Source organism: Clostridium sp. Marseille-Q2269, from assembly GCF_943736985.1.
Lineage (GTDB): Bacteria > Bacillota > Clostridia > Clostridiales > Clostridiaceae > Clostridium_F.
Genome location: NZ_CALSFS010000001.1, coordinates 57,672 through 288,357, shown reverse-complemented (window position 1 = coordinate 288,357; position 230,686 = coordinate 57,672). Strand labels below are relative to the sequence as shown.

Below are 230,686 nucleotides of genomic sequence, written 5' to 3'. Positions count from 1 at the left end.
ACCCCATTGTATTTATGTTATTTATAAAATCTAGGTTAAATATGCCTCAGGATATAAAAGCGATATTAGAAAAAAATCAGTCTAGAGAAATAAAAGAAGCATATGAAAAAATTTTATTTAATATAGATTATTCTAAATTTAAAGATAATGTGAATGTACAGAAATGTTTAAAAATATTAATGTGGACTTTAGAAAAGTATAGTGAAGAATATATGATTTTTAATATGAATAATTCATTATTAAATATTAAGAAAAATAATATTAAAAAAGAAATACAAGAATATACAGATATATTGACAACCGCTTTTTATAAATAAAGTTTACTCTATTTATTAATACAGTAAAAATAGTAAAATACATGATTAACTAAAATCGTATATTTTACTATTTTTGTATTATAATTACAAACTACATGATTATAAATATATACTGATTAATATTACAACAAATTTCTTGTTTTATAAATTACATACTATAAATTTGAGTTATTAGTTAAAGTTTCTTTTAAAGTATTTGCAGATTTAACTAGTTTATCTGTTTCAACTTTATTTAGATCTATATCTAAAGCTTTTTCTACTCCTGAACCACCTACTATACATGGCATTCCTAAATAAACATCTTTAATTCCATAATAATTTTCTACTAGAGTTGATACTGGTAATATGGTTTTTTCATCTCCTAATATAGCTTTTACAATACGTGTTACTGCTAAAGCTACAGCATAGAAAGTAGCCCCTTTTCTATTTATAACTTCATAAGCTGCATTTTTTACATTTTCATAAACTTCTTCTCTAAATTTATCATTATATTCAACATTTTCTTTTTCAGCATATTCTGCAATTTTTATATTTCCGATATTAGTTACACTCCAAGTAGCTATTTCTGAATCACCATGTTCTCCTATTATATAGGTATTCACATCTCTTGGATCTATATCATATCTTTTTGCTATTTCATATTTAAGTCTTGATGTATCTAAAACTGTACCTGAACCTATAACTCTTTCTTTAGGAAATCCAGATAATTTATAAGTTACATAGCTTAATATATCCACAGGATTTGAAACAACTAGTAAAATGGCATCTTTATTATATTTTACTACTTCAGGAATTATAGACTTAAATATATTAATATTTTTATTTATTAGTTGAAGTCTTGTCTCACCTACTTTTTGTGCCGCACCAGCTGTAATTATGACAATATCGGACCCTTCTGTATCTTTATAATCTCCACTTATTATATTTACAGGTTTTACAAAGGCTGCTCCATGAGATAAGTCCATAGCTTCTCCTTCTGTTTTGGTCTTATTTACGTCTACTAATACTAATTCTGTGGCAACGCCTGCAAGCATTAATGAATAAGCTGTGGTTGCTCCTACTGAACCTGCGCCTATAACAGATATTTTAGTAGTATTTCTTTTCTTTTCCATTTTACATTACCCCCTAATGTAAGTTAATTATTATAAAATATTGGTATTTTGGTACTTTGGTTTATTGGTAGTACCACTGAATATATTATTATAATATCACATAATGTTATAAATTACTAGTATAGTTAATAAATTAACAGTATATAATATGTTTGTAATACAAATTTAACCATAAATTTGTATTAATCATAAACAAGGAATTTTAAATAAAACTATATATTTATAAAGGTTTATTTATTTGAAAGGAGGTTTTTAATATCTAGTACTATGGGATATTTGGTTATACTTGACATAAAATTCAAACTTAGAGTATAATTTTAATGAAAGTAAATAATATTTAAATTAAAATATTATTTAGAATTTTGTTAAACATGGAAAATTTGTTAATAAATACACAAACCAAAAATATTCAAATTAAAACTATATATATATTAGTGTGTAGTTTTTATGTTTTTATGCAGACTTTATTATATTTCTACTTTTAAGAAGGGATGAATAATTATGTTTAGTCCTATAAAAAATACAAGAGTTTATGAAAAGGCTATAGAACAGATTAAAGAAATGATTATAGAAGGTACTTTTAAAAAGGGAGATAAGCTTCCTTCTGAGAGAGAAATGGCAGAAAGCCTACAGATTAGTAGAACATCTATAAGAGAAGCCCTTAGAGAACTAGAAATTATGGGACTTATCGAGTCAAGACAAGGTGATGGAAATTTTGTGAAAAGTAGCTTTGAAAATAATCTATTAAAACCTCTATCTACTATATTTTTATTAAAAGAAAGTAATTCAGATGAAATATTGGAGCTTAGACAAATTATAGAAAGAGGGTCTATTATTTTAGCTGCTGAAAGGATAACGGATGAGGAATTACAAGAAATGGAACTTCTTTTTGAGGATTCTTCAAAATCCGACTTTAGAGATCACCTAGTAGACATAGATATAACTTTTCATTATAAGATAGCTCAAGCTTCTAAAAATTTTCTTGTTCTTAGTATATTAAATGCTATATCATTTTTAATTGAAGCTTTCATTAAAGATATAAGGAAAAATGTAATAACAAAAAAAGAAAATACAGATATGCTTATTAAGCAGCATAGGGAGATTTTAGCAGCACTTAAAAATCATGATCCCATAGCTGCAGAAAAAGCTATGCTATATCACTTAGAATATGTTAACAGTCAAATGAAAAAAGAAATAGAAACAAATGCTTAGAGCATAAGTGAATTTTTTACTGTATTATAATACTTGTAATTATATAACATAATTAGTGTAAGTACATATTCTATAATAGTAAAAAAACTTTAATTAGTTATATAACTGAAATTAAAGTTTTTTTACTATTATTTTATTTGAATTTTATTGTTTTCAATAAGTTCATTTGCAACCCATCTTGCAACTTTTCCAGTGATTGTTATACAGTGATTTTTTCTTTCTGGACTTTTAAAATTATCTCCAGTCCATTGCTTTGTTATTACTCTACAACAGGTTGATTTATATTCGTTTTTTATGTAATCGTGAAGGCTACTAGCTTTTTTAAACATTTCATCATTCATAGGTTCTCCTTCAACTCTGCCATACACCATGCCCAAAGCCATTTGGCCTCCAGAAACTGCACCACATAGGCAACCAGATTTACCCATACCTATAGGAAAACCACTTGCCATTTTAACCATTTTTTCATCATATGGCTTGCCAAGTAGTTCATTAATTGTTTGAACCACTGATTCACTGCAAAAAAAAGTGCCACTTCTAAAATATTCTTCTGCTTTAGCTTGTACCTTATTAAGAAGTTCATCTTTAGTTAATTCTTTTGTATTTATTAGACTCATAATACATCCCTCCTATAATTATGTATAATAAAATTTAGATACACAATCTTTATTATAAGTTATATATTTGAAGTTTGCTAATAGATAAATTTTATTAGTAAATAATTATATATTTAGAAAATTAATAGTTGAACATTGGTATATAAGAGTGTGATATACTCTTATATACATTTAATAAATTATAAAATTTTAATATATAAAGGAGAGATCTTATGAACGAATTTTTAAAGAAATATCCAGTACCTATTGTAGGTCTTATGCTAGGATTAGCAGCAACGGGAAATCTCATACAATCCTATGGAGAAGTATATCGTAATGTATTTGGAATAATATCTGCCATATTTCTTATTTTAATTTTTATAAAAATGGCTAAGTATCCTAAAGAAGTAGCAAAAAATTTAGAAAATCCAGTCATTGCAAGTGTATTTCCAACATTATCAATGGGAATCATGTTATTATCAACTTATTGTACATATTATACAAAATCATTTGCTTATATAATGTGGATTATGGGAATCGTTTTACATATTGTATTAATATTATGGTTTACCAAAAAATTTGTTTTTAATTTTAGCATTAAGAAAGTATTCCCATCTTGGTTTATAGTTTATGTGGGCATAGTAGTTGCAAGTGTAACTGCTCCTGTTTATAAAATGGAAAGCTTAGGTAAGTTACTGTTTTGGTTCGGACTTATAACATATTTAATACTTTTACCTATAGTAATTTATAGAGTTATAAAAGTAAAAAACATGCCTGAACCAACATTACCGACTATTCCAATATTTGCAGCTCCTGCTAGCTTATTATTAGCAGGATATATAAAATCATTTCAAACCAAAAATATGATAATAGTATGGTTTTTAATGGTATTATCTATAATTATGTATATATCAGTTATTGCTATGTTATTTAAACTTTTAAAATTAAAATTTTACCCAAGTTATTCTGGATTTACATTTCCACTTGTAATAAGCGGTATATCAATAAAACTGACAAATACATTCTTTATTAAATTTCATCAACCTATTTTTTTATTAAAATATTTAGTAAAATTTCAGGAGATAGTAGCTATTTCTATAACTTTATATGTATTAATTAGATATATTAAATTTCTTTTTTATAAAGAACAAAATGTTGTTAATGCCATGAAAAGCAATTAATAAGCGTTTATAGTAATTTAACTAGCACAACAGGTTAATTTAAGTAAATAAAGTATTTAAGAATGTTTAAATATTGAAAAATATCATAAAAAATAATTTAGAATTTGTTTTTAATATTGAAATAAGGTATGGGATTTATTTTTAATACTTTTAAAGATAAATAAATTAAATCCATACTTTTTTTATACTTTAATAATGATTATTAATAGTGTAGAATAAAAGAGTAGTGCAATATGAATAGTTATTATCAATTGATAACTTTTGAACTTTAAATAACTAAATTATAGTAACTTATGCAATTTAGTTAATATTACTACAGAATAAATATAAACATTATTTAGTTTATAACTATAAAGTATATAATGTTTGCATTAGTGGCAAGTTATAAAAATATGTGAAGTATAATTAATTTTGTTAAATGAGAATAGATTTAGTTTTGTATTAGGGACTTAAATAATAATGGAGGAATGTTATGCTTTCAAAAATAATAGGAAAAATTCAATCGGTTTTAAAAATTAATAAAAGCTACAGTAAATCATTGAAAGCTAATAAAAAACTTAAAATTTATCTCAAACATGCTATAAATAATAGAAGTAATTCTAAAGGTCAGTGTGATAATATTATACAACTTGAGCAAAATCTAAGCAAAGCAAAAAATCAAATTAGCATGGAATTAATACCAGAAATGTTATTTATAATGGATCACAAAGGGCATTTTATAGATTGTATTTCAAACGATGAAAAATTTTTACTGCTTATTAGAAAACATTTTATTGGAAAATCTATTTTTAAAGTTCTTCCTAAATATGTATCAAGAATAGTTTGGGAAAAAATAAAATTAGTGATTAAATACCGATCAATTGAGAGTTTTGATTATAAATCAGAAATTTTTAATAAGGATACTTATTTTCATATAACAATAGTTAAAAACAATGAAAAAGAAATATTTGCTATATGTAGAGATATTACATTTAAAAAGAAAAATGAATCAAAGCTTAAGATTAGTGAAGAAAGATATAAATCTCTTGTAAATGAGATGAAGCAAGGATTAATATTGTTTCAAGGTAAATCTAATAAAGAAAAAATTATAAATTTAAGAATTTTAGATACCAATATAAGTTATGAGAAACTAACAGGATTAAAAAAAGAAAATATATTAGGGAAAACTATTAGCGATGTATTTCCATATTTAAAATATAATATTATTAAAAAAATTCAACAAGTATTATTGACTGGTAAATCTCTACAGCTTGAAATATATATAAAACAAAAAAATCAATATTATGAAATTATAGTTTATAGACCACAAAACTCACAATTAGCAGCAATATTGACAGACATTACAGAAAGGAAAATTGCAGAAGAGGCTTTGAAAAATAGTGAATATAATTTTAGAAATATTTTTCAAAACTCATCAGATCCAATCTTAATAGTTCAAAATAATAAGGTTATAGATTGTAATTTAGCTATGCTTCATTTATTAGGATACCATTCAAAATTACAGATACTTAATAAAGATCCAGTTGCATTTTGGCCAGAAACACAACCAGATGGAGGAATCTCTAAACAAAAGGCTACTGAAATATATGAAATAGCAAGAAAAAATGGAAAGTATAAATTTGAATGGTGGTTTAAAACAATTAATGACGATTTGTTACCTGTAGAGGTAATGATGACTACTATATTAAATAATGGTGAAAAAGTTTTTCATTCTCTATGTAGAGATATTAGAGAAAGAAAAGAAATGGAAAATAAATTAAAATATTTAATTTATCATGACCAATTAACTGGATTGTATAATAGAAGGTTTTTTGAAGAAGAATTAAATAAATTAGAAGATGAAAATGTATTGCCTTTAACTGTAGTTATGGCAGATGTTAATGGATTAAAACTTGTAAATGATTCTTTTGGACATATTATTGGGGATGAATTATTAAAAAAAGTTGGGGAAGTTATAAAAGAAGGATGTAGAGATAATGATATTATTGCAAGGCTTGGAGGAGACGAGTTTGTAATTTTATTACCCAATACAGATATATATGAAACGGAACAAATTGTTAAAAATATTAATAATTTAGCTTCAAAAGAAACAGTAAATAATGTTGATATATCTGTTTCTTTTGGTTGGGGAACCAAGAGGAGAAAAGAGGAAAAAATTGAGGATGTAATAAAAATAGCTGAAGATTATATGTACAAGAAAAAAATTTTTGATGGACCAAGTATGAGAGGAAAAGCAATAAATACTATAATGAATAACTTATATGAAAAAGATAAAAGGGAAGAGGGACATTCTCATAGAGTTTCAAGTTATTGTGAATACATGGGAAAAGCTTTAGGATTAGCTGAGTATGAAATACAAGAACTTAAAACTGTTGGGTTGATTCATGATATAGGCAAAATAGCTATAGAAGAGAACATATTAAATAAACATGAAATTTTAACAGAAAATGAATGGCAACAAATGAAATTGCATCCCGAAATAGGATATAGGATAATTAATACAGTAAATAATATGTCAGAGATGGCAGAACATGTATTGTATCATCATGAAAGATGGGATGGAAAAGGATATCCTAAAGGGGTGAGGGGAACAGATATACCGCTTCAATCAAGAATAATTTCTATAGTGGATGCTTATGATATTATGACAACATATAAAATATGTAATAATGATTTAAAAGAAGAAGATGTAATAAGAGAATTAAAACTAAATGCTGGTACTCAGTTTGATCCAGAGCTTGTAAAAGTATTTATTGAAAAAGTATTGGGTAAATCAGCAGAATGAAATAAGAAAATAAAGAAGTTATAATTATTTACGAAATTTTAAATAAATTCATACTAAAGTAATATGTATTTTATAGTATGTAGATATTTATAAAAGTTCAATTAAAGGGGGATAATATGAATAATAAAATAGCAGTAATATATAAATCAAAGTATGGTAGTACAAGAAAATACGCTCAATGGATAGCAGAAGAAGTAAAAGGTGATCTGTTTAATTATTCAGAAATTAATATGGAAAAGTTAAGGGAATATGATACTGTAGTATATGGTGGAGGACTTTACGCTAGTGGTATTTCAGGTATAGAAATTATAAATAAAAATATGAATATTTTAAAGAATAAAAAAATAATAGTATATACAGTAGGACTTGCTTCAACAGATAAAAAAGAAAAGTTTATACCAATTATAGAAAAGAATTTTTCTCAATCTATGATAAATAGCATAAAGTTTTTTCATTTACGTGGGGCAATAGATTATAAAAGGCTAAGTTTAGTACATAGATCAATGATGGCAATACTTAAAAAAGTAATATCTAAAAAAAATAAGAATGAATTAACAGAAGAAGATAAAGAATTTCTAACTACTTATGGAGAAAAAGTAGATTTCACAGATAAAAGTACTGTAATGCTTTTAGTAGATCATGTTATAAATAATTAAGTAAAATATTATAACAAAACCTATATTAGATTATAGTATTTATATTTCTCTTTTATGTATATATCTATGTACCATATTATATTTATATAAGGTAATTTTAAATATAAATATACCATTAAAAATTATACATAAAATGTATGCATGTATAATATTTTATTTATATTATAAAATTTGGTATACTATATATAGACTTTATACATTAAGGTAGTTTAATATAAATATCTATAATTTACTTTAGAGTACAAGCTTAATTTAAATAATATGGTTAGACTAAAATATATATATTTGATTGTTAGTATTTATAATAATGTCTTAATATATTAAGTATGCAAATGTATTTTTATTTAGATATTATATAATATACTTAATTTATAGATAGAGGAGGAATAAACAAATGAATGCAATATTAAACAGAAGAAGTATAAGAAAGTATAAAGATATAAAGGTAAATGATGACATTGTCCAGGATTTATTAAAGGCGGCTATGGCAGCACCTTCAGCTGTGAATGAACAACCCTGGGAATTTGTAGTCTTAAGGGATAAATCTATTATGAAGAAGATAACAGAAGTACATCAGTATTCAAAAATGTTATTAGAAGCTGATGTAGCTATTGTGGTTTGTGGAGATGAGTCAAAAGAGATAGCAAAAGGATTTTGGGTACAGGATTGTTCTGCAGCTTCACAAAACATATTATTGCAAGCAGAAGAAAAAGGATTAGGTGCAGTATGGTTAGGTGTTTATCCTGTGGAAGATAGAGTTAATGGGGTAAAAGAAATTTTAGATTTACCAGATAACATAATTCCATTGTCAATAATATCTGTTGGATATCCAAATGAAGAAAAAAAACCACAAGATAGATTTGATGAAAGTAGAGTACATTATAATAGATGGTAATAAATTTGAATAAATATATTATATAAATTTATATTTTTTAAATATAAATAATAGTAGCTATATAAGATGGGAGAAAAGAAATATGTTAACAAATCATGTGGGAATAAAAGTAAGGGATATAGAGAATGCTCAAAAATTTTATTGCAATAATCTAGAATTTACATTTGAACATAAATATGAAGATGAGGATAAAATTCTTGTATTTATAAAAAATGAAAATTCTGTTATAGAATTAGTATATTCTAAAAATAATGCATATAGTTCAGTAAATAATGGAGTTATAGATCATCTAGCTTTTACAGTTACTGATATAAAAAAATATATTGATAAGTTGAAAAAAAACAATGTGAATTTTATTACCAATGAAATAACAGAAGTAGATGGTAAATTAATTATATTTTTTCAAGGCTCCGAAGAAGAAAAAATTGAATTAGTCCAGTATATATAAAATTATTGTAATTATTTATATTGCAGTAGTTAAATCATAAAAAGACTATGAATATAGCTAATATGGCTAAAGAGTTTCATAGTCTTTTCTTATGAAAATATTAAAAACTTATATTTTTAAGGAAAATAAAAAACAAATATAGTAAACTATATTTAATAAAGGGATATATCATAAGAAGGAGGATAGAATATGAATAATGCATATTGCTATGACACAAAAATTGGGAAAATAGTAATTATTGAAAATGGGAAATTTATAACTAATGTAAAATTTGATAAGAATATTCCAGAAAATATTAATATCTTTGAGAGTGAAATACTAAAAAATGCTCATAATCAACTTAAAGAATATTTTAGGGGGGAGAGAAAAGAGTTTAATTTACCCCTTGATCCACAAGGTACGGAATTTCAGAAAAAGGTCTGGGAAGAATTGCAGAAAATACCATATGGACAAACCTGTAGTTATAAAGATATTGCAGTAAGTATAGGTAATGAAAAGGCCTCTAGAGCAGTAGGGATGGCCAACAACAAAAATCCTATACCAATATTTATTCCTTGTCACCGCGTTATTGGAGCTAATGGAAATTTAGTAGGTTATGCAGGTGGATTAGAAATTAAAGAAATCCTTTTAAATACAGAAAAAGAAAATCTAAAACATGATAATTGGGGGAAATGTAATGAACTGTGAGGAATATAATTAGGATGAAAGGAATTAGTAGGAAGAAAATATTAGAGAATCTAAACCAACAGATAATAAAAGGTAATAATATTATTGGAGTGGCAACGGGTACAGGAATGACAGCTAAATATGCCAAGAAAGGTGGAGCTGATTTTATTCTTATGTTAAATTCAGGTAGATTTCGCCAAATGGGAAGAAGCTCATTAGCAGGTTTTTTACCATTTTATAATAGTAATGATATGGTAATGGATTTTGGATATAGAGAAATTATTCCTTTAGTAAGAGATATACCCATAATTTTTGGTATTAATGCAACAGATCCTACTAAAAATATGGAAAGCTACATAGATGAAATAAAAAATAAAGGATTTTCTGGTATTAATAATTATCCTACAATTGGATTAATAGATGGTAATTTCAATATGGCTCTTGAAGAAAATGGCTGTTGTTATACACTTGAAGTAGAGGCTATAAGAATAGCTCATGAAAAAGATATGTTTACTGTTGCTTTTGTATTTAATAATACGCAAGCAGTTCAAATGATTGATGCTGGAGCAGACGTTATATGTGTGCATTTAGGATTAACAAGTGGAGGGTTATTAGGAGCAAGAAAAGTTTTATCATTAGAAGATGCAAAGGTTAAATCACAAGAGATATTTGAAAAATGTAATGAATTAAAGCCTAATATAATTAAACTAATTTATGGAGGTCCTGTAAAAACACCTACGGATGTTAACTATATGTATAGTAATAACAAAAATCTAATGGGATATATAGGAGGTTCTGCCTTTGAGAGAATTCCTACTGAAAAATTTATTACAAATATAACAAAAGCTTTTAAAGTATCTTCTCAATTGGATGAAGAGGATTTAATGGTAAAAATGCTAGATGGAATTACAAAACACTATGATTATGTAGAATTCGTGAAAGAATATGTTAATCATAATTATATGGGTGAACTTTCTTTTTCAGATTTAGCTAAAGTAGCTCATGTATCTAGGGGATATTTAAGTACTTTATTTAAAAAAGAGGTAGGTTGTAGTTTTAGAGAATATTTAGTTAAATTTAGAATAGAAAAGGCTACAGAGATTTTAGATAAAAAAAATATTCAGTTATCAGAACTAGCAGCTTTAGTTGGTTATAAAGATTATGCACAGTTTAGTAAGATGTTTAAAAAGTATAAAGGTTGTTCCCCAAAACAATATAAGGCCAAAATATTACATAAAACCTAAATATAACAAAAACACAAAAACACATAATCTAGCAATATTTACATTATAAGACATAAGCAGTATGATTAATTTGTAATTAATCATACTGCCTTTATTTCAACAAAATATTTAGAATTTATTTATTTAATACTATAAAAGTTATATAAAAGCTAAGTCATGGGGAGGTTGAAGAATTGAAAACAATCGCAATTGCAGGAACATTTGATACTAAAGGTGCAGAATATGAATATATTAAAGAATTGATTGAAAGTTTAGGATTAAATACTTTTACAATTCACACAGGTGTGTTTGAACCAACATTCAAGCCAGATGTATCAAATAGTGAAGTAGCAGAGGCAGCAGGAATAGATATTCAAGAATTAGCTGCTAAAAAGGATAGGGCGTTAGCAACAGAATTATTATCAAAAGGCATGGAAAAATTAGTACTGGAATTATATAAGAAAGGGAAGTTTAACGGTATTATATCTCTTGGCGGTAGTGGAGGAACTTCATTAGTAACACCAGCTATGCGAGCATTACCTATAGGAGTTCCTAAAATCATGGTATCAACAGTAGCATCAGGAAATACAGCTCCATACGTAGGAACTAGTGATATTATTATGATGCCTTCAGTAGTGGATGTTGCAGGTCTTAACTCAATTTCAACAAAAATTTTTACAAATGCAGTATTTGCAATGGCTGGTATGGTTAGATTTGAAAACAAAAAAGTTATAGATAAGAAACCATTAATTGCTACAACAATGTTTGGAGTAACGACTCCATGTGTGAATGCAGCAAGAAAGTATCTTGAAGCTAAAGGATATGAAGTTCTTGTATTTCATGCAACAGGCATAGGTGGACGATCTATGGAAGCTCTTATTAATGCAGGATTTATTGAAGGCGTATTAGATCTTACTACTACAGAATGGGCAGATGAGATTATTGGTGGTGTGTTAAATGCAGGACCACATAGATTAGAGGCAGCAGCAAAAAATCATGTTCCTCAAATAGTATCTGTAGGTGCACTTGATATGTGTAATTTTGGACCTTATGATGCAGTGCCAGAAGAATTTAAAGGACGTAATTTATATAAACATAATCCAACAGTAACTCTTATGAGAACTAATGTGGAAGAAAACAAAAAGATAGGTGAGAAAATTGTTGAAAAGCTAAATATGGCAAAAGGTAAAACTGTTCTAATGTTACCACTAAAAGGAGTATCAGCTATTGATGTAAAAGGAGAGCCATTTTACGGAGTAGAAGAAGATAATATGTTGTTTGATACATTGAGAAAGGGAATAAATAGAGAAACTGTGGAATTAATAGAGATGAATTTTGCTATTAATGATGTAGAATTTGCAGAAATAGCTGCACAAAGATTAATAGATTTAATGAATAGATAAAACTATATAAGGGAGGACTTATAAATGAACACAATGACAAGAAAAGAGATTATGAAAAAATTCAAAGAAGAGGTTAAACAAGGAAAGGCATTAGTAGGTGTAGGAGCTGGAACTGGTATCACTGCTAAAAGTAGTGAAGCTGGTGGTGCTGATATGCTTATTATTTATAATTCAGGAAGATATAGAATGGCAGGACGTGGATCATTGGCAGGATTATTATCTTATGGAGATGCAAATCAAATCGTAGTTGAAATGGGGTCTGAAGTGTTACCTGTTGTAAAAGATACACCAGTATTAGCTGGTGTATGCGGAACTGATCCTTTTAGAGTTATGGATATATATTTAAAACAATTAAAAGATCAAGGTTTTAGTGGAGTACAAAATTTCCCAACAGTTGGTTTAATTGATGGTGTATTCAGACAAAACTTAGAAGAAACAGGAATGGGATATGGATTAGAAGTAGAAATGATTAGAAAAGCACATGAACTAGATATGCTTACAACTCCTTATGTATTTGATCCAGACCAAGCAAGGGCAATGGCACAAGCAGGAGCAGATATTTTAGTAGCTCATATGGGACTTACTACAAAAGGAACAATTGGTGCAAAAACAGCACTTACATTAGATGATTGTGTAAAGAAGATTGAGGCTATTATAAAAGCAGGTAGAGAAGTTAATCCAGATATAATGGTAATATGTCATGGTGGACCTATTGCAGAACCAGAAGATGCTAAGTATGTAATAGAAAGAACAGAAGGAATTGATGGATTCTTTGGTGCATCAAGTATAGAAAGACTTGCAGCTGAGAGAAGTATTAAAGTACAAACAGAAGCATTTAAATCAATAAAAAAATAAATCTATATAACATATCAATTTAGTTTGTAATAAATACTATAATTATAAATAAAAAGAACGTAGATAGAACTTGATAAATCTAGTACTATCTATGTTCTTTTTGTTTAGGTAGAAATCTTATAATTGGATATAGTTTAATCTAATAAAATGTATATATATTTAGTTAAACTATGGATATCCGTTAGAAAATACAAATTTATTATTTGTATATAAATGGTATATATGTTAAAATTTTAATTATAAAGTATATGGACAATAGAAAGAAGGGGATTATATGTCATCAAATGCAAAGGAAAAAACTCATCCAAAAGGCTTTTGGCTAATATGTTTTACAATCCTATGGGAAAGATTTAGTTATTATGGTTTGACCTCATTGGTGATACTATATTTCACAGCTACTGCATCTCAAGGTGGAGTTGGTTTATCAACGGCTAAGGCTACTATGCTTTTTGCTTGGTTTGCAGGGTTAGTTTATTTAGCTCCAGTCCTTGGTGGTATTTTAGGGGATAGATATCTAGGACAACAAAAATGTATAATTATAGGATCTTTCTTAGCAGTAATAGGGGACTTATTTTTATTTTTTAGCACAGGAAGTATAGGTTCTGTATATTTTGCTCTATTTATATTAATAGCTTCTAATGGTTTCTTTAAAGCAAATTGTGCAAATTTAGTTGGAGATTTATATCCTAAGAATTCTTCTTCTACTAAGGATGCTGCATATAATTTATTTTATAGTGCAGTAAATGTAGGTGCATTCATTGCACCAATAATAACAGGACTAATAGCAGATAATTGGTTTGCAGTAAAAAAAGGAAGTGAAATTATATCATACGGATATAAACAAGTATTCCTAGTATGTGCAATAGGTATGTTAATAGGTGCAATTGCATTTACTATGTTAGCACCAAAATATCTTGGGAATGTAGGTAAATATCCAGCAACTAAAAATAGTCAAGGTAAAAAGATTAAAAGCAACCCTCTTACAACTCAAGAAAAAAGAAGATGTACTGCAATGTTTATTATAACTGTATTTGTTATAGTATTTTGGACAGGATATTTTCAAAGTCAGAACTCATTTTTAATATATAGTAGAGATCATGTAAATAGAGTTATTGGTGGATTTGAAATCCCAGTAGCATGGCTAACATCACTTAATGCTATCTTATGTGTATTTTTAGCACCTTTAATAGGTTCTTTCTGGATAAAACTATCAAAAAGTGAAAAAGGAGATTTAACCATACCAACTAAAATGGGATTAGGAATTTTACTAATGGGCATTGGGTTCTTTATTATGGTAATATCAGTTTTATCTACAGGTGGTACAGGAGAAGGTGCAGCAAAAGCTAGTTTGGGTTGGATATGCTTAACTTATGTATTTAATACAGTAGGAGAGATATGTTTATCACCTATAGGACTTGCAATGTTTAATAAATTATCTCCAGATCGATATAAAAACTTCTTTATGGGAATATGGTATACTTCAACTTTCTTCTCAAGTCTAATCTCTGGAAAGCTTGCAGCTTTTACAGAGAATATGGGATTTTTATCTGTATTTAGATTAATAGCTATTTCTATGTTTATAATGGCTGCTGTTTTATTCCTTATGAGAAATAAACTTCATCATATGATGACAGATGAAGATCTTGAATTAAAAAATTCGCCAAATTTAAATATTTAATAAAATATATATACTTTTAATAAAAACCTCCTTACCAAAAAAGAAGGCCCTATAAATTATATGGTGCATATAAAAGATAGTTTTTAGCCCATATATTTATAGGCCTATCCTTTATATAATTATATGTGAGTTTGTTAAGTTAACTTGTTGTGCTAGTTAAACTCAGCTTACAGAATAATATTTTGCACATTAAACTAACGCTAAATCAGCTGACAGTAATATTAGTTGAGCATTATATTTAATGGTATAATAAGAATATTATTTAAATAAAGTATTATAATTTAAATACGATAAATGAGATATGTAAATTTAACATAATTTTAAAAGGAGGCTGAATTGGTGATAAAAATTCAAGCATATATAATAAATAAACAACAAGTTGCTAATTCATCTGAAACCAAACAAAGAAATTATAAAGAATATGCTACTTATACTTATAATATTAATGGATGTTTAAAAAGTATAAAATAGATTAGTTTTTTTAATGGAAGTAGTTATAAAATATTTAAGTATTTAATTACATATAGCGATATATATAATATTATAAAATATTGCATACGAAATGGGTGTTTGAAATATGAAAAAAATGAGTTTAGATGATTTAATTAGTAAAGTTGATGATATGCCTGTTCTACCAGATAGAATAAATAAAATAGTATCTCTTACAGAAGATCCTTACTCTGATGTAGCGGATTTAGAAAAGGAAATATTAACTGATCAAAGTCTTACATCAAAAATATTAAAACTAGCTAATTCAACATACTATGGATATGCTAGAAGAATTGATACTGTATCGGAAGCTACAGTACTTTTAGGTTCTCAAGCAATAAAAAGCTTAGCGCTTGCATCTGCAGTAAGTGAATATCTTGTAAAAGAACTTCCAGGAGGATATGGACTTGCAAAATATGATCTTTGGAATCAATCTCAGAGCTGTGCTATAATAGCAAGATTTATAGCTAAAAAATTTAAATATCCTAAAGCAGAACAAGCTTATGTAGCAGGACTTTTAAGGGATATAGGTAAAACTATATTAAACTATTACGTAGCAAAAGAGTATGAAAATATAATAGATAAAGTAGATAAACATGGAAAAACTTTCTTGGAGGCTGAAGAGGAGATCCTTGGGTTTAACCATGGACAAGTAGGAACTAAAATAGCTGAAAAGTGGAATTTCCCATTATCTTTAGTGGAAAGTATTAGATATCATCACTCACCAGAACTATGTAAGGAAGATCCTAAATTAGTTTCTATAGTACATATAGCTGATTCTATTACTATGATGTTAGGAGTGGGCATTGGAAATGATGGTTTAGCCTATAATTTTTCACAATTTGCACTTGAAACTTTAAATATAAGTCAGCAAGATATTGAAAATATAATTTGTGAATCAGTGGATTATTTAAATGATAATGATAGCTTCAATATTGTTTAAGTATAGCAATCAATAATATTAAAGAGTTAAAATGGTTATAAGTATATAAATTAATAATAAAAACATATATATTAAAAGTACATTGTCATAACAATTTAAAAAACAAATAAAAATAGACCTAATAAGAGAACTTTATATCTCATAAGTAGGTCTATTTTGTATTTAAAATCAATAATGAAAATTACTGTAAGAATATTATATATTTTTTACTTTGAATATATTGTAATTTATTTAAATTCCTTTTGCTAAAGAACTACTTAAATTAAGCTTTTCCTTAAATACAAATCTATAAGCTTGAATTATTATAGTAGGTAAAGCAGCCAAAATATAAATGTATATAAAATGTTCTATATTAAGAGGACTAACCTCAAATAATTTCTTTAAAGGATCAAAGGATAAAACTAAGTTTAATAAAAAGAATCCTGTAGAAAAAGCTATCCAAGTATATTTGTTAGAAAATACACCTATCTTAAAAATAGAACTATTAGAACGACAATTAAATCCATGGAATAATCTGCTTAGGCATAAAGTAGCAAAAGCCATAGTTGCTGCCAAGTTTTCACCATAGGAGCTTAAGCCTATATGAAAGGCTACCATAGTAAATATTGTGATTAATATGCCCTCACTAAATATGCCTTTTAAGAAATCTTTAGAAAGTATAGATTCATCTACATTTCTAGGCTTTTCATTTATTAAATCATTTTTAGTTTGTTCAACTCCAATGGCTATAGCCGGAAGACTATCTGTAAGTAAATTTATAAACAAAAGATGAACAGGAGCAAATGGTATAGGTAGAGCAAATAATGAAGCATACAAAACTGATAAAATACCAGCTGTATTTCCAGAAAGTAAAAATCTAATTGCATTTTTTATATTACTATAAATACTTCTACCATTAGAAATAGACTTAACAATGGTTGCAAAATTATCATCTGTCAAAATCATAGAAGCGGCATCTTTAGATACCTCAGTACCTGTTATACCCATTGCGATACCTATATCTGCTTGCTTTAATGCAGGAGCATCATTAACCCCATCACCAGTCATAGCTACAATTCTACCTTTTTCTTGCCATGCTTTTACTATTCTAATCTTATGTTCTGGAGAAACTCTAGCATATACAGATATATCTTCTACTTTGTTTTTTAGTTCTTCATCACTAATTTTGTCTAATTCTATACCTTCAATAGCTTCATCATTATTTCTTAATATTCCTATTTGCGATGCTATAGAAGAAGCCGTTATTTTATGATCACCTGTTATCATAACTGGCTTTATACCTGCTTGTATACATTGTTTAACTGCTTCAAAAGATTCTTGCCTTGGAGGGTCGATCATTGATATCAATCCTAAAAATATATAATTATTTTCATCATCCATAGAAAGCTGAATATTATCTTTCATTTCCTTATAAGCAAAAGCCAATACTCTTAAGCCTTTTTGTGAAAATTCATAATTAACGTTTTCGATTTTTTCTTTATCTTCCAAAGTGAATTCTTTTATACCTTCAGAAGTTCTTATGTATTTTATTCTTTTAAGAAGAACATCAACAGCGCCCTTTGTAATCATAAGATATTGTTCATCAATTTTATGAGAAGTACTCATAAGTTTTCTATTTGAATCAAAAGGTAATTCAGAAAGTCTTGCATAAGTTTTTCTTAGTTCCAATTCATCCAATGAATAATTTTTACCTAATTCCACAAAAGCTATTTCAGTAGGATCACCTATTTTTTTGTTTTGTTGGACAGTAGAGTCATTGCACAAAATAGAAGATTTAATTAGAAGATTTTCAATAGGGTTCTTTAAGTCAAATTCATTAGATTCAAATATTTTGTTGTTTGTATATATTTTTTCTGTTTTCATTTTATTTTGAGTAAGAGTGCCTGTCTTATCAGAGCATATTACAGAGACACATCCTAAGCCTTCTACAGCTTTAAGTTTTTTTATGATAGCATTTTCAGATGCCATTTTTTGAGTGCCAATAGCAAGTACAATAGTAACAATAGAGCTTAAGGCCTCAGGAATAGCAGCAACGGCTAGTGCTACTGCAAACATTAAGGAGTTTAATACAGATGATCCTCTATATATGTCTAATAAAAATATTAGAGCTGATATTCCTAAAATTATAATTGCTAACTTTTTACCGAAATCATCTAAACTTATTTGGAGAGGAGTTTTCTTTTGTGCTGTATTCTCAATAAGTGATGCTATTTTTCCTATTTCTGTATTCATACCAGTATTAGTTACAACTACAGTAGCCCTACCATAAGTAACAAAGCTGCCAGAAAATATCATGTTTTTTTGATCACCAAGTGCTATATTATTTTCTGATATAACATCTGATATTTTAAGAACACTTTCAGATTCTCCTGTTAGAGAACTTTCATTAACTTGAATAGAGTAGTTTTCTATTATCCTTCCATCGGCAGGTACATAATCCCCAGCCTCTAAAATCAAAATATCTCCAGGAACTATTTCTTTAGATAAGAGTTCTATTTTTTTACCATCTCTTATTACTTTGGCATGAGGGGATGATAGCTTTCTTAAACTATTTAAAGAATTCTCAGCCTTTACATGCTGAACTGTTCCTAATATAGCATTAAGAGTTATAACAGCAAAAATTACGATGGTACTTTCTATATTCCCTGTTACCATAGATATTATTCCTGCTATTATTAGTATAATTACTAAAAAATCCTTAAATTGTTCTAAGAAAACACTTAGAATTGTTTCTTTTTTCTTTTCTACTAATTCATTATATCCATATTGTTTTCTTTGGTTTTGTATTGATTGCGGGTCTAAACCATTTTTGGTCACATTAAAGTGTTCCATAATTTCTTCAATAGACCTTTGAAAATATTTTTCCATGCAAGCTTCCTCCTTATAGTTATAAATTAAAGTTTTAGAACGGATAAAGTTATATATTGTCAAAAGATATGGTTAGTTAGCTAACAAACAAAAAAGACCTTTAATATAATTCTTTTAGTTTCAAGAATTATATTAAAAGTCTTGTAACCAAATTTTGGCATATAACACCAGGTTAGAAAACTAACCGACATGTTGATGTTATATTTTATACTACTCCCTTTTAATAAAACGTAACAATATTTAACTTAACTATATGATATAACTTTATATAATGCTTGTCAATGGTAGAAATTATTTTATTTCTTAAAAAAATCAGCTGTAATATAATTAGTAATGCTAACTACATTAAAATAATTTTACAGATAAATAATAATTATCTATAAGGAGATGAAAAGTATATGTTAAAAGGTAGTGTGTTAGACATTGTAGTATACTTTGGAGGTATTGAGCATTTTGTATAAATAGAATATATGCCTCCCAATAATCAGTAAGATGTATTTTAAAATGAGGATATTAAATTGATAAATATAGATTATAAGAAAATAGGTTTAACAGAAAGATTTATTAATGAATCTACATTATATGATGGGTTATATATTGGTAGAGTAATGTCACAGTATAAGGATTTGTATAAAGTAATTACAAAAACAGGACAATTAATGGCTGAGGTTTCAGGTAAGTTTCGTTTTGATATAAAAAGTGTTTGTGATTTTCCATCAGTGGGGAATTTTGTAATGCTAGATAGAGATAGCAATATAAAAGGTAATGCTATTATACATCATGTATTAACTAGAAAAAGTGCTTTTATTAGAAAAGCTGCAGGTACATCAAATGAAAAGCAAATTGTTGCAGCTAATATTGATATGGTATTTATATGTATGTCATTAAATAATGATTTTAATCTTCGCAGAGTAGAACGATATATAGGCATTGATTGGAATAGTGGAGCTACCCCTGCAATTGTGCTTACAAAATCAGATTTATGTTGTGATATACAAAATAAGTTAAATAAATTGAATGATATAGCTGTTGGGACTGATATTATAGTCACATCAAGTAAAAGAGAAAATGGCTATAAAGAAATAGATAAATATATAAAAGAGGGTATAACTATAGCATTTATAGGATCTTCAGGGGTTGGTAAATCCACTCTTATTAATAAAATAATAGGGAAAGAATTGTTAAAGACTAATGAAATAAGTAGTTTTAATAAAGGAAAGCACACAACTACTAGAAGAGAAATGATACTTCTTGATTCAGGAGCAGTACTTATAGACACACCAGGAATGAGGGAAATAGGTGTAGAGAGTATAAATCTAAATAAATCCTTTGTAGATATAGAAGAGCTTGCAAAGGAGTGCAAATTTAGCGATTGTTCTCATACTAATGAACCTAAATGTGCTGTAATTGAAGCCATAGAAAAAGGGCTATTATCAAAAGAGAGGTTAGATAACTATAATAAATTAAAAAAAGAAGCTAAATATGAATGCTTAAATTCTAAACAAATTGAAAAAGAAAAAATAAATTCTATGTTTGGTAATTTGGGTGAAATGAAAAACGCAAGAAATCTAATGAAAGATAAGCAGAAGAAAAAAGGAAGATAACTAGAAAAAAATACAATTTATAAAAATATATAATGGGAACAATAAGAAAAACCTCTGTTTAACGCAGAGGTTTTATAATATTTTAAAACTAGTTCTTACTTAAAGCGTTAGTAAATATTATTTTATTAGATTTTTAATATAATTAAATAAAAAAGGCATTCACATTTTTAATAGTGAATAAAATTTATTATTATTAGTAAAATACGAATGGGCTTTCATACTTAATTTTACAAGTTTACAATTATTTAAACGGAAGTTTATTAAATACAGACAAATATAGAGACAATATTGATATATTAATAGCAAATTTATTGATTCATTACTATTTTAATTATGAATAATTTATGTTAATATTAATTATATACTTAGATTTTTCAGACAATTGAGTATTTTTTATGTCTTTTTAGCACTTTTTATCAAAATAGCTATTATATTATATTGTTTATAAACTAATATTTTATGTAGTTAAAATATTAATAGCATAAGTTATTTTACATTTTTATGGAGTATTAATAATAATTTTATTAGCAATTATGGAATACTAAATAATACTTTGACAATCAAAGTATTATTAAAATATAATTAACTATAACTTAAGGAGGACAAATGGATAACAACATAAGAGAATCATTAACTAATTTTATATTTATAGCTAGAATTAATCACGTACCTTTAAGTGAAGATCAAATTGATCATGATTTTGCTCTTGAGGGTAAAGATGTAGAAGAAAAAGATATACTTTTAATTTCTAAAAAGGTAGGCCTTAAGGCCAAAACAGTTGAGTTTGAGTATTCGGAATTAAAAAATATTTCATCTGCTTTTCTTATAGAAACAAAGGATAATAAATTTACTATAGTAACAGCAGCCAATGATGAAAAAGTGCTTTATTTTGACTTAGAGCATCAAAAAATTTCAGAAATTTCAAAAGAAAACTTTCTTAGTACATGGTCTGGTAGAGTAATATTAATAAAAAATAAAAGTATGAAAAATCTGAATATGAAGTTTGGGATAAAATGGTTTGCTAGCACTATATTAAAGTTTAAGAAATCTTTCATAGATGTATTAATAGCTGCATTTGTAATCCAAATTCTTTCTCTTACGGGACCTTTAATTATACAGGCTATAATTGATAAGGTGTTTGTACATAAGAGTTTTTCTACTTTAAAAGTATTAATGATAGCTTTAATTATTGTAAGTATTTTAGAGCTTATTATTGGCCTTGGGAAAAATTATGTATTTTCTCATGTAACTAATAAAGTAGATGTAATTTTAAATTCAAGGATATTCAATCATTTATTTAGACTTCCCTTTGGTTTCTTTAAAAATAGAAGAACAGGAGAAATTATTGCAAGAATAAGAGAGGTTGAAAATGTACGTCATTTCTTAACAGGCGTTCCTTTATCATCAGTGCTAGATATATTGTTTTTAATAGTGTACATAATAGTTCTGTATATTTATAGTTTTTCTTTAGCTAATATAGTAATGTTAACAATCCCCGCATTTATAATACTATATGCTATAATAACCCCTTTATTCAAAAAACAATTAGATGAAAAGTTCAAATATAATGCAGAAATGCAAAACTATTTAGTTGAATCTGTAACAGGTGTAGAAACTGTAAAATCTTTTTCTCTTGAGGCTTTAAGTCAGAAAAGATGGGAAGATAAGGTGGCAGATTACTCCACATCAGCTTTCAAAACTTCAATGATTGCAGGTACTTCAAATGCTGTGGCTCAGTTTATACAAAAAGTATCGGATGCCATAATACTTTGGGTAGGAGCTTATATGGTTATGAGTCAAAAAATAACAATCGGACAACTTATAGCTTTTAGAATGATTTCCGCAAGACTTAATCAACCAATACTTAGATTGGTTAATTTATGGCAAGAATTTCAACAGATGAGAGTTTCTATAGAAAGACTTGGAGATATATTTAATACTGCACCAGAACCAAGTTCAGATGGAAATAAAATTAGAATGCCAAAAATACAGGGAGATGTTGAATTCAAAAATGTAACCTATAGATATGCACCTAATACTCCAGAAGCCATAAGAAATATGTCCTTCAAAGTTCCAAAAGGAAAGGTAGTTGGAATTGTTGGTAGATCAGGTTCTGGTAAAAGTACATTGTCCAAACTTATGCAGAGATTATATATACCAGAAAGCGGGAAAATAACCATAGATGGAGTGGACTTATCGCTATCAGATCCAAGTTGGCTTAGACGACAAATAGGAGTAGTACTTCAAGAAAATTGCCTTTTTAGTGGAAGTATAAAAGATAATATATGTATACATTATCCTCAGGCTACTATGGAGGAAGTTGTGTACTGTGCAAAACTTGCAGGTGCTCATGAATTTATAGTAGGACTTCCAGGAGCTTATGAAACAGAGGTGGGAGAAAGAGGGGCAGCATTATCAGGAGGACAACGTCAAAGAATAGCAATAGCAAGAGCTTTAATAACAAATCCAGCTATATTGATATTTGATGAGGCAACTTCGGCATTAGATTATGAGTCAGAAAGCATAATACAAAGAAATCTAAAACATATATGTAAAAATCGTACAGTTTTTATAATTGCTCACAGACTTTCTACAATAAAAGATTGTGATGGGATACTAGTTTTAGATAAAGGAAATCTTGTAGAGGTTGGATCCCATAAGGACCTTATAGATAGGAAGGGATTATATCATCACCTATTCAGTCAACAGGATGCTCACTAGGTTTTAAGATAACTTTATTATTAAATATTTATTATGAGTATATTTATAAACTGAATTGTCAAAATTTTGGATAAAATTAGTAATCTACAAATAAAATAAATAATCTGAAATATAGTTAAGGAAAGAAAAAATATAACATTATAACAAAATAAAAATGGAGGAAACTTATAATATGAAGTTATTTAAAAACAAGAATATTAGAACAGAGTTTTTACCATCAGCTATAGAAATAGTAGAAGCTCCTGCATCACCTTTGGGCAAATTTTCAATTTGGGTCATATTTTTAGTAGTTTTAGTAGCAATATTATGGTCTATATTCAGTAAAGTGGATGAAGTAGCTATTGCTAGGGGAAAGGTAATACCAAGTGGGAATACAAATATTGTTCAGTCTCTTACTGGAGGGGTTATTAAATCAATAGATATAAAAGAAGGACAAGATGTAAAAAAAGGGGATACTCTTTTAACCATAGATGATTCAATAATAAAAAGTGAAAGAGATAAACTTCAAAGTGAATTAGAAATTTTAAATACAAGTAAGGATATATTGCAAGCTTATAAGGATGGAAAAACCCCAGATATAAATGAAGAAAAGTTAAAATCTTCTAGAGAACTTGTAAATGAACAGCTAGGATATAGTAAAACTATAAATAATATGTATTCAAATCAAATGGAAAATCTAAATATTGATATAAAACAAGCAAGAGAGGATTTAGGGAAAACTCAGGCAAGACTACAAGAGGCAAGAAACAATTTAGCTAAGGCTACTAAAGAGTTAGAAGATTTAAAAAAAGCCCAAGTAAAAGCCAATGATAAAAAATTAGATATGCAAGAAAAACAAGATAATATAGAACTTTATAACGATCAGATAAAAAGTATAACAGAAAGTATAAATACTAAAAATGACAATATAAAGATAAAGGAAAACAACAAAGAAAATCAAAAACTACAAAACAGGCAAGAATTAGAAAAAGAGCTAGTAAATGTACTTAAATTAGTAGAGTCTCATAAAAAAGATATTGAAAAATTGGACAAACAAATAAAAGAGTTAACTATAGAATCTCCTGTGGAAGGCAAAATACAGCAATTAGCAGTAAACACCATAGGAGGAGTTGTACAAGCCGGAGCTCCCATAGTACATATAGTACCTAAAAATAAGGAGCTAATTGTAGAAACTATGATTTTAAATAAAGATATTGGATTTATATCAGAAGGACAAAAAGCTCAAGTTAAGTTTGATACCTTTGATTTTCAAAGATATGGAACTATAGAAGGAACCATAACGAAAATAACACCAGATGCAGTGATAGTTGATAATCAATCCATGTATAAAGCATCAGTGAAATTAAAACAAAAGGATATAAATATTAACGGTAAGAATCTAAAATTTTCACCAGGTATGACTGTAACCTGCGAAATAGATACTGGGAAAAGAAGAATTATAGACTTTTTTATACCAGGAATTAAAGATGTTAAAAACTCATTTAGATTAAGATAATAATATTAATTTTTCTATACCATAGTAATACTGATTTAAAATAAGCTAATATTTAAAGTTAATTATAGAACTATCTTGTAGAAATAAAATAATTTAATCATTAAATTATTTTATATAAATTCAAGATAAAAAATATCTTGTAAAAATCAAAATAGAGAGGGGGAAAAGATATATTCAATTTATATATGTATCAACTTAATTGTCTTATATAGATAAGATATGAAAAATTTATTAATCATAATTTATGCTAGGAGGCTAAATCAATGTCCAATCTTAAAGAAACAATTGAAGAGATAACAAAAAAAGCACTAAAAATAACACTAATGAAAATTACTTCCAATATAGATGCAACTGATAAGTTTAATGTAAGAAGAATCGAAGATTACTATAAAATAATAAATGGCGGATTTTCATCACAAATAGCATCAGAAATAGCAAGTGGAGTAGTAAATAGTATATATGGATTAGGAATAAATTTAACAGAATCTCAAGTAGAATCAATGATAGCCGTAATGGTGTCAAAGGAATCACAAATACAATCAATGTCATCACAAATAGCAGAAAGAAATTCAACATTTCCACCTGCAATAGCAGAAATTATGGCAGTAATATCAAAATTAATACAAGCAACTTGTATAGCATCAGGAATAGAATCAAACGGAGAAACACCAGAATCAGTAGCATCAAAAATAGCAGGGCCAATAGAAGTTAAAATAGATTTTGTAGCTCGGGAAATAATAAGAGAATCACTGGTAACGCCACTTCCGGAAGATGCAATATCCAAGGCATCATACCCTCTTGCACAATCTATGAGAACAACAATGGCATCTGTATTATCGGGTGATATGTTTAATTTTACTATAGGAAAACAGATAGCAGAAATACCAATAGAAGTAGTGAAAAAGCTTGAAATAATTAATTTTTTAAGTCAACAAGGAAATAATGGTGATACTAAACTAGCAAGTATAGACTCCATATTAACATTGTTTATGGAGGAATATCATAAAGAAGAAGTAGAAGTAAATAAACTTCAAAGCTATATAGATTCAAAAGATAATACATCAACTCCAGAAGAAGATGCATTTGCAAATGAAATAGCAGATAAATTGTTTGCAGAATTTAATTTAAGTGATGAAGATAAAGATATTATAAAGAATATAACAGGTAGAGAAAGAGTGGGACTTGCAGGATTAATTTGGTCAGGAATTACTGCAGGAATGCAAATTCATACTCAAGTTACAGGAAATTCACATACCAATGTGAGTGCTTTGATTTCTAAGTGGATTAGTAAACCAACATCTATGCTTGCAATGGGAAACATATTTTACAAAGCAATAAAGGATTTTGAAGATGGAGCTTCTCCAAGCGAAATATTTTCATTTATATCTCAAGGATCATCAAGCTTATTTGATGGAATAAGTTTCATAAATAGTTTTATGGAGGCTAAGCATGCTACACTTACTAATGGGAAAACTTTCTTAGAAACATTAAAAGAAAGTTATACTAGTTCTAATGTTTTGGAACAAAAATATAGATATAGCTATAACTTTAATACAGATACCACAGATCTTGTTTCTACAAGATTTGTATCTAGTGATATTTCAGATATAATACCTACATCTACAGTTCCAGGAACAGTATCTACATTAGATGGAATTGGAGGAAATTATAAACCTTTAGGCAGTAGTATTGGTAATATTGATGCTCCATCTGTACCAAAAAAAGGATTGACCACAGATACTCCCCATACTGGTGGTAAAGTTCTAGGAGCATTAGGAATAGCAACAGATTTAACTTGGGTGGCTTCTGCCATAGAAGATGTGGTTTCATCAGGATCTGATATTAAACCAAGTCAAATAATGAATTTAGTTGGAGCAGTAGTTTGCACCACAGGAGATTTTGTAGGATTGGTGGGAGGACCTATAGGGGAAGTAGCAGGAATGGTAATAAGTGCATTGGGTTCAGTAGTCACAGCAGCAGGAGGTTTATCAGATTTAGATAGTGATTCAAGTCCTAGCGAAATTGGAAAGGCGGTAGGTAATTTCTTCTTAGCGTTAAACCCATTAATGCCATCTATTGATGCTATAGAACAAGCAATTGAATATGGAAAATTAAAAGATTCAGCAGATAACGAAATAGATAGAATAATTTATGATGCTCTTCATAAGATAGCTTCATTAGATGCTACTCCTATTATAAATTTAACTCATTTTGCTTATAATGATGAAATTAAAGATGATGCTATAGATGAACTTATGGACAAGTTTGGAACCTTTGATAATATGATGAAGGAATATATAACTTCTGATAAGGAATTTTCCAATGATTTAAACAAAGCAGCTGATTTCTTAAAAAGAAATGCAAATACAGAACATACTCAATTTTTAACAGCATATCTTACTCCATCACAAATAAAATCTATATTTGGAAATGAGACAGACTATAGGGAAGGATATGATATAAGAAATGTAGACACTAACTTAAAAGTAAAAGGTGATTATGATGAAAATTTAAAGGCATATGATTATCAACTAAAACTTAAATCTGGAATTGAAGTTTTACCAGCAGGGGCCAGATTACAAACTATAGATGGTAGAGATGTGTTAGATACTATTTCTTTAGGTTTTGGAACAGGAAAGGAAATAGTAATAGATGAAACTGGAAAAGAAATAAAAAATCCAAGAGTTATAGATACAAGTACTTGGCTTTCATATAATAAAGACCAATTAAAAATGTTTAGTAACGAATTTAAAAATCAGCATACAGAAAGGTATATATCTGGATATACATCTGGAGGCATGATACCAGGAGGTGCAATAGTAGGGAAGGAAGCTATCTATTCTACTAGAACAGAGCCTAAATATGAAAGATTTAAATGTTGGATAGATTTGGTAGATGATATGAGTGGACTACCAACCTTTTATAGACATACACGTTATTATAATACTGGTTATGGTACAATGAATCCACAACATGAAGAAGTAGTGGACTTTAGTAACCTTGGAAATGTTAATAATAGAGTTATAGCAACAATTTCTGATATTATATATACTAATATTGAAACAAAAGCTGGAGATGATGATGTTATTCTCTCTAACATACAAAGAGTATATGATGATGGAACAGGTGATAGTATAGTTAAATCTAAGGCTGATGGTGGAGATGGAATGGATATATTAGATATATCATCCCTTAAGGAAACTGAAAATCAACAATTTGGTTTTGAATATTCTATAAAAGATAACAATCTAAGTTATATAAGAGAACTTGGAGATGGAAAGGATTATAATTTAAATTTTTCTAACTTTGAGGAAGTAAGGCTTACTAAAGAAAATAATAAGATTACTATAAAAGATAATTCAGATATTGAATTAAGTGAAGGTCAAGAGCCAGAAGAATTGAGATTAATAGGAACATCAGCTAAAGTAAATGATATAGATTTTTCAGGAGTTAAAGGTAAATCATTGTATTTTCAAGGGTCTTTAGATGGAGTAAATAATATAAAGGGTACAGAAAATAATGATGTAATTGTTATTCCTGAAATTGAAGATAAAACTGGAACAGGGTCCTCAGAAATTTTTGCGAATGGCGGAAATGATATGATAATGGGAGGAAACATAACTAAAAATCTTCTGCATGGTGGAGATGGCATAGATTATATAAAGGCAACTGGAAATAACAATGAAATTTGGGGAGATTCAGGTAGAGATTTTCTTCAAGGTAGCGATGTAACTGGGACTCACATATTAAATGGTGGCATGGATAACGATACGTTAATGGCAGGAAAAGCTGGAGCTACATTAAATGGAGATGAAGGTTCAGATTTATTAAATGGAAATGATGGACAAGACATTCTAAATGGCGGAACTGGAAATGATTATATACAAGGTGGAGCAGGATCAGATACTTTTATTTTCTCGAAGGATTTTGGAAAAGATACAATAAAAGATTATGAATCCGGTGAAAAAATAATTTTTGATAATACTAGTGGAATAAATTCAATAGATGATTTTGAGTTTATAAAAAATCAAGAACAAAGTTATCTTGCCTTAATTTATGATGATAAATGCCTAAAATTAAATGGATGGGATAGTAATGATAAATTAGATATAACCATTGGAGATACAACTGTAGATGCTAGCAAGATAGAGAGCTTAATCCAAAGTGCAACAAATTTTAATGAGTACAAAATTCCAGATTTTTTAAGTGTTCAAGAATTAGGACTGGAACACCCTGCTTATTTCCCAAATACACAACATTCAGAAGTATATAGTAATATTTCAGGTAGTTTCTAAAGTTTAATACTTGTTAATATAGTTTAAAACAAAATATAATCATAGGGTTGTTAATCATAAGGCTGTTGATAAAATATGTTATTAACAACATAAAACCTATGATTTTAAATATGGATACTAAAACTCTCTGTTTAATGCAGAGAGTTTTTTATACATGGAAGCAACATGAATAAAAGCAAGAAAAGAAGATGCCAGCTTGTCATAGCCAGTTGAAATTCTGCGAAAAAGCTTGATTTTATTAAAGAAGCATTCTACTAAATGGCGCTCTTTGTAAACCCACCAGTCACAATGCCATGGATTCTGCGCATTTGATTTAGGTGGAATTGTATAGGAAGCTTCTTGTGAATCAATATATTCTTTGATTTCCTTTGTTCATCAGACATTTCATAACGCTTTTGTACCATAATAGTTACCTCTAAGTTTTTTCTTTTATATAAAACCTAGATTTTGTGCAAATTTTTTGTTTTCAGACACGACCTAATTTTACCTTAAATAATTAAATTGATTTATTTAATAAAATAAGTGTGAAATTGTAAGTATTAAAAATTGAATTTATAATAAGTTTTTTACAATAAGAGTTTAAAGAAAATATATGGAAAATTTACATATATATCAATTAAATATTAATTTTATTAAAAAAAATCTAATGTAAATGTTTTAATTAATATTTTTTTGCTTAAAAGTTATTGTACTAATTACAGATATTTATTAAACTATAGTAGTGAGAAAAAATAACAAATAGGATTATGCTTATAGTGGGAACTTAAAAGCCCCTATGGGTCCTAAAATGTATGTAGTAATAATTTATTTAAATACAGGAAGGAGAACAAAATATGATTTATTCAACAGAAGTTGAGAGAATGTGCCCTATAACTAAAGGAGCAAATCATCAATCAGCTCCAATTCCAGAAGAAGGAAGATGGGTACGCGCAAAAGAGGTAAAAGATATATCAGGATTAACACATGGTATAGGTTGGTGTGCTCCACAACAAGGTGCTTGCAAACTTACTTTAAATGTTAAAAATGGTATTATAGAGGAGGCTTTGGTTGAAACAATAGGATGTTCAGGAATGACTCATTCAGCAGCTATGGCATCAGAAATACTTCCAGGAAAAACTATTCTTGAAGCATTAAACACAGATTTAGTTTGTGATGCTATAAATACAGCTATGAGAGAATTATTCTTACAAATAGTATATGGAAGAACTCAAACAGCTTTCTCAGAAGGTGGACTACCAGTAGGAGCAGGTCTTGAAGATTTAGGAAAAGGACTAAGAAGCCAAGTTGGTACGATGTATGGAACAAAGGCTAAAGGTACTAGATATCTAGAAATGGCTGAAGGCTATGTTACAGATGTAGCTTTAGATGAAAATGACGAAGTTATAGGATATAAATTTGTTCACCTTGGAAAAATGATGGAAATGATAGGAAAAGGAATGGATGCTAACGAGGCTAAAGAAAAGGCTACTGGACAATACGGTAGATTCGATGAAGCTGTAAAAGTTATAGATCCAAGACATGAATAATATATAAGGAGGAAAAATAAAATGGCATTGTTTGAAAGTTATGAAAGAAGAATTGATCAAATAACTCCTGTACTTGAAAAGTATGGTATGAAAAATATAGAAGAAGCTAAGGCAATATGTGATGAAAAAGGAATAGATGTTTACAATATAGTTAAATCAACTCAACCAATATGTTTCGAAAACGCTTGTTGGGCTTACATATTAGGTGCTGCAATAGCTATAAAAAAAGGATGTACTAAGGCTGCGGATGCTGCTACAGTTTTAGGTGAAGGACTTCAAGCTTTCTGTATTCCAGGATCAGTTGCAGATGATAGAAAAGTTGGTATAGGTCATGGTAATTTAGCAGCTATGCTTTTAAGAGAAGAAACTAAATGTTTTGCATTTTTAGCAGGACACGAATCTTTTGCTGCTGCTGAAGGTGCTATAAAAATAGCAGAAAAAGCTAATAGGGTTAGAAAAGAACCATTAAGAGTTATATTAAATGGTCTTGGAAAAGATGCTGCATATATAATCTCAAGAATCAATGGTTTTACATATGTTGAAACTAAATTTGACTACTATACAAGTGAACTTGAAGTAGTTAGAGAAGTTCCTTTCTCAAAAGGACCAAGAGCTAAAGTTAAATGCTATGGTTCAGATGATGTTAGAGAAGGTGTTAAAATAATGCACAAAGAGGGTGTTGATGTATCAATCACTGGAAACTCAACTAATCCAACAAGATTCCAACACCCAGTTGCAGGAACATACAAAAAAGAATGTGTAAATATGGGTAAAAAATACTTCTCAGTTGCATCAGGCGGTGGTACTGGAAGAACTCTTCACCCAGATAATATGGCAGCAGGCCCAGCTTCTTATGGTATGACAGATACTATGGGAAGAATGCATTCAGATGCTCAATTCGCAGGATCATCATCAGTTCCAGCTCATGTTGAAATGATGGGATTAATAGGAATGGGTAACAATCCAATGGTTGGAGCTTCTGTTGCTGTAGCTGTTGCTATAGAAGAAGGAATGAACAAATAATAAAAAAATATATTATTAAAATAAAAATCTTAACATAACATATAATTTTCATAAATTTATAATAAATTATGAAAACAATAAATGGATAAATTGGCTCCGTGTTTAGTAAATGGCTTTACACGGAGCTTTTTTTAGTTTTATCTATAAGTAAGTTATATGTTAGTCCAATTAATACTAAAATGCCTCCAATAATATTACCTATAGATAATTTATTAATGGTAAAATAATCAAGTATTATTCCTGTAAATAATTGTCCTATAAAAATAATTAGTGTTAAATAAAATGATGACATTTTAGGGGTAATATAGCTTGACAATATAATTACTAAAACGCCAATAAGTCCACCTAGATAAGTCCATAAAGGTATGGATTTCATAGTGGTATAAGTTATAGATAGTCTTTCATTACTTAAAAATAAGAATATGAATGAAAATAATAATCCAATAATATAGTTAAAGAAAGTTCCCTGAAATATACCAATTTTTTCTGCTAAATTAGAATTTATTATTCTTCCAATTATAATAAAAGCGCCTGCTAGAATTGATATGAATAGATATAACATTACTAGTCCTCCTCTAAAAAACAGTCATTATAAAGATTCCTAAAACAATAAATAACAAACCAATAGATTTCTTTTTTTTAAATTTAATAACTTTCATTCCCAATAATCCAAAGTGATCTATAAAAATTGATGAAAGTGATTGTCCTAATAAACCTAAAGCAAAGGTCAATGATACTCCAAGCTTTGAAAAACTAATATTACTAAAAACTACAGAAAATACACCAATAGCACCAGCACTATATAAGTATAAGGGTATATCCTTTTGAATTTTAAGTTTAGATTTAGTTATTAGAAGTACAAATATTATAGAAAAAAGCCCAACAATGTGAATTATTATGCTTGAAGTATAGTTTTCAAAAGTGTTAGACAAAGTTCCGTTAAATAATGTCATTATAGCTATTAAGGCACCTATAAAAGCTGAGATTAAATTATTATTCATATTAATAATCCTTCCTATTTAAAAGTATTAAATTTAATTTACCATGAAAGAGTTGTAAAGAGATATGACATATGTCATACTAAAACAAGAATTTATATAATTTCTAATAATTCTATTTTGTGTGAAATTTAATAGAAAAATCCATATATAGTTGTAGTTATTTGATATATTAAAAGTAGATTATGTTTATTAGAATCTATTTAATTTTAGAAACTACCTCATAAGGAGTCTATGTTTATGAAAAAGATAAATGATTTATATGAAAGAGACCAATATATTTTAAAATATGAAATAGAAGATATCTTTGATAAGGATATGAAACCATTTATGGAACTGTTATTCTTTAAAAAAAATGAACATATTTGCAGAGAAGATGAAGAAATCAATTATCTTTTTTTCTTTGTAAAAGGAAAAGCGAAAGCATATGAAACTTTAAGCAATGGTAAATCTTTGCTGCTTTGCTTTTATGATGACTTTAGAGTAGTAGGGGATGTGGAAGTTATTAATTTTAAAAATGCTTCTTCAAATGTTCAAGTTATAGAAGATTCCTATTGTATAGCTATATCTTTTAATAATGTAAGGAAATATTTATTAGATGACTGTAAATTTTTAAGATTTATTTGTAATTCATTGGGGGCAAAATTAAATAGATGTTCAAAAAATAGTTCTATAAATTTACTATATCCTTTAGAAAATAGACTAGCTAGTTACATACTTGCTACTGGAGAATATGTAAATTATAATGGAGAGATAATAGTAAGATTTAATGGGAATTTAACAGAAATAGCAGAGCTTTTAGGTACAAGCTATAGACATCTATTACGAACACTAAATATTCTCATAGGCAGAGGGATTATAGAAAAGGAAAATAAATATTTTAAAGTATTAGATAAGCCTAATTTAAAAAGTCTTTCAGTAGATCTATATAAATAATTAGTATAAAAATTAATGGGAAAATATTAATTTTTAGAATCAAGAAAAATATTGATTTTAAAGTTATTAGCAAATATATTTTATATTTCAACATTTTTATTTATGAATATCATATTTAAATATTAAAAAAAGTCCATGTTTGTTATTAATTGTTAACTTATGTAAAAAAACGTGCTATAATTAATTAAAGATTATATAATATACATTAATGTTTTAAGAGGTGGGGTATATATGATGAAAGGGAAAAAAGTCTTAGCTGTAATTACAATGGCTGTAACATTAGGCACATTAGTAGGATGTGGTAAACAACAAACAAAGGCAACAAACACGGAAAATGCAAAAAAACAAGAAATAACAGTATCAGCTGCCGCCAGTTTAAAAGAAAGTTTAGAGAGTATAGAACCAATTTTTGAAAAAGAAACTGGAGTAAAAGTGAATTTTAATTTTGCTTCATCTGGAACACTTCAAAAACAAATAGAACAAGGTTCTCCAATTGATTTGTTTATATCAGCGGGTAAGAAACAAATGGATCAATTAGAAAGTAAAAATCTCACAGTTAAGGATAGTAGAAAAGATTTACTTGAAAATGATTTAGTATTGATTTCATCTAATGAATATAAAAATGAAATTAAAAATATCAATGATATTATTTTAAAAAATAAGGATATGTCAATTGGTACTGTAGAATCCGTACCAGCAGGTGAATATGGGAAAGAGGCACTTACAAGTTTAAAATTATGGGATAAGCTTAAAGACAAGCTTATATATGCTAAAGATGTAAAGCAGGTAGCAAATTATGTTGATAATAAAGAAGTAGCATCAGGTATAGTATATAAATCAGATGCAATGGAATTAAAGAATTCTTATATAGTACAAACTTTTCATAGCAACACACATAAACCTATAGTTTATCCATGTGCAGTTATTTCAAATAGTAAGAAAAAAGAAATAGCTAAAAAATTTATGAATTATTTAAAGTCAAAAGAAAGTATAAAAATATTTGAGAAAAAGGGATTTAAGATTGGTGATAAGTAGGTGTAAATATGATATTAGAGCCAATAATAATATCTGTAGAAGTATCTATTATATCAACTCTAATTACATTAATTTTAGGTGTTTTTTTAGCTAGAATATTCACCAAATACAATTTTTTAGGAAAAGATATTTTGGAAACTATTATAATGATGCCTATGATTTTACCCCCTTCAGTTACTGGCTATGGACTTTTAATGATAATAGGGGCTAATGGTTTTTTGGGAAAAGCATTTTATGAACTTTTTAATATAAGATTGATTTTTAATTTGAAAGCTGCGTGCATAGCGTCAATAATTGTATCTTTACCACTTGTATATCAAAATGTTAAATCTGCATTCTTAAATGTAGACAATCTATATGAGAATGTTGGAAGAACACTTGGTGCAGATGAAACTACCATTTTCTGGAAAATATCATTTCCTTTAGCTTTTCAAGGAATAATAAGTGGAACAGTTTTAGGATTTGCAAGATCTATAGGAGAATTTGGGGCAACTCTTATGGTAGCTGGAAATATACCAGGAAAAACCCAGACGATTCCATTAGCCATATATTTTGCAGCAGAAAGTGGAGATAGTAAAACTGCCAATATTTTAATGAGTATAGTAATAATATTTAGTTTTATAATTATATATGGACTGAATAAATTTGGTAAATCTAAGAAATATTAATTTAGGAGCAGATCATGAATTATATTGAAATATTCAAGAAATTGAATTACTTTGATTTAGATGTGAAAATACAATTAGATAAAGAAATATTGGTTATACAAGGTCAGTCTGGTGCAGGAAAAACTAGTATATTAGATTGTATAAGTGGCATATCAACTCCGGATAATGGAAAGATAATTTTAAATGATAAAACTGTTTACTCAAATGATGAAAATATAAATTTACCAATAAGAGAGAGAAATGTAGGATATGTTTTTCAGAGTTATGGACTGTTTCCTCATATGACTGTAAAAGAAAATGTTATGTTTGGTATTAAAAATAATAAAAAAAATAGATTTGATGCTACATATGGAGAATATATGATGGAACTTATGAAAATATCTCATTTAAAAAATAGATATCCAAAAGAAATATCTGGAGGAGAAAAACAAAGGGTAGCCTTAGCAAGAGCATTGGCTATAAAGCCTAGTATTATGCTCATGGACGAAGCTTTTTCTGCATTAGATTCTAAAACTAAAGGAGTAATTTATAAAGAGTTTTTGGATTTTAAGAATATATGTAATGTAAGTATAATATTGGTTACTCATGATGAGAATGAAGCTAAAATTTTAGGAGATAGAATAATCAATATAAATAATGGTAAAATGGTTTAATATTTATATTTGCTCATTTAAATTTATTGTTTTACACTTATATTCTGTTATAGTATTAATTTTTAGTGAAGTATTAACATATATGAAGTCGTTTTCTTATGGCGCTAGAATCTAGATATAAGAAAGAAGTCTTAATATTATTATAATTAAAAATTCCATCTGTAAGTGTTAATTATTTAATATTTGAGTTGTTTAAATTATAAAAGGCATATTAAACAAATCCATAATAATTTAATTTTTAGTGTTATAAAAAATACTAATTTATTATTTTAATATGCCTTATTTGAAAGGACAAAGAAGCATGATTAGTATAGAAGAAGCATTAAAAATAATTGAAGACGAAACAAGCCCTATAGGTATAGAAGAATCTGATATTGTATGTTCACTTAATAAGGTTTTAGCCGAAGATATTTATTCAAAAGATGTTTTACCACCTTTTAATAAGTCTACTAAGGATGGATATGCTATAAAATCTGAAGATACATCAATATGTAAAAATGGCATAGATATAGAACTTGATATAGTAGGTTTGATAAGGGCCGGAGAGTATTATGAGGGTGAATTAAAACATGGTGAAGCAATTAAGATTATGACAGGAGCACCAGTACCCAAAGGGGCTAATGCAGTAATAAAAATTGAAGAAGTAATATGTAAAGAAACTAAGCTAGTAGTATCTAACTTAGTTAAAGAAGGAACTGATATTATAAAAATAGGAGAAGAAATAAATATTGGGGATTTGGCATTACCTAAAGGAAAAGTTATAAGACCAACTGAAATAGGACTATTAGCATCTTTAGGATATAGTAAGGTTTTAAATTATAAAACCCCTAAAATAGCTATAATATCAACTGGTGATGAACTTTTAAATATAGATGATGAACTTAAAAAGGGAAAGGTAAGAAATTGTAATGAATATTCTCTTATGGCCCTATGTAAAAATTTGGGCTTAGAATTTTTATCATTGGGAATAGCTTCAGATGAAAAAGATTTGTTGAAGGAAAAAATTATGGAATCATTACAAAAGGCAGATATAGTAATCACATCTGGTGGTGTATCAGTTGGAGATTTTGATTTTGTTGAGGAGGTTTTAAGAGAAATAGGGGCTGATATAAAATTTACATCAGTGGCAATTAAACCAGGAAAACCAGTTACATTTGGAAAAGTTAAAGATAAGTTCTTTTTTGGATTGCCAGGAAACCCATTGTCACTTATAACAACTTTTGATGAATTTGTAAAGCCTGCTATTAGAAATATAAGTGGTTTTAATAAAATTAAAGATGATAAGATATTAGTGACAGCATTAAGTAAATTTAAAGGAAAAAGCAATAGAAGAAAATACATATATGCAAATATAAAAGAAGAGAATGGAAAGTATTATGCTGAAGATTTAGGTAGTCAATGTTCAAATTATCTTATGACTATGAGTAAAGCTAATGGAATAATAGTTATGAATGAAGATGTACATGAAATAAATATAGGAGAAAAGATTTACGGAAAACTCATTTTTAAGTAATAAGTTAGTGGAATAGATTAATGTTAAAAATATACAACAATATACAAAGTAGTAGAGAAGAAATATAACTTTTAACTATATTTAATTGTGAAGGAGAAAAGATATGTTTAAGGTTGCCATTATAACTTGTAGTGATAAAGGTTATGAAAATAAAAGAATTGATGAAAGTGGAAAAGTCATAAAAGAAATAGTGGAAAATGCAGGATATGCTGTAGAAAAGTATATAGTACTTCCAGATGATAAAAATATGATTTCAAAAGAACTTATACAGTGCAGTGATAATCTTAATATGGATTTGATACTTACAACTGGAGGTACAGGCTTTAGTAAAAGAGATGTTACACCCCAGGCCACTTTGGAAGTTGTAGATAGACTTGCACCAGGAATAGTAGAGGCCATACGAGCATATAGCATGACCATTACTAAAAGGGCAATGCTATCTAGAGCTGTTAGTGGCATAAGGAATAAGACATTAATTATAAATCTTCCGGGAAGTCCTAAAGCAGTTAGAGAATCACTTGAATATATAATAGAGCCATTAAATCATGGATTAGAGATACTTATAGGTAAGGCTAATGAATGTGCTAGATAATTATTAGTAACATAAATTTTTATATGCTGTAATTAGAAAGGAAGAATTTTATGGTTGATTCATTTGGTCGTAATATAAACTATCTTAGAATATCTGTAACGGATTTGTGCAATCTACGGTGCAAATATTGTATGCCAGAGCAAGGAATAAATAAAATAGATAATAGACAAATATTGAAGTTGGAAGAAATAGAAGAAATAACAAATACATTCGTTGAACTTGGAGTAACAAAAGTAAGAATAACTGGAGGAGAGCCTCTCATAAGAAATAATATTTTAAATATCATAAAAAATATAGGGCAAATTAAGGGAATAGAAGATTTTTCTATGACAACAAATGGGACACTATTAAAAGATTATTCAAAACAGTTAAGAAGTTTTGGGATTAATAGACTGAATATAAGTTTAGATACTTTAAAAAAAGATAAATATGAATACATAACCAGAGGTGGAAGTTTTAAAAATCTTTTAAAAGGTATAGAAAAAGCAAAGCAAATAGGAATTTCGCCTATAAAATTTAATGTGGTATTAGTAAAAGGATTTAATGATGATGAGATTGAAGATTTTGTAAACTTGACTGTTCATGAAAAGGTAGATGTTAGATTTATTGAACTTATGCCAATAGGTCAATGTAAAAACTGGTCTTTAGGGAAATACGTATCAAATGAAATAGTCCTTAGAACAGTGAAAAATTTAATAGAAATAGAAAAAGAGGATATATCATCACCAGCTAAATATTATAAGTTAAGAAATGCTAAAGGGAAAATAGGTCTTATAAGTCCTATATCATGTATGTTTTGTGAAAATTGTAATAGAGTTAGACTTACATGCGATGGCAAATTGAAACTTTGTCTTCATTCAAATGATGAAATAGATCTAAAAACTCATTTAAGGAATGGTGAGTCTATAAAAGAAATAATAATCAATGCTATAAACAAAAAACCAGAAAAACATCATTTAGAAAATGGTGAATACATAGATAGAAATATGGTAGCTATAGGAGGATAAAAAATGGACTTTACACATTTTAATGAAAATGGAAGAGCGCATATGGTAAATGTAGGACAAAAAAATGATACAAAAAGAATAGCTGTAGCTGTAGGAACTATAAAGCTAAAAAAAGAAACTATAGATATAATAAAAAATGGTTTAATAAAAAAAGGGGATGTTCTATCTGTTGCCCAAATAGGCGGGATAATGGGAGCAAAAAAGACATCAGATATTATTCCTATGTGCCATAACATATTTTTAACTGGTGCAGATATAAAGTTTAATATATTAGATGAGGAAATAGAAATAGAAGCTACAGTATCTACTTATGGAAAAACAGGAGTAGAGATGGAAGCTTTAACTGCAGTATCTGTTACAGCACTTACCATATATGATATGTGTAAAGCTGTAGATAAAGATATGGTCATAGGTGATATAAAGCTTATGAAAAAAACAGGTGGTAAAAGTGGAGAGTATAAAAGAAAATAATAGGCATAAGAATAAATATTAGATGCATTTTAACTATATTAATTGTATTATAGGAGGATAAATATGAAAGATAACATAGCTGGAAAAGTAGTATCAATAAACATAAGTCATAAAAAAGGAGTAATAAAAGAACCTATGGAAGAAGGAATTTTTCAGGAGGATTTTGGATTAAAAGGAGATGCTCATGCTGGGAAATGGCATAGGCAAGTAAGTTTATTAGCTCAAGAAAGTATAGACAAAATGACTAAATTAGGTGTGGAGGGACTAGTCCCAGGAAAATTTGCGGAAAATATAACCACACAGGGAATGGTATTATATAATCTTCCTGTAGGAACTGTATTAAAAATTGGAAAAACTGTACAAGAGATTACTCAAATAGGCAAAGAGTGTCATTCAGGATGTGCCATTAAAAAATCAGTAGGGAAATGTGTAATGCCTAAAGAAGGAATATTTACAAAGATAATAAAAGGAGGAAAAGTAAAAGCTGGTGATGCTATTGAGATAATAAAATAATGTAATACATTAATAAAAATTAATATTTTCTCACTCAAGTTTTTATCTTTAAATTCTTTCCAAAGATTTGGAATTACAGCCATAAAGGCACCATCTTTGTTTGTTGTCCTTACTTCTTTTCCAACTACGATCATTTCATTTCTTTCTATTATTTTAGTAATCATATATTCGTTTCTCCTTATTTTAAAAAAATTTGTAGTGAATTTTTCATTAATGTTTTTATTTAATATGATTTTATTCTCTTTTCTTTTATTGAAGATATCTATATATGTTTATTCTCCTTTCATATAGGACTATTTACATTATATAGGAAGGTTTTGACAACATTATGTCATATTCAAAAAAGTATTGCAGAAACTTTGTAATATAAATATTTCTATGGATATAAATATCTATTAATTTGACTTAATAAGTAAAATATAGTAATATATTTTTATAAAAAGAGAATAAAGACAGTTCGTAACCATCCTGTCTATAAATAAAACTAGGACGTGACTACCGCCTTAGGTAGTTTTTTATTGATGGGCATTTTATGCCCTTTTTTTATTTGGAAAATTTGTATGCTATATTATTTGTTTTATATAAAGGATAGAGGGTATTATTTAATTTTCAATAAGTCTAATATAATAAGTTTGTGATACGTATAAGCAGATGTGCATGTTTGTAATTTAAAAATATTGATACATATAAATATGAGGAGAAAGAAAAATGAAAAAAATAGGATTAACAACTACAGTACCAATTGAGGTACTTATTGCAGCTGGATATTTACCTGTAGATTTAAATAATATATTTATAATTTCAGATAATTATTTAAAATATATAGATATAGCTGAAAGGGACGGATTTCCTAAAAGCCTATGTGCCTGGATAAAGGGAATCTATGGAGCATGCCTAGAAAACAATATCAAAGAAATAGTTGGAGTTATGGAAGGTGATTGTTCTAATACTAGGGTGCTCATTGATGTTTTAAAATTGAAGGGCATAAAAGTTTATCCATTTTCTTTCCCTAATAGTCATAATTTAAATGATATAGAAATTGAAATTAAAAAATTTATGAATATATTTAACGTTAATAAAGAGCAGGTTGAAGGGGTTAGAAAAAGATTAAATAAAGTTAGAAAACTATTAAAAAAAATAGATGAAATGACATACATAGATAATAAAGTTAGTGGCTTTGAAAATCATTTATATCAAGTTAGTTTAAGTGATTTTAATGGAAATATAGATAAATTTGAACATGAACTTAAGGATTTTATTGTATATGCCTCTAAAAGAGAGCCTATAAATAAAAAATTAAGATTAGCATATATAGGAGTTCCTCCAATGACTGCAGATATATATGACTTTGTTTATAATTTTAATGCCCATTTTGTATACAATGAAGTGCAAAGAGAATTTGCATTTCCAAGGGGAAATGATGCTACAAATATATTTGAACAATATTATGATTATACTTATCCATACAATATTGAATTTAGAATAAAAGAATTGAAAAAACAAATGGAAAATAGAAATATAGATGCTATAATACATTACACTCAAGCCTTTTGTCATAGATCTGTTGAAGATATAGTACTAAAAAAATATATAGATATTCCTATATTGAATATTGAAGGAGATAAGCTAAATAAGCTAGATGCAAGAACTAAGCTTAGATTAGAGGCTTTTTTAGACATGTTATTGGATTTAAAAAAGTAATTAGTTAAAGGTATATATTTATAGTAGTATATTCATAGGATACAAGTCTATTTAACCACTAGTTAAATTAAAAGGAGAGGAAATAATGAGACTTTTAGGCATAGATCTTGGAAGTAGAGAAGTTAAGATTGTCTTAATGGAAGATAACATAATAGTTAAAAAGAAAAAAGTAAGTACTATGAAATTCTATAGAGATTATTGTAGTTTTCATGGAAAGGTAGTAGTAGATTTAGCAAAGCTTAACATAGAAAAAATAGATAAAGCTATATCAACAGGTTATGGGAAAAATAATACGGACTTAAAACTTTTCACACCCATAAATGAGATAAAAGCTCATGTTTATGGGGCAATTTATCAAAGTGCCTTAAAAGATTTTATACTTTTAGATGTAGGTGGTCAGGATGTTAAAGTTGTTAAGGTAGAAAAAGGACTTGCTACAGATTTGGAACTTAACGAAAAATGCGCTGCTTCCTGTGGTAGATATTTAGAAAATATGGCAAATGTACTTGAAATATCTTTAGATGAAATGAGCAAGTATTCAGAAAATCCTGTAGATTTGAACTCAACCTGTGCAGTGTTTTCAGAGTCAGAATTAATTGGAAAAATAGCAGAGGGAATACATATAGAAAGATTATGTGCTGGAGTTAATTATTCTTTATATAAAAGATTACAGCCTCTTTTAAGTAAATTTAGAGCAGAAAAATTGATTTTAACTGGTGGTGTTGCTAATAATCAATCTATAAAGAAATATTTAAACAAGGATTATGAAGAGATAGTGTCTATAGAAGATCCTCAATTTAATGGAGCCATTGGATGCTGTTATTATGGTAATAAATTTTTAAAGTAAATAGGAGGACTAATATGTATATTTTGAAGGTAGAGCATAGTTTTGATAGTGCTCATTTTTTAGCTAATTATAAAGGTAAATGTGGTAATATTCATGGACATAGATGGAAAGTTGAAATTCAGGTTCAATCAGAATCCCTAGTAGAAGGTGGGCAATTGGATGGAATGGTAATAGATTTTGGGGACCTAAAAAAAGATATTATATCCATGGTAGATTATTATGACCATGCATTAATAATAGAAAATAATACTATGAGGGAGAAATCATTAAATTCATTAAAAGAAGATGGATTTCGAATAATAGAAGTTGATTTTAGACCAACAGCAGAAAATTTTGCAGTATTTTTTTATAAAACTATAAAAGATATGGGATATGATGTAAAAAAAGTCACTGTATATGAAACTCCTAATAATAGTGCTACTTATGAGAAAAGCGGGGTTAAGTAAGATGAATTTCAAAGTTGTGGAAAAATTTTTAAGTATAAATGGAGAAGGAAGAAAATGTGGACAATTAGCTATATTTATAAGATTTGCAGGATGTAATTTAAACTGTAGCTATTGCGATACACTTTGGGCAAATGAGAAAAATGTAGTCTATGAATTAATGAGTGTTGAGGATATATATGATTATATTGAATTAAAAGAGATAAAAAATATAACTTTAACAGGTGGAGAACCTCTTTTGCAGGAAGGAATAATAGAATTGTTAGAAGTACTTTCTAAAGATAAAGAACTCCAGGTAGAGATAGAAACTAATGGAAGTATATTATTAAATAAATTTTCAAATATAAAAAGTGCACCAAGCTTTACTATGGATTATAAATTGCCTTCAAGTAATATGGAAAATAAAATGGTATTAGATAATTTTAAATATCTAACTAATAAAGATACAGTAAAATTTGTATCAGGTAGTGTGGAAGATCTAGAAAGAGCTAAAGAAATAATAAATACATATAATCTAGCAAATAGAACTAATGTATATATAAGTCCCGTGTTTGGAAAAATTAATTTAGATGATATGGTGGAATTTATGATAAATAACAAAATGAATGGAGTGAACTTACAAGTACAGCTTCATAAGATTATATGGGATCCTAATAAGAGAGGAGTGTAGCATATGGAAATTGATGTTAAAGCAATTGAAGCGCATATAACAGGAATATTAAAAGCCTTAGGAGATAACCCTGATAGACAAGGATTAAAAGATACACCAAAACGTGTGGCTAAAATGTATGAAGAAATATTTAAGGGTATGTGTTATACCAATTATGAAATTGCAGAGATGTTTAATGTGACTTTTGAAGATGACTTATCTATAGATAAAAGTCAAGATGATATGGTTTTTATGAAGGATATAGAAATATTTAGCCACTGTGAACATCATTTAGCTCTTATGTACAACATGAAAGTAGCTATAGCATATATACCTAATGGAAAGATTATAGGGTTAAGTAAGATTGCAAGAGTAGCTGATATGATAGGACGTAGATTACAACTTCAAGAGAGAATTGGGAGCGATATAGCAGAAGTATTACAAAAAATAACTAATTCAGAAGATGTAGCTGTTATTATAGAAGGGGAACATGGATGTATGACCACTAGAGGAATAAAAAAACCAGGAACTAAAACTATATCAACTACGTTGAGAGGTAGATTTAATACGGATCCAATTATAAGCAATAAACTAATGATGCTATATACTAAATAAAGATATTATTAGTTTAAAATATAAAATTATTAACATGAATATTTGAAAAAGAATATTTTATACCTAAATCATAAACTTTAATATATTAATTAATATTAAAAAAATGGTTGTGATAAGGAAAGTACCCTTAAATTATAAAACAAAAGGATGTGTAAATGAATGAATAAAGAAAAAGCAATAGTAGTATTTAGCGGTGGACAAGATAGTACAACTTGTTTATTTTGGGCAAAGGAAAAATATAAAGAAGTTATAGCAGTATCATTTGATTATAATCAAAAGCATAAGTTAGAACTTAGCTGTGCAAAGGATATATGCAAAAGATATCATATAGAACATCATATTTTAGATCTTAATTTATTAAATCAATTAGCATCTAATTCTTTAACTAGGCAGGATATAAATGTGGATAAAAGTGCACCTGATAAAGGAGTTCCTAATTCCTTTGTAGATGGAAGAAATCTATTATTTTTAAGCTTTGTTGCAGTGTTTGCAAAACAAAAAGGAATAAATACTATTATAACAGGAGTATCACAAAGTGACTTTAGTGGATATCCAGATTGTAGAGATATTTTTATAAAATCTTTAAATGTTACTCTAAACTTAGCTATGGATTATGAATTTGAAATACTTACACCACTTATGTGGATCGATAAAGCAGAAACTTGGAAAATGGCCTATGATCTAGGAGTGCTTGATATTGTTAAAAATGAAACTTTAACATGTTATAATGGAATAAAAGCAGATGGTTGTGGGGAATGCCCATCTTGCAAATTAAGAAGAAAAGGATATGAAGACTTTGAAAAAAAATTCATGAATTAGATTTAATATAGAACAATGCCTTTTATAGTACATGTTTAGTTTTCAAAAGCTTTTCCGATAATCTATTATTAATGAGATAGATATTAGGAGGACTATATTATGATAAATATTTTTAGTAAAAAAGATAGTAAAAATGAAACTATTGAACAAGATGTTTTTGTTAAGGACAAGCGTGAAGTTGAAACTAGCAATACTATAGAATTTCTAAAAGAAATGACTACACAAATAGAAGGTATAATACAGCAGCATAATAAGGTTAATAGTGAACATGAGGTGCTAGAAAAATTAGCAAAGCAGATTGAAGAACACATGGTAACAGTATCAGATTTAACCGACAGGGCTAATAAATCAACGGACAAACTTTTTAATCAAGGTGAAAGTTTATTGGAAGTTACAAAGGATACTGTTAATAAGTCTTTAGAGGGTAGAAAATCAATAGAAGGAATGGTTAAAGTAATTGAAAATCTTGATATAGAAACCAAAAATACATATGAAAATATTAATGCTTTGGGTAAAAAGTTAAAAGAAATTGGAGAAATAGCTCAATTAATAAGCGGTATAGCCTCAAAAACGAATCTTCTCGCTCTTAATGCTGCTATAGAAGCCGCTCGTGCAGGAGAGAAAGGTAAAGGATTTGCCGTAGTTGCTGATGAAGTTAGAAAATTGGCAGAGATGACCGGTGAAAGTAGTAGTAATATAACTAACTTAATTAATGGAATAGATTCGCAGACTAAAAATGTTTTGAAAAGTGTAGAAAAAAGCACAGTGGTAGTTACAGATGGAGTAGAATCTTCTAAAGGAGCTCTTGAAAAAATAGAACAAGTTTTAAATTCATTTAATATAGTTGAAGATGATACTGATAAGTTAATTAAAATAATTAATACTCAAAAGAAGGATATAGTTAATATTTTTAATGGAATAAACGAAGTAGATAACATTCTTACTGAAACAAATATTCAAATTGTAAAACATATAGATGAGGCTCACAAAGTAGATAAAAAACTAGAAAAAAGTGTATATAATATAGCCCAATATATGAAATAGAATTAAAAAATATATAGTTCGCAAATAAAACTTAATATAATATAATATAATGTAATATTGTATTAAATTTTATAAATATAGTATAAAATTTAATAAGTGGGTAATAAAAATATTTATAAAGGAGAGAGTAAAATGTGGACACGAGAATTGATTAAGAATAAGGCTAAAAAAGTATTAAAGATTAATTATTGGAATGCTTTTTTAGTAAGTTTGGTTATAGCTATCGTAACATCAAATAATTATATTAATAAAAAAATAGATGGAAATCACATGTCTATTATTTATGATAGAATGCCTGTAGAAGTTATAAGCTGGACTAATAAACTTTTAATATTTTTAGGATCTATAGCAATAATAATTATGATTTTAAGAGTCTTAGTGGGGTATATGCTTGAAGTAGGAGGAAGAAAGTTTTTTATAAAGGCAGCAGAAGGTAAAAACAATAAGGGGTATCTTGGATATTGTTTTAAAAAAGATAGGTATTTTGGTGTATTGCTAACAATGTTACTAAGAACTATTTTTATTACTTTATGGACTTTATTGCTAATAATACCAGGAATAATAAAAACTTATGCATATAGTATGGTACCATATATATTAGCAGATAACCCATCTATTGGAGCGGAAAGGGCTATACAATTAAGCAATGAAATGACAAGAGGAGAAAAATGGAATATATTTGTGCTAGATCTTTCATTCTTAGGATGGTATGTATTAGGAGCCTTAGCTTTAGGTATAGGTGTATTATTTGTTAATCCATATGCTTATGCTACACACGCAGAATTATATTTAATTCTTAGAAAAAAAGCTATAGAAAGTGGAAAAACATCTTATGAAGAATTAAATCTTTTAGACAATAACATAAAGTATACTAATATATAAGAATTTAAAAACTAAGTCAAATGTGGCTTAGTTTTTTTATATTAACTTATGAATAATAATAAAACTATATTTAATGTATAAAAAGTTAATAATAAATAAAACCATTAAATTTACAATAATATGATATAATAATATTAAAATTTAGAAACTTTTAGTGAAGAAATATTTGTTAGATTTTAATTTTACTTAACATAAAATAAAATGTTTACTGTTTTTTGGACTGGTTATTTTTCAGAAACTCAAAATGGTGGAACAAAGATAGTTTTTATAGAAAATATATTTATAAAAAATCCCATTATTGAGATTTATCTTATTTTTTTATGGATTTAAAAAAAATGCAAAGCGCATATATACTAGATTTAAAAAGGAATTTAGGAGAACAGTTGTAATAAAAGGAGATTTAAATAATGTTAACAGAAAAAGACAGACATAGTATAGATATTGCAAGATTATATTATCAATCGGAATATAGTCAACATGAAATTGCAAAGCTACTTAATATTTCTAGACCCACAGTATCAAAACTTTTAAAATATGCTAAGGAAAAAGGTTATGTTACTATTGAAATTAATGATCCAATGGATGCATCCGATGATTTAGCAATAGCTTTAAAAAATAAGTATAATTTAGAGGATGTTATGATTGCTTATTGCCCATTAAATAATAGTGATGAAATAAAAAATCATATAGGTCGTATAGCAGCTGAGTACTTGTATAATATTGTTAAGGATGGGGATATTATTGGAATAAGTTGGGGAACAACCATGTATGCTGTAGCTACCCAGCTAATAGAAAAAAAATCAAAGGGTGTTCAAATCGTACAACTTAAAGGAGGATTAAGTCATACTCGTAGTAATACATATGCTTCAGAGATAAATGAATTATTTACAAAGGCATTTCATGCTGAGGGGAGAGCTTTACCATTACCTGTTATATTTGATACACCACAACTAAAAGAAATTACAGAAAAAGATAGTCATATAAATAAGATAATACGAATGGGAAAAGAAGCTAATATTGCTGTTTTTTCTACAGGTACCATTGAAGATGATTCTTTATTATTTAAATTAGGTTATTTTAATGAAGAAGAAAAAAAGCGTATTCAAGATCATGCTGTAGGGGATATATGTTCACGATTTATTGATAAGAATGGTAATATATGTGATGATAAAATAAATAGTAGAACAGTAGGAATAAATTTAGAGGAATTAAAGAAAAAAGAAAGAAGTATTCTAGCTGCTGGTGGAGAAAGAAAGCTTAATTCATTACATGTAGCATTGAGGTTCAAAATAGCCAATATTTTAATAACAGATCAATTTACAGCTAAATTATTACTTGAAAAATAAAACATATGATTTTATAATAATAAACTCCTTCATAATAAATGATTTATGAAGGAGTTTTATGCTTAGAAAGATAATTATTATAAAAATGTATTAAGTATTAAATATGTATAAGATATATTAAAACATATTAACGTAAATGTAAAGGATAAGATAACATAAGTGATCAGAACAAAAGTAAATAATTGTATTTACTTTTGTTCTCATAAGTGTTATTATGAAAATGTAAACAAATTCAATAAATAATTAATATAGGAATAAAAATTATTCATAAAATGAGAGGGGTTATAAATTATGAAATTATCTAAGTATATCGATCATACATTATTAAAACCACAAGCAACAGAAAAAGATATATTGAAACTTATTGAGGAAGCTAAAACTTATGATTTCGCATCAGTTTGTGTAAATCCTTCATGGGTTAAAATTGCACATGAAAAATTAGCTGATACAGATGTTAAGGTTTGTACTGTTGTAGGTTTCCCACTTGGAGCTACTTCAATGGAATCAAAGGTGTATGAAACAAAAGTTGCCATTGAACATGGAGCAGATGAAATAGATATGGTTATTTCAGTTGGGCAACTTAAGTCGGGAAATGATACATATGCAAAAGAAGAAATTAAAAAAGTTGTAGAAGCATCTAAAAATAAATTAGTTAAAGTAATAATTGAAACATGCTTATTAACAGATGAGGAAAAGATAAAAGCTTGTACTTTGGCTAAAGAAGCAGGTGCAGATTATGTAAAAACTTCAACTGGATTCTCAACTGGAGGAGCAACACCAGAGGATATTAAATTAATGAGAGAAACAGTAGGTAAAGACATGGGAGTTAAAGCTTCTGGTGGAATCCATACTAAAGAAGAAATGAATGCTATGATAGAAAATGGAGCTACAAGAATTGGTGCAAGTTGTGGAGTTCAACTTGTAAAATAATTATTATATTAAAAAATATCCTATGGTAATATAAATAAAACGTCAATGTTTCAATATATTTTATTGTCTTTACTATTTAATCTATAGATAACGGCTGTTAGTCTAAATTATATATTGAAAGGAAGTACTTAAAATGGATATTGCAGTTATTGGTTCAAACATGGTAGACTTAATAAGTTATATAGATAGAATGCCTAAAGAAGGTGAAACTTTAGAAGCACTAGATTTTAAAATGGGATGTGGAGGAAAAGGCTCAAATCAAGCTGTTGCAGCTGCAAGATTAGAATCAAATGTTATGATGGTAAGCAAAGTTGGGGATGATTTGTTTGGGGAAAATACTATTAAAAATTTTAAAAATAATGGTATAAATACAGAGTTTGTTACTATTGAAAAAAACAAACCTAGTGGAGTTGCTCCCATTTTTGTAGATAAAGAATCTAAAAATAGTATTTTAATTATTAAAGGTGCAAATAAAAGCTTATGCCCCAAAGATATAGATAATGCAAGTGAAAAACTAAAAAAGTGCTCATTAATTATTTTGCAATTGGAGATTGAATTAGAAACTGTTTATTATGCTATAGATTTTGCAAATAAAAATAATATTCCTATTTTGTTAAATCCAGCACCTGCTACAAAAGAGCTTGATTTCAGTTATGTTTGTAAATGTGATTTTTTTGTGCCAAATGAAACAGAATTAGAGATTTTAACTAATAAACATGTAACTACATTAGATGAAATAAAAGAAGCGGCATACTTTATAGCAAATAAAGGAGTTAAGAATGTAATTGTTACAATGGGAAGCAAGGGCTTATTCTGGATAAACAAACATGAAGAACAGTTTATAAATTCTAAACAGGTTAATGCTGTAGATACTACTGGTGCTGGAGATGCATTTATTGGATGCTTTGCACATTACTACGTAGCTACAAAGAATATATTATTAGCTCTTGAAAAAGCAACTGTCTATGCTGCTCTTAGTGTTACAAAATATGGTACTCAAAGTTCTTATCCAACTAAGGAACAGTTTGAAAAGTTTTTAAAATAGTATTTACATTTTAAACATATATTATTGAATTTATAATATAAAAGATTACTTTGAAATAGGAATTATTTTGAAGTAATCTTTTTTTGTATTTTAAATATAATACTTTTCCTTAATTAAAATAAAAAATGGCTTGGAATATATAAATGTCTATTTTGTTAGAAAAAATTCAATATTTTGCATAAGAAAAAATTATAGAACATGCATAACATATAAAAAAAACTTATAGTTAAACTATCTATTATAAAATTTTATAATTGGACATATATGCTATAAGAAAATAAAATAAAGTTATATGGTAGAAAGAGAGGAGGAAAAGTTATAAAAAGTATATTTAAAAGTGCTACTGGAAAGATTGCACTAATTATTATGATAGTTTGTCTTTACTTTTTTATTACACCAATTAGAGTTAATGTAAACCAAGCTGTATTTATATTAAAAAATGTAGATGTTGATTTAGTTAGAGGATACATACTAGGCTATGGCATATGGGCTCCAATAGTATCGTTTTTATTAATGGTACTTCAATCCATAGTGGCTCCACTTCCAGCATTTATAATTACTTTTGCTAATGCAGGAATATTTGGATGGGTAAAAGGAGCAATATTATCTTGGGCAAGTGCAATGGTAGGAGCAGCATTATGCTTTTATATTGCTAAATTTTTAGGAAGAGATGTGGTGGAAAAGCTTACATCTAAAACAGCACTAAAAAAGATAGATGGTTTTTTTGATAAATACGGAAAATATGCAGTTTTAATAGCTAGGCTATTACCGTTTATATCTTTTGATATAGTAAGCTATGCGGCAGGATTAACATCTATGGGGTTCTTAGAATTTTTTATAGCTACAGGAATTGGACAACTTCCTGCAACTATTATTTATTCTTATATAGGCAGTATGTTAACAGGTACAGCAAAAACATTTGTTATGGGATTATTGATATTATTTGCATTAACAGCACTAATAGGGTTATTTAAACAAATATGGAATGATAAAAACATAGCAAAAACAAAGGAGGAAAAAATTTGAAAAGAAAATTTATAAAAAGATTTTCTGTTATATTGTTGGTTTTAACCTTTATATTTACTTTAACAGCTTGTTCAAGTAAAGAAGAAGTTAAAGTAGATAAAAATGCAAAAGAAATAGATTTAAAAGCTTATAAAAATAATGATTTTTTAATAACAGCTCAACAAGTACATAAGCTTCAAGGTAGTAAAGATTTAGTAATTTTAGATTGTAATAAACCAGATCTATATGCTAAAGAACATATTGATGGAGCTATAAGTGTAGGTTTACATTCTTTTTCAGATAAGGTTGGAAAACCTGGAGATCCAGATTGGGGAACTATCAAGAAAAAAGAAGATTTAAAGAAAGCTTTAGAAAGTTTGGGAATTGACAATAAAAAAACTGTAGTGTTTTATTCAAATGTATTTAAAGGACCTGGAGCTGACGGTAGAGCAGTTTGGCAATTAAGAATGGCTGGATTAAAAAATGTTAAGCTTATGGTTGGTGGACTTACATATTGGAAAAAGCTTGGTTATGAAGTTAATAATAAGCCAGTAAAACCAACACCTACTTCAGGTGTTGTATTAAAAGATTATGATTTAACCAATTCTACAAATAAGGAGTATGTCTATAATAACTTAAGTAAAGAAGTTATTTTGGATGTAAGAACTGAAGGAGAATATAAAGGGTCACAGAAGGCTGGAGAACCAAGAGGAGGGCATATAAAGGGAGCAAAAAATTTAGTATGGACAGATATACTGAATAAAGATGGTACTCCAAAATCTCCAGAGGACATAAAGAAAATAATGGCTTCTGTAGGTGTAAAGCCAGAAGATGAATTTGTAGTTTACTGAACTATGGGTATAAGATCTGGATATGCATCTATGATTCTCAAAGCAGTTGGTTTTGAAAAAGTAAAAAATTATGAAGGTTCAATTTATGAATGGGGCGGAGATTCAAAAATGCCTATGGTAAAATAATTTATAAATTCAATAAAAACAGTTAGCCTTAGTATAAGGTTAGCTGTTTTTTGTCATTTTTTATAAATGAAGAAAATAATCATTTATATAGATATAACAGTAAAATATGAATTGCTAATTAATCGAAATAAAAGTATAAGATTGCATATGTATGTGTAATTGTAAAGCAGTTAGTTTTAAAAAAATAAAAAACTATATTGACATTAATAAAAGAAAATGATAATATATTTTTAATTTATTACTTTATCGCATTAAACTTATAAATTATTAAAGTAAAGGAGCGTAAAATGGAGAAGTGGAATGAATTTATACCAGAGGGTATGAAAGATATTTTATTTGAAGAGAGCAATGTGAAATTATATATAGAACATGAATTAAGAAAAGCTTATAAATATAGCGGATTTTCTCAAATAATATCTCCTACACTAGAATTTTATGATGTATTTGATTATAACATTCAAAGTATACCTCAAGAAGAAATGTATAAACTTTTTGATAGTTTAGGAAGAATTCTTGTTTTGAGACCAGATATGACTACTCCAATAGGAAGAATTGCAGGAACTAAAATAAAAAATTATACATATCCACTTAAACTTTCTTATACAGCAAATATATTTAGAGTTAATGAAAAATTCAATGGAAAGTTAGGAGAAATAACTCAATCAGGAATTGAGATAATAGGAACTAAAGGAATAAAATCTGATGTGGATAGTATAGTTACGGCTATAAATTCTCTTTTAAGCTTAGGACTTAAAAATTTTAAAATAGATTTAGGTGATGCTGGATTGTTTGATGCTTTAGTAGAAAATATGAAAATACAAGAGGATAATTTAAAAAATTAAAGAAATAATAAAAACAAAAATTATATAGCTCTTAAAAAGTTTTTATATGAAATAAGTTCAAAGCATTCGAATAATGATTTTAAACTTATAGAAAATCTTCCTAAATTATTTGGTGATATTGAGATAATAGAAAAGGCTAAAACCTTAACAAAAAATAAAAAAGCTTTAGAATCTTTAGACAATATATATAAAATATATAAACTCATAGAAAATATAGGGTTTGAATCATATATATCCATTGATCTTGGAATGGTACAAAACATGGATTATTATACAGGAATTATATTTAAAGCCTATGTAGAAGAATTAGGAGACTCTGTATTAAGTGGAGGAAGATATGATAATTTAATTTAACATTTTGGAGTAGAACTACCTGCTACAGGATTTGCTATTAATGTAGATGATGTAATAGTTGCTTTAAAGAAACAAAATGTAATACCTATAGATGAATATAAGAAGGTTTTAATATTTTACAAAGAGGCGTTTTTAAGAAAGGCATATGATTTTATGGAAAAGTTAAAAAAGAAAAAAATTATATGTGAATTAAGTCTCTTAGATGATGATAAAAAGATTTTTACATATTCACAGAATAAAGGTCTTGATTTTATTATAGGGTTTACAGGAGAAGAAAAACTATTTGTTAAGGATTTAAAATCAGATAAAATAGTTTTTCTACATAAAGATGAAGTAGAGGATTTATTAATTTTGTAATTAGTAAGGGGATAGGTGATTACATTGAAAAAAGTAAAAATAGCGTTAACCAAAGGCAGACTTGAAAAGAAAGCTATTGAAATATTCAAGGCTATTAATATTAATACTAGAGAATTAGAGGATAAAGGAAGAAAACTTATTTTTAATTGTGAAAATGAAAAATATAGTATAGAGTTTTTTTTAGTTAAAGCTAAAGATGTAGAAACCTATGTAGAATATGGTACTGCAGATATAGGCATTGTAGGAAAAGACACTTTAATGGAAACAAATAAGGAGTTTTATGAAGTTTTAGATCTGAATATTGGAAAGTGTAAATTTGCTTTAGCTACATTACCTAATTTTAATTTATACAAAGGATGTAATAAGAAAAAAATAGCAACTAAATATCCGAATGTAACAAGAGAATATTTTAGAAAAAAAGGACTAGATGTAGAATTAATTAAAATAGAAGGTTCTGTAGAATTAGCACCTATTGTGGGACTTGCAGATGCAATAGTGGATATTGTAGAAACAGGAAACACCTTAAGAGAAAATGGGTTAGTAGTTCTGGAGTATATATGTGAAATAAGTGCAAGAATGATAGTAAATAAAGCTAGTATGAAAATGAAAAAGAATGCTATTACAAAAATAATTGAGAATATAAGTGAAGTAATAAAACAATAGAAAATAGAAAGGGGGGTGTATTTAGTGACAGGGTATAATTTTTATATGCTTTATCACTAAAGTTAAAAATGATAAATATAGTTAATATAAGTGAGAATAATAAAAAACAATGTATGAATAATTTGAAAAGTAGGTCAAAGGAGGTCCAAAGGGATGTAACTGTTTGTGTAAAAAAAATACTAGAGGATATAAATGAAAATAGAGATGAAGCAGTAATAAAATATACTAATAGATTTGATAGTGAAAAAATAAATTTAAAAAATATTAAAGTTACCCAAGAGGAGATAGAAAAAGCTTATGTATTAGTTAATGAAAAATTCATAGAGGCTATAAAAATAGCTAAAGAAAATATATGGTTTTATCATGAAAAGCAAAAACAACGATCTTGGATGGTAACAAAGGAAGATGGAATAATCTTGGGTCAGCAAATTAGAGCTCTAGAGAATGTAGGTATATACGTTCCAGGAGGGACAGCTGCTTATCCTTCATCAGTATTAATGAATACCATTCCAGCTAAAGTAGCAGGAGTAGAAAAAATAGTTATGATAACTCCTCCATGTAAGGATGGAAGTATTAATCCTAATATTTTAGTAGCTGCTAATATTGCAGGGATTGATGAAATATACAAAGTTGGAGGAGCACAAGGAATAGGAGCTTTAGCTTATGGCACAGAAACTATACCAAAGGTAGATAAAATAGTAGGTCCAGGGAATATATATGTGGCTATGGCAAAAAGAAATGTTTATGGTCTTGTAGATATAGATATGATAGCAGGACCTAGTGAAATTTTAATTATAGCAGATGAAAGTTCTGATCCTAAATTTATAGCAGCTGATTTTATGTCTCAGGCTGAGCATGATGTATTAGCATCCTCAATTTTAGTTACTACATCTGAAAAATTAGCACAAAAGGTAATAAGGGAATTAAATATACAAATAAAAAATCTTTCGAGGAAAGAAATAATATATACATCCATTAAAGATTATGGGGCTATTTTTGTAGTAGATAATTTAGAGGAGGCCATAGAACTTTCTAATGATATATCACCAGAACATTTAGAGATTATGACAGATGAACCCTTTACTGTTTTAGGACAAATCAAAAATGCAGGTTCTGTATTCTTAGGTAAATATGCTCCAGAACCATTAGGTGATTATATGGCAGGACCAAATCATGTATTACCTACTAATGGCAGTGCAAGATTTTTTTCACCTCTTTCGGTAGATGATTATATTAAAAAATCAAGCTTTACATATTACACTAAAAAAGCATTGGAAAAAGTAAAGAATGCTACTATAACCATAGCTGAAACAGAAGGATTAACAGCTCATGCAAATTCCATAAGAGTAAGATTTCATAATAAAAATTTCTAAGTTAATATTTAATACTAAAAGATTAACAAAATAGAGGTTGTTATATAAATAGTAGTTTAATATTTTACATATAAAATATTAAAGGCTACAACTGCTAAATAAAATTCAGTAACCTTTAAAAAAGGAGGGAATGCTATGAAAGAAAACATAGCTAAGATTTATAGAAAAACTTTAGAAACAGAAGTGAAGTCAGAATTTAATTTATATGGAGAAGGAAAATACCATATAAAAACAGGTATAGGTTTTTTTGACCATATGCTAAATCTTATGGCAAGACATGGACTTATTGATGTGAAAATAGAGGCAAAAGGTGATTTACAGGTAGATCCTCATCATACAGTGGAAGATGTAGGTATAGTTTTAGGAAAGAGTTTTAAAGAAGCTTTAGGAGATAAAAAAGGTATTAAAAGATATGGAAGTAGTACTGTTCCTATGGATGAAGCTTTAGCTAGTGTATATATAGATATAAGTGGAAGACCATATGTAGTTTGTGATTTTAACTTTACTATAGATAAATTAGGGGAAATGGATACGGAATTGGTAGAAGAATTTTTAAGAGCATTAGCTTTTAATGCTGGAATAACGCTACATGCTAGGGTACTATATGGAAAAAATAATCATCATATGATAGAAGCAGTTTTTAAAGCATTAGGTAGAGCACTTAGAGAAGCTGTGGATAAAGATGATAGAATAAATGGGGTTATGTCTACTAAAGGTACACTATAGAAATAATAATTATTTTACTATTAAATATTATAAACTTTACAAGGAATAATAGTGAACATTATAAAGTTGATAAATTTTAAAAGAAATATAAGGGGGATAAATAGTGATTTCAATTGTAGATTATGGTATGGGGAATTTAAAAAGTGTAGAAAATGCCCTTAATTTTTTAGGTATAAAGTCTGTAATCACATCCAAGAAAGAAGTAATTTTAAATAGTGATGGGGTAATATTACCAGGAGTGGGAGCTTTTCCAGATGCAATCAATAATATTAGGGAAAATGGTATTGATAAAATTTTAAAAGAAGTAGTAAAAAAGGACAAGCCCCTATTGGGAATATGTCTTGGAATGCAGCTTTTATTTCAAGAAAGTAAAGAAATTAAGAATTGTGAAGGATTAGGATTTTTTAAAGGAAAAATAGAAAAAATTAAAGGGGATTTAAAAATACCTCACATGGGATGGAATAATCTAAGTTTTTATAAACAATCTCCAATACTTAAAAATATAAAAGAAAATAGTTTTGTGTATTATGTTCACTCTTATTACGCAAAAATTGAAGAGGAAGAAATACTAAATGCCTATTCTCAATATGGAATGGAGATACCTGGAATAGTCAGTAAAAAAAATATTTATGGAATACAGTTTCATCCTGAAAAAAGTGGGGATATAGGACTTAGAATATTAAGCAATTTTGGGGAGATGATAAAATGATAATTTTACCTGCCATAGATTTAAAAGACGGTAAATGTGTTAGATTATATCAAGGAGATTTTAAAGCTTCAAAGGTGGTATCTGGAGATCCTATAGATTTAGCCCTAAGATTTAAAGAAAATGGAGCCCAATGTATACATATAGTTGATTTAGATGGAGCTCTTACTGGAGAAATAAAAAATTTAACCATAATTTCTTCTATAATAAAGGCAGTCAATGTGCCTATAGAGTTTGGAGGAGGAATAAGAAGTTTAGATACAATAGATATGCTTATAGGTGCAGGAATTGAAAGGGTAATATTAGGTACAGCTGCATTAAATAATAAAGAGCTTATTGAAAAGGCTGTTAAAAAATATAATAGAAAAATTACCATAGGCATAGATGCTAAAAATGGAAAGGTAGCTGTGAATGGATGGCTAAATGTAAGTAGTACAAATTATATAGATTTAGCTAAGAAAATGGAAAATATAGGGGTTCAAAATATTATTTTTACGGATATCGGTAAAGATGGGACTTTAAATGGACCTAATTTAAATCAGCTTAAAAATTTAAATGATTGTGTAAATTGTAATATTATAGCTTCCGGAGGCGTTAAAGATATAGAGGATTTAAAGGCTATAAAAAAAATGAATATTTATGGAACTATTGTAGGTAAAGCTATATATTCAGGAAATATTGATTTAAAGGAAGCTATTAAAATTATAAATAAGAAGAGTTCTAAATGAGCAAATATTGGAGTCATATAACTAATAATATAGAACCCTATGTATGTGGAGAACAACCTATAAATAAAAAGATTATAAAGTTAAATACTAATGAAAATCCATATCCACCATCACCCAGGGTATTGGAAGCCATTAAAAATACTGTTAATGGTGACTTAAGATTGTATCCAGATCCCAATTGTGATGCATTAAGAAAAACTATAGCTAATTATTATAATCTACATAAAGATCAGGTTTTCATAGGGAATGGTTCTGATGAAGTTTTAGCTTTTTCCTTCTTAACTTTTTTCAATCCACAAGAGACTATAGTTTTTTCTGATATTGGTTATAGTTTTTATCCTGTTTATGCAAATTTATATAAATTAAATTATAGGTTATCAAAACTTAGAGAAGATTTTTCTATAGATATTGATGATTTTAAAAATACAGAGGGAGGAGCTATTATAACCAATCCTAATGCACCAACAGGATTGTATATTTCTTTACATTTAATAAAAGAAATTTTGGATAATAATGCAAATAAAGTAATAATAGTTGATGAAGCTTATATTGATTTTGGAGGAGAGTCTTCAGTGAAGCTACTAAATGATTATCCTAATCTTTTAGTAATACAGACATTATCTAAATCTCGATCTTTAGCTGGAATGAGAGTAGGATTTGCTTTAGGGCAAAAAGAGCTTATAGAGGGATTAAATATGATAAAAAATTCTTTTAATTCATATACAATAGATACAATTTCATCTTTAGCAGCTATAGAAGCAATAAAGGATGAAAGATATTTTAAGGAATGCACATCAAAAATAATAAAAACAAGAAATTGGATTATAAATGAATTGAGGAAAATAGGATTCAAAATCATACCATCTAAAGCTAATTTTATATTTATTACTCATGATAAACATGAAGCTAAAGACATTTTTATAAAGCTAAAGGATGAAAATGTATTTGTTAGATACTTCAATAAACATAGAACAAGCAATTATTTAAGGGTTAGTATAGGTTCTAAAGAAGAAATGGAAATTTTTATAGATAAAATAAAAAACATTATAAATAAAGTATAAGTATTATTTAAATAAAAAACATATATAAACTGTATATTAGAACGTATACTTTGGAATATATAGATGAAAATAATGGATTTTAAAATATAATAAATAAAAATGGAGTGAAAAGTATTAGTGAAGTTTAAGTATAAAATTATTGAGAAAGAATATATAGATTAATATGTTATGCTTAGTTAATTTAAAAAATAGAAGGGTTAAAGTATGCTTAGAAGGGGGATTATATGTGATTACAAAGAGGATAATACCCTGCTTAGATGTAAATATGGGTAGGGTTGTAAAAGGAGTTAATTTTATTAATCTAAAGGATGTAGGTAATCCTGTAGAAATAGCAGAGTTTTATAATAAAGAAGGGGCAGATGAAATAGTATTTTTAGATATAACAGCTACTCATGAAGGAAGAAATACAATGATAGATGTGGTTAGAAAAACAGCAGAGAAACTATTTATTCCTCTTACTGTAGGTGGAGGAATAAAAAATATAAATGATTTTAGAGATATATTGAGAGCTGGAGCAGATAAAATATCAGTTAATTCGGCAGCTATAAGGGACCCTAATCTTATAAAAAAGGCAACAGAGTGTTTTGGATCACAATGTGTTGTAGTTGCTGTAGATGGTAAAAAACGAAAAGATCAAGAGGGATGGAATGTATTTATAAATGGAGGAAGGATAGATACAGGAATTGATGCTGTAGAATGGGCAAAAAAGGTAGAAAAATTAGGAGCTGGTGAGTTACTACTAACAAGTATGGATGCAGATGGTACAAAAGAAGGTTACGATTTAGAGTTCACAAATGAAATTTCAAAGGCAGTAAATATTCCTGTAATTGCTTCAGGAGGATGTGGAAAATTGGAGCACTTCGGGGAAATTTTTAAAAAAAGTTCAGCAGATGCAGCATTAGCAGCTTCATTATTTCATTTTAAAGAATTGAGCATAAAGGAAGTTAAAGACTATTTAAAAAAAGAAGGCTTTAGTGTAAGACTTTAGTTTTTTTATATTTGAATTATTAAGATTTTATAGTTCAGTTCCACTATATATAAAGATTATAGATAATTACAAATAGATGTTGTAACTCTTATCTTCATATTTTTAAATAAAGGATGTTAGAGCAGATGTTTATAAATTTAAATGGAGGACAAAATGAATTTAGAGAAAATGTTAAAGGAAATAGATTTCCAAAAAGTTACAGGACTTATACCTACTATAGTTCAGGATTTTTACTCAGGGGAAGTTTTGATGCTAGCATACATGAACAAAGAGTCACTAGAAAAAACTATTAAGACTAATACTACCTGGTTTTGGAGTAGGTCTAGAGAAGAACTGTGGAATAAAGGAGCAACTTCAGGTAATTTACAACATGTCAAAAGTATTTATATGGATTGTGATAGAGATACTATACTAATTAAAGTACAGCAAGTTGGAGTGGCATGTCATACTGGTCATAAGAGCTGCTTTTATACAACATTAATATAAATTCATTATAAATAGAAAAGATACGTGTATAAATTTGTGTTATAAAATTGATAACAGAAAGGATGTGAGGATTTAGTGGGTTGGTGTGAATTATAAAACATCTAAGCACTAATAATAATTATGAATGAAAATAATGTGTTAAATAGCTTATTTGATATAGTAGAGGAAAGAAAAGAAAATCCTATAGAAGGGTCTTATACTGGATACTTATTTGAAAAGGGATTAGATAAAATACTAAAAAAAGTTGGAGAAGAAAGCTCAGAGGTGATTATAGCCGCTAAAAATGAGGATAAAGAAGAACTGATAAAAGAAATATGTGATTTAACCTATCATATAATGGTTTTGATGGCAGAAAAACAAATAAAATTAGATAGTATAGAAAAACAATTAGAAAAGAGAAGAGAAAAAATATGCAATAAAAAAATGATAGAAAAGAAATAGAAAAATTATAAAACATGATTTTAGGATTTGAATTTAAATATAATATAAACTGAATCGCTAAAAATTGATGAGAATTTTTAGTGATTTTAATTTGTAAAATAGTAAAATTCTTAATATTTAAATAAAATATTAAAAAAATAAAAAGTTTAATTATTCATAAATTATGAATAATTAAATGACTAATTAAAATTAAGTAAACGATATAAAAATGCATAAATAAAAAAATATAAATAATATATAACAAAAAAATACAAAATAAGGCATAAGCTTTACAAATGAATGTATAAATATACATTGAATATACTTTTGCAAGCATATGGGTGATGTGAATAATATACAGAACATTTTTAAAATAGCGTAAAAATCCATTGAAATCTAAGAAAATCATATAAAAAATGAAGAAAAATGTAAAAATGCAGTTAATTTTTCATATTTTTGGCTAGAAATATGAATTTGAAATAATTATGCATAAAACGTATAATGTATACAAATACAAGACAAATAACAACAAAAACAAGTTGTACATAAAGTACGCAAGAGGAGGAGACAAAATGAGTTCTTTTATTAACGTAACTTCCGAAATAGGAAAACTTAAAAAAGTTATGCTTCATAGACCGGGGGCAGAAATAGAAAATTTAGTTCCAGAATACCTTGAAAGGTTACTATTTGATGATATTCCTTTTTTAAAGGTTGCAAGACAAGAACATGATAGATTTGCTGAAATTTTAAGACAAAATGGTACTGAAGTTCTTTATTTAGAAGAACTGGCAGCAGAAACATTAGAAGATGATAAAATAAAGAAAGAATTCCTAGAAGAATTTTTAACAGCAAGTAAAATTACATCAATAGTGCTAAGAGAAGCATTAATAGAATATCTTCTTAAAATGCCAACTAGAGAAATGGTTGACACATTAATGGCTGGTGTTAGAAAAGAAGCTATTGAAATTAAAGAAGCTACATCATTAGTAGACTTAATGCAAGATCATTATCCATTCTATCTTGATCCTATGCCAAATCTTTATTTTACAAGAGACCCTGCCGCTTCAATTGGATCTGGTATGACAATTAATACTATGAGAACAGAAGCAAGAAGAAGAGAAACACTATTCTTAACATATATCCACAAATATCACAAAAATTTTGCAAATGGTGAAACTGAATTATGGTACAACAGAAATCTACCTTATGATATAGAAGGTGGAGATGAGCTTATTCTTTCAGATAAAGTTGTAGCTATAGGATGCAGTTCAAGAACATCAGCAGAAGCTATTGAAATAGTGGCTAAAAGCTTATTTGCTAAAAATGAAAGCTTTGAAAAGGTTCTTGTGTTTGATATACCAAACTGTAGAGCATTCATGCATCTTGATACAGTATTTACAATGGTTGATTATGATAAATTTACAATTCATCCACAAATCCAAGGACCACTCAGTGTGTATGAAGTTACTAAGGGACAAAATGGAACATTAAAATTTAAACACCATACAGATCCATTAGAAAAAATATTAGCTTCAGCTCTTGGACTTCCATCTGTTGAATTAATTCAATGCGGTGGTGGAGATTTTATAATAGCTGGAAGAGAACAATGGAATGATGGTTCAAATACACTTGCAATAGCTCCAGGAACTGTTGTAACTTATGAAAGAAACTATGTATCAAATGAACTTTTAACTAAGAAAGGTATTAGCGTTCTTACTATGCCAAGTGCTGAGCTTTCAAGGGGAAGAGGCGGCCCAAGATGCATGAGTATGCCTCTTTATAGAGAAAATTTAAAATAGTTCTTCTATAATAAATATATTAATAGTATGCAATTTTGTATGACAAGCTAGATGTATTAGGAAAAGGAGCCCCAAAATGGAAAAACAAAATAAGAAATTAGGTCTTGGACTTTTAATTACTCTTGGTATTGGCTCTATGATAGGTGGAGGTATTTTTAATAGTCCTACGGATTTAATAACAAAAGCTAATCCACAGGCAGCCTTAATTGCTTGGATTGTAGGTGGGATTGGAATTATATGTTTAGCCTTAGTATTTCAATTTCTTGCTAATAAGAAACCTGATTTAAAAGGTGGAATTTATTCATATGCACAGGATGGATTTGGAGAATTCACAGGATTTAATTCGGCCTGGGGATACTGGCTTTCTGCATGGCTTGGAAATATCGCTTTTATAGTTTTAATGTTTAAAACTATAAACAGCTTGTTAGGACCGGGACATGAATTAAGACCAATGACATCATTTATATTAGCATCTGTATTATTATGGTCTGTGCATTATATTCAGACTAAGGGAGCTAAGAATGCAGGAATAATAAATGCAGTTGTAACTGTAGGTAAATTACTGCCATTGGCATTGGTTATTATACTAGGCATATTTATTTTTAAGCCAGATTTATTTACAGTTACAAATTGGAATTCAGTACTTGCAAGTTCTGGAGAATCAACATCTATATTTAAACAAGTTAATAGTGCTATAGGAACTATTATTTGGTGCTTTATAGGTGTAGAAGCATCTGTAGTTCTTTCAGAAAAAGCAGAATCTCAAGCTATAGTAGGAAAGGCAACAGTAATAAGTCTTTTAATTACATTACTCATTTATGTTTCAATATCATTACTTGCTATGGGAATTATACCAGCTAAAGATCTTGCAGCATCAGGTACTCCTCTTGCAGATGTTTTATCAAAAACAGTTTTTGGAGGAGCCGGTGCAGTAATAGTTAAGTTAGGTCTTATAATATCATTATTTGGAGCTTTGATAAGTTGGGTAATGCTTGCAGCTGAAATACCATATGTAGCAGCTAAGGATGGAGTTATGCCAAAATGGTTTGCTAAAGAAAATTCAGCAGGAGTTCCAATAAATTCATTAATATTTACTAATATTATAAGCCAAGTATTTTTATGTGCATTACTTTCAGATAAATTGCAAACAGCTTATGGTTTAGTATTTTCAATAGCAACTACATGTATGTTAATACCATATACCTTATCATCATTTTATGCTGTAAAGATATGTACTAAGGAAAAGATAGGTGGAAAAAATAAGATAATAGCAATTTTATCTTCCATATATACTATATATGGTATATGTGCAGGAGGAATTAAATATTTTGCCCTTGCCTTTGTAATGTATTCTTTTGGATCAATAGTCTTTAATAAAGCTAAGAAAGAAAAGGAAGAAAAATATACATCACTAGAAAAGATTGGTACAACAATAGTTGTGGTAATAGGAATAACTATGATAGTTCTACTTGCAACAGGAAAAATATCATTATAGTTTTTGTATAAAGATATTAATTTTTCATATTGATTTAAGATAAAATAATTAAAGTTATTTATTAAACTAAACATGTAACAACCTATAACTTATATACCCCTTTAAGTAAATGTCATGAATTATTTCGTTGAAATTTGCTTAAAGGGGTATATTTTACAATAAGTAAGAAATAAAGTATATTATTTAAAATTTTTATTACATATAAATCACGTAATTTGACATAAGTATAAAGTGGCATAAACTACCTAAAAGTACGAATATATGAAAAATATCATGAAAACTAAAATATTTGTTAGCAATATTAGGTTTTTTGGTGCCATAAATTATTGCTCCTATGGAATAAGCAATACCACCAGCCACAAGCCAAAATAAACCACCGTAGGAAAGTGTTTTAGATAATGGAAATATTGCAATGATTATGAGCCATCCCATAATTAAATAGAACCCAGTGGATATCCATCTTGGAGCAGAAAACCAAAAATTTTTAACTAATATGCCGATTATGGCTAGAACCCAAATAATAGATAACATAGCTACTCCAAAACCACCTTTTAAAGCAAGTAAACAGATAGGAGTGTAGCTGCCAGCGATGAGAACATAAATCATTGAATGATCTATTCTTCTTAATATTTCAATGGATTTTTTTGAAGTTGTTACTAAATGATATATGGAGCTAGCGCTATATAATAATATCAAGCTTCCACCGAATATTGAAAAGACTATAATATGTAAAGAACTATTTTTAAACACAGAATAGTGTATTAGTACTATAAGCCCTATTATAGACATAATAACTCCAAACAAGTGTGTTAAACCACTTACTGGATCTCTAAATTTTTTAAACATAGGAGTCACCCTTTCATTATAATATTAATATGAGTATAAGTAGTAATGAAAACTACATCATATCTTATTACTATTTTAATACTAAACATGAAAATTTTCAAGGGTTTATTAAAATTTAAAAATAAGTTAATATTACTATTAGTTGATTTAGTATTGGCTTAATGTGCAAAACATGGGTCTATAAACTTAAATTAAATATCACAACAAGTTAATTTAATAAACACATAATTTTTATGTAAGAATTATATTAATGATTGCAATATAAAAATAATTATATAAATTTATGATATGGGTTTTAAAAACTATATATTATAGTAGAATATGTAGATTTGTGGTAGTTAATACTATATAATTGTAATGAGGTGATTTTATGGAATATAATGAAGACAATCTAAATATAATACTTTCAAATATTACAGAATTTAACGATATTAAGCTTTCCGATATTCCGGATATAGATTTATATATGGATCAAGTAACTACATTATTTGATATGAAATTAAAGTCATTAAAAAGAGAAGAAAATGATAAGATTATGACTAAAACTATGGTAAATAATTATGCTAAAGGAGAATTTTTTCCAACTGTGAAAGGGAAAAAATATAATAAAGAGCAAATAATTTTATTAGAAATAATTTATAATTTAAAACAGAGCTTATCTCTTTCAGATATTGAAACTGTACTTACACCAACTATGGAAAGTGTACATAACAAAGAAAATGGATTTCTTGAATTAGAAGATCTATATGATACTTTTTTAAATATTAAGAAAATTCAGTTAGAAAGATTTGGTGAACAATTTAAGGATTTAAAAGATATAATAAACAAGCAATTTAAAGAAGAAAAACAGCAGGATGTAAGATTAAAAGAGTTGATTTTATTAATACTTACTTTAATTAGTAGAGCTAATATAGAAAAAAGAATGGTAGAAAAATTAATAGATAATTTTTTGAAAGATAATAATTCATTGTCTTTAAAAGATAAAAAATAAAGGGACTAATATAACGTCTCTTTATTTTTCATTAAAAATAGAAAAGAGAGGAAATAAGTATGATAAAAAAATTCTCATAATAGAAGATGAAAATGCTATAGCAGATTTAATGAGTTATTCATTAAAGAAGGAAGGATATATAGTACAAGCAATAGATAATGGAGAAGAGGGCATAAAAATTACGGAAAGTTTTAAACCTAATCTTATAATATTGAATTTAATTAAGGTAGTATAAAACATTATTATTATTGAATAATTACAAATCTAAGTACTCACATATTAAGATATCTACAATTAATTAAAAATTATATAGTATAAAAATAATTTTTATTTTTATAAATAGTTAAATTATATTTAAGTAAAAGTATAATCAAAAGAAAAAACAAGAATTAGGTAAGTATTAAAAGATTATAAAATTTAATCCACTTAAATAATTATGAAAATACCATTACTTTATTGAAAAAAGTAATTAATTAAATAATTTTCTCAGTAAACGTTATCAAATAGATTGTAGGGCCATTGTAAATTTTGTAGAATGATAAAAAAATAACATTGAATAAATGGTTAAATTGTAATATATTTGATACAAACAATTTAAATTGAAATTTATATTTAAATTGTAAATTTGTGGTTCGAATCATATTTATAAATTTATTATTAGATTAAAAATTGTAATAAAAAGTAGGAGGATTACATTATGGACGTATTAAATAATTTACAGCCTAAACTAGTATTTCATTTTTTTGAACAATTAACTAAAATTCCTCATGGATCAAGAAATGAAAAGAAAATAAGTGATTTTTTAGTTAGTTTTGCAAAGGAAAGAAATTTATATGTGTATCAAGATAAAGCATTAAATGTAATAATTAAAAAGCCTGGTACAAAAGGTTATGAAAGTGCTCCAACTGTAATAATACAAGGACATATGGATATGGTTTGTGAAAAACTAAAAAATGTGGAACATGATTTTAAAAAGGATCCATTAAAATTGAGGATAGAAGATGATTATATTTATGCAACTGGAACAACATTAGGTGGGGATGATGGTATTGCTATAGCTTATGGATTAGCAATATTAGATTCAAAAGATATAGAACACCCTCCAATAGAATTTGTTGCTACAAGTAATGAAGAAGATGGTATGGATGGAGCATTTGCACTAGATACTAACAATTTAAAAGGAAAAATGCTTATAAATATAGATGGAGAAGAAGAAGGGGTATTCATAGTAAGTTGCGCAGGTGGGATTACAGGTACCACTAAAATAAAAATTGAATCAGAAAAATGTGCAAAAGAAGCCATTGAAATTAAGGTAACAGGTTTGAATGGTGGACATTCTGGAATGGAAGTAATTAAACAAAGAGGAAATGCAAATAAATTAATAGGTAGGATTCTATATACTTTAAGTAAAAACATTGATTTTAATATTGCACATATAGAAGGAGGTACAAAGCAAAATGCTATACCCAGAGAGTGCAGTGTTGTAATAACTTTAGATAAGAATAAAATAGAAGAAGTTAAACAAATTTTGAATAAAATTCAACAAGACTTAAAGATTGAATATAGGGTTCAAGACCCTTCATTGGAAATAAGTATTAAAGATTTAAATAAAGTGGACAAAGAACTAAGCAAAGAAAATACAAATGCAATAATTACTTTTTTAACATTAGTTCCAGATGGAGTTCAATCTATGAGCCAAGATATTAAGGGCCTTGTGGAGAGTAGTTTAAATGTTGCAATAATAAATACCAAGGAACATGAGATTGAAATCATATGTTCTATAAGAAGCTCAGTGTATAGTAGAAAGTTTGAAATATTAGATAGACTTGAAGCTTTATCTAAAGCGGTAGGAGTTACAATTAAAAAAGATTCAGAATATCCACAATGGGAGTATAATGAAAATTCCAACATAAGAGAAATATGTGTACAAGCTTATAAAAAATTATTTGATATAGATCCAACTATAACAGCTATTCATGCAGGTCTTGAATGTGGTTTGTTTAAAGAAACTATGAAAGATACAGATATGATTAGCTTTGGACCAGATATAATAGATGTTCATACAGCTAATGAACATTTAAAAATATCTTCAGTTGAAAAATATTGGAGACTTTTAAAAGAGATATTAAAAAATACCAAATAAATATTTTTTAATATAATCTATTTGGAAATTGATTTTTACAGTTAATTATAATATTAAATTTAATTACAATAAATTAATTTCCTTTAATTTAGAATTTTATAATGAATAGGATGGGTGCCAATATGGATACACAAAAATATAAATTATCAAAGGAAGCTTATGGTGGATGTAAAGGTGAACAATATGAGCCATTTATACCTATTACAGAGGCTATGCCGGAGACAACAGGGTATTCTATTATCTTAGGTATAATACTTGCTTGCTTATTTGCAGCAGCAAATACATACTTGGGACTAAAAGTTGGGCTAACAATTTCTGCAGGTATACCTGGAGCCATACTTGCTACAGGTATATTAAAGGGATTATTTAGAAGAAATAATATCTTGGAAGCCAATATGGTAGCATCACTTGCAGCAATGGGAGAATCCATTGCAGGAGGAATTATCTTTGCTTTGCCAGCATTAATTTTATGGAATTTTGATTTAAGTATTGCAACTATAATAATAGTTACAATAGTTGGTGGATTAATGGGAACATTCTTTATTACTCCACTTAGAAGATTCTTAATAGTAGAAGAACATGGGGAATTAATATATCCAGAAAGCATGGCGGCAGCTGAGGTTTTAGTTATAGGTAGCCAAGGTGGAGAAGGATTCAAAACTGTGGTAGCAGGTCTTGGTGTAGGAGGAACTTATAAATTTTTATCTGGAGGATTTAAACTTTGGAGTGAACAAGCTTCTTATGTATTTAAAGCTTATCAGGGAACTATGATAAGTGTAGATACATTGGCTTCTTTACTTGGAGTTGGATTTATAGTTGGTACAAGAGCATCTTTATTAATGTTCGGTGGTTCTGTTATTGCATGGTTTGGATTAATACCTTTGATTAAATATTTAGGTGCAGGGCTTGCAGCACCATTATTTCCATCTACAAAACTCATAGTTAATATGACAGCCCCAGAGATATGGTCTAGCTATATTAAATATATAGGTGCTGGGGCAGTTGCAATGGGAGGTTTTATTTCTCTTGGAAAATCAATGCCTACTATAATAAAAAGTTTTAAACAGGCAATGTCAGGAATAGGACATGGTGAGAAAAGTGATACTAGTAGAATGAATATTGAAGCACCAATAACTTGGGTTATAGCATCAGCAGTATTTGGTTTTGCGTTAACTTGGCTTATTCCAGCAATAAAGGGTGGATTTATAGGTGGATTATTATCAGTTTTATTTAGTTTTTTCTTTGCAGTAGTATCTGCTAGAATGGTTGGTATTATAGGAGCATCTAATAATCCAGTATCTGGTATGACTATAGCTACGTTACTTTTTGTAACAACAATATTAAAATTAACAGGTGTTGTAGGAAATGAAGGGTTGAGAAGATCTATACTTATAGGTGGGGTAGTCTGTGTTGCTATAGCTGTAGCAGGAGGAGTTGCTCAAAGTTTAAAAACAACATTTATAATAGGAGGTACACCTAAAAATGTTCAGATTGGAATGTTTGTAGCAATAGCATGTTCTTCAGCCTTTGCAGCAATTGTTGTTAAAATGCTACACGGTGCCTATGGAATAGGCAGTGCAGACGTTTCAGCTCCACAAGCTAGTTTAATGAAAATGTTGGTTGAAGGTATAATGTCAGCTAAACTTCCTTGGACATTAGTCTTAGTAGGTGCTGCAATAGCAATATTTTGTGAACTTGCAAGTATATCAATTTTGCCTGTAGCACTGGGTATATATTTACCTATTTCTTTGAATAGTGCAATATTAATGGGAGGAATACTAAGAGTTTTAGTTGAGAGAAAATTCAAAAATAATGAAGACAGAAAGTCAGAATCTGTTGAAAAGGGTGTGCTTTTGGCATCAGGACTTGTTGCAGGAGATGCGCTTATAGGAATAGTTATTGCTGTTTTTGCAACTTTAAATATAAATATAGCTTTTGGTGAAAGTGTGATTCCAGGTATTTCTAGTAGTAATATGGTATCCTTTATATTGTTCATTTTATTAGGATTTTGGATATACAAATTTGCTTGTAGTAAAACTAAAGGTTCTAAGGTATAAAAATTATGAATTTAAAATGTGATAAATATAATTTCTTGAAGCAGATACCATATAAAGTTAATAATAATTGGGCAGAAAAAGAAGGGCAAGTAATATTAACTTTTAAAGTTAATGATCCTGTTAAAAGATTTTTAGGTTGGTTTGTGAAAAGAGAACCAAAATGTGATGTTAAGTTTGATAAGATGTCTTCAGAGGTTTGGCTTTTAATAGATGGTGAAAAATCCATACTGGATATTGCAAAACTAATGGCAAATAATCATGAAGATAAGTTAGAAGATGCCATATATAGGCTCCTAACTTATATAAGATATGTATCCAAAAGAGGATGGGTATCTTTTAAAAATTAATATGGACATTTTTTATAGTAAAACACTTACTAATTAATTGGTAAGTGTTTTACTATGTTTAGAATCAAAAAATGAAAATTAATAATACTAAGTAGTAATTATATAAAACATATTGATTAAATCCTTAAAATAATACTAATTTAACTGATTATGCTAGTTAAATTCAGCTTACATAATTATATTTTTGCACATTAAACCAACGCTAAATTAACTGATAGTAATATTAGCTTATTTTAAATTTTGTAACATGCCTAATCTGACTTCTTGTCAGTAAGATTGGTTCAAAGTTTGACTTAGCAAAATATGATTAGAATTAATTTAACTGAGACAATAGATTAATTCATAAATGTATATAGATAAAAATATAGTATTAATTAACTTAAAAATAATTATGTAAATTAATTTAAAAGTAAACTACAATAAAAAATATTATAAAAACAATAATTAATACATAAAAATAAATAAGCTTAACTTATATAATTTTATTTAATATAAGGATAATATAATTGATTTTTAGTAATATAATTAACAAAACTTAAAATACATTAAATGTAATTAACTCAATTAGTACAATTATATTTTAGAGGTAAATTATTGTATAAAAAATTTTTGAAAGCACAAAATAGAATTGCTAGTTATTTATATACAAAGTAATAATAAAGTGGATAGAATATAAAAAATGCAAATAAAATAACTACTCTACATTTAAAGAATGAATTAGTTGTTTTATTTTTAGAAAGGAAGTGACAAAACACCATTGGCTTAATGGTATAGCATTGTAGAGGTATGCTATTATGTACACTAACTAGTATTGTAATATTAAGTTTAACTAGATGTGTATGAATAAAATTTGTAATAGATTTTATAAAGCTAAACATTATGAGTGAAAGTATATTAGAAAAAGCAGAAGGACGTGTAAGTTATCATGATTCAGTAGAGGAAATGCTAAAGCGAATAAGAGAAGATGGAATGTCTAATGTATTTGACAGGTGGATAGAGCAAGAAAAGATTCGTTGTAAGTTTTGTCTTCAAGGTTTAAGTTGTCAATTATGTTCTCAAGGACCTTGTAGAATAAATGAAAAAGGGCCACAAAAAAAAGGTGTATGTGGTATTGGACCAGATGCTATGGCTATGAGAAATTTCTTATTGAAAAATATAATGGGAGCAGGTACATATAGCCACCATGCTTACGAAGCATTTCGCACACTAAAAGCTACAGCAGAGGGAAAAACTCCTTTTACTATTAAAGATGTAAATAAGTTAAAATGGATGTGTGAAAAATTAGGTATAAACACAAGTGATGATATTAACAAGATGGCAATAAAGTTGGCAGATTTATTAGAACAACAACAAAAAATTGATGCAGAGGATAAAAATGTTATGGTGGAAGCATTTGCACCAAAAAAGAGAAAAGAACTATGGAAAAAATTAAATATTTATCCTGCTGGAACTGTTCATGAAGAACAAAATTGTGTAGCCAGTTGTTTAACAAATGTAGATGGTAATTATAAATCTTTAGCAGCAAAAGCTTTACGTCTAGGTATAGCTACTATATATAATTCACAGATTGGACTTGAAATGGTTCAAGACATTCTATTTGGAACACCTATGCCTCATGAAGTAAATGTAGATTTGGGAATTATGGATCCTAACTATGTAAATATAGTATTCAATGGACATCAACCTTGGGGAGGAGTAGCTACAATACAAAAGGCAAAAATGTTTGAAATTCAAGAGAAGGCTAAAGCAGCAGGAGCAAAGGGGCTTAGAGTAGTAGGATCTATAGAAACTGGTCAGGAATTGTTACAAAGATTTGAAGTAGATGATGTATTTGTGGGCCTAATGGGTAACTGGTTAGCAATAGAACCTCTTTTAGCAACAGGTACAGTGGATGTTATGGCTATGGAAGAAAATTGCTCACCACCAGCTATAGATCATTATGCAGAAAAATATAGAGCAACTCTAGTAAGTATAAGTACTATTATAGATATACCAGGATTACAACATAAGATTCCTTATGATCCTGAAAAAGTAGATGATATGGCTGACAAATTGATAGAATTAGCAATAGAAAATTTCAAAAAGCGTAAAGGAAAAGTTGAACCTAAAGTGCCTAAAATTACTCAAAAAGCTATTGCAGGATTTTCTACAGAGGCAGTTTTAGGTGCACTTGGAAATAAGCTTGATCCTTTAGTGGATGTAATTTCTGCAGGGAAAATTAAGGGTATAGTTGCATTGGCAAACTGCTCAACTTTAAGAAATGGACCACAGGATTGGAATACAGTTAATATTACAAACGAATTAATTAAGAAAGATATATTAGTTGTATCTGGAGGTTGCGGAAATCACGCTTTAGAAGTAGCAGGTCTTTGTACTTTAGATGCAGCTAATAAAATAGCGGGAGAAGGTTTAAAAGAAGTTTGTAATCTTTTAAAGATTCCACCAGTATTAAGTTTTGGAACTTGTACAGATACAGGAAGAATATCAATGCTTGTAACTGCTCTTGCAGATCATATGGATTTAGATGTATCTGATCTTCCAATAGCTGTTACTGCTCCAGAATGGATGGAACAAAAAGCAACTATTGATGGAATATTTGCAGTAGCATATGGTGCGTATACTCACTTGTCACCGGTGCCATTTATGACTGGTGCACCTGAACTTGTAAAATTACTAACAGAGGAAGTAGAAAATATAACTGGAGGAAAGGTTGCTCTGGGAGATGATCCAATAGAAGTAGCCAATAATATAGAAGCTCATATTGTAGGTAAAAGAAAAAAATTAGGATTAAGTTAAAAGATATTTATTAAGTTTTAAAATAGCTACAAATGTGATTTTGTAGCTATTTTTACTTTATAAAATTATTATTTCAAAAGAAAAAATTTAATGACAAAAATATATACATTTATTTTATATGAAATATACTTTTTTAAGTAATGATAAAAAATATTAACAAATAAGAAAATCATTGAATTTTAGTACTAAGTGTATCAAAATAGGAATTTTAGTATATATGTGTCGATATGATACAATAAAAATTGTATCATATCGACACATATATACTAAAGAATTGTAAATTTACATGTATTCAAAAGTTGGCATAATAGTTGCTTTAAATAATGTTAATTAATTAACAAATATTTTAAAAGTGAACTCTAGGAGGGTTAATATGAAAGCAGCATTATGGTATGAAAAAAAAGATGTAAGAGTTGAAGAAATTGAAGAACCAAAGATAATAAAGGGATCAGTAAAAATTAAGGTTAAATGGTGTGGAATATGTGGCTCTGATCTACATGAATATTTAGGTGGACCTATATTTATACCAGTAGGAGAACCACATCCATTAAGTGGAACAACAGCTCCAGTAGTATTAGGCCATGAATTTTCAGGGGAAATAGTAGAAGTAGGAGAAAGAGTTACAAAATTTAAAATTGGAGATAGAGTAATTGTTGAGCCTATAGTGGCTTGTGGTAAATGTCCAGCTTGCATGGAAGGAAAATATAATCTATGTTCATCATTAGGATTCCATGGTCTTTGTGGAAGTGGTGGTGGACTTGCAGAGTATACCGTATTTCCAGAAGAATTTGTTCATAAAATTCCAGATGAAATGTCTTATGAGGATGCAGCATTGGTAGAGCCAATGGCAGTAGGGCTTCATTCCGTAAGAATATCTAATTTTAATGCAGGAGATACAGCATTAGTTTTAGGAGCAGGACCAATAGGACTTGCAACAATAGAATGTTTAAAAGCAGCTGGAGCAAGACTTATAGTAGTTTTACAAAGAAAATCTATAAGACAAAAATATGCAAAAAGAGCAGGAGCAGATGTAGTTTTAGATCCTAATGAGGTTAATATACCAGAAGAAGTTAAAAAGCTTACAGGTGGATTAGGCATAGATAAAGCTTTTGAGACTACAGGAGCTAAGATAGGATTTGATACTGGAATTGAAAGTTTAAAATTTGAAGGTACAATGGTTATAACTAGTATATGGGAAAAAGATATAAACTTTAATCCAAATATATTGGTATTTACTGAAAAGAAAATTTTAGGTACTTTAGCATATAGACATGAATTCCCAGCTACTATGGCGTTAATGAAAGATGGAAGAATAAAAACAGATGGATATATTACAAAAAAGATAGCTTTAGATGATATAGTAGAAGAAGGTTTTGGTGCTTTAACTGGTTCAGAAAAGAAAAAACATGTGAAAATTCTTGTAACTCCAGATAAGTCACTTTTATAAAGATTAATTACACTTAATCTTTATAAATTTAAACATATAAAATAATTATAGAAAACTTCAACTAAATTTAGTTGAAGTTTTTTTATAATTGTATTTATTAAATTTTGTTTTATAGGAATTATTAAGTATAATATAGTATATATATGAATATTAAAATATTATTTACATATTATGTTTAATTAGAATATAATGAAATAAATATTATATTTAGTAAATAGCTGGACATTACTAAATATTAATATATTTTTTAGAGGTGAGTTTTTGGATAATTACTTAAAATTTATACATAATGCCTGGGAAGAATTTATTAAAACTGATTATATAGATAATAGAATAAGAAGTGAAATAGCTCACTCTTGGAAAAGATGTAAAAAATACGGTGTAGACCATATGAATGGAAGAGGAAATAATAGAAACAAAATTCCAGTGGAACTTAAAATACAAGAAAATCAGGAATTGATTTCAGTATCAAAACCTATAATGAAAGGAATATACAATATTGTAGAAGGATCAGATTTTGCTATAATATTGTCAGATAAACATGGATATATAATTGAAGTAATCGGTGATAGAGACATAATGAAAAGAGTAGATGAATTGAATTTTGTAAAAGGAGCACTTTGGACTGAAAAAGCAGTAGGAACTAATGCCATAGGTACAGCTCTTTATTTAGATAAACCTATACAAACTATTGGAGCAGAACATTTTTGCGTGAATCAACATTCATGGACTTGTTCCGCTTGTCCTATTCATGATAATTATGGAAATATAATAGGATGCTTAAATATGTCTGGAAACTATTATAATGCTCATTCACACACACTTGCTATTGTAACCGCATCTGCTAATGCTATAGAGAAGCAACTGGCTTTAACTATATCTTATAATCTTATAAAAGTAGCGTTCGATTCTATTTCTGAAGGTATAATTATTTTAGATGAAGATCTAAGTATAAAAAGATTAAATCGTAGAGTAGAAGAAATACTATCTATAAAAAGTGAATATGCCTTGGGTATGAGTATTAACAGTATATTAAAAAATGTTAATTTTGAAGAATTAATAAGAAAAGATAATAGAAGTTATAATAATGAAGAAGGGGATTTTTATATAAAAGGAAATAGGATTAAATGCATTTTAAATGCAGTAAAAATAAAAGTTAGTGGCAAAGTTACAGGTATAGTTATAACTTTTAGAGAAGATAAACTAGTTCATAAATTAGTAAATAAAGTAGTTGGGTATAAGGCGTCTTATAATTTTGATGATATCATAACAGAAAACTATAAGATGATGGAGATTATTAAATTAGCTAAAAGAGCAGCTAGAAGTCAATGCAATATACTTATTGAGGGTGAAAGTGGTACAGGAAAAGAAGTAATAGCTCAATCAATACATAACTATAGTGAGAGAAGAGAAGGACCTTTTTTGGCTGTAAATTGTGCATCCATACCTAGAGAATTAGTGGAAAGCGAACTTTTTGGATATGAAAAAGGAGCTTTTACTGGAGCATTAAAAGAAGGTCATCCTGGAAAATTTGAATTAGCAGATGGTGGTACAATATTTTTAGATGAGCTTGGAGAACTACCTTTGGATATACAATCAAAATTATTAAGAGTATTAGATAATAATAAGATAATAAGAGTAGGTGGCACTTATGAAAAACAATTAAATGTTAGAGTTATAGGAGCCACTAATAGAAATATAAAAGAAGAAATGGACAAGAAAAATTTTAGAGAGGACCTTTTTTATAGATTAGGTGTGATAAATATAAAAATGCTACCATTAAGATATAGAAAAGAGGATATAGAACCTTTAGTTAAGCATTTTATAAAAAATCTTAATTTGAAGAATAATTATTCTAATAAAGAAGTAAAAAGGTCTTATATAGATAAATTAAAAAATTATAATTGGCCAGGTAATATAAGAGAGCTTAGAAATGCAGTAGAGCGTGATTATTATTTAAGTGATAAAGATATAGTTTTTACTGACTATTATACTGAAGACGATTTGATTATAAAATACGACAATGTAAATATAAATAATAAGTATGAAGATATAAGTATTATGCCTATGGAAAAACTAGAAAAAGAAAATATAAAAAAGGCTATAGATCAATGCGATAAAAATCTCACCAAAGCTGCAAAACTCTTAAATATTGGTAGATCTACATTATATAGAAAAATAAAAAAATACAATATAAAACAAAATCCAGTATCTTAATTATGCTGGATTTTATTTTAGTGTGCCCAGCATGGGCAACAACTTGACGGTGAAAGTCCGTTGTGGGCTTAGTAGTGGGAACCACTAGCTAATGACAAGGGTGTCCATTGTGAGATGGAATCTGAAGGAAGTCAGAGGCAAAGTCTCGGTCTGAGGGATACGAACTACATACAAGGCTTACTAAGGACGGACGAGTTTGCTAAACAAAACAAAGTCCAACACTACTCAAATTCTTAGGAGTAAATGTAACAGATATATGAGATGAAGGTTGTTGTTCTTACCTGGGGAGGTCTGATAGATATATCATCAGATGATGTAATTCATAAATGATAACCTATATAGTGATATATAGCTGAACTATCAGAAATCAGCAGAGGTCATAGTACCACGTAAATACGCGGTAGCGTAGGAAGGACTGAACTTTGGTAGGTTTTAAAACTTGAAAGTTTCGAAGAATACTCAACAATTGCAGAAAACTAAATATTTAGGCTCTAAGGCTAAAAGTAAGGTGGAACCTAAGGATAAGCACGGAGTGCATAGAGTAATCACGGCAACTACAAGAGGAGAAACCGATGGGCTTGAATATGGTTCCTTAGAAAGAATATTGTCAAGAGAAAATATGCAACTAGCCTATAAAAAGGTTGTTGCCAACAAAGGCAAATCAGGTATTGATAGAATGACAGTTTATGAACTTAAACAATTTCTAATTGATAACTGGATTACCATAAAAGAAAATATTCTTAAAGGAAAGTATAAGCCACAGGCTGTAAGAAGGATTGAAATACCAAAACCAAATGGAGGAGTTAGATTATTAGGAATTCCAACAGTATTGGATAGATTAATTCAACAAGCTATTGCTCAAGAATTAAACATTATTTATGATGAAGATTTTTCAATTTCAAGTTATGGATTTAGACCTAAGAAAAGTGCCCATGATGCAATTAAACAAGCAGAAAAATATATTAATGAAGGAAATATATGGATAGTAGACATTGATTTAGAAAAATTCTTTGATAAAGTTAACCATGATATTTTAATATTCAAATTATCTAAGAAAATTAAAGATAAAAGAGTACTAAAATTAATAAGAGCTTATTTAGCATCTGGAGTTATGATAAATGGTGTAATTGATAGAACAAAACAAGGTACACCACAAGGTGGTCCACTGAGTCCTATATTATCTAATATAATTCTTGATGACCTTGATAAAGAACTAGAAAGAAGAGGTCATAAATTTTGCAGATATGCTGATGATTGTAATATCTATGTCAAAAGCCAAAGGGCAGGAAATAGAGTCATGGAAAGTATAAGTTTATTTATTGAAAATAAACTTAAATTAAAAGTAAATAAAGACAAAAGTGAAGTGGATAGACCATGGAGAAGAAAATTTTTAGGATTTTCATTCTATTGGGCTAGGTATACTTCTAAACTAAGAGTATCTACTGAAGCTGTTAATAGATACAAAGATAAAGTTAGAAAAATAACCAGTAGGTCAAAACCATTTACGATAGAAGAAAGAATAATAAAACTTAATCTTTTGAATAGGGGATGGATAAACTATTTTGCAATATCAAACTGTAAAGGAATAATCAAAAATTTTGAAATATGGATTAAGCAAAGAATAAGAATGTGTATATGGGAACAATGGAAAAAGGTTAAAACAAGATATAAAAATCTTAAAAAGCTGGTATATACACATACTCAAGCAATAAAATATGCCAATACCCGAAAAGGATACTGGCGTACAGCTAATAGTCCTATTTTACAAACTACTCTAAATAATGAATTTTTTAAAACCGTAGGTTTAGACAGCCTGTGGGCAAAATACATGAAGTCAGATAATTCTTAAAGAACCGCTGTGTACCAGACCGGTACGCACGGTGGTGTGAGAGGTCGGGAAAATTTAATTAATTTTCCCTCCTACTCGATTATTAATGGATAAAAAGAATATTCATATACATAGATGAATACATGTAGACAAATAATAAATATAAGATTAATTTAAGATAAATAGAATAATAATCATGATATAATGTAAAATATTTTATAATAAAGATTAGAGGAGAATATTATGACAAAGAAGAAAAGAAACAAGATAATTATTTCTATATGTATTATTGTTATTGTAATTATACTTATGGGTATAAAAATAGCCCCCCAGTATATTATATCAGAATTAAAGGAAGGTCAAATAGAAAATCAAGTTCAGATGCAATATGATAAAACAAAATATACTAATACAAGACAAAAATTAAATATTGATCAATTTAAAAAAGTTATTGAGAACATGAGTGAAGAAAGATATAAACAAATATTGAAATTGGTTAATAATGCAACAATAGAAGATATTCATAAATTATATAATGAAAAGAAATTTACTTGTGAAGAGTTAGTAACATTTTATTTGAAGAGAATAGCACAGTATGATGTTAATAAGCTTAATTCTATTATAGAACTTAATTCAGATGCAATTGTATTAGCAAGACAATTTGATAGAGGATTAAATAAAGGAAAATTACAAGGTATACCAGTAATGTTAAAAGGGAACATAGGAACTAATGATAGAATGAATACAACTGCTGGAGCGGTTGCCATTTCAAATTTAGTAGTAAAACAAGATGCATTTATTGCCACAAAGCTTAGAAAAGAAGGAGCAATAATTTTAGGTAAAACTAATCTTAGTGAATGGGCTTACTATATGTCCTCTAATGCTCCTAGTGGATATTCTGCTTTAGGTGGGCAAACTCATAATGCATATGGAAAATTTGATGTAGGTGGTTCTAGTTCTGGAGCAGCTGTAGCTATTTCTGCTAATTTGGCCACAGTATCTATTGGAACAGAAACAGCTGGATCTATAATTTATCCTTCAAGTCAAAACTCAGTTGTAGGTATAAAACCAAGTCTAGGACTTGTTAGCAGAAATGGAATTATTCCATTAACTACAGCACAGGATACTGCTGGAATAATTACAAAAAATGTAGAAGATGCAATGCTAGTCTTAAAAGTTATTACTAGTTATGATAAGGAAGATCCTGTAACAGCGGAGTCAAGAAAGATTAATATATCTCCTACTAATTATGCTAAGAATGATTCCATTAAAGGGATAAAAATTGCGGTAGTTAAATCTTCCCTTAGGAAGGAAGAAAATGAAATATTAAAAAAAGTAGAAAAAGAATTATCTAATATGGGAGTTAAAGTTACTCATACGTCTTTCTACAAGGATGTAAGGAAAAAGATGAATACAGAAACGGCTCTAAGTTGTGGCTTTAAAATTGATGTGAATAAATATCTTAATAAAAACAATATTAAAGGAATTAGAAATTTACAGGATATTGTGAATTTTAATAAGAAGGATCTGAAAAATCGTGCACCTTATGGTCAAAATTTGTTAGAAGAAGCTTTAAATAATAAGACTACTACTAAACAATGGGAAAAAATCGTCAAAGACAATAGAGAAGTAGCTGGAAATGCAATAGATTCAGTTTTAAAAGATTCTGATGTTATTTTATCTATAAGTAATGATATTTCTGATATATATGCTGCAGCAGGTTATCCTGCAATTACCATACCAGTTGGTTATAAGAGTACAGGGGAGCCTATAGGAATTACACTTATTGCATCTAAGTTTCAAGAAGATAAATTATTTTGGATAGCTAATTACTATGAAAATAATACACATCATAGAAAGGATCCAGTATTAAAATAAATATGAAAATTCCGTAACTTATGTTACGGAATTTAACTGTTAATATATATAAAATATAAATGTGAACTTAAGGATAAAATATAAATAAACTTTATATATGGAGGTATTGTTATGAGTTTGTATTTAGGGAAAATTCATTATTGGTTATATAATAAAATAACTTGGTTTGAAGCATTAGAAAAAGAAATAATAAAATTTGGAGAAGATAAAGGATTACCTATAGAACTTTGGGAAAAAAACATAAATTCAAAATATGGTGTTCCTACAGAAAATAAGCCATTGGAAGATATAATAGATACTTCTAATATTCATGGATGGCTTCAAAATAAAATTCATTCAGCTGAATTAAGGCAAGCAGCTTGGGTTACATTTATATTACAAGAAAATAAGAAATATAAAGAAGACTTGATGAGACTTTTTAAAAAGCAAGGAGAAAGTTGTGCAATAGAATATAAAAAAGAGAATTCTCCAATTTCAGCAGAAGATATGTATAATGCTTTAAATGATTATATATTAGAAGGAATGCCTTGTGATAGAGTAAATGTTATTTTAAATTGTAATGAAAATGAAATACTTTGGAGAGCTACTAAATGTCTTCATAGTTCTCATTGGGAATCTGTTGGTGGAGATGTTAAAAATTTTTATAGTTTAAGAGAACAATGGATTGAATCTTTTATATCTTCCTTAAATAAAGATTTTCATTTTGAAGCATTAGGAGATTATACTTATTCTATAAAAAGATAAAATAACTTAGGAGGAATAGAAATGAATTCAATTGAACTCATGGTAAATGAGCATAAGAATATAAAACGTATGTTGGTTATTATAAGAAAATATTGCTTTAAAGTATTAAAAAATGAAGAAGTGGACTACGATGACTTTTATAAAATTATTGATTTTGTAAGGAACTATGCAGATAAACATCATCATGGAAAAGAAGAAAATTATCTATTTAATAGAATGTTAGAAGAAATTCAAGGCCCTACTGAAAAACTAGTAAAGCATGGTATGCTAGTAGAACATGATCTTGGAAGACTTTATATGCAAAATTTAGAAAAAGCTCTTAAATCTCTAGAAGATGGAGAAGAAGAAGCAAAAATAGATATAATAGCTAATGCTGTTTCATATACAGATTTATTGTATAGACATATAGAAAAAGAGGATGACGTAGTTTATGAATTTGCAAATAGAAATTTATCTAAAGAAACTTTAAAAAAATTAGATGAAGATTGTGACATCCTTGAAGAGGAAGCACAGAAAAAGGGTATACAAGATAAATATATAAATCTTATTTATGAACTTGAGGAAAAAGTTAAATAGTTCATAGTGAATATTGTTAGTTTTTCAAGCCCCTACAATGTACTATTGTTAGGGGATCTTTTTATATAAAAAGATAAATACATAATTACAATTGATATCTAATCCCAGTTGAAAGTGAATAATTATTATTGTATAATAAAAAGTAATTAATAAATATGGAAAATAGGGGTGACATTATTGAAATTATTTACAAAATATATTTGATTATGTTAATAAATTTTATTATAATATTAATGCATTATAAAATTATAATGCGGGTGGGAGAGGGAAAAAAGAAAAGGACGGAAAAAATTGAAACAAAAATTTAATAATTTATTTAATCTCAACCAGTATAATACTACAGTGAAAGGAGAAATATTGGCAGGATTCACCTCATTTTTTGCAATAGTATATATAATTGCTGTAAATGCATCTATCTTATCTGATGCAGGATTACCTTTAGAAGGAGCAATAATAGCTACAGTACTATCATCCTTTGTAGGATGTATATTAGTTGGATTTATAAGTAATGCTCCTCTAATATTAGTGCCAGGCATGGGAGTTAATGCCCTTTTTTCATATACTATTGTAGGTTCCATGGGACTTTCTTGGAAACAAGCCCTTGCAGCTGTATTTATATCAGGCATTATATTCTCTATGATAGCTTTTACAAAGTTTTCAAAAACTCTTACAGAATCAATTCCCATATGCCTAAAGGAAGCTATAACTGTTGGAATTGGAATTTTGATTACTTTTATAGGATTACAAAAAAGTGGTATTGTAATGGGCAGTGAGACAACCTTTGTTACATTAGGACACTTTAATAATCCATTGGTTTATGTAACTTTTATTAATTTAATAATTACTGTGGTATTATTTATAAGAAATGTGCCAGGAAATTTTTTGATAAGTATGATAATTGGAACTGTTATATCATATTTTTTTGGTATAGTAGATATATCAAAGCTTAATTTTTTAAGTTTTTCTATGGCTCCATATAGAGATGTTTTTTTAAAAATGGATTTTAGTGCAGTAACATCTATAACCTTTTGGGTAGCTATATTTTCATTAACATTAGTTCTTGTATTTGAAAATTTAGGACTTATCCATGCACATGTGAATATTATGTTAAATGAACCAAAAAAGTTTAAAGCTTCTTTTAAATCTTGTTCACTATCTGCTATTACTTGCGGAATTTTTGGGACAAGCCCTACAGTTGCTACTATAGAAACTGCAGCGGGTATAGCAGCAGGAGGTAAAACTGGATTAACGTCTATTATCACAGGAATATTATTCTTAGTATCTTTATTTTTACTTCCAATAATAAAAATTATACCCAATAGTGCTATTTCTCCCATACTTATTGTAATTGGTGGATTGATGATAAAGAATGCGTTAAATATTAATTTTAACGATTTTTCAGAAGGATTTCCAGCATTTTTAATTATAGTTATGATTCCTTTAACTTTTAGTATTGTAGATGGAATGGCTTTTGGATTTATTGCTTATCCAATTGTAAAAATAGCAGAAAAAAAATCAAAGGAAATTTCTATTGCTATGTATATAATTTCTATTATGTTTTTATTAAATTTTATATTACATGCAATAAATTAATAAAATAATTATTTATTTTTAAACATGGATAACAAATTCTGTGTAGTTATTTTTAAAATTTACTATGCAGAGTTTAATTTTTTGCTAAAAATAATTTAATTAATAAATATAAAAATTGCAACTTTTTATATTTATTGAATATATAATAAATATATAGTATAATAACAAAAAATATCTATAAAAGGAGAGAAATATGGAAGACAATATAGTATTATCAATTGGCCAAATAAAATCTAAAGCCAAAGCAGCTTTAAAAGGAAACTGGGGAACAGCAATTATTGTAATTATTATATTTAATATAATAATGCATGGCATTACTTACGTATTTAATGCAAATGAATTAATAAATTCTATTAGTAATTTACATTCATTTAATAAAGAAAATATAAATTTTGGAGCAAGCTGCATACCACTTATTATAAATTTAATTTTAGCAGGTCCTATGACTTATGGAATAACTAAATTTTTTATTAATTTGGTTAGAAATAAAGAACATAAGATAGAAATCATGTTTGAAGGGTTTAAACATTTCACTGGCACTTTTATTGTTAATATAGTCTTAAGTATATTCAGTTTTTTATGGTCTCTATTATTTGTAATACCTTATATTATAATACTTTTTATTATAATAATTAAACAATTGTCAACAATATCTATAGGATCTTATAATGGTAGTAGTGATTTAAATGGATATATGGTAGCAATATTGATTGTTTTAACAATAGTTTTAACTATAGCTATATTAATGATTCTATTTAGATATTCTATGACATATTATATTTACATTGATGATCCTAATATGGGAGCTATGAAAGCTATTAAAGAAAGTACTATTATGATGAAAGGAAATAAGACAAGATTTCTTTTGTTATATTTAAGTTTTATATTATGGTATATACTAGGAGTTGTGACTATAGGGATTGCTTTCTTATGGATAATACCTTATATAAAATCTTGTGAAGCTGTTTTTTATTATGATCTAAAAACTAATAAACAGGACGATATTGAAGAAGTAAATACATTATAATTAATTTAGTTGTTTTTTATTTCAAGTTATTGAAATAAAGGGACTGTGGCATTAAAGAATTTAAGCATAATATATTGTTTTACAAGTTTAAAGTTAACACAATATATTCTGGAGTTTATTCTTAGTGACACAGCCCTTTTTATATCTTAAATTGTATAGAATTGTATATAATTTAATTTGTGATTATATATTTCTCAAAAATAACTATAGAATAATTAACTGTTTATAATTTCTCCTCCATTTATATGTATTACTTCACCAGAAACAAATGAGGAACAATCATTAGAGGCTAAGTATACATAGGCTGGTGTTAATTCCACCGGTTGGCCTGGTCTTTTCATGGTTGTATCTGTTCCAAATGTTTTTATAGAATTAGCATCAAAAGAAGAAGGTATAAGTGGAGTCCAAACAGGACCAGGAGCTATAGCATTGACTCGTATACCTTTATTCCACAAAGATAATGCTAAAGAACGTGTAAAACTTATAATAGCGCCTTTTGTAGAAGAATAATCAATCAAAGTTTCATTACCCTTATAGGCAGTTATAGAAGCAGTGTTTATAATGGAAGCTCCTCTGTTTAGATGAGAAAGAGCCGCCTTTACTAAATAAAACATGCTAAATATATTGGTTTTAAAAGTTTTTTCTAATTGTTCTTTAGTTATATTTTCTATGCTATTTTGAACATATTGAACAGCTGCATTATTTACTAAAATATCCAATTTATTGAAATGATTTATAGTTTGACTTATACAATCTATACAAAAATTATCATCTGTAATATCTCCTGGTATTAGTAAGCATTTTCTACCTAAATTTTCTATTATTTTTTTAGTTTCCTTTGCATCTTCATGTTCATCAAAATAAACAATAGAAATATCAGCTCCTTCTTTAGCAAAGGTTACAGCTACAGCTCTTCCAATGCCGCTATCACCTCCAGTAATTAATGCAACTTTATTTAAAAGTTTTGAAGAAGCTTTGTAATTGGGATTGTCAAAAATAGGAATGGGATTCATAACAGATTCTATACCTGGATGTTTTGCTTGTTTTTGGCTAGGTATAGATTTTGGAAAACTGTTAATAAAGTTTAAATCTTCATTCATTATAATATGTTCCTTTCTTTAAAATGATTTTTCTATACGATATACACTTATATTATTTAGTATTACAATTTATATATAAAAAAATTCTTGTATTATCAGATTGATAAGGTTTTCACTAGATTTTATAGAAAAAAATAGAAACAAGGTATTGGGTTTTAGAAAATATTCACGATATAATTTAATGTAGATAATAAGGAAACATACTAATAAAGATGGGAGTGAGTGACGTGAAAAGTATAAAATCAAAACTAATAGCTATTATATCAATTGTTTGTATACTAACAATTGGTCTATGCTCCACTGTAAGTTATTATTTTTCTTATAAGGCCATAATGAAAGAAAGTACAAATAAAGTAAGTATGGCATCTGAAAAATATTCAGAAATAATAGAAGGCTGGTTATTAACAAAAACTAAATTTGTAGATTCTATGGTAGTAGATGTTGAATACAATAATAAATACAATAATAAATATTTGAAAAATTATTTTAGAGAACAAGTTAAGGAAAATAAAGATCTTATATGCATATATGCAGGACTTAGCGATAAAAGATATATAGGAAGCGACGAATGGATTCCACCATCAAATTATAACTGTTTACAACAAGATTGGTATAAAGACACTATACATAAGAATGGTATATATTATTCTAAGCCTTACATAGATGCAAGTACAAAAAAAATGATAGTAACAATAGGAAGACCTATTAAAAGTGCTGGGAAAATAATAGGAGTTTTAGCTATAGATATAAGTTTGGAAAATCTTAAAACCTTAGTTGAAAAAGCCACTCCTGTAGAAAATAGCTATGGATTTTTATTGGATGAAGATAATAATTTTGTAATTCACCCAAATAAAGATTTTAAGCCAAATGCAGAAAAGACTTTCAATATAACTCAGGTTATGAATGGTTCCTTAAAAGCTATATCTTCATTAGATTCAAAAAATAATAAAGTTATAACATTAAAGGATTATGATAACAATAAAAAGGTATTCACAAGAACAATTGTACCATCAGCTAAATGGTCTATAGGGTTTGCAGTTCCATTGTCAGAATTTAAAAAACCATTAAATAGTATAATTATTAGCTTCATAGTAATTACTATATTATGTTTAGTTGGAGATATACTATTTGCAGTGTATTTTGGCAAGAAAATATCTGATCCTATTCTTAAAATAACAGATCTAGTAAATGAAACAAAAAATTTAGATTTAAAATATAATGATAATTATGAGTACATAAACTTATATAAAGATGAAATAGGCACTATAGGAAAAGCAGTTATTCACTTAAGGGAAGAGCTTAGAAATATTATAGAAGAGTTAAAAAAATCATCTCATGATGTGTTAAGGTATTCAGAATCAATAAACGAAGCCACAGGAGAAACTGTACAGTCTATAGATGCCATATCAAAAACAGTAGATGAAATGGCTCAAGGGTCTGTAGATCAAGCTAAAAATGCACAGAATGGTTCTGAAATATTATTTGCTTTAGCAGAAAAGATTAAAATAACAGATCAAAGTTCAGATTTAGTTAAAACATATTCCATTGAAACAAGGAAAAATAGTCGAACTGGTATGGGAACTGTGGAAAAGACTATAGAAAAATTTATAAAAAACAATGAAGTTAATAAAGAACTTGCTAATAATGTAAATATGTTAGCTAATAAATCTAGTTCAATAGGAGAAATAGTAGATTCCATACAATCTATTGCTGAGCAGACAAACTTATTAGCTCTAAATGCAGCTATAGAAGCGGCAAGAGCAGGAGAAGCAGGAAAAGGATTTGCAGTAGTAGCTGAAGAAATAAGAAAATTGTCAGAACAAACAGCAACTTCAACTAAGGAAATAGAAAAGATAGTTAAGGATATACAATTTGAGATTAACAAAACAAAGGATAATATGGACGTATCTCAAAAGGTTATAGAAGAAGTAAATAGTGCTATGGATACATCAAAAAAATCTTTTGATAATATCACAAATTCTATAGAGAGCATAGTGGAACAAGTAGAATTATTGGTAAAGAATATTAAAACTGTAAATTCAGATAAAGATCAAGTCTTGTCATCAATAGAAGATATAACTGCTATAGCTGAAGAAGCTTCAGCGTCTACAGAAGAAGTATCAGCTAATATTGAAGAACAAGCGGCTTCAATAGACAATATATCTGGGACGGCTGAAAGTTTAAAAGAAATAACAAGCACATTGGATAATGTAGTAAATAGATTCAAAATTTAAGATAAATAATACTTAAAGCTCCTATGATATAGAATATAGAGCTTTAAGTATTATTATTTTGTTATATATAATCTGTATATTATATTTTAAATTCTAATATTATATTTGACCCATGGATTTTAATATTAGCTGAGCTATTAAAGCAGATCCTAAGTAAGTTCCAATAAAAACAAAAATTGAAAGTATTATTATTCTCCAACCAGATTTTTTAAAACTATCCATGTCTTTTCCAATAGATATCCCTACATATCCTAATATTGGAGTAGTAAGTGCTAAAAAATCAACTTTGGCTATGTATTTTGATATTATTTCAGCTCCAGGAATTGAAGGATAAGTTATTAAACATCCTAATGTAACTATATAAGCCACAGCAGGGACTTTACCAGGTATAATTTTAGATAATGCTATTCCACCAATTGATATAGCTACAAGTATTAGCATACCAGGTATAGCTTCAATTATATTATGTTTAGCCCCAATCATGTTACCAACTAATGAAAGGACTGCTATTAAAATTAATATAAAAAATGAATCCTTGATTTTCATAATTTAAGCCTCCTTAGAAAATTTATATTTATATTTTTTTAGGTTCTTCTCTATATTTAAATTTATAACATTTTCTATATAACCATTCTGTTAATGGCAACGATATCCACAATGACATGTAAAGACCATCCAACCCAGATAACATATTACTAGCTGCGCCAAAGGCTGCTAATGTATCACTCATATTAGGATACATAGCGCTTAAAGAACCTACAGCGGCCGTCATCATGCTAGCACTACCAACTCCAGAGGCCATGGCTAATGCATAGGGATGTAATGGAAGATATGCTGAACAAAAGCTTGCAAGTATTCCGAAGAATACAGTTCCAAAAACAGTTCCACATATATATACACCCATAACACCTTGACCTTCATGACCTTCAAGACCATATACATCACTTATTAATGCTACGTTAGGTTCCCGAGCTATAGAATGAGCGGCGCCAATGGTTTCTCTTTTAAGACCAAGCATAATTGCAAGAGGAACACCTAAAAATACAGTACCTATATTACCAAACTCTTGTAGTATTAAAGCAGGACTAGATTTAATAATTTTAGGTAAAGTTGGGCCTATCATTGTTCCATATCGAGCCATTAAGAGCATTAAAGAAATAGTTATAAGAGTTCCTGCATCTTTCATATCTTTTTCATTGGCTACCTTTAAAAATTTAGGAGTTAAAAGTAATCCCAATATAAGAGCATAAAGCATAGGCAAAAGTACAACTGTACCAGGGCCAAATTTATATTTTATTACTCCAACACTTTCTGAAATTATAACAAGTATAAGTACAATTATATGGTTTTTCCAGTTTTTCATTAGTTACTCTTCCTTTCTATCAAAACAATTTTCTAGAAATTCAATATATTTTTCTTTGCTTTCAAAAGTGGGTGTATAATTTTCAATAACTTCTTGAGCTTTTTCGGCTTTTTCATATAAAAGATCAATTACTGTCATAGCTATTAATTTAGCAGGTAATATGCATGCTGCATTATAATTTTTTACTTTAAAATCCTTTGTATGAAGAGCTCCTTCAACCCCCCCTATAAATGGATGAATTGAAGGAATTAAGTTAGATACATCTCCCATATCAGTAGAAGCTTTAAAATGTCCGGTATTTGTTACATTATCTTTTGAAAGAAGTGTTTCGCTATTATTTTTAAATAAATTATTCAATAAATTAGAAGATTTTAAAGGAAGGTGTCCAGGTATGGTATTGATTATAGTTTTGGCTCCAACAGCAAACCCTCCAGCTAACAATGCTCTATCCACTTTTTGATTAGTATTTTTTAGTGCATCCACATTTTTTGCACGAACATAGCTTTCCATTTTTACATCTGAAGGAACACTATTTACTGTATCTCCACCTTTTGTAATTATAGGGTGAACCCTTATGCAATCTTCATCTTTGAAAGTTTCTCTTAAAGCATTTATGCCCATAATACCAAGCATAGCAGCATTTAATGAATTAATACCTTCTTCAGGAGATTCTGCAGCATGAGCAGGCTTACCTATATATTGAATGGTTTTGCCTAAAAAACCATTGCTACTATTACCAATTCCAACAGTTGGAGTAGGGCAATCCTTCAAGGAATGCATCATCATAGCTATATCAACATCATCAAAGGCTCCTTTGTATATAAGTTCTTGTTTTCCTGCTAGAAAGTGAATTTTACCTTCTTTTCTTAAATTTTCTCTATATTGAATTTCTATAAATTCTTCTGCAGGTACTGCCATAAAGCTTACATTACCATGTAATTCATCCTCTATTTTGGATAATTTAATACCTAATGCAGCTCCTAGCATGGTAGCTATTTGCAGATTGTGACCACAGGCATGAGATGCACCAGTTTCTTTATTGGCATTGGGACTATCGAAACATATAACACCATCCAATTCTCCAAGTACTGCTATATTAGGTCCAATTTTATCTTTTTTTAGTTTAGCTTTTACACCTGTTATAGCTAATTTATCCTCATAGGATAAATTGAGTTTATCAAAGAAATTGCATACCTTTTTAGACGTTTCTTTTTCTTTAAATCCTAATTCAGGTGTAGACTCAATGTCTTTAGCAAGGGCTATAATATTTTCAGCATTGGTGTCTATAGTTTTGCAAACTAGACTTTTTAATTCTTCTACTGTCATTTTACTCTCCTCCTAAATATCATATAATGTTCAGTTTTTTATAATAAATTTCAGAAAAATGTATTTATATAAAATACATCTGTATTTATATAACGTATTTATCCTATTTTAATATGCATATGTGTAACTGTCAAGGAAATATTAATAAATTAATATTTTTTTTAGTTGAATATTAAAAAATTAAAAAGAATATTCAATAAATTCATTTTTTTATCAATTTAAATGCATTATATTAATTAAAATGATTTATATTAACATAAATTATTATGTAATTTTTTAGTTTTTTTAAATTAATTTTATATGATATAATTTTTAGTACTAGCAATTTTGTATTATATAAAAGGAGATTTTAATATGAAAGCAAATAAAAAACTTTTTCCTATAAAATTAAATGGTAAATACGGATATGTTAATGAGAGTGGTGAGACTTGTATAGAAAATAAGTATAGTTATGCTGAAAAATTCATAGGTGAGCTAGCTGTTGTTGCCATAGATGATTTATTTGGATTTATAGATAAAAAAGGAAATGAAATAGTTACTATTGAATATGATGATGTCTATGACTTTGCTGAAGACTTAGCAACAGTTGATAAGAATGGTAAATTAGGATATGTAGATATTAATGGAAAAGAGATAATAGCTCCTCAGTTTAAAGAAGCTAATGATTTTAGTGAAGGTTTGGCAGCAGTTCAACTGGGATATAAATGGGGATACATAGATAAAGAAGGAAAATTTACAATTAAGCCTGAATTTTTTGACGCTGGTGACTTTAGTGAAGGGTTAGCTATGGTTCAATCAGGAGGTAAAATAGGCTATGTAGATAAATTAGGGAATATAGTTGTAGAATTCAATTATGATTACGGTAAAGATTTTAAGGAAGGACTAGCTCCTGTTAAATTAAAATGTAAATATGGTTATATAGATAGGTTAGGAAAGGTGGTCATAACGCCTAAATATTATGAGGCTGATATTTTTAGTGAAGGTTTAGCAGCAGTAAAAGTTATAGATAAATATGGTTTTATAAATAAGCACGGAGATATGGTTGTACAAACTAAATATGATTGGGTAAGCAATTTTTATGAAAATATTGCAGCTGTGATGGTTGAACAAAAATACGGATTCATAAATAAAGAAGGTGTAGAGATAATACCATTAAAATTTGATAAAGTTGGTATTATTAGTGAAGGATTAATACCGGTACAAATAGATGGAAAATGGGGATATATAGATAAAGAAGGAGAATTTATTATTAAACCTGTTTACGATAATGCAGAAAGATTTATAAATGGAGTTGGAAAAGTTATATTTGAAAACAGGGTTAAATACGTAAATAATATTGGAAATTATTTAGGGGAAAAGAGTATTTAATATAAGTATATTTATAGTTGTTTAGAGTCCTAGCTAGGTAAGTTAAAATCTTACTAAATAAGGACTCTATTTTATGAAAATTTTGGATTAACAATATTTAATATAAAAACTTTTAAATTTTTTGGTATACACTTTTAAAAAAATATAGTTTATTTTAATAAGTAAAATTATAGGTACTATATTCTTTAAGTTTTCCTCTGTATATAATCTTTTTATTTTCATATATTCTAAAATCCTGAGGAGTTGTAAGGCCAGGGGGTTTATTAAATAATTGCACACCGGATTCCATAAGTACATGAGAAACAAATTGAGAGCAAAAATATTTATATCTTGTTTCTAATGGATGACCAATCATTACACCTAATATGCCTAAAAGATTATAACTATATCTATGGCTTTCTTCTTTAAAATCTTCAATAATTTTTTTTAGTTTATAATAGTTATGTTCTGTAATATCTAAGGCGTATATGGTACATTCAGTATTTTTAAATTTAAAAAAAGTACCGTTGTCCAAAGATTCTTTAACAAACCCTGCTATGAATGGGTTGTTGGGGTTCTTTCTACCAAAACTGTACATTTCTTTTAATTCCTTATCAAAAGCTAAGGATACATGTGAATAAGGCTCTTTTGTATAAAACTTTATAAGGTGACCAAAGTTTGAACCTGTTAATGATAGAACAATGTATATCTGCTTATACTTTTTCATAGCTAATCTCCTTTAAAACAATGAGTGAAATTGAATGTATCATAAATTATTATCAATGTTAGTATTATTATTTCAATTATTATTTTAATATGTCTTTTTTTATGTGTCTAGAAAATATATAAACAAAATTAAGAAATTTATTGTAAAAATATTAATAAAGTAGAAGATTAAACATAATTTCTAAAAAAGTTAAAATTATTTACAACCTTTATATATTTATTTTTAATTTAAGTAAGTTTTAAAATTGAAATTTATAAAAGTCTTAATTTCATATATACTTTATAGATGCTATAATATTATAATAAATAAAAAATTTTAAACACTTTAAATGTATTTAAGGAGAAGATTTTTTTGAATATTACAAATAAAGATCTAAAAATAGCTGCAGGAGAAAAGATATATGAAAGAGGATTTAAATGTTATATTAATAATCAAGTAGAATATATAGAAGCTTATGAAGAAGATAATAATTTAAATATTATATCTAAGGTGAAATCATCAGTGAGCGATGATTCTTATGATGTAGTTATAAATATTTTAAAAGGAAGTAAATATATAAGGAGTAATTGTCAGTGTAAATACTGGGGAATAATATGCAAACATTCTGTAGCTAGTATTATTAAATATATAAATGAAAAAGATAAGATTTTAAAAGAAAGTGAAAAAAGAAAAAAAAGAGAATTTATAGAAAATATAAAAGAAAGTTTTTTTAAAGAAGTAGTTTTAGATACAAATTTTAAAGAATTAGATGTAGGATACAAGATATGTATAGATAACAAATTAAATAAAAAGTATATATCCTTAGAGCTTAAAATAGGAGAAGATAAGCTTTATGTAGTAAAAAACATTAAAAATTTTCTAAAGGCTATTATAAAAAAAGAGAAAATTCCATTTGGAAAAAATTTTATATTTAACCCATTGATACATAAATTTAAGGAAAAAGATAACAAAATAATTAATATGATATCAGAAATATATCAATATGATGAAATTGCAAACAATATAAATTTTTCTAATATAAGCTCATTTTTGAATGGTAAAAAAGTGTATATTTCTGAGAATATACTTAAAAAAATTTTTTATATAATAGATGAGAATACTATAGAATTAAGTCTAAATAATAAAATTTTTAAGAATATATCTTTAGTAAAAGAAAATTTACCTTTAGAATTTAAGTTAGAAAAAAAAGATGATAGATTAGTGTTAAAGCAAGAGAATTGTTTGCCTAGTATTATTACTAAGGAACATTTTTTTTATAATAATAAAATTTATGGACCTTCTTTAGAACAAATAAATTTATATGAAGGATTTTTTAGCGGTTTTATTAGAGAGAAAAAAAGAGAGATAAGTTTTCAGGAAAGCTTTAGTCAAGATATAGTTTCTTATGTGATTCCATCTTTAAAAAAAATCAGTAAAAAATTATACATTGATAAATCTTTTAAAGAAAGATTTTATGAAGAAGATTTGATAAGTACAGTGTATTTTGATAAAAAAGATAATAAGATAACAGCTAATATAATATTTACATATGGAAATGTTAAAATTAATCCATTTCAATATAATAATAGGCTAGATTATAAAATTTTAGTGAGAAATATAAAAAGAGAAAGGTTTGTTACTGATCTATTAGAAAAATTTTATTTTGAAAAATCAGCAGATTGTTATGAACTTCAAGATGAAGATAATATTCTTAATTTTTTAGTAAATGGTATAAATAAAATTCAACAGTATGCAGAAGTTTATTATTCAGAAGACTTTAAAAATATAAAAGTCTATAATTCTTCTAGTTATAGAGCTAACGTTAAGCTTAATAGCCAAAATCTTTTAGAATTTAATTTTAATATAGATGGAGTGGATAAAAAGGAACTTGCTCACGTATTTAAGGCACTAAAACAAAAAAAGAAATATTACAGATTAAAAAATGGAGGTTTTATACCCTTAAATAATAATAATCTTGTAGATATAGGAAATATGATAAATTATTTAGATATAAAATCTTCAGATTTAAAAAAAGATTTTATATGTCTTCCTAATTTTAATGCAATTTATATTGATAATTCCATTAGGGAAAAACAGATAAATTTTATGAATAAAAATAGGAACTTTGAAGATTTAATAAATGTTATGACAGATATAAAGGATATAGATTATGAATTGCCTAAAAATCTAAAATCTATAATGAGACCTTATCAAATCTTTGGGTTTAAATGGTATAAAACATTAGCAAGTTGTGGTTTTGGAGGCATATTAGCAGATGAAATGGGATTGGGTAAGACTCTTCAAACTATAGCTTTTATTAAGTCAGAAGTGGATAAAAATAAGAATGAACATATGCCTTCTTTAGTAGTTTGTCCAACATCTTTGCTTTATAATTGGGAAGATGAAATAAATAAATTTCAACCAGATTTAAGTTGTATTATAATATCAGGGGATAAAGATTCTAGAGAAGAATATATAAATAATATAAATGAATATCATGTTGTTATAACTTCCTATGCTCTTATAAGAAGAGATATTGATAAGTATAAAAAAATTGAATTTAGATATTGTTTTTTAGATGAGGCTCAAAACATAAAAAATCCTCAATCTTTAACAGCACAGAGTGTAAAGAGTATAAAAGCTAAAAATTATTTTGCATTAACTGGCACGCCCATAGAAAACTCTTTAACGGAGCTGTGGTCCATATTTGATTTTATAATGCCGGGATATCTTTTAAACTATAAAAGGTTCTATTCTAAATATGAATCTCCTATTGTCAAAGATAAGAATGAAGAGGCTTTAAAAGAATTAAATAATCACATAAAACCATTTATTCTTAGAAGATTAAAAAAGCATGTAATAAAAGAATTACCTCCTAAGATTGAACATAATATAATTGTTAATATGACAGATAATCAAAAAAAAGTATATGCATCATTTGTAGAAAGTGCCAAACAAGAATTTTATAAACAAATTAAAGACAATGGTTTTAATAAAAATAAATTAAAGATATTATCCATAATTACCAGACTTAGGCAGATATGCTGTGATCCATCTACTTTTATAGAAAATTACCATGGGTCTAATGGAAAGATAGAAACGCTTTTAAATATTGTAGGTAGTAGTATAAATGAAGGACATAAAATATTATTGTTTTCTCAATTTACTTCTGTATTAAAAAATATAGCAGAAGCATTAAAAGTGAATAATATAAAATATCTATATTTGGATGGTAATACGAAAACTAGTACAAGAGGAGAATTAGTTAAAAATTTTAATAGGGGAGAAGGAGATATATTTCTTATTTCATTAAAAGCAGGAGGAACAGGATTAAATTTGACTTCTGCAGATATAGTAATTCATTTCGATCCTTGGTGGAATCCTGCAGTGGAAGATCAAGCTTCAGATAGAGCTCACAGAATAGGACAAAAGAAAACAGTGGAGATTATAAGACTTATTGCTAAAGGAACTATAGAAGAAAAAATATATAAAGTACAACAAAAAAAGAAGGAAATAATAGATAGAGTAATAGATAAAAACATAGGAGAAGAATTGCTTTTATCTTCTATGACACAGGATGAAATAGAAGAACTTTTTAAATTTTAAAATATAAAAGTATACTAATATAGCATATTATATTCATATGATTTTATATGATATAATAAATAACAGTAAATAAGAAACAAATGTACTCTTATACAATTTAAGAATACATTTGTTTTTTATAAAAATATAATACAATTATTTTAAGAATATCCTAATTTTTTTGCTTTATAGTAACAAGATACCAGCGCTGCTACATCATATCTAGCATCATGAAATCCAACATCATCACAGTTGAAAAGTCGTTTAGCTCCTTTTAACACTATTTTTTTATCTATATTTAGAAAATCAATAGTTTCTTCTAATCTAGGTTTCTTTAATTTACCTGTTCTAGTTGTAGCTTTTACTATAGGCTTAAAGTGTTCCATAGTACAAAAAAATTTTTTAGGAATCCAATCCGTATTATTTAATCTATTAAATTCAGCTGCTACAAATTTTTTATCAAAATTTACGTTGTGAGCTATAAAAATTCCATCTTTTAAATCTGAGCTAATTTCAGAGGCTAAATCTTTAAATTTTTTACCATTAGATAAGATTTTTAATTTTTCTGTACTAAATCCATGAATAGCTTCAGCCGATTCTTCAATATAATCTACATCAAAGAAGAAGTTTTTAGCAAATTTAACTTTTTCTTCTCCATTTGAATTAATATCACAAACACAATAAGTAAGCTGTATAATTTCACCAGGTTCTAATCCTGTAGTTTCTGTATCTATAAAAATTTTTTTCATAAAATAAATCTCCTTTGTATGTAAGGTCTATAACTTAAAGAGCCATTAGTATAATATAATTATATTATATATGATTTTTCAAATAAAGGCTAAATTAAGCTTAATTTAAAAATAAAAATAATATAAAAGTAGTTTAAATATAAATTATTATAGAAAAATTAATAAATTTATAAGTAATTTGTAACTATATTTATACTTTATTATACTTATATATGTAGTATAATAAATGATGATAATATAAGTCCATACCATTTATTGGATTCAAAGTATGGATATATTATTATATATAAAGTATAAAGGAGACTGAAAATATGAAATGCAAAAGAGCAATTAGTAAATTATTGGTTTTAGTGTTTACATTTTCTTTAATAATATCTGCTTCTTTCGCTAACAAAGTTCATGCAGATGCTTTTAAAGTAGTTACATTAGGAGCAGATTTAACTGATGCACAAAAAGAGCAAATGCTTAAATATTTTGGAGTAACAAGAAAAGAAGCTAATGTAATGGAAGTTAACAAGCAAGAAGAAGATAAATATTTAGCAGGAGTGGCCACAAGAAAACAAATAGGGACAAAATCTATATCTTGTGCTTATGTAGAACCTACGGATAAAGGCGGGTTAAACATATCTACTAATAATATATATTGGGTTACTGAGAATATGATTAGAAATGCGTTAATAACTGCAGGAATAGAAAATGCTAATGTTAAAGTAGGATCACCTTTTAACGTATCTGGAACAGCAGCTCTTACAGGAATTTTAAAAGGATTTGAAAGTAGTGAAGGTGGTAAAAAAATAGATGAGAATAAAAAGAAGGTTGCTAACGAGGAAATGGTTGTTACTGGTAATCTTGGAGAGAAAATAGGACAAGATCAAGCTGCCAACTTAATAAATGAAGTTAAAAAGCAGGTTGTTAAAGAAAAACCTAAAACAGAAAATGAAATTAAAAATATTGTAAAAGATACAACTGACAATTATGGCTATAAGATAAATGATGAAGATATGAAAAAGATAACAGCTCTAATGGATAAGATAAATGGATTGGATTTAGATTTTAAACAAATAAAAGATCAACTGAATCAGGTTAGTAATAAATTAAAAGATGTTGTTACCAGTGAAGAAGCAAAGGGATTTTTTGCTAAAATATGGAGGGCTGTTAGAAACTTCTTTGATGGCATTTTTGATAGTGATAAAGATACAAAAACAACATCTTATAATATAATAAAGATTAAAAATATAGATTATAATAATTTAAAATTATAACCTAAATATTAAATTATAAAAAACATATAATTAAAATAAAACAGCCTCTGAACTAAATAGAGGCTGTTAATATTTTGACTGTCTATAGGAAGGAGTAAGTATGAAAATTATAACTAATAAAATTTACGGCCAATACAGAAGGCCTACGGGACTAATAGGAAAATTTATTGCAAAAAGCATGAATGAAGAACATTTTGAATTAACTAGTTGGGGAGTTAATCAATTTAAAATAAAAGAGGATGATATAATATTAGATATAGGCTGTGGAGGTGGAAGGACTGTAAAAAGGCTTTCAAACAAAGCTTGTAAAGGGACAGTTTTTGGTATGGATTATTCATTAGATTGTGTAAACTTTTCTAAAAAATACAATAAAGATTTAATAGAAATGGGAAAAGTAGAAATAATTCATGGAAGTGTGAATAAGATGCCTTTTGAAGATGATAAATTTAATATTATATCTGCAATAGAAACTACATATTTTTGGCCAAGTTTATTAGATAGTTTTAAAGAAACAAGAAGAGTATTAAGTCCTTTAGGAAAGTTTGTTATAGTTAATGCTAGTTATACTAATGAAAAGTTCAAAGAAAAAAATGAAGAATATTTAAGAAAAGTACCAGGCATGAAAATATATAGTTCTGATTATATAAAAGATCTATTAAAAAAAGCTGGATATAAAAAAATATATATAAACACATTGGAAGAAAATAATTGGCTATGCGTAATTGCAGAGAAATAATATTATTATGTTAAAATAATTATTTTTAAAAACTAATTTAAGATATAAGATTGTGAAATACGGCTATAACAATAATGTTTATATACTAGAAGAGCATTTGGTTAATTCCAGATGCTTTTTATAAATTTTAAAAGTAAGAGAATATGAGAAAAATAATAAATAATTAAATTTTAGAGAACACTTAAGAAATAAGCCTTAGGTGCTTTTTACATGTATATAATGTGAGTATAGAGAAAAATATATATAGAAAATAATAGGTACTAAAATAATACCATAAGAATATAATTAACATTGGGCATTGATGAAAATTGATAAGGGCTTGATAAATTTTTTATCAAGCCCTTACTCTGAAAACTACATATAGAAAGTAGTATGATTGGGGTTTATATGCTGGAAGTAACAGATTTTAATTGTCTTAATGTTTGTGCAAATGATAATAAGTAAAGAGAATCATCGCTGATAAGATTAAAAAACATATATCATTAGTATGTCTATCAAAAATAGTATTTTTTGAAGATGCTAATTTATTTATCCAAGTATTTATCAGACCAATGATAATAGAGCTAATATATCCCCTTACATTAGTTCTAACTTTATTTATTACTATTTTGCTAATATCCTTAATGTAGTTTCTTTTTTTAGACTTTTCCATAAAACTAACCTCCTTTAAATAGTTAGGCGTATTTATGAACTCTTAAAGAAACTATCATTGTTAAAACCTCCCCTCAGTTACTTCCAACATAATTAAATTATAACATTTATTAGTATTTTTTAAAATGAAATATATGTAGGTGGGGGACAGATTATTCATTCTCCAAAGACAGGTGATGTAGTAAAAATTGCACCAGTATATAAATATTAAATTAAAGAAAAAATAATATAATTTATAAAAATCATTTTTTTTAGCTATAAATCTATATTTTTAGTATATTAGAACTAATCTACAGTATTTTGGATATGAATGATTGATTCTTATTTAAAATAGATGTAGTATATTCATAGAAAAGCCATAAGAATATTAACTAAGAAAAAAAGTATATGTTAATTATTTGAATTAAGGATTGAATATAGGTTCCATAGCTATTGTAATTATTAATAACAATACTATGATTACAATAAAAGATCCACATTGCAAATATAGAAGTTTAATAAAAAATAGTGAGGATGATACTATAATGATTTATACTATTACTTTTAATCCAGCTTTGGATTATGTAGTTAAAGTAGAGGATTTCAGAATAGGTATTTTAAATAGAACAAACTATGAGAGATTTTATGCAGGAGGCAAAGGGATTAATGTTTCAATAGTTTTAAATAGTTTAGGTTTAGAAAATATAGCATTGGGATACATAGCTGGATTTACAGGAGATGAAATAGAAAAGAAGGTTAGATCCTTGGGAATTAAAACAGATTTTATCAAATTAAAATCTGGAATGTCTAGAGTCAATATAAAGCTTAAATCAAGGAAAGAAACAGAAATAAATGGAATGGGGCCCATTATAGATAATGAGTCATTAAATCAATTATTTAATAAGTTAGATACATTAAAAGAGGGAGACTTTTTGGTCCTTGCAGGGAGTATTCCTAATACTATTTCAGAAAACATATATGAAAATATAATGGAAAGGCTAAGAGAAAAAAATATAAAATTTGTAGTAGATGCAACTGGCCCACTTTTGTTAAAGGTTTTAAAATATAAACCATTTTTGATTAAACCAAATTATTATGAGTTGTTAGATTTATTTAATAATAACATTAAAAATGAAGAGGATATAATCTATTACGGAAAAGAGCTACAAAAGATGGGTGCAGAAAATGTTATAATTTCTATGGCAGAACACGGAGCTATATATATTCCATCTAAAGGTGAAATAATAAAAAAGAGTGCGCCTAGAGGCGTTTTAATAAACTCTGTAGGTGCTGGTGATTCCATGGTAGCAGGTTTTATAGCAGGATATTTAAAAAATAATAAATTAGAAGAAGCATTTAAAATGGCATTAGCTTCTGGTAGTGCTAGTGCATTTTCAGAAGAATTAGCTACTAAAAAACATATAGAAGAGATATTAAAACAAATATTGTAGGTTTAATATATTAATATTAAATTGTAATATTAATTAAAAGATAATTAAAACAAAAATCCCACATTTTACTGTGGGATTTTTGTTTTAATCAAATTGTTCTGCCATATTAGTTAATTTTTTATTAAGTGCAAATATTATTACAGCATTTGCTATAAGAGCTACGGGAATGGCTATAAAAACTTGTAGTGGTCCTAATTTGTCTATGAATGCTTGACCGTATCCAGCTAATTTATTAGCTGCAAAAGTACTTAAAAACCAAACTCCCATTAATACTGAAGCGTATTTAGGTGGTGCAAGTCTATTAAGCATTGAGTTTCCAATTGGTGAGAAACACATTTCTCCAGTGGTTTGTAATACATAAAATAATAATACCCAAATTACACTAGCTTTTATTGCAGTGTCAGAAGAACCACCTCTTTGCAATACTGCGAATATCATAAATGCGAAACCAACGGCCAATAGTACAAAACCAAGAGCCATTTTTTGAGTTATGTTTAAGTCACCTCTCTTGGAATTTTCAAGTTTAATCCAAAGAGCAGACATTATAGGTCCTAATATAACACACATAAACCCATTGAATGAATCTAACCAAGGTACTGGCATAGTAAAGCTTCCTATACTCATATCTATAAAATCTCTAGTGTATAGAGCTATAGATGTGGATGCTTGATTATAAGCTGTCCAAAAGAATATAGAAAAGAATGTCAATACAAATATAACTATAGTTCTATTTTTCTCAGCCTTTGTTAAAGGTGTAGTTGATTGTTCTTTATTAGTATTACTTGTTGCAGTAGGAACCAGTTTAGCAGCTGCTATTTTGCCGGAATTCCCCATTGTTTTTTTTACGCCAAGGGCAAAGGATAGACCTGATAAAAGACAAGCTATGGCTCCACCCAAGAAAACAGCCTTATATCCATAATGAGTTATTTGACCATTAACTTTTGTAGAAAAAATTTGATCTGCAAAAAGTCCAAATAAAAGAGGTCCAAACATTGCACCTATATTTGTAAATGAATACATAATTGAGAATGCACCATCTTTTTTAGAATCATTTTGATCGTACAAGAGACCAACCATTGTATTTAGATTTCCTTTAAAGAAACCAGTACCAATAGTTACAAAGATAATCATTGCGTATACCCCAAACTTGCCCTGATTTAAGAAAAGAACAAAGTTACCAGCAGCCATTAATAAAGTACCTAATATTACACAATATCTTGCTCCTAAATAACGGTCACAAATCCAGCCACCTATTACTGGTGCTAAATAAGTCAGTGCTGCATAGGTAGATACCAAAGATGCTGCATCTGCTTTGCTTAAGCCGAAGCCACCTTTAATAATTTGAGTTGCTAAGAAGAGTATAAGTACAGATTTTACACCATAAAATGAAAATCTTTCCCAAGCAACTGTTAGCCCACAGACATAAAGTCCTGAAGGATGTTTTGATTTTGCATCTTTTGCCATTTTAAAGCCCCCTTGTTTAAAATTAATATAAATATATAATATTAAGTTATTAACTTAATATATAACAAAATTAAAAATATTAAGTTTAAGCAAACAATAATTTGTTGTTTAATATAATTTACAAAATAGTAATATATTTCTAATAATCTAATTATAATAATATTATTAAATATTGGAAAAATCAACACATTTGCAATAAATATATATTTGTTAAATTATAATGAAAAACAATAGCTGGAATAATGTTTAAAATCAATAGACTATAAAATAAAGTTATAAATAATATAAAACATTTAATTTGTGGAATGATTAATATATATATAATATTTATATTCTCAAATTGAAAAAATAATGTATTAGATTATGAAAGATAAATACTTATTCTATTTAAATTAGGTTCAATTATTATATATTATAATATGGTATTTATTGGAATTTACCATAATGTACTATTCTTATTAATAAATTCTTATTAATAGAAATAGAATTGCTAAAATAAATATTATATATGTAAACTAAATTATAAAGTGTTAATATTATATAGTATGAATAATTTAAAGGTGGGATAGTATATATGATGTCCATGCCTATTTATTTAAATAAGATGCTAATACAGGATTTATATTCTATTTTAATAAATGGCTATTTACAAAGTACAAGTATAAAATATATTACAGATAGAACAGACTCTGTTAGATTACAAAAAGAGCTGGAGAAAAATTTCAGAAATGAAAATACGTACTCTAAAAAGAAAAATAAATTTCATAATAGAGAAAAAAGTATATGCAATAAAGATAAAGAAAGATTATCAATGAAAAGTGATTGTATAAGTGATGAATCTAGTATTATGGGAAGTTTAGATGGAAAAAACACTAATATAAAAGAATTTGGAGTTACTAAAATATATACTACTTTTCATTTGTTTTATAATTTAAAGAATATGATGATGAATGAAAATATGATAAAACAAATAACGGAACAAGATATTGTAAATAATAATATAAAATGTGGAGATTATGTGGAATTTGAAGGAAATATGGATAGCTCCTGTATAGTTTCACAATTAGATTCTTTAATAAACACTATAGAGTGCTATGATATTAATAAATTAAACAATTTAATTTTAGAAAACACTAAAAATAATATTAACTCTATAAATAATATTAACTCTATAAATAATATTAACTCTATAAATAATTATACAGTTATATTAAAAGAACTAAAAATTTTAAATGAAAATTTAAAGAAATATAATACTAGAGATATGGTGGTGAGGCTTAAAAATTGTAGTGGAGTATTAAGTTTAAACATAAATAATTTTTCAGAAGAAAGTCCATATATGTATGATGCAGCATATTGTAATTGCAAAATTCTATGCAAAGTACTTAGAGTGGCAGAAAACAAAAATAAAATAGATCTACTTAGAAAAACAGGCATGAGTAATTATTACAATAAGTTATTGACTACAATGACTCCATATTTAAACCTATTAAATAATAATGATATTTTAACGTTTGATAATATTAAGACTACTATAGAAGGGCCAGCTATTCAAGGTATACCCATTGCTATATATGTATAGCGAATATGAAATTATATAAAAAGTATAAATGCTATGTTGTATAAGAATGGAATTTTACATTAAAAAGATTAGTAGGGGTACTTATCAATTTTATTTATAAAGAGTAATTAGAGCTAACAGAAAGCTTATAAAAGCTTAAATGTTAGCTTTAATTATTAAAGTTGATAAATTATGAACTATAAACTTATCTTTAAAAAATGTGGATTAATGTATTTCATAGAAGTTTTAATTGGTATATTTAAATCATTAAAAGTATGTTGAGATATTAAAGGTTCTCCATTATTAAAAGAGGTAATTATTGCAGAATGAAATATGCGATGATTGGTATCTTCAAAGAATACTAAATCACCAATTTCTAGATCACTTTTGTTATAAATCTCTAAACCTTTTGCTCCAAAAGAATTTTTTTCTTGATTTATTTTTAAATAATAATATAAAGAATGAGCTACGGCCCAACAAATTGACCAAGTATCATCCATAATATTTATAGTATTTTTAGAATTGTACCACCATGGATATTCTCTATTATAATTCATTGGAGCTCCACCAGCCAATAGGCATTGAGAAATAAAATTAGTACAATCGCCAATTATTGTCTTTAATAGAGAAATACCTGTATTTAGGATTAGGATTTAGAGCATAAGTTACAGCATAATCTACAGCCTTTCGTCTTAAATATCTATTTTCACTTTTCATTATTAAAGTCATTATAGTTTTAAACCTCATTAAATGATTATAATTAATATGATATGCTATTTTAATTGTTGTAGTGAACGGTATTGAAATTTATAATAATATACCTAAATATTTAAGAATAAAATTTTACAAATATTAATATATTTTTTATTTTATACAAAGAATTATATTTACTATTAATTATAGGGGTGTTCATAATTATAATAAAATAGTATAATAATCAAGGGAAAAGTGTATGTGATGGTTATAAATATAGAAATTATAATAAAGGGAGAATAATATGAAGAAAAGTGCCATAGAAAAAATGAAAGAATTAATAGAAAAAAATAAGAAGAAATCTCTACAGAATAATTCTAATTTAAGAGCTCAAAAGAATATTGGAGGAAGTAGAAAAGCTATCAGAAATAAAAAGTCTGGTGGTCTATTTGATAAATAGATAATACATAGATTTATATTGTGGAGGTTACTAAAGATGAGTTGTTACTTTAATAATAAACCTTATGTTTTAGTTTTTGGAGCATCAGTTGTTGATATTTTTGGATTTAGTTGCTGTGATTATAGAACTCATAATTCCAATCCTGGGAAAATAAAAATATCCTTTGGTGGAGTTTGTAGAAATATAGCAGAAAACCTATCAAAAGTTGGAGTTAATACTAGATTTATATCTATATTAGGGGAAGATAAAAATGGTAAATGCATGCTGGAGCATTCTAGAAAAATAGGTTATGATATGGAAGATTCTCTTATATTAAAGGGCGGTACTACGCCTACTTATATGGCCATATTAGATCAAAATGGAGAAATGGTTTCAGCAGTAGCTGATATGAAAAGTATTGATAAAATGAATTGTGAATTTATAGATTCAAAGGAACATATAATAGAAAAATCTGAATATACTGTTTTGGATTCGGATAATCCCAAAATAATGGAATATATATTAAAGAAGTTTAAAGGTAGAACAAGGTTTATATTGGATCCTGTGTCTGCTGAAAAAGCTAAGAATATAAAGTATTTAATAAAATACTTTCATACTATAAAACCAAATATACATGAAGCTGAAGTTCTATCTGGATTCAAAATAGAGAGTATGGAAGATTTAAAAAAAGCAGGACAATATTTTATATCATTAGGTGTAGAAAATGTGTTTATAAGCTTAGACTCAGAGGGTATATATTATAAAAATAAAACTGAAGAAGGAAAAATAAAAGCTCATGATGTAACAGTTAAAAATGTTACAGGTGCTGGAGATGCTTTTGTAGCTGGTATAGCATATGGATATATGAATAAATTATCTTTAAAAGAAACTGTGAAATTTTCTATATCCATGGCTAATCTGACTATAGAACATGAAGAAACTATAAATCCAGATTTGAGTTATGAAATTGTAAAAAACAACATAAAGAGCATTGAATGGTCTCAAGAAATTTTATAATTAAATTATAGCTATATAATTTAACTACATATTAGATATTTAAGATAAATTTTATTTTAAATATAAAAAACTATGAATTAATAGATTCTGGTTCTATAATTCATAGTTTTTTGTGCCTAAGTTTTAAAATATAAATATATAATGTTGATATAAATAATATATAACAGATGATAAATTTATATTGAAATAGAAATTATGATTTATAATGTAAAAAACACTAGTTGAAGTAACATACTGTTTTTTTTATTAGTTTTCAGTGTGTGTAAATATACGTAATTATTACAAAATTTTCTACAAGAAAAGGATTACCTTAAATTAAATGACATTTTATAACTAATATAAATAATTGTTTTGCAATTATTTTAAAATAATTAATCTATTGTAAAGATTTATAAGAAAAACACCGAATAATATAGTGGATATAATAAGTATATTTTATAGGAGGAATAATAAATGAAATTTAAGACAATGAGAGGAAAAATGCTTACTTATTTTCTGTCGATTTTTTTAGTGATTTTTATTGTAATATCATTTACTACATATTTTATGTGTAAAAAAATGATAGAAAATAAAGCTTCAAGTCTTATGCTAGAAGTAAGCAGGCAGGTGTCTAAAAGTATAGAGGAAAGTATGAATAGCAAAATAGAATCTTTAGAGACATTATCTAGCAATTCTATTATAAAAGATAATAAGATATCTTTTGATAAAAAGAAGGCCATTTTACAAGATGAAATTAAATTACATGGACATATAAAAATGGGAATAGCAGATAAGAAAGGTAATTCTATTCAAACGGATGGTAGTAAAGTAAGTATAAAAGATAGACCTTATTTTAAACAGGCAATGAAAGGAAAGACTTCTATATCTGAACCCATAGTAAGCAAGGTTGATGGAAGAGTAGTTATAGTTTATGCAGTACCAATTAAGAATGGAGAAAATACTGTAGGAGCTCTTACAGCTATAAGAGATGGAAATGATATAAGTAATATTTCAAATAGCATAAAAGTAGGACAATCTGGAGGAGCTTATATGATAGATGATACTGGAACAGTTATAGCTCATCAAAATAAGGAATCTGTTATTAAAAGTGAGAACAGTATGAGAGATTCTGAGAAAAATCCTGAATTAAAACCTATTGCAAATATAGAAAAGGCTATGACTGAAGGTAAGGAAGGTATCGGACAATATAAATATAAAGGAGCTGAAAAATATATAAGTTATAGTCCAATGAAAAGTACGGGATGGTCTGTAGCTATATATGCGCCTAAATCTGAAGTCCTAAAAGAAGTATCACAGATTACAAGAAATATAATTATATTAGCTATTTTAGGAATAGGAATAGCTTTAGTTTGTATATGGATTGTTTCTACACAAATATCAAATAAATTAATGGCTATGAGAGATAGTTTAAATATAGTAGCTACAGGAGACTTAACAAATAATATAGATAGCGATATGGAAAAAGAAAAGGATGAGTTAGGGCACATGGCAAGAGCTTTATCTAAAACAGTTATTTCTATAGGTGGTATGATAAAGAGCTTAAAGGGAAGTTCCTTCAATATAGATGATAAAGCAAATAACTTAGCAGCTATATCAGAAGAATTTACAGCTACTACAGAAAACGTATCAACAGCTATACAGGAGGTAGCTAGTGGAGCATCTAATCAAGCAGAAGCTTTAGCAGAAATAGTATCTATGCTAAATGATTTCAGTGAAAAGATAAATTCTACAGTAAATAATATAAAAGAAATAGACATAATATCTAAGGAAATAGATAGTAAAGCTAATGTTAGTAACAAAGATATGAAAGAACTTTTAAATTCTATAGAAATATTAACTAATGTATTTGAAGATTTTGAAACAAAAATATTTACAATGGAATCTAATGTACAAAAGATTAATGAAATAACTAATCTTATAAATGATATAGCAGAAAAAACTAATCTTTTAGCGTTAAATGCTGCTATAGAAGCTGCAAGGGCAGGAGAATCAGGAAAAGGATTTGCAGTGGTAGCAGATGAAATAAGAAAGCTTGCTGAAATGAGTAGAAAGTCCTCAGAGGATATATACAAGATAGTAAACGGTGTTTTAGATAACACTACAGATATGGTTAGAAGCTCAAAAGAAGTAAATGAAAAATTAAACGGTCAAAAATCTAATGCAGATGAAGCTATGAATTCTTTCATGGAAATATCAGAAGCTGTAACAAATATGATACCTAAAATAATGAATATAAATGATTCAGCTAATACTATAGAAAAGAATAAAAATGAAATTTTAAATAAATCAGAGACTATAGCATCTATATCACAGGAAATATCAGCTTCAGCAGAAGAAATATCTGCATCTTCTGAAGAAATGAGTGCATCATCAGGAGAAGTAGCTAATACAGCTCAAAGCTTAAATGAAATGACTCAAGGGATGTTAAATGAAATGAATAAATTTAAAGTGGAATAAAATTATTAATAAAAAACACTATCATTCTTAACAGTTGATAGTGTTTTTTATTATATTTATTTACAAGGTTTCATTAATTATTATTTACTTTCTAAATATTCATCATAAGTAAGTTTTTTATCAATGAATTTTGTAGATGATACTTCTATAATTCTATTAGCTATTGTTTGTATAAATTGGTGATCATGAGAAGTGAATAATAGGTTACTCTTATAATCCATTAGACCATTGTTTAGTGCAGTTATAGATTCTAAATCCAGGTGATTGGTAGGTTGATCTAATATAAGAACATTAGCATTGTTAAGCATCATTTTTGATAGCATACATCGAACCTTTTCTCCACCAGATAAAACCTTAACTTCTTTTAAAGCTTCTTCACCAGAAAACAGCATTCTTCCTAGGAATCCACGTAGATAGCTTTCAGATTTTTCTTCTGAATATTGTCTTAACCAATCCACTAAATTTAAATTTACATCATTAAAGTATTCAGAATTATCCTTTGGAAAATAAGCTGTTGTTATAGTTATACCCCATTTAAATTTACCATTATCTGGTTCTAACTCACCAGATAGTATTTTAAATAAGGTACTTATAGATAATTCGTCTCCTACAAAAGCTATTTTATCATCTTTACCTATTATGAAACTTATATCATCTAATACTTTTATTCCATCTATTGCTTTAGTCAAACCTTCTACTCTTAATATATCATTACCAACTTCTCTTTCAGGCTTAAAGGCTATGTAAGGATATCTTCTGCTAGATGGTTGTATGTCATCTAACTCAATTTTATCTAATAATTTTTTACGAGAAGTAGCTTGCTTAGATTTAGAAGCATTAGCACTAAAACGAGCAATAAATTCTTGAAGTTCTTTTATTTTTTCTTCTTTTTTCTTATTTTGATCTTTAGTCATTTGAAGAACTAATTGACTAGATTCATACCAAAAATCATAGTTTCCTACATATAATTTAATTTTAACAAAATCAACATCTGCCATATGAGTACATACTTTATTTAAGAAGTATCTATCATGGGATACTACGATAACTGTTCCTTCAAAATTTATCAAGAATTCTTCAAGCCAATTAATAGATTTTATATCTAAATGGTTAGTAGGCTCATCCAGTATAAGAACTCCAGGGTTTCCAAATAAAGCTTGAGCAAGTAATACTTTTACCTTTTCACTACCGGATAGATCTTTCATATCTTTTTCGTGAAGTTCTGTTCCTATACCTAAACCTTGTAGTAGTGAAGAAGCTTCAGCTTCAGCTTCCCAACCATTTAATTCTGCGAATTCTCCCTCTAGTTCAGAAGCTTTTATTCCATCTTCGTCTGTAAAAGGCGTTTTAGCATATATAGCATCCTTTTCTTTCATTATTTCATAAAGTCTTTCATTACCCATTATTACTGTTTCTAAAACAGGAAATTCATCATATTTAAAGTGATCTTGTTTTAAAATAGACATTCTAACACCAGGTTTTATGGAAACATCCCCAGTATTTGCATCTATTTCTCCAGATAAAATTTTTAAAAAAGTACTTTTACCTGCACCATTTGCACCTATAACACCGTAGCAATTGCCAGGTGTGAATTTAATATTTACATCTTCAAAAAGTTTTTTATCCCCGTATCTTAAACTTAAATTTGTTACTGTAATCAAGCTTATACCATCCTTTACTAAAATTTATGTTCTCGCGACATTATACCATAAAATAGCCTATTTAAAAAGAATTTATTTATTAATACTTAGAAAATTTCAAAGAAGTATTTTATAGAACTTAATATATAAGTATTTTATTATTATACATATAATTAAATAAGTATTTTATTATCTTGTCAAATTATAGTAATATTATAATTGAGAATTATAAGAGGGTAGGTGAAATTTTGCTTTAATAATTAGCTGTTTTATAGTTATATTATAATTAAACCTAATATAAGCACTAATAATAGTTATAATTATAAAGAGCTAGTTTAAGGTAAAACAATTAAAATGATAAATAAAAATGAAATTTCTAGACTTAAAGGTGAGGGTTTTTTGGCTCAGAAACAGGAGGGTTATTTTTCTGTAAGAATATTAAGTACAGCAGGCAATTTTACATCCAAACAAATTGTGAAATTGGCAGAGATAGCAGATAATTATGGAAAAGGATATTTAGGTGTAACTACACGATTAGCTACAGAAATACCATGGATTAAGTATGAAGATATAGAAGCAGTTAAAAAGGAAATAACATGTAATAATATGATCCATGGAGGTACTGGTAAAAAAGTAAGACCTTTAGTAGCCTGCAAGGGTACTGTTTGTATTCATGGATTGTACGATACACAAAAACTTTGTTCTAAACTTCACGATAAATACTTTGGTTATGAATTGCCATCAAAATTTAAAATAGCTTTAGTAGGATGTCCTAATAATTGTGCTAAAGCATCTATAAATGATATAGGAATTATGGGACAAGCACATGTAGAGCTTAATAAAGAAAAGTGTAAATCATGTGGTATATGTACTAAATTCTGTAGACAAAAAGCTATTAGTATAAAGAATGATGAATTAATATATAAAAAAGATTTATGTGTAAATTGCGGAGAATGTGCTAAGGTCTGTCCTTTTAAAGCTATGAGTATTAAGAGACAAGGATTGCAAATATTCTTAGGAGGAAGATTTGGTAGAGAACATAGAATAGGAAATAAATTGACAGGATTATTTAAAGAAGAAGAAATACCAGATCTGGTACAGAAAATTTTTAATGTGTATAGTGACATGGCAAACCCAGGGGAAAGATTAGCCAAAATGGTAGAAAGAGTTGGCTTTAAGAAGATAGAAGAGGCTATATTAAAATAAAGATAGATATAGGATTATTTCCTATATCTATCTTTATTTTAATATATCAACAAAACATATTTTTTATAATACTAATAAAATCTTTGTTTCAATATTTTAGTAATTACTAATTATTTAGTCTATATAATTATCTATTATAGTCACTAATTCACCAATATCTGGCTTGCTCAGCTGCTCATCAGCTCCTACAGAAGCTCCTTTATGCTTTAAATCTTTAGTAATCAAAGAAGAAAATATTATAACAGGAAGTTTCTTTAGTATTGGATGTTCTTTTATTTTTCTTGTAAGAGTATGACCATCCATTTGAGGCATTTCTATATCTGTAATAAGAATCTGAACATCTTCTGTAAAATTCTCACCTTTTTTGTCTGCTAATTCAAGCAATGAATCTAATGTTTGCTTTCCATCATCAAATATAGTTAGTTTTTTAAATCCAGCTTTGTTAAGTGTATCTTTCAAAAGTTTTCTTACTAAGGAAGAATCATCAGCTAAAAACACCTTAATATGAGATCTATCTTTATAATCTACATTAACTATTTTTTCTTCACTTATACCTGTACTTGGATTTATATCTGTAACTATTTTTTCAAAATCTAATAATAGTATGATTTTATCATTTAATAGTATATTTCCTATAACTAACGGATTAGCAGATATATCATCTGGCTTTAATATTTTTTCCCAGCCTATTCTATGAATAGCTACTATTTCATCTATTTTAAAAGCTACATTAACCATATTAAATTCACATATAATTGTCTTAAATTTCCCTTTTGAAGAGCTTTTTTGACCTAATATATAGGAAAGGTCTATTAGTGGAAGAATTTTTTCCCTACATAAAATTAGCCCTTCTATGGCAGGATCGCTTTGAGGTACCTTAGTTACGCTATCTACTTCTATTACTTCCTTTACTTTTATAACATTGATAGCATAATGCTTATCATTAACTAAAAATTCTATTATTTCTACTTCTCCTGTACCAGATTCTAATAATATATTAGATTCCATTTTATTACCCCACTTTCTGGATTATAGCAAAATCATTATATTTTACTTATAGAATATTTCGTTTATAAAAAAAATTACTTTATATTTCATTTTCTATAATAAATTTAATTACTTTATACTATATTAATTATAATATAAAATAGTAATTTTATCTAATATATTAAATCCATTACTTTCTTGACAAAATCATATACTGAGTTTAAACTTATATAAGTTTTTAATGATAAATATATTTAGATATATTAATATAAAGGAGAATCTTATGAGTAATTCATTTCATGCATTAAATTTAAATGGCAAATTGACTGAAGGATTAAAAAGACTAAATATAAATATACCTACAGAAATCCAACAAAAAGCTATACCATTAGCTATTGAAAATAAAGATATAATAGCACAATCAGAAACAGGTACTGGAAAAACTTTAGCTTATTTATTGCCTATATTTGAAAAAATAAATACAGAGAATAAAGAAATGCAAGCTATTATATTGGCTCCCACTCATGAATTAGCTATGCAAATAAATAATGAAATAAAAAATATAAGTTCAAGTTCAAACATAAGTTTAAAATCTATGGCCATAATAGGAGAGGTAAATATAAAAAGGCAGATTGAAAAATTAAAGGAAAAGCCACACATTATTGTAGGCTCTCCAGGAAGAATATTAGAGCTTATAAAAAAGAGAAAAATAACTGCTCATACAGTTAAAACTATAGTCATAGATGAGGGAGATAGGCTTTTAGACAAAAATAACGTAAAAGTAGTTAAGGATGTAATAAAAACAACATTAAGAGAGAGGCAACTTATGCTATTTTCTGCTACAATAAATGAATCTACTTTAAATGTTGCAAAGGATCTAATGAAGGATCCTAAAGTAGTAAAAGTTAAAGAAAAAAATACTGTAAATGAAAATATTAAGCATTTATGTATTGTTGGTGAGCATAGAGAAAGAATTGAAACTCTAAGAAAGCTTATAGCAGCAACTAACCCTAAAAAAGCAATTGTATTTATAAATAAAAATGAAGAAATAGAATTAACTACATTAAAACTTCAATATCATAACATTAAAGCCTATGGAATATATGGCTCTGCTGAAAAGGAACAAAGGAAGAAAGCATTAGAAGATTTTAAATTAGGGAAGATTCAGATACTAGTTTCATCGGATTTATCAGCTAGAGGCCTTGATATAGAAGATGTGAATTATATATTTAATTTAGATTTACCTGAAAATCCTAAAGAATATTTACATAGAGTAGGGAGAACGGGAAGAGCTTCTAACAAAGGGACTGCTATTTCTATAGTAACAGAAAAGGAAAAAACATTAATAAAAAAATATGAAAGAGAATTTAATATTAATATAGAAGAAAAACAATTGTATAAAGGAAAACTTATTAGTGGCAAAAAAGAAAATTTTCATCCACAAAATAGGAAGAATAAATTTGTTTCAATTAATAAAAATAAGAAAAATAATTCCATTAGTAAATCTAAGAATAAAAATAAAAGGAATTAAAGCAACAGAGGGATTTTAAAATAAAATTCCTCTGTTGCTTTAATTCCTAAAAAATATAGATAGATTAATAAATTAGAGATATGATATAAAAAAATATAGAGGTGGTTTCATAAACAATTATTAAAGTATATTAAGTATAAAATAATATATATTTATATAAACTATAGATAGACTGTAATAAAATAATTAAAAACACAAGAATTATATGCTATAATATATAAGTTATACTTATAAAGGAAAATAAATTTAGTTGAAATTATAGATTATATAAATATTTTAATGATTTGCAAAATTATTATCTTAACTAAGTAGGATTAAATTTAAAAATAAAGAAGGTGCATTATGATAAAATTAGGAGAAATACAAAGTCTAGAAATAATAAGAGAGGCCCCTATGGGAGTATATTTAAATTCTAAAGAGGATAAAAGCGAAAATGACATACTATTACCTGGAAAACAAGTGCCTAAAGAAGCTAAAGTAGGGGATGAGGTAGAAGTATTTGTTTATAGAGACTCAGAAGACAGACTGATAGCTACCATAAATAAGCCTAAGATAACTATTGGAGAAATTGCTCCGTTGAAGGTTATAGAAAAAACAAAAATGGGAGCTTTTTTAGATTGGGGATTAGAAAGAGATTTATTTCTGCCTTTTAAAGAGCAGACTTATCCTATACAAGAAGAAAAAGAATGTTTGGTTTATTTATATATAGATAAAAGTGATAGATTATGTGCTAGCATGAATGTATACAGGGTGTTAAGCACAGAATCTCCTTATAAAGAAAATGACGAGATTAAAGGGTTTATATACGATATAAAGAGAGACCTAGGAGCTTTTGTTGCTGTAGATAACGAGTATCATGGACTTATACCTAAGAATGAATTATACGGAAAGTTTAGATATGGAGATAAAGTTGAGGCTAGAGTAACTAAAGTTAAAGAAGATGGAAAACTAGATTTAAGCATTAGAAAAAAAGCATATAAACAAATGGATGAGGATGCAGATGTTATTTTAGAAAAATTAAATTCTAATGGAGGAAAGCTTTATTTAAACGATAATAGTAATCCAATAGCCATAAAACAACTTTTAAATATGAGTAAAAATGCATTTAAAAGGTCAGTAGGAAGGCTTTTAAAAGAAGGTAAAATAGAATTTATTGAAAATGGTATTAAGCTTAAATAAAAGATAAAGCATCTACTATATTGGACATAGCCAAGGGTAGATGCTTTTATTTAATTAATCTAATCTATGTTAATGTTAAACTTAATAAGTAACACATTTGACTAAATACATTTACTTAAGAATATGAATATGGAAATATATGCAATAAAATAAATAATTATATTAAATAAAATGAGGTTAAAGCTATGAATGAATTAAGTTTTAAAAATTATGAATTAAGTGACGAAATACTAAGATCACTAGGACAATTAGGCTACAAAAATCCGTCGGAAGTTCAAAAGCAAGTTATACCACTAATATTAAATGACAAGGATATTATAGTAAAATCAGAAACTGGTAGCGGGAAGACTGCGGCCTTTGGTATACCTGTTTGCGAAAAACTAGAGTTAGAAGAAAAGGACCCTCAAGTATTAGTTCTTACGCCCACTAGAGAATTGGCTCTTCAAATTAAGGAGGAAATATCCAGCATAGGGTTATATAAAAGACTAAGATGTACAGCCATTTTTGGTAAACAACCCATGAGTCTTCAAAAGAGAGCATTAAAACAAAGAGTGCATTTAGTTGTAGGCACTCCTGGTAGAATATTAGATCATATAGAAAAAGAAAACTTAAATTTAAAAAATATAAAATATTTTATCTTGGATGAAGCAGATGAAATGCTTAATATGGGATTTATAGATCAGGTGGAAACTGTTATAAAAAAATTGCCTAAGGATAGAGTAACTATGCTATTTTCTGCTACTATACCAGATACAATAGAAAATTTGTGTAAAAAGTATATGAAGAATCCAGAAAAAATTAATATAAATCCAGAAAATATGATTACAACAACCATAAATCAATCTTATTATGAGGTAGAGGGAAAAAACAAGTTGTCTCTTTTGCAAAAAATAATATATAAAGAAGTGGTAGATAATTCTATTATATTTTGTAATACAAGAGAAAAGGTAGATGAAGTCTTAAAAAATATGAAAAAAAAAGGTTTTAATGCTATTGGGTTACATGGTGGAATGGAACAAAAGGATAGATTAGAAACTATGAAAAAATTTAAACAAGGACAATTTCAGTTTTTAGTATGCACAGATGTAGCATCTAGAGGTATTCATGTACAAGATATAAGTCACGTTATAAACTATGAAATGCCATATGAAAAAGAAAGCTATGTTCATAGAATAGGACGAACAGGAAGAGCTGGAAAAGAAGGAGTGGCCATAACATTCATAGAGCCTAATAAAATTAGATTTTTAAAAGATATAGAAGATTATATAGAAAAAGAAATAACTAAAAAGAAAGAACCTTCTGTAGAAGAAGTAGGTAAGGGTAAAAAAATATTTGAAGAAAATATTAAGAATAGGATTAAAATAAAGGCTCCAAAAGTTAACAATAATCAAAAGGGCATTACTAAAATATATATAAGCGCAGGAAGAAAGAAAAAGATTAGAGCAGGAGACATTGTAGGTGCTATAACTAGTATAGAAGGTGTTAATGTAGACAATATAGGTATAATAGACATACAAGATAATCATTCTTATGTGGATATATTAGAAGGGAAGGGAGCTATAGTACTTAAGTATAGTGAAGATATGAAAATAAAAGGGAAAAAAGTTAAAATTCAGAAAGCATTAAAATAGATATAGTATTCTTAATACTGTAGAAGTGTTAATGAGTGATAGCAATAGGGAGAGTTGTAATGTACATTCGAAAGAAAATAATATAGATATATCAAAACCAGGAATATATACTTATATAGGCACTGTAGAGGGATATAATGGTGAGGTTAAATTAACGCTAAAGGTAAATGGAGAAATTCCTTATGGCATGGGTAATTCATCAGGTAATATATTAAATAAGGGATTTATTGCAAAGGATAATGAGTATATATACTGTGTGAATAAAGAAAATGGGAACGGTAAAATATATAGAAATAAGATAAATGGAGCGGAAGATAAACAACTTTCTAGCAATTCTGCTGATTTTTTAAATATATATGGAGAATATATATACTATGTAAGTAATGGAGATTTATGTAGAATAAAAAAAGATGGTAGTGAAGAGAAAATAATCAAATCCGCTGCTCCATCTTATATGACTATATATAATGACTTTATATATTATTTTGATAAAAGTCAGGGTGGTATATATAAAATAAAAATAGATGGATCCGCTTATAGTCAAGTAGTATCAGGCGGTAAATGGAGAGCAGATTCTCAGTTTATCGTTTCAGGAGAGTTTATATATTATTCAAATTATGAAGATAATTCATCTATATATAAAATTAGAACAGATGGTTCTAGCAAAATAAAATTAAACACTCTTTCTTGCAGTCAAATGAATATAATAGGAAAGTATATATACTATATTTCTAATGGAAATCTGTACACAATCTGTATAGATGGAAGTGATAATAAATTATTATATTCAGGTAATATATCAAATATAAACGGATATGGCAATAATATATACTATGTAGACAATAATGATAACAATGCATTATATAAGATAAATTTAGATGGTAGTTATAGAATTAAACTAAGTAAAAAATCAATTAACTATATAAATATCTTAGATGGTGAAATTTATTATAATACTTTGGATAACCAAGAGAAGATATATAAGCTTTATTTAGAATAGTTATAAATTAATGTAACGTTTATTAAATATAAAAAAGGGAGTTAAGAATTTTTAAATATAAAAAATTCTACTCTCTTTTCTCTTTTTATATTTAATAATAAAGCTTAAAATCAATTAATTTTTATATTAAAAATAAAATAGTTACCGGAATAAATATTATGTAAATATACTTAAAGTAAAAATAATAAAATATGCAAAATAATTAATAATTGAAGATTTTCTTATATATTTATTAATATTGATTTTTTAAATACTTTTCCGTAGATTTGATATTAATTTTTGATATAATAATTTTTATAGACACATATATATTTATATAAGAGAACTGTGGAGGATTTTATGAGAAAGATGATGACTGTATTTACAAAAATACTATTATTGTTATTATTAGGTTTTAGTATTTTTATAATATTTAATTTAGTAAGTTTAACTAGAAATCAAGAAAGATTTATACCAGATAATGCAATGAATGTGTATATCAGAGCTGCAGATGAAATTAGCCAAGGTAAGTTGCAAATTAATTGGAAATATATAGCCGCTTTAGATGTGGTTAAAAATAAAGAAGATTTTTCTAAAACTAATATAAGTAATTCAAAAATATTAGGAAATAAATTTTTAGAGATAACAAATGATAGAAAATTTAAAAATACTAACTATAGACTGTTGAGTTTAGATGAAGTCATAAATAAAATGAGACTTAATAAAGATGAAAAAAGAAGGCTTATAAATATTTACGTAGATTAAATGATGTATCTCCTATAACACCTGATAAATATAAGAATAAATTTATAAATGAATTAACACCTGTAGCCAAGCAACTATATAATGATTATGGAATTTTGCCATCTATAACTATAGGCCAAGCTATTTTAGAATCAGATTGGGGAAGATCAGAGCTTAGTAAAAAGGGGAATAATTTATTTGGAATTAAGGCTACACCTTCTTGGAAAGGGAAGGTGCTGAATATGGAAACTTCAGAAAACTATAATGATGAAATAAAAGATAATTTTAGACAGTATAAATCTAAAGATGAGTCTATAAGAGATTATGCTAATTTTTTACTTAACAATAAAAGATATAAAGAAAATAAAGTTTTTAGATCTACAGAATATAAAACACAAGCTAAAGCTATAGAAAAGGCAGGATATAGTACTAAAAAAGATAAGAAAGGTAATTTATTATATAGTAATTTGCTTGGAAAGATTATAAGGGAATATAATTTGCAATTAATAGATAGTAATACTCAAGAGGATTTAAGTGAATTATAAGCAATTAATTAATTTTAGTTGCTTATTTCTTTATTTATAGTAGTATTAACATAATATTTATTATGTTAATACTACTATAAAGTAAACTAAAAAATATAGCATTAATAATTAATTTAGTGCTATAAATACAATAAAAAAATATAAAACTCTCTATTAATAATATAATTATCATAATACAGAGTTTCATATGTAAAATTTAATAAAAACATTTTAAAATTAAAACAAATCAATAGATAGAAAATATATTTTATATTAAATTAAATGTTCTAAGCTCCAATATTTGTTGGAGGAGTGAAAACTCTTGTAGCTAGTTCATCATCTAGCATATATAGTACTGCTGGATTAGATTCTGATCTTCTTAATTTTCTAATTATAGTATTAAAGTTGTTTTCTTCTTCTACTTGTTCATCTATAAACCATTTTAAAAGACTTATAGTAGCATGTTCTTTTTCTTCTGTAGCAATGTCAGTTAAATTGTATACTCTATTTGTAACTATTTTTTCATGATTAAACCCATCTTCAAAACATTCTAGTATAGTTTTATATTCAACTTTAGGTTGATCTATTTTTTCAAGTATTATTCTTCCGCCCATTTGGTTTACATAGTCATAAAATTTCATAGCGTGGAATATCTCTTCTTGAGCTTGAATCCTAAAAAAATTAGCAAATCCAGCCAAATCTTCTGATTCAGCATAAGAAGCCATTGCTAAGTAAGTATAAGATGAGTAGAATTCAAAGTTTATTTGATCATTTAAAGCTTTTAGTAATTTTTCGCTTAACATAAAATTTCCTCCTATAAATAAATTTAGTAATTAACAAATATATCTATTATAATTATTACTATAATGTGCAAGTTTTAATCTTATATACCAATTATATATTAATATAATCAGTGAATCAACAAATAGAGCTATAATTCAACAAATATATGCAAAAAACTTAAGTATATTTAGTAAAGTTATATTGTAATGAATTCAAGTGTTTTTATTATAAAAAGGCTATTGCAATAACAAAATTATTATGCATCTATAAAAAGCTTAGATCATATCTTTATATGAAAACTTAAGAGATGAATGGAATAGAAGATCAAAGAAAAGCTATAACAGAAGCAATTTGTAAGTCTAAACTTATTAAACAAAAATCAGCACTTATAAATCTAAATAAGTGCTGATTTTTGTTTAATAAGTTATATTTAATATATGTTTCTTAAAGGCATATTAAAATAATATGTGAGCTATTAAAGTAATAATAGGGAGAGTTACTAGAGTTCTTTCTAGGAATATAATAATTAGATCTTTTAATTTAACGGGTATTTTAGATCCTAATAAAAGCCCTCCTACTTCAGACATATATATTAATTGAGTAACTGAAAGGCAAGCTATTATAAATCTTGTCATTTCGTTTGGTATAGTGGCTGCAATAACTGAAGGTAAAAACATATCTGCAAAGCCAACTACAATAGTTTGTGATGCTAAAGCGGCTTCTGGTATTCTTAATAAATTTAACAATGGGATAAAAGGAAGACCTAGCCATTTAAATAGAGGAGTATATTCGGCTAATATAAGTGCTGATGTTCCCATGGCCATAACTACTGGTGTTACACCTAAAAGCATATCTAATACATTTTGTGAGCCTTGTTTGAAAAAATTAAGTACATCATTATTACTTCCAGCTTTAGTAACAGCTCTTTCAAGTCCAAATGTGAAAGGAGTATAACCTTCTGGAAGAACTTCTATATTATTTCCGTCTCCTCCAGTTACATATCTATCTGGCTTTCTTGAAAGTGGGGGTATTCTAGGTATTAATATAGCTGCTATTATACCAGATAAACAAACTGTTAAATAAAATGGTACGAACATATGTGCAAGCTTAACTTGAGAAATTACAACTAAACTAAATGTTATAGAGACTGCTGAAAAAGTTGTACCTATAACTGCGGCCTCTCTTTCACTATAGTAGCCTTGTTCATATTGCTTGCTAGTAAGCAGCACTCCTATAGTGCCATCTCCAAGCCAAGATGCGATACAATCTATAGAAGAACGTCCCGGCAAATTGAATATTGGTCTCATTACCTTAGTAAGTAATGCGCCTACAAATTCTAACAAACCAAAATCTAATAATAAAGGAAGCAACATTCCTGCAAATATAAATACTGAAAATAAAATTGGAAGTAGATCGTAAAGTACTAGTCCTCCTGTATTTTTAGACCATATCCATTCAGGTCCTACTTTAAAAAGTGCGGAAATGATAAATATGAAACCTAATACCCTGGCCAATAACCATATAGTAGATACATTAAATAAATTGTTAAAAAATTTGTTTTCTACAATAGATTTAGGTTTAAATATCTTAGTAATTGCTGTACCTATGAAAGTAATACATATAATAACTGACATAACTTGAGGTAATATGCTACCCAATGAAGCTAGTACAATTTTTGAAAGTACAGCAATAGGTATTGTTATTTCCCTATCATAAGAAATAGGTATTATGAATAGTATAATTCCTATTAAAGAAGGGAAAATAAATTTGAATAATTCATTAAATGAATATCCATTGTTTTTCTGATTTTCCAAAATGACATCCCCTTTACAATTTTAATCAATATCAGCTTAAATTATAATGTATAATTATAAAAAAATCAAGTAAGCTCAATGGATGCAAGCCATCTATTTCAACTTATAAAATGAATAATTAATATATTGTTGAATAATCATACACATATAAGTATTTTTATTATTGCAAAATATAGGGTGAAAGTTTTAAAGTTGTATTTTTCTGAAAATTTATACATTTGCTAAATTAATTATAAATTTACAAAAACTAAGTTAAATAATAAATTTATAATTTATATACAGTGTATCGAAATGCAACAAACATAAATATAATCTCAAGATATTCTATTTGTAATATCTTGAGATTAGAACACAAAATCATTTCCATTTTAGTGCTTGATGTATTGGTATAAATATTGCTAGTTATATAAATGGGGTTATTAATAGAATTTATTTATATGTTATATAATAATTTCCTTTTTAAATTAATATATTTTAAAGATTAAATATAAAAGTATATTAATGTGTATTTGATAAAGAGCAAATGCTCTTTATTTTTTTAAAATTTATTACATTAAATCATATATGAAATATATGCATTTAAAGTAAATAATAATCATAATTACCTATAGTTTTATATAATAATAAATCTAAAATTACACATACTTATAATACAAAACTTAATAAAGCATAAATAAAACAAAAGATAAATAAATAGGAGGTAATATTTATGTCAAACAAAAATTCTAATAATTTAGTAGTGCCACAAGCACAACAAGGATTAAACCAATTAAAAATGGAAGTTGCTAACGAAGTAGGAATAGCAAACTATGATACAATGGACAAAGGAAACTTAACTTCAAGACAAAATGGTTATGTAGGTGGAAACATGGTTAAAAAAATGGTTGAAGCTTACGAAAGAAATCTATAATCCAAATAATAAAATAAGTATATAAGATAAGTGTATAAGGAGGTAATATATCATGGCAAATAGAAATTCTAATAATTTAGTAGTACCAGAAGCACAAAAGGGATTAAATCAATTAAAAATGGAAGTTGCTAACGAAGTAGGAATAGCAAACTATGATGCTATGGATAAAGGAAATTTAACTTCCAGACAAAATGGATATGTAGGCGGAAACATGGTTAAAAAAATGGTTGAAGCTTATGAAAGAAACCTATAATAGTTAAAAATAATTATATTACACCAGACACATTAATATAGAACAAAGTAAAATTAATAAGAGGAATCATATAAAATTACTTTTTATATGATTCCTCTTCCATTTATTAATACTAATTTAAATTTTATATAAATTATAATACTTAGTTGCAACTTGAACAACTTGAACAACTTGAACAATTATTTTCTTCTGGCTGTATTACAGGAAGTATAGTAAATGCGTCTGTGCCATTTTCTTCTGAACATTGTAATGTGAATCCTCCAAACTGTGAAAAAAGATTTTTATCTACTAAAAATATTAATTCTCCAATAGGGGATAATAAATCTTCGCTAGTTTGTTCGCCTAAAGATATATTAAAAATCGGGCCTCCGCATCCATTACCATCTAGAAATATTCTAAATGTGTTTGAACCTATTTCGTTTTTTTCTATAAATTTTTTAAATTCTTTATAAGCTAAATCGCTCATTTTTATTGGCATCATATAAACATCTCCTTTAATGTATATAAAATGAAAGTAATAAATAGATTTTCATATAATTATATTGGATATAATAATATAATAATATTATAAATTATAATATTTTTCAATATACAAACATGTATATAAATAAAATTTACATTGAATGTTAGATATATAGAATTTCTTTTCCTTGTTTTGACACTTTCTAAATGTATTGAATAATTTATGTTTATAATATATTCAATTTTATGGTTCATTTTATAAAAGTAATAAATAATAATTTAATATCATATAAATATGTAATGATTTGATATTAATAAATAATTCTATATGTTATCATTATTATAAATAATTACCAATAAGAATTTAGTTATGTATACAATAAATCTAAAATAATATTATATAAAAATAAAATTAATTATAAGTATAATTTAGTGTAGAATAAAATATAATTCTTTATTATACAAATAAATGCATTATTCGTTTTAAATTAAAACCATGGTAAAAAATGCAATAATATGTTTCCACAATAAAAATACTATATTGTGAATTAAAATCAAATTCATAATTGATACCAAATTTTTACACATGTTGTTGAAAAACTAAATTGTATAGATATATAATTATAAACAAAAATATTCAAAATAATTGATAATATATATCAATTGATATGAAATTATAAAATAGAGTAGGGTTTTATAGAGATCAAAGAATTCGTTAAGTTTAGTTTTCGTTCATATTATTGTTCTACATGGGACAATCTTATAAGCCCAGGCTTAAAGTTCAGTTCATTCATAAGTATATTATGTATAAAGCATTTAATATATAATATGTACATAAATATATTAATAAAAAAGAAGGATTTTCACCCCTTTTTATAGAATATTATATTCGCGAAGTATAAATTTCGCGAAGTTGTTGTTATTTTTAGGATAAGGAGGTACATATTTTCAATGAAATATAATATTCAACAATTATATAATTCAAATTTTCCACAAAGATTAAATGATTTTTTAAATTATCTTAGGACAATAAAAGGAAAATCTGAAAATACAATTGAAAGTTACAAATTAGATTTAATTATGTTTTTTAGATTTTTAAAATTATATAAAAATATGATTTCTGGAGAAACAGATTTTAATGACATAGAAATAAAAGATATAGATGATAACATTATTAAGAATATATCTTTATCTGATTTGTTTGCATTCATATCGTTCGTCGAAAACTATAGAAATAATGGCAGTTATGCTAAAGCTAGGAAGGTAGCTACTTTGAAATCATTTTTTAGATTTTTACAAGGAAAAGTTAAAATTATAAATGAGAATCCTGCACTAGAACTAGAAAGTCCTAAAATAAGCAAAAGAAATCCTGTATATTTAACATTAGATGAAAGCAAAAGACTTTTATCAGTTATAGATGGAAGGTTTAAAGAACGAGATACATGTATAATAACTATGTTTTTAAATTGCGGTTTAAGACTTTCAGAACTATGTGGTATAAATATATCTAATATTAAAAATGATGTGTTAACTGTTATAGGTAAAGGAAATAAAGAAAGAACTGTATATCTTAATAAAGCTTGCATCAATACTTTAAATAATTATTTAATAGCAAGAAAAGATATGGGAGAAAAAATAATAGATAAAGATGCTCTGTTTTTAAGTAAAAATTATACAAGGATAAATAAAAGGTCTGTAGAAATGTTAGTAAAAAAATATTTAAAAAAAGCATGTTTAGATACAGAGAAATATTCTCCTCATAAATTAAGGCATACAGCTGCTACATTAATGTATAAGTATGGAGATGTTGATATAAGGAGCTTGCAAATGATATTAGGACATGAAAATATATCTACTACTCAAATTTATACTCATGTAGATAATGATAGATTAAGAGAGGCAATTAAATCTAATCCTTTGAGTGATGAATAAATAAAATTCATTATCATTTATTAAATGATAATGAATTTCACTTGAATTTATTTATCTTCTCTGATTTTTATAAGTCCTGGGAACTCTTCATAAGCTACTTTTTTTAATCTAGATTCATCCTCTATAAGTTCACCTAATCCATCTACATCATCTATGTACTCTATTTGTACTCCATCTATATTTTCTATTGCATATAGTCCCTGCTCCTTAAAATCTTCATCATAATCCTTTAATAACTCTGATTCATTTAAAAAATCATTTTTTATATCTTCTTCTAACTGTTTTGAACTTTCTAATTCTTCCTCATCTTCTTTTAGAACTTTTTCTAGATCATCTTTATTTACAAAATTTTTATCTTCTTTTATATCATCAATCTGTATAGCATTAGTATCTATTCCCTCTCTCTGTAAACATTCTCCACAATTATCACATTTTTTATTGGAGTCTAAATCACAGACTTCGCATTGTCCGCAGTTAGTACATTTTTTAGTATAATCAAAAATACAAGTTTCTCTGTTCATATATTTACACTCTACCTTTCTTTATGGCATATTATTATAAATTATAAACTGATTATATTATTGGCGTTTTTTAACATTATTATAATGTTATTTGCTTAATAAAAATATACAAGATACTATTTATATAAATAGTATTATATATAAATTATAATAAGCTAACATCCCTTATAGAATGTCCTTACTATTATAACAAAAATATAGTTTCTGCGCATTATAAAAAAATATTTACCTTTATACATATATATTATAATTTATTTGAACATAAGTTTGCAGCTTTCCATTTTTATGGTATAATTTAAGTATTATTTAAGTAATGAGGTGTGATTATGAATAAAGGCAGAATTGATAAACAAAATGAAGTTTATAATTTTATAAAATTACAGATTAAAGAAAAGGGCTATCCTCCTTCTGTAAGAGAAATTTGTAGAGCTGTAGGTTTAAGTTCCACTTCATCAGTACATTTTCATCTTAAAAGATTAGAAAAAGAAGGTTTAATAAAGAGAGATAGCAGCAAAACTAGAGCAATAGAAATTGTTGATCCTACCTCAAAAAAAGAAGTTATAAATGTTCCTATTATTGGAACTATAACTGCAGGTAATCCTATTTTAGCCATAGAAAATATAGAAGATATATTTCCATTACCTATTGATTATGTTAAAAATACAAAAGATTTATTTATGTTGAAAGTATCTGGAGAAAGTATGATAGAAGCAGGGATATTAGATGGAGATCTAGCTATTATTGAAAAAACCGATTCTGCTAATAATGGAGATATTGTGGTTGCTTTAATAGATAATGAAGCTACCTTAAAAAGATTTTTTAAGGAAAGTTCCTATATAAGACTTCAACCGGAAAATAAAAGTATGAAACCTATAATTTTAGATGACTGTAAGATTATTGGAAGATTAGTAGGTATCTATAGAAAATACTAATGACACTTACAATATAATAAATTAGATATGCTATAAATAATTTTCACATATGTTTATTAATAAAAGATGCACAAAAGATTAAATACTTCTGTGCATCTTTTAAACCCGTAAAAAGTTATTATTTTAATATTTTAGATAAAGATATTAGAATACCTATTTTAGCGTGATCGAAAGTAAGACCACCTTGTAGATATGCTATAAATGGCTCTCTTATAGGAGCATCTGCAGATAGTTCTATAGAAGAACCTTGAATAAATGCCCCTGCTGCCATAATTACTTGATCTTTATACCCTGGCATATCCCATGGTTCACAAGAAACAAAGGAATCTACTGGAGAACCTTGTTGGATTCCCTTACAAAAATTTATGAGTTTTTCTTTATCATTAAATTTAATAGCTTGAATTATGTCGCTTCTGTCATCATTATACTTTGGTAGTACATCAAATCCTGCTAATTCCATTATTCTTGAGCAAAATACAGCTCCTTTAACAGCCTCCATAGCTATATGTGGAGCTAAAAACAAACCTTGATACATTTGTCTAACTACTCCAAATGTAGAACCACATTCTCCTCCTATACCAGGAGTAGTTAATCTATAAGCAGCTTGAGTTACATATTTTTCTTTACCAGCTATATATCCTCCTGTAGGGGCTATTCCACCACCTATATTTTTAATTAAAGATCCTGCAACTAGATCGGCTCCTACATCTGTTGGCTCTTTAGTATCTATAAATTCACCATAACAGTTATCTACAAAACATATAATATTTTTTCTTATAGATTTTATAAAACTAATCAACTTTTCTATTTCACATATAAGAAGAGCTTTTCTCCAACCGTATCCTGTAGAACGTTGAATATGTACAAGTTTTATTGAAGTATCTTCTTTTAAAACTTTTTCTATTTCTTTGTAATTTATAGTACCATCTTCTTTTAAATTTATTTGCTTATATTTAACATCAAAATCTTTTAAAGAACCTATGTTTGCTGTCCCTTCTATACCTATTATATTATGTAATGTGTCATATGGTTTTCCACATACAGATAACATAGTATCTTTAGGTCTCAAATTTCCAAACAAAGCAGCTCCAATAGCATGAGTACCATTTACAAAATGGGGTCTTACTAAAGCACTCTCTGTGTTAAACACTCTAGAATAAACTCTATCCAAAGTATCTCTTCCTATATCTCCGTAACCGTAACCGGTGGAATTTGTAAAGTGGGATTCACTAACTCTCTCTTCTTGAAGTGCATTTAAAACTTTTAGTTGATTAAATTCTCTTATTTCATCATATTTTTCAAATTGATCTTTAATATCTTGTACAGTTTTTTCATATAAATCTAAAGTCTTAGGATCTATATCATATATATATTTAAGAGTATCTTTTGTTATATGTAGCATTTTTGTTTCCATCCTCCTCTATATGTAAACAACATAATAAATATGTAGTATTATCTAACATTGTATATATTAACATATAAAAAAAGAATAGGCAATTGACCTATTCTCTATCTTTATAATTATCCCCATTAGGATTTTGTACAAATAACAATGGTTTTGCTGGGTTAATTGTAGATATAGCATGTTTATATATCATCATTTGTTTTCCGTCTGAATCTAATATTACTGTAAAATTATCAAAACCTTTAACAAATCCCTTTAATTGAAATCCGTTGGTTAAATATATGGTAACAGGGATTCTATTTTTTCGAGCACCATTTAAAAATATATCTTGTAGATTATTAACAACTTTAGTCATATAACCTTTCCCTCCTAAAAAATTACAAATAATTAGAGACTTATTCTTATATAGTTCTATAAATAAATTAAAAATCCTTTTAATTTTATTTATATCTTACCATTTTTATAATTTCATCCACAATGTCCTCTTCATAGCTATAATTATCTTTATCTATCCATATAGCTCTTTTATCTTTTCGAAACCAAGTAAGTTGTCTTTTAGCATAATTTCGGCTTCCTTTTTTTATTAAATAAATAGCTTCATCTAGTGTAATATTCCCCTTTAAATAAAATAAAATTTCTTTATACCCGATACCTTTCATGGATTGCATATCTGGAGTATAGCCCATAGAATCTAATTTTTGTACTTCTTCAATTAGACCCTTATCCATCATTAGATCAACTCTTTTGTTAATTCTTTCGTAGAGTACAGTTCTATTCATATTTAAAACAAAATAGTCTACATTGTATGGAATATCATATAATTTTTTTTCATTTTCTTTTGTATATTCACTTATAGATTTACCTGTAATTTTATATACTTCTAATGCTCTAACAACTCTTTTCAAATCGTTAGGATATAGTTTATTATAAGATTCCTCATCTATATCTTTTAATAAGTTATGAACATATTCTCTACCTTTATCTTCAGCCAGCTTAGTAAGATATTCTCTATAATTATCATCCCTATCAGCATCTGTAAAATCATAATTATAAATTAAAGAATTTATATACAAACCTGTACCGCCTGCTATTATAGGAAGTTTACCTCTCCTCCATATATCTTTTATAGCGTTCCCTGCTAAAGATTTAAATGAAGCCACATTGAATTCTTCGTGTGGCTCAACCACATCTATAAGATGATGCCTTATACCTTTCATTTCTTCTTTTGTTATTTTAGCTGATCCTATATCCATATATTTATAAATTTGCATAGAATCAGCTGATATTATTTCTCCATTTAACTTTTGTGCAAGTTTTATAGATATATCTGTTTTCCCTACGGCTGTAGGACCTGCAAGTATTAATAAGTGTATCATTTATATATATCTCCCTATTGTATTCTTTTGAATTTTTTTTCTAAATCTTTTAGTGTGAATTTAATTATAGTAGGTCTACCATGGGGACAAGTATATGGATCATTTAATGTGAGCATATCTTCTATTAATTTTTTTATTTCTTCAGTTTTTAAATTATCGTTAGCCTTCACTGCAGATTTACACGCTAAGGTTGCAATAGCATTATACTTTATTGTTGAACTTTCTTTTGTTTTCATATTTTTTAAATTATAAAGTATATCCATAAAAAGACTTTCTATGTTGGGCTTACCTAATATCAAAGGTACTTCTTTTATATTTATAGTACATTCTCCAAAAACTTCAACTTTAAAACCTGACTTTTGAAATATATCTTTATTTTCTCTGTATATATTAAATTCATCTTCAGATAGCTCTATAACTACAGGCGATAATAGAATTTGACTTATTACATATCCCTTTTCTATTTCAGATTTAAATTTTTCAAATAATACTTTTTCATGAGCCGCATGTTGATCTATTATATATAGTTCTTTATCCTTTTCTATTAATATGTAGGTATTATTGAACTGTCCTATTATTTTCATATCCATATAAGAATTATTAGAACTATTTTCTTTGATGTTTGTATTAGATTTATCAATATCATTGTGCTCTTCATATGTGTTTTTAAAATTTTTATTATCCTGTTGCAATGTGTCTTCTTTTATATTATAGGAATTTTCAGTATACGCATTTGCATATTCATCTTTATTTTGGGAAAATACTGCATCTTTTTTACAACCATTACTGTAAGTTTTATTGTCATTGATTTGAGGAATTTTCTCATTTGTATTTTTAACTGAATTATTGTCTAAGTTATTTATATTATTACCAAAAATATCAATTTTATTATTGTTATTTAAATCTAATGGAATTTGTACTTCTTCATTTGTTTTTATAGTTTCAGCTATAGATTTTTCAGAATCATATATATTGATATCTTCTTTATTAAAAAAGTTAGTAAAAGATTCTTTTAATTCATCTTGTATAGCCTCATGAACTGCATCAAATATAGCTTTAAACATAGCTCTTTCATCTTTAAATTTAACCTCTGATTTAGTAGGATGTACATTGACATCAATATATTCTGGAAAAATATCTATAAATATTACAAAGAAGGGATAACTGTTTACGGTTAAAAAAGATTTAAATGCATTTTCTACTGCAGCAGTTATAAACTTACTTTTAACATACCGCTTATTTACAAATATACTTTGATTATTCCTACTTTTTCGGCTTATTTCAGGTTTACCTATGAATCCATATACAGATATTATGTCTCCATGGCTCTCAAAATTTATAAGATTTTCACTAATTTTTTTAGTATATACACATCGTATAGCATCTATTAGATTTCCGGAAGCATAGTTTCTTATACTCTGCTTTCCATTATTTATCAAATTAAAAGATATATCTGGATGTGCTAATATAAACCTATTTACTATGTCCGATATAGCAGTACTATCACTTCTAGCACTTTTTAAAAATTTAAGCCTTGCAGGAACATTATAAAACAAATCTGAAACTTCTATTGTAGTACCTACATTACAGCCTGTATCCTTTAAATATTCTATTTTTCCACCTTCTATATAGATTTCTTTTCCAAAATTATATGATGCCACCCTACTTTTAAGTCTAATTTTTGATACAGAAGAAATGCTGGCCAATGCTTCACCTCTAAAACCCATAGTATTTATTATATATATGTCTTCTATAGAATTTATTTTACTTGTAGCATGAGGAAGAAAAGCATTCTTGATATCAATAGGATAAATCCCTTCTCCATCATCTATTATTTTTATAAAGTTCTGTCCTCCTTCCTTTATTTCTATAGTTATATTCTTTGCTCCAGCATCTATGCTGTTTTCTACCAATTCTTTTACCACAGAGAAAGGTCTTTCTATGACCTCTCCTGCAGCTATTTTATTTGTAGTTTCTAAATCCAATAAATTTATTTTTCTCATTAAATCACCACATAAATTATATTTTATTGTATAGCTTAGCAGTATTAATTAGCCATACTAAGCTAAATAATTACAACAGTTACACATACTAAATATGGGTTATATAAGAGTGTTTTTTTAATCCATATCTTTTGTTTTATTTATTATATCATATAATTTATTAAAACCTTCCATAGGAGTCATTTTGAGTATATCTATATTTTTAATTTCTTCAATTAAGTTATCTTTCCTTATATATTCAAAGTTCAACTGAAGAGAATCTACTGCCACTTGATTTTTTATATTCTCCTGAAAATTAACCTGTTTTTTATTAGTAGAAGAATTCTCTTTGGTATTTTTATTATCTCTAATAGTATTATTAACTTTAGCTGAATCACTACATTGTGTAGTTCCACATTTATTTTTAATGCTAAATGAATCTTCTGGCCCTTTTATACTATCCGCTTTATTGTTTTCAATATTATTTAATATTTCTTTAGCTCTAGTAATTACAGGAGAAGGTAAGCCTGCTAGTTTAGCCACCTCTATACCATAGGATTGGTCTGCTCCGCCCCTTATTATTTTTCTTAAAAACACTATTTCATTTTCTAATTCTGACACAGATACAGAATAATTTTTCACACCGTTTATAGTATTTTCAAGTTTTGTTAGCTCATGATAGTGGGTTGCAAATAAAGTTTTACACCTTAAATCTTTATTATTACATATGTATTCTATAACAGCCCAAGCTATACTTAATCCATCATAGGTGCTAGTTCCCCTACCAACTTCGTCTAAAAGTACTAAGCTTTTTGGGGTAGCATTCTTTAATATATTAGAAACTTCCCACATTTCTACCATAAATGTACTTTTACCAGCAGCTAGATCATCTGAAGCTCCTATTCTTGTAAATATCTTATCGCATATAGAAATATTGGCAGACTTAGCAGGAACAAAACTTCCTATTTGAGCCATAATTGTAATTAATGCTACCTGTCTCATATAAGTAGATTTACCGGCCATATTAGGACCTGTTATTAATATAAGTTGATTTTCTTTTATATCTATTAGGCTATCATTAGATACAAATTCACCTTTAGGTATAACTTTTTCTACTACAGGGTGTCTACCTTCTTCTATATGAATTTCATCCTTAGCATTTATAATAGGCTTTTTATAGTTATTATCTATAGCTACAGTAGCTAAGGAACATAAACAATCTATATCTGATATTATGCTTGCAGATTTTTGCATTCTATCTATATTTTCTTCTATAAGATCTCTTATATTAGTAAAAAGCTTATATTCTATATCTATAAGTTTTTCTTCTGCGCCTAATATTTTTTCTTCCATTTCTTTAAGTTCAGGAGTAATATACCTTTCTGCATTAGATAAAGTTTGCTTTCTTATGTATCTTCCTTCTGGTACTAAACTTAAATTTGCTTTTGTAACTTCTATAAAATAACCAAAAACTTTATTATAACTAACTTTTAATGATTTTATTCCTGTTTCTTCTCTTTCTTTTTGTTCTAAAGATGCAATCCATTTTTTACCGTTAGATTTCCCTTCTCTTAGAGAATCTACCTCTTCATTAAACCCTTCTTTTATTATGTTACCTTCTTTTACTGATAAAGAAGGATTATCTAATAAAGATTTATTTAACAACTCGGTAATATCTTCTAGAGTATCAATATTTTCTTCCATATTTAAAAATAAATCACTTTTAAAATTTGATAAGCATTTTTTTATAAAAGGAACTTTACTTATAGAACATCTTAAAGATATAAGCTCTTTAGCATTAACGCTTTTAGAAGCTACTTTACCTACTATTCTTTCTATATCATATATAGATTTTAAATTTTCTTTTAAATCTTCTTGTGAGGATAGATTATTCAATAATTCTTCTACAGCATTTAATCTGTTTTCTATAGCATTTTTATTTATAAGAGGCTGTTCTATCCATCTTCTCAATTGCCTTCCACCCATAGCTGTATTAGTTTTATCTAATACCCATAGAAGAGATCCTTTTTTAGTTTTTTCCCTTAAATTTTCTGTTATTTCTAAATTTCTTCTTGAATTTACATCTATAGTCAAATAGTCTATTATGTTGTAATAGTTTATTTTATTAATATTAGATAAAATATTTTTTTGAGTATGAAATATATAATATAAAAGACCATTACAAGATTTTTTTACTATAGTTTCATACTCATTTTTTTTAAAATTGTTAAATTGACTTTTCAAATTCTCATCTATATTATGGCTAAAATTTTCTTCTTTTATTTTACTTATAGATATGTTAGGAAATCTTTCTTTTATAGTGCATATAAAATTTTCATTGATATTTTCATCTAAAATAATCTCAAGAGGAGTAAATTTTGATATTTCATCTAATACTAAGGCTTCTTTAAAATTACTATGAGTACAATTAAACTCACCTGTGGATATATCTGCAAAACTCATAGAACAAATATTGTCTTCTAAATAAAAACTCATTATATAATTGTTCTTATTTTCTTCCAAAAATGAAGAATCAGTATAGGTGCCTGGTGTAATTATCTTTATAATCCCTCTTTTCACTATACCTTTAGCAGCTGAAGGATCTTCTAATTGTTCACATATAGCTATTTTATAACCTGCGCTTACTAATCTACCTATATAAGCATTGGCAGCATGATAAGGAATTCCACACATAGGAGCTCTTTGTTCTAATCCACAATCTCTTCCTGTTAGTACTAATTCTAATTCTTTAGAAGCAATTTTAGCATCTTCAAAAAACATTTCATAAAAATCACCTAATCTAAAGAATAATATGCAATCTTTGCAGTTTTCCTTTACATCTAAATATTGTCTCATCATTGGAGTTAATCCCATATTTTATCCTCCTTAGAATATCTATTTTAAATTTAATCTTTTAAAAAAAGCTCTTAAATAAAGAGCTTTAAAAATATATATTTAAATTTCTTCTCCTGTTAATGAAAAAGAATTGGCTTTTGTTATTTTAACATTAACAAGTTTTCCTATAGACTCTTTATTGCCAACAAAATTAACAAGTTTTCCTGTTCTTGTTCTACCCATTAATTTATGGGGATCGTTTTTACTAATTCCCTCTACTAAAATTTCTTCTATCTTGCCTTCGTAGGCTTTATTCTTATTAGCACTTATTTCATTAACTACTTCCACTAGCTTATTAAATCTTTTATGCTTAATATCTTCAGGTACTTGTTCTTCAAATTTAGCAGCTGGTGTTCCCTTTCTTATAGAATATAAGAATGTAAAAGCAGAATCATATTCCACTGTTTTTACTAAACTTAATGTATCTTCAAAATCTTCCTCTGTTTCTCCAGGGAAACCCACTATAATGTCTGTAGAAAGAGCTACGTTAGGTATAAGTTTTTTTATTTTAGATACAACTTCTAAATATTGTTCTCTATCATAATGTCTATTCATTTTCTTTAATATGTTACTAGAACCAGATTGTACTGGAAGATGTATTTGTTCACACAGTTTATCACATTCTACAATAGTTTCTATAACATCATCTGTTAGATCTTTTGGATGGGAAGTCATAAATCTTACTCTCTCTAATCCATCTATAGTATTTACTCTTTTTAAAAGCTGTGCAAAAGTAACATTAGGTTCTAAATCTTTACCATAAGAGTTTACATTCTGTCCAAGTAACGTTATTTCTTTATATCCTTCTGATACTAGTTTTTTTATTTCATCTTCTATATTTTCAGGAGTTCTACTTCTCTCTCTTCCTCTTACATAAGGAACTATGCAATAAGTGCAGAAATTATTGCATCCATACATTATAGTAACAAAAGCTTTCATACTACTCTTTCTATCAATTGGCATATTTTCTATTATGATATCCTCTTTTTCTTGTATTCTTAATATAGATGAATGTTTCTTTTTAACTTCATTTAAATAATTTATAAAATTATGTAGATTATGAGTTCCTATTATAATATCTACAAAAGGAAATTTCTTTTTTATAGTTTCTGCCATACCTGCTTGTTGCATCATGCAACCGGTAACGGATATAATTAAATTTGGATTTTTAGCTTTTAACCCTTTAAGTATTCCTAAATTTCCATAGACCTTAAGCTCTGCATTCTCTCTAACACAGCAAGTATTAAATATTATTAAATCTGCTTTTTCTCTTTCTTCTGTTCTTATATAACCTTCTTTTTTTAACATACCTGAAAGTTTTTCTGAATCTTCTTCATTCATTTGACAACCCCAAGTTTCTATAAAAAAATTACCTGTAATATGTATATCTTTCGTAGCTAATTTTTCATTCACTATTTATTCACCTCATAAATTTAAAAAATTTGACTTATACATTATACTATATTTTAATAATAATTTCTAATATAGTACTGTATAATATAAATAAAGTTTAATAATGAATATGTTTATATTATAATTTTGACTCAATTTTGTGATAAATTTATAACATCTTAAAATATTTTATTAAAATAAAAGTTTTTCAAATTTACCATACTATTATAAAAATTCAAAAAAAGATTTACTTTTTTTATTATTTAGTATGTATAATTACTTTGATAGATAGTCATTAAACGTTTTTTAGCGAGTATATTTGACAAAATAGTACAATACAATTTGATAAAATATTAACATTCCTGTATTTTTTTTAAAGTTTTTTTAATTTTTTATATATTCAAAAGAAGGATATAATACGCATCTGTAGAATATAATTTTATAAAGGTATTGATTAACCTATTATATTTTTGGAGGGATTTGTTAATGAATATACATTTTTCAGAAAGAGCACAAGGATTAAAAGCATCAGAAATAAGAGAACTATTAAAATTAACTGAAATGCCAGAGATAATTTCTTTTGCAGGCGGATTACCAGCACCAGAATTATTCCCAGTAGAAGAAATGAAGGGCATAATGAACGAAGTATTAGATACTCAAGGAAGAGCCGCACTACAGTATAGCTCTACTGAAGGTTACAAACCATTAAGAGAAATTATAGCTAATGAAAGAATGAAACCAGCAGGTGTAGACGTTTCTTATGAAAACATCGCTATAACTAATGGCTCCCAACAAGGTATAGAATTTTCAGCTAAAATTTTCTTAAATGAAGGAGATATAGTTGTTTGTGAAAGTCCTAGTTATTTAGGTGCTATAAATGCTTTTAAATCATATAGACCTAAATTTGTTGAAATACCTATGGATGAAAACGGAATGATAATAGAAGAATTAGAAAAAGCTTTAGCTGAAAATAAAGGCAAAGTTAAAATGATATATACAATACCTGATTTTCAAAATCCTACTGGAAGAACTATGCCAGATGATAGAAGAAAGAGAATAGCAGAATTGGCTGCAGAATATGAAATACCTGTAATAGAAGATAATCCATATGGAGATCTTATATATGAAGGAGAAAGACATCCATCTATAAAAAGTTTTGATAAAGAAGGATGGGTTATTTATCTTGGAACTTTCTCTAAAAATTTCTGCCCAGGATTAAGACTTGCATGGGTTTGTGCTGAAAAAGAAATATTAGATAAATATATAATCGTAAAACAAGGCGTTGATTTACAGGCTGGCACATTAGACCAAAGAGCAACAGCTTTGTTTATGCAAAAATACGATTTAAACGAACATATTGCAAAAATCAAAAGAGTTTATGAAAAACGTAGAGATTTAATGTTAGATAATATGAAAAAATACTTCCCAGCAGAAGTAAAGTATACTCATCCTGTTGGGGGATTATTTACATGGGTAGAATTAAGAGAAGATTTAGATGCTAAAGAATTAATGAAAGATGCTTTAGCTGAAAATGTTGCTTATGTACCTGGAGGTTCTTTCTTCCCTAACGGAGGACATGAAAACTACTTTAGATTAAATTACTCTTGTATGAGTGATGAAAAAATAGTTGAAGGTGTAAAAAGATTAGGTAAAGTTTTAGATAAATATTATAAATAATATTAGTATATTATTTTATTTATAAAGCATAATTACATAAATTATCTCCTTTTGGTCTAGAATAAGTCTAGAAGGAGATGATTTATGTGTATAATGTAAAGGTTTTAAATGAGGAAGATGAAACCCTGTCAAATAAATTAAAATATGAATGTATTATAGATAGAAGCTATTATGGAAAAATAGCAGCAGAAAATGATTTGATTAATTTAAAATCAAGTTATGTTCCAAGAGAAAATATATTTTATTAAATTTTAAATATATTTATTAGATTTTGAACATTTATTAATGGGGGTAAGAATAATGAAATTTTCAAAAGAATATCTGATATGCAATTTTCACCAATAAGAAAGCTTGCACCATATGCAACTGAAGCTAAAAATAAAGGTATCCATGTTTTTCATTTAAATATAGGACAACCAGATGTTAAAACTCCGGAATGCTTTACTGAAGGTATAAAATCTTATAATGATCCTGTATTAAAATACTCTGGATCTCAAGGCATGGATAATCTATTAGAAAGTTTTATAAAATATTACAAAGAATGGGATATAAAATTTGAAAAGGATGAATTATTAGTAACAAACGGCGGAAGCGAAGCTATTCAATTTGCATTGATGGCCATATGTGATGCTGGAGATCAAATCATAATTCCAGAACCATTCTATACAAATTATAATGGTTTTGCTGAATCAGCTGGAGTTAATGTAGTTCCTTTCTTAACTAAAGCAGAAGAAGGATTCCATCTTCCAAAGAAAGAAGAAATAGTAAGTAAAATGTCTAATAAAACAAGAGCTATATTAGTTTCAAATCCAGGAAATCCAACTGGAGTTGTTTATACTTATGAAGAGTTAAGAATACTTGCTGATATTGCTAAAGAACATGATTTATTTTTAATTGCAGATGAAGTGTACAGGGAATTTGTATATGACGGACTAAAATATACATCAGCTATGTATTTAGAAGATGTTAAAGATAGAGTTATAATAATAGACAGTGTATCTAAACGTTACAGTGCTTGTGGAGCTAGAATAGGACTTGTTGCTTCTAAGAATAAAGAACTTATTCATCAAATACTAAAATTATGTCAATCAAGATTATGTGTTCCTACAGTAGAACAAATAGGAGCAGCTAATTTAATAAACACTCCTAAAAGTTATTTTACAGAAGTAAAATCTGAATATGAAAATAGACGTAATATAATGTTTAAAGGATTAAAAAATATTCCTGGAGTCGTATGTGAAAAACCAACAGGAGCTTTTTACATAGTTGCAAAACTTCCTGTGGATAATGCTGAAAAATTTGCTAAGTGGATGCTAACTGAATTTAGCCACAATAATAAAACTGTTATGGTAGCTCCAGCAGCTGGATTTTATGCAACAGAAAGTCTTGGGGAAGATGAAATACGACTTTCATATTGCTTAAAAGGTGAAGATTTAAAAGAGTCTATGGAGATACTAAGATTAGCTATAGAAAAATATAATAACAAATAAAAATAACCCCTTTATGGGGTTACTTTTTTATTTGAAGGATTAATTATAAATATATGTTTTTCTTTGCATAATAAGAAACCTAAAGATCTATAAAGACTTATAGCCACTTTATTTTCTGAGCTTACTCTAATCATTACTTTCTTAAAACCTTTGGATTTTAATTTGTTTATAATATGATTCAAAAGTATTTTACCATAACCTTTAGATCTGAATTTTAAAAGTATACCAAAGTTAACAATAAAAGGCATATTATCTTCTAATATAACCTGCCCATATCCCATATATTCAGTGTTATTCTTTATAAAAAAAGAAGCATCTCTAATATAGTAATTTTGGGATTCATCAAAATATATATCTTCTATAGTTAAAGGGGTTCTGGAATTGCTTTTAAAAACTTCATTTTGTATATAACATCTTATTTTTTCATGCTTATTTATTATGGGTGTTTCAAAATTAATAAAATCTGGGGTGTTTATATTACTTTTATAATTCTCTATATTCAAATACAATTCTAGTACTCCCCTACTCTTTCTAAAACCTATATCTTCTAATATATTATAATTATAGCCATTGTTCTCACAATCATATTCTATAATTGCATTATCATCTAACTTTACAAAACAATTATATAGTTCTCTTATATTATCTGTTTTTATGATATTTAAAGAATTTATATGACATTTATTTCTTACAGTATTTCTCCATATATATCCAATACATTCTTCTTTTCTATATAATAATTTAACCTTTTTTTTAAAAAATAACTTTTGTATAAAATTACAGTTATCATATAAAATAAAAAAATCTTCATTTAAAAAATTAAATTTATGTCTGTTACTATTTAACTCTTTAAACGCTATAATATTATCTTTATTTAAATTAATACATTTAAACATAATCAGCCTCTTTGTTAATTATTATAGTTACCCATATAGTATAAATCCTAATTTAATTTAAGTCAATTTATACTATATTATTCATATTGGTCTAGATATTTTAAATAATTTTCTAAAAATTCTCTTTGCATATCATCATATTTTATAATTTTATTTAGTTTTTTCATATATCTAGTTTCTGGCCAGTGTTTATGTTTTATATACCTCTTCTTACCTAACTTCCAAAATTTATGAGGAAATATAATTAAAGATAACATAACTTCTAAATCTTCTTTGGTAAGTTTATTTTCACAATTATATGCTTCTATTATTATTTTTGCTTTATCAAAATCCCATTGATAGCTCTTTTTAGTCATAAGCCTTTGTATATATTTCCCTAAATCATTAACCTGTAGATCTATTATTATACTATCTAAATCTATTATATAATATTCTTTATCTTTTTTTATTATATTTTGATAATAAAAGCTATGATGGCATAAACTTTTGTTTTGTTCAGCTTCTTTAGATAATTTATAGTAATCTGATTTGTTTAAAAAGGAAAGTGCAACCATAGCCCTTTCATAAAAACTATCTATATAATCTCTATAAGTAATATCAAATTCATTTTTAATTTTTTTGTTTTCTATATTATTTCTGAATCTATCCATATCAGATATTCTTTTATTAAATCTTTTGGGCCATTTTTTTAGATGATTTTTAACCTTTAATCTATTTACATTTATTTTTTCTGTAGCTTTATGAAATCTAGCCAATACCTTAGCACAATTTTCTGCTTCTGATACATCATTTAGATCACATTCATTACCATCTATCCATTCAGTAGCATAAAATACCCATTTTTTATATTTTACATAGTTGTTATTATCCTTAGTTTGATAATAGGAGGCTATATCATGAAATCCTACATTTTTTAGCTCTTCTACAAATATAAATCCATTTCTTATTTTGTATTTTCCATGTCGGGTACGTTTTAAACATTTATTTCCTGCAGTAGTTTCAACTCTATATACGCTTCTTACTTTAGAAAAATCTATAACATTAAAGTTGTATTTACTTAATACTTTATTAATCATTTGTCTTTCTTTTTTAGTAATATGGCTTTCATCATAATTAATAATTCTTCTATTACCCATATAAATTCCTCCTTTAGTATATCTATTAAATTATATTAATAGATATCAGGAATATTACTAAAAAAACAAAAAAAATATATGTATCACTAATTTGTGAATACATATATTTTATACCTTTAAATTATTATAATTTCAATATATGTTTAAAAATCTTCTACATCTTTTATACTTAATGCAATTCTTTTTTCATCTGAATTAACTTCTAGTATTTTAGCTTTCACTTCTTTTCCTAAAGTTAATTTCTCTTCTGGTTTCTCTATTCTATCATTGCTTATTTTTGATATATGAACCAGTCCATCTACACCAGGCTCTAACTCTACAAAAGCTCCAAAGCTAGCAAATCTGACTAGTTTACCTAATACTATATTCCCTATTGGATATTTTGCTTCTACATTATTCCAAGGATCTTCCATTAATTTTTTTATACTTAAAGCTAATTTTTTATTTTCTTTATCTATATCCAAAATATATACTTTTATTTTATCTCCTATATTTAGTATATCTTCTGGTTTGGCTACTCTTCCCCAAGATATTTCTGAAACATGCAATAGTCCATCTATACCATTAATCTCAACAAAAGCTCCAAAATTTGTAAATCTCTTCACTTCACCTTCTACTACGGTATCTTTTTCTAAAGAATCCCAAGTTTCCTCCATATGTTCATCTCTAAGTCTTTTTAAGATTGCTCTTCTAGAACTTACTATCTTAGTTTTATATCTATCCTTTACCAATTCGATGATATCCACATCTAATTCTAATCCTTTGTATTTTTCTAAGTTGTCTACATGATAAAGTTCTATATGGGAAGCTGGAAGAAACACTCTAACTCCATTATATGAACATATTAAACCTGCATCAACAGCATTTTTTACAACAACTTTTATAGCCTGTTTATTTTCAAAAGCTTCCTTTAAATTCTTTAATGCTTTTTCACGATCTAATTCCTTTAAGGATAGTACTACATATCCATCTTCATTTTTTATTCTAACTATTTTAGCTTCTATATCATCTCCAGCATTAAAAGAATCTTTTAATGCTTCTTCATTATTTAAAGTTACTTCTTCTTTGGGTATGACACCTTCAGATTTATAGTTTAAATCAACAAATAATTCATTTTCATTCAAAGAAACTATAGTTCCTTTTACTACTTTACCAACTACTATTTGCTGTTCTTTTTCATTCATATATTTAATCATTTCATTATTTGATACTTCTATTGTATTATCATTATTATTCATTTTAGCCATAGCCTCCTTTATAATCCAATCTGGTGTAGATGCTCCAGCAGTGACACCTATATTTTTATCTAAATTCTTATATATATGTTCTGGAATTTCATTTGCATTTTCTACGTGTATAGTATTTTTGCAATTATTTTTACATATTTCATAAAGTTTAGTGGTGTTAGAACTATTTTTACCACCTATAACTACCATATTGTCTACGCTCTTTGATAATTCTTTTGCAGTTTGTTGGCGTACTTGAGTTGCATTACATATAGTATTAAAAGCTAATATCTCTTTAGCTCTTTTAATTAATATAGTAAGAACTTTTTCCCAATTTTCTTGTTTTTCTGTAGTTTGACATAATACACAAACTTTTGTATTTAAGTTATCTATATTGGAACCATCTTTTGATATAATAGCAGAATTATTGCACCACCCATTTATTCCAATAACTTCGGGATGATTTTCATCTCCAACTATTATTATTTTATAGCCTTCTTCATAATATTTTTTAGCTTTAATTTGAATATTAGCTACATGAGGACAAGTAGTATTTATAACATTTAATCCTCTATCCTTTAAGTAATCTATAGTTTGAAGTGGTACACCATGAGATCTTATAATGATGGTATCATCTTTTTTTAGCTTATCTACATCCGCTATAGTTATAGGTTCTATTCCCTTTTCTTTTAAAAGATTAACTACATCGTTATTATGTATCAATGGTCCTAAAGTGTAAATTTTACTTTTTAAATTTTCTTTGGTATTTAATGTTGTATCTAAAGCCCTTTTAACACCAAAGCAAAAGCCTGCTTTATCTGCTAAAATTACATTCATTTTTTATTCTCCTAACTTTAGTAGTTTTAATATTATTTTTGTATAATATCAGTGAGTGTTTTTATTTATAATATTACATATCTTATCAACTACTTCTTCTATAGTAGAATTGGATGTATCTATTAAAATTGCATCTTTGCTTTTCTTTAATGGATTGATTTTTCTGTTGCTATCTATATAATCTCTTTCTTTAATTTCTTTTAATACATCCTGAAAATCAATATTTATATTTTTCCCTTTTAGTTCTTTCAATCTTCGTTTTGCTCTAACTTCAGCACTAGCTGTAATAAAAAATTTGTAAGGAGCATCTTTAAGAACTACTGTGCCTATATCTCGTCCATCCATTATTACATTATATTTTTTGCTTATATTTTGTTGCATTGAAACTAAAAGTTCTCTTACCTCTTCTACTGCTGCATACTTAGATACATTATTATTTATTAAAGGCATTCTTATAGCCTCTTCTAAATCCTTGCCATCAACAATTATATTGTCTCCACTAAAGCTTATGTCCATTGAATTAATTAAATTTTTAAGTTTTTCTATGTGAGATGGTTCTATATTATTTTCTAATGCCATAAGAGCCACTGCCCTATACATAGAACCTGTATTTATGTACATTAAATTTAATTTATTTCCAATAATTTTTGCTATGGTGCTTTTGCCTGCCCCTGCAGGACCATCTATGGCTATAGATATATTCAATACTATTCCGCCTTTCTTTAATGCTTTTTATAATTACTACTATTAATTTTATATTCTATAAAATCTATAAAAATTCCTTTAATTTGATTAAAACAAAAATTTCCTAGAAGCTATTAATTATATGAATTCTCACCTACCTTTAAACCAGCTAAATAACCTGTAGAAAAAGCTATTTGTATGTTAAATCCTCCTGTAAAAGCATCTACATCTATAAGTTCTCCTGCAAAATATAAATTATCTATTATTTTAGATTTCATTGTAGATGGATCTATATTTAAAACATCAATGCCTCCAGAGGTAACTATGGCTTCTTTTATAGATCTTTTACCCTTTATAGTTAATGTTAAATTTTGTAGTAGATATACTAAATTTTTTCTTTCTTCCTTTGTAATAGAGTTTACTTTTTTATTTGGATCAATTTTACTTAATGTTATTATAATATCTATTAGTTTTTTGTAATAAATCATTTAAAGAGTTTCTGAAATCTTTATTGCAATATTTTTAAAATCCTTTGTATTCTTTCATCTAATTCATTAGATGAAAGAGCAGGTTTCAAATTAATTGAAATTTTTAGATTACCTCTATCTATTACACTACTAGCTGTAAGTATAATTGGTCCCGATATTCCAAAATGAGTGAATAACATTTCTCCAAAATTTTTATATAAAGTTTTATTATTAGAATCCATAAGTTTTATTTCTATATTTTTCAATGATAATCCTTGTAAATCTTTTACCCACTCCTCCTTTGTCTCCAATGGGACTAATGAAGGTTTTAAATCTTTTATATTATGCCCTAAAGTTTCTGCTATTTTATGGCCGTCTCCTTCAGAGCCTGTTTGAGGATAAGATATTCCTCCTGTACATAATATGAAGTAATCTCCGTTTATTTTTTCTCCATTGTCTGTTTCAACATATTTTATAGTTGAACCTTCCTTATGAATTTTTGTTATTCTTTTATTAAGTAATATTTTCACATTTCTTTTTTTTAGTTCTTTATCTAAAGCATATATTATATCTGAGGATTTATCTGAAACAGGAAATACTCTATCTCCTCTTTCTATTTTTAATTTAATATTTCTATCATTAAAAAATTTAATAGTATCTTCATTTGTAAAAGTATATAAAGGACTATATAAAAAGTAGGGATTAGTTGGAATATAATCGAAAAATTCGCTTACATCTTTAGCACTTGTTACATTACATCTACCTTTTCCTGTTATATATAATTTTTTACCTAATTTTTCATTCCTTTCTATTAATAGAACATCATGTTTTTCGGCTGCTTTAATGGCCGCCATCATTCCGGCAGGTCCACCACCAATTACTATAATTTTTGACACCTTATCACCTCTATAATTTATTTCCTAATATTTATTATATAATAAAATTCATGGCTATAAATATATATTTTATAATAAAAAGCATTTATTTTATACGTGATTTTTCAACCTTACAGTTTTAACTTATTATTATGATAAATTTATTATAATATTCAACGGTATGCTGTTTATATTTAAATACACATATAAAAGTTATTAAATATTAAATTTTGTGAATATAGATAAATAAAAAAAGAGGTTCGAATTATCAAACCTCTTTATATATACGTTATTTAAAAATTAATACCATCCTCTTAATTTCATAGCTGCTGCAACTTTCTTAATTGAGTGCATGTAAGCTGCTTCTCTCATTGTAACGCTATATTCTTCTTTTATAGTCCAAATTGATTCGAAAGCTTTTACCATAGCTTCTTCTTCTTTAGCTTCTACTTCTTCTTCTGACCAATAGTAACCATATAAGTTTTGTACCCATTCAAAGTAAGAAACTGTAACACCACCAGCGTTAGTTAATATGTCTGGTGTAACTGTTATTCCTTTTTCTTTTAATATAGTATCTGCATCTGGAGTTATAGGACCATTTGCAGCTTCACAAACTAGTTTAGCATTGATTAAAGAAGCATTTTCATGAGTTATAGCATTTTCAAGTGCTGCTGGAATTAATATATCTACGTTTAATCCCCAGAACTCATCTAAAGATATTTTTTTTGCTCCTGGGAAACCTAATAGATTTCCATTTTGTTTTACATATTCTATCATAGCTTTTCCATCTAAACCATTTTCATTATAGATAGCATAAGTTCCTTCTTCTTTGCACCATTCAGCTAAAGCTATAACTGTTCCACCTAATTTTTCACAATTTAATACTGTGTGACTTCCAACATTACCTATACCTTGAATAGCTAACTTAGCTTTTTTCATATCTATTCCTAATTTAGCTGCAGCTTCTCTTGCAGTTACTGCAACACCGAATCCTGTAGCTGCATTTCTTCCTAAAGAACCACCAAATTCAACTGGTTTACCAGTTATAACTCCAATAGCACTTCTTCCTACTAATTTATTATATTCATCTACCATCCAAGCCATTATTTGTCCATTTGTATTTACATCTGGAGCTGGCACGTCTACTTTTTCACCAATTAATTTATGAATACCATCTATATATCCTCTACTTAATCTTTCAAGTTCCCCTTTAGATAAAGTTTTTGGATCAACTATAATTCCACCTTTTCCACCACCATATGGAATTCCTGTTACTGAACATTTAAAAGTCATCCATATTGATAACGCTTTCACTTCGTCTAAAGAAACATTTGGATGGAATCTTACTCCGCCTTTTGTTGGGCCTACTGCATCATTATGTTGAGATCTGTAACCTTTGAAAACCTTTACTGAGCCATCGTCCATTTTAACTGGAATTGAAACTTCAATTACTCTTTGAGGTTCTTTTAATAACTCATACACTGCTGGTTCCATACCTAGTTTGTCACAAGCTATTTTAACCTGTTTTTGTGCATTTTCAAATGGATTTAAATTTTCTTTTGCCATGTTGATTACCTCCCAATAGTGAATATAATATTGCAACAAATTTTGCAATGTTACATTTAAAATTTATTTTTTAAATTAATTTTATATTATATATATTCTATAAATTTTAAATTATTCCTCCCATGAAATGAAAAAATTATTTAATTTTTAGAAAAATGATAAAAAACAGAAAAAAGAGGCATAAAATGGTCCTCTTTTTTATAAAAACTCTAAAAAACAATATTTTAGGAATATTTTAGTATTTTTTATCTTTATTGTCTCTGTAAGAATAGACTTCATATTCTTGCCAAATATCCTCAAGGGTACTAAAGGTTGATGAGATTTTTTCTTTCTCTCTTAAACCAACTGCAATAATTAGTGCATTTATTACACTAAGTGGTGCAACTAAAGAGTCAACAAAAGAAGCCATGTTGCTTTGTGCTATTAATGTATAATCTGCTTTTGTAGCTAAAGGAGATAATAAGCTATCTGTTATAGCCACAACCTTAGCTCCTCTATTTTGAGCAAAAGTCAATGCTTCTATAGTTCTAGCTGCATATCTAGGAAATCCTATACCTATAACTAAGTCATTTTCTGATACATTTATCATTTGCTCAAATATATCACTAATTCCATAAGCAATTATATTTACATTGTCTAATATTAAGTTTAAATAAAATCCTAAAAATTCTGCTAAAGCAGTAGAGCTCCTAAGACCCATAATATAAATTCTCTTAGCTTCAAATATATTATCCACTACATCTTGAAAAGTGTTATGATTAATTTTCTCTAAAGTAGCTCTTATATTTTCTATATCGGATTTCAATACACCCTTTAAAGCAGATTCTTCACTTACATAATCATTAGAAAGTTCTATTCTTTGAACTGTTGTAAGTTTATTTTTTATAAGTTCTTGTAGAGCCTTTTGAAGTTTTGGATATCCGGTAAAGCCAAGTTCATTGGCAAATCTAACTACAGTAGATTCACTAACACCTACGCTTGTTCCAAGTTTTGCAGCAGTCATAAAAGCAGCTTTGTCATAATGCTTTAATATAAATTCTGCTATTAATTTTTGACCTTTACTTAATCTTGGGAATTTAACTTGAATTATTCTCATTAGATCTTGTTTATTTTCTTCCATATATAAATCAAATCCTTTCTTACAGATAAAAAAAATTATGCATCATCTATTTCAGTTTATCATCTATTGAAGACTTTATCAATAGATGATGCAATTGTTTGTTAATTGAACTATTTTCTATATCTATTATTCGTAGATATCACTATGTTTTTTTATGTAATATTTAAATATAATCTATAAATAAACATCAACTTGGTTTTAATATAAATTAAAGTATATATTAAAACTGTGTTTACAGTTACAATTTTAATATATACTTCAATTTGTATAGTTTAATATATGTCCAAATATATTATATAATAAATAGTATTGTATATAATTCAGCTTTAATATATTAAAGCAAAAATTCTTGATTTGGCTTATATATTTTCTATAAAACATATTTCTTTTTTAGTTAAATATCTCCACTGACCTAATTTTAAATTACCTTTTGATATATTCCCTATAGAAACTCTATCTAGATCTATAACAGGGTGGCCTATAGTACTACACATTCTTCTTACTTGTCTGTTTTTACCTTCATGAATTTTAATTATTATTTCAGATGTGCTTTCATTTGTTTTAATTATTTCCAATTTTGACGGTGCTGTTATATAGTCTCCTATATCAATCCCTTTTTTAAATAATTCTATATTTTCTTTTTTCACAATGCCTTTTACTAGTGCTTTATAAGTTTTTATTTTTTCAAATTTAGGATGGATAATTTTATTATATATTTGCCCATCATTTGTAAGGATTATTATCCCCGATGTATCCATATCTAATCTACCTATAGGATATACTCTTTCTTTAACATTAACTAAATCTAAAATAGTTTTTCTGTGTTTTTCATCTTTAACAGTACACACATACCCCTTAGGTTTATTTAATAATATATATATTTTATTCTCTTCAGGCTTTATAATTTTACCGTCGACTTTTATAATATCTTTTTCTAAAACAACCTTTTTCCCTAATTCTTTTATTTTAAATCCATTAACTTCTACTCGTCCTTCTAAAATAATGTCTTCACACTTTCTTCTAGAAGCAACACCACAAGAAGCCATATATTTTTGTAATCTTTCTTCCATGTAATCACCTTTATACTATATTTTTTTTGTTCTACCAATACTATTGTATAAGTTTTAGTCAAAAAGTCAAAATTTAAGTAAATTTCCATGTAACAAAACTAAAACATTTAAAACCAAAAGAATATTTCAATTTCTTAGATTAGCAAAAACGTATAACTCTTTAAAGGTAATTTATTTATTATACCAACTTAGGAAGTGTATTACCTCCATGAGGAAGTACATAAGTTTTTAAATGTTCTCCTTTTTCTTTTTTTACTATATCCAAAGCTTCTTGCAAGGTTTTTACAACTCTCACTTTTGTATTTTTCATAAGATTATGATCTATGCTACTTACTAAAATCAAATTAAATTTTTCTGCTGTATCACAAGCTATATAACTTGTATGCTTGGATATACTGTAATTATCTCTAAGCTCTTTTTCTCTGTCTAATCCATTGGTGAAGTCTGTAAGCATCATTTTAACACCATCATCTCCACCTAAGCCTTCGCTACATTCAGAAAGTACTATAATTGTACCATCTTTCTTGCAAGCTTCCCTTGCATTAATTATAGTCTTAGATGACTGATAGAAGTTTATATCTTTAGGGAACCCTCCAGCTGTAGCTATAACTAGATCTGCTTTTTCTTTTATATCCACTCCATCTATCTTGTCCACATATTCTCTACCCTTATCGTGAGCCTTTATATAATTACCAGCTACGGCAGCACCTATTTTACCATCTGGTCCTATTATTATATTAAACATAAATGTTGGTCTTACAAAACTTGCAGCTTCCAACATATCATTATGGATTGGATTATCATATATATTACCAGAACGTACATTAGAATCTTCGCCATCACCAAGATTTCCAGAGAAGGATAACGAATGATTAGCCATTACTGTTTCAAAACCACTTATTCCAGGTAATATAGCTTTTTTACCACCAGAATAGCCTACTAAGAAGTGATAAACTATTCCACCTGTGAGTATTATGTGATCACATTCCAATGCAATTCTGTTAATCATTACAGGAGTGTTGTAAGAGGTCCTACCAACATACACCAAATCATCCTTCTTAGTACTTACATGATCAATTACTTTATATTTATTATATAATTCTTCGCCTAGAAGCATTTTATGTTCTTCTTTTGTTTGTTGTCTATGAGTACCTGTGGAACTTATAAAAATTATATCTTCATCTTTTATATTTGCTTTTTTCAATTCTTTAACTACGAAAGGTAAATATACGCTGCATCTTTGCCATAATCTAGTTATGTCAGGAATAACTATACAAACTTTTTCCCCTTCATGCACAAGTTCCTTTAAAGGTGCGCTACATATAGTATTTTCTATAGCGTCTTTTATCACCTGTTCTTCTGTTTTGTTTCCACTCCAGTTATTACGATCTATTACCCCTAAGATGTCTTCTTTTGGTAATGAAAATTTCACATCACCATTTCCGTATTTTAATTTTAGTTCCTCCATCATTAAAGCCTCCTTTAAATTGTGACAAATTAATTTTCAATTTACACTTTTTACGTAAATCTGTCAAGGGTAAAGTAATAATAAAAATCATTGTTTGAGGGTTATATAATAAAATAAAGTTATTAATACTTTGTAATAACTATGTTTTTAATTTTTCATAATTATGTCTAATATTTCTTTATCGGTTTGTATTATTCCTGTTATATTAGATGCCATATTTTTTATTGTACTCTGTATATGATATAAATAAATCGCCTTCCAATAAGTAACAAATACCTGTACTTACTCCTGTACCAGCAGATATGGCACGACCACAAAAGTAGATAATTTACCAGAAAACTTATGTATTTACTTAATTTAAAATTATAAAAAACATCCCTATATTAATTCATATAGAGATGTTTTTATGATTTTAGTCCATATCATGTATACTCATCTTTCTTATATGTTTTGTATGGCTCCATTCTTTATCATTTTTATTTAATATTCCTTGGATAGTTATAGGAATCCAAGTTAATGTGTATATTCCATATAATAAATACCATATAAACATTTTTAAAGATTTTTTTCTATCTATTATGTATAAAAGTAATACAAATACTGATAAATATATTATTGATAAAATAACTGCTTGATATAACTTTGGTTTATTTCCCAAAATCCATGCAAATAAAAATACATTTAAAGAATAGATGAAAAATGTGAAAAACATTCCTTTTGAAAGCTTCTTTTCTAAAAGCATAATAAGTGGAGTAAATAAAAATTGTACTACACTAAACAATTTCCATACCCAAGGAGAAAATAAGTAGCTTATTACAAATATATTCGCACCTTTATAAGAATTATTTTGTATTAAAGTAAGACCAGCTGAGATGGCAAGTAAAACAGTAACAAAAGGCTGTACTGTATATAAAGCACAATCTAAAGCTATAAAATTTCTTTCTTTAAAAGCCTTTTTTACAAGCTTTGTAAAGAACCTTGAAGATACATCTGTGAATCCTTGCATCCATCTTTTTCTTTGATTCCAGGATTGCTTTAAAGTAAGAGGTTTTTCATCATAAACTCTAGCATTGTGAGCCCAACCTACTTTATGTCCATTTAAAACTAGCTTACAGGTGAATTCTAAGTCTTCAGTTAGACAAGTTGCACCCCATCCTAACTCTTGTAAAGATTGTGAATCCATACAAAAACCAGTTCCACCTATTTGATTTGATAATCCCAAATTGGCCCTAGCCAATTGAAATAATCTGTTCGCTGTCCAAAAAGCTATAGAATAAGAACCAGTTATCCATGAATCATTAGGATTTTTACTATCTATATATCCTTGAACAACTTTGTATCCTTTAAGCATTTTGTAATTCATTTCTTTTAAAAAGTTTTTAGAAACTAAGTTATCTGCATCAAATATTGCTATAGAATCATATTCTTTATCCATATTAAATAGTTTAGCAAACATCCATTCTAAAGCATAGCCTTTTCCTCTTTTATCAGGAACGTTTCTTTCACAAACATATACTCCATCATAAGTTTTAGCAATTTCAGCAGTTTCATCAGTGCAATTATCAGCTATTATGAAAATGTCATATAAATTTTTAGGATAGTCTAGAGATTTTAAACTTTCTATTATTTTTCCTATAACCATATCTTCATTATGTGCTGCTACTACTAAAGCAAAAGTTTTCTTAAGGGCACAGCTTTCTGCACCAGTGTCTCCTTTTTTATATATACCAAATAAAGACAATATGAGGTAATATAATGTTAATATAAACGTAAAAATTTGAAAAATTAGAGTGAAATAAAAAATAAAGTCCTTCATTAGTTTTACCCTTTCTATTTAAATATTAAACAATACTGTTCTTGATTTATTAAAAAATTACACTGCTATTCATAATAACATATTTTTTCATAGTTGTTAATCAATAAAAATATTTTTTATTTTCTGAATTAATCATTTCAATTATATATTCGTCATATTATAAAGTAATAATATATACATATAATATCTATTACACAATTATATAAACAAATTGTTATTTATATATATAATTGTGATAATCATATTGATTTTATATATATTATGTGCTATACTTTATATTGTAATAAGTTATTGAAACTGGTTATGTAAATGTATACATAACATATAGTATACTCTATTAGCATTTAACATTAAATTAAAGGAGTGTTTTTTATGAACAAAAACTTTAATAAGATTCCTGAAAATGTATTGAGTGAAATGGATAGCCTAATAGGTGCTTCTGGAATGTCAAAGGAAGAATTTGTAAGAAATCTAATTATGACTTATGGTATAAACTCTGAAGCTCATAACTATGCTGAACTTCTAAAGGGATATGATACCTATTGTGATAGTTTTATAGGCTAATTTTAAAATTATTAGTCTTTACCCTTATATATAATTATAAAACTAAAAAAGTGCCATGCTACGTGTAGCATGGCACTTTTTGAATTAAATATATCAAATAAAAACACATGAATCTTACTATATTTATTTTTTATTACAGCATAAATTAAAAAGTTTGTTTGATTAAACTATTAAAACTTATTATAATATATCTATATAATGCTAAATTATGTAATAACTTTTTTAAAGGGGGCTAATGTAATGTTTACTAAAGAGAATCTTAAAAAACTTACTCTAAAAAAGAAAATATTAATAACGTGCTTAGTAATTTTCTTAGTTTCAATGAGCTCATTAACTATATTAACTTTTAAAATGGTAAGTAATAAATTTCGAAACCAAGTTAAAGAAGATGGACTAAACTTAGCAAAACAAGTAAGTTTTCAAATTACATCATCTCAAAAAGCTATGAGTGAGATTGATAAAATTTTATCAGATAAAGTTTTATCAATCTCAAAAATGACCATAGAAAATAAAAATATTTCTAACAAATATTTAATAGATGTTGCTGCAAAATGTAATGTGCAAGAAATAAATGTAACAGATAAATCTGGAAAGATAATATATTCAAATATGCCAGAGAATATAAACTATGTATATCCTCTAGATTATTCTGTACAAGATATATTAAAAGGTAATAAGGATAAAGTTATTGAAGATATAAGAGAAAATAAAGTGAATCATAATTATTATAAATATTGTGCATTAGCTATCCCAAATGGTGGATTCATACAAATAGGTATTGAAGCAAATGAAATTTACAATATTAATAAATCTGTAGATCCACAAATTATATTAGAAAAATTAACAAAAGACAGTAATGTAAAATTCGCTCTTATTATGAATGATAAATTTAAAGTTACCCACCATAGTGATAAGAAAAATATAGGAGATATTTTAAAGGATACTGGTAGTAAAACTGTAATAAGTACTGGTAAAAACTATTCATCTACATATAACTATAATGGTGAAAAAGTTTATAATGTAATACTACCTTTAAAAGATGATAATAATAAGTTATTAGGAACTATGAATATAGGTATATCCTTAGCCACAGAAGAAACAGCTCTTAGGAATATATTAATAAGTTCTATAGCAATAACTTTAGTGACATTTATTTTAGCCGCATTTGTAATACTTTATATAATTAGATTGTCTTTGAAACCATTAGATAATCTATCTATTATAGCGAAAAATGTTGCCAATGGAGATTTGACAGAAAAAGCTCCCATTATTAATGATGATGAAATTGGCCAATTAAGTAAAATATTCAATATGATGATAGATAACTTAAGAAGAATTACAGAAAAAATAAATGATTTCTCTGTACAATTATCTGCTTCATCTCAGGAAATCTTATCTTCTGCAGAACAAACATCAGCAGTATCAGAGGAAATTGCTAGTGCCACTGAAGAAATTGCCAGTGGCGCTGAAAATCAAGTAAAAGCCAGCAATGAATCTTCTTTATTAATGAATGATGTTATGGGAAATATGTACGTTTTAAAGGATGAATTTGATGAGATAATGTCTTTTTCAAATAATACAAATTCATTAGCCTCAAAAGGACAAAATAATATGTCTAATATGATACATCAAATGTTTGCAATCAGAAATAGTGTACTAAATTCTTCTGATATAATTTATAATTTACAAAAAAATTCAGAAGAGATAGGAAATATTGTAGAAATTATAAATTCTATAGCAGACAAAACCAATTTATTAGCATTAAATGCTTCTATTGAAGCTGCTAGAGCTGGAGATGCTGGAAGAGGTTTTTCAGTGGTGGCAGATGAAGTTAGAAAACTAGCAGAAGAATCTATAACTTCAGCTAATGATATTAAAAATTTAATAGTGAATACTCAAAATAATATTAAGGATGCTTTAGATTCCATAAATGATGGAGCTTCAGAATCTGAAAAAGGTGAAGAAATAGTTGTTGCAGTAAAGAAATCTTTAGAAGAAATTTTAAATTCATTTTCAAATATAAATCATAAGTTTAAAAATGTAGATTCTATAATTACACTTTCTAATGATAATATAACAGCTATGGCATCACAATTATATGATATAGAAAACATATCCAACACAGCATCTGCTAATACAGAAGAAGTATCTGCTTCAACAGAAGAACAAAGCTCTAATATACAAGAAATTACTGAATCTATAGAAAGATTAGTTGGTATGGTGGAAGATTTAAAACAAAGTGTATCTGTATTTAAACTTTAATTAATATAAAAATAAAACCTAGATTATTAAATCTAGGTTTTATTTTTATATTCCTATATATATTAAGTAAAGTCCTATAATTAACACAATTATCCCTAAAAATATTTTCAATATTTTATTAATTTTGTTCACCTTAGAAGATTCATTTATAGATTCAACAAAACCTAAAGAAGTTCCGGATAGTATTATTACAAAACAATGGCCTATAGAATATAGAAGCAACATAAAAAAACCTAATAATATGTTACCTTTAGTTCCTACAAAAGCCAATATAGCAATTAATATGGGTGTAGAACATGGTGATGATAATATTCCTCCTAATATTCCTAAAAATAAAGCTCCAAGTAGACCTTTTCTTTTTTTAGGTACCTTACAGGAATTATTATTATATTCTATGACGCCTATAAGCTGTAACCCTACAAAAAGCATTACAATTCCTAATAATAAATACCACAATTTACTACCTGATACAAATAGTCTTCCAACTAAAGAAGATATTATACCTAAAGAAGTAAAAGTAATTATTATACCTAAAGAAAAAAACAAAGAATATTTAAAGGCAGTTTTTTTATCCTTTTTACCATACTTATTCACATAACCTATGATTAAGGGAAGAGAAGAAAGTATGCACGGGCTAAAAGAAGAAATTATTCCTCCTATAAATGATATTAATAAAGCTAAAAATACACTATCTCCCATGAGACCAATAGCTTTAGTAATTATATCATTCATGTTATTTTACACCCATTTTATTTAGTATATTTATGATTTCTTGTTTTGTAAGTATACCTTCATGTTTAAAAAATACTTTACCATATTTATCTAGAAATATTTGTGTAGGAACTACTGAAACTTTATATTTATCTCCAAATTCAGGATTCTTAGTTAAATCTACTATATGAGTGTCAACTTTATCTTTAAATTCTTCTTTTATCTCTTTTATAATGGGATACATCTTTCTGCAAGGAGCGCATGTAGGTGAACTTAATTCTAACAATATAGGCATCTTACCCATACTAGATTCATAATCAATATTCTCTTGATTTATTGAATCCCCACCTAAATTTGAATATTCCTCTTTAGGTTTAACAGCTTTAAACCATGCCATAACAGCTATAATAATTATTAATATCAATATAATAAATAATTTAAGTTCTTTTCTCATAATTCCTCCTTTATGCTATATAATATATTGTAAAAATTTTAAAATAACCTTCAAAGAATATAATTTCTCTGAAGGTTATTTTAATTTTAACATATAATTATTTTTATTGCTAAATTAAATTTCTGTTAAACTATATATATCATTTCGTATATGCTTTAAAAGAGGTAATTCTTCTCTTATCCTATCTTCGTAATCTAAATCTAATTCGGAAAAAATCACATCTTCTTTATCATCTAATCTGGTTACTATTTTTCCCCAAGGATTGGCAATTAATGAATTCCCATAAGATATATAGTTACTATTTTTATCTCTAGCAGGTGCAACTCCTATCATATAGACTTGATTGTCTAATGCCCTGCTTTTAAATAAGGTTTCCCAATGAGCAGGACCTGTGGTCATATTAAAAGCTGCTGGAGCAAATATAGCTTTAGCTCCATTAAGGGCCATTATTCTTGAAAGTTCTGGAAATCTTATATCATAACATATCATCAACCCTAATTTTCCCCAAGGAGTATTAAATAATGTTACTTTATTTCCAGGAGTTAAAGTATCCGATTCTTTAAATCTAACACCTCCTTTTACATCTATATCAAATAAATGTACTTTCCTATGTGTTGCTATTAATGATCCTTTATTGTCAACTACAATAGAAGTGTTAAAAATATGATTTTTTTCTATTTCAGGAATAGAACCTGCTACAATATAAATATTTAAGTCTTTTGCAGTTTTTTTTATAGCCTTTACAGTTTCTCCTGGATTTTCTTCATTTATTGTCTCTGAATAGGGTCTAAAATATTTATTTTCATACGGACAATTAAACATTTCAGGTAAAACTGCTACATTGCAATTTCCCTTTTTAGCTTTTGTTATCATTTCTATGGCTTTCATTATATTTCTTTTCTTTTCTTTTTCAACTTTCATTTGACATAAAGCTATTTTAAATTTATTCATAAAACCCCTCCAATTTAGTTATTTATTATTTTCAGGATTAATATTGTTGCCTTCTAAAGTACTATCTACAAAAACATGCTTAATATATTTATTTAATATAGACTCAAATTTTTCTTTGTCTGAAGAAGGTATATCCCAATCTCTTCTATCTTTTTTATTCTTCTTATTTAAAAAAGTAAAGAAAAAAACATTAGGATGTTTAGGGTGCCACTCCCATCTTGTTATATCTTCCCAATATGTAAAATTATATATTTTATTACTATATAAACTTTTATTTCCAATACCTTTATCTGTTACTATTTTTAATTTAGTAAAATCATACACAGTAATTATAAGATAGATTACTATAAGTAATCCTATATTAGAAGCAGCACCTTTTATGAAAGCATACAACATGTAGGATACAACTCCTAGCATAAGTAATAATATAAAACTTTGTTTTACTGCACTTCTTTTTAATGTCATCAATTTGGCACCAATATTTTTATTATGCTCCCTGCCTATTATAAAAGAATAAAAAAATTGAATAACTATAGCTATTACTAAAACTATTTGCAATATTTTTTCAAAATTCAAGGAAATCCCTCCAATGTATACTAGATTTATTTAGAGCATTTAACATACACTACATATTCTACAATTTAAAATAAAAGTCCTTTTTCTTCCTTTATATATTTACATTACAATTCAATTCTGCTAACATTTATTCACCTATAAATGTTACCAAAGTTTAATTATAAATACTTATATTTGGTTTATACTTTATTATTTGTTAATAATTATTATGTATGTTATTTATATAAAATTATTCATAAATAAATATATATTTTAATGTGAAAATTGAATTAAATTAAATATTTAATAGTATTATTATGTGATTAAATATTTAATTTGTAAAACTAATATGTTATAATTAATGAATTCTAATTTTATATGGGGCTAATAATTATTTTAAAGGAGAGATATTTAATTTGGAACATATTAATTATGACTCATTACTCATACTATCTTTATTTGCATTTATAACACCAGTTTTCATAAATGCATTCAAGAAATATAAAGTTCCTTTCGTAGTTGGGGAACTTTTTGTAGGCATTATAATTGGGAAAAGTTTTTTAAATTTAATACATATAGATCCATGGATAGAATTTTTATCCAATCTAGGATTAGCGTACTTAATGTTTTTAAGCGGTTTAGAAATTGATGTTCATAGTATAAAAGTTAGTAAAGATAGTAAGGGAGCAAATAATATAATAATTTGTATTATAATGTCTTTATTATCAATATTAATGTCATTTTCTATATGCAAATTTTTATATTATCTAGGACTTATTAAGGATGTTGTTTTTATGACTTTTTTATTTTCAGCAGCAGCTCCTGGTTTTCTAGTTCCTTTTTTAAAACAAAAAGGTATATTAAAAACAGAATTTGGACAGATATTACTAATATTTTCTCTTATGGGGGAATTTATAAGTTTAATTGCTATGACAATTATATCCTCTAAGATAACTTATGGATTAAGTTATAAAAGCTTCTTGTTCTTAATTGTCATTATAATTTCATTTCTAATTTACAAAGTTTTAAGTAAATTACAGGGTAAATATGATTTTCATAGATTAGCCACTAATAATACTCATTTGGAAGTAAGGGCAGCTTTTGCATTAATACTTATTTTGGTTACTATAGCAAATAAGACTGGTACAGAAATAGCCTTAGGATCATTCTTAGCTGGAGTTATATTTACTTTTTTAACAGATAAAAGCCATGAAGAAGATTTAAAATATAAATTAGATATTATTGGATATGGATTTTTGATTCCAATATTTTTTATAATGGTTGGAGTAAATTTAGATATAACTACTATATTTAAAAATCCTAGAAGTTTAATAGCAATTCCTTTGATTGTATTAATAATTTATATAATCAAATTTATTCCTTCTTTAATACTAAGGTATAAATTTAATACTAATAAAGCAATATCTTCATCAATTATTTTATCTAGTCAACTTAGTATACTTATAGTTGGTGCTCAAATTGCTTCTAATTTAAAATTAATTCCTGAAGAAGGATATTCTGCATTAGTTTTAACAGCTGTAATATCTTGTATGTTGTTTCCTTTTATATTTGATAAAATTATGAAATATGATGATTTAGAAAAGAATCCACAATCCACTGCAAATAAAATTTGTGTAAGAGAAGTTATTCCAACAAATATAAATATATTTAACAAACCCTTAAAGGATTTAAATATTCCTCAGGGTGCTAGAATTTTTTTGATAATTAGAGATGAGCAAGAAATACTTCCAGATGGTAATTCTCTTATTTTGGAAGGTGATATGCTATTGATTGCAGGCCTTGCTGACAAATCTCTGGAATTTTTACAAATATTGAATGATGAAATTTAGAAATTATAAAATTAATAAGGAGCAACTAAAACTTTTTAGTTGCTCCAATTAATTAAATTATTTAAATATATGGGTTCCTACAAATAAAAATCCTATCATTATTAAAGCTATTGCTATGTAAAATACGGCCTTAGCAGCATTTTTATTGATTTTAAATTCTATATACGAACTTAATAAGTTCAACAATATTAGCAATGATATTATTATATTATTAAATTTGATTTTAGATAAAATAACTATATTTTTATTAAAAAGTATTATAGCACCTAACGCTAAAATTATACAAGACAGAATAATTTGGATAATTGCAAGGATCCTTGCTTTATTATTTGGCATTTTCATCCCACTTCCTATAAATAATTTTTAAATTTGTCACTGTAGTTTAATTATATTTTTGCCAGTTAAATTAGAATTATTATTTGAGTATAATATATAATTCTAATAAATTCAAATTTTATTTAGCTATAAATAATTGTTATATATATATTTAACTTTTTATTATTATTTCAAAGCATTTAAAAGGTAGTTTCTTATCTCTAATCTAATATTACTGTCAGTTGATTTAGCGTTGGTTTGATGTGCAAAATATGATTCTATAAGCTCAATTTGATTAGCACAACAAGTTAAATTAATATAAAATTTTTATATTAATTATGCAAGTTTTTATATATGTGCATATATAAAAATACCACAAGAAAATTAAATTTCTTGTGGTATTTTTACATTTTTATTTTTCTAATAAGTCTTCATATGTCCATCCAGATTGACCTTTTTCCAATATAAGCAATCTGTCTTCTTTTATTCCCTTTCCTTTTAAATAGTTATAAGTTTTTTCAGCTCCACCTTTTCCTTTTGGACAAATAATAGCTATTGGCTCTTCTGATGATGTAAGTTTATCCATAACTTTATCAAGCTTAGCTTTGTCCTCATCAGTTTTTACAGGGTAAGCACTAGTTTCTATAGCCCCTTTTATGTGATGTTTATCAAATTCATCTTTTACTTGAATATCTAATATTATAACTTTTTCTTTTTTCTCAATTTTTGATTTTAATTCATCAGCTTTTATGTAGTTGAATTTTTTTGAATCCTCTTTCTTATCATCTTTTTTAGCTTCCTGTTTAGTTTCTTCTTTATTATCAGTACTAGTTGATGTATATTTGCTGCAGCCTACTAGAACAAATGAAAACAATGCCACCACTGATAACAATAAAGCTATAATTTTCTTTTTCATGTTTAAATCCCCCTATGTAATTAATATATTACTATTTTAATTTATTAACTTAAATAATTCCATAGTTATAATATAATTTAATAGTTTACATATTATATATAAATTTATATTATATAGCTATAAAATAATATGAACTTTATTGTAAAATAAGTTCTTACAACAAAGTCCATAGATTAACGTAAAATAATTATTATAAATTGGGAATCATAATATGATGACTAATATATTTTATTTAAATTTTATAGCAGTACCATACACTATAACTTCTGCAGCCCCTTGCATTATATTACTTGTAGCATATCTTATATTTAAAACTGCATCTGCACCCAAAGTTTCTGCTTCTTTTGCCATCCTTTGAGTAGCTTTAGCTCTAGCTTCATTCATCATTTCTGTATAGCTTGAAATTTCTCCACCTACTAAGGTTTTAAGTCCGCTTAATATATCTTTACCTACATTTTTAGACCATACAATAGATCCTTTAACTATAGATAAAGTTTCTACTTCTTTTCCAGCAATATAATCAGTATTTACTAATATCATCCTTGTTCTCCTCCTTGATTTCTTTTATTCTTTCACGCATGTTGTATATTAATGCTCCAACCAAACCTAGAAAAAATAAAACTATAAGGATAACTAAAAGTTTACCTATGTTATTCCCTATATCTAAAATAGGGATTAAAAAGGCACTACCATATAATATAATTATTATTGTGAATATTATAGTTATAATTATAGTTCCAACATATTTCACCATATAATTATCTCCTTTTTCATAATTATGTACACATATTATATTACTTTATTAATAAAATTACTATATTATTTTTCATTTTTTTATTGTAAAATTATTATAAATATACAGACAATTTATAGAGGAGGGTTATTTTATGTTAGTTATAAATATTTGCGTAGGAAGTGCCTGTCATTTAAAAGGTTCTTATACAGTTATAACTCTACTTCAAAAATTAATAGAGAATAATAATTTAAAAGATAAAGTTGAGATAAAGGGTTCTTTTTGCTTAGGTCATTGTACTGAGGGAGTTTCTGTAAAGATTCAGGATAAAATTTATTCTGTAACTGAAGAAAATACAGAGGAATTTTTTAATAATGTTGTGCTAAGAGGTATATAAAGATGAATTATATAGATATATCTGGATTAAACTGTAAAAATTGTTACAAATGCTTAAGAAGCTGCCCTGTGAAGGCTATTAAATTTAAGAACGAGAAAGCAGAAATCGTTGGGGAAAGGTGTATATCCTGCGGAAGATGTCTTGTTATTTGTCCTCAAAATGCTAAAAAAGATAAACCAGATATTAAATATGTAAAAGAAGCTATAAATTCTGGTAAAAAAGTTATTGCTACTGTTTCTTCAGTATTTGCTGGAGTATTTAATGTTGAGGAAGGTAAAATAGTTTCTGCATTAAAGAAATTAGGATTTTCTTATATAGAGGAAACAGCTCTTGGTGGAGAAATTGTTGCTGAACTTTATAAAGATTATATAACTAAAACTAATTTAAATAATTATATAACCACATCCTGTCCTTCTACTGTAAATTTGATAGAAAAATATTTTCCACAACTAGTAAAATATATGATACCTGTTGCATCATCTATGCTTACACACGGGAAAGTATTGAAAGAAATTTGTGGTAAGGATACTTTTGTGGTATTCATAGGACCCTGTATAGCTAAGAAAACGGAATCGGATATTTATAAAAAAGAAAAAATTATAGATGCTGTTATAAATTTTGATGAATTAAAAACTTTATTTAAAGATTATAATATAAATTTAGATTCTATGCCTATTGGAGAGTTTGATAGAAATGTTTATAAAAAAACCGGTTCTTTTACTTTAAATGGTGGAATAATAGATGCCATGGGAAAGGTAATAGAAGATAATAATCTTATTCCCATGTCAGTAAGTGGCATTGAGGAATGTATTCAAGTATTAAAAAGCATACAAATAGGACAACTATCTAATACATTCTTAGAAATTACCGCTTGCAGGGGTAATTGTGTTGGTGGTCCTAATATGATTAAAAATGAAGTTTCTTACTACACAAGATTAAATAAAGTTAAAAATTATATAAGAAATAGAGATACTACTGATACAATAATGCTAGCTTCTGTTCCTTATAATATTGATTTTTCTACTTCATTTATAGATAAATGCTTTCAAAGTAGCAAGGCTTCAAAAGAAGAACTTACAAAAATAATGAAAAGCATGGGTAAATACACAAAAGAAGATGAGTTAAATTGTGGAGTGTGTGGATACAATACTTGTATAGAAAAGGCTCAGGCTATATACGATGGTATGGCAGAACCGACCATGTGTCTTCATTTTATGAGAAATAAAGCTGAAAATTTAAGTAATGTGATCTTTGAAAATACAGCTAATTGTAATTTTATATTAGATGAAAACATGAATGTAATAGAAATAAATCCTGCTGCAGAGAAAGCCTTTATGATAACAGCTAAAGATATAAAAGATAAACCAATATCTTTATTAATGAATGATGAAGATTTTAGATATGTTAGAAACACAGGAAAAAGCATTGTAGGTAAAAAAGTACACTATTATAAATACAATGTGGTTTTTATTAAAACTATAGTATATATTCCTAAACAAGATATAGTTGTTATATCTATGATAGATATAACAAAAGAGGAAAAAACAAGAAAGAATTATTAAAAGTAAAAGAACAGACAATAGATACGGCTCAAAAAGTAATAGAAAAGCAAATGAGAGTAGCTCAAGAAATAGCTAGCCTTCTTGGTGAAACTACTGCAGAAACTAAAATTACCCTAACTAAATTAAAACAAGTAGTGGAAGGAGATAAAAGTGATATAAGATGAGTTTGTTTGTAGAGGTAGCCTTTCATAGTTTAAATAAATATGGTGAAGAATTGTGTGGAGATATGGTAGAGGTTGTTCGACTTTCTCAATGCACCATAATAGTATTGGCAGATGGATTGGGCAGTGGTGTTAAAGCTAATATTTTATCTACATTAACTTCTAAAATAGCAGCTACTATGCTTAAGGAAGGAGCTAACTTATATGATACAGTAGATACTATAGTAAATACTTTACCCATATGTAAAATAAGAAACATAGCCTATTCTACGTTTACTTTAATAAAAATATATAATAATGGAGATACCTATATTGCAGAATATGATAGCCCTCCAATATTTATTATAAGAGATAATAAATATTTAGATTTTCCTAAAAAAGAAATAATAATAAATTCTAAAAAAGTTTTAGAAAGCAATATAAAATTAAAGCCTGGTGATTTTATTACAGTAGTAAGTGATGGAGTTATTCATGCTGGACTAGGAGAAATACTAAATTTGGGATGGCAGTGGAAAAATGTTAAAGATTATTTAGAGAGAAGATCATATCAAGATGTATCTGCTCAATTTATTGCAAAGGATTTATTAGAAGTATGCTGGGATCTTTATGTTGGCAAACCTGGGGACGATATAACAGTAGTTTCTGTAGATATAAAAGAACCAGCATATGTAGACTTATTCACAGGCCCTCCTAAAAATAAAACTAAAGATAAATACATTGCAACTCAATTAATGGAATCTAAAGGTAAAAAAATAATATGTGGAGGAACCACATCTAATATATTCCAAAGAGAATTAAATAAAAGTTTAAAAGTAAATCTTGAGCTTATAAATAATAATCTCCCACCTACTGCTAATATGGAAGGTATAGATTTAATTACAGAAGGAGTTTTAACTTTAAGTCGCGTTTTGGAAATAATAAAAAGTTACTCTGATCCCTTTTGTAAAATTGATTCAGAAGATGATTTAATATTAGGAAAAGATGCTGCTTGTTTGTTAGTGAAACTATTAATGGAATGTACTCATTTAAATATATGGGTTGGCAGTGCTATGAATCCGGCTCACCAAAATCCTAATTTACCTGTAGATCTAAGTATAAAATTGAAATTAGTGGAAGAATTATCAGAACATATGAGAAGGTTAGGGAAAAATGTTAATGTAAATGAAATATAGTTTATCTTTCATATAAAAATTAATTAACTTACTTAAATAAATTAAAGATAATATTGCAGTAAAGATACTGTATTAATAATTCATTTGGGAAAATTTCTTTATGTAGGAGGCGATTTATGTACTATATAAATTTTAAAGAAGCTAATTGTAAAAACTGTTATAAGTGTTTAAGAAGCTGTCCTGTAAAAGCTATAAAATTTAAAGATAATCAGGCAAAAATAGAAATAGAAAGATGCATATTATGTAGTCGTTGCGTTTTAATATGTCCTCAAAATGCCAGAAAGGTAGCTAATTATTTAGATAAAGTAAAAACAGCATTAAATAAAAACAGAAAAATAGTAGCTTCTATCGCTCCTTCTTTTATGGGGAATTTTTCTGTGCCTTATGGAAAAATAGTAGCATCATTAAAAGCATTAGGTATAAAATATGCAGAAGAAACTGATTTAGGAGCTGATATGACTACTAAATTATATAAAGAATTTATAAAACAAAACAATCAAGATTATTATATTACAACTGCCTGTCCTTCTGTAAATTTACTTGTTGAAAAATACTATCCAGAACTAATTAAATATATGTTAGCTTTTATGTCTCCCATGGCCTGCCATGGGAGAATGCTTAAGAAAGCATATGGTGAAGATTATTTTACATTATTTATAGGACCATGTACTGCTAAAAAAGCTGAACACAAAACGTATGACTTTGAAAATAGTATAGATGCAGTTTTAACCTATGAAGAATATATAAATTTATTAAAAGATTATAATATAGATATAAAAAATTTAGCTGATACAAATTTTGATAACAAATCTTTAGAATTAGGTGTTTATTATCCTATACCTGGTGGAATTATTAATAATATAAAAGATATTTTAAAGAATAAGAGTATAAAACATTTTTATGTATCTGGAGTATATCAATGTATAGATATTTTTGAAAGTATAAGAAAGGGATATATAAAAAATTCTTTTATAGAAGTTAGTTCTTGTGTAGGTAGTTGTATAGGTAGCCCTGAAGTTATAACTAATAATCATGAATACTATCATAAACTAGAAAAAGTTGAAAATTACATTAAAAATAGAAGTAACCATACAGAATCATGTACAAAAATCACTGCTTTAAATAATTTTAAGAAATATAATTTAAACTATAAAAGAGATTTTATAGATAGATCTATTAATAAGAAAGTCAAACATGAAAATCAAATTAAAAATATATTAAAATCTATGGGAAAGCATAGTAAAGAGGATGAATTAAATTGTGGAGTCTGTGGATATGATACGTGTGTAGATAAGGCTAATGCTATCTTAGATGGAATGGCAGAATCTGAGATGTGCCTTCATTTTATGAGAAGTAAAGCAGAAAATATTTCTAATATAATCTTTGAAAATACGGTTAATTGTATAATAATGGTTGATTGTGAATTAAATATAATAGAAATAAATCCTGCCACAGAAAAAACATTTATGATAGAAAGAAATGTAGTTAAAAATAAACCTATAAAATTTTTAATAAATGAAGAAGATTTTATTAAAGTAAAAGAAAGTAACCAAAGCATTTTAGGTAAAAAAATATTCGTTACTAATTATGGCTTATTATTTATAGAAAGTATTATTTTTTTACAAAAACAAAATATCTTTCTTTTATCCTTAACTGATATAACAGATGAGGAAAAAAATAAGAATAAACTAAAGAAAATTAAAGAAAGTTCTTTTAGTGCAGCAGAAGAGGTACTAGAAAAACAAATGAGAGTTGTGCAAGAAATTGCTAGTCTTTTAGGTGAAACCACTGCAGAAACAAAAATAACTTTAACTAATTTAAAGAGAATAGTACAGTTTTCTGAAGAAGAATATTAATTTATCTCATAACTCACGTTTAATACTTTTATCTTATATATTTATAAAAAGAGGCAATAAATTATAAATTACTGCCTCTTTAGATTTAATACAACACTTTTCTATATTCAATGTATAATTAATTATATATTACCTTGCAATATCAAATATATCTAGATTTTGATTTTCTATCCCATTAACTTTTACATCTACCATAGCTTTTAGTGTATCTAATGTTGTTATTACTCCTATATTTCTTTCAATAGCTTCTCTTCTTATATGAAATCCATCTCTTTTTGAATCATTACCTTTTGTAGGGGTATTAATTACTAAATCTAATTCACCTTTTTTAATTATATCTATTATATTAGGACTTTCTTCATTAATCTTTTTAACTTCTTTAACTGCTATATTTTCTGTTTTTAAAAGTTCAGCAGTTTTTGACGTAGCTACAAAATTAAAGCCGAATTTATTAAGTTGTTTTGCTATAGGTAAAAATTCTTTTTTATCCTGATCATTTATAGTGGCAAGTATAGTTTTACTATTATTCTTAATAAACATGTTAGCTCCTATAAATCCTTTATATAATGCTTCATCTAATGTTCTACCTATGCCTAAAACTTCTCCTGTAGATTTCATTTCAGGGCCTAAGCACATTTCAACTTTAGGAAGCTTTTGTGTAGAGAATACTGGTACCTTTACAGATATTAGTTTAGGCTCATTGTATATGCCTACACCATATGATAAATCATTTAGTTTTTCACCTAGCATTACTCTAGTTGCTATATCTACTATAGGAACTTTACTTACTTTGCTTATATAAGGAACAGTCCTTGATGCCCTTGGGTTAACTTCTATTACATAAAGCTTTTTCTCAAACTCAATAAATTGTATATTTAGCATACCTTTTATTCCTATGCCTAAAGCAATTTTCTTAGTATACTCAAGTATTTTTTCTTTTATATCTATGCTTACATTTTGGCTTGGATATATAGTTATACTATCACCAGAATGTACTCCTGCTCTTTCTAAATGTTCCATTATACCTGGTATTAAAATGTTTTGCCCATCACATATAGCATCTATTTCTATTTCTCTTCCCATTAAGTATTTGTCTATAAGTATTGGATTTTTCTTGTTTTTTTCAAAAGTATTTGATAAATAATATACTAGTTCTTTTTCATCATGAGTTATCTCCATTCCTTGACCTCCAAGTACATAAGAAGGTCTTACAAGCACTGGGAATCCTAAGTTTTTAGCTTCTCCTACTCCCTCATCTATGGACCAAATTGCTTTACCTTTAGGTCTTGATATTTGCAATTTTTCTAACAATTCATCAAATTTTTCTCTATCCTCTGCTATGTCAATTTGATCTGCCGTGGTGCCAAGAGTTAATATATTTTTTTCTTTTAGAAACTTAGCAAGTTTTATTGAAGTTTGCCCTCCAAATTGAAGTATTATACCATCTGGATTTTCCTTATCAATTATATTTAATACATCTTCTTCTGTAAGTGGTTCAAAATAAAGTTTATCAGATATATCAAAATCCGTACTAACAGTTTCTGGATTATTGTTTATTATTATTGTTTCTATGCCTAACGTTTTTAAAGACTTTACACAATGCACTGAAGCATAATCAAACTCTATTCCTTGCCCTATTCTTATAGGGCCTGAACCTATAACAATGACTTTTTTATTTTTACTAACTTGAACTTCATCATAAATATCATAGGTAGAATAATAATATGGAGATAAGGCTTCAAATTCTCCACCACATGTATCAACCATCTTATACACTGGTTTTATTCCCCATATATTTCTAATTCTATATAAATCTTCTGGACTTATATTTAACATATCTGCTATTCCTTTGTCTGAAAATCCCTTCTTCTTTAATTTATAGAGCCATTCTTTATCTAAATCATCTATTTTACTAATCCTTAATCTTTGTTCTTCTTTAACTATCCAATTAAATTTTTCTATAAAAAACTTATCTATACCAGTTATTTCAGCCACTTTATCTATTTTATAATCACGTCTAAGCATTTCAGCTAAAGCAAATATTCTTTCATCATCTGGATATGTAACTCTACCTTTTAATTCTTCCATGCTAAATTCTCTAAACTTTGTATGTTCTAATGAGTATTTTCCTATTTCTAATGAACGTATTCCTTTTAAAAAAGCAGCTTCAAAATTATTTCCTATAGCCATTATTTCTCCTGTAGCCATCATTTTTGTACCTAATGCTCTATCTGCATCTTGAAATTTATCAAAAGGCCATTTTGGAATTTTTACAACTACATAATCTAGAGATGGTTCGAAACAAGCATATGTTTTTTTAGTAACTGCATTTTTTATCTCATCTAAGGTATAACCTAAAGCTATCTTAGCTGCTACCTTGGCTATTGGATACCCTGTTGCTTTTGATGCTAAAGCAGAAGAACGGCTAACTCTTGGATTTATCTCTATAACTGCATATTCAAAAGATTGTGGATTTAATGCAAACTGCACATTGCAACCACCTTCTATTCCTACTGAGTTTATTATATGTATAGAAGCAGTTCTAAGCATCTGATATTCTTTATCAGATAAAGTTTGGCTTGGTGCTACGACTATACTATCTCCAGTATGAATACCTACAGGATCTATATTTTCCATATTACATACAGTTATACAATTACCTCTATTGTCTCTCATTACTTCATATTCTATTTCTTTCCAACCTTTAACACTCTTTTCTAACAGAACTTGTCCTATAGAACTTAATTGAAGCCCTAATTCAAGTATTTGTTCTAATTCCTCTTCATTTTCAGCAATTCCTCCACCAGTTCCTCCTAGGGTATAAGCTGGTCTAACTATAAGTGGATATCCTACCTTATTTGCAAAATCTTTTCCTCTTTCTATATTAGTTATAATTTCACTTTGTATAACAGGCTCATTTATTCTGTTCATCATATTTCTAAAAAGCTCTCTATCTTCTCCCTGTTTTATAGATTCTATAGATGTACCTATTACATTAACTCCATATTTTTGTAATATTCCTTTATCATAAAGTTCCACTGCTAAATTTAATCCAGTTTGTCCTCCCATTCCTGCAAGAATGCTATCTGGTTTTTCTTTAACTATAACTTTTTCTACAAATTCTATTGTTAAAGGTTCTAAATAAACTTTATCAGCTACTTCTCCATCTGTCATTATTGTAGCAGGATTACTGTTTATAAGTATAACTTCTACGCCTTCTTCTTTTAATGATTGGCAAGCTTGCGTTCCTGAATAATCAAATTCTGCCGCTTGACCTATTACTATTGGCCCGGATCCTATAACTAAAACTCTTTTGATATCTTTATTTAATGGCATAATTACTACCTCCTAAATTACGTATTAAAATATGAGACATGGTTATTAAATTATAAATATAAAGAACAATTACTATAAATTTTGTTTAATTTAAAAATAAATATATTTTTTACTCTGCATAGTCCATAAATTTATCAAAAATATAATTATTATCTTGTGGTCCTGGACATGCTTCTGGATGGAACTGTACTGAAAATATAGGCAAACTTTTATGTTTCATTCCCTCTATTGTACCGTCATTTACACTGATATGAGTTATTTCCATATCCTTGGGAACAACGTCTACAAAATATCCATGATTTTGTGAAGTTATATAAACTTTATTTTCTTTTAAATCTTTAACGGATGGTTGCATCCTCTATGTCCAAATTTAAGCTTTGATGTTTTTCCACCTAAACTTAAAGCTAAAAGTTGATGTCCTAAGCAAATACCTACAATAGGTTTTTTCCCTATTAGAATTTTTATATTTTCTATAATTCCTGTTAAATCTTCTGGATTACCAGGACCATTAGATAAAAATATTAGATTAGGATTTACTTTTAATATTTCTTCTGCTTTTGTATTAGCTGGAAAAACTGTTATATGGCATCCTCTATTTAGAAAAGATCTTATAATGTTTTGTTTTATACCGAAATCCATTATAGCAACATGCTTTCCATTTCCCTTAAATTCGTATTTTTCTTTAACAGTAACTTTTTCTACAGCATGATTATTTGAAAAAGCCTTCAATTTTTCTTTAACTTCTTCATAATTACTATCATCTAAGGTTATTATTCCTTTCATTGTTCCATTAGTTCTTAAGATCTTTGTTAATGCTCTTGTGTCTATTCCTTCCAATCCTATAATATTATTTTGTTTTAAATAATCTTTTAATTCTACTTCTGATCTAAAATTACTTGAAACATCACATTTTTCTTTAACTATGAGACCTTTGATTTTAATTGAATTAGATTCAATATCTTCTAAGTTTATACCATAATTCCCTATAAGTGGATATGTCATGGTAACAATCTGACCATAATAGGAGGGATCTGTAAGAATTTCTTGATATCCAGTCATTCCAGTATTAAATACAACTTCTCCAATACTGTCTTTTAAACATCCAAATGATGTTCCTTGAAATGTTATGCCATTTTCTAATATAAGTTTTGCTTTCATTAATAGGCCTCCCTTTATTTTGTCAGTAAATATACACTTTATAAAATTTTTTAAACAAAAAGAGCAATAAAAAAGATTAATTTAAAAATAATCTTTCTTATTGCTTTTTATATAAATATTCTTTTTTTCGTATCACAAAAAAACTTATTCATAAAACATCATACCTCTTTCTAGTCTCACGGGACCAATTTAAAGTGTATTCTTTACTTCAATATTTTATTTTGTTAATTATAATTTATAAATATAAATATGTCAAGCTTTAACATGTATATTTATTTATATATTATTTCTAATTTATAGGAAGTTGACATAAATATATAATATAGAGTACGTAAAGTTATTATTAGATTTTTATAAGTAACTATAATATAAAATAATCACAAAAATTTATATGAATTTAATAGCTTTAGATCTGTTCCCTTTACAACATTCTATTTTTTTGCTTATGTATATACTAATTGGTAAAATTATGTTATACTAAAAAAGTAAAAAATTTCAAATTCCGTAGAAAGGATGGCTACGGTGGTTGTACGTTTTCCACCTTGGGCTATAGGGTTTTTACTACTATAGCTTAAGGGGGTGGTATTGGATATGCTTGAACTTTTAATAAAAGGAACCATTGTTGTTTATATTATTCGTTTAATATTAAAGCACAATCTTTTTATTTCAACTATAAAAATCAAGATTAGATTTCTTGGTTTAGATATAGAAGTTAATAGCAAAGAGAAAAAGCACCCATCCTGCAAAGACTAGTGCTTTAAACTCTCATTTAACATAGTTATAAGTTAAAAATCCAATAGCCCTAAAACAACAACACCATTAAGTTGGTGAACAGTTTATCTTAAATAATAAATTTGAGATTTCTGTTTAAAAACGTTCTAGGATTGGCTTAGTGTTCTCAGCACTAAGCCTTTTCTTAATTAAATTTTAAAAAGCTTATTTTAAAATTTAATTGTGAATTTTGTATAAAATAATATATTTTATATAGATTACATTATATATTATATCAAAAATTCTATAAAAATAAACATATAAACTTAATTAATGTAAAAATTTTACTACTCTAAATATATTATATTCATATATGATATTTTAAGTACTATAAAAATTCTAAAATATAATATTTTTTATTAGCATCCCTATTTTTTATTTATTGTAAAATTAAGATAATTATTACACAAATCTAAAAAATATAATGTGTATTCATTCTATTCAATAAACAAGTTTAAAAAATCCATTTTAACTAAATAAGTATATTAATCATCTTTTATTAAACACTTTAGTTAGGCAATTTCAAAAGCTAAATTACCTATTGAGACTATATTATACTTATTATGATATATTATCCATATAATATGAAAACACTTGCCCAATTTTATATGATGAATTTTTAAAAACTCTAAGGGATTTTTAGCTCACATAAAATATCTTTTAGTTCAATATTCTGTTTTGATTTTTCATATATAAAGCACACAAGTGCTTTTGCCGTCAGGCTGTTTAGATATTTCTGAGTTTCACCTATAGTCTTAAAATCTCCGTGGTTGGAACTAACTCTAAATAATTGTAAAAAATTATAGATTAAGAATACTATAAGAAAATATCGTTCTATAGACAAAATGCTACGCATTCTATATTTATCAAAAGCTAAATTGCTTTTTAAATATTTATATGAAGTTTCTATAGTCCATCTGTGAGAATAATATTTAATTATAGTTTCTGCATTTAATAAGATGTCGGTAGACAGCAAATATACTGGGTTCTTGAATCCATCATGGGTGACTTCATAGCAAATAAGTATTTTAGCATAAGGGAATTTAGAAACATTACCTTCATAGGTATATACTCTATAGTCCTTACCTTCAACTGTAACAAGGTCTAAGGTGTTAGGACTAAGGAATTTTTCAAATTTTGATAACTGCATTGAAATTCCTAATGGAGATATTTTTCTGTTAGATTTAATTGCTCCTATTAGGTGGTAGCCCTTTGCTAAAGATGCTTCTATTAAATTATTATTTGTATACCATGAATCCATAAGACAATACATTTTTTCACAATTAGATGGAGTTTTAAAAGAAGTTATAAAATTTTTTGCAATATCAATCTTAGATTTAAAATTTTTATTTAAATCTTTGCAAAATTCCTTTTTATAGTAAGGTTTATATTGTAAAGGAATAGATTTATCATTTACAACAAAATTTGAAGTAACCACACAATGTGACCAAATATTTTTGTCTTCTGTATGAGAGTAATTATAAGATAATCCTTGCATTTTCTTTGCTGATTTCTTGGGATTTACAGTATCATCTATAATCAAAAACCCTACGGATTTAGGTTTAATATTATGCTCAAGGAAAAAGTTTAAATAGCTAATTCTATTGTTGTTCAGAAGACTATGGTCCCATTTAGAATGGCTTAAAAATCTATAAATACAACTTTTGTCTTTTGAATGCAACACATTTTTAGCAATTTCAGATAAAGTTTTAGTGCCAGGTAAATTAATTAATCCATTGGCAATATTGGTTAAATGATTAAATTGAGGCTTAGACATTCCATAATTTACATCATTTAAGTAATTGTAAAGTTCATTATTAATGGATACAATATTAGTACTTGGCATACTTTTTACCTCCTGTGTTTATATTTGTATGGTAACTTTTATATAACACAGTGAGAGAAAGTATGCCATATTTATTTTTTGGTAGTTTTACCAATTTAGATTTTTATTTTGCATAACTAAAGTTAAACATATATTTTATAATATAATTATATGTTACTAAAAAATTTTTTTCAATAAAATCAGTGATAATATAATAAAATAATGTATAAATATAATCAGTATTTAAAATTAATACAGAAATTAGTTAAAATTAAGTGAATAAATTATGTATTATTATATTATCTTAGTTGTCCAATTTTCACAATTCCATGTTTCTGTCACTATATCTTCATAAAACTCTTTTTCGTGACAAACTAAAAGTATAGACCCTTTATATTCTTTTAATGCTCTTTTTAATTCTTCTTTTGCTTCTACATCTAGATGATTAGTAGGTTCATCTAATATTAATATATTTGTTTCTCTATTTAGTATTTTACAAAGTCTTACCTTTGCCGCTTCTCCACCAGACAATACCACTATTTTAGATTCTAATTGTTTAGTAGTTAATCCGCATTTTGCCAGAGCTGACCTTATTTCGTATTGAGTAAACGCAGGAAATTCTTTCCATACTTCATCTATGCATGTATTATAATTAGAGTCTCTTTCCTCTTGTTCAAAATATCCTATGTATTGATAATCTCCTAAAGTAACTTCTCCCTCCAGTGGTTTTATGGATCCTAGTAAACTTTTTAGTAGAGTAGTTTTTCCAAGACCATTAGCTCCTACTAAGGCTATTTTTTCACCTCTTTCCATTTGTATATTTAAAGGTTTTGTTAAAGGTGAATCATATCCTATAACTAAATCTTTCGTTTCAAATATAATTTTACCTGAAGCTCTAGCTTGTTTAAAATTAAATTCTGGCTTTGGTTTATCTTTTGTAAGCTCTATTTTGTCTATTTTATCCAATTGTTTTTGCCTAGATCTTGCCATACCTACCGTAGAAACTCTAGCCTTATTTCTTGATATAAAATCCTCTAGTTTAGATATTTCTGCCTGTTGTCTTTCATAGGCTGCTTCTAGTCTTTTTTTATTTTCTTCATATATTCTTCTGAATTCATTATAATCACCTACATAACGAGTAAGTCTTTTATTTTCTACATGATAAATTAAATTTATTACCTCATTTAAAAATGGTATATCATGTGATATCAAAATAAATGCATTTTCATAACTTCTAAGGTAATTTTTAAGCCATACTATATGATTTTCGTCTAAATAATTTGTAGGTTCATCTAATAGTAATATATCTGGATTTTCTAAGAGCAGTTTCGCTAAAAGTATCTTTGTTCTTTGTCCCCCAGATAAATCAGATACATCCTTGTCTAAACCTATATCAGAAATGCCAAGTCCCCTTGCTATTTCTTCTATCTTAGCATCTATTATGTAAAAATCATTATGATCTAACATATCTTGAATTATAGCTGTTCTATCTAACATTTTTGTCATCTCTTCTTCTGATACATCACCCATCTTCATATATAGATCATTCATTTCTTTTTCAAGATTAAATAAATAGTGAAAAGCTTCCCTTAAAACTTCTCTAATTGTTTTACCCTTTGTAAGATTTGCATGTTGATCCATATATCCAACTCTTACATCTTTTGCCCATTGAATTTTACCCTCATCAGGCATTAATTTCCCTGTTATTATATTCATAAATGTAGACTTACCTTCCCCATTAGCTCCAATAAGCCCCACATGTTCTCCTTTTAAAAGTCTAAAGGATACCTCTTGAAAAATGGCTCTATCCCCAAATCCATGATTAATATCCTTAACTGTTAATATACTCATATGTAAAAATCCTCCTGAAAATATAATCTAAAATAAACTTTAATTTATAAATAACCCATTGTCAATAATTTATTAAAAAATGCTTATATTTCTAATATTTTTAAACACAAAAATAAGAGAGCTTAAACATTAAAGACAATGAGTATTAAGATCATAAATATAAGCTCTCTTATTCTTATTAAATAATTTATATACTTAGAAGGCTTAAAAATTTAATTTTAAATTATAAACTAATTGCAATTATATAGTATAGTTCTTATATTTTTATGAAGTGGCTTGTACTTAAATTTCTACTAGTATTATCTAACCTTATATTTTGTATGAAGAAGCTCATGTGCTTTTTTCCCATAAGGCTTACCTAAATATTCTTCGTAAAGCTTTTTTATATATGGATTTTCATGGGATTTTCTTATTTCTTTGTTTCTATCTTCTTTATATAATGCTTCTGTTCTCTTTTTTAATATATTTGTATTACCATGAATATAAGGTTGCCCACCACCATCTACGCAGCCTGATGGACATGCCATAATTTCTATCATGTGATAAGTAGATTTACCATTTTTTATATCCGTTAAAAGTTTTCTAGCATTACCAAGACCACTAGCTATAGCCACTTTAACTTCTATATCTTTTATATTTATTGAAGCTTCCCTTATACCTTCTTGTCCCCGTATTTTGGTGAACTCTACATTTTCTAAAGTATCTCCAGTAACCCATTCATACGAAGTTCTTAAAGCTGCTTCCATCACGCCTCCGGTAGTACCAAAAAGTACTGAAGCCCCAGTAGATTCTCCTAGAGGATTATCAAAATTATCCTCATAAAGAGAATTAAAATCTATACCTGCTTCTATTATCATTTTAGCTAACTCTCTAGTACTTATAACAATATCTACATCAGGAATTCCATTTCTATTCATTTCTTCTCTTTTTGCTTCATATTTTTTTGCAAGACATGGCATTACAGACACTAATATAATATCTTTAGGGTTGATCTTCATTTTTTCAGCAAGATAACTTTTAGCTATAGCTCCAAACATTTGTTGAGGAGATTTACATGTAGATGGTATATCCATTAAATCGCTAAAGTTATGTTCAAAAAACTTTATCCACCCTGGACAACAACTTGTAAGCATTGGAAGAGCCCCTCCATGTTGTAATCTATGAATAAATTCTGAGGCCTCTTCTATAATAGTTAGATCTGCTGCGAAGTCTGTATCAAAAACCTTATGAAATCCCAATTGACGAAGAGCTGCTACCATTTTTCCTGTAACAGATGTTCCATATTCTAATCCAAATTCTTCACCTAAAGCTGCTCTAATTGCTGGAGCTGTCTGAACAATAACAATTTTATCTTTTTTAGATAACGCATCCCAAACTTTCCCTGTATTATTTACTTCTGTTAAAGCTCCTGTTGGACAAACTGAAACACATTGACCACAAAAAGTACAATTAGTGTTTTTTATAGCTTCTGAAAAAGCAGGTGCTACTATAGTTTCAAATCCTCTGCCAATTGCAGATAATGTACCTACAGTTTGTACTTCATTACACATGGTTATGCATCTTCTACAAAGTATACATTTATCCATATCTCTCACTATTGAATAGCTGGAAACATCTATAGGATACATTGATATTTCACCTTGATATCTCATTTCTCTTATGCCCATATCTGCGGCTAATTTTTGCAACTCACATTTTGTATTTTTTTCGCAAAGTAAACAATCCTTTGGGTGATCGGATAAAAGTAACTCTACTATAGTTCTTCTAGCTTTTATAGCTCTTATAGAATTAGTTTTCACTACCATACCTTCTGCTACAGGAGTGCAACAGGCTGGTGCTAAATTTTTTCTTTCCTCTATTTCTACTACACATACTCTACAGGAACCTGGTTTATTTTCTGTTTTATTATCATTAAGATGAAAATTACACAAAGTAGGTATATTTATATTTAAAAACTTTGCAGCAGTTAATATACTAGTTCCTTTTTCTACTTTAAGCTCTTTTTCATTTATATTTAAAGTTATTAAGCTCATTATATTCACCTCTTTATTACTATTTTTTTATAATTGCTCTAACAGGACAAGCACTATAACAGTTTCCACATTTAATACATTTGTCTTGATTTATAAAATGCTTCTCTTTAACTTTTCCCATTATACAAGATACTGGACATCCTCTTGAACATTTAGTACACCCAATACATGTATCTGTAATTTCATAATGAAGTAAATTTTTACAAGTACCTGACGGGCATTTTTTTTCATTAACATGGGATTCATATTCATCCATGAAATATCTCATAGTACTTAACACTGGATTTGGAGCAGTTTGTCCTAATCCACATAAGGAGGTATCTTTTATGATGTGTGATAACTCACTTAACTTATTTAAATCCTCTTTTGAACCTTTGCCATTAGTTATATTTATTAAAGTTTCTAATAGTCTTTTATTACCTACCCTACACGGAGTACATTTACCACAGGATTCATCTACAGTAAATTCAAGATAAAATTTTGCTATGTCCACCATGCAATTATCTTCATCCATTACAATCATTCCACCAGATCCCATCATAGAACCTATAGATGTTAGTGATTCATACTCCATAGGGATATCTAAAAGAGATGCTGGAATACATCCACCTGAAGGTCCTCCTGTTTGAACTGCTTTGAATTTTTTACCGTTTTTTATTCCTCCACCTATGTCATATATTATCTCTCTTAAAGTAGTTCCCATAGGAACTTCTACTAATCCTACATTGTTTATTTTTCCTGCTAAAGCAAAAACCTTAGTACCTTTTGAGTTTTCTGTTCCTATAGATTTGTACCAATCTGATCCTCTATTTATTATGGCAGGTATATTTGCTAAAGTTTCTACATTATTTACTATCGTTGATCTATGCCAAAGACCTGATTCTGCAGGAAATGGGGGCTTAAAGGTAGGTTCTCCTCTTTCTCCCTCTATAGAATGTATTAATGCAGTTTCTTCTCCACACACAAAAGCACCTGCACCATACTTTATTTGTATATTAAAACTAAAATTTGTACCTAAAATATTTTCTCCTAAAAGACCCCATTCTTTGGCTTGATTCATAGCTATCTTTAATCTATTTACAGCTAAAGGATATTCTGCTCTTATATATATGCATCCTTCAGAAGCGCCTATAGCATAACCAGCTATAGCCATAGCTTCAATTATACTATGAGGATCTCCCTCTAATATAGAACGATCCATAAAAGCACCTGGATCGCCTTCATCTGCATTACAAATTATATATTTAATAGAACTATCATCCATTCGACCGAAACTCCATTTTTTGCCTGTTGAGAAGCCACCACCACCTCTTCCTCTAAGCCCTGAATCAGTTATTAATTTTATTAACTTTTCTCGAGTCATTTCATTTAAAACTTTACCTAAAGCTAAATATCCCTCTGAACCAATACATTCTTTTATATCTTCTGGATTTATAAGTCCGCAATTTCTAAGAGCGATTCTTTTTTGCTTCTTATAAAAAGACATTTCATCTTGTCTTTTTACCTTTTGTTTAAGGGTGGGTTCTTCGTAAAGTAATCTTTCTACTATTTCATCTGTAAGTAAATGCTTTTCAGCTATTTCCTTAGCATCTTCTGGTGTTACTTTAACATAAAATACGTTATCTGGATTTATTTTAACTATAGGTCCTTTTTCACAAAATCCAAAACAACCAGTAATAGAAACTTTTATTTCTTCACTAAGTCCTAGTATATCTATTTCGTTTTGTAAATTTTCTACAATTTTATCACTATCAGCGGATTTACATCCTGTACCACCACATACTAATATAAGTCTTTCACATTTTTTATGTTCCACTGCTGTTTCATCTTTATGAGTAGTATGTCTACTTTTTAGCAGATCTTTATAGTCATGATGATAATTTTTCAACTCTTCATAAGAATTAATTTTTTTCATAGATATGCTCCTCCTATGCACCATATTCCTTTAATATTTCATCTACTTGATTTTTATTAAAATGTCCATATACCTTGTCATTAATTGTAACAACTGGAGCTAATCCACAGGCACCTACACATCTTAAAACTTGTAGAGTAAATTTACCAGTTTGAGTGGTTTCACCTACTTTTATATCTAATTTCTTTTCAAATTCTGAAAGTATCTCTCCAGCTCCCTTTACAAAGCAAGCTGTGCCCATACAGACGTTTATAACGGTTTCACCATTTGGTTCTGTAGTGAAATAAGAATAAAATGTTATAACACCATAAACCTTAGAAACAGGAATGTTTAACTTTTTAGCTACAAATTCTTGGACTTCATTTGGAAGATATCCAAAAATATGTTGCGCTTTATGTAGAACTTGTATAAGGGAACCTTTCTTATTGGATATATTATTGATATATTGTTCTAGTTCTTCAAATTTAGTATTTATTAATTCATTAGAACACATAGCTATACTCCCCTTCCCATATTTAAAAAACTTATTTATTTTTTTTATTTTATATTATACTATAAATTCTTTAGAAAATTAACACATTTCAGAAAATTAATTAATGCAAAAGGCTATTCATTCATTTAAACAGTGTTTTATTGAAATTTAAATATATTTGCTTGTATTATTGATAATCATTTATCAATAATTATTCATTTTTTAACTAAAAACATAATAAATCAATATGAATTTTCCATAATAAAAAAACTGTGGTTATAAAAAAATATTATAATTTTTAAACTACAGTTTTTTTATTATGGAATTTTATTATACATAAATATAATCCTATTGATAACTAATTTAAATGTCTTGGTTTAATTTTATAGAAATATCTAATAAATCTTGTTTTTTGTCTATTATACTTGTCCATCTTTTCGGCAAAGCACTATATCCATAATATACTCCTGCTAACCCTCCGGTTATTGATCCTATACTTCCACATGCATCTCCACTTAAATTTACGGCTTCACATATAGCCTCTTCTGCAGAATTTGTGTTCATAAATGTCCAAACTGCACATATTAATGAATCTACTACAAATAAAGATGAATTTAATGTGTATTTATTTATACTCATTATTTGTTGAAATTCACTAAATTCTTTAAGTGCCAATTTTAAGGCATCATTTTTATTATATTTATTCATATAATAGTAGATTAGTGTATTATAAAAACAACAAGCCCTTTCATTAATTTTGCTTCTATGAGTTATCTGGGTTTGTTTCTTTGTCATTTTCATTATATCATCATAATTTTTATAATATAAAGCTACTGGTAAACTCCTTTTTAATGCTCCATTTCCATTACCACCAAATTGACCAGCTAATACTTCACTAGTATGTAAACTTGCTTCATGCCAATTTTTGCACTCTAAGAATTTCTCAATAGTACACTTTATAGTTACTCCTCCATACTTTATTAAATCTTTATATACTTTTATAAATTCATCTCCTATTTTATCTTTGGGATCTTTTGGGCTATTTAATATTCCTTTGGCTACACATAGCATCATTAAAGTACTATCTACTGTACATCCTGGTTTCAAATCAAAAACTCCACCACCAACTATTTCTTTTAAGTATCCATACTTATTAATTTCTTCCTTATTTAGATTTTCTAATGTTAATCCTAAGGCTTCGCCACAAGCTACTCCTAATAATCCTCCTAGTATTCTAGTTCTTGTATCCATATTAACGCCCTCCAAACTACAAAATAAATTTATTTGTTTTTTATTATAACATATAATTTCGCTATAAATAATATTGATAAATCAAAGTTTAGACGATTTTAAAATTCTTCAATATATTAATTGCTTTTTATGTATTTTATAGTATTATGTAGCTTGTAAAATTTATTACAATATAGTAAAATTTATAAAGCACATAGAGGTTATTATTAGCCATATTGGAGGTTAAGAAGGTGACAAGAAATAAAAAAATACCATTTTTAGAGTTTATCCCTATAATAATTATATCTTTTTTACTTTTAAAATTTATAAACAATATAGAAGATATTTATTCTTTTATAAAATCTTTTGTATCATTATTAATTCCTTTTATATGGGCTTTTGGAATTGCTTATATATTAAATCCATTAATGAAATACTTTCAAAGTAAATTTAAATTTAAAAGGATTGTTAGTATTATAATAACTTACATAATTGTAATAGGATTTTTAATATTATTTGTAAACACATTTGTTCCTAAGATCATAAAGAATATCGGTGATCTTTTTAGTCATAGTCCAGATTATATTAATCAGACTATTAAGTGGTTTAACAATAATGTAAAATATTCAAAGGTATATAGTATATTAATGGAGAACTCTCAAATAAGTAGTAATATCCCAAATTTATTAAATAATATATCTAATTTGACTAATACATTCATAAATACATTTTTAAATACTACAATAAAATTCACTTCATTTTTACTTAAATTTGTATTTGGATTGATTATTTCTATATACTTTTTATTGGATAAAGAAAGTCTTATAGGAAATTTTAAAAAATTTATATTAGCATTGTTTGGTGAAAAAAAATATTGCAAAATTTTAAGTTTTTTTAAAGAAGTGGATGTGGTTTTTTCAAAATACATAATAGGCAAATCTATAGATTCTTTAATAATAGGTCTAATGTGCTTTGTAGGACTAACTATCATGAAAGTTCCTTACGCTGCTTTAATATCTTTTATTGTTGGAATTACAAATATGATTCCTTATTTTGGGCCTTTCATAGGAATGATTCCTGCTTTTATAATAACATTATTTTTTAACTATATAAAAGCAATGTGGGTATTAATCTTTATAATAATACTTCAACAATTTGATGGTTGGTATTTAGGACCTAAAATTCTTGGAAATCAAGTTGGATTAAGTCCAATATGGATAATATTTGCTATAACCATTGGGGGCGGAACTTTTGGTGTAATGGGAATGTTTTTATCTGTACCTATTGCAGCCATTATAAAAATTTATTTAGATAAATACATAGAAATAAAATTAAATAAAAAATAGAAATAGTAAAGCTGTTATTTTATAACTTATTCTAAAATAACAGCTTTACTATTATTTATTAGATCTACATTTTTTCTTGTTTAAGAACCAGTTTTTTATACCACCTTTAGATAAATTATTTCCTGCTTTAAGTTTCTTAGTATATATTAATTCGTTACCATTTAATATAGAAAGAGATCCAAAATCTTCTCCCTTTTTTACTTTCCAATTTAATTCTTTAGGTTTATTTATTTTTATAGAATAATCTTTTCCATTTTTAAAGGGAATAACTATATCTTTATCTGCTATTATATTTACAGAACCTTCATCAAATACAGCTTGATCTAGAACATCACCTTTATTACATATCTTTTTAAAATCATAAGTATCTTTAACATAGTCGTGTATCTTAGCTGTTTCATTCCATCTAGGAGTACAGTTTAAAACTACTATTATAATATCATTATTATTAATTTTGGAAGATGTTACTAAACATTTTCCTGCCTTACCAGTATATCCTGTTTTAACTCCATCTGCTTCTGGTATCTTCCAAAGTATTTTGTTTATATTATGATAATCTCTTGTAAAATCGTATTCTTCTTTTTTTACATCTTTTGAAGAAACTATTTGGTTGAATATTTCATACCTTTTAGCTGTAGCTGTAGCTAGTGCTAAATCATATGCGGTAGAATAATGTTCATCTCTATCTAAGCCATGAGGGGTTACAAAGTGAGAATTCAAAAGACCTATTTCGCTAGCATATTCATTCATAAGTTTAGCAAATCCCTCTACACTTCCAGCTATTCCTTCTGCTATAGCAATAGCTGCATCATTCCCTGATCTTAGCATAAGACCATAAAGTAATTCTCTTAATGTTACTTTATCACCTTTTTTATATCCTACTACAGACCCTTTTATTTTATCTGCATTTTCAGATATTTCTATTTTTCTATCCAAGTCTCCATATTTTATTGCCACTAATGTGGTCATTATTTTTGTGGTACTTGCAATAGGAACTATTTCATTGGCTGATTTTTCATATAACACTATTCCAGTATTTTTATCCATTGCAATAGCGCATCTAGCATCAATATGAGGAGGCTTATTTTTCCTTAATTCTTCTTTTCCATAGACCTTTGTTGGTATTATTGTAATTATAAATATTGTACAAAGTATTAATATAAATTTGTTTTTTAGAGTTTTTTTCATTTTGTTCACACTCCACTTATTTTTGTATTTATTATTTATTATTTTTTAATAAGTAGTTTTGGGGTTTACTTTTTTAGTTACTTAACATAATTTTTTATATGTTTACATAAATCAATAGTTATATTTTTTAAATTTATTGGCAATAATTTATAATATTTAAATTCTAGGAGGAGTTTAACATGCTTTTTTTTATTATTTCTATATTTATAATTTTTATACTTATTCTCACTATACCTTTAAAATTAACTATTTTTTATCACAATAAGGAGCTAAATATATATTTATACAATTTTCTTTTAAAAAAACAAAACTATAAGCATAAAAATAAAGAAGATAAAAGTTTTAGTAAAAAAACTAATAATAAAAAATTTAATAATAAAAAAAATGCTTTAAAAATCACTTTAGAAAATTGTAAATTTAAGCCTAAAGTGATTATTAAAGCATTGCTAGACTATGATCTAGATGATGCAGCTTATTCAGCTATTATTTATGGATTTTTACAAAGTATATTACCTCAGATCTATAATTTTTTATGCCGAATATTTAAAGTTAAAAATTTTAATTATAATATAACTCCTCTATTTAAAAATAGGAATTTTTTAGATTTTAAGTTTAAAGGTATATTATATATAAGTTTGGTAAAAATTATATATATATATATTTCATATAAAATTAATTATAAAAATCTGAAAAAGGCATAAAATAGATTTGTTAATAAATTTTTAGAAAATAAACATTCTATTAGTAAATTATATGAGGAGGTTTTTTTATGGATAATCATCCTATTGAAAATTTAATGAAAAATACCATGGAAAGTATAAAAGATATGATAGACGTAAATACAATTGTTGGAGATGCTTTAAATAGTCCTGATGGAACTACCATTGTACCTATATCTAAAGTTTCCTTTGGATTTGCTTCAGGTGGTTCTGAATATCTATCTGAAAAACAAAATGAAAATGACATGAATTATCCTTTTGGTGGTGGTTCAGGGGCTGGTGTTACTGTAAAACCAGTAGCTTTCTTAGTTATAAAACAAGATCAAATAAGACTTTTATCTGTGGATCATAAAAATACTTATGAAAAGTTAATAGATAATGTTCCTCAAATAATGGATATGTTAAAAGACAAATTTGGATGCAATAAAAATGAAGATGATTCTACTGAAAATTCTAACTGTGATTGCAATTCCAATAATAATTAAGTGAAAAGAAAGCCCTTATACATATTCAATGGGCTTTCTTTATATTTACTTTTGTTTAACTTTCCTCTTCACCAAACTCTTTTATTAGATCTTCTAAATTGGGAATAGTTCCTATATTATCTAATCCAAAAAATTTCAAAAATTCTTCCGTAGTTCCATATAAAATAGGTCTACCTGGCACATCTAATTTACCACATTCTTTTATTATACTTTTCTCTAACAATGTATATATAGCTCTATCGCTTTTTACACCTCTTATTTCGTCTATGGCGACTCTAGTTATTGGTTGTTTATATGCAATAATTGACAATGTTTCTAATGCTGCTTGTGATAAAGATTGTCTAACATTAGTTTTTAATAGTTTTTCTACATATGTACTATTTTCAGGTTTAGTAACTAATTGAATAGACTTATTATGAATTAATAATTTTATACCTCTATGTTCATCATCATAATTTTTTTTCATATCTCTAATTAATATATCTATTTTATCTTGTTTACAATTGAGTATAGATGCTAATTCTTTTATACTAATAGGTTCTCCACTCATAAATAATAGTGATTCTATTATAGATTTATATTTATTTTTTTGAGACACCTCATTTATTTCTAATTGTTCTTGATAATTCTTATTCAACTACAACGCCTCTTTCTATATATATATCATTAAAATTGTTAGATTGGTATACTTGTATAGTTTTTAATTTTATAAGTTCTAGTATGGCTAGAAAAGTTACTACTATCTCCATTTTACAGCTACATTGTTTTATAAAATCAGAAAAAAGCCATTTTTCTTTTGAGTTTATTTTTTTACCTATATATTGTATTTTATCTTCTATTTTATATTTATCCAGATGTATTTTACCTTTAAACTCCAAATTCTCATTCATTTTATTTGAATACTGAGTAATTAAATCATTATATGTATTATATAAACTTAACATTGTTACATTTCTAAGTAATTCATCTGTTGTTGTTTCCTTATTCCTAACTTCTATAATCTCTGGTCTTTTACTAAAGGACACGCCACTAATTTTTTGACGAATTTTAAAAAATTCTGCAGCCATTTTAAATTTTTTATATTCTAAAAGCTTATTTAAAAGTTCCTTTTGAGGATCATTTTCTTCCTCCTTTTCTTCTTCTTGTTTAGGTAATAAATATTTAGATTTTATTTCAATCAAAGTAGCTGCCATAACTATAAACTCTGAAGTTATTTCCAAATCTAGCTCTTCCATTTCATTTAAGTATTGTAAATATTGATTTGTTATTTCATATATACTAACATCATATATTTCCATTTTATTTTTTTTAATCAGGTGCAATAACAAATCGAATGGTCCGTCAAAATTATGTATTTTTATATTTAATGGCATCTTTTATCTCTCCTATGTTATCTATTAAAAGTTTTTCTTCATCTAATAATGCTAATTTTATTATTTATTGCATAAAGTACATTTAATATTCTAACATAAATATTAGAATAATCTAATAAAATATTTTGTAATCCAAATGATTTTAAATTCATATGTAATAAATCATAGCTATAACTCAGTGTAATAGCTTCTACTCAATTACTTTCCTTGCATAGACTTATACTTCACTTAATATTCTATCATTGCTCACATTATATAAAGGACCTTCTTAATATTTTCTTTATTTCATTTTGTGTGAATTTATCTAATATACCCATATATTTAAATAAAGCTAACATGAATATTTCATGTTAGCTTTTATTCTCCTTATAAGTATATATCTTTATTATATACCGTTATCTATTAATCTTTCAAATCCACTTTTAAATTGATTAAATATGCCTGATTTTCTTATATTTCTATCAGAAGTTATTTTAATTTTACCTATTAGTTTTCCATCTGAATAAAATTCACATACACCAACTTTTTCATTTATTTTATATTCTTTTATATTTTGATCTATAATACATTTGCTAGTTATTTTCCCATTTTTACCTTTTTCTACTGTAGCATTTAAATCCTCACAAGCTTTTGCCATAAAATATTTATCTCCTTTAGAATTTAAAGGTATTTTTGATATTACATCACCTTTTTTAGCTATAGCTTTGCATTCAAATTTTGAAAATCCATAATTCATAAGCTTACTTGCATCTTTATTCCTTATTTTGTAAGTTGGTGCTCCCATTATTACTGCCAACATCCTAACGCCATCTTTTTTTGCTGTAGCTGATATACAATATTTGGCTTCATCTGTGAATCCTGTTTTTAATCCATCACAACCTTTAAAAAATCTAACAAGTTTATTGTGATTTACCAACCCTATAGGACTTTTTCTTCCCTCTGATATAGTTTCCATATATGTTCCTGTGTACTTCAATATTTGTTTATGTTTTAATAATTCCCTGGACATTATAGAAATATCATAGGCTGAAGTTTTATGGCCTTCTTCACTAAGCCCAGTACAATTTTTCAAAGATGTATCTTTCATATTCAATTTTTGAGCTCTATCATTCATTTTCTTTACAAAAGCTTCCTCACTTCCTGCTAAGTATTCTCCCATAGCAACAGCAGCATCATTTCCAGAAGCTATTGCTATTCCTTTTAAGAGTTCTTCAACAGTTCTTTCTTCCCCTACATCTAAAAGCATAGTACTTCCGCCCATTTTTTTAGCATTCTCGCTTATAGTGACTTTATCAGTTAATTTAATTTTACCACTATCCACGGCCTCCATAGTTAAAAGCATTGTCATAACTTTTGTAACTGATGCTGGGGCAAATTTTTCATGAGAATTTTTTTCATAAATAATTTTCCCTGTTGTAGGCTCTATAAGAAGTGCAGATTTAGCTTCTACATCTAAACCTCCTTCTTTATCTTCCTGCTTTTCTTCTTGTTTTAACTGATTTTGTTTATTATATGCACTTACAGGTATCACAAATATACTGAAAATAAAAGTTATAGTAATTATTACACTGAAATAGTAATAAATTTTTCTTTTCATTTGCAGTTCCCTCCTTTACAAATATTTTCTCCAGAATTTCATAATATTATCACGGAAAATTTTTCTATGATTTAAAATTATAATTCTAGGCTATTAAAAAGGAGTTAAATCATATTATTTATAATTAATTTAAAGAAAAATACCTCATTCTAAAACAATTAGTAGAAACATAAGCTAATTTACTCATCAATTTATAATTTACATAAGCCCCTACTGGAGCACCTATACCTGGAATAATTTGAAGCATCTTTGAAAAATCTATGTAATCTCTATATTCCTGCTGAAAATTTTTCCAATCAAAATCGTTCATATCTTCAGGTAACTCCTTAATATAACTGCTCCAATTTATAATTTTATCATATGTTTTTCTTCTTTCATTTCCTTCTGAAAAAGCCAATTGAAAAACATATAAAATATATAATCTTTCCTTATAATCTCTACCATCAATACCATATATATTAGCTAAATTAAATAAAAAATTAATCTTAATTGCTAATAGTATGGGAAAATCTGCAAGACCTAACATTAAACCACCTAATCCTGTACCTGCACCACTAATTGTTGCTGTCTTTCTGTACAAATTTAATTTTTCCTTAGCCAAATTCTCTCTTTCTTCTAAATTAGCTAACTTGGGAGATTTTACAGTAACATATTTTGAGGTGAAAAGCACAACTTTTATCATGCTTTTGACTCCTTCAGTAATTACTTTTTGTACTTTTCCCGGTATGAGACTGTTAGTTTTGTTTTGAACTTTTTTAGAAATTTTATAAACTAATGAATCTCTCTTGGTCATTTTTTTCTTAAATAAATTTATTTCATTTATAGCATCTATTTCATATTTATTCATTTTATTTCCTCCTTAACATATATTGTTGTCAAATTATACATAATCTATTTGTGATCTTCTTTATTTTAAAATATATTTTTTAGGACCATTAACTTATTTGATTCTTAAATATGTTAATGGTCCTAAAAATTACTTCAATTTAAATTCCATATTAACAGGATTATGATCTGTATTCTTAAAATCTAATGAATATCCATTTACACTTATGACATTTACATTGTCTGATACTAAAAACCCATCTATAACTGCTGTGAAATTTTCTCCTTTTTTATATGAAGTAGCGTCAGTTCTGGTAGTTGGTACATTTTTATCTGCTACCCATTTAAAGTGCTGTGGTTTAAAATCATTAGGTATTTTTTGAAGCCAATCTGGCCACTTTTCTGTAGTTTTAAACAGTGAAGGATCCGTTCCTGGTATTAGATGATTCCAATCTCCTCCTACTATAATATAATTCCCTTTTTTATATTCTTTTATTATATAATTTTTTAAAAATGAAAGCTGCTGTTTTCTTATTTTTCCATCTTTATCATAAGCAGATAAATGAGAATTTATAAGTACTAATTCTTTACCATTTTCTAAGAAAATTCTAGATTCCAAAAAACATCTATCTAATTCTGCTAATTGCCTTGGCCAACTTTCTTTGCCTGGATATTGATATCTACTAGCTGAATTAACTTTGTATTTAGACAAACTTAATAATCCAGCAGTAACAGCCCCATGAGGCTTTAATATGGGTACTGGCACCCATGGCGTTTTATAATTTAGAGCCATACTTGAAGAATACTCATTTAAATTACTATTTAAATACTCATATTGGTTAAATCTAAAGCTTCTTGTAGAGTTAATGTCTACTTCTTGTAGAAATATAAAAGAACTATTATCCTTTTTTAAAAAATCTGTTATTGTCTTTATATTTTCTATAGTTTTTTCTTTACTAGATGATCTAGAGCCTTTACCTCCATCCATAAAAAAATCTTGCTTATCATCCATTCCACCATATCCTACATTAAAAGTGGTTATAGAAAATTTATCTTTTAAGCTTAATTTATTTCCTTTCTGTCCCTTTATTAATAACTTGATCTTATCATCTGGTTTGTAGTCCGTTATGGTCATAAACAATATATATATACCTATAATAAGTATAATGATAGCTATTATTCCTCCAAAAACTTGTCCCATTCTTTTCATTTTCTAGCACCTTCCTCTTTATTTTCTATATTTTATAGTATATTTTAACATTATAAAATTATCAATAAAAAACACAGCAAACCTAAAAATATTCTAAGCCTGTTGTGTTTTTTTATATATTATACATACAATTTATAAACCATTATTTTTTAATATTCTAAATTTCTAATAATTTTACAGTTACTCTATCTAAAAAGCTTAATTCTTTGCTTAAATTTTCTATATCTTGTTTATTTTTATTTAAAAGTTCTAATAAAATCAGACCACATTGGGAACAACTATCACTTCCTGCTTCATGAAGTCCTAATCTAGTTTTTATTATACATCCATTTTTAGTTAATATTTACTGAAATTTTGGTGCAATTTTATTTCTTGGAGAAATTTTTATTGCCATAATTGAAAACATATATGCTCCTCCCTTAAGTTTAAATAATTTATAATATTAATTTAAAAGACTTAAAAGAAGAATATGTTTATATCTATTATTTTACTATGTCATATATTAAAGGTAATTCTTCTTTAAGTTCTTCTTCTATAACATAATTATCTAATATATTTTTTGCAGCTTTTTCTCCTTTTGTTTTATCATTAGCATGAACATAGGCTATAGTATCTCCCTTTTCAACTTTATCTGATACTTTTTTATTTAAAACTATACCTACTGCTAAATCTATAATACTGTCTTTTGTAACTCTTCCTGCTCCTAACTCAGATGCTATTATACCTATATTTTGTGCATGAATTTTATTTACATACCCATTTTTATCAGACACTACAGGAATTATATATTGTGCCTTAGGTAAATTTTCTGTATTATCTATCAAAGTATGGTCTCCGCCTTGAGCTTTAACAAATTCTTTCAATTTTTCTATTGCTAATCCATTATCTATAGTATTTAAAAGCATTTTTCTTGCTTCTTCTGTAGTATTTGCCTTTCCACCTAAAACCACCATACTACTTCCTAAAGCTAAACATAACTCCAGTAAATCTTCAGGACCCTTGCCATTTAATGTATCAATAGCTTCTTTTACCTCTAAAGCATTTCCTATAGCATAGCCTAATGGTTGATCCATGTTTGATAATATAGCTACAGTGTTCCTTCCTACGCTCTTACCTATATTAACCATTTCTTCAGCTAACTCTTTTGCAGCCTCTGGTGTTTTCATAAAGGCACCTTCTCCTACCTTTACATCTAAAACTATAGCATTAGCTCCTGCAGCTATTTTTTTACTCATTATGCTAGAAGCTATTAGAGAAATATTATCTACTGTAGCAGTAACATCTCTTAAAGCATACAATTTTTTATCAGCCGGAGCCAAGTCTGCTGTTTGACCGCCTACAGCAATCTTTATATAATTAACATTATCCATAAATTTATCTTCTGTCATATTTACTGAAAATCCCTTAAAAGATTCTAATTTATCTATAGTTCCACCGGTATGTCCTAATCCTCTACCAGACATTTTAGCTACAGGTATTCCTAAGGCCGCTACCATAGGTGTTAGAACTAAAGTAGTAGTGTCTCCAACTCCACCAGTACTATGCTTGTCAACTTTTATTCCTTCTATTTTTGATAAATCTAATATATCTCCAGAGTTAACCATAGCCATAGTTAAATTTACTGTCTCTGACCTTTTCATTTTCTGGAAATATATAGCCATTAGAAGAGCTGATACTTGATAGTCTGGAATATTTCCTTTTGTATATTCTGAAACAAAGTAATTAATTTCCTCTTTGCTTAATTCTTCCCCATTTCTTTTTTTTAAAATTAAGTCATACATTCTCATAAGTTTATCCCTCCATATAAAGCAATTGTTATGTTAATGTAACCACATGTATTATATTTAAATATATTTTAAATTATAACCTTAACTTTTTATATTTTAAATATATTAAGTGATTTTTATGGAAAGCAGTTAGAATTGATTTTATAAATATTTCTATGCTTAATCCTAAAAATCACTTATTATTTTATATTTTTATTAAAATATTATACTACATAGTTAAGACTAGTTGTTTTATTAATTTAATAAAAGTATCCATAGTTTTATTAGCTGTTTCTACTACTTTACCATGATCAAGGGGCTCTAAATTATCTGCTAAAGCCATATCTGTAATGCAGGATATACCTAAAACACTCATCTTCATATGGCTAGCTACTATAATTTCTGGTACTGTAGACATTCCTACAGCATCTGCTCCTAAAGCCCTCAACATTCTAAGCTCTGCTGGGGTTTCATAACAAGGTCCTGAAACAGCCACATATACTCCTTTTTGTATACCTATATGTAATCTATTTGCAGCTTTTTCTGTAAGTGTTATAAGTTCTTTATTATAACACTGAGACATATCTGGAAACCTTGCTCCTAACTCTTCATAGTTTTCCCCAATTAAAGGATTATAACCTGTTAAATTTATTTGATCTTCTATAGTCATTAAATCCCCTGCATTAAATTTAGGATTCATACCGCCTGCAGCATTTGAAACTATAATATTATTTATTCCTAAGGAGTTTATAAATCTTATAGGGAAAGTAACTTGTTCTATATTATATCCCTCATAATAATGCAATCTTCCATTTAAAGCTAATACTTTTTTCCCCATTAGCTCTCCAATAATAAGTTCTCCTGCATGGCCCTTTACAGTAGAAACGGGGAATCCTTCTATTTTGCTATATTCTATAGAAATTTTATTTTCTATATGATCTACTATGCCACCTAAGCCTGATCCTAATATAATAGCTAACTCTATTTTTTCGCTGCATATTTCTCCTAAGCTCTCTTTGGCTTTATTTATCTTTTCTAATAAGTCCATGCTATCTCTCCTTTTAATAGACAAACTAACATTTAATCGTTATCAAAAATATAATGCTTTAAAATTTTAAAAACAACAATAGAGAGTAATTAACTATTTTAACTTTAATTTATAACATATTTTATTAATTAAAAATTTTATATAGCCGCTAATATAGATTTTAATAATGATATAAATTCAGCTCTTACTTTATTAGATGTTTCTATAACTTCTTTATGATTTAATGGCTGTTCTAATATACCTGCTGCCATATTTGTTATACATGATATTCCTAGAACCTTAATTCCACAATGATTTGCAGCTATAACCTCTGGCACTGTAGACATTCCTACTGCATCTGCTCCTAATTTTCTTAGCATTCTTATTTCTGCTGGTGTTTCATAACAAGGCCCTGTCATCATAGCGTATACTCCATTTTGAAATGAAAAACCTAGCTTTTTAGCCTCTTCTTCTGCAATCATTATTAATTTCTTACTATATGCTTGGGACATATCTGGAAATCTGGGACCAATTTCTTCATCATTTTCACCTATTAATGGATTATTAAAAGAAAAATTGATATGATCTTCTATAAGCATAAGATCTCCTGGATTATAATTTTCATTTACTCCTCCAGCTGCATTTGTAACAATCAAATTTTTTACTCCTAATTGTTTCATTATATATACAGGAAGCACTACATCACTCATTTTATTTCCTTCATAATAATGAACTCTACCTTGCATCATTATAACTTTTTTCCCTTTTAGAGTACCTACTACAAACTGTCCTTTATGACCTTTTATAGTTGAAGCTGGCATATTAGGTATATCTGAATATTTTATAATTTCTTTATTTTCTATTTCCTCAGCTAAATCACCCAAACCTGATCCTAAAATAACTCCTATTTCAGGCATTATTGATATATTGTTTTTAACAAAATTTACACTTTCTTTTATTTTCTTTAAATTCAAGATTAATTCCTCCTCTGTCTTAAATGCTTTATTAAAATTATGCCCTTGGATGAGCATTTTTATATACTTCTGCTATTTTACTTTTTTTAGATATGCTAGAATAAATTTGAGTTGCTGCTAAATCCTTATGACCTAAAAGTTCCTGAACAGATTTTATATCTGCTCCATTTTGAAGTAAATGTACTGCAAAAGAGTGCCTTAATGTATAAGAATCTATTTGTTTATCTATACAAGCTTCCTTGGCATAAAATTTTATTATCTTCCAAAAACCTTGTCTAGTCATTTGAGTTCCTTTTAAATTTAGAAATAAATAATCTAAATTATATATATTTATAGCAGGTCTTACTTCTAAATAATTTTTCAAACAGTTTACAGCATATGATCCTATTGGTATAATTCTCTCTCTTTTTTTGCTACCCCTACATTTTATATAATTAAACTTTAAATTTAAATCATATATATTTAAATTTAAAAGCTCTGTTATTTTAACTCCTGTAGCATACATAAGCTCTAACATTGCTTTATCTCTCAATCCTTTTTTTGAAGAATCTGGGGAATCTAAAAGTTTATCTACTTCTTCTACAGAAAGTATTTTAGGTATTGTTCTCTCTATTTTAGGTATTTCATATCCTAAAGTAGGATCTTCGGACACTATACTCTTTTTAATTAAATATTTATAAAAATTTCTTATAGATACTATATTCCTTACTATAGAGGAGGTAGCTCGTCCTTCTTTCTGTAAAAATTGAACAAAAGCCATTATAGTAACTATATCAATAGAAAGTATATCTTCTTCTCTCTTATTAACAAATTTATTAAATTTATCTACATCTCTTTTATAAGCATCTAAAGTATTTTTACTTAAATTTTTCTTTTGTAAATTATTTATATAATTTTCTATAATATTTTTCATTTATCATTCCCCTATTTTTAAGCTTACTTTATTATATTCAACAAATTAAGTTAAAAACCTCTTAAAAAATCATTAAAAACTAATATATAATTATATATTATTTTTATCTTTAAATTTATATTTTTAAATACTAGGGTACTATTTTCATATGATTTATTTTTCATGAAAAAATTATAAAGAATTAAATCTAATGCTTTAGGTAATAAACAGCCTAAAAATAGTAATATTAAAAAACACTTTATTAGAGTAATTATGGTTTTTTTATATTTTATAAACATAATATACAACTTCCTACTCTTGCTACTACTAATTTTATCATATTAGGTGTTATATAAGATTCCATTAAAAATCCTGCAAACATAACTATTACAACAAATCCAAATGAAAAAGAATAAGATGTTGCTCTCATCAATACACCATTTTGAAATCCTCTATTATTTTTATCTCTCAATATCTGTATAGAAAATTCCATTGCTAAAACTGATGCAAAAATTATACAAGGAATATATACTAAATTTTGAGGTAACACACCCAAAAGAGACATCCATATACCTTTCATTCCAAGTCCATTTACAATAAAGCTAGTAGTGAATCCTATTGTAAATCCTTTTATTACATCTATTATAAGTATAACTGGTATGCCTATCATGGTTAATCCTAAAAACCAAATAGCTACAATTAAAGTTATATTAGTTTTTATAGCTTCAAATAATATTGATTTAGAGTCTATTCCATTAGATGAAATGCTTTTACTAAAGCTTTCAACATAACTTAGAAGATCTCCTTTTTCAAAGGACCCCATATACTTTACAGAATATATTCCCAAAACTATTCCAGTACAGATACATAAAAGACTTATAATGTATAGCCAAAAGTTTTCTTGAACATGTCTGTTTATATTACTCAAAAATTTGTTTTCCATAATAAATTTATCCCCCTTTGTTTCTATCTTTTTTATATTTATGATTAACAAAAGAGGGATATTACTACTATTATTAACTTATAAAATTATAATTAATGAATAATAATTAATTATCTTTGTCTTGCTTACTTTAAATCAACATTTCTTTACTTGTTATATTTACCTATTAAATTATTACTTATAAATATTAAATATACACTATACACTATACAGAGTATTCCTGAAAATTTCTTAGCTTTAAAATATTACTAACTTTTAGATAAAGCATCCATCATAATAGCACTTATAGTTTTTCCATCTATTATATTTCCATTTTTAATATATTCTTTTAATTTATCTATATGAATTTCAGTTAAATCTATAAATTCATCTTCATCTTGCATTCCTTCATTGCCTTTATAAAGATTAAAAGCCTTATAAATATATATATATTCATCTGAAAAACCTGGAGATGTAACAATTTTTCCTAAATATTCTATGTTTTCAGCTTTATATCCTGTTTCTTCTTCTAATTCTCTCAATGCGGAATTTTTTGCTTCTTCTCCTTTTTCTATTTTTCCTGCCGGTATTTCAAATATTTCTTTATCTATAGCTTTCCTAAACTGCTTTATCAAAAGCAGTTTTTTTTCATCCTTATAAGCCACAATTGCCACTGCACCGGGATGCCTTACAATTTCTCTAAATGATTCCTTACCATTTGGAAGCTTTACTTTTTGTTTTACAACATTTATTATTTTTCCTTTATATATCTCATGTTCTTCTAATGTTTTTTCATAAAAGTTCATATTAAACACCTCTTTATATAATTTCAAATTTAATACTACTAAATAAATTACAGTTTATTTTTATTAAATAATATTTTAAATTTAAGATATAATATTGTTTAACAATTTAGTAATATATTATTATATACAATTATACTTATAAATTATAGTATATGGTTATATATTTATCAAATTTTACTATGTAATACTGTATAATATAAAAAAATACTAATAAAGTTTAAAGTAATATAACATTATTTATATTAGTGTGGTTTTTTATTTTAAACCTTTTATATTTAATACAAAAAAATAGAAGGAATCAAATTTAGTATTCCCTCTACTTTTATTTAAATTAAATTTTTTTAGATTTGCTATTTTCAGTTTTAATAACATATTTTTTTTCATAAGAATTATACATTAATATTGCAACTATACTAAAAAATACAGGCCCAATAATTGAAAATATTGTATCTGACACATTACCTTTTGTAGCAGGTTCTATTATTGTGAAAAAGTTAGCAAAAGCTATTGTAAATGTAACTATAACTGTAGCAATTATAGTACTTCCTTTAGACTTATAGACTTGGAATGGTTTTTTTATTTCACTTTTCTTTTTAAAGGAAATAAATGCTTTTTATCTACAAGACCTCCAACAACTTCTATACCACCGTAACCAAATATAGCAAAAACTATAAAAGCTAATACAGAAATTGGGCTTTGATATGCAGGATTTGGAGACTTCACAAAGGATTGGGCAGAGGTTATAGGTTCTGATAATTCTCCACCATTTAATATGAGTACAATTATTGCACTAACTAACAGAACAATATTTAAAAGTGCAACTGCGGTTCCTCCTATGGAAGTGACTTTAGTTATCTTTTCCAATACTTTAGAAGCAGTAAAAGTTACAAACAGTATCCAAATTATATAGGAAGCATACCACATAAAGGTTCCTACAAAAGCATATTTACCTCCTACAGATTTTTCCATCCAAGAATAGATTCCTCCCTTTTCATCCTTAAATGCTGCACCATATTCTGCCATCATGAATGCGTAAGGAATAAAAAATGTTATACCCGATAGAATATACCAAGGAATAGCACCATATCCCATTAAATAAAAAGATCTAGGCATATTAGCAAAGCCGAATACTGAAGTAAAAATCATTAATATTAATGGTATTAAAGTTAGTTTTTTAGTTTTTTGTGAACTTTGTGACATATTTTTTCACCTCATAACTATAAATTTATTTTTTATAATTCAATTATATCCTAAATACTTACATTTAAATATTTTGTATTTTTGATATTTTATGTATTGAATTAGCTGTTTTATGTTGATTTTTTAAAATTAATTACTATTTTATTCTATTTCCATAAATATTTCCAAATATTTTAATTATTTAAATTATTTTGATAGAATAATGTGTAATTTTTTTAAAAAAAATACTTTATAACTATTAATTGACATAAATGAGTATAAAATACTAATGTCCTATTTTAATAAATTATATATTTAAACTAGAAATATATTTTATTTTTTAATATAACTATTATATTTTTATGACTGCAATATTTTAAAAAGCTTTCAATTAAATCAATTATTTTCTTTTGTGTTTTTATAACTTTTGAGAAAATAAAAAACCTCCTGTAATATTAGCACTTAAGCTATTATACAAAAGGTATTTTTATATAATTTAAATTTCAAATTTATCAATATAAAATATTAAATTTCATAGCGATTTTTATAGAGTTTATAGATATAAAATATCTAATAAATTCATTAATTAAGTCTATTAACACACTCTGTTTTTTAATCTTAATTTATCTGCTACCATTGCAATAAACTCAGAATTTGTTGGCTTTCCCTTTCCATTGTTTATGGTATATCCAAATATATTATTTATAGTCTCTACTTGACCTCTTGACCAAGCTACTTCTATAGCATGTCTTATAGCTCTTTCTACTCTACTTGCTGTGGTATTATATTTTTTAGCTATTGAAGGATATAGTTCTTTTGTAACTGCAGATAACAATTCCATATCATTAACTACCATAGTTATAGCTTCTCTTAAATACATATATCCTTTTATATGGGCCGGTACACCTATTTCATGTATAATGTCTGTTATTTCTTGCTCTAAATCTGCTGGTTCATTTTTTGATAATGATATTTTTTCTGATGAAGACGGTTCTTGCATTACTACTGGTCTTCTAACTTCCTCACTGCTTATAGTATTATTAAACATCTGTCTTATTCTCTTAGTAAACACATCCATATCAAAAGGTTTAACTACATAATAATCTGCACCCAGATTTATAGCTCTCTGAGTAATCTTATCCTGTCCAACAGCAGACAAAACAATTACTCTTGGCATAGGAGTAATATCTATACTATTTAATTTTTCTAAAACTCCTAATCCATCTAAATGAGGCATTATTATATCTAATATTATTAAATCTGGCTTCTTTTCTTCTACCAACTTAAGGGCCTCCACCCCATCATTAGCTATACCTGTAACCATTATGTCTCTTTGATTTAGTAAATAATCACTTAATATGTTACAAAATTCCTTATTATCATCAGCGATGATAACATTGATCTTTGTTTCTTCCATATAAACTACTCTCCTTTTTGATAAAATTACCATATCTTAACAAATTATTTATTCGACAAAAGAAATTCAATTCCTTCTTATTTGAAAAAAATTATATAAAAAATAATAAAGTGTAAGATACTCTAATATCTTACACTTTATATGGTACCATATATATTTTATTTTGTCATAAGGTTTCGTTAATTTATATGTTAATTATTGTAAATTTACTCTTTATTACTATTAAATTTACAGTTTTTATATAAATTTTCAATTATTTTACTTGCACTATTTTATATTACTATAAATTATTCAATTGTAATTTAATTATTAATATTCTGTAATATATCTAAATATCTATTTTATATTAAATTTTTAATTAATTATTATCTAATATTCCTGCATCTTTTAACATCCATTCTATATATATTCCATAGCCTACATCTGGCTTATTAATTAAAACATGAGTAACAGCACCAACTATTTTATTATCTTGAATTATAGGACTTCCACTCATTCCTTGAACAATTCCTCCGGTTTTCTTAAGAAGATTTGAATCTGTGACTTTTATAATCATGCTTTTAGGTCCTGGTTTATCCTGAGATAAAAGTTTTTGTATTTCTATATTATATAAATTAGGCTCTTCTCCTTCTAGGGTTGTTAATATTTGAGCTGGTCCTTCTTTTATTTCATTTCTAAGAGCTATTTTCATGGGTTTGTGATATTTTTTGTTGTTTAATTTTATGTTTGCTCCTCCAAATATACCGCACTCAGTATTATTCTCTATATTTCCTAAAACTAAATCTTCATCTAAGAATATTCCCTTTAATTCTCCTGGATTTCCTTTTATACCTTTTTTTATGGATACTATAGAAGACGGAACTATTTCTCCTGAATCTATTGTAAGTATAGTACCTGTATCCACATCTGTAATAGGATGACCTAAGGCCGCAAATTTCTTACTTTTATCATGATAGAAAGTCAATGTTCCTACACCAGCAGTGGAATCTCTTACCCATAATCCTATTTTATAATTATTGTCTTTTTTACCTTTTTGAGGTTTGACTTTTTTTGCTATTTTTTCACCTTTTCTATAACATGTTATTTCTAAATCTTTTCCTTCACAATTTTTAATTTCTTTTTCTACATCTTCTGAATTAGTTATTTCTTTTCCATTTATACTTACTATACTATCTCCTATTTGCACGCCTGACAATGCTGCAGGACTTTGCATTTTACCTTCTTGTGTTTCTATATCAGAAAGAGCTATTACAAGCACTCCCTTTGTATTTAATTTTACTCCAACAGGTTGCCCTCCTGGATATAATACAATATCCTTAGAAACAGGTTTTAATGAAACAGATTTTACAGGAACCATTCCTAAAAGTTTTACATTCATTTTTTTATTATTTGATTTTATATCAGAAACTGCACAATCTGCACTTACATCCTCTGTTAATCTAATGAAACTATTATTTTTTACTCTTTCTCCTTCTCTCACAAAAATTGTAGTTGGTATGTGATGAATCTTATAATAAGTAAACAAACTCATTAACAGGATAGGAATTAAAAAAAAGCTCAAAAATTTTTTCTTATTTCTGTCCATAACTTTTACCTCCTGTTTTAAAACATTATTTATTCTTAAATTTCCCCTTTGAAACATAATTATGCTGTAGTATAATTTCATGAAAAGCCAATTCTTTGTACTATATGATACAAATAATATTTTTGACATATCTTTTATTGTTGACAAAAAATAAAAAAATATTTATGAATAGACATGTAAATTTTTTTTGTTTAACAAAAAAACTCTAAATGTATAATACATTTAGAGTTTTTAATATTTAAATTTTAAATAATCAATATAATTAGTATTTTTATATATTCTCAATATATTTATATCTATAATTGTTTTAATAATTGTACCCAATTTAAAAATAGTATTTGTCCATGGCAACGCCATTTCATAATAGGTTTTTTATTTACATTATTTTGTTCAAAATAATTTTTAGGAATATCTATATGTGTATTTTTCTCTACATCTCTAATATATTCTTCATACAAGGTATATCTATCATATTCACAATGTCCTGTAATAAATATTCTCTTGCAGTTTTTGCTTTGCATTAAATATAATCCTGCTTCTTCTGATTCAGAAAGTATCTTTATATCTTCACATTTTATTATATCTTCTTTTCTTGTATAAGTATGTCTAGAATGTGGTACATAAAATTCATCATCAAAACCTTTAATAAGTAAAGAAGTATCTATTGTAACTTTATGAGGAAATACACCAAAAAGTTTTTTATCTAGTAAATACTTATTTATACCATAATAATGATATAAAGCTGCTTGAGCTGCCCAACATATAAATATAGTGGATTTTACTTTTTTATTACAATAATCCATTATGGTTTTTAGTTCTTGCCAATAATCTACATTTTCAAAATCTAAAAGTTCCACCGGAGCACCAGTTATAATCATTCCATCAAAATTATTGTCTTTTATTTCATTAAAAGTATTATAGAATTTGCTTAGATGTTCACTATCTATATTTTTACTTTTATAACTTTCTGTTTTTAAGAAAGTAATTTCTAGATTTAAAGAGCTTTTTCCTAAAACTCGTAGTATTTGCGTTTCTGTTTCCACTTTTTTAGGCATTAAATTTAATACTATAAGTTTCAATTTATCCGTATTTTTGTTATAATTTAATTTGTCTATTATATCTATATTTTCAAATTTTAATATTTGGTAAGCTGGAAGGTTTTTATCTATAATTAAAGCCATATTTTATTTTCTTTGCTAATTAGCCCTTAGCTAGAATGTAATATTGCGGTAATCTTTAATTTTTTAATATTATATATACTATCCAGCTTATTTTTTAAATCCTTCTCTTTTTCATTATATACTATAGCAAAAACTTCTTTTTGAGGATAAGAGCTTTTTGAATACACATATACCTTATTAAATAATTTATTTATATCACATATGATTTCGGTACGATTTTCTGTGGAAATTCTTATAAACCAATCTTTTTCATTAGGAGAGTCACTAAAAATAGCTGATTTTTCCTCATTAAATAATAAATCCTTCTCTTTTTTATTATTTAATATATTCATAATATCTGCATAAACTGCACTAGCTGTTGGTAGTTTCCCTGCACCTTTACCATAAAAAGCTAGTTCTCCTGTGCTATCTCCTTCTATTATTATAGAATTAAACTCATTTTCTACCTTTGATAGAATATTGTTTTTAGATATGATAGCTGGTTTAACAGATATACATGTACCATCTTTAAAATTCTCACTTATTCCAATAAGTTTAATAACTCCACCTAATTTCTTTGCTACATCAATATCATATTCATCAATATTCTCTATTCCTTCTATATTGAAACTTTCCCAATCAAACTTCTTATTATAAGCTAAATTTGACAATATAGCTAATTTTTTAGCACTATCATATCCTTTTATATCAGCTGTTGGATCAAGCTCTGCAAATCCTAATTTTTGTGCAGTAGTTAGGGCATCTTTAAGAGATATTCCTTCCTCATGCATTTTAGTCAAAATAAAATTTGTAGTTCCATTTAAAATACCTTTAATACTTTTAACTTTATTTCCTACCAAACATTCATTTATAGGTCTAAGTATTGGAATTCCACCCCCTACACTAGCCTCAAAATAAAGTTTTACATTGTTTTCTTTTGCAATTTTTAAAAGTTCCTCTCCATGTTTAGCTATTAAATCTTTGTTTGCAGTAACTACATGTCTTTTCCTTTTTAGGAAAGTTTTAATATAATCATATGCAGGTTCTATTCCTCCAATAGCTTCTACTATAATATCTACATCCTCATCCACAATTTCTTTTATATTATCCGTTATTATGGAAAATAATTTGTTATCTTTATGTTTGTTTTTATTTTTAACTAATATCTTATTTATATTTATATTTTCATTGTTTTTTTGTATCAGTTCCACTACTCCAGAACCCACTACTCCATTACCTAAAATAGCAATTGAAATCATATATACTTATCCTTCTTTCTTATGAAAAGTTTTAATGAACTTATCTATATTTTACTTAGAGCTTGATCAAAATCATTTATTATATCATCACTATCTTCTATACCTACAGATACCCTTACTAAATCTTCAGTTACTCCAGATGCAATTTGTTCTTCTAATGATAATTGTCTATGAGTTGTACTTGAAGGATGAAGCACACTAGTTCTTGCATCTCCTATGTGTACTACTAAACTGGCTAGTTGTAAATTCTTAGTAAATTGTTTAGCTTGTTCTATTCCTCCTTTTATTCCAAATGTCAGCATTCCACTGGCTCCATTTTTTAAATATTTATTAGCTTTTTGGTACTCTTTATCATTTTTTAATAAAGGATATCTTACCCAATCTACTTTATCATGTTTTTCTAAAAATTCGGCTAATTTTAAAGCGTTATCGCTATGTTTTCTCATTCTAAGATGCAGTGTTTCTAATCCTAGGTTAAATAGAAAAGCATTAAATGGACTTAAGCATGCTCCTAGATCTCTTAACAATGTTACTCTTAGTTTAGTTATATAAGCTAAATTTTTAAATTCCTCTGTATAGCTTAGACCGTGATATGTAGGATCTTTATCTACTAAACAAGGAAAATTTCCATTTTCCCAGTTGAAATTTCCTCCGTCTACTATAACTCCTCCTACGCTAGTTGCATGTCCATCTATATATTTAGTAGCAGAATGAACTACTATATTAGCTCCATGCTCAAATGGCTTACAAAGATATGGAGTAACTAATGAATTATCTATTATTAAAGGTACTCCTATTTTTTTAGATATACTTGAAAATTTATCAAAATCTAAAATATTCACTGCTGGATTAGCTATAGTCTCTGCTAAAACTACTTTAGTATTTTCTTTGGCAAACTTCAAAATTTCTTCTTCAGATAAATCTGGTGATACGAAAGTAGTTTCTATTCCTAATTTTGTTAAAGTAGATGAAAGAAGATTAAATGTTCCTCCGTATAGATTTGAGGATGCTAGTACATGATCTCCTGCATTACAAAGATTTAAAACGGCTAATGTAATAGCACTTTGACCAGAAGAAACAGCTACGGCTCCTACTCCACCCTCTAATTGGGCTATTTTTTCTTCAAAAGCAGCTAATGTTGGATTACTTATTCTTGTATATATATGACCTTCTTCTTTTAAATCAAATAAGTTTGCAACTGTATCTGGATCCTCGTATTTATAGGTTGTACTTTGAATAATAGGAAGAATTCTTGGTTCCCCTGATTTTGGTGTGTAACCTCCTTGAATACATATAGTTTCTGTTTTCCAATCTTTAATACTCATATTTTTGTCTCCCTTCTAAACTTATAATATTTTTTTGTATTAAAAAAAGTCACTTCCTAAGAAATGACTTTGTTATTAGTTACAAATATTAAAATATGGTAACTTTACTCCCTCATCTCTCAGTGAATTCACTGCAGGAATTAGCACATTTCTAGATCTTACTAGCTGTTGCCGGGCTTCACAGGGCCTGATCCCTCCGCCACTCTTGATAAGAGTTCATATTTAATTTTCAAACATCTTTAAAATTTATTATAAACTTATTTATTTTTTTGTCAATACTATTTTGAAAATTTTTTTAATATTTCTTCTTTTTTATTATCTGCTATCTTTATTATTTCTCTTGAATTTTGGAGAGTTATGTCTGTAAGATTTGATCCTCCTATCATTTTTCCTATTTCTATTTCTTTATCTTCTTTACTTAATTTTGTAACTTTTGTATAAGTTTTATCTTCTAAAACTTCTTTATGTATATAATAATGATTATCAGACATACAAGCTATCTGGGGTAAATGAGTTATACAAAATACTTGACGACCATGAGATATAGAGTACATTTTTTCTCCCACGCTTTGTGCCACTACTCCACTTATACCTGTATCTATTTCATCAAATATAACTGAAGGTATCTTATCTTTATCTACAAATACAGTTTTTAAAGCTAACATTATCCTTGAAAGTTCTCCTCCAGACACGACCTTGTCTAAAGGTTTTAAAGGTTCCCCTGGATTAGTAGAAACAAAAAATTCTATCTTATCACAGCCATTTTTAAAAAAACTAGATACTAAATCCACATTAATCTTAAATCTAGTTTTAGAAAGACCTACATAACTCAATTCTTCTTTTATTCTTTTTTCTAACTCTTCTGCATATTTAATTCTTATATTGTGCAATTTTAAGGCTATCTCTTCTAAATTCTTTAATACGTTCTTTTTATCATTGTTTAAACTTTCTATTATTTCTTGAGAATTTACCATATTTTCATACTGAGTTTGTATTTTATTTTTATATTCTATAATCTCTTTTATGGTTGTACCATATTTTTTCTTAAGGGCAGATATTTGAAAAAGCCTGCTATTTATACGATCCAGCTCATTCTCATCGTAATATACATTATCTTTTATATTCCCTATATTTCTTATAGATTCTTCTACGATATAATAAGCATCCTTTAGGGTCTCACATATGGAAGTGACTTTATCTATATTACTAATAGACTCCATCTCTCTTATAACATATCCTAAACTATCAAAAACTGAAGAACTTTCTTCTATTCCTCCATATAATACACTATAACTATTATTAAGTACCTTGCTAATTTTCTCTGAATTTGAAAGTTCTACAAATCTACTATCTAAGTCTTCTTCTTCTTTTTCTTTTAAATTAGCATTCCCTATTTCTTTAATCTGGTATTTTAAAAAATCCATTAACTTTTCTCTTTCAAACTCATTTCCACCAGACAATTCTTTTATTTTATTTTTTATATTTAAAAAGTTCGAATACTCATCTTTATATTTAGTCATAACAGAGTACAATTGTTTTTCGCTAAAATAGTCTAAATAATTTATATGATTTTCTACACTTAAAAGATTTTGATTCTCATGTTGCCCATGAATATCTAGTAAAGTACTTGTTATTTCTTTTAAATTAGACAACAAAACACTTTTACCATTTACTTTTGCTATACTTTTACCATATTGAAAAGTTTCCCTGCTTATTATTAATATATCTTCAAAATTTATACTTTCATCCTTAAGTATTCTCTCTGTACTTTCATTCTCAATAGAAAATATTGCTTCAACATAGGTTTTATTTTCTCCAGTTCTTATGAGATCTCTATTAAATTTACCACCTAAAACGTAACTTATAGCATCTATGAGAATAGACTTACCAGCTCCAGTTTCACCTGTAAGTACATTAAATCCTTTATCAAAAGATATAGATAATTCTTCTATAAGAGCAAAATTCTTTATATTAAGTTGAAGGAGCATTCAAAATCCCCCTTTTATGTAGTAGTAATTTTTCTTAATTTGGAAGTTATTTCTTCAGCTTTTTCATTAGTTCTAGTAATAGCCATTATAGTATTATCACCTGCTATAGTGCCTGCTATACCATCAAATCCTAATGAGTCTATAGCTTCACCTGCTGCTGGAGCTGAACCTGATATAGTTTTTATTATTATAAATTTATCTATATTTTCTACACTTATTACTGTTTGTGCAAAAATATTAATAAGCTTATCTGACATATAGCTATCTGTATGATTTATAGTAGCATATTTATACTTACCTGTATTAGATAAAACTTTTATTAACTTAAGCTCTTTTATATCTCTTGAAACTGTAGCTTGAGTAACATTCATCCCCATCTTTTTTAATTCTTCTGCTAATTCTTCTTGAGTATCTATATCCTTAGAATTTATTATTTCTAAAATTTTAGCATGTCTTGAAACCTTCATATTATTCACCTTCACATTCTCTAGATCTATAAGATATTTTAGTTCTTAAAATTTCAAAATAATTTCCTTTTTGAAATTTTATAAGTTTACATTTATATTTAGATTTGCTTATAGTAACCTCATCTACCGTTACTTTTTTGTATCTTTGGCCATCTATTGTAAGTACAGGATCCTCATATCTTTTAAGTACCTTTATATTTATTTTACTGTTACCATTTAATATTAAAGGTCTAATTCCTAAAGAATGAGGACAAATAGGTGTAACCTCTAGCACATCTAGATCTGGATATACTATTGGTCCTCCACCAGACAAAGAATAAGCAGTAGACCCTGTAGGTGTAGCTACAATAACTCCATCTGCTACAAAAGTTGTATACCATACATCATCTACATATATACTATATTTTACTATTCTTGACAGATTACCTTTTGTAAGAACTATATCATTTAATGCCAAAAAGTCTTCTTCATTTATTTTCTTTAGATCACATTTTAGCATTATTCTATCTTCTATCTTATATTGTCCTTTAAATAGCTTTTTTATAGCTTTTTTACAATCTTCTAATTCTATTTCTGCTAAGAAACCTAAATGCCCTCTATTAATTCCAAACATAGGTACTTCGTATTTAGCTAAAGCTCTAGCTGTACCTAAAATAGTACCATCTCCACCTAGTACAATAACAGCATCTAATAATTTACTTTCTTCCTTATCTAAATCTTTAGAATCATAAAAGACCTTTATATTAGCATCCTTGGATTCATCGTGTATATATTGAAAAATTTTGTCTAAAATGTCTCTACTTATATCTTTATCTGTATTTATATTTATACCAATATTTTTCATAATTTATCACCATTCAAATTATTTATGATTTTTAAATTTATTTATTACCATTATTTAAATTATTATGAGCTTTATTTACTATGTAATCCACATAATCATCTTTAAAATCTGTATTTAATTCTTTATCCTTTGTCATATATATAAGGTATTCTATATTTCCTTCAGGCCCTTTTATAGGCGAAAAGTCTAAATTTAATATATTCAAAGCATTTTTTTGTGCAAATTTAACTATCTTATCTATTACTTCTTTATGAATACTACTCTCTCTTACTACGCCCTTCTTACCTACTTTTTCTCTTCCTGCTTCAAATTGAGGTTTTATAAGAGCCATTATTTGACCCTTTTCGTCTAATAACTCCTTTACCACAGGCAATACCAATGTAAGAGATATAAAAGATACATCTATACTTGCAAAATTAGCTTTTTCACCTAAATCTTCAAGCGTCACATATCTCACATTAGTTCTTTCCATGCAAACTACTCTAGGATCTACTCTAAGCTTCCAAGCAAATTGGCCATATCCTACATCTATAGCAAAGACCTTTCTTGCTCCATTTTGAAGCATACAGTCTGTAAAGCCTCCTGTAGATGCTCCTATATCCAAACATACCTTATCTTTTAAATCTATAGAAAAATTTTTTATGGATTTTTCTAGCTTTAACCCTCCTCGACTTACATAAGGTAATTTTTCTCCTCTAAAATCTATATTAGCACTTTCTTTTATTTTTTCTCCACATTTATCTACTCTATTACCATCTATAAATATTTCTCCTGCCATTATACTAGCTTTTGCTCTTTCTCTAGATTGAAAAATACCTTTTTTAACCAAAAGCAAATCTAATCGTTCTTTCTTTTCTGCCATAATTAACTCCTTCATATAATATTATACAATCTTTACTATATTTTTAACAATACCTTCTGGATCCAATTGTTCCATTTTATACAATATATCCGTGCTGCCATGAGGCACAAATTTATCCTTAAAGCCCAAATTTAAAACAATATTATGAGTCTTTAATTCACTTACATATTGAAGAACTAAAGAGCCAAAACCACCTTTTATTACATTATCTTCTACAGTTACTATCTTATATCCTTTTTTTACAAAGTTTTTTATTAATTCCTTATCTATAGGTTTTATAAAATTAGCATTTACAATCGTAGATTTTATACCACATTCATTTAATTTTTCTCTTGCTATAATAGCATGCTGAACCATTTTTCCAGTTGCTATTATAACTATATCTCCTTCTTCTTCAGAAATTATTTCCCATTTACCTTTTTCTATATTTTTTATAGGAGTCATCTCTAAAGATTTTACATCTCCCCCTCTAGGATATCTTATAGCTACAGGAGAATCTTGACTTAATGACCATTTTAACATTATTCCCATTTCTTCTAAGCATTTAGGTGCCATTATAGTCATATTAGGAAGACATGATAAATAAGATAAATCAAAAATTCCTTGATGAGTTTCTCCATCACTACCTACTATACCTGCTCTATCTATAGCAAAAACTACAGGTAAGTTTTGTATACATATATCATGTAGTAATTGATCATAAGCCCTTTGAAGAAATGTGGAATAAACAGCAAAAACCGGTTTTAATCCTTCTGTTGCTATACCTGCAGCTAAAGTTACTGCATGTTGTTCTGCTATGCCTACATCAAAAAATCTTTCTGGGAATTTCTGTCCAAATTTTCTAAGACCAGTACCATCTTTCATAGCAGCAGTTATAGCTACTATTCTTTTATCTTTTTGAGCTAAATTGGTTAATTCTTGTCCAAATACTCCTGAATAAGTTAAACATGCCTTAGAGCTTACTTTACCACTATTACAATCAAAAGGTCCTATACCATGAAACTTATCTGGCTGTTCTTCTGCATAAGCATACCCTTTTCCTTTTTTTGTTATAGTATGTATTAATACTGGCCCTTTTATATTTTGTGCCATTTTCATCACTTTACTTAATTCTTTTATATCGTGCCCATCTATAGGTCCTAAATATTTTATTCCTAAGTTTTCAAAAAACATGCCTGACACAATCATTTGTTTTATACCATTTTTTATTTTTTCCAATGAGCGAGCCATCCCTTTACCTACGTTTGGTATTTTATTTAAAGTATTATTAACTTCTTTTTTTAATTTATTATAGGTGGGATCTAATCTAACTTTGCTTAAATAACTAGACATTCCACCTACGTTTTCTGCTATGGACATTTGGTTATCATTTAAGATTATAATAAGATCTGTTTTATTAAATCCTATATCATTTAATGCTTCAAAGGCCATGCCACCAGTTAATGCTCCATCTCCTATTACAGCTATAACCTTATTATCTTCTCCTTTTATATCTCGAGCTCTTGCTATTCCAAGCGCAGCAGATATAGAAGTACTACTATGTCCTGTTTCAAACACATCATAAGGGCTCTCGCATCTTTTAGGGAAGCCACTTAATCCACCATATTGTCTTAATGTATGGAACTGATCTTTTCTTCCCGTCAATATCTTGTATACATAGGCTTGATGTCCTACATCCCAAATAATTTTATCCCTATTTAAATCGAATACATTAAATATACTTAAAGTAAGTTCTACCACCCCTAAATTAGAAGCTAAATGTCCTCCTGTTTTAGATACACTATCTATTAAAAATTCTCTTATTTCATATGAAAATTGATTTAATTCTCTTATAGACATAGATTTTATAGTATTGAAATCTTTATATTCATCTAATATGTTTTTCATTTTCATCTATCCTCTTTTAAAAATATATTAACCTTGCAATTTCATCTGTTTTTATCTTCTTTTAAAAAAATATATTAATCTTGTAACTTTCTCTAATATGTCATTGCTATTTTTTATAGCAACACCTTTACCTAAAGCTTTTCCCCCTATAGTTAAAGCTCCTATAGTAACACCTATTCCTGTAGTTATCATTGTGGAATTTAAAGTGGAATTTGAAGATAATATTTTGCTTGTTATTATTATACCTATAGATCCACTTACAATGCCGCAAACATCTCCTATAACATCATTACAAAAGCTTGATACCTTTTCTGCGTTTCTAATAAAAATTACTGCTAACCTAGCCCCTGGAACTTTATTGGCGGCTTTTGCATGAAAAGGCGTTTCATTGGCTGCAGTTACTGCAACTCCTATTATATCAAATATTATACCAATTAATATAATAAAAATTAATATAATAAAAGCTACTAATAAGTTTACTTTATCTAGTAGCACATCTGACATAAGAGATATACTCCCTGAAAAAATAACAGACCATGCAACAATGGTTAATATCCACTTTACATTGACCTTGGAGTCACTCTTCTTATTATCTTTTTTATTTCCCAATTACAATTCCTCCATAAAACTAAGTATTTAATGATTTTATACTAATCATTAAAATTATGTTTATATAACCTAAAATGTTACTAAACCATAATTATTAAAAATATTCTCCATTAATGTATGTTTTAATATGTAATTTTTAAAGGTGGTAGTATATTAAGTAAACCTTGCGGCTTAGGTCCAGTAGGATTTCCCGTAAAACAATCAAAATGTCGCCATTTTGACGGTTTCCCTTTAATGTTCTACCTACCCTGTCACCAGAAATAGGACTGGATTGCCACTTAGTCCGCACTGTAATCCCTAATATACCTCGTATAGAACAGTCTAGGAGATTTCCTCAACAGTTGGGTATATCTCTAGCCTCTTTTGCAATGGAGGTTTCAGCAATTATTAGCCCAAAGGTTTGGCCTAACCTTTGGATTTAAATTAACCTCTCCCCCCACCACTCAAGGCAGGCTACACTGCACATAACTCATCGCCACATGCAGGTTTAATCCATTGTCGTACATAGGGAATCTCTCCCTATCCACAATCAATGGCCTCCACGAAGGTAGGGTCAATTGCCACATGCCTTTGTGGTTGCCCCAGCCTTCTTTCTCCCAGCACCAGCCCACAACTGGGCGTCGCAAGCCAGCACCAAGAGCTTCATCGATGTGCCCTTTAGCGGATTTTTAGCCCCGCCTTCAAGATATACTTACCTGACTAGAATACTGCACCACCTTTATCTATATATACTTTCAAAATAAAAGATTGCATTTCTAATCTAAAAATATTAATTTTGTGTATAAAGCATTTTTTATTATATCATAGAAAAATATTTATTGCATATAATTATTTTTTTATTTAAATTAATTTAAAGCTTTATTAATATTAATAGTTTCTATTTAATAAAAACATAGTGATTTCTTTTAAATTATCTGTGTTTTTCTCTATTTTATTCAAATTATCAAAAGATTTTTTTGTTATGTCTGTGCAAAGCTCCTTACACTTATCAATACCATAAACTTTAACAAAAGTAGTTTTATTATTACTTTCATCACTTTTGGCCTTTTTACCTAAAACAGTAGTGTCTCCTTCTATATCTAATATATCATCTTTTATTTGAAATGCTAATCCTAAATTTTCTCCATATTGTCCTAAAACTTCTATATCATTAGTATTAGCAGATCCTAATATAGCTCCAGATATTATAGATGCTTTTATAAGAGCACCTGTCTTTTTCTTATGCATATAATAGAGTTCATTCACAGGTATAGATTTATTTTCACTTAATATATCTACTACCTGCCCCCCGATCATACCATCTACTCCCGCGGCTTTTGATATAGTACCACATGCTTTTAAAGCATCCTTTCCATTTTTTAATGAATAATTAAACATTATATTCATAGCTTCATTTAAAAGTGCATCTCCAGCAAGGATAGCTATAAGCTTCTCCAAAAACTTTATGGTTTGTAGGTTTTCCTCTTCTCAAATCATCATTATCCATAGCTGGCAGGTCATCATGTATTAAAGAATAAGTATGTATCATTTCTATGGCAGCAGCTAAAGGCATAGCATCTTTATAATCCTCTTTATATAAACTATAAGTATTTAAAAATAATACTGGTCTTATTCTTTTTCCACCAGCTTCTAAACTATACAACATGGCATCATATATAATTTTTTGATAATTTCCTTTATTTGTTAAATATTCTTTTAACCATACCTCTATTTCTTCCCCTATTTTTTTTATTTTATCCATAAGTTCACCTATCCTTAATATGAATTTTAAAGATCTTTAAATTCTTCTTCTTTATTATCTTCTAAGACCTTTATTTTACCTTCAGCATCTTTTAATACTTTATATAACTTATTGCACAGTTTTATTCCTTCTTCATAACTTTTCATAGAATCTTCTAGGGTTATTTCTCCGTTATCCATACTGACTACTATATTTTCTAATTTTTCAAGCATATTTTCAAATGATTCCTTTTTCCTTCCCATATTTACCTCCTAATTTAGTTTATTATTTATAGTTACATAATTTCTAAATTATTAATTTTAGTTATGCAATTTTAAAATTTAAATTACCTATTGTAAATAAAATATACTTATTAAGATATATTATCCAAATTGAATAATAACACTTATCTAATTTAAATTGATGTATTTTTAAAAAATTCTTAAGCAATTTTTAGTTCTTTTGATTATAATATTTATAACTCAACAAAAAATTTTCTTAAAAGTTATTCTATATATTTAATATTTAACTCTGCCTTACCATCCTTAAATGTAATATTTATTTTATTTAATTGTTTCAAACTTTCTTTTTCTGTTATCAAATTGTTTTTTTCATCTTCTACCAAAGCATACCCTTTTTTTAATATATTTAATGGATTATGTGCTTCTAGTAGAGAAGATAATCTTGATAAGTTATTTTTTTGTTTGTTTAATTTGCCTTCTATTTTCATATTCAATAACTCTTTTAAATTATCTATATTCTTATATTCATTTACTATTATATTATTAGGGCTATAAGATTCTATTTTCCCTTTATATAGATTTATATAATTTCTTTTTTCTCTTATTATATTTTTCATATAATTTTCTAAGGTTTGATTATAATTTAAAATCTCTTTTATTAAACTTTCTGTATTAAAAACAGCTATTTCTGCAGCTGCAGATGGTGTAGAAGCTCTTTTATCGCTTACAAAATCTACAATGGTAAAATCAGTTTCATGACCTATTGCCGTTATTATAGGCTTTTTAGAATCATACACTGCATAAGCTAGTTCTTCATTATTAAACTCCCATAATTCTTCTATAGAACCTCCCCCTCGAGCTAATATTATTATATCTATATCTTCAATCTTATTTAATTCTTTAATGCCTTCTATAAGCGTCTTACTGGCACCAGTACCTTGTACTAAAGCTGGGTATATAAGTAATTCTATTCCTTTATTTCTTCTTCTACTTACATTTATTATATCTCTTATAGCTGCACCTGTAGGGGATGTTATTACTCCTATTTTTTGGGGGAATCTAGGTATTTCTTTTTTGTGTATATCACTAAAAAGACCTTCTTCATTAAGTTTTTCTTTTAATTTTTCAAAAGCTATATATAAGTCTCCTATGCCCTCTCTTTTAATTTCTTTCACATATAATTGATAAGAGCCTTCTTTTTCATATACAGATATATTTCCTTGTACAACCACATCTATACCATTTTCTGGAACAAATTTTAAATTATATGCATAACTTTTAAACATTACACAATTTATTTTACTTTCTCCATCCTTTAAAGAGAAATAAATGTGTCCACTGCTATGAAGTTTAAGATTTGATATTTCTCCTTTAACAGAGGCATTATTTAGTATAAAATCAGAATCTAAGGTATTTTTTACATATCTATTTAATTGAGAAACCGTAAGAGTTTTAATATGCATAAACATCTTCCTTTTTATTAATATTAAAAGTGAAAAGCTACGCTCTTCACTTTTTTTAATATTTATTAAATTTAAATCATTTTACCTAGTACACCATTTATAAAAGTTGCGGATTTTTCTCCTGAATATTTTTTAGCTAATTCTATAGCTTCATTTACGGATACCTTATTAGGAATATCTTCTTCAAATTTCAACTCATATGTACATAATCTAAGTATAGATAAATCTACTTTAGATAATCTTTCTATTTTCCAATTTTTTAAATTGTTTTTTATTTTTTCATCTATTTTTTCTTTGTTTTCTTCTATTCCTTCTATTATTCTTTTAACATAATTTATATCTACATCTTTTAAATCAATAGATTCATTATCTCTTTCTTTTCCATTTCCCTCAGAATCTCTAACATCTTTTAAATTTTCTAAAGCTTCCTCTAAATTTTCTCCATTTAAAGTTGTTTGAAATACTAATTTCATGGCAGCTTCTCTTGATTTTCTTCTATTCATATTTTCCTCCCTAGTTTCTATATTTACTTTTATAATTTTTAGCTTTAACTGTTACTATTATTTATACTTTTTTATATTATTATAAATATTGATTCTTCACATAGAAACACCCTCTATCACAGAGGGTGTAATTATTTATTATTCTAAATCAATATCCTCTAATTCTTTATCTATTTTAGGTATCATAACATTTTGAACATGAATATTAACTGAGGATACAGTAAGACCTGTCATAGTTTCTACTGATCTTTTAACATCTTCTTGAACTTTTTGAGCTACTTCAGGAATTTTAACACCATACTCTACAACTACATATAAGTCTATAGATGCACTTTCTTCTCCTACATTCACCTTTACACCTTTAGAAATATTTTTCTTCCCTTTAAGTATTTGAGTAATTCCTCCAACTACTCCTGAGCTCATTCCTACAATACCATCTATTTCAGTGGCTGCCAGTCCTGCTATAACACCTACTACTTCATCAGATATTTTAACTATGCCCATGTCAATTTCATTCTTAGTATTTTCTTCCATTTTCCGTACCTCCTAAGTTTTGAGCTATGCAAAACGTAATCTTAGGTTTATTATATCAAAAGGTATATGTTTTTACAATTATTATTGTTTAGTTTCGATTTCTACTTCTTGTATATTTGATATACTCATTACTACATTTTTTATATCTCTTGTTTCTTTATCTGTTAATTTATCTTTTCCTTTTACTACAACTCTAGCCTTATCATTTTCTATAGAGCATATAACATCGTCAAATCCTTTACTCTTTAATACAGATTCTATTTTTGATTCATAATTTGAATCCATAGCTAATTTAGTATACTTAGCAGTGGCTTCCTCTTTATCTTCTTTTGGAACATTCTTATCATCTATTAAAGATTTTAATGTTTGTAGTGTTTGAGCTGCTTTTTGATCTCTAGTAAGTTTTGTTTCCGCAAAGAAATCTGTCTTGCTGTTTTCTTTATTTTCTGTCTTGTTTGAGTTTTTAGAAGTATTGTTAAAAGAAACAGTACTTCCTTCATCATTTCCATTTACATAAAGTGGACTGTTTAGTTTTGTTGCAAGCACTCCTGTACAAATTATGAGTGCTAATAAAGTTACAATTATAACTCCTTGTTTTTTATTCATGGTTTCATTCCCCCCAAATTATAATTCTACAAAATTATATGCTTAATATTTAATTAATATACTATTTTTTCATAGGATATACATTTACTTTATTTTCTGCCAATGAAAATAAATCTACTACCGCTTTTGATATTCTTAATTTAGTTATATTATTCTCTGCTCCTTCTGCCACTATGCATACCCCTGTAATTTTAGGTTTATATTCTTTTACTATAAGAGGTTGCGTTTTGTCACCATTATTAGTTATAACTACTGAACTTCCTTCATTTTCCTGGGTAGTATCTCTCGTACCTCCCTCCGTATCTTTCTCAACACTTTTATTAGTTGAATTATTTATATTAACAGCTGGCACTTTTTCTTCTCCACTTTCAAATGTTATCATAACTTCTACTTTACCTACACCATCTATTTTCTCTAAAGTGGTTTTCAATCTATTTTGTGTTTCTTTTTCATAATTTTCATTCTCTATTTCTATTTTTTCTTCCTGACTTTGTTTATTTTTAGGATTTTCATTTTTACTCATAACATTATCTTTTTTAAAAGTACTACCTGCAATTAAAAATAATACTCCAACTAATACTACTATTAATATGTTCATATTCTTCTTATTATTCTTGGGATTAGTTTTCAATTTTTTAATCAAATCTTTTATATCCATAAAATCTCCTCCTAAATCATAATGATTTAATTCTAGTGGATTATTATTTTAAGCTAAGTTCATTTTATATATAAAATACGATATATAAAAATAAATGTTTATAACTTATACTAAAGCAGATATACTGTTACATATTAATATCTTTTAAATCATATTTTATATACTTTTATTACATTAGAGGATACCTTAAATTCATTGCTTATAAATTGTTTTATCCTTCCTTCACCTTCAAAGGTATCTTTATCATCTTTTTCATTTCCATTGTTGCCTATATTTATTTTGCTTACTTTTTTAATTTTTTCTATTTTATTATCTTTTACCCCTACATCCATTGCCTTTATTTCTAGATTGTTTTTGCCTTCATCATAATGGATTTTTACTTTTACCTCATATTTATTATTTGGAAACTTCTCTTCTAATTTCTTCTTAGTTTGATTTTGAAGATTATTCTTAAAATTATTTAAAGTTTCTTCTTTATTCTTTTTTTTATATTTATCAAAATCATTTTTGTATTCTATATTATCAAAAGAAGCTGTTGCCTTTTCCGCATACTGAGATATATTATACTCTTTATTAAATATCTTTATTATTGGATTCAGTATTACAGTTATTAATATTAATCCTAAAACAAACTTTCCATATTTTTTTATGTTATTTTTAGGTAAAAGCATCTCTATTGCAGTTATAAAGAACACTGCTACAGCTATATTAGTTATCCATTCTTTTAGCCATTGGAGCAAAATATAATCACCCCTTTATAACGTTATATTTTATATTTTAAATTAAGAACCCATAAAAACCTTTCCTGCCGAAGCCATTATAGCTATCATTATAAAGAACATAACAGACACACATATTAAACAAGACAGTATGAGTATTAATGAATCTCCTGCAGCACCTATAGAATTTACAAGTCTACTATCACTTATAGGTTCTATTAAAGCTGCTGCCATTTTATACATAAAAGCCATTATTAAAAGCTTTATAACAGGTACCAAAAGCATGGCTACTATTACTATAAGTCCTAGACTGCTTATAGAGTTTTTTAAAAGTAATGAATAGCCAGCCACAGTAGAAATAGCATCAGATAGGCATTTTCCTACCACAGGTACAAAATTATCCACAGCATATTTGGCAGTTTTAACAGTAACCTGATCCATAGCCTTAGAAGTTATACCTCTTATAGTAACTATACCAACAAATACAGTCATTACAATTCCTTGAGTCCAGAGGGCTACTTGATTTAATAATTTTGTTAGTTTGTTTATCTTATAATCCTCTGATAAATTATTTACAAATTGCAAAACAAATGTCATGCATATTAATGGAATTATAAATCTGGAAAATATATTTGCACTTATATTTATAGTTCCTATGATTATAGGATCTAACATAGTGGCTTCTACAATACCTCCTATAGATGCTATAAGCATTATTAAAATAGGTATTAAAGCCATCATGAAATCTGTCATTTTATTTATAGTGTCTCTAGCTATATCAACACCTAAATAAAAACTTCTAGCTAGTATTATTATTATTAATGCATAACAGGCAAAATAAGCTATATCTGATAAAGTTTCATTACTAAAAGCCTTTTGTAAATTATTCAATAAAGCACATATTATAGCCACCATAATAAGAAGCCCAATTAATTTTAAGGAAGCCGCTATTTCTTTAAATACATATGTAGTTATAGCTTTTGCTGCTTTTTTTACAGAAATATGACTTTCTCCCTTTTCCATAAAATTTTTAACATAATCTTTTGCATTTATATCTTTTAATATTTCATATTGATTTTTCATATTGGATATATAATCATATAGTTTTTCTATTTGTTGATTTTCTTCTTTTATTTCATTATGCTGGCTAGGTGTGGATTGTACCTGACTAGGTGCAGCTTGTACATTGAAACCTAACATAATCACAAACAAAAATGTTAATAAAACAGTATTTAAATTTTTTTTCATTTTCTCACCTACATAATCTTTAAAATAGATTGAAGCACTGCCATAAGTATAGGTATGGCAAGTCCAAGTATTAATATTTTACCAGCAAATTCCACTTTTGATGCTAAGCTGTTTTCTCCTGCGTCTTTACATATCTCACTACAAAATGTGGCTAAATAAGCTATCCCTAATATTTTAAAAACTGTGGTTAAATATATAAAATCTATATTAGTTTTTGAAGCTAATTGTTGCATAAATTGAAGTATAGCTGTTATTTTAGATGCTAGAAATAAAAATATTATAGCTCCTGCTGCAATACTTATTTGAACTGCTAAGTCATCTCTTCTCCTCTTAAATATTAGTATCAAAAATAGTGAAATAAATGCAAAGGCTACTATTTTAATGATCTCCATTTTTCCCTCCTAGGCCTTAGCATATTTTTAAATTTGAAACATAGTTTTTACTGCATTAAATAATTTACTTATCAAATTTATTACCATCATAAGTATTACAACTATACCTGCTAAATTTGTTACCACAGCGTAATCATCTTTTCCACTAGATTTTAATATTTTATCTAAAATTATAACCAGTATACTAACTCCTGCTATCTTAAAGATTAATTGTATGTCTAGCATGTTATACCTCCTCTTACCTGTATATTTTCATTTATTAGTTTTTATGTTTGATTTTATATAATAATATTCACAATATATTGTAAAAAGTATAAAAACTAAAATTTTATATAAATATAATAACCAACACTGCCCCTATAGAAAAACCCAAATATTTATACATTTTCATGTTTTTTATCATGATTTCTTCTGCTCTATTGCTTTGTTTTTTTAAATTGAAAAGAGTTAAATCTATCATGTTCTCATGACCTTTTGGATCCCACTGGCCTAAATTTTTAGATAAATCTAATATTATATTTATATCCTGTTGTTGCAATGATAAATTCTCTTTTTCTTGTGAAAAAACTTTCTGAAAAGCTTCATAAATACTATTAACCTGATTTTCATAAAGCATATCTGAAATCTTTTTAAACAATACACTTATTGGTTTCTTACTTTTTAAGGATATATTCATTAATATGTCTGGTATAGACGTATAGGTATAGGTTATTTCATTTTTTAGTTCATTTACACACCTTTCTAATTCTAGAAGTTCATCTCTTCTATATTTAAATTTATTAGCAGTACTTATTCCCCAATATAAACTTCCCACAAATACAAATAAACTTCCTAATATCTTAAACATAGTCTTGTACACTCCCATTTATAAAAAAAGTTTTTTCTAAATTATCCTAAACTAAAGCTTGGTATCCTTAACGAAATCATATGCATATTCTAAATTACCTACAGATTTCTTAGAACTTAAAACTAATGCTCTTTTGAAAACTTTGTTTTCTACTATATCTTTAAATACAGGTCTATTATAGATATCTTCTACTCCAAAACCATGTATAGTAGTTATTAAACTTACTCCTGAATTTAAAGCGATCAGTATACTCTCTACATCTTTATACGTTCCTATTTCATCACAAATTATTACTTCTGGTGCCATACTTCTTATAGCCATTACTATACCTTCACTTTTAGGGCAATTATCTAATACATCTGTTCTTAAACCCACATCCAACTGAGGAATTCCATTATAACTTCCAGCTATTTCGCTTCTCTCATCTATAACAGATACTTTTTTCCCCTTTAAGTTGAGTTTTTCCATTCCATCAGATATTTTTTTAGATATATCTCGCAATATAGTGGTCTTTCCACATTTGGGTGGAGAAATTATTATAGTATTTAAAACCTGTCCATTTTTTACTATATAGGGCATAACCAATTTTGATGCATCAAATATTTCTCTACATATTCTTATATTTAGAGAACTTATATCTCTTATAGTTTTAACCTTTCCCCCATCTATTACACATCTTCCACATATACCAACCCTATGGCCTCCTTTTATAGTTAAATATCCCTGTTTTATTTCTTCTTCAAAGCTATATATAGAATAATTACTCATTCTTTGGACTATAGATCTTATATCTTCTCTTTTAAATTCATAATCTATGATCTTTTCTTTATTTCCTATTTGAAAACATATAGGCTTTCCTATTTTAAATCTTATTTCTTGAAGTTTATCTACTTCATCTAAAGCACATATTAATTTACTTATATGACTTGGAAGTATATTTAGAATTTCTTTTGTATACAAATTTATCATCTCCTTTCTTTATAGAATATCTATTTCAAACTTAACAAAATTATTCCAAAAACTTTTATTAAAATAATTTTTAACTTTTTTATTTTATTATTTTGGTTGGCATTACATATATTTTTATATGATAGATAATATATTTATTTCATAAAAAAACATCTACTACTGAAGTACACCTGAAAGTTTAAACAAAGATCTGAATTTTCCCGAGTGTATTTTTATAGCAAAGACTATATTCAACTGAATAGAAATTATAAATTGTAAAAAATACTTATCTGCCTATGTGAGCTTTTGAATGTTTTAAAAAGAATATAACTCTAGCTATGATAAAAGAAAGGTAAGATATATATATAATTGAAAATCAAACACCATATAAGTTATTCCATAATTAATATAGAATTGAAAAATAGAGGTTATTTCATTAATCATATCTTGCACATTAAACTAAATGTAAATCAACTAACAGTAGATTAGCTGAAAGTTTAGCTTAATAGATATACTCCTTTAAATTTAACTATGACAACAGATTAAATTATTGTAATAATAAATGAATTAAGAGCAAACTAAAAGGACTGAGTTCTGTTTAATACAGAATTCAATCCTTATTAGTTACTTAATTAAATTTGTCTAACTTTTTGGAGTCAGAACATACTTTAGTGGATTTTTATTAATCATTTCTATTTTGCGATTCTTCACATTCATCGTCAGAACTATATATATTGTTTAAGGATATTTCTTTGTGGCAATTTGGGCAACAAATACTTTCTTTACCTCCAAATACATCTTTATCAATATAGATGGTTTCATTACACATAGGACAATCAATTCCTAAAAAATCTTCTAAAAAATCCTCATCTTCATCCTCATCATAAAAATCTTCTTGAAGAGAAAGTAAATCTTGATCCATAGTATCTACATATTCTTGTATTATACTTTGAGACTCTTTCATGTCTTCAACTTCATAAGCTATGTCCTCTAATATATCAGACATAACAGAAATTATTTTTCCTTCTTTACTATCCTTTTCAACATCTAGCCCTTCTATAAGACCTTTTAAGTAGGATACTTTTGAAGTAATAGATTTCACAAAATCACATCCTTGCAAATTATACTATTTATAGTATACACTAAACTCTTTCCATATATTCACCAGTTCTTGTATCTACTCTTATAGTTTCTCCTTCATTTACGAATAATGGAACTTGAATTGTAGCACCTGTTTCTAATGTAGCAGGTTTCATTACATTACTAGTTGTATTTCCTTTTGCACCTGGTTCTGTATGAGATATAGTTAACTCAACAAAGTTTGGTGCTTCTACTGAAAAAGCTTCTCCCTTAAAGAATTTTATTGTAGCAAACATGTTTTCTTTTAAGAATTTTATAGCTTCTTCAACTTTATCATAATTCAATGGAATTTGTTCAAAAGTCTCTTGATCCATGAAGTAGTATAATTCTCCATCAGTATATAAATATTGCATTTCTTTTCTTTCAATAACTGCTTCTTGAAGTTTTGCAGTCGGGTTAAAAGTTGTTTCTGTTACAGCTCCAGTTATGGCATTCTTTAATTTAGTTCTTACGAAAGCCGCTCCTTTACCTGGTTTTACATGTAGGAATTCTACAACAACATATACTTGTCCATCTTGTTCAAAAGTAGTTCCTTTTCTTAAATCTCCTGCTGATATCATTTATGTATCCCTCCAAAACTAAATATTCCTTTTTATATTATAACCTTTGTAAGGCCTTATATACTAATTATTTAATATAATATAAAGCTATTTTTTATTAGTAAATTGTTTGAACGATATTCTATAAGCACTAATTAACTTTGAAACATCTTCTTTTTAATTATACTATATCTTTATCTATATAACACTCAAACAATGATATTTTATCAAAACTTCACTTCATTTGCAAATAATATTATGACCATTTGCAAATATTTTTTCATAAAATACATGTATTGTTATTTTTTTCATTTAAATAGCATGCCATTTTTTGTATTATATTACAACTATAATTAGACTTTATATTATGTATTATAGTATAAGCCTTTTTATATACTGTAATGTTATATCTATTTGTTGATATTTATTATTGTTCTCATTATACTGTTCCTTATTATATTCTTTATTACTATCATTAGAAACTTCAGTTTTTTCATTAATATTGCTATGATAACTTTCGTTAAGTTCTTTTACTGATGTATTATTTATACTTAAACTTTTTATTCCTTTAAAATTTTTAGAAGAATTTATATTTTTTAAAAACTCTTTTAATTCTTCATTGTTTCCATAATACCTTAAATTTACGTACATATTATTATTTTCATTTTCTATACTTTTAACAGCTATATGGGAATCTTTCTCTAAATTTTCTAAAATATATGTACAATCTATACTTACAATATGATTAATGTTTTCACATTGCAGTTTTAGCCTTTCCTTTTCTTCATTTACTATGCTAGTTTCATCATTTAAATATATGTTGAATAATATAATAATTGGAAATATTAATAGATTTAGTATAGAAATAAACTTACATGTGTTAACTCTTTTCAATTTTATCACTCCAAAATAAATCTAAATTTATAAAAATCGTTCTCTTTTTTAGGGGTGTTTAGATTTTTAATAGTTACTTTTTTATCCTTCTCAAGTAAATTTAATAAGCTATAATAACTATCTAAATATACACATTTTCCATCTAAATACACTCTACCTTCTTTTATGATTAAATTATCTAACAATATATCCTTATTCATATTTTCATATAAACTAATAAAAAGATTATAATTATTATCTTTTTTAATATTATCAATACTTTTTTTCTTCTTTTTCATATGTAAAATATTGATTTCTTCTTTTATACAATGTATATTTTTAAGACTATACAATGTTTTATTAAAAAATACTATATTTATAGTAAACAATACAATTATTAATACTATGTATTTTTTCATGACCTTTTTATAATTCATTTGTATATAGCTTTCTGGTATAAAATTAATTTTCACTTTAACCTTCTCCCATTTATATGATTTTTTTATAATCTTTTTCTCTGAAATTCCGTAAAGCTATAAACTTATATCCTTTTAACTTATCTTTTATAAGAGCCTCTTCTATATTTATTCCATATATAGTATTCAGCTCTATATCTAAAGCCTTTGCTTTTTTTAAAACTCTTTCTATTTTATGTGCTTCATTATCTTTTTCAAAAATAAAGTTACTATAAATTAAATTGTTTTCTGAATACAGTATTATGTAAATATATTTTTTATGTTTGAATAAAAAAATATAATTTTTTTCCTTTATATATTCTTTATATAAGTTTAATACAGAAAATTGTATAGAATATATACCTTCTATATATTTAAATTGATTCATGCACTTTTTCAGCATACTATTATTACCTATGTTTATACAAAAAATTATTATCTTCATACTGTTTTTATTTTTACTTATAATATCATAACTATATAATATATTGTGTATATCACTAAATTCATATATCAATTCATTTCTTATTATTTCATTTATTTTACTTCTGGTATTTATTCTAGGTAATGTTATAAATTTAGCATATACTCTTTCCCCTTCTAGTATTAAATATAATCTTCTTCTTTTCATATTAACTATTTTTATTATATTGCTTTCTATAATACTTTTTTCTTCCACCTTATTATATTTTATGTCTTTTAGACACATATTGTCTTTATCCATTTCTAACAAATTAATATTTCTAAACAATTAATTACTCACTTTCCTTTCATAGGATACGTACTCTCTTTTATAGAATATACTAGAATCCTTAGTAGAAATTGTGTATTTTTCTTGCTTATAAAAAACTTTATTTTTATAATAATCTATTATTAAATCTCCATTATAAAAATAAGCTGAACTATCATTTATATTAACTTTAAAATTTAAATCTAAACTTCTTACGAAATTATCTATATTATCTAAATTTATATTCCTTATATTATCATGGAAAATTTTATTTATATGAGATAACACATACTCTCTATCCCTTTGTATATTATTTACTTCACTTAATTCTCTAAATTCTTTATTACTATTTTGAAACTTTATATTCTCCATTTTAAGGATAAACATACTAGCAAACATACATAAACAGCCCATAAACAATGCGTATAAAAGTATATATCCATTTTTCATTCTTTTTTTATTAGACATCTTTTATATTCTTTCCCTTTCTTTCCTAATATCTTTATATGTATTACATCACCCTTCTCTTTTATATTAAATTCTTTTATATTGCGGCAGATAATATTAGTATTAGAAGAATTTTTAGAACCATAACTTATAACTAGATTATTTTTATCTTTTTTTATATAGTCATATCCTTTATCATCTACTCTTTCTATTTTTATAGAATTTTCCAAAACCATTGATGTCTTTTCTTTATCCAAAGTATAATTTATAAATTCTATAGCTTCTTTAATATAAACACTTTCTAATGTTTCTTCTCTTTTTCCCTTATAATTACTTGTATACGTTAAAGTTGTAATAATTATATAAAGACTTACTATAGACATAATAGATATTCCTATCAAAACCTCTATTATAGAAAATCCTTTTTTCTGTATCACTTTTTATACCTACCCTTATAAAATTGGCATTTGAGATGATCTTCTTTCATTTTTCCATAATTCAATATTAGATCTACTTTTAAAATCTCTTCTTCATTAATTTTCATTTCTAAATAAGGTTTTTCCTTTGGAACCATGTCTGTAAATAGCATCTTTATATCTTTTTCTTCATGAAAATCCCAATTCATTTCATCTTTCTGTATGTATAACTTGCTTTTATTCTTCAAATTTTTTAGATCCTCATAAGTAAAATTGTACATAATCTCATTTTTTACTCCTTGGAAAAATTCTATATATTTTTCTTTTTTTATATGCTCACACTTTAATTTAGATGCATTTTTACTAACCACAAGAGCTCCTGCTAAAAGCATTATAAATACTGACATAGCACATAATACCTCTATTATTATGAAGGCTTTTTTATCCTTTAAATTCCACATGAGCTGATCCAACACAAATAGTTACTTTGTGTATTTTCCCTTTATTATCTTTAAACCTTAAAGTGCAAGCATTACTTGTAAATCCTCTATTATCTATAACAATTTTCCCTCCTTTAGAATTTATAAAATCTATGGATACTTCATCTGGGAAATTTAAGTCTTTTACACATTTTCGGTCTATACTAAATGACATGTTATTTTTTTTAGTATTATAAATAATATACCCTTGCTTTTTTTCTTTTCTGCAAATATCTCTACAATTATTTATGAAATTAACTATAGAAATTCCAGTTTCATCTATTGCTATATTATTTCTTATTTTGTTATATCCAGATAATTTAGTAAAACTTATGGTAAACACTATCATACATAAACTTATTAAAATCATTATTTCTATTAATGTAAAACCCTTTTTATGTACCATGTTATCCACTTATTCTGACTCCTTCTTTAATTTATTAATAATTCTTAAATATAGATTTAAAATACTTACATTAAATTACTACTAATATTAATCCTAAATAAACAAACTGTATTGGAACATAATTATATTTACTTTAAATTATTTAGGAAATATAATCTTATTATCTTTTTTTACTGTATATGTATTTTCTTTAATGTCTATTTGAACAAGGTAATTCTCATTATCACTTTTATATCCAATATCTACTGCATTCCCAGGTTGAGATTCATTAGTAGAATCTACCGTGATTCCTGTAAATGTTTCTATGTCTTCTTTTAAATTATTACTATTAAAACGTTCATTATTTTCATTATAACTATTAATGGCTGCCACCTGTATTTGCTTTCCTGTATTTATGGCTTTAGTATCCTTTGCCTTATCTTTATATGCTGTAAGTTTAGGAACCAAAAAACTGGCTAATATTAATATTATAGATATAACTACCATAAGCTCTATTAGGGTGAATCCTTTCTTTTTCTTCATCTTATTAAAATTCATATACTTATCCTCCTAGTTATATATTATTTATTTTTATATTAAATCCACCAAATTCATTATTGGAATGAAAACATAAAGAAATATTATACATATTATTAAAGACATAAAAATTATTATTGTAGGTTCTATAAGTTTTATACAAGCTTTGAATTTTTCTTCTAAATCTTTCTTTAAAATACTATAAACGCTCTCAAAGCATTCTTCTAACTTACCGCTTTCTTCACCTACATGTACCATTGATAGAAGTATTTTGTTTGAAAAATCACACTTTTTTAAAGAAAGACTTATACTCTTTCCATCTTTTATGCTACTATTTAAATCTTTTATTTTATTTTTAAATATATAATTATCTGTAATCTCTTCTAATAATTTTAGGGATTTATTTATAGGAATGCCTGATTTTATCATTAAATTCATGCTGTTGGAAAAATTGCATGTAAATATATTTTTATAGATTTGACCTAATATTGGTATTCTTATTTTTAAATTATCAATAGTGTATTTAATTTTATATTTTTTGTGAAATATTTTACTACCTAACACCATAAAAATTATGCCTAAAAATAAAATTGCTAAAACAATATTGCAAGTTTTGATTACAGCAATCATTCCCAATGTCTTTTTAGGTATACTACTTCCTAATTCATTAAATATGCCCATGAAACTTGGCACCACCATATGTATTAGTATATATAGCATTATTATAAATGCTATAAGAATTATTATAGGATATATTAGTGCATTTTTTATTTCTTTATCAAATTTATATTTATTTTCATAAAAATTTTTCAGATCATAAAAAATATACTGTATTCTCCCACTTTCTTCTCCTATGTATATCATACTCAGTAAGAATTTAGGATATATGTTACTAAATCCACTAAAACTATCATAAATACCTTCTCCTTTTAGTATATTATTTCTTATATCATGTAGGCTGTTTTTTACACTAATATTATTAAAATCCTCATAAATTATACTTATAGCATCCGTTATATTTATACCAGATGCCATTAATATATAGAGCTTATTACACAAAATTGAGCAATCCTTTAAAGTGATTTTTTTGTGTGTTATTTTAAATATATTTTTATTAGTTATATTTACTAGAAAAAATCCTTTTTCTCTCAATTCTTTATATATATTTAGCTTTTCTTTTTCATTACATACTCCTTTTGATACTTGGCCCTTAACATTCTTGGCTTTATAATAATATAAATCCATAGTTATATTGTGATTCACATCCTTTCAATTACAGATAACTATTAATATTTAGATATATCTCAAAGAACATGTACCTAGATTAAACTTAATTTATATATAATTAATAAATCTAGTTATAAACTAAAGTTAAATAACACTATATTATTCTTTGTATTTCCTCAAGGGATGTTCTTCCTTCTTTTAATGCTTTATTGATATTGTCCTTTAAACTATTTTGTAAAATAAACTTCTCATTATTATTGTTTAATACATTTTTAATTAAATTCTTCTTATTTTTATTAACATTTATATATTCATAAACAATACTTCTTCCCATGTATCCTGTATTATTGCATTTATCACATCCTTTACCTCTATATAATAATAGTCTCTCCTTTATATCTAAGATATTTAGTTCCTCTTTTGATGCTATATAAGATTCTTTGCAAAATGGACATACTTTTCTCACTAACCTTTGGGATATAACCCCTCTTAAAGCATCACTTAAAATATAAGGTTGTATTTTCATATCTAAAAGTCTGACTATAGATTCTAAAGCCCCATTGGTATGTAATGTTGATAACACTAGATGCCCTGTTATAGAGGCTCTTACTGCTACTTTCGCTGTTTCTTCATCTCTAATCTCACCTACCATTATTATGTCCGGATCCTGTCTTAACATAGATTTTAATCCCTTTAAAAAAGTTAAGCCTCTTTTATAATCTACATTAACTTGATTTATACCATCTATGGTATACTCCACTGGTTCTTCAATAGTTATTATATTTTTTTCTTTATTGTTTACATATTGAAGCATAGAATATAATGTTGTAGACTTACCACTACCAGTAGGTCCTGTAACTAAAATTAAACCATTGGGTTTTTTAAGCATACACTCTATATTTTTTATATCTTCTTTTAAAAATCCTAAAGAATTTAGATCTACTATTTTTTCATTTTTATATAATATTCTTATAACCAATTTTTCTCCATGCACTGTTGGTAATGTGGATACTCTAAAATCATTATTTTCTCTATAGTTGCTTTGTATTTTACCATCTTGAGGAATATTTTTTTCTGCTATGTTCATGTAACTCATTATTTTTATACGAGTACATATAGATGTATAAATTTTTATTGATATTTTTTTAAATTCTATAAGAATACCATCTATTCTAAATCTTATAAGAGCAAAATCTTTAAATGGCTCTATATGAATATCACTAGCCTTTCTCCAAATGGCTTCTTCTATTATAGAATCCGTTAACTTTATTATAGGACCTTCTAATTTTTTCTCATGTAATATAATTTTATCTTCTTTTACCTGTTCATGTTTATATTTGTTTTCATATTTTGTATAAATCCTTTTTATAGTTCCTATAATATCTTCTTTATTGCAAAGTACTATTTTTATGGTTTTCCCTGCAATAAATGATAGTTTATATAAGGTATCTTCTTCTAGATAATTTGAAGATGCTATATATAATTGTTCATGAACTATTGCCAAAGGTACTATGGTATATTTTCTACAGATATGTTCTGGAAGCAATTCTAGTGTGGCTTGTTCTACCATTAGATTACTAAAATCTATATTTGATAGTTTTTCTTTAGATTTTAACATTTTAGAATGTGATGAAGTTCCTTTTACATCTAGATAATTCATAGAAAAGTTCATATTTAATTCTCTCCTATTATTATTTTTTCCAAATTTATCTATATTATAGACACATATATAAAAAGTAAACAATATATTTTAAAATATAAAAATTAGTAATACTTTCTAGTTATATCCTTAATAGCTAAAACTTGAATTAGAGTTAAAATAGAATATATATTTAATTTTAAAGATTTAAATATAAACAATAAAAAGCTATAGATAATTAAAACCCTTTATACTTCAAATCTTAATTATCTATAGCCTATTTTAAGTTTATGCTTTATATCATTTTTCTCCTATTATATAATAAGAACTTTCTTCATCTGACACTATTTCTACCATCTTTTCTTTTTCCCTGTATACATATATTTCATTTAAAGGCTGCTCCTTTAAATTTTCATAACCGGAAAAATATATGTTGCCATTTTTATCTGAAGCAATACCACCATTTATATCTATTTTAGATGG

At 27.0% G+C, this 230,686-nt stretch carries 198 protein-coding genes, 11 pseudogenes and 1 riboswitch (2 of these 210 only partly in view); of the genes and pseudogenes, 105 read left to right on the top strand and 104 right to left on the bottom strand.

Annotated features, from left to right (window positions below; genetic code table 11):
- Positions 1-317 carry the 3' portion of a TetR/AcrR family transcriptional regulator gene (locus NGI68_RS01235; protein WP_251859663.1) on the top strand. It extends 307 nt beyond the left edge of the window, so only the last 317 of its 624 coding nucleotides appear in the window; the start codon falls outside the window, past its left edge; its stop codon occupies positions 315-317.
- Positions 318-472: 155 nt separating this feature from the next.
- Here NGI68_RS01235 and NGI68_RS01230 read toward each other — a convergent pair whose 3' ends face one another.
- Positions 473-1,429, bottom strand: a complete 957-nt coding sequence (locus tag NGI68_RS01230) for an L-lactate dehydrogenase (RefSeq protein WP_251859662.1) — start codon at positions 1,427-1,429, stop codon at positions 473-475.
- Between the two features lie 501 nt (positions 1,430-1,930).
- Here NGI68_RS01230 and NGI68_RS01225 point away from each other — a divergent pair.
- The gene (locus tag NGI68_RS01225; RefSeq protein ID WP_251859661.1) at positions 1,931-2,641 is read left to right on the top strand and encodes a FadR/GntR family transcriptional regulator; all 711 of its coding nucleotides are present in this window, start codon (positions 1,931-1,933) and stop codon (positions 2,639-2,641) included.
- 128 nt (positions 2,642-2,769) lie between these two features.
- On the opposite strand, the gene NGI68_RS01220 is transcribed toward NGI68_RS01225, so the two are convergent.
- A complete protein-coding gene (locus NGI68_RS01220; protein WP_251859660.1) occupies positions 2,770-3,258 on the bottom strand; it encodes a C-GCAxxG-C-C family protein in 489 nt (162 codons plus the stop codon).
- A gap of 212 nt (positions 3,259-3,470) precedes the next feature.
- Here NGI68_RS01220 and NGI68_RS01215 point away from each other — a divergent pair, with 212 nt between their 5' ends.
- The 12 genes from NGI68_RS01215 to NGI68_RS01165 all read left to right on the top strand — a co-directional run bounded on the left by NGI68_RS01215 (position 3,471) and on the right by NGI68_RS01165 (position 16,459).
- Positions 3,471-4,418: a TDT family transporter gene (locus NGI68_RS01215; RefSeq protein WP_251859659.1), complete on the top strand. Its 948-nt coding sequence runs from the start codon at positions 3,471-3,473 to the stop codon at positions 4,416-4,418.
- A 472-nt stretch (positions 4,419-4,890) separates the two neighbouring features.
- The gene (locus tag NGI68_RS01210; RefSeq protein WP_251859658.1) at positions 4,891-7,203 is read left to right on the top strand and encodes a diguanylate cyclase domain-containing protein; all 2,313 of its coding nucleotides are present in this window, start codon (positions 4,891-4,893) and stop codon (positions 7,201-7,203) included.
- 116 nt (positions 7,204-7,319) lie between these two features.
- Positions 7,320-7,859, top strand: a complete 540-nt coding sequence (locus NGI68_RS01205) for a flavodoxin domain-containing protein (RefSeq protein ID WP_251859657.1) — start codon at positions 7,320-7,322, stop codon at positions 7,857-7,859.
- 394 nt (positions 7,860-8,253) lie between these two features.
- Positions 8,254-8,754, top strand: coding sequence for a nitroreductase family protein (locus NGI68_RS01200; protein WP_251859656.1), 501 nt, complete (start codon positions 8,254-8,256; stop codon positions 8,752-8,754).
- An 82-nt stretch (positions 8,755-8,836) separates the two neighbouring features.
- Complete coding sequence (locus NGI68_RS01195; RefSeq protein ID WP_251859655.1) at positions 8,837-9,202, top strand: VOC family protein; 366 nt, start codon at positions 8,837-8,839, stop codon at positions 9,200-9,202.
- A 189-nt stretch (positions 9,203-9,391) separates the two neighbouring features.
- Positions 9,392-9,889, top strand: a complete 498-nt coding sequence (locus tag NGI68_RS01190) for a methylated-DNA--[protein]-cysteine S-methyltransferase (protein WP_251859654.1) — start codon at positions 9,392-9,394, stop codon at positions 9,887-9,889.
- Between the two features lie 14 nt (positions 9,890-9,903).
- Positions 9,904-11,112 carry a phosphoenolpyruvate hydrolase family protein gene (locus NGI68_RS01185; RefSeq protein ID WP_251859653.1) on the top strand — a complete coding sequence of 403 codons (1,209 nt, stop codon included), beginning with the start codon at positions 9,904-9,906 and terminating at the stop codon, positions 11,110-11,112.
- Positions 11,113-11,285: 173 nt separating this feature from the next.
- Complete coding sequence (locus NGI68_RS01180) at positions 11,286-12,494, top strand: Tm-1-like ATP-binding domain-containing protein (protein ID WP_251859652.1); 1,209 nt, start codon at positions 11,286-11,288, stop codon at positions 12,492-12,494.
- A gap of 24 nt (positions 12,495-12,518) precedes the next feature.
- On the top strand, positions 12,519-13,349 hold the full coding sequence (locus NGI68_RS01175; RefSeq protein WP_251859651.1) for a phosphoenolpyruvate hydrolase family protein: 831 nt from the start codon (positions 12,519-12,521) through the stop codon (positions 13,347-13,349).
- Positions 13,350-13,623: 274 nt separating this feature from the next.
- A complete protein-coding gene (locus tag NGI68_RS01170) occupies positions 13,624-15,027 on the top strand; it encodes a peptide MFS transporter (protein ID WP_251859650.1) in 1,404 nt (467 codons plus the stop codon).
- 339 nt (positions 15,028-15,366) lie between these two features.
- Positions 15,367-15,498, top strand: a complete 132-nt coding sequence (locus NGI68_RS16900) for a hypothetical protein (protein ID WP_286010066.1) — start codon at positions 15,367-15,369, stop codon at positions 15,496-15,498.
- A 106-nt stretch (positions 15,499-15,604) separates the two neighbouring features.
- A complete protein-coding gene (locus NGI68_RS01165; RefSeq protein WP_251859649.1) occupies positions 15,605-16,459 on the top strand; it encodes an HDOD domain-containing protein in 855 nt (284 codons plus the stop codon).
- A gap of 231 nt (positions 16,460-16,690) precedes the next feature.
- Here the strand turns inward: NGI68_RS01165 and NGI68_RS01160 are convergent, their stop codons facing one another.
- Positions 16,691-19,327 carry a cation-translocating P-type ATPase gene (locus NGI68_RS01160; RefSeq protein ID WP_251859648.1) on the bottom strand — a complete coding sequence of 879 codons (2,637 nt, stop codon included), beginning with the start codon at positions 19,325-19,327 and terminating at the stop codon, positions 16,691-16,693.
- A gap of 518 nt (positions 19,328-19,845) precedes the next feature.
- On the opposite strand from NGI68_RS01160, the gene rsgA reads away from it, so the two are divergent.
- The 6 genes from rsgA (at position 19,846) to NGI68_RS01130 (ending at position 31,991) form a co-directional block, all read left to right on the top strand.
- Positions 19,846-20,931 (top strand): ribosome small subunit-dependent GTPase A, encoded by a 1,086-nt coding sequence (gene rsgA, locus NGI68_RS01155; RefSeq protein WP_251859647.1) that lies wholly within the window; start codon positions 19,846-19,848, stop codon positions 20,929-20,931.
- A 606-nt stretch (positions 20,932-21,537) separates the two neighbouring features.
- A complete protein-coding gene (locus NGI68_RS01150) occupies positions 21,538-23,652 on the top strand; it encodes a peptidase domain-containing ABC transporter (RefSeq protein ID WP_251859646.1) in 2,115 nt (704 codons plus the stop codon).
- A gap of 172 nt (positions 23,653-23,824) precedes the next feature.
- A complete protein-coding gene (locus NGI68_RS01145) occupies positions 23,825-25,147 on the top strand; it encodes an HlyD family type I secretion periplasmic adaptor subunit (protein WP_251859645.1) in 1,323 nt (440 codons plus the stop codon).
- A 263-nt stretch (positions 25,148-25,410) separates the two neighbouring features.
- Positions 25,411-29,442 (top strand): calcium-binding protein, encoded by a 4,032-nt coding sequence (locus NGI68_RS01140; protein WP_251859644.1) that lies wholly within the window; start codon positions 25,411-25,413, stop codon positions 29,440-29,442.
- An 833-nt stretch (positions 29,443-30,275) separates the two neighbouring features.
- Positions 30,276-30,968: an iron-sulfur cluster assembly scaffold protein gene (locus tag NGI68_RS01135; protein WP_251859643.1), complete on the top strand. Its 693-nt coding sequence runs from the start codon at positions 30,276-30,278 to the stop codon at positions 30,966-30,968.
- A 21-nt stretch (positions 30,969-30,989) separates the two neighbouring features.
- Complete coding sequence (locus tag NGI68_RS01130; protein ID WP_251859642.1) at positions 30,990-31,991, top strand: GGGtGRT protein; 1,002 nt, start codon at positions 30,990-30,992, stop codon at positions 31,989-31,991.
- A 115-nt stretch (positions 31,992-32,106) separates the two neighbouring features.
- Here the strand turns inward: NGI68_RS01130 and NGI68_RS01125 are convergent, their stop codons facing one another.
- Positions 32,107-32,553: a DMT family transporter gene (locus NGI68_RS01125; RefSeq protein ID WP_251859641.1), complete on the bottom strand. Its 447-nt coding sequence runs from the start codon at positions 32,551-32,553 to the stop codon at positions 32,107-32,109.
- A 13-nt stretch (positions 32,554-32,566) separates the two neighbouring features.
- On the bottom strand, positions 32,567-32,992 hold the full coding sequence (locus NGI68_RS01120; RefSeq protein WP_251859640.1) for a DMT family transporter: 426 nt from the start codon (positions 32,990-32,992) through the stop codon (positions 32,567-32,569).
- Positions 32,993-33,229: 237 nt separating this feature from the next.
- On the opposite strand from NGI68_RS01120, the gene NGI68_RS01115 reads away from it, so the two are divergent.
- The 37 genes and pseudogenes from NGI68_RS01115 to NGI68_RS00945 all read left to right on the top strand — a co-directional run bounded on the left by NGI68_RS01115 (position 33,230) and on the right by NGI68_RS00945 (position 64,678).
- Positions 33,230-33,925: a cyclic nucleotide-binding domain-containing protein gene (locus tag NGI68_RS01115; RefSeq protein WP_251859639.1), complete on the top strand. Its 696-nt coding sequence runs from the start codon at positions 33,230-33,232 to the stop codon at positions 33,923-33,925.
- Between the two features lie 231 nt (positions 33,926-34,156).
- Positions 34,157-34,960 carry a molybdate ABC transporter substrate-binding protein gene (gene modA, locus NGI68_RS01110; protein WP_251859638.1) on the top strand — a complete coding sequence of 268 codons (804 nt, stop codon included), beginning with the start codon at positions 34,157-34,159 and terminating at the stop codon, positions 34,958-34,960.
- Positions 34,961-34,968: 8 nt separating this feature from the next.
- On the top strand, positions 34,969-35,628 hold the full coding sequence (gene modB, locus NGI68_RS01105; protein WP_251859637.1) for a molybdate ABC transporter permease subunit: 660 nt from the start codon (positions 34,969-34,971) through the stop codon (positions 35,626-35,628).
- A gap of 14 nt (positions 35,629-35,642) precedes the next feature.
- Positions 35,643-36,281: a sulfate/molybdate ABC transporter ATP-binding protein gene (locus NGI68_RS01100; protein ID WP_251859636.1), complete on the top strand. Its 639-nt coding sequence runs from the start codon at positions 35,643-35,645 to the stop codon at positions 36,279-36,281.
- Positions 36,282-36,582: 301 nt separating this feature from the next.
- Complete coding sequence (locus NGI68_RS01095) at positions 36,583-37,794, top strand: molybdopterin molybdotransferase MoeA (protein ID WP_251859635.1); 1,212 nt, start codon at positions 36,583-36,585, stop codon at positions 37,792-37,794.
- 103 nt (positions 37,795-37,897) lie between these two features.
- Positions 37,898-38,386 carry a MogA/MoaB family molybdenum cofactor biosynthesis protein gene (locus NGI68_RS01090; protein ID WP_251859634.1) on the top strand — a complete coding sequence of 163 codons (489 nt, stop codon included), beginning with the start codon at positions 37,898-37,900 and terminating at the stop codon, positions 38,384-38,386.
- A 50-nt stretch (positions 38,387-38,436) separates the two neighbouring features.
- Positions 38,437-39,393, top strand: coding sequence for a GTP 3',8-cyclase MoaA (gene moaA / locus NGI68_RS01085; protein ID WP_251859633.1), 957 nt, complete (start codon positions 38,437-38,439; stop codon positions 39,391-39,393).
- Positions 39,394-39,396: 3 nt separating this feature from the next.
- Positions 39,397-39,864 (top strand): cyclic pyranopterin monophosphate synthase MoaC, encoded by a 468-nt coding sequence (moaC, locus tag NGI68_RS01080; RefSeq protein ID WP_251859632.1) that lies wholly within the window; start codon positions 39,397-39,399, stop codon positions 39,862-39,864.
- A gap of 63 nt (positions 39,865-39,927) precedes the next feature.
- Positions 39,928-40,377 (top strand): MOSC domain-containing protein, encoded by a 450-nt coding sequence (locus tag NGI68_RS01075; RefSeq protein ID WP_251859631.1) that lies wholly within the window; start codon positions 39,928-39,930, stop codon positions 40,375-40,377.
- A 708-nt stretch (positions 40,378-41,085) separates the two neighbouring features.
- Positions 41,086-42,078, top strand: coding sequence for a 2-hydroxyacyl-CoA dehydratase family protein (locus NGI68_RS01070; RefSeq protein ID WP_251859630.1), 993 nt, complete (start codon positions 41,086-41,088; stop codon positions 42,076-42,078).
- Between the two features lie 85 nt (positions 42,079-42,163).
- Positions 42,164-42,925 (top strand): acyl-CoA dehydratase activase, encoded by a 762-nt coding sequence (locus NGI68_RS01065; protein WP_251859629.1) that lies wholly within the window; start codon positions 42,164-42,166, stop codon positions 42,923-42,925.
- Positions 42,926-42,939: 14 nt separating this feature from the next.
- Positions 42,940-43,371 (top strand): 6-carboxytetrahydropterin synthase QueD, encoded by a 432-nt coding sequence (gene queD, locus NGI68_RS01060; protein ID WP_251859628.1) that lies wholly within the window; start codon positions 42,940-42,942, stop codon positions 43,369-43,371.
- A 1-nt stretch (position 43,372) separates the two neighbouring features.
- Positions 43,373-44,038, top strand: a complete 666-nt coding sequence (gene queE, locus NGI68_RS01055; RefSeq protein WP_251859627.1) for a putative 7-carboxy-7-deazaguanine synthase QueE — start codon at positions 43,373-43,375, stop codon at positions 44,036-44,038.
- Positions 44,039-44,041: 3 nt separating this feature from the next.
- Positions 44,042-44,632, top strand: coding sequence for a GTP cyclohydrolase I FolE (gene folE, locus NGI68_RS01050; RefSeq protein ID WP_251859626.1), 591 nt, complete (start codon positions 44,042-44,044; stop codon positions 44,630-44,632).
- Between the two features lie 159 nt (positions 44,633-44,791).
- Positions 44,792-45,451, top strand: coding sequence for a 7-cyano-7-deazaguanine synthase QueC (queC, locus tag NGI68_RS01045; protein ID WP_251859625.1), 660 nt, complete (start codon positions 44,792-44,794; stop codon positions 45,449-45,451).
- A 99-nt stretch (positions 45,452-45,550) separates the two neighbouring features.
- Positions 45,551-46,495: a methyl-accepting chemotaxis protein gene (locus tag NGI68_RS01040; RefSeq protein ID WP_251859624.1), complete on the top strand. Its 945-nt coding sequence runs from the start codon at positions 45,551-45,553 to the stop codon at positions 46,493-46,495.
- 132 nt (positions 46,496-46,627) lie between these two features.
- Positions 46,628-47,377 (top strand): DUF975 family protein, encoded by a 750-nt coding sequence (locus NGI68_RS01035; RefSeq protein ID WP_251859623.1) that lies wholly within the window; start codon positions 46,628-46,630, stop codon positions 47,375-47,377.
- A gap of 195 nt (positions 47,378-47,572) precedes the next feature.
- Positions 47,573-47,766: pseudogene (locus NGI68_RS17020) on the top strand (hypothetical protein); the annotation flags it as partial.
- Between the two features lie 18 nt (positions 47,767-47,784).
- Entirely contained in the window at positions 47,785-48,723 is a 939-nt protein-coding gene (deoR, locus tag NGI68_RS01030; RefSeq protein WP_251859622.1) for a DNA-binding transcriptional repressor DeoR, read from the top strand.
- A 291-nt stretch (positions 48,724-49,014) separates the two neighbouring features.
- The gene (deoC, locus tag NGI68_RS01025; protein WP_251859621.1) at positions 49,015-49,653 is read left to right on the top strand and encodes a deoxyribose-phosphate aldolase; all 639 of its coding nucleotides are present in this window, start codon (positions 49,015-49,017) and stop codon (positions 49,651-49,653) included.
- A gap of 133 nt (positions 49,654-49,786) precedes the next feature.
- On the top strand, positions 49,787-50,698 hold the full coding sequence (gene rbsK, locus NGI68_RS01020; protein WP_251859620.1) for a ribokinase: 912 nt from the start codon (positions 49,787-49,789) through the stop codon (positions 50,696-50,698).
- Between the two features lie 366 nt (positions 50,699-51,064).
- Positions 51,065-51,724 (top strand): TVP38/TMEM64 family protein, encoded by a 660-nt coding sequence (locus NGI68_RS01015; RefSeq protein ID WP_251859619.1) that lies wholly within the window; start codon positions 51,065-51,067, stop codon positions 51,722-51,724.
- The gene (locus tag NGI68_RS01010) at positions 51,721-52,554 is read left to right on the top strand and encodes a sulfurtransferase (protein WP_251859618.1); all 834 of its coding nucleotides are present in this window, start codon (positions 51,721-51,723) and stop codon (positions 52,552-52,554) included. The genes NGI68_RS01015 and NGI68_RS01010 overlap by 4 nt, the downstream gene beginning before the upstream one ends.
- A gap of 3 nt (positions 52,555-52,557) precedes the next feature.
- Entirely contained in the window at positions 52,558-52,680 is a 123-nt protein-coding gene (locus NGI68_RS01005) for a rhodanese-like domain-containing protein (protein WP_251859617.1), read from the top strand.
- A 287-nt stretch (positions 52,681-52,967) separates the two neighbouring features.
- A pseudogene (locus NGI68_RS01000) lies at positions 52,968-53,876 on the top strand (ATP phosphoribosyltransferase regulatory subunit).
- Between the two features lie 153 nt (positions 53,877-54,029).
- Positions 54,030-54,233 (top strand): hypothetical protein, encoded by a 204-nt coding sequence (locus tag NGI68_RS17200; RefSeq protein ID WP_502799368.1) that lies wholly within the window; start codon positions 54,030-54,032, stop codon positions 54,231-54,233.
- A gap of 24 nt (positions 54,234-54,257) precedes the next feature.
- Positions 54,258-54,896: an ATP phosphoribosyltransferase gene (gene hisG, locus NGI68_RS00995; protein WP_251859616.1), complete on the top strand. Its 639-nt coding sequence runs from the start codon at positions 54,258-54,260 to the stop codon at positions 54,894-54,896.
- 68 nt (positions 54,897-54,964) lie between these two features.
- Positions 54,965-56,269, top strand: coding sequence for a histidinol dehydrogenase (hisD, locus tag NGI68_RS00990; protein ID WP_251859615.1), 1,305 nt, complete (start codon positions 54,965-54,967; stop codon positions 56,267-56,269).
- Between the two features lie 135 nt (positions 56,270-56,404).
- Positions 56,405-56,995 (top strand): imidazoleglycerol-phosphate dehydratase HisB, encoded by a 591-nt coding sequence (gene hisB, locus NGI68_RS00985; protein ID WP_251859614.1) that lies wholly within the window; start codon positions 56,405-56,407, stop codon positions 56,993-56,995.
- A gap of 103 nt (positions 56,996-57,098) precedes the next feature.
- The gene (hisH, locus tag NGI68_RS00980) at positions 57,099-57,704 is read left to right on the top strand and encodes an imidazole glycerol phosphate synthase subunit HisH (protein WP_251859613.1); all 606 of its coding nucleotides are present in this window, start codon (positions 57,099-57,101) and stop codon (positions 57,702-57,704) included.
- Entirely contained in the window at positions 57,701-58,429 is a 729-nt protein-coding gene (hisA, locus tag NGI68_RS00975; RefSeq protein WP_251859612.1) for a 1-(5-phosphoribosyl)-5-[(5-phosphoribosylamino)methylideneamino]imidazole-4-carboxamide isomerase, read from the top strand. The genes hisH and hisA overlap by 4 nt, the downstream gene beginning before the upstream one ends.
- Positions 58,426-59,490, top strand: a complete 1,065-nt coding sequence (gene hisC / locus NGI68_RS00970) for a histidinol-phosphate transaminase (RefSeq protein ID WP_251859611.1) — start codon at positions 58,426-58,428, stop codon at positions 59,488-59,490. Before hisA ends, hisC begins: the two co-directional genes overlap by 4 nt.
- A 226-nt stretch (positions 59,491-59,716) precedes the next feature.
- On the top strand, positions 59,717-60,478 hold the full coding sequence (hisF, locus tag NGI68_RS00965) for an imidazole glycerol phosphate synthase subunit HisF (protein WP_251859610.1): 762 nt from the start codon (positions 59,717-59,719) through the stop codon (positions 60,476-60,478).
- 153 nt (positions 60,479-60,631) lie between these two features.
- Complete coding sequence (gene hisI, locus NGI68_RS00960; protein ID WP_251859609.1) at positions 60,632-60,964, top strand: phosphoribosyl-AMP cyclohydrolase; 333 nt, start codon at positions 60,632-60,634, stop codon at positions 60,962-60,964.
- A 120-nt stretch (positions 60,965-61,084) separates the two neighbouring features.
- Positions 61,085-61,416, top strand: a pseudogene (hisE, locus tag NGI68_RS00955) (phosphoribosyl-ATP diphosphatase).
- Positions 61,417-61,956: 540 nt separating this feature from the next.
- Positions 61,957-63,183, top strand: coding sequence for an arginine deiminase (gene arcA / locus NGI68_RS00950; RefSeq protein ID WP_251859607.1), 1,227 nt, complete (start codon positions 61,957-61,959; stop codon positions 63,181-63,183).
- 76 nt (positions 63,184-63,259) lie between these two features.
- Positions 63,260-64,678: a basic amino acid/polyamine antiporter gene (locus NGI68_RS00945; protein ID WP_251859606.1), complete on the top strand. Its 1,419-nt coding sequence runs from the start codon at positions 63,260-63,262 to the stop codon at positions 64,676-64,678.
- A gap of 195 nt (positions 64,679-64,873) precedes the next feature.
- Here NGI68_RS00945 and trhA read toward each other — a convergent pair whose 3' ends face one another.
- Entirely contained in the window at positions 64,874-65,524 is a 651-nt protein-coding gene (trhA, locus tag NGI68_RS00940) for a PAQR family membrane homeostasis protein TrhA (RefSeq protein WP_251859605.1), read from the bottom strand.
- Positions 65,525-65,894: 370 nt separating this feature from the next.
- On the opposite strand from trhA, the gene NGI68_RS00935 reads away from it, so the two are divergent.
- The 14 genes from NGI68_RS00935 (at position 65,895) to NGI68_RS00870 (ending at position 85,168) form a co-directional block, all read left to right on the top strand.
- The gene (locus NGI68_RS00935; protein WP_251859604.1) at positions 65,895-66,515 is read left to right on the top strand and encodes a DUF1836 domain-containing protein; all 621 of its coding nucleotides are present in this window, start codon (positions 65,895-65,897) and stop codon (positions 66,513-66,515) included.
- Positions 66,505-66,750: a response regulator gene (locus NGI68_RS17015; RefSeq protein WP_353505344.1), complete on the top strand. Its 246-nt coding sequence runs from the start codon at positions 66,505-66,507 to the stop codon at positions 66,748-66,750. Before NGI68_RS00935 ends, NGI68_RS17015 begins: the two co-directional genes overlap by 11 nt.
- A 462-nt stretch (positions 66,751-67,212) precedes the next feature.
- On the top strand, positions 67,213-68,658 hold the full coding sequence (locus NGI68_RS00925) for an aminoacyl-histidine dipeptidase (protein WP_251859602.1): 1,446 nt from the start codon (positions 67,213-67,215) through the stop codon (positions 68,656-68,658).
- 122 nt (positions 68,659-68,780) lie between these two features.
- A complete protein-coding gene (locus NGI68_RS00920) occupies positions 68,781-70,715 on the top strand; it encodes an OPT family oligopeptide transporter (RefSeq protein ID WP_251859601.1) in 1,935 nt (644 codons plus the stop codon).
- A gap of 5 nt (positions 70,716-70,720) precedes the next feature.
- Positions 70,721-71,062: a PqqD family peptide modification chaperone gene (locus tag NGI68_RS00915; protein WP_251859600.1), complete on the top strand. Its 342-nt coding sequence runs from the start codon at positions 70,721-70,723 to the stop codon at positions 71,060-71,062.
- A gap of 879 nt (positions 71,063-71,941) precedes the next feature.
- Positions 71,942-73,858 (top strand): anaerobic carbon-monoxide dehydrogenase catalytic subunit, encoded by a 1,917-nt coding sequence (gene cooS / locus NGI68_RS00910; protein WP_251859599.1) that lies wholly within the window; start codon positions 71,942-71,944, stop codon positions 73,856-73,858.
- A 373-nt stretch (positions 73,859-74,231) separates the two neighbouring features.
- The gene (locus NGI68_RS00905; protein WP_251859598.1) at positions 74,232-75,305 is read left to right on the top strand and encodes a 2,3-butanediol dehydrogenase; all 1,074 of its coding nucleotides are present in this window, start codon (positions 74,232-74,234) and stop codon (positions 75,303-75,305) included.
- Positions 75,306-75,566: 261 nt separating this feature from the next.
- Positions 75,567-77,522 carry a sigma-54-dependent Fis family transcriptional regulator gene (locus NGI68_RS00900; RefSeq protein ID WP_251859597.1) on the top strand — a complete coding sequence of 652 codons (1,956 nt, stop codon included), beginning with the start codon at positions 75,567-75,569 and terminating at the stop codon, positions 77,520-77,522.
- A 439-nt stretch (positions 77,523-77,961) separates the two neighbouring features.
- On the top strand, positions 77,962-79,371 hold the full coding sequence (ltrA, locus tag NGI68_RS00895; protein ID WP_251859596.1) for a group II intron reverse transcriptase/maturase: 1,410 nt from the start codon (positions 77,962-77,964) through the stop codon (positions 79,369-79,371).
- Positions 79,372-79,593: 222 nt separating this feature from the next.
- Positions 79,594-81,228 carry an amidase family protein gene (locus tag NGI68_RS00890; RefSeq protein ID WP_251859595.1) on the top strand — a complete coding sequence of 545 codons (1,635 nt, stop codon included), beginning with the start codon at positions 79,594-79,596 and terminating at the stop codon, positions 81,226-81,228.
- 111 nt (positions 81,229-81,339) lie between these two features.
- Entirely contained in the window at positions 81,340-81,972 is a 633-nt protein-coding gene (locus tag NGI68_RS00885) for a hypothetical protein (RefSeq protein ID WP_251859594.1), read from the top strand.
- 21 nt (positions 81,973-81,993) lie between these two features.
- Entirely contained in the window at positions 81,994-82,548 is a 555-nt protein-coding gene (locus tag NGI68_RS00880) for a hemerythrin domain-containing protein (protein WP_251859593.1), read from the top strand.
- Positions 82,549-82,839: 291 nt separating this feature from the next.
- Positions 82,840-84,141: an NCS2 family permease gene (locus NGI68_RS00875; protein WP_251859592.1), complete on the top strand. Its 1,302-nt coding sequence runs from the start codon at positions 82,840-82,842 to the stop codon at positions 84,139-84,141.
- Between the two features lie 193 nt (positions 84,142-84,334).
- Positions 84,335-85,168 carry a DUF975 family protein gene (locus NGI68_RS00870; RefSeq protein ID WP_251859591.1) on the top strand — a complete coding sequence of 278 codons (834 nt, stop codon included), beginning with the start codon at positions 84,335-84,337 and terminating at the stop codon, positions 85,166-85,168.
- A gap of 215 nt (positions 85,169-85,383) precedes the next feature.
- Here NGI68_RS00870 and NGI68_RS00865 read toward each other — a convergent pair whose 3' ends face one another.
- Entirely contained in the window at positions 85,384-86,268 is an 885-nt protein-coding gene (locus NGI68_RS00865; RefSeq protein WP_251859590.1) for an SDR family oxidoreductase, read from the bottom strand.
- 227 nt (positions 86,269-86,495) lie between these two features.
- Here NGI68_RS00865 and NGI68_RS00860 point away from each other — a divergent pair, with 227 nt between their 5' ends.
- Positions 86,496-88,502: a methyl-accepting chemotaxis protein gene (locus NGI68_RS00860; RefSeq protein WP_251859589.1), complete on the top strand. Its 2,007-nt coding sequence runs from the start codon at positions 86,496-86,498 to the stop codon at positions 88,500-88,502.
- Between the two features lie 99 nt (positions 88,503-88,601).
- On the opposite strand, the gene NGI68_RS00855 is transcribed toward NGI68_RS00860, so the two are convergent.
- From NGI68_RS00855 to NGI68_RS00845, 3 genes are read right to left on the bottom strand one after another with little or no spacing between them, the layout of a single operon-like run.
- Complete coding sequence (locus tag NGI68_RS00855) at positions 88,602-89,048, bottom strand: LysO family transporter (protein WP_251859588.1); 447 nt, start codon at positions 89,046-89,048, stop codon at positions 88,602-88,604.
- Between the two features lie 28 nt (positions 89,049-89,076).
- Positions 89,077-89,865: a DUF3100 domain-containing protein gene (locus NGI68_RS00850; RefSeq protein ID WP_251859587.1), complete on the bottom strand. Its 789-nt coding sequence runs from the start codon at positions 89,863-89,865 to the stop codon at positions 89,077-89,079.
- A 3-nt stretch (positions 89,866-89,868) separates the two neighbouring features.
- Positions 89,869-91,191: an amidohydrolase gene (locus NGI68_RS00845; protein ID WP_251859586.1), complete on the bottom strand. Its 1,323-nt coding sequence runs from the start codon at positions 91,189-91,191 to the stop codon at positions 89,869-89,871.
- A 354-nt stretch (positions 91,192-91,545) separates the two neighbouring features.
- Here NGI68_RS00845 and NGI68_RS00840 point away from each other — a divergent pair, with 354 nt between their 5' ends.
- A complete protein-coding gene (locus tag NGI68_RS00840; RefSeq protein ID WP_251859585.1) occupies positions 91,546-92,559 on the top strand; it encodes a WG repeat-containing protein in 1,014 nt (337 codons plus the stop codon).
- A 154-nt stretch (positions 92,560-92,713) separates the two neighbouring features.
- Here NGI68_RS00840 and NGI68_RS00835 read toward each other — a convergent pair whose 3' ends face one another.
- A complete protein-coding gene (locus NGI68_RS00835) occupies positions 92,714-93,265 on the bottom strand; it encodes a hypothetical protein (protein ID WP_251859584.1) in 552 nt (183 codons plus the stop codon).
- Between the two features lie 351 nt (positions 93,266-93,616).
- Between NGI68_RS00835 and NGI68_RS00830 the strand changes: the two genes are divergently transcribed.
- A complete protein-coding gene (locus tag NGI68_RS00830) occupies positions 93,617-96,850 on the top strand; it encodes a DEAD/DEAH box helicase (protein ID WP_251859583.1) in 3,234 nt (1,077 codons plus the stop codon).
- A gap of 140 nt (positions 96,851-96,990) precedes the next feature.
- Here NGI68_RS00830 and NGI68_RS00825 read toward each other — a convergent pair whose 3' ends face one another.
- Complete coding sequence (locus tag NGI68_RS00825) at positions 96,991-97,578, bottom strand: 3'-5' exonuclease (protein WP_251859582.1); 588 nt, start codon at positions 97,576-97,578, stop codon at positions 96,991-96,993.
- 311 nt (positions 97,579-97,889) lie between these two features.
- Here NGI68_RS00825 and NGI68_RS00820 point away from each other — a divergent pair, with 311 nt between their 5' ends.
- A complete protein-coding gene (locus tag NGI68_RS00820) occupies positions 97,890-98,840 on the top strand; it encodes a DUF1002 domain-containing protein (RefSeq protein WP_251859581.1) in 951 nt (316 codons plus the stop codon).
- Positions 98,841-98,940: 100 nt separating this feature from the next.
- Complete coding sequence (locus NGI68_RS00815) at positions 98,941-99,576, top strand: class I SAM-dependent methyltransferase (RefSeq protein ID WP_251859580.1); 636 nt, start codon at positions 98,941-98,943, stop codon at positions 99,574-99,576.
- Positions 99,577-99,991: 415 nt separating this feature from the next.
- Here the strand turns inward: NGI68_RS00815 and NGI68_RS00810 are convergent, their stop codons facing one another.
- A complete protein-coding gene (locus tag NGI68_RS00810) occupies positions 99,992-100,228 on the bottom strand; it encodes a transposase (RefSeq protein ID WP_251859579.1) in 237 nt (78 codons plus the stop codon).
- 523 nt (positions 100,229-100,751) lie between these two features.
- Between NGI68_RS00810 and pfkB the strand changes: the two genes are divergently transcribed.
- Positions 100,752-101,657 (top strand): 1-phosphofructokinase, encoded by a 906-nt coding sequence (gene pfkB / locus NGI68_RS00805; RefSeq protein WP_251860181.1) that lies wholly within the window; start codon positions 100,752-100,754, stop codon positions 101,655-101,657.
- An 84-nt stretch (positions 101,658-101,741) separates the two neighbouring features.
- Here pfkB and NGI68_RS00800 read toward each other — a convergent pair whose 3' ends face one another.
- Entirely contained in the window at positions 101,742-103,121 is a 1,380-nt protein-coding gene (locus tag NGI68_RS00800; RefSeq protein WP_251859578.1) for a peptide MFS transporter, read from the bottom strand.
- A 574-nt stretch (positions 103,122-103,695) separates the two neighbouring features.
- On the opposite strand from NGI68_RS00800, the gene NGI68_RS00795 reads away from it, so the two are divergent.
- Positions 103,696-104,703, top strand: coding sequence for a DUF6414 family protein (locus NGI68_RS00795; protein WP_353505336.1), 1,008 nt, complete (start codon positions 103,696-103,698; stop codon positions 104,701-104,703).
- A 176-nt stretch (positions 104,704-104,879) separates the two neighbouring features.
- On the opposite strand, the pseudogene NGI68_RS00790 reads toward NGI68_RS00795, so the two are convergent.
- Positions 104,880-105,411 (bottom strand): annotated as a pseudogene (locus NGI68_RS00790) (amidase domain-containing protein).
- A gap of 268 nt (positions 105,412-105,679) precedes the next feature.
- Between NGI68_RS00790 and NGI68_RS00785 the strand changes: the two are divergent.
- The 3 genes from NGI68_RS00785 to NGI68_RS00775 all read left to right on the top strand — a co-directional run bounded on the left by NGI68_RS00785 (position 105,680) and on the right by NGI68_RS00775 (position 109,288).
- Positions 105,680-105,835 carry a hypothetical protein gene (locus tag NGI68_RS00785; RefSeq protein WP_251859576.1) on the top strand — a complete coding sequence of 52 codons (156 nt, stop codon included), beginning with the start codon at positions 105,680-105,682 and terminating at the stop codon, positions 105,833-105,835.
- A gap of 36 nt (positions 105,836-105,871) precedes the next feature.
- Positions 105,872-106,831, top strand: coding sequence for a carbohydrate kinase family protein (locus tag NGI68_RS00780; RefSeq protein WP_251859575.1), 960 nt, complete (start codon positions 105,872-105,874; stop codon positions 106,829-106,831).
- Between the two features lie 453 nt (positions 106,832-107,284).
- A complete protein-coding gene (locus tag NGI68_RS00775; protein ID WP_251859574.1) occupies positions 107,285-109,288 on the top strand; it encodes a methyl-accepting chemotaxis protein in 2,004 nt (667 codons plus the stop codon).
- Positions 109,289-109,368: 80 nt separating this feature from the next.
- Here the strand turns inward: NGI68_RS00775 and NGI68_RS00770 are convergent, their stop codons facing one another.
- The gene (locus tag NGI68_RS00770) at positions 109,369-110,949 is read right to left on the bottom strand and encodes an ABC-F family ATP-binding cassette domain-containing protein (protein WP_251859573.1); all 1,581 of its coding nucleotides are present in this window, start codon (positions 110,947-110,949) and stop codon (positions 109,369-109,371) included.
- 327 nt (positions 110,950-111,276) lie between these two features.
- Between NGI68_RS00770 and NGI68_RS00765 the strand changes: the two genes are divergently transcribed.
- Positions 111,277-112,134 (top strand): ferredoxin-like domain-containing protein, encoded by an 858-nt coding sequence (locus NGI68_RS00765; protein ID WP_251860180.1) that lies wholly within the window; start codon positions 111,277-111,279, stop codon positions 112,132-112,134.
- Between the two features lie 114 nt (positions 112,135-112,248).
- Here the strand turns inward: NGI68_RS00765 and NGI68_RS00760 are convergent, their stop codons facing one another.
- Entirely contained in the window at positions 112,249-113,142 is an 894-nt protein-coding gene (locus tag NGI68_RS00760) for a chemotaxis protein (protein ID WP_251859572.1), read from the bottom strand.
- Positions 113,143-113,404: 262 nt separating this feature from the next.
- Here NGI68_RS00760 and NGI68_RS00755 point away from each other — a divergent pair, with 262 nt between their 5' ends.
- From NGI68_RS00755 to NGI68_RS17195, 5 genes and pseudogenes are all read left to right on the top strand, one after another.
- Positions 113,405-114,652 carry a DEAD/DEAH box helicase gene (locus tag NGI68_RS00755; protein WP_251859571.1) on the top strand — a complete coding sequence of 416 codons (1,248 nt, stop codon included), beginning with the start codon at positions 113,405-113,407 and terminating at the stop codon, positions 114,650-114,652.
- A 342-nt stretch (positions 114,653-114,994) separates the two neighbouring features.
- Complete coding sequence (locus NGI68_RS00750; protein ID WP_251859570.1) at positions 114,995-115,831, top strand: CvfB family protein; 837 nt, start codon at positions 114,995-114,997, stop codon at positions 115,829-115,831.
- A gap of 185 nt (positions 115,832-116,016) precedes the next feature.
- A complete protein-coding gene (locus NGI68_RS00745) occupies positions 116,017-117,462 on the top strand; it encodes a DEAD/DEAH box helicase (RefSeq protein ID WP_251859569.1) in 1,446 nt (481 codons plus the stop codon).
- A gap of 25 nt (positions 117,463-117,487) precedes the next feature.
- Entirely contained in the window at positions 117,488-118,462 is a 975-nt protein-coding gene (locus NGI68_RS00740; RefSeq protein WP_502799367.1) for a DUF5050 domain-containing protein, read from the top strand.
- 339 nt (positions 118,463-118,801) lie between these two features.
- Positions 118,802-119,730, top strand: a pseudogene (locus NGI68_RS17195) (glycoside hydrolase family 73 protein).
- A 266-nt stretch (positions 119,731-119,996) separates the two neighbouring features.
- Here NGI68_RS17195 and NGI68_RS00725 read toward each other — a convergent pair.
- Both NGI68_RS00725 and NGI68_RS00720 read right to left on the bottom strand, forming a co-directional pair.
- The gene (locus tag NGI68_RS00725; RefSeq protein WP_251859565.1) at positions 119,997-120,512 is read right to left on the bottom strand and encodes a ferritin; all 516 of its coding nucleotides are present in this window, start codon (positions 120,510-120,512) and stop codon (positions 119,997-119,999) included.
- A 435-nt stretch (positions 120,513-120,947) separates the two neighbouring features.
- Positions 120,948-122,306, bottom strand: a complete 1,359-nt coding sequence (locus NGI68_RS00720) for a YjiH family protein (protein WP_251859564.1) — start codon at positions 122,304-122,306, stop codon at positions 120,948-120,950.
- Between the two features lie 709 nt (positions 122,307-123,015).
- Between NGI68_RS00720 and NGI68_RS00715 the strand changes: the two genes are divergently transcribed.
- A complete protein-coding gene (locus tag NGI68_RS00715) occupies positions 123,016-123,216 on the top strand; it encodes an alpha/beta-type small acid-soluble spore protein (protein WP_251859563.1) in 201 nt (66 codons plus the stop codon).
- A 52-nt stretch (positions 123,217-123,268) separates the two neighbouring features.
- Positions 123,269-123,469: an alpha/beta-type small acid-soluble spore protein gene (locus NGI68_RS00710; RefSeq protein ID WP_251859562.1), complete on the top strand. Its 201-nt coding sequence runs from the start codon at positions 123,269-123,271 to the stop codon at positions 123,467-123,469.
- A 142-nt stretch (positions 123,470-123,611) separates the two neighbouring features.
- On the opposite strand, the gene NGI68_RS00705 is transcribed toward NGI68_RS00710, so the two are convergent.
- Entirely contained in the window at positions 123,612-123,950 is a 339-nt protein-coding gene (locus NGI68_RS00705) for a HesB-like protein (RefSeq protein WP_251859561.1), read from the bottom strand.
- Positions 123,951-124,882: 932 nt separating this feature from the next.
- On the opposite strand from NGI68_RS00705, the gene NGI68_RS00700 reads away from it, so the two are divergent.
- Entirely contained in the window at positions 124,883-125,863 is a 981-nt protein-coding gene (locus NGI68_RS00700) for a tyrosine recombinase XerC (RefSeq protein ID WP_251859560.1), read from the top strand.
- Between the two features lie 47 nt (positions 125,864-125,910).
- On the opposite strand, the gene NGI68_RS00695 is transcribed toward NGI68_RS00700, so the two are convergent.
- Positions 125,911-126,384 carry a hypothetical protein gene (locus NGI68_RS00695; protein WP_251859559.1) on the bottom strand — a complete coding sequence of 158 codons (474 nt, stop codon included), beginning with the start codon at positions 126,382-126,384 and terminating at the stop codon, positions 125,911-125,913.
- A 326-nt stretch (positions 126,385-126,710) separates the two neighbouring features.
- On the opposite strand from NGI68_RS00695, the gene lexA reads away from it, so the two are divergent.
- Positions 126,711-127,316, top strand: a complete 606-nt coding sequence (gene lexA / locus NGI68_RS00690) for a transcriptional repressor LexA (protein WP_251859558.1) — start codon at positions 126,711-126,713, stop codon at positions 127,314-127,316.
- 118 nt (positions 127,317-127,434) lie between these two features.
- On the opposite strand, the gene NGI68_RS00685 is transcribed toward lexA, so the two are convergent.
- From NGI68_RS00685 to miaB, 6 genes are all read right to left on the bottom strand, one after another.
- The gene (locus NGI68_RS00685) at positions 127,435-128,718 is read right to left on the bottom strand and encodes a methionine gamma-lyase family protein (RefSeq protein WP_251860179.1); all 1,284 of its coding nucleotides are present in this window, start codon (positions 128,716-128,718) and stop codon (positions 127,435-127,437) included.
- 100 nt (positions 128,719-128,818) lie between these two features.
- Positions 128,819-129,076, bottom strand: coding sequence for an RNA chaperone Hfq (gene hfq, locus NGI68_RS00680; protein ID WP_251859557.1), 258 nt, complete (start codon positions 129,074-129,076; stop codon positions 128,819-128,821).
- 85 nt (positions 129,077-129,161) lie between these two features.
- The gene (gene miaA / locus NGI68_RS00675; RefSeq protein WP_251859556.1) at positions 129,162-130,097 is read right to left on the bottom strand and encodes a tRNA (adenosine(37)-N6)-dimethylallyltransferase MiaA; all 936 of its coding nucleotides are present in this window, start codon (positions 130,095-130,097) and stop codon (positions 129,162-129,164) included.
- Positions 130,098-130,111: 14 nt separating this feature from the next.
- Positions 130,112-132,100 (bottom strand): DNA mismatch repair endonuclease MutL, encoded by a 1,989-nt coding sequence (gene mutL / locus NGI68_RS00670; protein ID WP_251859555.1) that lies wholly within the window; start codon positions 132,098-132,100, stop codon positions 130,112-130,114.
- 117 nt (positions 132,101-132,217) lie between these two features.
- Positions 132,218-134,953, bottom strand: coding sequence for a DNA mismatch repair protein MutS (mutS, locus tag NGI68_RS00665; RefSeq protein WP_251859554.1), 2,736 nt, complete (start codon positions 134,951-134,953; stop codon positions 132,218-132,220).
- 81 nt (positions 134,954-135,034) lie between these two features.
- A complete protein-coding gene (miaB, locus tag NGI68_RS00660) occupies positions 135,035-136,387 on the bottom strand; it encodes a tRNA (N6-isopentenyl adenosine(37)-C2)-methylthiotransferase MiaB (RefSeq protein ID WP_251859553.1) in 1,353 nt (450 codons plus the stop codon).
- Positions 136,388-136,852: 465 nt separating this feature from the next.
- Between miaB and NGI68_RS00655 the strand changes: the two genes are divergently transcribed.
- From NGI68_RS00655 to NGI68_RS00645, 3 genes are all read left to right on the top strand, one after another.
- Positions 136,853-138,043, top strand: coding sequence for an aminotransferase-like domain-containing protein (locus tag NGI68_RS00655; protein ID WP_251859552.1), 1,191 nt, complete (start codon positions 136,853-136,855; stop codon positions 138,041-138,043).
- A gap of 86 nt (positions 138,044-138,129) precedes the next feature.
- Positions 138,130-138,291, top strand: a complete 162-nt coding sequence (locus NGI68_RS00650; RefSeq protein WP_251859551.1) for a hypothetical protein — start codon at positions 138,130-138,132, stop codon at positions 138,289-138,291.
- 78 nt (positions 138,292-138,369) lie between these two features.
- Positions 138,370-139,533, top strand: a complete 1,164-nt coding sequence (locus NGI68_RS00645; RefSeq protein ID WP_251859550.1) for a pyridoxal phosphate-dependent aminotransferase — start codon at positions 138,370-138,372, stop codon at positions 139,531-139,533.
- A gap of 11 nt (positions 139,534-139,544) precedes the next feature.
- Here the strand turns inward: NGI68_RS00645 and NGI68_RS00640 are convergent, their stop codons facing one another.
- The 10 genes and pseudogenes from NGI68_RS00640 to NGI68_RS00595 form a co-directional block, all read right to left on the bottom strand.
- On the bottom strand, positions 139,545-140,429 hold the full coding sequence (locus NGI68_RS00640) for a GNAT family N-acetyltransferase (RefSeq protein ID WP_251859549.1): 885 nt from the start codon (positions 140,427-140,429) through the stop codon (positions 139,545-139,547).
- Between the two features lie 77 nt (positions 140,430-140,506).
- Entirely contained in the window at positions 140,507-141,565 is a 1,059-nt protein-coding gene (locus NGI68_RS00635; protein WP_251859548.1) for a CotS family spore coat protein, read from the bottom strand.
- A 143-nt stretch (positions 141,566-141,708) separates the two neighbouring features.
- Positions 141,709-143,628, bottom strand: coding sequence for a bifunctional 4-hydroxy-3-methylbut-2-enyl diphosphate reductase/30S ribosomal protein S1 (locus tag NGI68_RS00630; RefSeq protein WP_251859547.1), 1,920 nt, complete (start codon positions 143,626-143,628; stop codon positions 141,709-141,711).
- 48 nt (positions 143,629-143,676) lie between these two features.
- On the bottom strand, positions 143,677-144,339 hold the full coding sequence (gene cmk, locus NGI68_RS00625; protein WP_251860178.1) for a (d)CMP kinase: 663 nt from the start codon (positions 144,337-144,339) through the stop codon (positions 143,677-143,679).
- A gap of 107 nt (positions 144,340-144,446) precedes the next feature.
- Positions 144,447-145,675: pseudogene (locus NGI68_RS00620) on the bottom strand (BaiN/RdsA family NAD(P)/FAD-dependent oxidoreductase).
- 279 nt (positions 145,676-145,954) lie between these two features.
- A complete protein-coding gene (gene gluD, locus NGI68_RS00615; RefSeq protein ID WP_251859546.1) occupies positions 145,955-147,220 on the bottom strand; it encodes an NAD-specific glutamate dehydrogenase in 1,266 nt (421 codons plus the stop codon).
- A 235-nt stretch (positions 147,221-147,455) separates the two neighbouring features.
- The gene (locus NGI68_RS00610; protein ID WP_251859545.1) at positions 147,456-148,340 is read right to left on the bottom strand and encodes a MurR/RpiR family transcriptional regulator; all 885 of its coding nucleotides are present in this window, start codon (positions 148,338-148,340) and stop codon (positions 147,456-147,458) included.
- 359 nt (positions 148,341-148,699) lie between these two features.
- The gene (locus NGI68_RS00605) at positions 148,700-149,410 is read right to left on the bottom strand and encodes a pseudouridine synthase (RefSeq protein ID WP_251859544.1); all 711 of its coding nucleotides are present in this window, start codon (positions 149,408-149,410) and stop codon (positions 148,700-148,702) included.
- A gap of 178 nt (positions 149,411-149,588) precedes the next feature.
- Complete coding sequence (locus tag NGI68_RS00600) at positions 149,589-150,878, bottom strand: lactate racemase domain-containing protein (RefSeq protein WP_251859543.1); 1,290 nt, start codon at positions 150,876-150,878, stop codon at positions 149,589-149,591.
- 412 nt (positions 150,879-151,290) lie between these two features.
- On the bottom strand, positions 151,291-152,694 hold the full coding sequence (locus tag NGI68_RS00595; protein WP_251859542.1) for a glycosyltransferase family 2 protein: 1,404 nt from the start codon (positions 152,692-152,694) through the stop codon (positions 151,291-151,293).
- Between the two features lie 372 nt (positions 152,695-153,066).
- Between NGI68_RS00595 and NGI68_RS00590 the strand changes: the two genes are divergently transcribed.
- Together NGI68_RS00590 and NGI68_RS00585 are read left to right on the top strand one after the other, a co-directional pair.
- A complete protein-coding gene (locus NGI68_RS00590) occupies positions 153,067-153,258 on the top strand; it encodes a CopG family transcriptional regulator (protein ID WP_251859541.1) in 192 nt (63 codons plus the stop codon).
- A gap of 240 nt (positions 153,259-153,498) precedes the next feature.
- Positions 153,499-155,520 carry a methyl-accepting chemotaxis protein gene (locus NGI68_RS00585; protein WP_251859540.1) on the top strand — a complete coding sequence of 674 codons (2,022 nt, stop codon included), beginning with the start codon at positions 153,499-153,501 and terminating at the stop codon, positions 155,518-155,520.
- Positions 155,521-155,565: 45 nt separating this feature from the next.
- Here the strand turns inward: NGI68_RS00585 and NGI68_RS00580 are convergent, their stop codons facing one another.
- From NGI68_RS00580 to NGI68_RS00565, 4 genes are all read right to left on the bottom strand, one after another.
- Entirely contained in the window at positions 155,566-156,252 is a 687-nt protein-coding gene (locus NGI68_RS00580) for a cytochrome c biogenesis CcdA family protein (RefSeq protein ID WP_251859539.1), read from the bottom strand.
- 1 nt (position 156,253) lies between these two features.
- Positions 156,254-156,685: a thioredoxin family protein gene (locus NGI68_RS00575; protein ID WP_251859538.1), complete on the bottom strand. Its 432-nt coding sequence runs from the start codon at positions 156,683-156,685 to the stop codon at positions 156,254-156,256.
- 114 nt (positions 156,686-156,799) lie between these two features.
- A complete protein-coding gene (locus NGI68_RS00570; RefSeq protein ID WP_251859537.1) occupies positions 156,800-157,636 on the bottom strand; it encodes a carbon-nitrogen hydrolase family protein in 837 nt (278 codons plus the stop codon).
- 18 nt (positions 157,637-157,654) lie between these two features.
- A complete protein-coding gene (locus NGI68_RS00565) occupies positions 157,655-158,212 on the bottom strand; it encodes a DUF5673 domain-containing protein (protein WP_251859536.1) in 558 nt (185 codons plus the stop codon).
- 395 nt (positions 158,213-158,607) lie between these two features.
- Between NGI68_RS00565 and NGI68_RS00560 the strand changes: the two genes are divergently transcribed.
- A complete protein-coding gene (locus NGI68_RS00560; RefSeq protein ID WP_251859535.1) occupies positions 158,608-160,041 on the top strand; it encodes a cation:proton antiporter in 1,434 nt (477 codons plus the stop codon).
- A gap of 57 nt (positions 160,042-160,098) precedes the next feature.
- Here NGI68_RS00560 and NGI68_RS00555 read toward each other — a convergent pair whose 3' ends face one another.
- The 4 genes from NGI68_RS00555 to NGI68_RS00540 form a co-directional block, all read right to left on the bottom strand.
- Positions 160,099-160,377 carry a hypothetical protein gene (locus NGI68_RS00555; protein WP_251859534.1) on the bottom strand — a complete coding sequence of 93 codons (279 nt, stop codon included), beginning with the start codon at positions 160,375-160,377 and terminating at the stop codon, positions 160,099-160,101.
- A gap of 391 nt (positions 160,378-160,768) precedes the next feature.
- Complete coding sequence (locus NGI68_RS00550; protein WP_251859533.1) at positions 160,769-161,272, bottom strand: rhodanese-like domain-containing protein; 504 nt, start codon at positions 161,270-161,272, stop codon at positions 160,769-160,771.
- 228 nt (positions 161,273-161,500) lie between these two features.
- Positions 161,501-161,812 (bottom strand): YbjQ family protein, encoded by a 312-nt coding sequence (locus NGI68_RS00545; protein WP_251859532.1) that lies wholly within the window; start codon positions 161,810-161,812, stop codon positions 161,501-161,503.
- On the bottom strand, positions 161,793-162,026 hold the full coding sequence (locus NGI68_RS00540) for a hypothetical protein (RefSeq protein WP_251859531.1): 234 nt from the start codon (positions 162,024-162,026) through the stop codon (positions 161,793-161,795). Before NGI68_RS00540 ends, NGI68_RS00545 begins: the two co-directional genes overlap by 20 nt.
- A gap of 115 nt (positions 162,027-162,141) precedes the next feature.
- Between NGI68_RS00540 and NGI68_RS00535 the strand changes: the two genes are divergently transcribed.
- The 4 genes and pseudogenes from NGI68_RS00535 (at position 162,142) to NGI68_RS00520 (ending at position 167,153) form a co-directional block, all read left to right on the top strand.
- The gene (locus NGI68_RS00535; protein WP_286010071.1) at positions 162,142-162,402 is read left to right on the top strand and encodes a (2Fe-2S) ferredoxin domain-containing protein; all 261 of its coding nucleotides are present in this window, start codon (positions 162,142-162,144) and stop codon (positions 162,400-162,402) included.
- Between the two features lie 2 nt (positions 162,403-162,404).
- Positions 162,405-164,128 (top strand): annotated as a pseudogene (locus NGI68_RS00530) ([Fe-Fe] hydrogenase large subunit C-terminal domain-containing protein).
- On the top strand, positions 164,125-165,297 hold the full coding sequence (locus tag NGI68_RS00525) for a SpoIIE family protein phosphatase (protein ID WP_251859529.1): 1,173 nt from the start codon (positions 164,125-164,127) through the stop codon (positions 165,295-165,297). Before NGI68_RS00530 ends, NGI68_RS00525 begins: the two are co-directional and overlap by 4 nt.
- A 116-nt stretch (positions 165,298-165,413) precedes the next feature.
- Positions 165,414-167,153, top strand: a complete 1,740-nt coding sequence (locus tag NGI68_RS00520) for a [Fe-Fe] hydrogenase large subunit C-terminal domain-containing protein (RefSeq protein WP_251859528.1) — start codon at positions 165,414-165,416, stop codon at positions 167,151-167,153.
- Positions 167,154-167,282: 129 nt separating this feature from the next.
- Here NGI68_RS00520 and carB read toward each other — a convergent pair whose 3' ends face one another.
- Both carB and NGI68_RS00510 read right to left on the bottom strand, forming a co-directional pair.
- Positions 167,283-170,489, bottom strand: a complete 3,207-nt coding sequence (gene carB, locus NGI68_RS00515) for a carbamoyl-phosphate synthase large subunit (protein ID WP_251859527.1) — start codon at positions 170,487-170,489, stop codon at positions 167,283-167,285.
- A 109-nt stretch (positions 170,490-170,598) separates the two neighbouring features.
- A pseudogene (locus tag NGI68_RS00510) lies at positions 170,599-171,647 on the bottom strand (carbamoyl phosphate synthase small subunit).
- Positions 171,648-172,232: 585 nt separating this feature from the next.
- On the opposite strand from NGI68_RS00510, the gene NGI68_RS00505 reads away from it, so the two are divergent.
- The gene (locus tag NGI68_RS00505; RefSeq protein ID WP_251859526.1) at positions 172,233-172,400 is read left to right on the top strand and encodes a hypothetical protein; all 168 of its coding nucleotides are present in this window, start codon (positions 172,233-172,235) and stop codon (positions 172,398-172,400) included.
- A 646-nt stretch (positions 172,401-173,046) separates the two neighbouring features.
- Here NGI68_RS00505 and NGI68_RS00500 read toward each other — a convergent pair.
- The 6 genes from NGI68_RS00500 to NGI68_RS00475 all read right to left on the bottom strand — a co-directional run bounded on the left by NGI68_RS00500 (position 173,047) and on the right by NGI68_RS00475 (position 181,765).
- Positions 173,047-174,264 (bottom strand): IS701 family transposase, encoded by a 1,218-nt coding sequence (locus tag NGI68_RS00500; RefSeq protein ID WP_251859525.1) that lies wholly within the window; start codon positions 174,262-174,264, stop codon positions 173,047-173,049.
- Positions 174,265-174,537: 273 nt separating this feature from the next.
- On the bottom strand, positions 174,538-176,094 hold the full coding sequence (locus NGI68_RS00495; RefSeq protein WP_251859524.1) for an ABC-F family ATP-binding cassette domain-containing protein: 1,557 nt from the start codon (positions 176,092-176,094) through the stop codon (positions 174,538-174,540).
- A 299-nt stretch (positions 176,095-176,393) separates the two neighbouring features.
- Positions 176,394-178,127 (bottom strand): NADH-dependent [FeFe] hydrogenase, group A6, encoded by a 1,734-nt coding sequence (locus NGI68_RS00490; RefSeq protein WP_251859523.1) that lies wholly within the window; start codon positions 178,125-178,127, stop codon positions 176,394-176,396.
- A gap of 19 nt (positions 178,128-178,146) precedes the next feature.
- Positions 178,147-180,042: an NADH-quinone oxidoreductase subunit NuoF gene (locus NGI68_RS00485; RefSeq protein WP_251859522.1), complete on the bottom strand. Its 1,896-nt coding sequence runs from the start codon at positions 180,040-180,042 to the stop codon at positions 178,147-178,149.
- A gap of 13 nt (positions 180,043-180,055) precedes the next feature.
- A complete protein-coding gene (gene nuoE / locus NGI68_RS00480; RefSeq protein WP_251859521.1) occupies positions 180,056-180,535 on the bottom strand; it encodes an NADH-quinone oxidoreductase subunit NuoE in 480 nt (159 codons plus the stop codon).
- 342 nt (positions 180,536-180,877) lie between these two features.
- Positions 180,878-181,765: an ADP-ribosylglycohydrolase family protein gene (locus tag NGI68_RS00475; protein WP_251859520.1), complete on the bottom strand. Its 888-nt coding sequence runs from the start codon at positions 181,763-181,765 to the stop codon at positions 180,878-180,880.
- Positions 181,766-181,995: 230 nt separating this feature from the next.
- On the opposite strand from NGI68_RS00475, the gene NGI68_RS00470 reads away from it, so the two are divergent.
- On the top strand, positions 181,996-183,090 hold the full coding sequence (locus NGI68_RS00470) for an AI-2E family transporter (protein ID WP_251859519.1): 1,095 nt from the start codon (positions 181,996-181,998) through the stop codon (positions 183,088-183,090).
- A 51-nt stretch (positions 183,091-183,141) separates the two neighbouring features.
- Here NGI68_RS00470 and NGI68_RS00465 read toward each other — a convergent pair whose 3' ends face one another.
- On the bottom strand, positions 183,142-184,278 hold the full coding sequence (locus NGI68_RS00465) for a D-alanyl-D-alanine carboxypeptidase family protein (protein WP_251859518.1): 1,137 nt from the start codon (positions 184,276-184,278) through the stop codon (positions 183,142-183,144).
- 179 nt (positions 184,279-184,457) lie between these two features.
- On the opposite strand from NGI68_RS00465, the gene NGI68_RS00460 reads away from it, so the two are divergent.
- Together NGI68_RS00460 and ytfJ are read left to right on the top strand one after the other, a co-directional pair.
- Complete coding sequence (locus tag NGI68_RS00460) at positions 184,458-184,979, top strand: DUF2953 domain-containing protein (protein ID WP_251859517.1); 522 nt, start codon at positions 184,458-184,460, stop codon at positions 184,977-184,979.
- A 68-nt stretch (positions 184,980-185,047) separates the two neighbouring features.
- Positions 185,048-185,482 carry a GerW family sporulation protein gene (gene ytfJ, locus NGI68_RS00455; protein ID WP_251859516.1) on the top strand — a complete coding sequence of 145 codons (435 nt, stop codon included), beginning with the start codon at positions 185,048-185,050 and terminating at the stop codon, positions 185,480-185,482.
- Between the two features lie 55 nt (positions 185,483-185,537).
- Here ytfJ and scpB read toward each other — a convergent pair whose 3' ends face one another.
- The 50 genes and pseudogenes from scpB to NGI68_RS00205 form a co-directional block, all read right to left on the bottom strand.
- Positions 185,538-186,119, bottom strand: coding sequence for an SMC-Scp complex subunit ScpB (scpB, locus tag NGI68_RS00450; RefSeq protein WP_251859515.1), 582 nt, complete (start codon positions 186,117-186,119; stop codon positions 185,538-185,540).
- Entirely contained in the window at positions 186,112-186,855 is a 744-nt protein-coding gene (locus NGI68_RS00445) for a segregation/condensation protein A (protein ID WP_251859514.1), read from the bottom strand. Before NGI68_RS00445 ends, scpB begins: the two co-directional genes overlap by 8 nt.
- Before the next feature lie 385 nt (positions 186,856-187,240).
- Positions 187,241-188,452 carry a D-alanyl-D-alanine carboxypeptidase family protein gene (locus NGI68_RS00440; RefSeq protein ID WP_251859513.1) on the bottom strand — a complete coding sequence of 404 codons (1,212 nt, stop codon included), beginning with the start codon at positions 188,450-188,452 and terminating at the stop codon, positions 187,241-187,243.
- Between the two features lie 124 nt (positions 188,453-188,576).
- Positions 188,577-189,299: an EcsC family protein gene (locus tag NGI68_RS00435; RefSeq protein ID WP_251859512.1), complete on the bottom strand. Its 723-nt coding sequence runs from the start codon at positions 189,297-189,299 to the stop codon at positions 188,577-188,579.
- Positions 189,300-189,428: 129 nt separating this feature from the next.
- The gene (locus NGI68_RS00430; protein WP_251859511.1) at positions 189,429-190,487 is read right to left on the bottom strand and encodes an endonuclease/exonuclease/phosphatase family protein; all 1,059 of its coding nucleotides are present in this window, start codon (positions 190,485-190,487) and stop codon (positions 189,429-189,431) included.
- Between the two features lie 157 nt (positions 190,488-190,644).
- Positions 190,645-190,893, bottom strand: a pseudogene (locus tag NGI68_RS00425) (CPF_0552 family protein).
- Between the two features lie 76 nt (positions 190,894-190,969).
- Positions 190,970-192,274, bottom strand: coding sequence for a pyrimidine-nucleoside phosphorylase (locus NGI68_RS00420; protein ID WP_251859510.1), 1,305 nt, complete (start codon positions 192,272-192,274; stop codon positions 190,970-190,972).
- A 208-nt stretch (positions 192,275-192,482) separates the two neighbouring features.
- Positions 192,483-193,301 (bottom strand): purine-nucleoside phosphorylase, encoded by an 819-nt coding sequence (locus tag NGI68_RS00415; RefSeq protein WP_251859509.1) that lies wholly within the window; start codon positions 193,299-193,301, stop codon positions 192,483-192,485.
- A gap of 137 nt (positions 193,302-193,438) precedes the next feature.
- Positions 193,439-194,254 (bottom strand): purine-nucleoside phosphorylase, encoded by an 816-nt coding sequence (locus NGI68_RS00410; protein WP_251859508.1) that lies wholly within the window; start codon positions 194,252-194,254, stop codon positions 193,439-193,441.
- Positions 194,255-194,291: 37 nt separating this feature from the next.
- On the bottom strand, positions 194,292-195,167 hold the full coding sequence (gene xerD / locus NGI68_RS00405; protein ID WP_251859507.1) for a site-specific tyrosine recombinase XerD: 876 nt from the start codon (positions 195,165-195,167) through the stop codon (positions 194,292-194,294).
- Between the two features lie 268 nt (positions 195,168-195,435).
- Positions 195,436-196,089, bottom strand: coding sequence for a stage II sporulation protein M (gene spoIIM / locus NGI68_RS00400; RefSeq protein ID WP_251859506.1), 654 nt, complete (start codon positions 196,087-196,089; stop codon positions 195,436-195,438).
- 248 nt (positions 196,090-196,337) lie between these two features.
- Positions 196,338-196,874 carry an NUDIX hydrolase gene (locus NGI68_RS00395; RefSeq protein ID WP_251859505.1) on the bottom strand — a complete coding sequence of 179 codons (537 nt, stop codon included), beginning with the start codon at positions 196,872-196,874 and terminating at the stop codon, positions 196,338-196,340.
- A 331-nt stretch (positions 196,875-197,205) separates the two neighbouring features.
- Positions 197,206-198,074, bottom strand: a pseudogene (locus NGI68_RS00390) (amino acid permease).
- Between the two features lie 574 nt (positions 198,075-198,648).
- Positions 198,649-199,470 carry a sporulation transcription factor Spo0A gene (gene spo0A, locus NGI68_RS00385; RefSeq protein ID WP_251859504.1) on the bottom strand — a complete coding sequence of 274 codons (822 nt, stop codon included), beginning with the start codon at positions 199,468-199,470 and terminating at the stop codon, positions 198,649-198,651.
- A 358-nt stretch (positions 199,471-199,828) separates the two neighbouring features.
- The gene (gene spoIVB / locus NGI68_RS00380) at positions 199,829-201,055 is read right to left on the bottom strand and encodes a SpoIVB peptidase (protein ID WP_251859503.1); all 1,227 of its coding nucleotides are present in this window, start codon (positions 201,053-201,055) and stop codon (positions 199,829-199,831) included.
- A gap of 296 nt (positions 201,056-201,351) precedes the next feature.
- Complete coding sequence (locus NGI68_RS00375) at positions 201,352-202,236, bottom strand: homoserine O-succinyltransferase (RefSeq protein WP_251859502.1); 885 nt, start codon at positions 202,234-202,236, stop codon at positions 201,352-201,354.
- Between the two features lie 26 nt (positions 202,237-202,262).
- Positions 202,263-203,474 (bottom strand): homoserine dehydrogenase, encoded by a 1,212-nt coding sequence (locus NGI68_RS00370; RefSeq protein WP_251859501.1) that lies wholly within the window; start codon positions 203,472-203,474, stop codon positions 202,263-202,265.
- A 44-nt stretch (positions 203,475-203,518) separates the two neighbouring features.
- Positions 203,519-204,799, bottom strand: coding sequence for an O-acetylhomoserine aminocarboxypropyltransferase/cysteine synthase family protein (locus NGI68_RS00365; RefSeq protein ID WP_251859500.1), 1,281 nt, complete (start codon positions 204,797-204,799; stop codon positions 203,519-203,521).
- A gap of 109 nt (positions 204,800-204,908) precedes the next feature.
- Positions 204,909-205,014, bottom strand: a riboswitch (SAM riboswitch).
- Between the two features lie 63 nt (positions 205,015-205,077).
- A complete protein-coding gene (recN, locus tag NGI68_RS00360; RefSeq protein ID WP_251859499.1) occupies positions 205,078-206,787 on the bottom strand; it encodes a DNA repair protein RecN in 1,710 nt (569 codons plus the stop codon).
- 14 nt (positions 206,788-206,801) lie between these two features.
- Positions 206,802-207,254 (bottom strand): arginine repressor, encoded by a 453-nt coding sequence (locus NGI68_RS00355; RefSeq protein ID WP_251859498.1) that lies wholly within the window; start codon positions 207,252-207,254, stop codon positions 206,802-206,804.
- A gap of 1 nt (position 207,255) precedes the next feature.
- Entirely contained in the window at positions 207,256-208,098 is an 843-nt protein-coding gene (locus tag NGI68_RS00350) for an NAD(+)/NADH kinase (protein ID WP_251859497.1), read from the bottom strand.
- Positions 208,099-208,135: 37 nt separating this feature from the next.
- On the bottom strand, positions 208,136-208,960 hold the full coding sequence (locus NGI68_RS00345) for a TlyA family RNA methyltransferase (protein ID WP_251859496.1): 825 nt from the start codon (positions 208,958-208,960) through the stop codon (positions 208,136-208,138).
- A 21-nt stretch (positions 208,961-208,981) separates the two neighbouring features.
- Positions 208,982-210,847 (bottom strand): 1-deoxy-D-xylulose-5-phosphate synthase, encoded by a 1,866-nt coding sequence (gene dxs, locus NGI68_RS00340; protein WP_251859495.1) that lies wholly within the window; start codon positions 210,845-210,847, stop codon positions 208,982-208,984.
- A 51-nt stretch (positions 210,848-210,898) separates the two neighbouring features.
- On the bottom strand, positions 210,899-211,456 hold the full coding sequence (locus tag NGI68_RS00335; RefSeq protein WP_251859494.1) for a hypothetical protein: 558 nt from the start codon (positions 211,454-211,456) through the stop codon (positions 210,899-210,901).
- Between the two features lie 867 nt (positions 211,457-212,323).
- A pseudogene (locus tag NGI68_RS00330) lies at positions 212,324-213,197 on the bottom strand (polyprenyl synthetase family protein).
- Positions 213,198-213,223: 26 nt separating this feature from the next.
- On the bottom strand, positions 213,224-213,439 hold the full coding sequence (locus NGI68_RS00325) for an exodeoxyribonuclease VII small subunit (protein ID WP_251859493.1): 216 nt from the start codon (positions 213,437-213,439) through the stop codon (positions 213,224-213,226).
- Between the two features lie 242 nt (positions 213,440-213,681).
- On the bottom strand, positions 213,682-214,881 hold the full coding sequence (gene xseA, locus NGI68_RS00320; protein ID WP_251859492.1) for an exodeoxyribonuclease VII large subunit: 1,200 nt from the start codon (positions 214,879-214,881) through the stop codon (positions 213,682-213,684).
- Positions 214,882-214,952: 71 nt separating this feature from the next.
- Entirely contained in the window at positions 214,953-215,384 is a 432-nt protein-coding gene (gene nusB / locus NGI68_RS00315) for a transcription antitermination factor NusB (protein WP_251859491.1), read from the bottom strand.
- Positions 215,385-215,522: 138 nt separating this feature from the next.
- Positions 215,523-215,918: an Asp23/Gls24 family envelope stress response protein gene (locus NGI68_RS00310; protein ID WP_251859490.1), complete on the bottom strand. Its 396-nt coding sequence runs from the start codon at positions 215,916-215,918 to the stop codon at positions 215,523-215,525.
- An 81-nt stretch (positions 215,919-215,999) separates the two neighbouring features.
- Complete coding sequence (locus NGI68_RS00305; RefSeq protein WP_251859489.1) at positions 216,000-216,524, bottom strand: SpoIIIAH-like family protein; 525 nt, start codon at positions 216,522-216,524, stop codon at positions 216,000-216,002.
- A 61-nt stretch (positions 216,525-216,585) separates the two neighbouring features.
- Positions 216,586-217,182: a stage III sporulation protein AG gene (gene spoIIIAG / locus NGI68_RS00300; RefSeq protein ID WP_251859488.1), complete on the bottom strand. Its 597-nt coding sequence runs from the start codon at positions 217,180-217,182 to the stop codon at positions 216,586-216,588.
- Between the two features lie 149 nt (positions 217,183-217,331).
- The gene (spoIIIAF, locus tag NGI68_RS00295) at positions 217,332-217,922 is read right to left on the bottom strand and encodes a stage III sporulation protein AF (protein WP_251859487.1); all 591 of its coding nucleotides are present in this window, start codon (positions 217,920-217,922) and stop codon (positions 217,332-217,334) included.
- A 42-nt stretch (positions 217,923-217,964) separates the two neighbouring features.
- Complete coding sequence (spoIIIAE, locus tag NGI68_RS00290) at positions 217,965-219,149, bottom strand: stage III sporulation protein AE (protein WP_251859486.1); 1,185 nt, start codon at positions 219,147-219,149, stop codon at positions 217,965-217,967.
- Positions 219,150-219,157: 8 nt separating this feature from the next.
- Positions 219,158-219,541, bottom strand: coding sequence for a stage III sporulation protein AD (spoIIIAD, locus tag NGI68_RS00285; RefSeq protein ID WP_251859485.1), 384 nt, complete (start codon positions 219,539-219,541; stop codon positions 219,158-219,160).
- Between the two features lie 27 nt (positions 219,542-219,568).
- Complete coding sequence (gene spoIIIAC / locus NGI68_RS00280; protein WP_251859484.1) at positions 219,569-219,766, bottom strand: stage III sporulation protein AC; 198 nt, start codon at positions 219,764-219,766, stop codon at positions 219,569-219,571.
- 103 nt (positions 219,767-219,869) lie between these two features.
- Positions 219,870-220,388 carry a stage III sporulation protein SpoIIIAB gene (gene spoIIIAB, locus NGI68_RS00275; RefSeq protein WP_251859483.1) on the bottom strand — a complete coding sequence of 173 codons (519 nt, stop codon included), beginning with the start codon at positions 220,386-220,388 and terminating at the stop codon, positions 219,870-219,872.
- Positions 220,389-220,439: 51 nt separating this feature from the next.
- Positions 220,440-221,348, bottom strand: coding sequence for a stage III sporulation protein AA (gene spoIIIAA, locus NGI68_RS00270; RefSeq protein ID WP_251859482.1), 909 nt, complete (start codon positions 221,346-221,348; stop codon positions 220,440-220,442).
- Positions 221,349-222,018: 670 nt separating this feature from the next.
- The gene (locus NGI68_RS00265; protein WP_251859481.1) at positions 222,019-222,438 is read right to left on the bottom strand and encodes a CD1247 N-terminal domain-containing protein; all 420 of its coding nucleotides are present in this window, start codon (positions 222,436-222,438) and stop codon (positions 222,019-222,021) included.
- A gap of 40 nt (positions 222,439-222,478) precedes the next feature.
- Positions 222,479-223,036, bottom strand: coding sequence for an elongation factor P (gene efp, locus NGI68_RS00260; RefSeq protein ID WP_003485841.1), 558 nt, complete (start codon positions 223,034-223,036; stop codon positions 222,479-222,481).
- Positions 223,037-223,387: 351 nt separating this feature from the next.
- Positions 223,388-223,918: a hypothetical protein gene (locus tag NGI68_RS00255; RefSeq protein WP_251859480.1), complete on the bottom strand. Its 531-nt coding sequence runs from the start codon at positions 223,916-223,918 to the stop codon at positions 223,388-223,390.
- Complete coding sequence (locus NGI68_RS00250) at positions 223,915-224,361, bottom strand: hypothetical protein (protein WP_251859479.1); 447 nt, start codon at positions 224,359-224,361, stop codon at positions 223,915-223,917. The genes NGI68_RS00255 and NGI68_RS00250 overlap by 4 nt, the downstream gene beginning before the upstream one ends.
- A gap of 16 nt (positions 224,362-224,377) precedes the next feature.
- On the bottom strand, positions 224,378-225,067 hold the full coding sequence (locus tag NGI68_RS00245) for a hypothetical protein (protein ID WP_251859478.1): 690 nt from the start codon (positions 225,065-225,067) through the stop codon (positions 224,378-224,380).
- A 27-nt stretch (positions 225,068-225,094) separates the two neighbouring features.
- Complete coding sequence (locus tag NGI68_RS00240; protein ID WP_353505335.1) at positions 225,095-225,541, bottom strand: hypothetical protein; 447 nt, start codon at positions 225,539-225,541, stop codon at positions 225,095-225,097.
- Complete coding sequence (locus NGI68_RS00235) at positions 225,520-225,957, bottom strand: type II secretion system protein (RefSeq protein WP_251859476.1); 438 nt, start codon at positions 225,955-225,957, stop codon at positions 225,520-225,522. Before NGI68_RS00235 ends, NGI68_RS00240 begins: the two co-directional genes overlap by 22 nt.
- Positions 225,954-226,397, bottom strand: a complete 444-nt coding sequence (locus NGI68_RS00230; RefSeq protein ID WP_251859475.1) for a type II secretion system protein — start codon at positions 226,395-226,397, stop codon at positions 225,954-225,956. Before NGI68_RS00230 ends, NGI68_RS00235 begins: the two co-directional genes overlap by 4 nt.
- On the bottom strand, positions 226,378-226,821 hold the full coding sequence (locus NGI68_RS00225; RefSeq protein ID WP_251860177.1) for a prepilin-type N-terminal cleavage/methylation domain-containing protein: 444 nt from the start codon (positions 226,819-226,821) through the stop codon (positions 226,378-226,380). The genes NGI68_RS00230 and NGI68_RS00225 overlap by 20 nt, the downstream gene beginning before the upstream one ends.
- 138 nt (positions 226,822-226,959) lie before the next feature.
- Positions 226,960-227,358 carry a type II secretion system protein gene (locus NGI68_RS00220; RefSeq protein ID WP_251859474.1) on the bottom strand — a complete coding sequence of 133 codons (399 nt, stop codon included), beginning with the start codon at positions 227,356-227,358 and terminating at the stop codon, positions 226,960-226,962.
- 33 nt (positions 227,359-227,391) lie between these two features.
- Complete coding sequence (locus NGI68_RS00215; RefSeq protein ID WP_251859473.1) at positions 227,392-228,582, bottom strand: type II secretion system F family protein; 1,191 nt, start codon at positions 228,580-228,582, stop codon at positions 227,392-227,394.
- Positions 228,583-228,718: 136 nt separating this feature from the next.
- A complete protein-coding gene (locus NGI68_RS00210; RefSeq protein WP_251859472.1) occupies positions 228,719-230,236 on the bottom strand; it encodes a GspE/PulE family protein in 1,518 nt (505 codons plus the stop codon).
- A 267-nt stretch (positions 230,237-230,503) separates the two neighbouring features.
- Positions 230,504-230,686: the end of a hypothetical protein gene (locus NGI68_RS00205; RefSeq protein ID WP_251859471.1), read on the bottom strand. It continues 888 nt past the right edge of the window; only the last 183 of its 1,071 coding nucleotides appear in the window; its start codon lies off the right edge, out of view; it ends in the stop codon at positions 230,504-230,506.

Excerpts from the sequence above, each read along its gene's own strand:
- NGI68_RS00925 (WP_251859602.1), top strand. The coding sequence starts at position 67,213 with ATGGACGTATTAAATAATTTACAGCCTAAACTAGTATTTCATTTTTTT.
- NGI68_RS00685 (WP_251860179.1), bottom strand. The coding sequence starts at position 128,718 with ATGCTACATATAACAAAAGATACTCTTAAATATATATATGATATAGAT.
- NGI68_RS00570 (WP_251859537.1), bottom strand. The coding sequence starts at position 157,636 with ATGAATAAATTTAAAATAGCTTTATGTCAAATGAAAGTTGAAAAAGAA.
- spoIIIAG (WP_251859488.1), bottom strand. The coding sequence starts at position 217,182 with ATGGATATAAAAGATTTGATTAAAAAATTGAAAACTAATCCCAAGAAT.
- NGI68_RS01125 (WP_251859641.1), bottom strand. The coding sequence starts at position 32,553 with ATGTTATATCTATTCATATCAATTCTAGCAGGCGCTTTTATTATAATT.
- NGI68_RS00695 (WP_251859559.1), bottom strand. The coding sequence starts at position 126,384 with ATGAACAGAGAAACTTGTATTTTTGATTATACTAAAAAATGTACTAAC.
- NGI68_RS00365 (WP_251859500.1), bottom strand. The coding sequence starts at position 204,799 with ATGAGTATTAAAGATTGGAAAACAGAAACTATATGTATTCAAGGAGGT.
- hisB (WP_251859614.1), top strand. The coding sequence starts at position 56,405 with ATGAAAGAAAACATAGCTAAGATTTATAGAAAAACTTTAGAAACAGAA.
- spoIIIAD (WP_251859485.1), bottom strand. The coding sequence starts at position 219,541 with ATGGAGATCATTAAAATAGTAGCCTTTGCATTTATTTCACTATTTTTG.
- NGI68_RS00700 (WP_251859560.1), top strand. The coding sequence starts at position 124,883 with ATGAAATATAATATTCAACAATTATATAATTCAAATTTTCCACAAAGA.
- NGI68_RS01140 (WP_251859644.1), top strand. The coding sequence starts at position 25,411 with ATGTCCAATCTTAAAGAAACAATTGAAGAGATAACAAAAAAAGCACTA.
- NGI68_RS01195 (WP_251859655.1), top strand. The coding sequence starts at position 8,837 with ATGTTAACAAATCATGTGGGAATAAAAGTAAGGGATATAGAGAATGCT.
- NGI68_RS01065 (WP_251859629.1), top strand. The coding sequence starts at position 42,164 with ATGAGACTTTTAGGCATAGATCTTGGAAGTAGAGAAGTTAAGATTGTC.
- NGI68_RS01095 (WP_251859635.1), top strand. The coding sequence starts at position 36,583 with ATGATTAGTATAGAAGAAGCATTAAAAATAATTGAAGACGAAACAAGC.
- NGI68_RS00775 (WP_251859574.1), top strand. The coding sequence starts at position 107,285 with ATGAAATTTAAGACAATGAGAGGAAAAATGCTTACTTATTTTCTGTCG.
- NGI68_RS01115 (WP_251859639.1), top strand. The coding sequence starts at position 33,230 with ATGAAAAAGATAAATGATTTATATGAAAGAGACCAATATATTTTAAAA.
- NGI68_RS01150 (WP_251859646.1), top strand. The coding sequence starts at position 21,538 with ATGGATAACAACATAAGAGAATCATTAACTAATTTTATATTTATAGCT.
- NGI68_RS00870 (WP_251859591.1), top strand. The coding sequence starts at position 84,335 with ATGGAAGACAATATAGTATTATCAATTGGCCAAATAAAATCTAAAGCC.
- NGI68_RS00635 (WP_251859548.1), bottom strand. The coding sequence starts at position 141,565 with ATGGGTAATAGAAGAATTATTAATTATGATGAAAGCCATATTACTAAA.
- hisC (WP_251859611.1), top strand. The coding sequence starts at position 58,426 with ATGAGCAAATATTGGAGTCATATAACTAATAATATAGAACCCTATGTA.
- NGI68_RS00520 (WP_251859528.1), top strand. The coding sequence starts at position 165,414 with ATGTACTATATAAATTTTAAAGAAGCTAATTGTAAAAACTGTTATAAG.
- queD (WP_251859628.1), top strand. The coding sequence starts at position 42,940 with ATGTATATTTTGAAGGTAGAGCATAGTTTTGATAGTGCTCATTTTTTA.
- deoC (WP_251859621.1), top strand. The coding sequence starts at position 49,015 with ATGAAATTATCTAAGTATATCGATCATACATTATTAAAACCACAAGCA.
- xerD (WP_251859507.1), bottom strand. The coding sequence starts at position 195,167 with ATGAAAAATATTATAGAAAATTATATAAATAATTTACAAAAGAAAAAT.
- NGI68_RS00420 (WP_251859510.1), bottom strand. The coding sequence starts at position 192,274 with ATGAGAATGTATGACTTAATTTTAAAAAAAAGAAATGGGGAAGAATTA.
- NGI68_RS00780 (WP_251859575.1), top strand. The coding sequence starts at position 105,872 with ATGAGTTGTTACTTTAATAATAAACCTTATGTTTTAGTTTTTGGAGCA.
- NGI68_RS01215 (WP_251859659.1), top strand. The coding sequence starts at position 3,471 with ATGAACGAATTTTTAAAGAAATATCCAGTACCTATTGTAGGTCTTATG.
- xseA (WP_251859492.1), bottom strand. The coding sequence starts at position 214,881 with ATGCATATTAAAACTCTTACGGTTTCTCAATTAAATAGATATGTAAAA.
- NGI68_RS00630 (WP_251859547.1), bottom strand. The coding sequence starts at position 143,628 with ATGAATGTAATTTTAGCAGATAAAGCAGGCTTTTGCTTTGGTGTTAAA.
- arcA (WP_251859607.1), top strand. The coding sequence starts at position 61,957 with ATGAGTTCTTTTATTAACGTAACTTCCGAAATAGGAAAACTTAAAAAA.
- NGI68_RS00310 (WP_251859490.1), bottom strand. The coding sequence starts at position 215,918 with ATGGAAGAAAATACTAAGAATGAAATTGACATGGGCATAGTTAAAATA.
- NGI68_RS01175 (WP_251859651.1), top strand. The coding sequence starts at position 12,519 with ATGAACACAATGACAAGAAAAGAGATTATGAAAAAATTCAAAGAAGAG.
- hisA (WP_251859612.1), top strand. The coding sequence starts at position 57,701 with ATGATAATTTTACCTGCCATAGATTTAAAAGACGGTAAATGTGTTAGA.
- NGI68_RS00820 (WP_251859581.1), top strand. The coding sequence starts at position 97,890 with ATGAAATGCAAAAGAGCAATTAGTAAATTATTGGTTTTAGTGTTTACA.
- NGI68_RS00865 (WP_251859590.1), bottom strand. The coding sequence starts at position 86,268 with ATGAATGAAGATTTAAACTTTATTAACAGTTTTCCAAAATCTATACCT.
- NGI68_RS00355 (WP_251859498.1), bottom strand. The coding sequence starts at position 207,254 with ATGAAGGTTTCAAGACATGCTAAAATTTTAGAAATAATAAATTCTAAG.
- spoIIM (WP_251859506.1), bottom strand. The coding sequence starts at position 196,089 with ATGGAAAACAAATTTTTGAGTAATATAAACAGACATGTTCAAGAAAAC.
- NGI68_RS00810 (WP_251859579.1), bottom strand. The coding sequence starts at position 100,228 with ATGGAAAAGTCTAAAAAAAGAAACTACATTAAGGATATTAGCAAAATA.
- ytfJ (WP_251859516.1), top strand. The coding sequence starts at position 185,048 with ATGGATAATCATCCTATTGAAAATTTAATGAAAAATACCATGGAAAGT.
- NGI68_RS01130 (WP_251859642.1), top strand. The coding sequence starts at position 30,990 with ATGGCATTGTTTGAAAGTTATGAAAGAAGAATTGATCAAATAACTCCT.
- NGI68_RS01040 (WP_251859624.1), top strand. The coding sequence starts at position 45,551 with ATGATAAATATTTTTAGTAAAAAAGATAGTAAAAATGAAACTATTGAA.
- NGI68_RS00375 (WP_251859502.1), bottom strand. The coding sequence starts at position 202,236 with ATGGCTTTAATTATAGATAAAAACCTTCCAGCTTACCAAATATTAAAA.
- hisI (WP_251859609.1), top strand. The coding sequence starts at position 60,632 with ATGAATTTAGAGAAAATGTTAAAGGAAATAGATTTCCAAAAAGTTACA.
- NGI68_RS00415 (WP_251859509.1), bottom strand. The coding sequence starts at position 193,301 with ATGGACTTATTAGAAAAGATAAATAAAGCCAAAGAGAGCTTAGGAGAA.
- NGI68_RS00825 (WP_251859582.1), bottom strand. The coding sequence starts at position 97,578 with ATGAAAAAAATTTTTATAGATACAGAAACTACAGGATTAGAACCTGGT.
- NGI68_RS00835 (WP_251859584.1), bottom strand. The coding sequence starts at position 93,265 with ATGAAAAAGTATAAGCAGATATACATTGTTCTATCATTAACAGGTTCA.
- mutL (WP_251859555.1), bottom strand. The coding sequence starts at position 132,100 with ATGAGAAAAATAAATTTATTGGATTTAGAAACTACAAATAAAATAGCT.
- NGI68_RS00555 (WP_251859534.1), bottom strand. The coding sequence starts at position 160,377 with ATGCCAAATAATAAAGCAAGGATCCTTGCAATTATCCAAATTATTCTG.
- trhA (WP_251859605.1), bottom strand. The coding sequence starts at position 65,524 with ATGTTTAAAAAATTTAGAGATCCAGTAAGTGGTTTAACACACTTGTTT.
- NGI68_RS01120 (WP_251859640.1), bottom strand. The coding sequence starts at position 32,992 with ATGAATAATAATTTAATCTCAGCTTTTATAGGTGCCTTAATAGCTATA.
- spoIIIAC (WP_251859484.1), bottom strand. The coding sequence starts at position 219,766 with ATGCTAGACATACAATTAATCTTTAAGATAGCAGGAGTTAGTATACTG.
- nuoE (WP_251859521.1), bottom strand. The coding sequence starts at position 180,535 with ATGTGTTCTAATGAATTAATAAATACTAAATTTGAAGAACTAGAACAA.
- NGI68_RS00945 (WP_251859606.1), top strand. The coding sequence starts at position 63,260 with ATGGAAAAACAAAATAAGAAATTAGGTCTTGGACTTTTAATTACTCTT.
- NGI68_RS00430 (WP_251859511.1), bottom strand. The coding sequence starts at position 190,487 with ATGAAAAGAATGGGACAAGTTTTTGGAGGAATAATAGCTATCATTATA.
- NGI68_RS00590 (WP_251859541.1), top strand. The coding sequence starts at position 153,067 with ATGAACAAAAACTTTAATAAGATTCCTGAAAATGTATTGAGTGAAATG.
- NGI68_RS00245 (WP_251859478.1), bottom strand. The coding sequence starts at position 225,067 with ATGGATAAAGACAATATGTGTCTAAAAGACATAAAATATAATAAGGTG.
- NGI68_RS00580 (WP_251859539.1), bottom strand. The coding sequence starts at position 156,252 with ATGAATGATATAATTACTAAAGCTATTGGTCTCATGGGAGATAGTGTA.
- NGI68_RS00440 (WP_251859513.1), bottom strand. The coding sequence starts at position 188,452 with ATGAAAAGAAAAATTTATTACTATTTCAGTGTAATAATTACTATAACT.
- NGI68_RS01135 (WP_251859643.1), top strand. The coding sequence starts at position 30,276 with ATGATTTATTCAACAGAAGTTGAGAGAATGTGCCCTATAACTAAAGGA.
- cooS (WP_251859599.1), top strand. The coding sequence starts at position 71,942 with ATGAGTGAAAGTATATTAGAAAAAGCAGAAGGACGTGTAAGTTATCAT.
- NGI68_RS00490 (WP_251859523.1), bottom strand. The coding sequence starts at position 178,127 with ATGAGCTTAATAACTTTAAATATAAATGAAAAAGAGCTTAAAGTAGAA.
- queE (WP_251859627.1), top strand. The coding sequence starts at position 43,373 with ATGAATTTCAAAGTTGTGGAAAAATTTTTAAGTATAAATGGAGAAGGA.
- NGI68_RS00640 (WP_251859549.1), bottom strand. The coding sequence starts at position 140,429 with ATGTTTAAATGTATTAATTTAAATAAAGATAATATTATAGCGTTTAAA.
- moaA (WP_251859633.1), top strand. The coding sequence starts at position 38,437 with ATGGTTGATTCATTTGGTCGTAATATAAACTATCTTAGAATATCTGTA.
- NGI68_RS00525 (WP_251859529.1), top strand. The coding sequence starts at position 164,125 with ATGAGTTTGTTTGTAGAGGTAGCCTTTCATAGTTTAAATAAATATGGT.
- NGI68_RS00500 (WP_251859525.1), bottom strand. The coding sequence starts at position 174,264 with ATGCCAAGTACTAATATTGTATCCATTAATAATGAACTTTACAATTAC.
- NGI68_RS00935 (WP_251859604.1), top strand. The coding sequence starts at position 65,895 with ATGGAATATAATGAAGACAATCTAAATATAATACTTTCAAATATTACA.
- miaA (WP_251859556.1), bottom strand. The coding sequence starts at position 130,097 with ATGATACACTTATTAATACTTGCAGGTCCTACAGCCGTAGGGAAAACA.
- queC (WP_251859625.1), top strand. The coding sequence starts at position 44,792 with ATGAATAAAGAAAAAGCAATAGTAGTATTTAGCGGTGGACAAGATAGT.
- spoIIIAE (WP_251859486.1), bottom strand. The coding sequence starts at position 219,149 with ATGAAAAAAAATTTAAATACTGTTTTATTAACATTTTTGTTTGTGATT.
- pfkB (WP_251860181.1), top strand. The coding sequence starts at position 100,752 with ATGATTTATACTATTACTTTTAATCCAGCTTTGGATTATGTAGTTAAA.
- deoR (WP_251859622.1), top strand. The coding sequence starts at position 47,785 with ATGTTAACAGAAAAAGACAGACATAGTATAGATATTGCAAGATTATAT.
- NGI68_RS00915 (WP_251859600.1), top strand. The coding sequence starts at position 70,721 with ATGAATTTAAAATGTGATAAATATAATTTCTTGAAGCAGATACCATAT.
- NGI68_RS01035 (WP_251859623.1), top strand. The coding sequence starts at position 46,628 with ATGTGGACACGAGAATTGATTAAGAATAAGGCTAAAAAAGTATTAAAG.
- NGI68_RS00750 (WP_251859570.1), top strand. The coding sequence starts at position 114,995 with ATGATAAAATTAGGAGAAATACAAAGTCTAGAAATAATAAGAGAGGCC.
- modA (WP_251859638.1), top strand. The coding sequence starts at position 34,157 with ATGATGAAAGGGAAAAAAGTCTTAGCTGTAATTACAATGGCTGTAACA.
- NGI68_RS00920 (WP_251859601.1), top strand. The coding sequence starts at position 68,781 with ATGGATACACAAAAATATAAATTATCAAAGGAAGCTTATGGTGGATGT.
- NGI68_RS00645 (WP_251859550.1), top strand. The coding sequence starts at position 138,370 with ATGCAATTTTCACCAATAAGAAAGCTTGCACCATATGCAACTGAAGCT.
- NGI68_RS00755 (WP_251859571.1), top strand. The coding sequence starts at position 113,405 with ATGAGTAATTCATTTCATGCATTAAATTTAAATGGCAAATTGACTGAA.
- NGI68_RS00350 (WP_251859497.1), bottom strand. The coding sequence starts at position 208,098 with ATGAAAAATATTGGTATAAATATAAATACAGATAAAGATATAAGTAGA.
- NGI68_RS00550 (WP_251859533.1), bottom strand. The coding sequence starts at position 161,272 with ATGAAAAAGAAAATTATAGCTTTATTGTTATCAGTGGTGGCATTGTTT.
- spoIVB (WP_251859503.1), bottom strand. The coding sequence starts at position 201,055 with ATGGACAGAAATAAGAAAAAATTTTTGAGCTTTTTTTTAATTCCTATC.
- NGI68_RS01070 (WP_251859630.1), top strand. The coding sequence starts at position 41,086 with ATGAAAAAAATAGGATTAACAACTACAGTACCAATTGAGGTACTTATT.
- NGI68_RS00605 (WP_251859544.1), bottom strand. The coding sequence starts at position 149,410 with ATGGAAGAAAGATTACAAAAATATATGGCTTCTTGTGGTGTTGCTTCT.
- NGI68_RS00785 (WP_251859576.1), top strand. The coding sequence starts at position 105,680 with ATGAAGAAAAGTGCCATAGAAAAAATGAAAGAATTAATAGAAAAAAAT.
- dxs (WP_251859495.1), bottom strand. The coding sequence starts at position 210,847 with ATGAAAAACATATTAGATGAATATAAAGATTTCAATACTATAAAATCT.
- NGI68_RS00540 (WP_251859531.1), bottom strand. The coding sequence starts at position 162,026 with ATGGTGAAATATGTTGGAACTATAATTATAACTATAATATTCACAATA.
- NGI68_RS00230 (WP_251859475.1), bottom strand. The coding sequence starts at position 226,397 with ATGTGGAATTTAAAGGATAAAAAAGCCTTCATAATAATAGAGGTATTA.
- NGI68_RS00655 (WP_251859552.1), top strand. The coding sequence starts at position 136,853 with ATGAATATACATTTTTCAGAAAGAGCACAAGGATTAAAAGCATCAGAA.
- NGI68_RS00840 (WP_251859585.1), top strand. The coding sequence starts at position 91,546 with ATGAAAGCAAATAAAAAACTTTTTCCTATAAAATTAAATGGTAAATAC.
- NGI68_RS01185 (WP_251859653.1), top strand. The coding sequence starts at position 9,904 with ATGAAAGGAATTAGTAGGAAGAAAATATTAGAGAATCTAAACCAACAG.
- NGI68_RS00850 (WP_251859587.1), bottom strand. The coding sequence starts at position 89,865 with ATGAAAAACTGGAAAAACCATATAATTGTACTTATACTTGTTATAATT.
- NGI68_RS01145 (WP_251859645.1), top strand. The coding sequence starts at position 23,825 with ATGAAGTTATTTAAAAACAAGAATATTAGAACAGAGTTTTTACCATCA.
- NGI68_RS01190 (WP_251859654.1), top strand. The coding sequence starts at position 9,392 with ATGAATAATGCATATTGCTATGACACAAAAATTGGGAAAATAGTAATT.
- NGI68_RS00595 (WP_251859542.1), bottom strand. The coding sequence starts at position 152,694 with ATGAAGGACTTTATTTTTTATTTCACTCTAATTTTTCAAATTTTTACG.
- moaC (WP_251859632.1), top strand. The coding sequence starts at position 39,397 with ATGGACTTTACACATTTTAATGAAAATGGAAGAGCGCATATGGTAAAT.
- NGI68_RS00725 (WP_251859565.1), bottom strand. The coding sequence starts at position 120,512 with ATGTTAAGCGAAAAATTACTAAAAGCTTTAAATGATCAAATAAACTTT.
- NGI68_RS00705 (WP_251859561.1), bottom strand. The coding sequence starts at position 123,950 with ATGATGCCAATAAAAATGAGCGATTTAGCTTATAAAGAATTTAAAAAA.
- NGI68_RS00445 (WP_251859514.1), bottom strand. The coding sequence starts at position 186,855 with ATGCCATTAAATATAAAAATACATAATTTTGACGGACCATTCGATTTG.
- NGI68_RS00220 (WP_251859474.1), bottom strand. The coding sequence starts at position 227,358 with ATGAATTTTAATAAGATGAAGAAAAAGAAAGGATTCACCCTAATAGAG.
- NGI68_RS00880 (WP_251859593.1), top strand. The coding sequence starts at position 81,994 with ATGAATTCAATTGAACTCATGGTAAATGAGCATAAGAATATAAAACGT.
- NGI68_RS01210 (WP_251859658.1), top strand. The coding sequence starts at position 4,891 with ATGCTTTCAAAAATAATAGGAAAAATTCAATCGGTTTTAAAAATTAAT.
- NGI68_RS00885 (WP_251859594.1), top strand. The coding sequence starts at position 81,340 with ATGAGTTTGTATTTAGGGAAAATTCATTATTGGTTATATAATAAAATA.
- NGI68_RS01220 (WP_251859660.1), bottom strand. The coding sequence starts at position 3,258 with ATGAGTCTAATAAATACAAAAGAATTAACTAAAGATGAACTTCTTAAT.
- NGI68_RS01015 (WP_251859619.1), top strand. The coding sequence starts at position 51,065 with ATGATAGTTTGTCTTTACTTTTTTATTACACCAATTAGAGTTAATGTA.
- spo0A (WP_251859504.1), bottom strand. The coding sequence starts at position 199,470 with ATGGAAGAAACAAAGATCAATGTTATCATCGCTGATGATAATAAGGAA.
- NGI68_RS00325 (WP_251859493.1), bottom strand. The coding sequence starts at position 213,439 with ATGGGAAGGAAAAAGGAATCATTTGAAAATATGCTTGAAAAATTAGAA.
- NGI68_RS00715 (WP_251859563.1), top strand. The coding sequence starts at position 123,016 with ATGTCAAACAAAAATTCTAATAATTTAGTAGTGCCACAAGCACAACAA.
- NGI68_RS01005 (WP_251859617.1), top strand. The coding sequence starts at position 52,558 with ATGGGTATAAGATCTGGATATGCATCTATGATTCTCAAAGCAGTTGGT.
- gluD (WP_251859546.1), bottom strand. The coding sequence starts at position 147,220 with ATGGCAAAAGAAAATTTAAATCCATTTGAAAATGCACAAAAACAGGTT.
- mutS (WP_251859554.1), bottom strand. The coding sequence starts at position 134,953 with ATGGGATTAACTCCAATGATGAGACAATATTTAGATGTAAAGGAAAAC.
- hfq (WP_251859557.1), bottom strand. The coding sequence starts at position 129,076 with ATGACTAAAGTTGTTAATAATCTACAAGATATATTTTTAAATGGTGCT.
- spoIIIAB (WP_251859483.1), bottom strand. The coding sequence starts at position 220,388 with ATGTTTAAGATATTAGGAAGTTTATTTGTATTTGTGGGAAGTTTATAT.
- NGI68_RS00545 (WP_251859532.1), bottom strand. The coding sequence starts at position 161,812 with ATGATATTAGTAAATACTGATTATATTGCTGGAAAAGAAGTAGAAACT.
- NGI68_RS00305 (WP_251859489.1), bottom strand. The coding sequence starts at position 216,524 with ATGAATAAAAAACAAGGAGTTATAATTGTAACTTTATTAGCACTCATA.
- recN (WP_251859499.1), bottom strand. The coding sequence starts at position 206,787 with ATGCTCCTTCAACTTAATATAAAGAATTTTGCTCTTATAGAAGAATTA.
- NGI68_RS01100 (WP_251859636.1), top strand. The coding sequence starts at position 35,643 with ATGAATTATATTGAAATATTCAAGAAATTGAATTACTTTGATTTAGAT.
- NGI68_RS17200 (WP_502799368.1), top strand. The coding sequence starts at position 54,030 with ATGGAAAAGTTAAAAAAGAAAAAAATTATATGTGAATTAAGTCTCTTA.
- NGI68_RS00370 (WP_251859501.1), bottom strand. The coding sequence starts at position 203,474 with ATGATTTCAATTGCTATTTTAGGTAATGGAGTAGTGGGTTCTGGAGTA.
- rbsK (WP_251859620.1), top strand. The coding sequence starts at position 49,787 with ATGGATATTGCAGTTATTGGTTCAAACATGGTAGACTTAATAAGTTAT.
- NGI68_RS00210 (WP_251859472.1), bottom strand. The coding sequence starts at position 230,236 with ATGAACTTTTCTATGAATTATCTAGATGTAAAAGGAACTTCATCACAT.
- NGI68_RS00460 (WP_251859517.1), top strand. The coding sequence starts at position 184,458 with ATGCTTTTTTTTATTATTTCTATATTTATAATTTTTATACTTATTCTC.
- NGI68_RS00395 (WP_251859505.1), bottom strand. The coding sequence starts at position 196,874 with ATGAACTTTTATGAAAAAACATTAGAAGAACATGAGATATATAAAGGA.
- NGI68_RS00795 (WP_353505336.1), top strand. The coding sequence starts at position 103,696 with ATGATGTCCATGCCTATTTATTTAAATAAGATGCTAATACAGGATTTA.
- NGI68_RS00475 (WP_251859520.1), bottom strand. The coding sequence starts at position 181,765 with ATGGATACAAGAACTAGAATACTAGGAGGATTATTAGGAGTAGCTTGT.
- NGI68_RS01165 (WP_251859649.1), top strand. The coding sequence starts at position 15,605 with ATGAAAAAAATGAGTTTAGATGATTTAATTAGTAAAGTTGATGATATG.
- NGI68_RS01160 (WP_251859648.1), bottom strand. The coding sequence starts at position 19,327 with ATGGAAAAATATTTTCAAAGGTCTATTGAAGAAATTATGGAACACTTT.
- NGI68_RS01225 (WP_251859661.1), top strand. The coding sequence starts at position 1,931 with ATGTTTAGTCCTATAAAAAATACAAGAGTTTATGAAAAGGCTATAGAA.
- NGI68_RS01200 (WP_251859656.1), top strand. The coding sequence starts at position 8,254 with ATGAATGCAATATTAAACAGAAGAAGTATAAGAAAGTATAAAGATATA.
- NGI68_RS00435 (WP_251859512.1), bottom strand. The coding sequence starts at position 189,299 with ATGAATAAATATGAAATAGATGCTATAAATGAAATAAATTTATTTAAG.
- NGI68_RS00240 (WP_353505335.1), bottom strand. The coding sequence starts at position 225,541 with ATGTCTAATAAAAAAAGAATGAAAAATGGATATATACTTTTATACGCA.
- modB (WP_251859637.1), top strand. The coding sequence starts at position 34,969 with ATGATATTAGAGCCAATAATAATATCTGTAGAAGTATCTATTATATCA.
- NGI68_RS00800 (WP_251859578.1), bottom strand. The coding sequence starts at position 103,121 with ATGGCAAAAGATGCAAAATCAAAACATCCTTCAGGACTTTATGTCTGT.
- folE (WP_251859626.1), top strand. The coding sequence starts at position 44,042 with ATGGAAATTGATGTTAAAGCAATTGAAGCGCATATAACAGGAATATTA.
- NGI68_RS00815 (WP_251859580.1), top strand. The coding sequence starts at position 98,941 with ATGAAAATTATAACTAATAAAATTTACGGCCAATACAGAAGGCCTACG.
- NGI68_RS01090 (WP_251859634.1), top strand. The coding sequence starts at position 37,898 with ATGTTTAAGGTTGCCATTATAACTTGTAGTGATAAAGGTTATGAAAAT.
- NGI68_RS00745 (WP_251859569.1), top strand. The coding sequence starts at position 116,017 with ATGAATGAATTAAGTTTTAAAAATTATGAATTAAGTGACGAAATACTA.
- NGI68_RS01170 (WP_251859650.1), top strand. The coding sequence starts at position 13,624 with ATGTCATCAAATGCAAAGGAAAAAACTCATCCAAAAGGCTTTTGGCTA.
- carB (WP_251859527.1), bottom strand. The coding sequence starts at position 170,489 with ATGCCATTAAATAAAGATATCAAAAGAGTTTTAGTTATAGGATCCGGG.
- NGI68_RS01205 (WP_251859657.1), top strand. The coding sequence starts at position 7,320 with ATGAATAATAAAATAGCAGTAATATATAAATCAAAGTATGGTAGTACA.
- NGI68_RS00225 (WP_251860177.1), bottom strand. The coding sequence starts at position 226,821 with ATGGTACATAAAAAGGGTTTTACATTAATAGAAATAATGATTTTAATA.
- NGI68_RS00215 (WP_251859473.1), bottom strand. The coding sequence starts at position 228,582 with ATGGATTTATATTATTATAAAGCCAAGAATGTTAAGGGCCAAGTATCA.
- nusB (WP_251859491.1), bottom strand. The coding sequence starts at position 215,384 with ATGAATAGAAGAAAATCAAGAGAAGCTGCCATGAAATTAGTATTTCAA.
- NGI68_RS00345 (WP_251859496.1), bottom strand. The coding sequence starts at position 208,960 with ATGGCAGAAAAGAAAGAACGATTAGATTTGCTTTTGGTTAAAAAAGGT.
- NGI68_RS00585 (WP_251859540.1), top strand. The coding sequence starts at position 153,499 with ATGTTTACTAAAGAGAATCTTAAAAAACTTACTCTAAAAAAGAAAATA.
- NGI68_RS01075 (WP_251859631.1), top strand. The coding sequence starts at position 39,928 with ATGAAAGATAACATAGCTGGAAAAGTAGTATCAATAAACATAAGTCAT.
- lexA (WP_251859558.1), top strand. The coding sequence starts at position 126,711 with ATGAATAAAGGCAGAATTGATAAACAAAATGAAGTTTATAATTTTATA.
- NGI68_RS00495 (WP_251859524.1), bottom strand. The coding sequence starts at position 176,094 with ATGAGTATATTAACAGTTAAGGATATTAATCATGGATTTGGGGATAGA.
- NGI68_RS00855 (WP_251859588.1), bottom strand. The coding sequence starts at position 89,048 with ATGAAAATCAAGGATTCATTTTTTATATTAATTTTAATAGCAGTCCTT.
- NGI68_RS00845 (WP_251859586.1), bottom strand. The coding sequence starts at position 91,191 with ATGACAGTAGAAGAATTAAAAAGTCTAGTTTGCAAAACTATAGACACC.
- NGI68_RS00575 (WP_251859538.1), bottom strand. The coding sequence starts at position 156,685 with ATGAGAAAAGAACTTAAATTATTTATTATATTGATATTAATAATTATT.
- NGI68_RS00600 (WP_251859543.1), bottom strand. The coding sequence starts at position 150,878 with ATGGAGGAACTAAAATTAAAATACGGAAATGGTGATGTGAAATTTTCA.
- NGI68_RS00465 (WP_251859518.1), bottom strand. The coding sequence starts at position 184,278 with ATGAAAAAAACTCTAAAAAACAAATTTATATTAATACTTTGTACAATA.
- NGI68_RS00485 (WP_251859522.1), bottom strand. The coding sequence starts at position 180,042 with ATGAAAAAAATTAATTCTTATGAAGAGTTGAAAAATTATCATCATGAC.
- NGI68_RS00710 (WP_251859562.1), top strand. The coding sequence starts at position 123,269 with ATGGCAAATAGAAATTCTAATAATTTAGTAGTACCAGAAGCACAAAAG.
- NGI68_RS00610 (WP_251859545.1), bottom strand. The coding sequence starts at position 148,340 with ATGGAAGAAAATAAACAAGATCTAATGAGAATAATTCAAGTTAAATTC.
- NGI68_RS00760 (WP_251859572.1), bottom strand. The coding sequence starts at position 113,142 with ATGGAATCTAATATATTATTAGAATCTGGTACAGGAGAAGTAGAAATA.
- NGI68_RS01230 (WP_251859662.1), bottom strand. The coding sequence starts at position 1,429 with ATGGAAAAGAAAAGAAATACTACTAAAATATCTGTTATAGGCGCAGGT.
- efp (WP_003485841.1), bottom strand. The coding sequence starts at position 223,036 with ATGATATCAGCAGGAGATTTAAGAAAAGGAACTACTTTTGAACAAGAT.
- hisD (WP_251859615.1), top strand. The coding sequence starts at position 54,965 with ATGATAAATATAGTTAATATAAGTGAGAATAATAAAAAACAATGTATG.
- NGI68_RS00905 (WP_251859598.1), top strand. The coding sequence starts at position 74,232 with ATGAAAGCAGCATTATGGTATGAAAAAAAAGATGTAAGAGTTGAAGAA.
- NGI68_RS00890 (WP_251859595.1), top strand. The coding sequence starts at position 79,594 with ATGACAAAGAAGAAAAGAAACAAGATAATTATTTCTATATGTATTATT.